This window comes from Emticicia fontis, from assembly GCF_054779675.1.
The window spans coordinates 346,029-520,577 of the sequence record NZ_BAAGXU010000066.1 but is presented as its reverse complement, the minus strand read 5'-3'; the positions used below and the strand labels follow the sequence as shown (position 1 = coordinate 520,577).

The 174,549-nt window shown below is 39.3% G+C and carries 137 protein-coding genes and 1 tRNA gene (1 of these 138 cut by a window edge); 81 read left to right on the top strand and 57 right to left on the bottom strand.

The genetic code is table 11. From position 1 onward, the window contains the following. The 5 genes from ACYVFA_RS27555 to ACYVFA_RS27535 form a co-directional block, all read left to right on the top strand. Positions 1–142, top strand: a 142-nt coding sequence (locus ACYVFA_RS27555; RefSeq protein ID WP_460475225.1) for an ABC transporter permease, incomplete at its 5' end; no start/stop codon positions are given. Positions 143–323: 181 nt separating this feature from the next. Then, positions 324–2,954, top strand: coding sequence for an ABC transporter permease (locus tag ACYVFA_RS27550; protein WP_460475085.1), 2,631 nt, complete (start codon positions 324–326; stop codon positions 2,952–2,954). Between the two features lie 121 nt (positions 2,955–3,075). Then, positions 3,076–5,703 (top strand): permease prefix domain 2-containing transporter, encoded by a 2,628-nt coding sequence (locus tag ACYVFA_RS27545; RefSeq protein WP_460475084.1) that lies wholly within the window; start codon positions 3,076–3,078, stop codon positions 5,701–5,703. A 132-nt stretch (positions 5,704–5,835) separates the two neighbouring features. Next, positions 5,836–8,478, top strand: a complete 2,643-nt coding sequence (locus ACYVFA_RS27540; RefSeq protein ID WP_460475083.1) for an FtsX-like permease family protein — start codon at positions 5,836–5,838, stop codon at positions 8,476–8,478. Between the two features lie 225 nt (positions 8,479–8,703). After that, a complete protein-coding gene (locus tag ACYVFA_RS27535) occupies positions 8,704–11,307 on the top strand; it encodes an ABC transporter permease (RefSeq protein WP_460475082.1) in 2,604 nt (867 codons plus the stop codon). Between the two features lie 65 nt (positions 11,308–11,372). Here ACYVFA_RS27535 and ACYVFA_RS27530 read toward each other — a convergent pair whose 3' ends face one another. Both ACYVFA_RS27530 and ACYVFA_RS27525 read right to left on the bottom strand, forming a co-directional pair. Next, positions 11,373–14,996 carry a T9SS type A sorting domain-containing protein gene (locus ACYVFA_RS27530; RefSeq protein WP_460475081.1) on the bottom strand — a complete coding sequence of 1,208 codons (3,624 nt, stop codon included), beginning with the start codon at positions 14,994–14,996 and terminating at the stop codon, positions 11,373–11,375. A 69-nt stretch (positions 14,997–15,065) separates the two neighbouring features. Further along, on the bottom strand, positions 15,066–16,382 hold the full coding sequence (locus tag ACYVFA_RS27525) for a serine hydrolase domain-containing protein (protein ID WP_460475080.1): 1,317 nt from the start codon (positions 16,380–16,382) through the stop codon (positions 15,066–15,068). A 170-nt stretch (positions 16,383–16,552) separates the two neighbouring features. On the opposite strand from ACYVFA_RS27525, the gene ACYVFA_RS27520 reads away from it, so the two are divergent. Further along, positions 16,553–17,236 (top strand): DUF6624 domain-containing protein, encoded by a 684-nt coding sequence (locus tag ACYVFA_RS27520; protein ID WP_460475079.1) that lies wholly within the window; start codon positions 16,553–16,555, stop codon positions 17,234–17,236. Positions 17,237–17,281: 45 nt separating this feature from the next. Beyond that, positions 17,282–18,055 carry an alpha/beta fold hydrolase gene (locus ACYVFA_RS27515; protein WP_460475078.1) on the top strand — a complete coding sequence of 258 codons (774 nt, stop codon included), beginning with the start codon at positions 17,282–17,284 and terminating at the stop codon, positions 18,053–18,055. Positions 18,056–18,078: 23 nt separating this feature from the next. On the opposite strand, the gene ACYVFA_RS27510 is transcribed toward ACYVFA_RS27515, so the two are convergent. Beyond that, positions 18,079–18,939 (bottom strand): alpha/beta hydrolase, encoded by an 861-nt coding sequence (locus tag ACYVFA_RS27510; RefSeq protein ID WP_460475077.1) that lies wholly within the window; start codon positions 18,937–18,939, stop codon positions 18,079–18,081. 179 nt (positions 18,940–19,118) lie between these two features. Here ACYVFA_RS27510 and ACYVFA_RS27505 point away from each other — a divergent pair, with 179 nt between their 5' ends. Beyond that, on the top strand, positions 19,119–19,520 hold the full coding sequence (locus ACYVFA_RS27505) for an OsmC family protein (RefSeq protein WP_460475076.1): 402 nt from the start codon (positions 19,119–19,121) through the stop codon (positions 19,518–19,520). 304 nt (positions 19,521–19,824) lie between these two features. Here the strand turns inward: ACYVFA_RS27505 and ACYVFA_RS27500 are convergent, their stop codons facing one another. The 3 genes from ACYVFA_RS27500 to ACYVFA_RS27490 all read right to left on the bottom strand — a co-directional run bounded on the left by ACYVFA_RS27500 (position 19,825) and on the right by ACYVFA_RS27490 (position 21,378). Continuing rightward, positions 19,825–20,283 (bottom strand): hypothetical protein, encoded by a 459-nt coding sequence (locus ACYVFA_RS27500; protein ID WP_460475075.1) that lies wholly within the window; start codon positions 20,281–20,283, stop codon positions 19,825–19,827. 14 nt (positions 20,284–20,297) lie between these two features. Beyond that, a complete protein-coding gene (locus tag ACYVFA_RS27495) occupies positions 20,298–20,672 on the bottom strand; it encodes a hypothetical protein (protein WP_460475074.1) in 375 nt (124 codons plus the stop codon). 100 nt (positions 20,673–20,772) lie between these two features. Then, positions 20,773–21,378, bottom strand: a complete 606-nt coding sequence (locus tag ACYVFA_RS27490) for a hypothetical protein (RefSeq protein WP_460475073.1) — start codon at positions 21,376–21,378, stop codon at positions 20,773–20,775. 187 nt (positions 21,379–21,565) lie between these two features. On the opposite strand from ACYVFA_RS27490, the gene ACYVFA_RS27485 reads away from it, so the two are divergent. From ACYVFA_RS27485 to ACYVFA_RS27470, 4 genes are all read left to right on the top strand, one after another. Further along, positions 21,566–21,883 carry a hypothetical protein gene (locus ACYVFA_RS27485; RefSeq protein WP_460475072.1) on the top strand — a complete coding sequence of 106 codons (318 nt, stop codon included), beginning with the start codon at positions 21,566–21,568 and terminating at the stop codon, positions 21,881–21,883. A gap of 524 nt (positions 21,884–22,407) precedes the next feature. Then, entirely contained in the window at positions 22,408–25,380 is a 2,973-nt protein-coding gene (locus ACYVFA_RS27480; protein WP_460475071.1) for a 3-coathanger stack domain-containing protein, read from the top strand. Positions 25,381–26,613: 1,233 nt separating this feature from the next. Further along, complete coding sequence (locus ACYVFA_RS27475; RefSeq protein ID WP_460475224.1) at positions 26,614–29,715, top strand: SusC/RagA family TonB-linked outer membrane protein; 3,102 nt, start codon at positions 26,614–26,616, stop codon at positions 29,713–29,715. Between the two features lie 22 nt (positions 29,716–29,737). Then, positions 29,738–31,300, top strand: coding sequence for a RagB/SusD family nutrient uptake outer membrane protein (locus ACYVFA_RS27470; RefSeq protein WP_460475070.1), 1,563 nt, complete (start codon positions 29,738–29,740; stop codon positions 31,298–31,300). A gap of 96 nt (positions 31,301–31,396) precedes the next feature. On the opposite strand, the gene ACYVFA_RS27465 is transcribed toward ACYVFA_RS27470, so the two are convergent. From ACYVFA_RS27465 to ACYVFA_RS27455, 3 genes are all read right to left on the bottom strand, one after another. Beyond that, entirely contained in the window at positions 31,397–32,176 is a 780-nt protein-coding gene (locus ACYVFA_RS27465) for an SDR family oxidoreductase (RefSeq protein ID WP_460475069.1), read from the bottom strand. A gap of 19 nt (positions 32,177–32,195) precedes the next feature. Further along, on the bottom strand, positions 32,196–33,251 hold the full coding sequence (locus ACYVFA_RS27460) for a serine hydrolase domain-containing protein (protein WP_460475068.1): 1,056 nt from the start codon (positions 33,249–33,251) through the stop codon (positions 32,196–32,198). A gap of 187 nt (positions 33,252–33,438) precedes the next feature. Continuing rightward, on the bottom strand, positions 33,439–34,095 hold the full coding sequence (locus ACYVFA_RS27455) for a class I SAM-dependent methyltransferase (protein ID WP_460475067.1): 657 nt from the start codon (positions 34,093–34,095) through the stop codon (positions 33,439–33,441). 107 nt (positions 34,096–34,202) lie between these two features. Between ACYVFA_RS27455 and ACYVFA_RS27450 the strand changes: the two genes are divergently transcribed. Next, positions 34,203–34,676 (top strand): GNAT family N-acetyltransferase, encoded by a 474-nt coding sequence (locus tag ACYVFA_RS27450; RefSeq protein WP_460475066.1) that lies wholly within the window; start codon positions 34,203–34,205, stop codon positions 34,674–34,676. Between the two features lie 16 nt (positions 34,677–34,692). Here the strand turns inward: ACYVFA_RS27450 and ACYVFA_RS27445 are convergent, their stop codons facing one another. Further along, positions 34,693–34,956, bottom strand: coding sequence for a winged helix-turn-helix transcriptional regulator (locus tag ACYVFA_RS27445; RefSeq protein ID WP_460475065.1), 264 nt, complete (start codon positions 34,954–34,956; stop codon positions 34,693–34,695). After that, a complete protein-coding gene (locus ACYVFA_RS27440; protein WP_460475064.1) occupies positions 34,899–35,051 on the bottom strand; it encodes a hypothetical protein in 153 nt (50 codons plus the stop codon). Before ACYVFA_RS27440 ends, ACYVFA_RS27445 begins: the two co-directional genes overlap by 58 nt. Positions 35,052–35,158: 107 nt before the next feature. Here ACYVFA_RS27440 and ACYVFA_RS27435 point away from each other — a divergent pair, with 107 nt between their 5' ends. The 5 genes from ACYVFA_RS27435 to ACYVFA_RS27415 all read left to right on the top strand — a co-directional run bounded on the left by ACYVFA_RS27435 (position 35,159) and on the right by ACYVFA_RS27415 (position 41,324). After that, positions 35,159–35,380 (top strand): hypothetical protein, encoded by a 222-nt coding sequence (locus ACYVFA_RS27435; protein ID WP_460475063.1) that lies wholly within the window; start codon positions 35,159–35,161, stop codon positions 35,378–35,380. Further along, positions 35,377–35,724 (top strand): hypothetical protein, encoded by a 348-nt coding sequence (locus ACYVFA_RS27430; protein ID WP_460475062.1) that lies wholly within the window; start codon positions 35,377–35,379, stop codon positions 35,722–35,724. Before ACYVFA_RS27435 ends, ACYVFA_RS27430 begins: the two co-directional genes overlap by 4 nt. Positions 35,725–35,998: 274 nt before the next feature. Beyond that, positions 35,999–39,616, top strand: coding sequence for a M12 family metallo-peptidase (locus tag ACYVFA_RS27425; protein WP_460475061.1), 3,618 nt, complete (start codon positions 35,999–36,001; stop codon positions 39,614–39,616). A 122-nt stretch (positions 39,617–39,738) separates the two neighbouring features. Continuing rightward, a complete protein-coding gene (locus ACYVFA_RS27420) occupies positions 39,739–40,656 on the top strand; it encodes a TraB/GumN family protein (RefSeq protein WP_460475060.1) in 918 nt (305 codons plus the stop codon). 113 nt (positions 40,657–40,769) lie between these two features. After that, positions 40,770–41,324 carry a DUF1572 domain-containing protein gene (locus tag ACYVFA_RS27415; protein WP_460475059.1) on the top strand — a complete coding sequence of 185 codons (555 nt, stop codon included), beginning with the start codon at positions 40,770–40,772 and terminating at the stop codon, positions 41,322–41,324. A gap of 66 nt (positions 41,325–41,390) precedes the next feature. Here the strand turns inward: ACYVFA_RS27415 and ACYVFA_RS27410 are convergent, their stop codons facing one another. After that, positions 41,391–43,799, bottom strand: coding sequence for an ABC transporter permease (locus ACYVFA_RS27410; RefSeq protein WP_460475058.1), 2,409 nt, complete (start codon positions 43,797–43,799; stop codon positions 41,391–41,393). 306 nt (positions 43,800–44,105) lie between these two features. Next, on the bottom strand, positions 44,106–44,315 hold the full coding sequence (locus ACYVFA_RS27405) for a hypothetical protein (RefSeq protein ID WP_460475057.1): 210 nt from the start codon (positions 44,313–44,315) through the stop codon (positions 44,106–44,108). A 587-nt stretch (positions 44,316–44,902) separates the two neighbouring features. Between ACYVFA_RS27405 and ACYVFA_RS27400 the strand changes: the two genes are divergently transcribed. The 7 genes from ACYVFA_RS27400 (at position 44,903) to ACYVFA_RS27370 (ending at position 50,246) form a co-directional block, all read left to right on the top strand. After that, positions 44,903–45,349, top strand: coding sequence for an AAA family ATPase (locus ACYVFA_RS27400; protein ID WP_460475056.1), 447 nt, complete (start codon positions 44,903–44,905; stop codon positions 45,347–45,349). After that, positions 45,339–46,109, top strand: a complete 771-nt coding sequence (locus ACYVFA_RS27395) for a tRNA(His) guanylyltransferase Thg1 family protein (RefSeq protein ID WP_460475055.1) — start codon at positions 45,339–45,341, stop codon at positions 46,107–46,109. Before ACYVFA_RS27400 ends, ACYVFA_RS27395 begins: the two co-directional genes overlap by 11 nt. Before the next feature lie 192 nt (positions 46,110–46,301). After that, entirely contained in the window at positions 46,302–46,865 is a 564-nt protein-coding gene (locus ACYVFA_RS27390; protein ID WP_460475054.1) for a DUF4136 domain-containing protein, read from the top strand. A gap of 193 nt (positions 46,866–47,058) precedes the next feature. After that, positions 47,059–47,658, top strand: coding sequence for a macro domain-containing protein (locus ACYVFA_RS27385; protein WP_460475053.1), 600 nt, complete (start codon positions 47,059–47,061; stop codon positions 47,656–47,658). Between the two features lie 149 nt (positions 47,659–47,807). Continuing rightward, a complete protein-coding gene (locus ACYVFA_RS27380) occupies positions 47,808–48,449 on the top strand; it encodes an L-2-amino-thiazoline-4-carboxylic acid hydrolase (protein WP_460475052.1) in 642 nt (213 codons plus the stop codon). A gap of 86 nt (positions 48,450–48,535) precedes the next feature. Beyond that, complete coding sequence (locus ACYVFA_RS27375; RefSeq protein WP_460475051.1) at positions 48,536–49,153, top strand: GNAT family N-acetyltransferase; 618 nt, start codon at positions 48,536–48,538, stop codon at positions 49,151–49,153. A 196-nt stretch (positions 49,154–49,349) separates the two neighbouring features. Beyond that, positions 49,350–50,246: a UbiA prenyltransferase family protein gene (locus ACYVFA_RS27370; protein WP_460475050.1), complete on the top strand. Its 897-nt coding sequence runs from the start codon at positions 49,350–49,352 to the stop codon at positions 50,244–50,246. A 21-nt stretch (positions 50,247–50,267) separates the two neighbouring features. Here the strand turns inward: ACYVFA_RS27370 and ACYVFA_RS27365 are convergent, their stop codons facing one another. Beyond that, positions 50,268–50,666, bottom strand: coding sequence for a GNAT family N-acetyltransferase (locus tag ACYVFA_RS27365; RefSeq protein ID WP_460475049.1), 399 nt, complete (start codon positions 50,664–50,666; stop codon positions 50,268–50,270). Between the two features lie 483 nt (positions 50,667–51,149). Here ACYVFA_RS27365 and ACYVFA_RS27360 point away from each other — a divergent pair, with 483 nt between their 5' ends. The 17 genes from ACYVFA_RS27360 to ACYVFA_RS27280 all read left to right on the top strand — a co-directional run bounded on the left by ACYVFA_RS27360 (position 51,150) and on the right by ACYVFA_RS27280 (position 69,460). Then, positions 51,150–52,385, top strand: a complete 1,236-nt coding sequence (locus tag ACYVFA_RS27360; RefSeq protein WP_460475048.1) for a c-type cytochrome — start codon at positions 51,150–51,152, stop codon at positions 52,383–52,385. A gap of 104 nt (positions 52,386–52,489) precedes the next feature. Beyond that, the gene (locus tag ACYVFA_RS27355) at positions 52,490–55,537 is read left to right on the top strand and encodes a TAT-variant-translocated molybdopterin oxidoreductase (protein WP_460475047.1); all 3,048 of its coding nucleotides are present in this window, start codon (positions 52,490–52,492) and stop codon (positions 55,535–55,537) included. A gap of 62 nt (positions 55,538–55,599) precedes the next feature. Further along, positions 55,600–56,979: an NrfD/PsrC family molybdoenzyme membrane anchor subunit gene (nrfD, locus tag ACYVFA_RS27350; protein ID WP_460475046.1), complete on the top strand. Its 1,380-nt coding sequence runs from the start codon at positions 55,600–55,602 to the stop codon at positions 56,977–56,979. A gap of 30 nt (positions 56,980–57,009) precedes the next feature. Further along, complete coding sequence (locus tag ACYVFA_RS27345; RefSeq protein ID WP_460475045.1) at positions 57,010–57,531, top strand: DUF3341 domain-containing protein; 522 nt, start codon at positions 57,010–57,012, stop codon at positions 57,529–57,531. Between the two features lie 97 nt (positions 57,532–57,628). Continuing rightward, positions 57,629–58,243 carry a c-type cytochrome gene (locus tag ACYVFA_RS27340; protein ID WP_460475044.1) on the top strand — a complete coding sequence of 205 codons (615 nt, stop codon included), beginning with the start codon at positions 57,629–57,631 and terminating at the stop codon, positions 58,241–58,243. Between the two features lie 87 nt (positions 58,244–58,330). Next, entirely contained in the window at positions 58,331–59,677 is a 1,347-nt protein-coding gene (locus tag ACYVFA_RS27335) for a quinol:cytochrome C oxidoreductase (RefSeq protein WP_460475043.1), read from the top strand. 88 nt (positions 59,678–59,765) lie between these two features. Continuing rightward, entirely contained in the window at positions 59,766–60,902 is a 1,137-nt protein-coding gene (locus ACYVFA_RS27330) for a cytochrome c oxidase subunit II (protein ID WP_460475042.1), read from the top strand. Positions 60,903–60,939: 37 nt separating this feature from the next. Next, on the top strand, positions 60,940–62,817 hold the full coding sequence (locus ACYVFA_RS27325; RefSeq protein ID WP_460475041.1) for a cytochrome c oxidase subunit I: 1,878 nt from the start codon (positions 60,940–60,942) through the stop codon (positions 62,815–62,817). A 65-nt stretch (positions 62,818–62,882) separates the two neighbouring features. After that, positions 62,883–63,860, top strand: a complete 978-nt coding sequence (locus ACYVFA_RS27320) for a COX15/CtaA family protein (RefSeq protein WP_460475040.1) — start codon at positions 62,883–62,885, stop codon at positions 63,858–63,860. Further along, positions 63,860–64,750 carry a protoheme IX farnesyltransferase gene (gene cyoE / locus ACYVFA_RS27315; protein ID WP_460475039.1) on the top strand — a complete coding sequence of 297 codons (891 nt, stop codon included), beginning with the start codon at positions 63,860–63,862 and terminating at the stop codon, positions 64,748–64,750. Before ACYVFA_RS27320 ends, cyoE begins: the two co-directional genes overlap by 1 nt. Before the next feature lie 11 nt (positions 64,751–64,761). Beyond that, a complete protein-coding gene (locus ACYVFA_RS27310; protein ID WP_460475038.1) occupies positions 64,762–65,364 on the top strand; it encodes a cytochrome c oxidase subunit 3 in 603 nt (200 codons plus the stop codon). A gap of 68 nt (positions 65,365–65,432) precedes the next feature. After that, positions 65,433–66,179 (top strand): cytochrome c oxidase subunit 3 family protein, encoded by a 747-nt coding sequence (locus tag ACYVFA_RS27305; protein WP_460475037.1) that lies wholly within the window; start codon positions 65,433–65,435, stop codon positions 66,177–66,179. 62 nt (positions 66,180–66,241) lie between these two features. Then, the gene (locus ACYVFA_RS27300; protein WP_460475036.1) at positions 66,242–66,577 is read left to right on the top strand and encodes a cytochrome C oxidase subunit IV family protein; all 336 of its coding nucleotides are present in this window, start codon (positions 66,242–66,244) and stop codon (positions 66,575–66,577) included. Further along, positions 66,574–67,278, top strand: a complete 705-nt coding sequence (locus ACYVFA_RS27295; protein WP_460475035.1) for an SCO family protein — start codon at positions 66,574–66,576, stop codon at positions 67,276–67,278. The genes ACYVFA_RS27300 and ACYVFA_RS27295 overlap by 4 nt, the downstream gene beginning before the upstream one ends. Positions 67,279–67,289: 11 nt before the next feature. Continuing rightward, positions 67,290–67,820 carry a DUF420 domain-containing protein gene (locus ACYVFA_RS27290; protein WP_460475034.1) on the top strand — a complete coding sequence of 177 codons (531 nt, stop codon included), beginning with the start codon at positions 67,290–67,292 and terminating at the stop codon, positions 67,818–67,820. Between the two features lie 4 nt (positions 67,821–67,824). After that, on the top strand, positions 67,825–68,082 hold the full coding sequence (locus ACYVFA_RS27285) for a hypothetical protein (protein ID WP_460475033.1): 258 nt from the start codon (positions 67,825–67,827) through the stop codon (positions 68,080–68,082). A gap of 175 nt (positions 68,083–68,257) precedes the next feature. Then, positions 68,258–69,460, top strand: coding sequence for a Gfo/Idh/MocA family protein (locus ACYVFA_RS27280; RefSeq protein ID WP_460475032.1), 1,203 nt, complete (start codon positions 68,258–68,260; stop codon positions 69,458–69,460). Between the two features lie 33 nt (positions 69,461–69,493). Here the strand turns inward: ACYVFA_RS27280 and ACYVFA_RS27275 are convergent, their stop codons facing one another. Further along, positions 69,494–70,549 carry a DNA/RNA non-specific endonuclease gene (locus ACYVFA_RS27275; RefSeq protein WP_460475031.1) on the bottom strand — a complete coding sequence of 352 codons (1,056 nt, stop codon included), beginning with the start codon at positions 70,547–70,549 and terminating at the stop codon, positions 69,494–69,496. Between the two features lie 262 nt (positions 70,550–70,811). Here ACYVFA_RS27275 and ACYVFA_RS27270 point away from each other — a divergent pair, with 262 nt between their 5' ends. Beyond that, positions 70,812–72,647: a family 16 glycoside hydrolase gene (locus ACYVFA_RS27270; RefSeq protein ID WP_460475030.1), complete on the top strand. Its 1,836-nt coding sequence runs from the start codon at positions 70,812–70,814 to the stop codon at positions 72,645–72,647. Positions 72,648–72,673: 26 nt separating this feature from the next. Next, on the top strand, positions 72,674–74,599 hold the full coding sequence (locus tag ACYVFA_RS27265; RefSeq protein ID WP_460475029.1) for a c-type cytochrome: 1,926 nt from the start codon (positions 72,674–72,676) through the stop codon (positions 74,597–74,599). A gap of 6 nt (positions 74,600–74,605) precedes the next feature. Here the strand turns inward: ACYVFA_RS27265 and ACYVFA_RS27260 are convergent, their stop codons facing one another. Beyond that, positions 74,606–75,484: an AraC family transcriptional regulator gene (locus ACYVFA_RS27260; RefSeq protein ID WP_460475028.1), complete on the bottom strand. Its 879-nt coding sequence runs from the start codon at positions 75,482–75,484 to the stop codon at positions 74,606–74,608. Positions 75,485–75,625: 141 nt separating this feature from the next. Here ACYVFA_RS27260 and ACYVFA_RS27255 point away from each other — a divergent pair, with 141 nt between their 5' ends. The 11 genes from ACYVFA_RS27255 (at position 75,626) to ACYVFA_RS27205 (ending at position 91,368) form a co-directional block, all read left to right on the top strand. Next, positions 75,626–77,278: a UxaA family hydrolase gene (locus ACYVFA_RS27255; RefSeq protein WP_460475027.1), complete on the top strand. Its 1,653-nt coding sequence runs from the start codon at positions 75,626–75,628 to the stop codon at positions 77,276–77,278. A 39-nt stretch (positions 77,279–77,317) separates the two neighbouring features. After that, positions 77,318–78,181, top strand: coding sequence for a fumarylacetoacetate hydrolase family protein (locus tag ACYVFA_RS27250; protein WP_460475026.1), 864 nt, complete (start codon positions 77,318–77,320; stop codon positions 78,179–78,181). Position 78,182: 1 nt separating this feature from the next. Next, positions 78,183–78,956, top strand: coding sequence for an SDR family oxidoreductase (locus ACYVFA_RS27245; protein ID WP_460475025.1), 774 nt, complete (start codon positions 78,183–78,185; stop codon positions 78,954–78,956). Between the two features lie 18 nt (positions 78,957–78,974). Next, positions 78,975–79,313: an L-rhamnose mutarotase gene (locus ACYVFA_RS27240; protein ID WP_460475024.1), complete on the top strand. Its 339-nt coding sequence runs from the start codon at positions 78,975–78,977 to the stop codon at positions 79,311–79,313. A 92-nt stretch (positions 79,314–79,405) separates the two neighbouring features. Beyond that, positions 79,406–80,866 carry a sulfatase family protein gene (locus tag ACYVFA_RS27235; RefSeq protein WP_460475023.1) on the top strand — a complete coding sequence of 487 codons (1,461 nt, stop codon included), beginning with the start codon at positions 79,406–79,408 and terminating at the stop codon, positions 80,864–80,866. A gap of 274 nt (positions 80,867–81,140) precedes the next feature. After that, a complete protein-coding gene (locus ACYVFA_RS27230) occupies positions 81,141–82,514 on the top strand; it encodes an SWIM zinc finger family protein (protein WP_460475022.1) in 1,374 nt (457 codons plus the stop codon). Positions 82,515–82,526: 12 nt separating this feature from the next. Further along, positions 82,527–83,732 carry a DUF5691 domain-containing protein gene (locus ACYVFA_RS27225; protein WP_460475021.1) on the top strand — a complete coding sequence of 402 codons (1,206 nt, stop codon included), beginning with the start codon at positions 82,527–82,529 and terminating at the stop codon, positions 83,730–83,732. A 37-nt stretch (positions 83,733–83,769) separates the two neighbouring features. Continuing rightward, positions 83,770–84,864: an ATP-binding protein gene (locus tag ACYVFA_RS27220; protein WP_460475020.1), complete on the top strand. Its 1,095-nt coding sequence runs from the start codon at positions 83,770–83,772 to the stop codon at positions 84,862–84,864. Positions 84,865–84,870: 6 nt separating this feature from the next. Further along, entirely contained in the window at positions 84,871–87,183 is a 2,313-nt protein-coding gene (locus ACYVFA_RS27215; RefSeq protein ID WP_460475019.1) for a DUF5682 family protein, read from the top strand. Between the two features lie 14 nt (positions 87,184–87,197). After that, positions 87,198–90,173, top strand: coding sequence for a DUF4132 domain-containing protein (locus ACYVFA_RS27210; protein WP_460475018.1), 2,976 nt, complete (start codon positions 87,198–87,200; stop codon positions 90,171–90,173). 1 nt (position 90,174) lies between these two features. Continuing rightward, a complete protein-coding gene (locus ACYVFA_RS27205; protein WP_460475017.1) occupies positions 90,175–91,368 on the top strand; it encodes a vWA domain-containing protein in 1,194 nt (397 codons plus the stop codon). A gap of 81 nt (positions 91,369–91,449) precedes the next feature. On the opposite strand, the gene ACYVFA_RS27200 is transcribed toward ACYVFA_RS27205, so the two are convergent. From ACYVFA_RS27200 to ACYVFA_RS27150, 11 genes are all read right to left on the bottom strand, one after another. Further along, positions 91,450–94,278 (bottom strand): hypothetical protein, encoded by a 2,829-nt coding sequence (locus ACYVFA_RS27200; RefSeq protein ID WP_460475016.1) that lies wholly within the window; start codon positions 94,276–94,278, stop codon positions 91,450–91,452. Positions 94,279–94,396: 118 nt separating this feature from the next. Further along, positions 94,397–94,924: an ABC transporter permease gene (locus ACYVFA_RS27195; protein ID WP_460475015.1), complete on the bottom strand. Its 528-nt coding sequence runs from the start codon at positions 94,922–94,924 to the stop codon at positions 94,397–94,399. Positions 94,925–95,156: 232 nt separating this feature from the next. Beyond that, entirely contained in the window at positions 95,157–96,641 is a 1,485-nt protein-coding gene (locus ACYVFA_RS27190) for a hypothetical protein (RefSeq protein ID WP_460475014.1), read from the bottom strand. Between the two features lie 462 nt (positions 96,642–97,103). Further along, on the bottom strand, positions 97,104–99,842 hold the full coding sequence (locus tag ACYVFA_RS27185) for a family 78 glycoside hydrolase catalytic domain (protein ID WP_460475013.1): 2,739 nt from the start codon (positions 99,840–99,842) through the stop codon (positions 97,104–97,106). 803 nt (positions 99,843–100,645) lie between these two features. Continuing rightward, positions 100,646–102,229 (bottom strand): cation:proton antiporter, encoded by a 1,584-nt coding sequence (locus tag ACYVFA_RS27180; protein WP_460475012.1) that lies wholly within the window; start codon positions 102,227–102,229, stop codon positions 100,646–100,648. A gap of 23 nt (positions 102,230–102,252) precedes the next feature. After that, positions 102,253–103,272, bottom strand: a complete 1,020-nt coding sequence (locus tag ACYVFA_RS27175; protein WP_460475011.1) for a bestrophin family protein — start codon at positions 103,270–103,272, stop codon at positions 102,253–102,255. 33 nt (positions 103,273–103,305) lie between these two features. Beyond that, complete coding sequence (locus ACYVFA_RS27170) at positions 103,306–104,928, bottom strand: FAD-dependent oxidoreductase (RefSeq protein WP_460475223.1); 1,623 nt, start codon at positions 104,926–104,928, stop codon at positions 103,306–103,308. A 197-nt stretch (positions 104,929–105,125) separates the two neighbouring features. Then, the gene (gene nadC / locus ACYVFA_RS27165) at positions 105,126–105,977 is read right to left on the bottom strand and encodes a nicotinate-nucleotide diphosphorylase (protein ID WP_460475010.1); all 852 of its coding nucleotides are present in this window, start codon (positions 105,975–105,977) and stop codon (positions 105,126–105,128) included. Between the two features lie 27 nt (positions 105,978–106,004). Continuing rightward, positions 106,005–106,775: a type III pantothenate kinase gene (locus ACYVFA_RS27160; protein ID WP_460475009.1), complete on the bottom strand. Its 771-nt coding sequence runs from the start codon at positions 106,773–106,775 to the stop codon at positions 106,005–106,007. A 79-nt stretch (positions 106,776–106,854) separates the two neighbouring features. Beyond that, positions 106,855–107,241: a VOC family protein gene (locus ACYVFA_RS27155; RefSeq protein ID WP_460475008.1), complete on the bottom strand. Its 387-nt coding sequence runs from the start codon at positions 107,239–107,241 to the stop codon at positions 106,855–106,857. Between the two features lie 20 nt (positions 107,242–107,261). Continuing rightward, positions 107,262–108,899 (bottom strand): ArnT family glycosyltransferase, encoded by a 1,638-nt coding sequence (locus tag ACYVFA_RS27150; RefSeq protein WP_460475007.1) that lies wholly within the window; start codon positions 108,897–108,899, stop codon positions 107,262–107,264. Between the two features lie 166 nt (positions 108,900–109,065). On the opposite strand from ACYVFA_RS27150, the gene ACYVFA_RS27145 reads away from it, so the two are divergent. Beyond that, positions 109,066–109,824 carry a LuxR C-terminal-related transcriptional regulator gene (locus tag ACYVFA_RS27145; protein WP_460475006.1) on the top strand — a complete coding sequence of 253 codons (759 nt, stop codon included), beginning with the start codon at positions 109,066–109,068 and terminating at the stop codon, positions 109,822–109,824. Positions 109,825–110,116: 292 nt separating this feature from the next. Here the strand turns inward: ACYVFA_RS27145 and ACYVFA_RS27140 are convergent, their stop codons facing one another. Continuing rightward, the gene (locus ACYVFA_RS27140) at positions 110,117–112,534 is read right to left on the bottom strand and encodes an alpha-ketoacid dehydrogenase subunit alpha/beta (protein WP_460475005.1); all 2,418 of its coding nucleotides are present in this window, start codon (positions 112,532–112,534) and stop codon (positions 110,117–110,119) included. Positions 112,535–113,013: 479 nt separating this feature from the next. On the opposite strand from ACYVFA_RS27140, the gene ACYVFA_RS27135 reads away from it, so the two are divergent. The 5 genes from ACYVFA_RS27135 to ACYVFA_RS27115 all read left to right on the top strand — a co-directional run bounded on the left by ACYVFA_RS27135 (position 113,014) and on the right by ACYVFA_RS27115 (position 118,575). Further along, positions 113,014–113,442: a DUF1573 domain-containing protein gene (locus ACYVFA_RS27135; protein ID WP_460475004.1), complete on the top strand. Its 429-nt coding sequence runs from the start codon at positions 113,014–113,016 to the stop codon at positions 113,440–113,442. A 414-nt stretch (positions 113,443–113,856) separates the two neighbouring features. Then, complete coding sequence (locus tag ACYVFA_RS27130) at positions 113,857–115,029, top strand: ATP-grasp domain-containing protein (protein WP_460475003.1); 1,173 nt, start codon at positions 113,857–113,859, stop codon at positions 115,027–115,029. 64 nt (positions 115,030–115,093) lie between these two features. Then, a complete protein-coding gene (locus ACYVFA_RS27125; protein WP_460475002.1) occupies positions 115,094–116,443 on the top strand; it encodes a glutamine synthetase family protein in 1,350 nt (449 codons plus the stop codon). 12 nt (positions 116,444–116,455) lie between these two features. Further along, complete coding sequence (locus ACYVFA_RS27120; protein ID WP_460475001.1) at positions 116,456–117,790, top strand: GntP family permease; 1,335 nt, start codon at positions 116,456–116,458, stop codon at positions 117,788–117,790. 92 nt (positions 117,791–117,882) lie between these two features. Then, the gene (locus ACYVFA_RS27115; RefSeq protein ID WP_460475000.1) at positions 117,883–118,575 is read left to right on the top strand and encodes a molybdopterin-binding protein; all 693 of its coding nucleotides are present in this window, start codon (positions 117,883–117,885) and stop codon (positions 118,573–118,575) included. Between the two features lie 102 nt (positions 118,576–118,677). Here ACYVFA_RS27115 and ACYVFA_RS27110 read toward each other — a convergent pair whose 3' ends face one another. Both ACYVFA_RS27110 and ACYVFA_RS27105 read right to left on the bottom strand, forming a co-directional pair. Continuing rightward, complete coding sequence (locus tag ACYVFA_RS27110; protein ID WP_460474999.1) at positions 118,678–119,598, bottom strand: T9SS type A sorting domain-containing protein; 921 nt, start codon at positions 119,596–119,598, stop codon at positions 118,678–118,680. A 122-nt stretch (positions 119,599–119,720) separates the two neighbouring features. Continuing rightward, positions 119,721–120,437, bottom strand: coding sequence for a pyridoxine 5'-phosphate synthase (locus tag ACYVFA_RS27105; protein ID WP_460474998.1), 717 nt, complete (start codon positions 120,435–120,437; stop codon positions 119,721–119,723). A gap of 256 nt (positions 120,438–120,693) precedes the next feature. Here ACYVFA_RS27105 and ACYVFA_RS27100 point away from each other — a divergent pair, with 256 nt between their 5' ends. Both ACYVFA_RS27100 and ACYVFA_RS27095 read left to right on the top strand, forming a co-directional pair. Further along, positions 120,694–121,143 (top strand): GatB/YqeY domain-containing protein, encoded by a 450-nt coding sequence (locus ACYVFA_RS27100; RefSeq protein ID WP_460474997.1) that lies wholly within the window; start codon positions 120,694–120,696, stop codon positions 121,141–121,143. Positions 121,144–121,218: 75 nt separating this feature from the next. After that, the gene (locus tag ACYVFA_RS27095; protein WP_460474996.1) at positions 121,219–122,376 is read left to right on the top strand and encodes an iron-containing alcohol dehydrogenase; all 1,158 of its coding nucleotides are present in this window, start codon (positions 121,219–121,221) and stop codon (positions 122,374–122,376) included. A 78-nt stretch (positions 122,377–122,454) separates the two neighbouring features. Here ACYVFA_RS27095 and ACYVFA_RS27090 read toward each other — a convergent pair whose 3' ends face one another. The 4 genes from ACYVFA_RS27090 to ACYVFA_RS27075 form a co-directional block, all read right to left on the bottom strand. Continuing rightward, the gene (locus tag ACYVFA_RS27090) at positions 122,455–125,748 is read right to left on the bottom strand and encodes an Ig-like domain-containing protein (RefSeq protein WP_460474995.1); all 3,294 of its coding nucleotides are present in this window, start codon (positions 125,746–125,748) and stop codon (positions 122,455–122,457) included. A 267-nt stretch (positions 125,749–126,015) separates the two neighbouring features. After that, a complete protein-coding gene (locus tag ACYVFA_RS27085; RefSeq protein ID WP_460475222.1) occupies positions 126,016–129,681 on the bottom strand; it encodes a PVC-type heme-binding CxxCH protein in 3,666 nt (1,221 codons plus the stop codon). A 247-nt stretch (positions 129,682–129,928) separates the two neighbouring features. Then, entirely contained in the window at positions 129,929–131,053 is a 1,125-nt protein-coding gene (locus ACYVFA_RS27080) for a Gfo/Idh/MocA family protein (protein WP_460474994.1), read from the bottom strand. Between the two features lie 37 nt (positions 131,054–131,090). Next, the gene (locus tag ACYVFA_RS27075) at positions 131,091–131,936 is read right to left on the bottom strand and encodes a sugar phosphate isomerase/epimerase family protein (RefSeq protein ID WP_460474993.1); all 846 of its coding nucleotides are present in this window, start codon (positions 131,934–131,936) and stop codon (positions 131,091–131,093) included. Between the two features lie 154 nt (positions 131,937–132,090). On the opposite strand from ACYVFA_RS27075, the gene ACYVFA_RS27070 reads away from it, so the two are divergent. Beyond that, positions 132,091–132,966 (top strand): AraC family transcriptional regulator, encoded by an 876-nt coding sequence (locus ACYVFA_RS27070; protein ID WP_460474992.1) that lies wholly within the window; start codon positions 132,091–132,093, stop codon positions 132,964–132,966. A gap of 149 nt (positions 132,967–133,115) precedes the next feature. Beyond that, positions 133,116–134,462, top strand: a complete 1,347-nt coding sequence (locus tag ACYVFA_RS27065) for a flavin monoamine oxidase family protein (RefSeq protein WP_460474991.1) — start codon at positions 133,116–133,118, stop codon at positions 134,460–134,462. On the opposite strand, the gene ACYVFA_RS27060 is transcribed toward ACYVFA_RS27065, so the two are convergent. The 3 genes from ACYVFA_RS27060 to ACYVFA_RS27050 all read right to left on the bottom strand — a co-directional run bounded on the left by ACYVFA_RS27060 (position 134,459) and on the right by ACYVFA_RS27050 (position 136,419). Then, the gene (locus ACYVFA_RS27060; protein ID WP_460474990.1) at positions 134,459–135,247 is read right to left on the bottom strand and encodes a Rossmann-fold NAD(P)-binding domain-containing protein; all 789 of its coding nucleotides are present in this window, start codon (positions 135,245–135,247) and stop codon (positions 134,459–134,461) included. The genes ACYVFA_RS27065 and ACYVFA_RS27060 overlap by 4 nt on opposite strands. 93 nt (positions 135,248–135,340) lie before the next feature. Then, positions 135,341–135,958, bottom strand: coding sequence for a YceI family protein (locus ACYVFA_RS27055; RefSeq protein ID WP_460474989.1), 618 nt, complete (start codon positions 135,956–135,958; stop codon positions 135,341–135,343). Positions 135,959–136,020: 62 nt separating this feature from the next. Next, positions 136,021–136,419, bottom strand: coding sequence for a hypothetical protein (locus ACYVFA_RS27050; RefSeq protein ID WP_460474988.1), 399 nt, complete (start codon positions 136,417–136,419; stop codon positions 136,021–136,023). A gap of 138 nt (positions 136,420–136,557) precedes the next feature. Here ACYVFA_RS27050 and ACYVFA_RS27045 point away from each other — a divergent pair, with 138 nt between their 5' ends. From ACYVFA_RS27045 to gmk, 4 genes are all read left to right on the top strand, one after another. Continuing rightward, positions 136,558–137,445, top strand: coding sequence for a winged helix-turn-helix domain-containing protein (locus ACYVFA_RS27045; RefSeq protein ID WP_460474987.1), 888 nt, complete (start codon positions 136,558–136,560; stop codon positions 137,443–137,445). 253 nt (positions 137,446–137,698) lie between these two features. After that, a complete protein-coding gene (locus ACYVFA_RS27040) occupies positions 137,699–138,310 on the top strand; it encodes a sigma-70 family RNA polymerase sigma factor (protein ID WP_460474986.1) in 612 nt (203 codons plus the stop codon). A 137-nt stretch (positions 138,311–138,447) separates the two neighbouring features. Further along, complete coding sequence (locus tag ACYVFA_RS27035; RefSeq protein ID WP_460474985.1) at positions 138,448–138,747, top strand: hypothetical protein; 300 nt, start codon at positions 138,448–138,450, stop codon at positions 138,745–138,747. 113 nt (positions 138,748–138,860) lie between these two features. Continuing rightward, complete coding sequence (gene gmk / locus ACYVFA_RS27030; RefSeq protein ID WP_460474984.1) at positions 138,861–139,466, top strand: guanylate kinase; 606 nt, start codon at positions 138,861–138,863, stop codon at positions 139,464–139,466. Between the two features lie 190 nt (positions 139,467–139,656). On the opposite strand, the gene purH is transcribed toward gmk, so the two are convergent. From purH to ACYVFA_RS27010, 4 genes are all read right to left on the bottom strand, one after another. Next, the gene (gene purH, locus ACYVFA_RS27025; RefSeq protein WP_460474983.1) at positions 139,657–141,177 is read right to left on the bottom strand and encodes a bifunctional phosphoribosylaminoimidazolecarboxamide formyltransferase/inosine monophosphate cyclohydrolase; all 1,521 of its coding nucleotides are present in this window, start codon (positions 141,175–141,177) and stop codon (positions 139,657–139,659) included. A 344-nt stretch (positions 141,178–141,521) separates the two neighbouring features. Continuing rightward, positions 141,522–142,073, bottom strand: coding sequence for an ATP:cob(I)alamin adenosyltransferase (locus ACYVFA_RS27020; RefSeq protein ID WP_460474982.1), 552 nt, complete (start codon positions 142,071–142,073; stop codon positions 141,522–141,524). Then, positions 142,074–144,554, bottom strand: a complete 2,481-nt coding sequence (locus tag ACYVFA_RS27015; RefSeq protein WP_460474981.1) for a hypothetical protein — start codon at positions 144,552–144,554, stop codon at positions 142,074–142,076. Then, complete coding sequence (locus ACYVFA_RS27010; RefSeq protein WP_460474980.1) at positions 144,508–145,530, bottom strand: hypothetical protein; 1,023 nt, start codon at positions 145,528–145,530, stop codon at positions 144,508–144,510. The genes ACYVFA_RS27015 and ACYVFA_RS27010 overlap by 47 nt, the downstream gene beginning before the upstream one ends. Before the next feature lie 325 nt (positions 145,531–145,855). Here ACYVFA_RS27010 and ACYVFA_RS27005 point away from each other — a divergent pair, with 325 nt between their 5' ends. From ACYVFA_RS27005 to nusG, 7 genes are all read left to right on the top strand, one after another. After that, positions 145,856–146,362, top strand: a complete 507-nt coding sequence (locus ACYVFA_RS27005) for a hypothetical protein (protein WP_460474979.1) — start codon at positions 145,856–145,858, stop codon at positions 146,360–146,362. A gap of 25 nt (positions 146,363–146,387) precedes the next feature. After that, positions 146,388–147,581: an S-adenosylmethionine:tRNA ribosyltransferase-isomerase gene (locus ACYVFA_RS27000; RefSeq protein ID WP_460474978.1), complete on the top strand. Its 1,194-nt coding sequence runs from the start codon at positions 146,388–146,390 to the stop codon at positions 147,579–147,581. A 66-nt stretch (positions 147,582–147,647) separates the two neighbouring features. Next, a complete protein-coding gene (locus ACYVFA_RS26995) occupies positions 147,648–148,349 on the top strand; it encodes a porin family protein (RefSeq protein ID WP_460474977.1) in 702 nt (233 codons plus the stop codon). A 139-nt stretch (positions 148,350–148,488) separates the two neighbouring features. Next, on the top strand, positions 148,489–149,802 hold the full coding sequence (tyrS, locus tag ACYVFA_RS26990) for a tyrosine--tRNA ligase (protein ID WP_460474976.1): 1,314 nt from the start codon (positions 148,489–148,491) through the stop codon (positions 149,800–149,802). A gap of 107 nt (positions 149,803–149,909) precedes the next feature. Continuing rightward, positions 149,910–149,980: transfer RNA gene (locus tag ACYVFA_RS26985), tRNA-Trp, on the top strand. A 26-nt stretch (positions 149,981–150,006) separates the two neighbouring features. Beyond that, positions 150,007–150,189, top strand: coding sequence for a preprotein translocase subunit SecE (gene secE / locus ACYVFA_RS26980; RefSeq protein WP_340235123.1), 183 nt, complete (start codon positions 150,007–150,009; stop codon positions 150,187–150,189). Positions 150,190–150,213: 24 nt separating this feature from the next. After that, positions 150,214–150,765, top strand: a complete 552-nt coding sequence (nusG, locus tag ACYVFA_RS26975) for a transcription termination/antitermination protein NusG (RefSeq protein ID WP_460474975.1) — start codon at positions 150,214–150,216, stop codon at positions 150,763–150,765. An 83-nt stretch (positions 150,766–150,848) separates the two neighbouring features. Here the strand turns inward: nusG and ACYVFA_RS26970 are convergent, their stop codons facing one another. From ACYVFA_RS26970 to ACYVFA_RS26935, 8 genes are all read right to left on the bottom strand, one after another. Then, entirely contained in the window at positions 150,849–152,075 is a 1,227-nt protein-coding gene (locus tag ACYVFA_RS26970; RefSeq protein ID WP_460474974.1) for an RNA polymerase sigma factor, read from the bottom strand. A 54-nt stretch (positions 152,076–152,129) separates the two neighbouring features. Next, the gene (locus tag ACYVFA_RS26965) at positions 152,130–152,483 is read right to left on the bottom strand and encodes a YciI family protein (protein ID WP_460474973.1); all 354 of its coding nucleotides are present in this window, start codon (positions 152,481–152,483) and stop codon (positions 152,130–152,132) included. A gap of 228 nt (positions 152,484–152,711) precedes the next feature. Beyond that, a complete protein-coding gene (locus ACYVFA_RS26960; RefSeq protein WP_460474972.1) occupies positions 152,712–153,413 on the bottom strand; it encodes a hypothetical protein in 702 nt (233 codons plus the stop codon). A 94-nt stretch (positions 153,414–153,507) separates the two neighbouring features. Further along, on the bottom strand, positions 153,508–154,299 hold the full coding sequence (locus ACYVFA_RS26955; RefSeq protein WP_460474971.1) for a DKNYY domain-containing protein: 792 nt from the start codon (positions 154,297–154,299) through the stop codon (positions 153,508–153,510). A 4-nt stretch (positions 154,300–154,303) separates the two neighbouring features. Continuing rightward, a complete protein-coding gene (locus ACYVFA_RS26950; protein ID WP_460474970.1) occupies positions 154,304–154,906 on the bottom strand; it encodes a hypothetical protein in 603 nt (200 codons plus the stop codon). Between the two features lie 169 nt (positions 154,907–155,075). Further along, positions 155,076–155,486 (bottom strand): hypothetical protein, encoded by a 411-nt coding sequence (locus tag ACYVFA_RS26945; RefSeq protein WP_460474969.1) that lies wholly within the window; start codon positions 155,484–155,486, stop codon positions 155,076–155,078. A 5-nt stretch (positions 155,487–155,491) separates the two neighbouring features. Next, positions 155,492–157,633, bottom strand: coding sequence for a beta strand repeat-containing protein (locus ACYVFA_RS26940; RefSeq protein ID WP_460474968.1), 2,142 nt, complete (start codon positions 157,631–157,633; stop codon positions 155,492–155,494). A gap of 121 nt (positions 157,634–157,754) precedes the next feature. Beyond that, positions 157,755–158,684 (bottom strand): alpha/beta hydrolase fold domain-containing protein, encoded by a 930-nt coding sequence (locus ACYVFA_RS26935; RefSeq protein WP_460474967.1) that lies wholly within the window; start codon positions 158,682–158,684, stop codon positions 157,755–157,757. Between the two features lie 226 nt (positions 158,685–158,910). Here ACYVFA_RS26935 and ACYVFA_RS26930 point away from each other — a divergent pair, with 226 nt between their 5' ends. Further along, positions 158,911–161,631, top strand: coding sequence for a DUF1553 domain-containing protein (locus ACYVFA_RS26930; RefSeq protein WP_460474966.1), 2,721 nt, complete (start codon positions 158,911–158,913; stop codon positions 161,629–161,631). A gap of 67 nt (positions 161,632–161,698) precedes the next feature. Here the strand turns inward: ACYVFA_RS26930 and ACYVFA_RS26925 are convergent, their stop codons facing one another. Continuing rightward, positions 161,699–161,935, bottom strand: coding sequence for a hypothetical protein (locus ACYVFA_RS26925; RefSeq protein WP_460474965.1), 237 nt, complete (start codon positions 161,933–161,935; stop codon positions 161,699–161,701). A gap of 46 nt (positions 161,936–161,981) precedes the next feature. Between ACYVFA_RS26925 and ACYVFA_RS26920 the strand changes: the two genes are divergently transcribed. From ACYVFA_RS26920 to ACYVFA_RS26910, 3 genes are all read left to right on the top strand, one after another. Then, complete coding sequence (locus tag ACYVFA_RS26920; protein WP_460474964.1) at positions 161,982–163,448, top strand: DUF1501 domain-containing protein; 1,467 nt, start codon at positions 161,982–161,984, stop codon at positions 163,446–163,448. Between the two features lie 94 nt (positions 163,449–163,542). After that, the gene (locus tag ACYVFA_RS26915; RefSeq protein ID WP_460474963.1) at positions 163,543–165,543 is read left to right on the top strand and encodes an FG-GAP-like repeat-containing protein; all 2,001 of its coding nucleotides are present in this window, start codon (positions 163,543–163,545) and stop codon (positions 165,541–165,543) included. 59 nt (positions 165,544–165,602) lie between these two features. After that, positions 165,603–167,072, top strand: coding sequence for a fibronectin type III domain-containing protein (locus tag ACYVFA_RS26910; RefSeq protein ID WP_460474962.1), 1,470 nt, complete (start codon positions 165,603–165,605; stop codon positions 167,070–167,072). Between the two features lie 24 nt (positions 167,073–167,096). Here ACYVFA_RS26910 and ACYVFA_RS26905 read toward each other — a convergent pair whose 3' ends face one another. Both ACYVFA_RS26905 and ACYVFA_RS26900 read right to left on the bottom strand, forming a co-directional pair. Beyond that, a complete protein-coding gene (locus ACYVFA_RS26905) occupies positions 167,097–168,269 on the bottom strand; it encodes a glutathionylspermidine synthase family protein (RefSeq protein WP_460475221.1) in 1,173 nt (390 codons plus the stop codon). A 52-nt stretch (positions 168,270–168,321) separates the two neighbouring features. Further along, the gene (locus ACYVFA_RS26900) at positions 168,322–169,002 is read right to left on the bottom strand and encodes a hypothetical protein (protein WP_460474961.1); all 681 of its coding nucleotides are present in this window, start codon (positions 169,000–169,002) and stop codon (positions 168,322–168,324) included. Between the two features lie 363 nt (positions 169,003–169,365). On the opposite strand from ACYVFA_RS26900, the gene ACYVFA_RS26895 reads away from it, so the two are divergent. Further along, the gene (locus ACYVFA_RS26895) at positions 169,366–171,126 is read left to right on the top strand and encodes an ABC transporter ATP-binding protein (RefSeq protein ID WP_460474960.1); all 1,761 of its coding nucleotides are present in this window, start codon (positions 169,366–169,368) and stop codon (positions 171,124–171,126) included. Between the two features lie 58 nt (positions 171,127–171,184). On the opposite strand, the gene ACYVFA_RS26890 is transcribed toward ACYVFA_RS26895, so the two are convergent. From ACYVFA_RS26890 to ACYVFA_RS26870, 5 genes are all read right to left on the bottom strand, one after another. Further along, the gene (locus ACYVFA_RS26890; RefSeq protein ID WP_460474959.1) at positions 171,185–171,754 is read right to left on the bottom strand and encodes a precorrin-2 dehydrogenase/sirohydrochlorin ferrochelatase family protein; all 570 of its coding nucleotides are present in this window, start codon (positions 171,752–171,754) and stop codon (positions 171,185–171,187) included. Continuing rightward, entirely contained in the window at positions 171,751–172,248 is a 498-nt protein-coding gene (locus tag ACYVFA_RS26885; RefSeq protein ID WP_460474958.1) for a GAF domain-containing protein, read from the bottom strand. The genes ACYVFA_RS26890 and ACYVFA_RS26885 overlap by 4 nt, the downstream gene beginning before the upstream one ends. A gap of 25 nt (positions 172,249–172,273) precedes the next feature. Continuing rightward, entirely contained in the window at positions 172,274–173,314 is a 1,041-nt protein-coding gene (locus ACYVFA_RS26880; protein WP_460474957.1) for an LLM class oxidoreductase, read from the bottom strand. A 22-nt stretch (positions 173,315–173,336) separates the two neighbouring features. Continuing rightward, positions 173,337–173,843: a hypothetical protein gene (locus ACYVFA_RS26875; RefSeq protein WP_460474956.1), complete on the bottom strand. Its 507-nt coding sequence runs from the start codon at positions 173,841–173,843 to the stop codon at positions 173,337–173,339. Positions 173,844–173,908: 65 nt separating this feature from the next. After that, on the bottom strand, positions 173,909–174,549 hold the 3' portion of the coding sequence (locus ACYVFA_RS26870) for a (Fe-S)-binding protein (protein ID WP_460474955.1). It continues 154 nt past the right edge of the window; 641 of the gene's 795 nt are visible here — the last part of the coding sequence; its start codon lies beyond the right edge, outside the window; it ends in the stop codon at positions 173,909–173,911.

Below are 174,549 nucleotides of genomic sequence, written 5' to 3'. Positions count from 1 at the left end.
ATACAGCTATCGAACCGAAATCTCCTGGTGGATTTTTGTGATGGTAGGCGTAGGGGCATTAGTAATATGTCTGTTAACTATCAGCTATCAGGCAATTAAAGCAGCGCTTATGAATCCGGTGAAGACTTTGAAAAGTGAGTAAAGCAGCCCCCAGCCCCTAAAGGGGAGTTGCTTTCGCACGAGTATTATCTTGAACTTTGATTTAGCTGATTTGAAGATTTCGCTGATGAAAAGTTTCGAGTATAAATTTCTAAACCATATTGCTAAATAAAACCAGTGTAATCATTCAATCAGTTAAATCACAGTTCAAGACAAAAAACAATATGCCGCCAAAACCACCTCACTGGGCAGACCAATTATTAACATGGTTTTGTGCGCCTCACTTATTGGAAGAGGTGCAGGGGGATTTGCATGAAAAGTTTGAGAAAAATGTGCGCGTATTTGGAGAGCAAACGGCCAGGCGAGAATATATAATCGGAGTTTTGAGTTTTATCCGGCCTTTTGCATTGAAACGTAATGTTCGGGCATATCAATCGTCTTTATACCTAAAAATTATGATAAGCAATTATTTTAAAATCGCCTTCAGAAACCTGCTCAAATACAAGGGCTATTCCTTTATTAATTTGTTCGGTTTGGCTACGGGTATGGCAGTGGCTATGCTTATTGGCCTTTGGATTTATGATGAATTCACTTTTAATCAGAGCCATGAGAATTATGCCAGAATTGGCCGGGTGATGCAACACCAGACTTTTCGTGGAGAAAGAAGTACCCGTGAAAACAATCCTATACCACTAGGCAATGAGATACGTTCCCTCTTTCCCGATGATTTCAAATATGTGGTCATGGCAACCCAGACAAAGAAGTATATCATTTCATCAAACGGAGAGAATAGCAGACAAAAGGGTAGCTACATGGAGGCCGATGCGCCTGAAATGTTAAGCCTGAAAATGCTGAAAGGTACGCGGGCAGGTTTATCTGAATTGAATACTATTCTACTTTCAGAAACACTAGCTAAAACACTTTTTGGCGATGATGAACCATTGAATAAGGTTATAAAGATAGACAATGAGCTGAATGTAAAAGTAACAGGTGTCTATGCCGACTTTGCGCATAACTCTGAATTTAAAGATATAGCTTTTATTGCGCCATTCAAATTATTGGTAGCGTCTTACGATTATATCAGAGACCATCAGGATGATTGGGGGAATAATTTCCTGCACATCTATGCACAGATTTCTCCTAAAACAGACTTCTCTCAGGCATCTGCCAGAATCAAAGACCTTAAACTCAGGCATGTTGATGCCGAATATGCCGCTCGTAAGCCGGAACTGTTTATTCAACCCATGAGCGGCTGGCACTTGTATTCAGCCTGGGAAAATGGCGTGAATACCACCAGCGAACCGCTGAAACTGGTATGGTTCTATAGTACCATCGGGATTTTTATTTTACTACTCGCCTGCATCAATTTCATTAATTTAAGTACTGCCCGCTCTGAAAAACGAGCGAAAGAAGTTGGTATCCGCAAGGCTGTTGGCTCGCTTCGTGGACAGTTAATCGGTCAGTTTTTTTGTGAGTCTTTTTTAATGGTGGCGCTGGCTTTTGTATTATCGGTTTTATTGGTACAAGCCATTCTGCCATGGTTTAATACAGTGGCAGGCAAAAGCATTTCAATTCTCTGGGGAGAGCCATTTTTCTGGGCAGTGAATGTTGCTTTTATCTCTGTTACTGCGGTATTGGCGGGTATTTATCCGGCCTTATACCTATCGTCTTTCAAACCTATCAAAGCCCTGAAAGGTACGTTTCGTTTAGGTCGTTTGGCGGCTGTTCCCCGTAAGACCCTGGTTGTGGTGCAATTCACGGTTTCGGTTACGCTTATTATCGGTACAATTATAGTTTATCAACAAATTCAATTCGCCAAAAGCCGTCCGGTTGGTTATACGCGTGACGGCTTATTGATGATTCCGAAAACTACTGATGAACTAAGAGGCAAATATGATGTATTAAGAACCGAATTAAAGAATACAGGAGCAGTAGCCGAAATGGCTGAATCAGCAAGTGCCTTGACAGACATAGGTGCCATGAACGGAGGTTTCGAATGGAAAGGCAAAGACCCCGGTCTGCAAGTAGATTTTGGTACTTTGGGCGTAACCTACGAATATGGTAAAACTATTGGCTGGCAGTTTGTATCCGGAAGAGATTTCTCCAGAGATTTTCCAACTGATTCGGCAGGTTTCGTACTCAATGAAGCGGCTGTTAAGCTGATGGGTTTAACCAATCCGGTAGGAGAGAGTATCAAATGGGGTACTGGTTTTATTGATGGAGAAAATTTCAAAATTGTGGGTGTGGTGAAAGACATGGTCATGTTATCGCCTTTTGAGCCGATTAAGCCAACTATCTTCTTTCTGCAAGGCTATAAAAACTATCTGCTTGTCAAAATTAACCCGAGCGTGAGTGCAGCAGATGCCTTGCCTAAAATAGAAACAGTATTCAAAAAAATAGCTCCGAATAGTCCTTTCGATTATCAGTTTGTAGATGAAAGCTATGCCCGGAAATTCGGCGACGAAGAGCGCGTGGCTAATCTGGCGACTTTCTTTGCCATCCTCGCCATTTTCATTTCGTGCTTAGGTTTGTTTGGTCTGGCTTCGTTCGTAGCCGAACAACGTACCAAAGAAATCGGTATCCGCAAAGTATTGGGAGCAAGTGTTGCAAGCCTATGGCAAATGCTCTCAAAAGACTTTGTCGTACTGGTTATTCTCTCCTGTGTGATAGCTACGCCATTAGCTTATTATTTTATGAGTAGCTGGTTGCAGAAATACAGCTATCGAACCGAAATCTCCTGGTGGATTTTTGTGATGGTAGGCGTAGGGGCATTGACTGTATGTTTATTAACGATTAGTTATCAGGCTATTAAAGCGGCGCTGATGAATCCGGTGAAGACGCTAAAAAATGAGTGATTGAGTGAGTTAGTGATTGAGTGATTAGAGTTGAAGTAGAGACTTGGAAATGATAAACTTATTTTTTAATCACTCATTCACTAACTCACTCAATCACTCAATAAACAATAACCCAAAAAATATGAAACCTCCCCGCTGGGCAGATAAATTACTGGAATGGTTCTGTGCGCCTCATTTACTGGAAGAGGTACAGGGGGATTTGTATGAGAAATTTGAGAAGAATATGCGGTTGTTTGGCGGGCCGATAGCCCGACGGGAGTATGTAATCGGGGTACTGAGTTTTATCAGGCCCTTTGCTTTAAAACGTAAAGAAGATTCAGATATATCACCCTTTTTTTTACTACAAATTATGATAAGCAACTATTTTAAAATCGCTATTAGAAACCTTTTGAAAAATCTGAGGTTTACCACCATTAATGTCGTAGGCATGACCTTAGGAATGGCTTGTGCACTGGTTATTTTCCTGATTGTGAGGCATGAAACCAGTTATGACCTTACCCAAAGCAAGATAGACCGCATTTATCGGGTTGAAACAGAGAATATCAAAGAGAATCACATTTATCCCGGTACTTATACAGGAATGACCAGGGCGCTCTATGCCGACTTACCGGAGGCAGAGAGAATTGTGCCTATCTTACAAATGCGGGGTTTTACTTTTTCGACAGGGAGTTCAGACAATCGCTTTAAGGAAAAGTTTGTTTTTGCCGATAATAATCTATTCAAAACCCTGGATTATCAATGGTTATCCGGCGATGCGAATAAAGCCTTAACACAGCCGAATACTATTATCCTGACCCGGAAATATGCCGAAAAATATTTCGGCAAAACGGAGGTGCTGGGCGAAATCATCCGCTTTGATAATAAGCAGGATTTGATGGTTGCAGGTGTGATAGAAGACTACCCGACCACCAGTAGCTTTCCTTTCGATATGCTGGTTTCGTTTTCGACCTTAAAAGGCACAAATCCGAATTTTGAGTTCGATAAATGGAATGGCTGGAATGACAATCATCAGGTGTATGTATTGTTGAAAGAGGGGGTAAAAGCCGAACAACTAAGCGGCCGCTTTAAGCATATCGTAGAAAAATACATGGGTAAAGAAGCCCTGCCTGATAAAAACTTTCTGCTGGGTTCAATCAAGGATATTCATTATACAGGCAATTTGGGTGGCCGCACGGCTAATACCAAATTGCTTAGAACCTTATCATTAATCGGCTTGCTGGTCTTGCTTATTTCTTGTTTCAATTTTATTAACCTGAGTACCGCACAATTATTCAAGCGTGCCAAAGAAGTAGGGGTGCGTAAAGTAATAGGCAGTAGTCGACAGTCATTAATCTATCAGTTTCTGACAGAAGCCGGAATCATTACAGGCTCGGCTATCCTATTAGCGATTTTGACTGCCGGATTAGCCTTGCCGTCGATTGCGGCTATTCTGGATATCCCGATTCGGATGACTGATTTATTTAGCCTGAATAATATGTTGTTTGTGCTTGGCTTATTTCTTATTACTACCATATTGGCGGGTGTCTATCCAGCCTTGAAATTATCGGGTATGCAACCGATGTGGGCTTTGAACAAAAACAAAATGCCACAGGTACGGCAGGTGTTTTCTCTGCGTCAGGCTTTAGTGGTGGTGCAATTTACAGTTTCACTGGTGTTAATCAGTTCGGCTATCCTGATTGATGAGCAGCTGAGTTTCTTTCAGAAAGCCGATTTAGGCTTTAAAAAGGATGCAATTATCACCGTCGGGTTACCCGATAACAGTCCTGCCAAATTAAGCGCGTTCCGAAACCAATTAGTGAGTTCTGCACAAATAAAAGATGTTAGTTTCTCTCTTAATAGTGCCTCTTCTGAAGGCAACTGGATGCAGGGAACGCAGATAAGAGATGGTGAGAAACCTATACAAATTAAAGCACAGATGAAAATGGGAGATTCTCATTTTCTGGATACTTATGGCATTCAGTTATTAGCAGGCAGAACGCTGAAAGACAGCGATACTACTCTGGTAGCATTGGCCAACCAGATATATCTGGATAGAATGGGGATTAAAAATCCGGAAGAGGCTATCGGTAAAAAATTCTACTATGGCGATGGTGAAGGGGCTGATGCGGGAATGATTGTAGGCGTAGTGAAAAACTTCAACGTTAACTCACTACATCAGAAAATTGACCCGACACTTATACAGGTTGTGCCGAGAAACTTTTATCAGGCAGGTATCAAACTAAGTAATGTTCATCTGAGTACAGACGAGATTCAGGAGACAGTAGCTCATATTGAAAAACTCTGGACAGCTACTTTTCCGGGACAGGTATTTGAATATAGTTTTCTTGATGAAGAACTGGCAAAAGCCTATCAGTCAGAAATGCGTACCGCCCGTTTGATTGAAACCGCTACGTTTATGGCGGTCTTGATTGCCTGTCTGGGTTTACTGGGTCTGGCTACTTTTATTGCCGAGCAACGCACCAAAGAAATAGGCGTACGAAAAGTACTGGGCGCTTCGGTAAGCAGTATTCTGGTATTGCTCTCAAAAGATTTTCTGAAACTGGTAGTGGTAGCCATCATTGTTGCGACTCCTATCGCCTGGTGGGCAATGGATAGCTGGTTACAGAATTTTGAATTCAAGATTCAGATAGGCTGGGGCGTATTTGTTCTCACAGGCTTCCTGATGGCCGTATTAGCTATCCTGACAGTGTCCTTCCAAAGCCTGAAAGCGGCATTAATTAATCCGGTGAAGACACTTAAAACAGAATAATTGAGTGAATGAGTGATTTTGTGATTGTGTGATTAATTTTTGATTTATTATGATGCATTGCCATTGTCAATCTCAAATTTTCATTAAAGCAATTTTAATAATCACTCATTCACTCAATCACTCAATAAAAATATGAAACCCCAACCCCCCCGCTGGGCAGATAAATTACTGGAATGGTTCTGTGCGCCTCACTTATTGGAAGAGGTGCAAGGAGATTTGTATGAGCGATTTCAGAAGAATCTACGGGTGTTTGGCGAAAAATCAGCCCGTTGGGATTATATAATAAGCGTTTTGGGATTCCTTAAACCTTTTGCTCTGAGACGAGAAAAAGAATTATCACTCTCTTTATATCACAAAATTATGATAAGCAATTACTTTAAAATCGCCTTACGGAATCTCCTGAAATACAAGGGTTATTCTTTCATTAACATTTTCGGGCTGGCCACTGGTATGGCCGTAGCCATGCTCATCGGGCTATGGATTTTTGATGAATTAAGCTTCAACAAAAATCATCAGAACTATGATAAAATTGCCCAGATAAGAGTCAGAGAAGTGGGTGAGCATGGGGTAGGTATCAGTAGCTCGGTGCAATATCCTTTACTCGCAGAGTTGCAGACCAATCATCAGGCTAATTTCAGGCATATCATGGCTACTTCGTGGGATATTGATAATATCTTATCCGCCGGAGAAAATAAAGTGGCCCGCAAAGGATTGTATATGAGTCCGTCAGCCCCTGAAATGCTGACGCTGAAAATGCAGCATGGCACCTGGGCGGGTTTAAAAGAACTTAATTCGGTGCTGCTTTCGGCTTCTACTGCACAGGCACTTTTTGGCGAGGCCAATCCCCTCAATCAGGTAGTGAAAATCAATAACGAAACCAATGTGAAAGTAACCGGTGTATATGAAGACCTGCCCCTGAACTCGAAATTTAACGACATCAAATTTATCTCTCCTTTTGACCTTTGGGTAGCACAGAATAAATGGATCAGAGAAAGAGCTATGAACGATTGGGATAATCATTTCATGAAAATCTATGTTCAGATCAATGATAAAACCAATTTTGCTCAGGCTACGCATAATATCAAAGAGGCTGTTATGAGTAATCTGGGAGATAGTTTTAAAGAGCAGGCGGCACGCCATCCAAAGGTATTTTTATTGCCGATGAGTGACTGGCACTTACGTAATTATAGTCGTTTAGGAGAAATAGATACTGAACCGATGCGAATGGTATGGCTGATTAGTATCATAGGCGCTTTTGTCTTATTATTAGCCTGCATCAATTTTATGAATCTAAGCACTGCCCGCTCTGAAAAACGCGCCAAAGAAGTAGGCGTGCGCAAGGCCATCGGTTCTATGCGCGCACAGTTGATCTGGCAGTTTTTCAGTGAGTCGTTTTTAGTGGTTGTGTTTGCTTTCCTGTTAGCTATACTATTTGTTGCGCTTAGCATCCACTGGTTCAACCAATTGGCTGCCAAAGACATCTCTATCCCTTTTACCAACCCGTATTTCTGGCTGATTAATCTGGGTTTCATCGTTCTGACCGGACTATTATCCGGCAGTTATCCCGCTTTATATCTTTCTTCGTTCCAACCGGTCAAGGTGCTGAAAGGTACCTTCAGCGTAGGGCGTTTTGCCTCTTTGCCCCGCAAGGTTCTGGTGGTCGTACAGTTTACGGTTTCAGTTACCCTCATTATCGGCACCATCATTGTCTATAAACAGATTCAGTTTGCCAAAAATCGTCCGGTAGGGTATACCCGTGAGGGCGTGATTATGATAGACATGAAATCCGGGGATTTTTATGGGAAGCATGATTTACTGAGAAATGAATTAATCAGTACCGGAGCAGTCACAGAAATGGCTGAATCTATGGGAAAACCTACCGGAATATGGTCGGGCAACGGAGGTTTTGAATGGAAAGGCAAAACCCCCGACAAGGATAAAAGCTTTGGAACACTGGTAGTAACCCCCGAATACGGAAAAACCATTGGCTGGCAGTTTGCACAAGGCCGAGATTTCAGAAGAGAGCTGGCTTCAGATTCATCAGGCATGGTTATCAACGAAGCCGCAGTTAAATATATGGGCTTGACAAACCCGGTGGGAGAAGACGTAAGCTGGCAGTTTCGGGAGCAGGAGACGAGACATTATAAAATATTGGGTGTGATTAAAGATATGGTCATGGAATCGCCTTATGAACCTACAAGTCCGGTTATTTTTATGATCAAAGGTCATGGTGGCCCTAATGTAATAGATATTAAGATTAACCCTGCCGTTAGTGCCGGAGATGCCTTGCTAAAAATAGAATCAGTCTTCAAAAAACTGGTTCCTAGTGCGCCATTTGAATACAAATTTGTGGATGAAGAATACGCCAGCAAATTTGCCGCCGAAGAGCGCATCGGTGATCTGGCCAATGTATGTGCCATACTCGCCATCCTGATTTCGTGCTTAGGTTTATTCGGACTGGCCTCGTTCGTAGCCGAGCAACGCATCAAAGAAATCGGTATCCGCAAAATATTGGGTGCTTCCATAAGCAATCTCTGGGCATTATTATCCAAAGATTTTGTGCTGCTGGTAGTTATTTCCCTATTCATTGCCTCGCCATTAGCGTATTATTTCATGGAGAAATGGATACAGAAATACACCTATCATACTGAAATATCGTGGTGGGTTTTCGCCGCAGCAGGTATTGGAGCAATGGCAATTACGATACTAACGGTGAGCTTTCAGGCTATTAAAGCGGCGCTGATGAATCCGGTGAAGACGTTGAAGACGGAGTAGCCCCGCGCGCGGCGTCCGCCCCCAGCCCCTAAAGGGGTGCTTCAGATTCGCGGAGTTGCTTACGCATGAATAATGGTCTTGAACTTTGATTTCGCTGATAGTTAATCGTAAATCACATTCTCTGTTTATAGTCAATAAACTGTAAAATCATTTAACAGAAAATCAGTGAAAACATCAAATCAGTTAAATCAAAGTTCAAGACGAAAAAAACACAAGAAAATCAACATGAAACCAACACCCCCCCGCTGGGCAGATAAACTTCTGGAATGGTTCTGTGCGCCTCACTTATTGGAAGAGGTGCAAGGAGATTTATATGAGCGATTTCAGAAGAATCTACGGGTGTTTGGACTCAAAACAGCCCGAAAAGAATATGTGTTGGGCGTATTGAGTTTTATTAAACCTTTTGCCTTGAAACGGAATACGAATAGTTCACCCCCTTTATATATACAAATTATGATCAGCAATTATTTTAAAGTCGCATTCAGGAATCTACTCAAATACAAAGGGTATTCCTTTATTAATATTTTTGGTCTGGCCGCTGGTATGGCTGTGACCATGCTCATAGGTTTATGGGTCTATGATGAAGTTTCGTATGATAAGTATTTCAAGAATTATGACCGGATAGGACATATCTATCAGTTTGTTAAGTTCGATGCAGAGAAATCTACTTATGATGTGATGCCAATTCCTTTGGCAGAAGAGCTGAAAAGAAAGTATCCTGATTTTGAAGCAGTCAGTCTTTCGACCTATGACTACCCGATATTATTGGCGTCAGGAGAAAAAAAACTGATGAAAAGAGGTAATTATGTAGAGCCTTCGTTTCTGGATATATTCTCAGTGAAAATGGTTTCGGGGAATAAAGATGGACTGAAAGATGTGAATTCTATTTTGATTTCAGAGTCTTTAGCAGAAGACCTTTTTGGCATGGGAAATCCTTTGGATAAAGTCATTAAAATAGACAATAAAGCGAGTGTAAAGGTAGCGGGTGTATACGAGAATTTTCCACATAATACCTTTTTCAAAAATGTCCTTTTCTTAGCTCCCTGGAGCTTATATGAATCTATTAGTGATAATGTGAAAAAAGATAAAGACCAATGGGATTCAAATTCTTATCAGATTTATGTGCAGTTGAAACAGGGGATGGATTTTGACAAGGTCTCGGCAAAAATCAAAGATATCAGAGTGAATAGGGCAGACCCTCCGGGCTATAGACCTGAGTTTTTTGTACACCGCATGAGCAAATGGCATTTGTATTCTGATTTTAAAGATGGCGTAAATACCGGAGGGCTCATAGAGTTTGTATGGCTGTTTGGTATCATCGGTGCATTTGTTCTCTTATTGGCTTGCATTAATTTTATGAATCTGAGTACAGCCCGTTCTGAAAGACGAGCCAAAGAAGTGGGTATCCGTAAGGCTGTCGGTTCGGTTCGTATGCAACTGGTTATGCAGTTTTTCAGTGAGTCTTTTCTGGTGGTCTTGTTTGCTTTTATCTTATCAATTCTGATTGTGCAATTAGTATTGCCTTTATTTAATCAGGTGGCTGATAAGCAGGTAGGTATTCTTTGGCTAAATCCTTTCTTCTGGTTGTCGGGTTTAGGCTTTAGTTTACTGACGGGCTTAATTGCAGGCAGCTATCCGGCCTTTTATCTATCATCGTTTCAGGCAGTGAAAGTATTAAAAGGTACTTTCCGCATGGGGCGTTTTGCGGCAGTTCCCCGTAAGATATTGGTGGTGCTTCAATTCACAGTTTCGGTTACTTTGATTATTGGTACGGTTATCGTGTTCCGTCAAATTCAGTATACCAAAAATCGCACTTTGGGTTATAATATTAATAAACTCATAGAGGTAAATATGAATACGCCTGAACTCCGCAAAAACTTCAAGGTTTTAAAAACTGATCTGATGAATAGCGGAGCAGTTTACGAAGTGGGTGTTTCTTCGGGCTCTATTACAGGGCAGTCAGGCGGTACTACCAATATATTCTGGAAGGGTAAAAGCCCTGAAGGCAAACCGCTATTAATGTCGAATATGGTATCGTATGAATACGGAAAAACCATCGGCTGGAATGTGGTGCAGGGGCGGGATTTTTCGAGGGCTTTTGGAACGGATTCGTCGGCCATGATTATTAATGAAACAGCGCTGAAATTGATGGGCTTTAAAAATCCGCTTAATGAGCTAGTTACTTCATTAGGTAAAGAGTATAGGGTAATAGGCGTAATTAAAGATATGGTAAAAGAAAGTCCTTTCAGGCCGGTAAATCCTTCTTTCTTTGTTGTAAATTCTCAAGGTATTAATACCATTAGTGTAAAACTGGCACCTGAAATGGGTACCTCAGAAGCTTTGAGTAAAATAGAGACTATTTTCCGCAGACATAATCCTGATAGTCCTTTTGAATATAGCTTTGTAGATGAACTCTATGGTAAAAAATTCGGAGACATAGAGCGAATCGGCAAGCTGGCTTTATCCTTTACTGTTCTGGCTGTATTAATCAGTTGTCTGGGTTTATTCGGCTTAGCGTCATTTGTAGCCGAGCAACGTACTAAAGAAATCGGTGTCAGAAAAGTATTAGGCGCCTCAGTAGCACATCTATGGGCTTTATTATCAAAAGACTTTGTAGTGCTGGTAATCATCTCCTTATTTATTGCCTCGCCAATAGCCTATTATTTCATGAGTCAATGGGCGTTAAGGTATGAATACAGGGCTGGTCTATCCTGGTGGATTTTCGCAGCTGCCGGAGCAGGGGCTTTATTGATTACTTTATTAACCGTCAGTTTCCAGGCTATTAAAGCGGCTTTGTTGAATCCTGTGAAAAGTCTAAAGTCGGAGTAGTGGGATGGGGCAGGGGGGAAAGGGCATAGGGTATAAGCCCCCTGCTCCCTGCCTTTTCCCCTCTGCTACTCAATCAAAATTTTCTTAGTCTCAGCATTAATTTTTAGAATATATACGCCCCGGCCGATGCTGGAAATGTCCAGTTCAAGGGTTGATTGATTGGTTTGTTCTTTTAGAATGGTTCGGCCTCTAGTATCAGTCAGGGTGATTTGTAAAGGCTGTGATTGATGGTTTTGTTCAATCAACAATCGGTTACTGCTTGGGTTAGGATAAATTTTAGTAGAAATATTACCTTCTTCCAGAGAAGTAATACTGATTTTAAAAGCATCAGAGATAGTAGAGCAATTGTTTGCCGTAACTTTTACTGTATAATCACCACTACTACTATACGTCAGACTCTTTTGGGTAGCACCTGTTATAATCGTATTATTCAGATACCACTGGATAGCAGGGCTTTCTGTATTGGCTATTAATTGCAAATCAGCTAATGTAATGGTTGGTTTGGGTGGTAGCGGAACAAAACTGATGCCGACTATATTAGAAGGCAAACTGGTTTTCTTGCCTTTTTCAACCACTACCTGATAGCTCCCTGTTTTAGTGACCGAAAGCTTATTGGTAGTCGTTCGGATGGTTTCCATACCATTGATTTTCCATAGATAATTGTCAAAATCTTTAGGGGCTGTCAGCAGGACTTCCTGACCTTCGCAAGCCTGACTATTCGGAATAGCAATGATAGGAGCAGAAAAGGTAGGCTTTAATGAAAATAACTGATTGCCCTGCTCTCTGAAATTGACCAGACAAACCGGAATATCATTGACAACAGCGAAATAGGAAAAAGACATAGCCGATTGATCAAAGCTGGCTATCTTTTTTATATCATTGGCCGTACTATCAGCCTCCCAGAATTCGGTATCACCAGTAGGAGCAGTACTTTGTAAATAAACTTTGTTCTCATGCTTCAAAACAATATTGGCCTGATAGGGTATACCCAGGTTAAATAATTTCAGTTTTCCGGGTGTGCCGTCTGTGACAATAAATATGGTTTCAACGCTGGAGGCAGAATGGGTTTTAATCAGGGTATTTCGTCCGACTTGCCATTCTTTTGAAAAACCGTAAATACCTGCCATTAAAAGTTTGTGCCCTTGCGTTGGCGACCAGAAGAATAATTGATTGTTATTCTCATAAAAATATCCCTTGCTGCCAGCTATCACACTGTTGAGATTGGTCATATTGAAAGTGGTTGCCTCTTCAAAATCAGTACCATTATAACGATAGATAATACCCTGAGAGTCATTGATACCCTTGAAAAAATAGTAACTTTTTCCATCAAGATAAACAGAAAGCAATGAATCAGAAGCGAAGCTATGCGTGGGTTTTATGCTTGTTTTTTCCAGTACATTCCCTTTCAGCAATTTAAAGTCGGCGACATCGGGCGAAGCACCTGCTTTCATCAATGTACCGCCTTCTATCTTTCTGGATTGTCCTATATATGAAAGCTGCAAGCCATTGATAACCGGCCTGGCTTCGTTAGTTATGCCATTATAGACATATATCGAAGTACCATTAAAGAACAGATAGGAATCGGCGAGTTTGGTAATGCCCGTAAAGCGGGGATAATCTTCAAGAATTTTTACCTGAGTCGTATTATCCAGAGTATATAAATCGCTGGTTCCTTCTCTGACTTTCTGAAATAAAATCCGGTTGTTTAGCTCACCTATCCATTTAAAATCAGCAGAATCTACCCGTGTTCCCGTAGTTATATCAATCACAAAGGCAGTACCATAGTATGGGAAAACATCAACACTAGACGCAACAAGGTATTTGTCGGCCACTATTCTTGAAGAATTAAAACTATGTATCGCCTGATTTTTCACAGCAATAGCCACCTTTTTTACTGCATCCTGTGTGCCATCGTTCGTGTATCGCACAATGGTGATGGTATCTATTGGGGCAATTGTGCTGGTTGCTGCAAAGGCATGGTAATAATAACCCCCAGTTTTATGCACAATAGAAATAGCTAGGGCCTGATTGCTCTCAAAAAGGGTAAACGTTTTGTCGATACCGTTGGTCACTGCATAGAGATAGCTGTAATCTGTATTGGAAAACTGACGGCCACGTGACTCATAGACCAACTCATTGCCGTAGCGTTTGGGTATAAGGGTATATAAATTATCTGATTCAAACTGAGACGAGACCGTTGAGAGAAGTTTTAAACCGTTTTTGGTGCCATCACTGGCATACAGATTTAAGCCCTGCTCAGCAAGCGTAAAGAATAAAACTCTATTATTAAGTGTATCAGTTTTGGTGATACCATCACCCACATCATTGATATTCTTCAAAAGTGTCAAAGCTCCCGTTTCACTATTGAATACATACGGCTCTTCGTCATAAATATAATCATATCGGGCCATCCAGAGATTGGGCGCAATAGCTCCTTTTAACTGAGGCGGATAAGGTTTACTGAATGGGGTAAGCTGCTTGGTTTTTCCATCGTATATTCTGCCTTTGAGCTGGGTATCTCTTATGCCCAGAAAGCGGTTATGCTCAATATCAGGATATAAAGCGTTTACATCGGTTAAGATTTTTTCTTCCTGCAATAAATAATCTTCCAGCCGAATCGAAACGTGTCTGAATGTTTTGGTGATAGTTGAATTATACACAATATTTACCTGATTCTCGGCTTGCCATAAAGCGGCATCGTAAAAATAGTAGGAGCCATTATTTTGATAATTAATCAGCTCGACACTCTTCCTGAGCTGAAACCCGAGCGAGGGTTCAAGTGCGTAAAAATCTGCGGTTAGCCGAACGGTTGGGTCAGTATCTGACGAATGGACGATGAGTACACAGGCATATAGCTGATTCTGATAGACAAAATACGTTGCTTTAAAGAAACTGGATGGTGGCCCTTCTTGTAAATTAATCGAAGTAAAACTTTCTTTCCCATTTTCAATGATTCGCACACGTCCCCACTCCGGAAAAGTCTGTACAACATTCGTTGAAATGCAGGTCTGATAGAAGGTGTCACCTATACCAAAGTTTCCCTTGTTTAGAAAACCCTTTCCCGACTCATAAATGCCCTCGTCGAGTATAATCTTATTCTGAAACAGAATGGGAGCCTCGCCTCTGGGTTCGCGATACTCAGTATGCAAGAGGTTGAAATCATTATCATACTTTTTGATGAGCATCTTACTATCATAATGAATGACAACGAAAAAAAACTCGGCTGAGCTTAACAAATAAATCGCGCGGCTTAAATTATTAGGGGTATCGTAGGCTTGCTGTAAATCGCTATCACTAATCATACTGTCCAGAACCTTTGTTGTTCCGGCGGGTGTGCCGTCAGTCCGCCATAATTCAGGCTTAATTGAAGGGATTAATAGCGCAGCCGAAAAATAAAGATAGCCATCTTTTATGGTTGTCGATACGTTCTGGCCATAGAATGGTTCTTGTATAAGCGGCACAAGGTCTTTGAGCAGATAAGTGCCGGCGGGTGTTCCGTCAGTGGCCCATATTTCCCGACCGACAGTCTGATTATATGCTATAAAAATACCTTTACCATTAATCGTACCCAGATAGCTTGGATAAGAACTTGACCCATCAAGACTTTTAATCTGTGTCAGTTGCTCTTGGGCAACTAAAGCATAACAGGCAAGTAAACTGCATAAAAGGATAGATAGAACTTTTTTCATCTGGCAATACGTCGTTTTAATTGTTGACGTAAAAGAGCCAAAAAGGGTTTAAATCCGAGAAAGCCACTCTTACTTTTTCTTCAGATAGTACACGTTATCTGTTTCTTTTATCAATAATTCACTCTTTTCGGGGATAAACTCAAAGAAATAGCCTGCTTGTGCGTGCATAAAATAATTTTTTCCAATAGGCTCAACCTCAAAAACTTTTCCCTGTGTTTCTAATAATAATTTGGCATTGTCTTTCTTGATATTCACTACTATGGGCATATTGTCAGAACTGTATTTACCCAGGTATTTATCTAAATCCTGACTGGTAACTATGAGGGATTTAGAAAAAGGAATAGTATAGGGTAGATTAAAACAGATTTTCTGTATACCTTCTAAAATGTCGACCCTCGGATACAGAATGCCATTGGTGCAGTAGGCCAGTGCCATTTTCTGTTCTGGATAATACCGGACGGCTGAATAAAACTCTTCTATTCTCCCATTATGTCCATACGCCATTTTTCCATGAAACTCAAAAGGAAATATACCCATACCATACCCATCTTTCATTGTTGTCATTTGATTCAGGCTTGCTTTATTGATGAGCTTCTGATTGAAAAGGGCTTCTGTAAACTTTACTAAATCGGTTGGGGTAGAAATAATGGAACCTGCGCCACTGTGGATGCTAAAATCAGTTTGTTTCTCTTTATGCCAGGTACCTTCGCCATATTTATAAGAAATACTTTCATGCTTTTGTGTATCTGTTGCACCGCCATAATAGGTGTCTTTCAAGCCAATTTTTGAGGTGATTCTCTGAGTCAAAGCTTGTGCATAAGGAATCTGGCCTATTTTCTCGATGAGATAACTTAAGAGCAAGTAATTGGTATTGGAATAAGAAGCTTGTGCATCAGGCTCAAAATCCGGTTTCAATCCTTTAATAATACTCAGCATCTGCTCATGGGTTTGGGGCTTGTCCATCCATGATTTAAAGTCTGTGCCTTCGCTATAATTATGCAGACCACTTCTATGATATAGCAAATGGCTAATGGTAATTTTATCTGCATTAGGCAGCTCAGGAAAATACTGACTTAACTTCTGGTCGAGTTTTAGTTTGCCTTCTTCCACCAACTGAAAAATCATCACAGAGGTAAACATTTTTGATACTGAGCCTACTCTATATCGGGTAGTAATTTTGGCAGGAATCTTTTGATCAACATCAGCATAACCGATGGCTTTCTGGTATTGCACTTTGCCATTCACACTGATAGTCAGGCTGCCCATAGCCACCTCGCGTTGGGACAATGTATGAAATAAACTATCTAATTTAGCTTTATTAATGCTTTGACTGAAAGTAGTGAGTGCGGATAAAAAACAGAATAGTAATGTGGCGAAAAGTCTCATGTATTGGGGTTGATTAGTGGTGTCAAACTTATGGGTTTCAGGCACTCAAAACTAATAAATTTGATTAAAGTAATGAAAGGCTTATATAAAAGGTGCTTTTTGCCTATGAGATAAAAACTAATTTCGTGATTATTGAAAAGCTATCTTTATCTTTATAAAAATTATGAACTATGAGATTTTTTCTATTACTATTAGCCGGAGTGTTTTCTGCCTCCTTGTCATTTGCACAGCTTAACCTTTCTCTAAAAAGAGAGCTGGACAGTATATATGTCTTAGACCAGAAATACAGAGAATTACTAAACGTGGTCAGCAAAGAAGAATCCAAGGCCGACTCACTGGTAAAGGTTTATCAGGTGAAAAGAGAGGATTTGACAAGCCATTTATGGCGTTTGCAAACTCAGGCAGATACTTCTAATATGATACGGGTAAAAAAGATAGTTGCCCAATACGGCTATCCCGGTAAGAGCATGGTTGGTACTCCTACCAACGAAGCCGTTTTTTATGTGATTCAGCATTCTAAAGAAATAGATGTCTATCTGCCTATTGTGCAGAAAGCCGCAGAAGAGAAGGAACTTGCATTTCCGCTATATGCCATGATGCTCGACCGCTCGTTGATGTATCAGGGTAAAGCACAAATTTATGGTACGCAAGGGCATGGGTTTGAAGCCACTAACCCTGAAACAAAAAAGAAAGGCTTTAAGATGGTAATATGGCCGATTAAAGACCCTGAATCTGTCAACGAACGAAGAAAGGCTGCCGGATTTACACAAACAGTTGAAGAAAACGCCAGAAGATTAGGCATTGAATACAAGTTTTATACGATAGAAGACATTCAACAAAGAAGGGTGTATTAAATCTTAAGTATATTTTCATATTAAACACGTGCTTAAATTATTCTGATGAAATCCATTCATAGTTTACAAATCCTTGGCTTATTCCTTCTGTTTACCTGTTTGTTTAAAAGCCAAACAACTTTTGCCCAATCATTATATCCGGTAAAACTGGACTCTGTTCGGTGGTTTGATGAAACTAGAAAACGTATTATTCCCGTCGCTTTTTTTACACCTGAAACAGGTAAGAAAATAAAGAATCAATCATTAATCATCTTTAGCCATGGCTATGGAGCCAATGAGGGAAGGGCTAATCTGGATTATTCATACCTGACTAATTATCTGGCATCAGCGGGTTATTTTGTAGCCAGTATCCAACATGAACTACCAACCGATAGTCTATTGCCCACGACAGGCAAGCCGCAGATTGTGCGTCGGTCTAATTGGGAGAGGGGAGCAGAAAATATGCTGTTTGTGCTGAATCAACTGAAAAAGACAAACCCCACACTAGACTATAAACACCTGGTTATAATGGGTCATTCAAACGGAGGGGATATGTCGGCGCTATTTGCACATAAACACCCTGAGCTGGTTAATAAAGTGATTACTTTGGATAATCGCAGAATGGCGCTGCCCCGTACAAAAAAGCCCCGGATGTATTCTTTACGCTCAAGCGACCAACCTGCAGACGAGGGAGTTTTGCCCACACAAGAAGAGCAGAAGGAATTGGGTATGACTGTTATCAAACTCCCTGATACCATACATAATCATATGGACAATGATGCCAATGAGCGCCAGCGAAAGGAGATTATTGATTATATAATGGCGTTTTTAAAGAAATAGGTTGGCAAATAATTGTTTAAAATCTAATCATTCTTATTTACTGGATTCAGCAACCGCAAAGCGTTAAAAACAGCCTGATGGGTGATAGTCCCGTGGTCTTCTTCAGGCAGATAGTCAAAGTAGATTTTCAGGTTTTTGCTTTTGGTTTTTTTTAGCTTTTCAGTCAGTAAATTAGCGTCTACTTCCATTACTCTCGGGATTTCAGTAGGAGTAAGACCTTCTTTGCCAACACCAATATAAACTTTGGTTTGCTGGCTAAAGCTTTCCTGTAAAACAGGTGAATCAAGGCTGAGCAAAGAACCGTTATCCCACCAGATACTTGGACTGATAATGATATATTGATTGAATAAAGTTGGCTTTTTTAACAAAATTTCAGTAGCCAATAAACCGCCTAAAGATTGTCCGATAATGGTTTTTGAACGATTGACTTTATATTTCTTTTCGATGTAAGGTTGGAGTTCTTTCTCCAGAAAGGCGATGAATTTATCAGAGTTTCCAGTAGTTTTATATTTTTCTTTATCCTTCTGAATGGTAGTCGGGTAAGTGAAATCTCTTCTTCTGTCTACATTGGCAATGCCTACTACAATTGACTTTGGCACACGCTCAATCCAGGGAAACGTATTGAACTGATATAAGCCTGCTACATGAATAAAGTCCTCATCCTGCGAGCCATCCAATAAGTACACAACGGCATAATGCGTGGTATCTTCCTGCTTATAACCTTCGGGCAGATAAATATTCAATATTCTTTTTTCGGCTAGTTGTCTTGACTGAATCTCATCGATATTGCCAATAACAAAAGGTTTACTTTGCGTGGTGACATTGCTTTGACACAAAGCAATAATCGGTAGAAAGAACAAGAAGTGAATTTTCAGAAATCTCATGTAAGGAATGCTTTTATGAGCCAATTTAAGCAGGATTGGTCGATTGAAGCAAATTTATGTTTGTATCGCTATCGTATAGTTGAATATTTAAGCAATAGACTCATACGCACTTTTGTAAAATATTAAATATATGTTAGCTTTACTTCTAATCTATTTTCATATAAAGCCTCAAAAACTCTATGGTGATTTCAGCAAGTATCAAAAACACTGTACAAGAAAATATCGTTAACGTCATTACTAACGGTAAGAAACAAAGTATCAGCATTCCTAATAAAGTATCAGGCCGTGGCTCGGCTGTAAATGGGGGTGAATTACTTTTTCTGGCCTTAGCCACCTGTTTTTGTAATGATATTTATAGAGAAGCCGCTCGCCGACAAATGGAGATTGAAAATGTAGAAGTAAATGTATCGGGCGAATTTGGTCAGGAGGGTGAACCTGCTTCTAACATTACTTATGAAGTCAGCATTCAGGCAGATAAACATTCTCCGGTAGAAATAGCTGAATTAATCAATCAGGTAGATACTGTAGCCGAAATACATAATACTTTAAGGCAAGGCGTTAGTGTAAAACTCAAAGCATAGAGAACCCCGAAAGATGGTACACTTTCGAGATTTCCAGAGAATGCTAATCTGCTATATTAATTACTCCTTTTTCTTTTCCTGAGAGGATACTTTAAGGCTCCTATTTGATGCATAAAAGAATCTGGCCCCTCTGTGCGTAAAGAAGATTTGCGCTCAATAAACTGAACAGTAAAAGTTAAAATGTTTTCATCTTAAATGTGTGTGAAAACTACACAGAAGAGAGATGCAGGAAAATACCTGTCGAAAAATTTATTGAACGTTTTTTGATTAGAGGAAATAAAACATAAATACCCGAAAGATGGGCTTATAATTTAGACAAAATAATATAAATAGTCTGATTGATTACTTTGACCTGAGGGATGGTATTGGGTGTTTCGTCAGGCATATCAAGAGGGGTGCCTGTAATAGTAAAACCGCTTTCGGCCAGGGTATAAAAAATCTGTTCTCCAAACAGGAATGTCTCTACATCTCTTGCTCCTTTGGTAAAACCCATGGCAATTGTATAAGGTTTCTTTAGCTTGTTTCGGGTAATGGCTGCTTTTATTTCGCGGGTTAATCGGGCTTTCAGTGCCTCATCTACTACCCGCTTTTCATTTTCTATTTTTAGTGTGAAAGTAGTGTCAGAAGTGTGCTTGATTGTGATGGATTGGGATGTAGTGTTTTGGGGTTTTGATTTTTGTTGCTGACAGATACCCATATACGCTGTGCAAACAAACAGGGTAAAGAATATTGGGGCTATTAGTCTTATAGGGGTTGTGTTCATGATTCAAATAAGGGCTATTTATAAGAACAATATAAACCCATACTATACAGATGACCTATATTGTCTTCATTTATCCAGGGGTTTTCTTTATGCAAAAAAACGGTTAACTCATTCTTTAACTCAGCTTTATCTAAGCCTTTTCGTTCCTGATTGATTTCGTCTATTCTTCTTAGAATAAATTTAATACTGGCAGAATAAATGGCTTTGCAAATCGAATCATATCTATCCAGCGTTTCCTTATTGAGCCTAGTATATTCTTTAGATAATTCTTTGGAAATACTACCTGGTATTATTCTAAGCGCCTCATTCAATAGATATTCTTCAGAAATCTTCAGTTTTTCTGGACTTTCTTCTGCCTTGTTTTTAAATAAGAAATCTAAAAATGACATAATCTAAGTACACAGCTTAAATGTTTTAGCATGCTAAGGCAAAAATAATGAAAATAGAATCGGATTATCAAAACTTAGCTAAAATATGGGAAATCAATTATCAATTTTTACACCTAAAATCTACCCACAATTTATCCAGACTTTGCCAGACTTTATGGGTCACGGGTTGCGGAGATAATTCATAGAATACAAAAGTTTTATTTTCTCCTACACACGATTTCAGATGTACTTTACAATTAAGCGTGATAGGTATTTGCGCCATATAATCGGTCATTCTGATAGTACCTACATACGTTTGCAAATCATCTTTCTCTTTTTTTGTTTCCTTGAATGAAGTTTCAACAGGAATGATTCTTGGAATATTCCGGCCATTATTTTTTACCAGGCCTGTGTAATAGGCTTTCAGGTTATTGTTAAGAGTACTTACACTCATTTTTACGCCTCCATCCAGATACCATAAAAAGGCATAAGTCCAGTATTCGTCGCTGGTGGCTTTGCCCCAACCCGGTGTAAATCGAATATCCTCTACACCTTTATAGGGTATCTGAGGCGCAAAACTGATGGGGATAAGAAACCGCTCAATAGTCCAGTTTTTAGGAGTCGAAAGTTCGTAAGGCGCTTTCCATATATGACCGTCGAATGCCGGTGTTTGACCGGAAATGTCGATAGAAAATAGAGCAAGTATCAGGAATACTAAAGTCTTCATTTGTTTAAATAGGAATGGTTTATTTCTCAGGCAAACTTACTGAGAGTTCGGTTACTTATGAATAGGCTCAATGCTGTTTTAAGGATATTTAACACCAAAGTTATTCAGGATTATTGCTTGCCTTTTAAAATGCATCGTTTTGGCTGGCTTCGCACCAGTAGATACCATTAGGGTGAGGTATAACAGTATGATTCTACCAAAAAGCTCCCAAAATCCTTTGAAAGTACCCTATAAAGCCGGAAATTTAGAGAACGCCCAGTTGAGTTGGAAACTTAACATTATCACAATTATTGACATGGCCGAAGAAAAAAGAAAGAGCTACAAGCACAATACAGGTAACAGAGACATTACTGACTATAAACCTGAATATAATGAAACCGAATGTCTGTTTGAAAGAATGATTGGCTATACTTGCCGGCAGGTAATTTGGGAGTTGGTCAAGGTAATTCCACTCAATTGGAACCGGAAAAAAGGTAGACGCTACGGTGACTACCTTTTTGATTGAGGATTCTGTAAAAGTACCAACTATTAAATTAGGACTGGAAAAGATTACTCAAAAAGTGCCCTTATGGTGGGAACCTTTTTGTAGAAAGACAAGGGTGGTTTGCGAAAAATCAGTCTGAATTTGGGTAAGACAAACGGGGGATACCTACAATATCGGGAAATAAAATAGCTATGGGTGATTAGTTTATAGCCTTAATTATCTATAAAATCACGGCAAACCGTGATTGATTTTGATTTTCCTGTATTGTTGCTTTGATGAGAATTTAAGCCATGAGAAAATCATCAGCATGATGCTTTAAGCGTGTGTATCCGTCTTAGAAGAATACGCGATAACTCATAGTTCTGATGCGGGTATTTAGGCTTTATCGTCTGAAATCAATTACGGAAATTTCCTAAACTTAACATACGGCTACGAAATTACCACTAAGTAAAAAAATAGTAAGAAATCCAGCTGTTTTTTAAACAATTTCATACAAATAGATAAACTTTAGTGCCGGTTTTTCCTAAGCATTCAATTAACAAACCATGAAAAGAGCTTTTACATTCAGCCTATTATTTATTACTTCTTTATTTGTAAGGGCACAAATATTGCCGAATCCGATTGTTTTCTGTACGCAAATTCCTGAACCTATTGGTTTTTCTACCTCTTTAGAAACATTCGGGAATCATCATGGTAGTACTGAATCGGCTCCGAGAGGAGGTGACTTGTATATCCGTTATCCTAACGGAACATTAAAGAATCTCACTCAGGCCGCTGGGTATGGGCAAACAGGTTTTCAGGGAGCAACTTCCATAGCAGTACGTGATCCTGCCGTGTATTGGGATGGTACCAAAATCATATTCAGTATGGTGATTGGTTCTTCTACAACGAGGTATCAATACGGAACCTATTTCTGGCAGATTTACGAAATGACAGGTTTGGGAGAAAACGAAACACCTGTAATCACAAAAGTACCTAATCAGCCGACAAACTATAACAATGTGCAGCCCATTTATGGTACTGATGACCGCATCCTTTTTATATCAGATCGCCCTCGTAATGGTGCGGCGCATTTATATCCACAACATGATGAATATGAATCTTCACCTATTGTAACGGGCATCTGGCGGCTTGATCCTAAGGCTTGTTCGATGGCTGATGGGCTTGATTTGCTTACGCATTCGCCTTCAGGTGATTTTACACCTATCATTGATCATGCCGGCCGTGTGATTTTTACCAGATGGGATCACCTGCAACGTGACCAACAGGCCGATGCCGATGCCACAGAAGCACCAGTTTATGGTACATTTAATTATTCGGATGAAACAGCAGGGGCCACAAAATCAGAGAATGCTCCTGATAAAGAAGTGTTTCCAGAGCCCCGCCCGGGTCGTGATGATTTATTGGCATTGCCTCAATGGGCGAACACAAACCCGCAGAATTTCAATATATTTAATCCATGGATGATGAATGAGGATGGAAGTGAACTGGAAATCCTCAATCACTTAGGGCGTCATGAAATGGGTAATTATATGACTCAGAACTTTACGAATGACCCTAATCTGCACGATTTTTATACACCCATTAGTCCGACACCCATTCGGGGGATGTTTCATATTCATGAGTCACCTGTAAAGCCTGGTATTTATTATGGCATTGAAGCGCCCGAATTTGGCACACATGGCTCGGGGATGGTAGTAAAAGTAAATGCACCTCCGGGCAGGCATCCTGAACAAATTACCTTTCAGTATGTCACACATCCAGCTACCAGAACGGCCGACGATTCAAATACCCCGTCGCCTAATCATTCAGGGATGTATCGTAACCCAATTCCACTCTCTGATGGCAGGCTGATTGCGGCACACTCGCATTCGCCCAAACATGATGAGAATATAGGAACTGCAACGGCCCGTATCAGTCGCTATGATTACCGCATCCGACTACTGGATTCTACGGCAAGTGGCTATTTTATAGCGAACGCTTCAGCCTTAACCGGTGCAGGTATCTCAAAAACTGTTTCCTGGTGGAGTCCTGACGAAATGATGACTTTTAGCGGCGTGCTGTGGGAAACATATCCCATAGAAGTAAGGGCAAGACCTCGCCCGACAAACCCCACTACTAACCCAGAACACGTAGCACCATCAGAACAGGCGCTTTTTACAGCTGCCGGAGTAAACCTGCATGATTTTCGTAAATTCCTTCGCCGGAATAATCTGGCAGTTCTGGCTATCCGTGATGTAACCAGCCGTGATGATGCAGATCAGCAACAGCCTTTTAATCTGAAAGTTTTCGGTTCGGCACATCAGACGATTAATCCGGCTTATCCGAACACAATTTATGAGGTAAAACACCTGCAATTTTTGCAAGCAGACCAGATTCGGGGTATTGGCGGAATTAACACACCCAAAGCTGGTAGACGTAATATCGCACAGTTTCTGCATGACCCAACTGCTATGTTATATAACCCACCGACAACAGGCGCACAAGGCAGCGCCAATATTCATGCAGATGGCTCAGCGGCTATGGTAGTGCCTGCTAAACGGGCTCTTACGTGGGAGTTGACTGATCAGAACAATAAGGGAATCGTACGTGAGCGTTTATGGCTAAGTGCCAGACCGGGAGAAGTAAGAACCTGTACCTCATGCCATGGCGAAAGTACTTTGAATCAGGCAGGACATACTTCGCCAACCAATGCACCGCAGGCGCTCACCACTCTTTTGAATCATATCAAGCTAATAGATACTGATAATGATGGCGTAAAGGATATTTATGATGCTTATCCTAACGATGCTAATAAGCAGATTGCGGAGGCCGTGAACGAAAACTTTACATCGAATCTGGCTAACTGGATTAACCAGAACCTGAACAATGATGCTACTGCCTGGACTACCCAGAGTACCACCTGTCATACCAATTCGGCCATGATTGATAACCGCACCAATGATAATACAGGCAGGATAGACCGATTAAGACGCATCATTGACATGACAAATATGGATGTAGCCACACTCACTTTTGATGTGGCTTATGCCCGCTATGATGCCAACAAGTTTGATCAGTTGCGTGTATGGGTTGTAGCCTGCGATGGTACGCAACAACTCGTTTATGATAAAGCCGGGAGCACTCTCGCCACTGCTCCTGACCAGACTTCTTTGTTTACACCGATGGCCTGTAACCAATGGCGAAAGGAGACCATTAATTTATCAGCCTTTGCCGGGCGAGCCGTGCAGATAGTTTTTGAGGATGTAGGAGGGAATGGAAACAGGCTCTTTTTAGATAATATACTGGTGCAGGAAACTGGAGACCCCTGCCCGAATAACCGGACTTTATCAGGTAGTATACCAGCGGGTAAGTATGATGCCGCTACTGTAATTCTTACCCAGAACAACACTGCTACCAAGGTTTTACCTGCGTCTGTCGTAACTATGAATGCAGGTAATTCTATAACCCTGCTGGCAGGCTTTGAAGCCCAGAATGGCAGTACTTTCAGAGCCTATATTGGAGGGTGCGGGAAGTAAATTATCATTGAAAATGAGTAGAAATCTTTGAAAAGTGAAGATTGAAAATCAATGGAATGTGCTGATAGAATAGATAAGAGAATAGGGGATTTTAATAGAATCATTTGACTTTTAATGCTCTCAATTCCTTATCTATTTTATCAATTTCTGAGGATTTAGTGGCAAAAGCCTCAATACACGTCCTGGTCAATGAGATGTTTTTCCTGGTTGTAAGTATATTTAATATTTTCCCACATTACCAGGGCCACGAGCATTGGCGCTTTCGCGTCCTCAAAAAGTATTTAGATATGCAATTGTTCGGGTATGATTATCTTACCAATTTGCCATTATAATTGCGACCCGAATACTCTTTTATATTGATTTAATCTGAATAACGTCAACTGGATCAAAAAACGTATTAAAACGGCTATCTTCAGCAGTAAGCTTAGTGTATTGCCAGCGTAAATTTAAATGTCAATTTGCTCGTAATCAATAAATCATTCCATCGAGTTTAAGCGCATTTATGTCAACGACGATGAATTAGCTATTTTTCATATTTTTAGTCATTTAATGGTTTATTTAAAAAAAATACCAAGTATCCATAAATGATTGACATATAGAAAATATAATTTCTTCAGTAAGTACCTATCCTGAAATTCTACCTGATTTATCGACTATATAAGCCTGACGGTATAATATTCAACCAATACTGTATTTTTCATTTATAATTTTGGGCATCGGAAAAATTAAAGTTGAAATAAAAATATTCATAAATGAATCATTGAATGAAACAACAATCTTTCATCTGAAAGACTTGCGATTTCAGCGAGCCTCTTTCGTAAAAACTTTTTATTCTTTAGAATAAAATTAGGTTAATAAAAAAAATGCTTGTTGCCTTGCGACAAGCATTTTTCTATCACTTAAACCTTAATCAAGCTTTTATGAATACAGCCATTAAATCATTGTTTTTTAATAAATTTTAATAAAAAATATAACATTAAAAATTTTTTTAATAAACCATATTGCATTTTGCCGATGTTTTATGTTGTTTTACAGACATTTTCATATTGCCCTAATTTTATAACCCGCGACTTAGAAGTATTTACCTATGCTTTTTTCTATCCATAACAACTATAAGATCTTCAACTTCATAGATGTCTCTAACCTTTATCTATGTCTTTGTCCCCTTAAATTAAATTCGTATTTATTAACAAAAACAACAATTCTACTATGGGAAAAAAGTACCTATTGAGCATGCTTATGCTTTTTATGAGTTTGAGCATAATCTACGCACAAGAACGAACAATTAAAGGCAAGGTGACGGATGCCGGTGATAACTCAGGAATGCCTGGAGTTACAGTTGGCGTAAAAGGAACTACAAAAGGAGTAATTACAGATGGCGAAGGTATGTATACAGTTAGTGTAGTCAATGGCGCTACGCTTGTATTCTCTTATATTGGCTACGAGACAAAAGAAGTAGCAGTAGGTAACCAGTCAGAAATCAACGTGGCAATTACCGCTTCTGCAACTACTTTGAACGAAACTATCGTAATTGGTTACGGTACATTGAAAAAATCTGACTTGACAGGTGCAGTTGGTTCAGTGAGAGAGGCGCAATTAAAAGAGCGTCCTTCTACTTCACTTAATCAGGCTTTATCTGGTAGAATGGCAGGGGTACAGGTAAATACTAACTCTGGTCGCCCGGGTGGTAGAGCAAATATCCGTATCCGTGGTTTTAGCTCAATCAACTCTTCTAACAACCCGTTGTATGTAGTGGATGGTGTAATGCTTCCACAAGGAAACCAAGCACAATTTAGCTCGGCTATTGATTACATCAGCCCTGATGATATCGTATCAGTAGAAGTATTGAAAGATGCTTCGTCTACAGCTATCTACGGTGCAAGAGGTGCTAATGGTGTAATTTTGATTACAACCAAAAAAGGAAAAGCGGGCCAAAGCCAGGTATCTTACAGCACAGACTTAAGCGTGAACACTATCGGACCAAACAGACCGGAAGTATTGAATGCGAAAGAATATCTGGCAACTGAAGATTTGGCATGGGCCAATATGGAGAAATTTGACCCCGTTGGTTGGGCAGCAGGAAAATGGGCGTATCTGAACCCAAAATTGCGTCGTACTGACCCAAGAATTTTTGATGCGAATGGCAATCCGAAATATGATACCGACTGGTTGAAAGAAGCTACGCAAAACAAACTTTCACAAAACCATCAGTTAGGTTTCACAGGTGGTAACGACCGTGCACAATATGCACTTTCATTAGGTTACCGTGATGATCAGGGTTTAGTAAAAACTACCTATCTGAAGCGTTATTCAGCGCGTTTCACTGTTGATGACCAGATTAAATCATGGTTGAAAATCGGTGGTACTTTAGCTTATAATAACCAGACAGAAAGATTGGCCGACATCAATGATGCTGTAGCGAGACAAATCGTGGAAGATTTTCCTTTCTTGCCTGTAAAATATGAAGATGGTACTTATGCTAATAACAGAGACTATCCTTTTGCAGAAGGTACAATGAGTTCGGTACACCGTTTGATGGGTCGTAAGTATATTTTGAATACTCAAACTACTACAGGTAGCTTGTACTCAAACATTACTTTCGCCAAAGGATTAGAAATGCGTACGGTTTTGGGTATCAACGTATTGACCCAGGAACAAAACGAGTCAAGCACCAGAACACTTGAAATCGGTGCGCAAGGTACAGCGTCTGCACGTAACAGAAAAGAAAGCTTCTGGTCATTGGAAAACTACCTGACTTATACTAAGCAAATCAACGAGAACCACTCTTTAACAGCTTTAGCAGGTATTTCCTGGCAACAAACAGACTTTTTCAGAATTGCTTCAATTGTACGTGGTTTTGCAACCGACTATTTTGGCTTCAATAACTTAGGTGCAGGTAGTACCAACCCTCAGGTTGAGTCTGATGCATCAAGAAATGCCTTCAACTCGTATTTCGGTCGTATCAACTATACTTTAATGAACAAGTATTTGTTTACTGTAACAGGTCGTGCGGATGGTTCATCTAAATTTGGAGAAAACCATAAATTCGCATTCTTCCCATCTGCTGCAGTAGCTTGGAAAGTATCAGATGAAGAGTTTTTGAAAACAAACTCTGTTATCTCAAACTTGAAACTTCGTGCAAGTTTTGGTTTAACTGGTAACTCTGAAATCCCTCCATATTCTTCATTGTCATTATTAAGCTCTACCTATGCTGCCGTTATTGGCGATACGAGAGTATCAGGTACAGGTATCAGCCGTTTGGCTAACCCTGATTTGAAATGGGAAAAAACTGCACAAACTGACGTAGGTATCGAATTAGGTTTATTCAAAGGCAGAGTTTCAATCGAAGCAGATTATTACTACAGAAAAACTACTGATATGTTATTAGATGCCCCTGTACCTCGTACAAGTGGTTATGCAACAATCAGAAAGAACGTAGGTTCAATGCAGAACAAAGGTGTTGAATTTGCTATCAACACTGTAAATATTGAAAGAGCAGGATTCCAATGGACAAGTAACTTCAACATCTCATTTAACCGTAACAAAGTACTTTCTTTGGCAACCCCATCTGATATCTTCGGAGTAGGTGGTCCTAACTTTACTAACCAGACTAACATCATTCGTATAGGCGAGCCAGTTGGTTCATTCTGGGGCTTAACTCGTCTGGGTGTATGGAGCGAAGCAGAAAGAGAGCAAGCAGCTAAATTTACCAGTTATAGAAATGGTTTGACTATTCTACCTGGTGATATTAAGTACAAAGATGTGAATGGAGACAACGCTATCACTGATGCTGACCGTTCGATTATCGGTAATGGAAGCCCATTAGCTTGGGGTGCATTTACTAACACGTTGCGCTACAACAATTTTGATTTGACATTAGAATTGCAATATTCTTTAGGAAACGATGTAATGATGATGAACCTTCATGCAAGTGAAGACCGTCAGGCTTTAGCGAACAGCTACTCTTCTGTATTAAACGCATGGACTCCTACTAACCAGAGCTCAATGATTGCACAGATTCGTGATACAAGAGCAGGATATGTGACAAACGTAGATAGCTGGTGGATCAAAGATGGTTCGTTCTTACGTGGTAAAAACCTATTGTTAGGGTATAATTTCCCTAGTAGTGTAGTTAACAAACTAAAATTAAGCCGTTTAAGAGTGTATGCTTCTGCTCAGAACTTCTTCTTATTATTAACTGATAAGATTATTCAGGATCCTGAGGTAACACCAACCAACCAGGGTGATGGTAGCAGCGCATTCTCGCAAGGGATGATGTGGCACAACTATCCTAAACCAACAGTTTACATGGCAGGTTTACAGCTTACATTTTAATTAATTTAAAGAATTTTTGAATATGAAATTGAATATATTAAAAAACTTTAGCAAAATATTCGTCAGCGGAGCTATCCTGTTCAGTGCCGTTGGCTGTTCCGATTTCCTGAAAGAGAATGCCCCTTCTAACTTAACACCAACCAGTTTTTATACCATTCCAGATCATGCCGAATCAGCGATTGCTTCAGCATATGCTGATATGCGTATAATTTATGATGGTGCAGGTATTTTCTCATCTACCTGGCAGTTGTTAGAAGCCCCTACAGGTACTTCTACTACCGAAACAGCGCAGAATTCAGATTTGAATAACCTGTATGGTCTGGTTTATGATGGCAATACGCAACACGTAATTAACTATTGGAATGGCCTATACAAAGTAGTTGCGCAGGCAAATCAGGTATTGGAGAAAGTACCACCTATCACGCCAATGGATGCAGCCCAGAAAAATAGAATATTAGGAGAAGCGAAATTTTTACGCGCCTGGGCTTATTTCTATATCGTAAGATTGTGGGGAGATGCTCCGTTGGTTACTAAGCCTCAAACAGCCTCTTCAGAAGACTTTTTCCCAAGCAGAGCTCCACAAGAGGAGATTTATAAGCTGATTGTTGACGACCTGACAGCCGCTGAAGGTGCAGGTTTAGCCTGGATGAACTCAAATGGTCGTGTTTCTACTGCTGCCGTAAAATCTTTATTGGCAAAGGTTTATTTAACAATGGCGGGCTTTCCACTTAATAAGGGAGCGGCTCATTACAAATTAGCAGCAGATAAAGCAAACGAGGTAATTACGTATGCAAATGCAAATCCGTCAAGTATCAACCTTTTCCCTACATACTACGATGTACATAAGGAAAGCCTGAAAAATACGGTAGAGCATATTTTCATGGTTCAGTACAATACAACAGTTGCGGGTAACCCAATGGATAATATGTATCCTAACTTTAAACCGGTTACTTACAATGGCCCATCTGGTACAGGTAGTACTGTTCCGACTCCGCAGTTCTATAACTCGTTTGAGAAAGGTGACCTTCGCGCTAAAAATCAGGAGGGATATTTCTATACCTCTTATTATACCAACGGTAACGGTGCTCCGTTTGAGTTAGGCGCTCCTTATATCTTCAAGCACTTTAACATAACTGCCAATGGGGGCCCGGGTGTAGCAGGTTCTCGTAACAATAACCTGAACGTACCGTTGATTCGTTATGCTGAGGTATTGTTAACATATGCTGAAGCACAAAACGAAGTAGGCGGCCCATCACAAGGTGCTTATGACGCTTTCAAAAGAATTAGAGACAGAGCACAATTGACTACTCCTGCTTTGGGTACTTACTCTAAAGACTCTTTCAGAGAAGCAGTTTGGAGAGAGCGTTGGCATGAACTATGCTATGAAGGTATCACCTGGTTTGACATGGTGCGTCTGAGAAAAGTATACAATGAAGCAACAAACGGTTTCGATAACTTTGTAGGACACGTTAACCCAAGTTCTAAACAAGCTTTGGCAGATAAACATTTATTGATGCCATTGGGTAAACAAGAAATGTTGAACAACCCGAACCTGAAACCACAGAACCCGGGATATCCTAACTAATATTGATTAGCTTGATATAACAAAAGCGGATTATGAGTCATCATAGTCCGCTTTGTTTTATGTGTGCAGACGCTACAGGGACAATTTGGGAAATTGTCATACATAAATATTCTTCAAATACTCTTCCCACTTTATCCCATTCACAGCATTTTCGAGGCATAAATTAATACCAGTTGTAAATACCTGATGAAACGCCATAGCTGGCTCAACATATTCTATATCTTCACTTCTACCTGATTGAGCAAAGTAGGCTTGTATCATTGCTTCTAATGTAAGTACTTCTGGCCCACCAATAGTAGTAATAGTATTAATAGGCTTTCTATCTATTAAGTCAATTATAGCTGCCGCAGCATCTATTTTATCAATAGATTGGAATTGCATATTAGCCGGTATTTGTATAGACCTGCCAATGCCTTGGTCAAAGACCTGAATGATTCTATATAATACCAAATCGTGAAATTGTGTAGCTCGCAAGATAGAGTAGGGCAGACCAGAAGTTTTAATCAATTTTTCAACTGCATATTTGGTCTGATAATAAGGATAATCACTTTTATCTACGCCTGTAATAGATATGTAGATAAAATGCTTGCAATTATTACCATCCAAAAGAGCTAATAAATTCTTTGTGCCTTCTATATCTACTACCTGTGCATTACGTGGATTGCTAGCACAATGAATGATAATATCTGAACTTGCAATGCCTTCTCCTAAACTGGTTGAATCAGTTAAATCGCCTCGAATGATATTAGTGAAAAAGTCTATCTCTGGTTTTTCTCTGTAGCTTAATATATTGACAACATAACCTTTTTTAAGGAGTTGTTTTGCTATTTCCTGTCCTAATGTTCCGGTTCCACCTGTAATGAGTACTGATTGCATAGATTTAAATAGGGATTTGTCAATTGGTTTTCTTTTCCACAATATTCCTTATTTTTTCTCTGATTTGTAGACTAATCATATTACTTAATTTAGGGTCAGTCTTCGTAAAAATAATGCCTGCCAGATGATTCTTGCTATCCTGCCATGGATGACTACCAAATAAACCTGGACTACTGGTTTCCCATACAACACCATTGGTATCTACTACATCTAACCAGTTGCCGATACCATATCTGATACCTGTATTTTTATAAACGGAATAAGGATTGGCGGGGTATGGGGTACCTTCAATTGTAGCTTTATTGGTCTGGTCTTTCAACATTTCAGCAACCGCGTTTTCGCTCAATACTCTTTTAGATTGGTAAGTACCTTTGTTGGCAATCATTTCCAGAAAATGCAGATAGTCTTCGGCAGTAGTATAACCTCCGCCGGCAATAATTGGGTTTCGGAGTGAAAGATAAGTAACGGCCAGATTACAGGGTGTCGCAATTTTTTCATTAAAAAGTGTCTGCCAGGCTTTGCCTGATACAATCTCTGCAATTCTTCCACCGATTTGCATACCAATACTTCCATAGTTAAACGTAGTACCAGGTATATGTATCATGGCTGTGTGAACAGCTAAAGAATCAACGGCTTGCGCTAATGAAAGAGAGGTGCTATACTCATAGCCTTCAGGAGAATCACCAGGGAATCCTGAAGTATGGGAGAATAATTGCCTGATTGTAATATTCCCTTTTTTATATTTGGTAAATATTGGTAAGTATTTGCCGACGGTATCATTCAATGAAAGCTTGCTTTCATCAACTAAGGACATAATCACAGCACCAGATAGCCATTTGGAAGCTGAAGCAATAGCTTTGGCATCATTTGGTGTCATATTATGCTCTTTTTTATAAATCAGTTTGCCATTTTGCAATACCATTACCACTACCTGATTGGCATATACAGAGGCATTTTCTTCTATAAAAGCATCAACCGAAGAAAAATCGTAATTGATTGGAGTAGGGTCATTAGGCTGGCACGAAAAGAATGTAATAACAAGTAATAGTAGCGTTGCAGTGGATAGTTGTTTCATGAAATTTTTCGTTGGTTTAAATGAGGCTTTTCTAAAAAGAGGATTGAGTTCTTAAAACAAAAGTTTTTATTAGACTGTAAGGCTAGGCTTAGGTTTAACCAAGAAAAATAATAGCTTTGATTTTATTCGTAGAAACCGATGCAGTGAATAAGAGAATATTTTGAACAGATTGGGCCTTTGAGTACGACTAAGCCTTTTCAGACAACACAATTAAAGAACCGACAGAGACGGTTTCGCCATTGATTTCCTGGTCAGGTTCTTGTTCTTCTATAGCTTCTACTACTTCAAAACCATTTTCTGCCAGAAGCGTACACAACTCTTCTTTAGAATACATTGTAAAACCAAATTGTGTGAACGCATATTGTTCCATAATTTCTCTGGGCCTGATAGCTATCAATAATTGCCCTTCCGGTTTTAAGACCCTTTTTATTTCGTTAAGTACTTGTGGCGGATTTTCCCAGAAATAAAGCGTATTTACAGTAAAAACTTTATTGAAAGTAGGCAAGTCAAATGGTAAAGCATCAGCAGAAGCCAGAAAGAATTTAGCCTGATGATTATTGATAAATTCCTGATTGTATTGGATAGCTGCCTGTACCATTTCTTCCGAAAAATCACAGCCAATATAATGAATAGAGTGGGCTGAATTAAGAATGTCTTTTACAAAGAAGCCATTGCCCATGCCTATTTCAAGAATTACTTCATTGGCTTGTGCATTGAGCTTATTAATGGCCCAGACGTTCATGAACTGATTTCCCTTATTCATTCTTTCTCCTACTTCGATAGCGTGTTCTCCATGCGGTTGCTTCAACTGGCGGGCTATCTCTTTCAATGTTTCTTCGTGCATATTTTGTTATGTATATCTACGAAAATAACGCTAAAAAATGAATAGTGTTTAAATTTCTTGTAATCTTGATTGGAGGTAGTTGACAAATTGAGAAAAGCATAATAGATTTGCCACAACACTTAATCACCTCCTTAGCACCTAAAAAGAATAGTATTTTGATAGTAAGAGTCGCAGAACTTCAAGCCAATGATTTACCTGCCTTGCGTGAGCTATACTTAAAAGTTCGCCAGGCAACCTTTACCTGGTTCGATACCAGTGATTACCAACTATCTGCTTTTGATACCGATACTGCGGGAGAATATACCTTAGTAGCGCATATAGATGATGTAGTTGTAGGTTTTGTTTCAGCCTATCTGCCGGATAATTTTATTCATCATTTGTACGTAGATGTTAATTATCAAAAGCATGGGGTAGGAACCGGACTCTTAAAAGCTATACTCGAAAAACTAAAACCTCCGGTTGGGCTTAAATGTCTGGAAAATAACAAAAGCGCAGTAGCTTTTTATGAGAAACATGGTTTTAAGCCCGCAAAGAAAGGCGTATCAGTAGAGGGAGTTTATATTCTCTTTGAGCATAAATAAGAGATGGAGAAGTAAATTATTCGCCTTGCTTCTCCATATCTTTCAAGCCCCATGCCTGCATGGTGTAAATAACAGGCATTAATGATTCGCCATATTCCGTAAGTTTGTATTCTACTCTGGGTGGAATTTCGGCGTAAATGATGCGCTCAAGAACTTTATCTTCTTCCAGTTCGCGCAACTGGTTTACCAGCATCTGCTTGCTGATGTTGGGGATGATTTTTTTTAACTGGCTGAAACGGTTGTAGTTTTGTTGATCAGCCAGATAATCAGCACCTTCCACTTGCCACCTGTCCGGTTCAGAAAATGGGTTACCGGACAATTGTGCGGATTAAAATCTTTATTCTTTCTCCGGTTTGAAGCGGCTGTTTTTTCCATTGGTCTAAAAAAATGTACTAGGGTCGAAAACACTGACTACTTGTCTGATTTAGACAAAGATAAGAAATTGCTTCATCAAAACAGTTTAAACACAAAAAGACATGACCATGGAAGCGATAAAAGCCTTTATTCATGGCGGAGAGTGGGTGAGTATTACGCCCGAAGTTAGACCCAGTATTACCAAATCGGCTGCCGGAGATATTCAGCCTTTTTACCTTACCAGAGTTTTTAAGTATGGGTCTGGTGATACCTTTGAATGTGTGGTAACCAACTATGCTGACGCTAATGCTAAAGTGCCTTTAGTAAAAATTGAAACTAAGGGCATTTGAGCTGGCAGGGAGCGCACCCGATTGCTGAAAGCGCACAAAAAGTAGATTATGTAGCTGATACAGCTTATGAAGTGACGCCCCTGCATCAGGGCTTTGCAGACGCCATCAATAAATTCCCGGCCGAAGGTTTAGACCCTTGGCAAGTAAACCGCATGCAGGATGTAAAAGGTAAATCCTTTCCGGCTTTTGGTCTTACAGCGGGTGATATTTATATAGATTATGACCTGATTTATGTCTACAACGATTTGTTTTTCAACGGCAGCAAAAACGTAGATGGCAGGCCATTTGATAAGCCAGAAAACAGACCTATCAATTTGCAGGTGCCATTGGTTAGAAAGAAATGAAGGAGTATTTGAAGGAAGGAAGCTACTCAATAGCTGTTAAATACTAAAATTAGAGAAACATGTGCCATTCTTAATTTCAGGATTGGCACATTTTTTATTTGGAGAAAGTAAACAATAATTAAAAATGTGTATTTTTACACGCTGAAACTATTGTTGTGCTAAGACTTTTCTACTTGATTTTTATCAAAAACAGCTGTTGAACTAAAATCTGAGCATTCCAACAAATGTAGGCTACCTGAATTTTATTCCTAACACATTACTACTACTCCTTTTTATGAAGAGAATTTACTCGCTATTAGCTTTTTTTTTGTTAGGTTTCAATGTGTTGAATGCACAGAAGAACTTCCCTGATGTACCTACTTGCGGTACAATAGAAGACGCGCAATCGACTGAGGCAATCATGCAAATGATGAAAAAGATTGCGTTGAAAAATACCAGCAAACTTAGAACAAAGGACTTTCCAATGCGTGAATGTCTGATTGCTGTAAGTGTTGACAAAACGCTGTTTGACTTCTATATGGGTGATAAAGAAATTATCAGAAACAGAGTTTATGAATTGTTTTCTCAAGTGTCGGCATTGTATGAGAAAGAACTAGGCATTAAAATCACAGTTTCATATATAGAATTCTGGGAAAACAGAGCGTATACTAACCTTAGTGAATTGGATCAGTATTGGGCAACTATCTCACAAAAGGAAGTAAAAAGAGACCTTGTTCATTTATTAAAAACAGATAATGTTGATAGAGGTGCTGCCGGAATTGGATACCTTGGTTATGGAGTAGCCTCTACTGGTTTTGCTAATTATTCCTCGGCTGTATTAACCATTGCACATGAAATAGGCCATAATCTGGGTTCACCGCATACACATAGTTGTCTTTGGCCCGGAGGTCCTATCGATTGGTGCTCCTATGAAAATGGTATTAAAGAAGGCTGTATGGACTATGAATCTTCGCAGAGCCGTATTGGCACGGTGATGAGCTATTGTGGGAACAGGAAGCTTAGTTTCCATCCTTTATGTATTGAGTTGATGAAAGGTTGGGCAGAAGACGTTTATGGATTCCCTATTATCAATAATGTCCCTGCCAACCCGGCGATAGCTAGTGAAAATCTTCAGTTAACTAATCTGCCATTGACTCCATTTCTGAACTGGAATTATAGCAGCACTACAGATAAATATCGTATACAGGTTTCTGAAACAGCCAATTTTTCTTCAGTTGTAAACGATTCTACCTTAGCCTATAATCAATTTCAGGCGTATAATCTTAAACCGGAAACCAAATATTATTGGAGAGTAAAAGCCCGTAATACGAAAGGCGAAAGTAACTGGTCAGAAATTGGAGAATTCACCACCGATAAAATGACTGATTTACCTCCTATACCTGTCATAAAAGGTCCATTGAATGGTGCAAAGGATATTAATACGGCTAATCTTTCTTTTTATGCTTCTCTAACAGCTACTGAGTATGAAATAGAATTGATTGATGAGGTTTCTCTAAGGTATTTCGGCACAAGAGACTACAATATCATAAAAACTACTGAAACCTCTGTAAGTATTGATATATATGAGGATAGGTATAAATATAGATTTCAACCTGATTGTAAACTATATTGGCGGGTGAGGGCAAAAAATAGTGCTGGTTATAGTCTGTGGTCAAAATATCATACTTTTGAAAAAGGAGTAAAATTATTAAGAGCCTATCCGAATGATCAGGCGGTAGATATACCTACGAATACGGTATTTTCTTGGGAAAGTAGCGAAACTCATGTCGATAGAAAAACAGAATTGCAGGTTTCTACACAAAAAGATTTCTCAGCCAATGTTATTTCTCAACAATATGCCTTCAATGAAATGAACAAAATAGGCTTCTCTACTTTTTTGGGTAAAGGTAATTTAAGTCTACAACCTGATACAAAATACTACTATAGAGTAAGAGACGCGCTTAATCCGGATATTGTATGGGTGAATAATTCATTTACTACCGTAAGCAATAGTACTGAATCGAGTAAGTGGAAGTTGATTAATGATTTTAATAGCCCTTTGAGGAAATGGACCTATATCAATTCATTCTATATGAACCCTCAGAATAACAAAATATGGATTGGAGCTAATGGAGCAAAGCTGACTGATGGTATAAACTGGACAGAAGACCATGATATATTTACTACAAGAGGAGCGTTGGAAGAGGGCATAGCGGCTATGACTGTTGATGGTAAAGGAAGTTTATGGGCCGTTAATGGTGAAAGATTATTGAAGTTCAATAATCAGGAAATTACAATATTTGATGAGTCAGATTCTCCTTTCAACAATTTGCTTTCAGGTGTTGTTGCTGATAAGGATGATAACATATATACGTTACTGGGCCAGTATAATAGTTTACCAATGGTTTTATGCAAATATGATGGGAAAAACTGGAGCCAATTGGAAGGAGCGCCTTTTGATACTACTGACCCACCTTTTTTACTTGTGGATTCAGAAAGTAATATATGGGGTGCTGATAGTCGTAAATTAGCAAAATTAGTAGGTAATCAATGGGTATCCTATCCGATTGATAGAAATCTGGTGTATTATACAGAGGGGGTATTTCCTGATAAAGCAGGTAATATCTGGTTAATAACCCCATACAATATTCTGAAATTTACAAAGGATGGTACTTTTACCTCAATGAATCCGGCGGGTTATTCCTATTTTAGCTATCCTTCTATGACATTCAATAAAGATAATATCCCTTATCTTACTTTTAGTGATGGGAGAGACCATGCTAAGCTGTTGAAATATGTAGATAATCAATGGGTAGATTTAAGTAAAACACCTATACCATTAGAAGCGAATAACAAAAATATTACAGAGATGAGCTTCGATCGCTCTAATCGATTATGGATAGTTACTCTATTTAATGGTATTTTTATTTATGACGAGAAAGGCACTGTACGTTCTCAGGCAATAAAAACAGATGCGGTAGATGTTAAGTATATTAATTCTGCCCCTTTTGTTCTAAGTGCTACAGCTACTTCGGGCTTGCCTGTATCTTTTACTATTATTTCAGGGCCAGCTACTATTTCTGATAATAAGGTTGTACTTAGCAAAGAACCAGGTAAGGTAGTTGTGAGAGCTTCTCAGGAAGGAAATGAAAATTTTGAACCTGCCGAGAATGTCGAGTTTTCATTTGAAGTAAAAGTAAAGCAAACGCAACAAATCAGCTTTAACGCTTTACCATCAAAAACAGTAGGTGATGCGCCTTTTCAGCTAGTGGCAACCACGAGTTCTGGTTTGCCGGCTCAATTTTCAATAGTTTCAGGCCCGGCTACTATAAAGGATAATACACTTACAATCACTGGGGCTGGAAAGGTAATAGTAAAAGCTACGCAGATAGGTAACGATGAATATCTGGCGGCCTCAGAAATAATAGTGGAGTTTTGCGTATTGCCTAAAAAGGCTACGATTACTTCAGACGCCACTAATCCATTCCTGTTAAGATCAAGCGCCATCAGTGGAAACCAATGGTATCTTGATGGAGTAAAGATTCCGGGAGCCACATCTTTTACCTATTTAAGTGAAAAGAATGGGAAATATAGTGTAGAAATAGCGAACCCTGATAAAAGCTGTGCCTCAGCTATGTCTGATGTTTTTGAATTAATGGTATTGTCAGTAGAAGAACAATGGACAAAAGGGATAAAGATATTCCCGAATCCTATTGTATCCCATATATCTGTATCTCTTCCGTCAGGTATTTTACTTGAAAAAGTAACTATCTATGATATAGCCGGAAAGAAAGTCTATGAAAGCCAGAACAAGCAGGATAAATTTGATACATCAAATTTAGCAAAGGGGATATTCTTTGTCGACATACAAACTAATAAAGGCCGAGCGTTGAAAAAGATAGTGAAAGAGTAATCAACGAATCTTAGTTTCTCTGGTTTTATGGTCAAATTTAGAGTTCCCTTTAATGATTGGCTATAAAATCAGAGATTTTTATATAGATAAGAAGGGTTTGAAAATACTTATAAATTCGTACTATGACATATCCTATCAGACTTAGTGTGTTCATTATCATTTGCTGTTTAAGTAGTATATGGGGAGTGTCACAAGATACCCTTCAACATTCGTTGCTATGGAAAGTATCAGGAAATGGATTGAAACAGCCTTCATATCTATATGGGACATTACATAGTATTTGTAAGAAAGACATCAAACTGAAGCCTAAACTATTGAATGTTTTAAATCAGGCATATACCTTGGTATTTGAGTGTAATTTTACAGAGTTAGACCCCTATAAAGACCGGTATAATAGTTTCTTTATTTGGAAGTTTCCAAGAGATATTTCAGAAGAAGATTATATGCATGATAATACTACATTGGAAAGTATATTGACTCCTGAAAAGTATAATTTCATCAATCGGTTTTTTAAAGACTCACTAAGAAGCGAAAGAGGAATAAAGGGTTTTCGGTTCTTTCATCCTTTAGTTCCAATAGGTATTGTTGAAAACAGCATGTTGGGATGCGCAACTGGCTCATATGAACGGATTATAGGTCATAAAATGGCTGATGTAATTTATCAGTACAAAGGGCTAGAATCCGTAAGGGAAAGTGCAGCACTTAGTCACCGATATAAAACCTACGAAATACTCGCAAATGAACTATATGAAACTGTAAAAAACTATAAAGTGCTCAAAGCTGAAAGCAAAGAATCATATAAGACATTGATTGAAAAGTATGAGGCAGAGAATATTGATTACTTTAAGATTGACGGCGATTCTGAAGAAGATAGAGTTTTTGTATTTGAGCGAAATATAAAGTGGATGCCAAAAATAGAGCAAATGATTAAAAAACATATTACGGTGATAGCTGTAGGAGCAGGGCATTTGGCTGGAGAAAAAGGGCTAATAGGTTTATTACAAGCAAAAGGATATACGCTTACACCAGTTTTTGAATAATATGAGTGAAGAAGGAGAAAAGCCCGAGGAAAGCGTTTTCCAGAAATATGGCTGACTTTTCCCAATTTACACATTGATTGATACGTCATTAACCTATCATATTTTATCTTACTATGACCGACTATCTCACAAGCGCCCGCAAGCAATTTGAGTATTATAAAATGCTGGGCGAAAAAACCTTCGCCCAACTAACAGACGAGCAATTGTTCTGGCAGTATAATGAAGAAAGCAATAGTATTGCCACGATTGTAAAACACCTGTGGGGCAATATGCTTTCGCGCTGGACAGATTTCCTGACTAGCGATGGTGAAAAGGAATGGCGCCAGAGAGATGCCGAATTTGAAAATGACATAACTACCACAAAAGAACTACTTAATAAATGGAATGAGGGTTGGAACTGCCTGTTTAATGCTTTGGATAGCCTCACAACAGAAGACCTGAGCAAGGAAATTTATATCCGTAATCAAGGTCATTCAGTAACGGAGGCTATTAACCGCCAACTGGCGCATTATCCTTACCATATCGGCCAGATTGTCTTTATCGGCAAAATGATTTGTGATACAAACTGGAACTCTTTGTCTATTCCCAGAGGTAACTCAAAAAACTATAACAAAGAGAAATTTGGCAAGCCAAAAGAAAAACGACATTTTACAGATGGGCTTATTTAGCGAATGAGCTATTAATGAAAAACTAATCACTCATTCGCTCAATCACTAATTCACTAAATTAATAAATCACTCAATCTTCAAAGACCTCACCGGATTCATCAATGCGGATTTAATGCTATGAAAACTGATAGTGATAATAGCAATCAATGCGGCGCTTGCTCCTCCTATTACAAATACCCACCATTCGACAGTCACCCTGTAAGCAAACCCTTGTAACCACCAATGCATAATATACCAGGCCAATGGTGAAGCAAAAACCATTGCCCAGAAAACAGGTTTGAGAAAGTCTTTTGAGAGCAATACAACAATACTACCCACAGTTGCACCTAATACTTTTCTGATCCCTATTTCTTTTGTCCGGCTGCGAGCGGTAAACATAGCAAGACCCAAAAGCCCCAGGCAGGCAATATAGATAGCCATTCCGGCAAACCAGTTGAAGAGTTTGGCTAAACGCTCGTCTGACTCATATTGTTGTTGAAAGTATGTATCTAAAAAGAAGTACTCGAAAGCATTATTCGGGAAGGCATTTTTATAAATCTCTTCAATCATAAATAGGGTACTTTTAATATCCTTGCTTTGCAGCGTAAGGCTCAGAAAAGTACTATTCCAGAGGATATGCTGAAAAACAATAGGTTTAGTAGTACTCTTGAGTGATTCTTGGTGAAAATCTTTCACTACGCCTACAATCTTTTTGGGTGAGGCATCACCAATTTCCTGATTTAAAGCACTTTCAGGAGATAAAAAACCAAAGGCCTTCATAGCGGTTTCGTTGATAATAATCGCCTGATCATCCAGCATCATTTCTTTGGTAAAGTTTCTTCCGGCCAGCAGCTTCATCTGATACGCTGGGATAAAGTCTTCATCGATGGCTACTACATGGCAAAGCTTGAAATTATTGGCTGCCTCATGAAACTGCTGAAATTCCGCTGTCCAGAAAATTTCTCTGCCCGGAACAGAAGAGGAAGCCGTTACATTTTTGATATGGGTATTTGATAAAATTCTGTCTTTAAACAAAGTCATGTCATTCGTAAAACTACCTGTGCGCAATATTCTGGGTGCATTGATTATCAGCTTCTGATTGATATCCATCCCTAAATCTTGCTTTTGCATAAATTTAATCTGCTGATTAATGACGATAGTAGAGATAATCAATAAAATTGAAGCCGAAAACTGAAAAACTACCAGACCTTTACGAAATAGCTGACCAGTTACACTAGTTATCAAGCGACCTTTTAAAACCGACATAGGTTTGAAAGAAGACAATACTAAGGCCGGATACAAACCGGAAAGAATGAAACTTGCACAGAATACGCCAGTAATAATTAGGTAAAATACAGGTTGTGAAAGAATAGAAAAATCAGATTGAGCAATGGTGAGCGTAGTGATTAGAAAAAATCCAATACCAATCAACAATGAAAGAAAATTGAAAATAAAAGATTCTAAGAAAAACTGAACAACGAGTTGTCGTTTTTCTGACCCTAAAGTCTTTCTGATGCCTACTTCTTTGGCTCTTTCCATGCCCATTACTGTTGATAAGTTGGTATAGTTAAGCAACCCAATAATAAGAATCAGCGCAGCAACTACCATTAGCACATAAATTACCTCAATTTTGCCTCCCGGCTCTATCTCCGAATTTTTGAGTGGATTTAGATGAATATCCCCAATTGGCTGCAAAGTCATGGTCTGGCTAATATTATATTGTTGCCATAAACCAACAAGATGTTTTTTTATCACATTGGCCATAAGGTTTTCTACTGAACTGATATTGGCTTGAGGTTTCAGCAATAAGTAAGTATGGAAATTCGCCCAATACCAGCCACCATTAACAAACTGACCATTCTTAAGAAGATTATCTATCGCAAAAATAAAATCGAAGTGAAAGTGGCTATTCTTAGGTGCATCAGCAAAAACGCCGCTTACCAGATAATTCCCACTTTGCCATTCAGAAGTCATTTGTAGTATTTTGCCAATGGGGTTTTCGTCGCCGAAGTATTTCTTTGCCATTGAAGCCGAAATAACTACTGATTCAGGGCTTTGGAGTACCTCACTAGCCGAACCTTTCAATAACGGGAATGAGAATACATCAAAGAATGAAGCATCGGCATAAAATCCGTTTTTCTCCTGAAAACTCACTATCTCTCCATTAGGTTTCCGGTAATTAATCATGCCATCAGCCCGATGGACTCTTACGAAGTCTTCTACTTCCGGAATAGATTCTTTAATAACTGGTGCTTCGGCATAATAGCTAAGCGCACTGCTGGTAGTCAGCACTTTGTTTTTATAATCATTCAGGTTAATCCGGTAAATCCTTTCAGCATTTACATGAAAATCGTCATAACTCAGCTCATCCAATACATACCGGGTAATGAGCATAAAAGCGGCCATGCTCAATGATAATCCGATAATCATAATCAATGAAATGGCTTTATGTTTAAGCAAAGTTCGCCAGGCAATAGTCAGATAAATTCTAATCATGTTAATTAAGGTTGATTATCAGCAAAAATACAACTAATATTTTAGTTATAAAACGAAGCAATTAGTTTTTATTTGAGCAAATAGAAAATTTAAAATTGATAAATAAGACTCCCGTTCGTTCCGCCACAGTTCAGGCCGACGGTTTTTGAGTCAGAGTAGGGTATTACCTCCGTAATCGTTACCCCAATTGCCTGCAAACTAACGCTGCTATGCTATTTCTCTTATTCAAAAAGGTTCCCACCATAAGGGCACTTTTAGGTAATCTTTTCCGGTCTCAATTTAGCGACTGATGCTTTTACAGACTCCTCAGTCAAAAAGGTAGTCACCGTAGCGTCTACCTTTTTTCCGGTTCCAATTAAGTGGAATTACCTTGACCAATTTCCAAATTACCTGCTGGGAAGTATAGCCAATCGCTTTTTTAAATAGACCTCTGGGTTCATTATATTCAAGTCTATAACCAGTAATGTCTCTGTTACCTATATTCTGTTTGTAGTTCTTTCTTTTTTCTTCGGCCATAGCAATAATTGTTTTGTGAACGACTAGTCGCGAACGGCTAGCTGTCTCCTAAATTTCCGGCTTTGGATTGTGCTTTCAAAGTGTTTTGGAAGATTTTTGGAAGAATCATACTGTTGCTGAAGTGATTATATAATTAACTCGTTGGGTGAAATTACTCAAAGGCTTTAATATATCATCCCTAAGAGATTCCATTCATAATTATGCTACTTTTTCCTACAGCGCGGCGGCCGCCGATATAATATCCCTACGGAGACGCCCAGTCAGGATATTTTCAGTCCAGTAGGGACGATATATCGGTAGTAGAAATATGCTTTTTCGATTGCCAGTATCCCGTAGGGATAATATATTTTAATTTCACCCAACGAGTTATATAATCACTATGTTGTCTTGTAAAGAAATAGGTTTGGAAAGTTCATTGTGTGGACGGCAAGTCGCGGAAAGCCAGTCTGGGTCAACCCGTCTTTAAAAATTGCATTTAAAGCCCTCGTCGAACTTAATGAAATATCAAAAAATAAACGTTCTTTAAATTAATCGTCATAAAAACTTATCTTTGAATGATTATAAAACATTAATCAGTGACTAAAACCATGCAGGCAATTATCTTTTGTGGCATACAAGCCACCGGGAAATCAACTTTCTACAAGAAGAACTTTTTCAAAACCCACATACATTTATCGCTTGATTTGCTGAAAACCCGACATCGGGAAGATGTATTTCTGCAAGCTTGCCTGAGCACACAACAAGCTTTTGTAGTAGACAACACCAACCCGACAAAAACAGAAAGAAATAAGTATATTTCAGTGGCGAGGCAACGCAAATACAAGATAATTGGATACTATTTTAAGTCGGATTTAAAAGATGCCTTAAGCAGAAATGCACTCAGAACGGATAAAGAGAATATACCAGAAGTAGGTGTCAAAAGCACCTACAAGAAATTTGAATTACCGAGCCTTGATGAAGGCTTTGACGAGTTGTATAGTGTAGAAATAAAGGATAATGATTTTGTAATTAATAAATACCCCAATGAAATTTGATGATTTAGACCTCAAAATGAGAGTCTACGAAACTGCACAAGACCGTTATGTGCTACCCGAAATATATATGGTAGCCAGAATAGATGGGCGGAATTTTACAAAACTGACTAAAGAGGTACATAAGTTTAAAGCGCCTTTCGATGAAGTATTCAGAGACTATATGGTGGAGACAGTAAAGCACTTAATGACCTGCGGATTTAATGTGATTTATGGTTTCACCGAGAGCGACGAAATCTCTTTATTGTTCCATTTGAACGAAACAGCGTTTTCAAGAAAAACAAGAAAATACAATTCAATTCTGGCTGGAGAAGCAAGTGCAAAGTTTTCAGTGCTATTGGGTGCGGTAGGTGCTTTTGATTGCCGTATTTCAGAACTCCCCAATAAAAATCTGGTAGTAGATTATTTCAGGTGGCGTAACGAAGACGCGCACAGAAATGCCCTGAACGCACACTGCTACTGGCGATTAAGACAGGATAACTTCTCAAAAAAAGAGGCAACAGCTAAAATTGAAAAACTAAGCATTGCCGAAAAAAACGAATTGCTGTTTCAATACGGCATTAATTTCAATCATTTGCCAAACTGGCAGAAACGCGGTATCGGTCTGTATTGGAAAGATGTAGAAAGAGAAGGATTTAATCCAAAAACCAATCAGAAAAATCTTACGAAAAGGAGGGAATTGACCATAGATTTTGAATTACCTATGCGGGAAAATTATAACCAGTTCATTATTGATTTGATTGATAATAATTCGGCCGATTAGTGCTTAATGTTATTCGTTATTAAGGGTATTTGACGAGGTATTTTACCCTTTTTCTAGATCTGCTTTTTAACACATTTTAACATAATAAATCCCTGTTTTTTAAACGGAATTTACCCTGTTATCGTTAATATAGTGTAGTCGAAATTGACTAAGTTTAGTGAATTGAAACTGAATTTTAAGAGTAGAAAAGAGATGAAAGGACTATTTAAAAAAGCCTTGCTTATCGGGATGATCGGGCTAGGCATTTCAGGCGCAAAAGCACAGGTAAGTACACATAAAGACCCTACTGTTAATTTTAGCGACTATCGTTCATTTGCATGGATTCAACCTGATATCCAAACAAAAAATCCGCAATACAATAATGAACTGGTTACAAAAAATATTCAGTCAAATGTGGATGAGATTCTTTTGAAGAAGGGTATGACCATCAACACCAAGCAACCAGATTTATTATTGAGATTCCATACTGATACCGAAAGAGAAACCACTCGTGGCTTTTACGGCCCGTCTTATCCGATGATTGGATATGCCCGTATCGGTAGAATGTTGGTACCTTATAATATGGGGTATTATGGTGGTGGATATTCTGCGCCGTATTCATATACTAAAGGTAATCTGGTGATTGACGCCATCGATGCTAAAACCAATAAACTGGTCTGGCAGGGAAGTGTTTCAGGGGCTTTGAATGCCCGTAAAATCGATAAGCAGATTGAAAAGGGCGTGAGCAAAATCATGAAGAAATACCCAACCTCATAATTGTATGCGGTTCGCCGCCCGTACGATTTTTCAAATCGCCTGAGTATCTAGAAGGGAATGTGCCAAACGGCATATTCCCTTTTGTTTTAAGCTAAATTTAGCACCCGAAAAATTTTCATTATTTTTGCGATGCATTACAGCATTTATCAATAGGCTGGTAATGCGTTTTTTGTGACTATAATCTTATTTAAAAATGAAAATTATTTTAGCTGCGCTCGACTACAGGCTGATTGTTGCCTGGAAAGAATTTTTTGAGAACGAACCCCATGTAACTATTCTTGAAGCTGACATTACACAACTCTCATGCGATGCTGTGGTTAGTCCAGCCAATTCTTTTGGTTTTATGGACGGAGGTCTTGATTATGCACTCAGTGAACGATTTGGCTGGGATTTAGAAAAAAGACTTCAACAACAAATAAAAGAGCTTCCAGAGGGTGAACTCTTAGTCGGACAAGCAATTGTAATGGAAACGGGTGATGCCACTATCCCATTTCTGATTTCTGCACCTACTATGCGTGTGCCGATGAATTTTAATATTGATACATCTGTGAACGCCTATCTGGCTATGAAGGCTGTTTTGATTCATGCGAAGAGGGAGCCAGGAATTAATTCGGTAGCCGTTCCCGGACTTTGCACAGGTGTAGGGCGGATGTCTCCTATGATAGCCGCAAGACAGATGTTTCAGGCATACAAAGAGATTATTTTAGGCGAAAAAATGGATTTTAAGAATTTTAGCGAAGCCCAGAAATACCAATGGAATATTAATCCGCAAGGGATGATTTATATCCATTGATTGTAAAAGATTCATAATTTAGAAAGGGAATATGCCAGAAGGTGTATCCCCTTTTTGATTGTATAAGCTATAGTAGTTGTATTGTGTGGCTAAAATATAATTTAGACTAATCTAAATTATATTTTTATATTTGTAAAAAATATAAGACCATGACAATAGCTACTTATAAATACTATTTCAGAAAAGCGCTAAACAAGTATTATCCAAAATACGCAAAAGACTTACTAGACGAGATTGATTCACAATACGGCGAATTGAAAGCAGATATAAGTTTTTCCAGAACTTCATCCAATCCTATGGATAGACGCCTTGATTTATCAGCCTATTTTCTGGCATTAATCATAGTCTTAGACAAGGCAGGGGAAAGTTTTGAACAAATCAGAGAAGTATCTCTTTTTACGATTACAGAATATCTCCGTCCCAAAAATCAATGGCAGGCATTTCTGAAACGCTTACCCGTTAAGCTGATACAAACACATATAGGTAAATATTTAATTGAAGTTTTTGCAAAAAAGGTAGGCGAAAGAGGTAATACGGAGGGTTTTGTAGCTCATATTATTACCAATAAGAAAGAGACCAATGGTTTAGGCTATGGTGTTGATATAATAGAGTGTGGGATCTGCAAGCTTTTCAAAAAGCACAATTATCAGAAATATGTCTCAATTTTATGTGAGGTTGATAAATATACGACAAATCTGGCAGGTCTATCCATGATACGTACAGATACCATTGCTAACGGAGCAGGCAAGTGTGATTTCAGGTATAAGTTGCAGCATGATGTTTCAAAATAAAAAATCATTAATTCTTATTCTTTCTCCGTTAACCTTTCTTCTTTTTTCTAAAAATTTGTATTTTTACGATATACAAAATACAAATTATGAAAAACGTTACAACCTCAATCCTTAGATTCCTTCTTGGGCTCAAGCGGCCATCCAGTGGCGCCAACAAGCGTTTACTTCACAAAAACGGAGAAACCCTTTCCTCTTTCATTATCCGCGAAGCAGTTGCTAAAGACATGGAAGACTTAGTAACACTACACATTCAGACCTGGTATGAAACCTACGGAAATTCAAAACATAAACTATCCAGAGAGTATATCCACCGCCATTGGAAAGAGTTCTTCTCTCGAACAAATGAGGGCTGGTTTTGTTTTGTTATTGAAAATACCCAAACGCATCAGCTGATAGGTTTCGCCAAAGCTAAGCCCTATTCATCACCCGACTTACCCGATTTTGCCGGAGAGCTGAATAAGATTTATATACTGAGAAACTATCAGCGATTGGGCTTCGGAGCTAAATTGGTTGAGCAGGTAGTGAAACGCTTCCTGAATCAAGGGATTGATACGATGGTATTGTTTGGCATTCCACAAAACCCTTCCTGTGGATTTCATGAAGCGATGGGCGGAAAAAGATTATATTCAGCCAACGGAAAATTCCATGGTGGTTATGGCTGGAAGGATCTGCATACGTTGGCCGAAAAATATATAATCTATTAAAACAAGGAGCAGACCTGTATAGAGCAGGAAAGCCTTGGGAAACGCCATTGACGAGGGCCAGAAAAAAGGTCATTCAGAAATAGAGAGCGTATTATTGAAATATACTTCCCAATAAAACCATTTATCCTATTTTAAAAATCGAAACAAAAAAGCGATGAGATGCGTTAGCAAAGTTCAGACTATTAAGATAGGGTAGATGTTTCAGTCAATAATCAAGGCATTTTTCTTCGGAAACTATTTTTATGGAGTATGTGCAGTGGCACTTTCCATAGAGGCTACCATGCAGCAGCAATATCCATTAAATGAGCCATATTATTATATATTAGCCTTTGCGCTTACAGTCTGGTTTTATACCATAGCTTATATCACTGACCCCGCCTTAAGTTCTTCAAAGAATCCAAGAACAAACTGGTATATCCAGAACAGAAAATTTGTTAAATACAGCCAATTATTTTGTTTATTATTGAGCGTTATTATCGGCCTCTACATCCTCTATATATATTGGTATGAGTTATGGCATATCCATATCAATCAACTATTACCTCTTTTGCTCACACCATTAGCCGCTGTATTTTACTATGGGCTCAGTTTTCTGCCCAGATATAACTTAAGAAAGATAGGCTGGCTGAAACCTTTTGTGATTGGTTTTACCTGGGCCGGGCTTATTACCATTGCACCTATTATCTTTTATAACCTTACCCACCATAGCGAGCAGGGCATAAGCCCGATAGGATGGTGGTTATTTCTAAAAAACTTTATGTTTATTTCAGTCTTATGTATCATGTTTGATATTAAAGACTATGCTGCCGACTCCAATCATAATGTAAAAACCTTTGTAGTCAGGAAAGGGCTTCGGTTTACTATATTCAGTATTATCCTTCCTCTTACCATTGCCGGATTAATCAGTTTTCTGATTTTTGGTACCCTCAATCACTTCTCTCAAAGAAGGCTTATTATTAATGTATTTCCGTTCATTGCCATGATAAGTGCCTGCTATGCTTTACAAGAGCGAAGAAATATATTTTTTTATCTGATTATTATTGACGGACTCATGTTTTTAAAAGCCGCCTGCGGGATATTCTCTTCTTTATAAAAACTCTGCTAATGAAATGAATCATTTCTCACGAAAGATGATAAAACCATTTTCTACTTTCTCCATCCCTATCTTCGGATAATACTCCATTGCTGTAGGGACCGATAATAGCAAGACCATTGATTGTTCGCCTGCTTTTTCTTTCGTTAACTGAACCAGTTTTTTACCGATCCCCGAGGTTTTATAGTCACTTCTTACGGCTAAGTCGGCCAGATAACAACACCAGACCCAATCTGTAATGCTTCTCGAAACGCCAACCACAATATTCTCATCCCATGCTGTGATGATTAAATCAGCATTGGCATACATTTTGCCAATTCTTTCGATGTCGTGTGTAGGTCTGGGCAATCCTGCATTTTCGTATAGCTCAATAATTTGCTCGGGAGAGGGTACTAAATCGGTTTTGTAGATAAGCGCCATGTTATTTTTTTCTTAAGAATGCTATAATATTCTGTGAACGTATACGCGTCTGTAAAAATACAAAATATTTATATTGAATACCTTATGCAGGTTTTTAAGATAAAAAAAGAAAATTGGAAAAGCAGGGCTAAGATTAAAATCTCAGAAAATTATCTGAAACTATTGTAATAGAGTAGGGATGGACGTATATTTGTGCCAAGAATGAACCCTTACCTGAACTGAAAAAAATTAACAACTACTGATGAATATACGTTTCATATGCGTGTATAATCTTGCTAAAATACCATTCCAGTGCTGTCACCTTGTGTGAATTGCGGAATGGTATTTTTTGTTAAATTGCTGGTATTCAATTGTTTATGATTTTATTTAAAATAATTCTAAATTACTGTAAAAAATAAAAAAAGTTAAAAAACCTATTTGATTGAAAACAATACTGGCGTAGTTTTGCAGTCAGAAAATTAGGTTATACTACTTACATATAATATGATTCGTAATTTTTATAAATCACTTTTAGCTCTTGCTGTTGTTGTTACAATTTCTTTCAGCAACGCATTTGCACAAGATTCTACAGCTACCGCAGCACCTGCTGGGGGAGGCGACGCAGCAAAAGGAGAACAATTATTTAAAGGAAACTGTGCTCAATGCCATGCTGCTACTAACGAACAAATAGTAGGACCTGGTCTAGCAGGTATCGATTCTCGCAGAGATCTGGCCTGGCTTAAAAAATGGATTAACAATCCAATGGGTGTTATAGCAAGTGGCGATAAATACGCTAACGAGCTTTTTAATAAATTCAACAAAACCCAGATGACCGCTTTCCCGAATTTCACAGATGATGATGTGAAATCGATTGTGGCCTATATCAAAACTGCATCAGCGCCTGCTACTAAAGATCCAGGTAATGGTCCTAATCCAAATCCACAACAAAGTGATACCGGAAGTGGAAAATTTGTCAATGTTATCCTGATTTCATTGTTAGTGATCATGGGTCTGGTTTTAGTAGCCTTACTCGGAATCCTGCAATTATTAAACAAACTGACAGATAAATCAGAAACAGCTACGCCAAGCAGTTCTTTCGGTGAGAAATTACAGAATGGATTGAAAGACATCGTAGCTAACAAAACTGTTCGCATAGCCGTTAGCTGGGTATTTATCCTTTTAGTAACTAAAGCTACCTTCGACGGTCTATATGGTATAGGTGTTCACCAAGGATACGCCCCTAAACAACCTATCTCTTTCTCTCATAAACTGCACGCAGGCGAAATGAAGATCAACTGTGCGTACTGTCACACAGGGGTTTACAAAGGCAAACAATCAGGTATTCCTTCGGCTAATATCTGTATGAACTGCCACAATACCATCAAACGTGAGTCTCCGGAAATTCAGAAGATTTATACAGCAATCGAAACAAATAAGCCAATTGAGTGGGTACGTGTACACAACCTGCCTGACTTAGCTTATTTCAACCACGCACAACACACAAACGTTGGTGGCTTGGATTGTAAAAATTGCCACGGTGATATTGACAAAATGGAAGTAGTACAACAACGTTCTACTTTGACGATGGGCTGGTGTGTTGATTGTCACCGCAAAACTGAAGTAAACGGTAAAGATAATGCTTACTACGACAAGTTAATGGAAGCACACAATGCCGTGAGCAAAGGAACAATGAAAGTTGAAGACATTGGTGGATTAGAGTGTGCAAGATGCCACTATTAATCTTGAGTCAACAGACAGTAATATTCAGAATAAATTAATCAAAGATCTTAAGTCCCTTTAAAAAAGGATTTAATATATAAATACTTAAATCAGCAGTTATGCTCATGGAGAATACTAATAAAAGGTATTGGAAAGGGGTTGAAGAATTAAAGAACGATATTGAGTTCGTAAAAAACGCAAATCGTGAATTTAATTTAGACGATATTGACACGGTAGAACCTACTCACCGCCGTGATTTCTTAAAAGTGTTAGGCTTTGGTTTGGCAGCCGTTTCTTTGGCCGCTTGCGACGCTCCGGTTCGTAAGGCTATTCCTTATCTTAACAAACCTGAAGATGTTGAGCCTGGTATCCCTAACTGGTATGCCTCTACTTACGCTGAAGGTGGCGACTACTCAAGCATCCTTGTAAAAACCCGTGAGGGACGTCCTATCAAAATTGAAGGAAACAAGATGTCTAGCCTTACTAAAGGTGGTGTAAGCGCCAGAGTACACGCTTCGGTATTAAGTTTGTATGACAACGAAAAATTGAAAGGTCCTAAAAAAGGTAGCGCTGATATCTCTTGGACAGACCTAGATAAAGAAGTTGGTGCAGGCTTAGCAAAAGGTGGCAATATCCGTATCGTAACAAATACCATTCTTTCTCCAACATTCAAGAAAGTTATTGCTGATTTCATTACTAAATATCCTACTGCAAAACACGTTACTTACGATGCTAATTCTATTTCAGGATTAATTCAGGCTAACGGTGAGTCTTTCGGACAAGCAGTAGTTCCAAGCTACGATTTCGGTAAAGCCAAAGTAATGGTTGGTATCAATGCCGATTTCTTAGGTACCTGGATTGCACCAGATGTTTATGCAGCACAATGGGCTGAAACGCGTCGTTTAAACAGTGCAAAAACAGGTGGTAAAAACGAAATGTCTCGTCACTACCAGTTCGAAACAGGTATGACGATTACAGGTGCTTCTTCTGACTACCGTTCAATGATTAAACCTTCGCAAGAAGGCGCGGTAGCCATAGCACTATATAATAAAGTAGCTGCCATTGTAGGTGGAACACCAATCTCTGGCCCAGCTATTGAAATCCAGAACCTTGATAAATGTGCAAAAGATTTAGCAACTGCTAAAGGTGCTGCACTGGTAGTATCAGGTTCAAACAATCCAGCTGTTCAGACAGTAATAAATGCTTTGAATAGCTTGCTGGGAAGCTACGGAACGACTATCGATTTAGGAACTCCGGTTAACTTCCGCCAGGGAAATGATGCTGACATGACTGCTTTCATCAACGAAGTGAAAGGCGGACAGGTAAGCTCAGTAATCTTCCTTTCAAATCCGGTTTATGACCACGTTAGAGGTGCTGAATTAGGTGAAGCGCTTGGGAAAGTAGCAACATCAGTATCATTTGCTGCAAACGCAGATGAAACAGCTTCTAAATGTAAATATATTGCTCCGGCCCCTCATTACTTAGAGTCTTGGGGCGATGCAGAACCTAAAAAAGGTTTCTACTCATTAATACAGCCTACCATTTCATTAATATATAATACTCGTCAGGCTGAATCAAGCTTATTAACCTGGGCAGGTGTTTCTGGCGATTATCATGCATACTTGAAATCAAACTGGTCTAAGAATATCTTAGTAGGTGGTAAATCCTGGGTACAAGCATTACATGATGGTGTATATGAGCCAAATACAAATGTAGTAGCCTCTGGTGCTTCTTTTGCAGGTAACCTTGCCGGAGCAGCCTCTGCTATTGCAGGTATCAAAGGTTCAGGTATCGAGCTTTCAGTATTTGAAAGTATCTCAATCGGAACTGGTACACAGGCAAACAACCCTTGGTTACAAGAAATGCCAGATCCAATCTCTAAAGTAACCTGGGAAAATACGCTTGCGCTTTCGCAAAAAACAGCTAAGGAAGCAGGTATCGACCAAGGTGACTGGGCGAAATTGACAGTAGGTGGTAAAACTATCGAATTACCTGTATTGATTCAACCGGGTCAGGCACACAATACTGTTTCAGTGGCAATTGGTTACGGACGTACCGCAGCTGGTAAAGCTGGAAACGTAGGAGAAAATGTATTGCCGTTAGTAGCCAATGGCCAATGGGCAAGTGATGTTAAATTCGAAAAAACAAAGAGTGGTTATACATTAGCTCAGACACAAACACATAATACTGTGATGGGTCGCGAGGCTGTTATTCAGGAGTCTGTGTTGAGCGAATACGTGAAGAATGTAAAAGCAGGTCGTTTCGAGCCTGTGATACAAACTTCAGAAGGTCTTAAAAAATCGAACCAGATTACACTTTGGAACGGACATGAAAAGAAAAACCATAGCTGGGGAATGGTAATTGACCTGAACCTTTGTCATGGTTGTGGTTCATGTTTAGTAAGTTGCCAGGCAGAAAACAACGTTCCTGTGGTTGGTAAAGCCGAGGTAGCTCGTGCCAGAGAAATGCACTGGATTCGTCTGGATCGTTATTATTCTTCAGATGCTCCACACGAAGAGGGCTATAGCCCGTCTGGTTTCAAAGCAATGGAGATCGCTTCTGAAAACCCTGATGTAGTGTTCCAACCAATGATGTGTCAACACTGTTCAAACGCGCCTTGCGAAACAGTTTGTCCGGTATTGGCTACTACACATAGTTCAGAGGGTCTTAACCAAATGACTTATAACCGTTGTATCGGTACTCGTTATTGTGCCAACAACTGTCCATATAAAGTACGTCGTTTCAACTGGTTCAAATACTTTGAAAACGATAACTTTGATTACCACATGAACAACGACTTAGGGCGTATGGTATTGAACCCAGACGTAACAGTTCGTTCAAGAGGGGTAATCGAAAAATGCTCAATGTGTGTGCAACGTATTCAGGCTGGTAAATTGGTTGCCAAGAAAGAAAAACGTCGCCCGGTTGACGGAGAAATCCAAACAGCTTGTTCGCAATCTTGTCCTACTAACGCCATCGTATTCGGTGATATGTTAGATCCTGAATCACAAATCTCTAAGATTCTGGAAGTAGAGAAAGAAGGAAGAGCATTCCACGTATTGGAAGAAATCAATGTTCAGCCACAATTGAGCTATCTAACTAAAATCCGTAACAAGGATGGTGTAGCAAAAACTGAGGCTCATGCAGCACCTGCACATGGAGAACATTCGTAATTTTGACTGAAAAGTCGTATTTAATTAAGATAATAGCATATTTAATAAACAAATAAAAAACTATGCACGTAGTTTCACCTATAAGAGAGAAACTGGTATTGAATGGTAAGTCTTACCATGATATAACAGAAGACATTAGTAGACACGTTGAGGGAGCTCCTACTAAAGAGTGGAAAGTAGCATTCGGTATCTCAGTGTTGGTATTATTATATGGTACTGCATGGGTATTGTGGACTTGGTGGGAAGGTCTTGGTGTGTGGGGATTGAACAAAACAGTAGGTTGGGCATGGGATATCACCAACTTCGTGTGGTGGGTAGGTATTGGTCATGCCGGTACACTTATCTCAGCTGTATTATTACTATTCCGTCAGAAATGGAGAACATCAATCAACCGTGCTGCTGAAGCGATGACCATCTTTGCCGTAATTTGTGCGGCGTCATTCATCGTAATGCACATGGGCCGTCCTTGGTTAGCTTATTTCGCTCTTCCACTTCCTAATACTTTTGGTTCTTTGTGGGTAAACTTCAACTCACCATTGGTTTGGGACGTGTTTGCCATCTCGACTTATTTCTCAGTATCTTGTTTGTTCTGGTATATCGGTATGATTCCTGATTTGGCTACCATCCGTGACCGTGCAACAGGAATGCGTAAAAAAGTATATGGTGCTTTAGCTATCGGCTGGACAGGTGGTGCAAAATCATGGGCAAGATATGAAGATATTTCTTTGATTCTGGCTGGTCTTTCTACTCCTCTGGTACTTTCAGTACACACCATTGTATCATTTGACTTTGCAACTTCGGTTATTCCGGGCTGGCATACAACCATCTTCCCTCCATATTTCGTGGCGGGTGCGATCTTCTCAGGTTTCGCAATGGTACAAAACCTGATGCTTGTAACACGTGTAGTATATAAATTAGAAGATTATGTGACACTAGAGCACATCTCTTTAATGAACAAGATTATCACGCTTACAGGTTCGGTAGTAGGTATCGCTTATATTACAGAGTTCTTTATTGCAGCTTATTCAGGTGTTGAATACGAAAAATATGCTTTCATCAATCGTGCTACTGGTCCACTTTGGTGGTCTTACGCAGCCATGATGACTTGTAACGTGCTTTCTCCACAGGTATTCTGGTTCGAAAAAGTTCGCCAAAATATTGTAGTGTCATTCGTTATGGCAGTTATCGTAAACATCGGTATGTGGTTTGAGCGTTTCGTAATCATCGTAACTTCGCTTCACAGAGATTATCTTCCATCAAGCTGGACTTATTTTACTCCACGTTTGGGGGATATTTCAGACTATATTTTCTCATTTGGTTTCTTCTTTACAGCCTTCTTCTTATTCTCTAAATTCTTGCCTGTAATCAACATGGCAGAGGTGAAGTCTGTATTGAAATCATCATCAGAGAAATATCCTGAAAAAGTAAAGAAAAACGCATAATCATTAGAATAAAGAAACCATTATCAGACAATGGCAGATAACAAATATTTAGTTGGTGTTTTTGACGACGAAGATGAAGTATTACACGCAGTCGGAGAAGTAAGACACAGTGGCGTGAAAATCCACGAAGTATATACTCCTTTTGCAATTCACGGTCTTGACCGCGCTTTAGGATACGACCGCCCAAGAATGGGTATCGCAGCTTTCTTGTTCGGTATTACCGGAACTTGCTGCGCCTTATTACTTACATTCTGGACAATGGGTATCGACTGGCCGCTTAATGTCGGTGGTAAGAACTTCTTCCCTTGGCCGACCAACGTACCTATCTTATTTGAGTTGACGGTTCTTTTGGCTTCATTTGGTATGTCATTTACTTTCTTCGTAATGGAAGGAATGGGACCAACCGCTAAACCAATCATCTTCGATGTAAGAAGTACTGACGATAAGTTCGTAATGGCAATTGATTTGTCAAAAAACAAACTATCTGAAGCTGAAATCACTGGTATTCTGAAAGATTCAGGTGCTGCTGAGGTAAATGTGAAAGAAGTTTAGTAAATAGTGTAAAAGCTATTCACACCAATATTTACATAGAACATTGATGGGCTCCAGAAAAACTGGCTCATACAATAATACATTAATTTGTTTTCAAATGAAATTTTCAGTCCGAAATATCACGCTTGCGGTAGCAGTAACAACTTTCTCAGCAGTTGTTTTGTCATCATGTCATGATAACAACAGTACAGGTTGGGAGTTTGCACCAAATATGTACAACTCTCGTGCTTACGAACCATTGACACAATGGCGTGAAAATACGATTAACCCTGACGGCAAGAATATGCGTCAACCGGTACCGGGTACTATTGCTCGTACTAACTACCATACTTCATTCTTGCAGGATGATAGCACAGTAGTAAACGACCTGATGGTATATAACCTGCCAAAAGATAGCATTGCGGTAGCAGAGGCAACTCTAAAAAACCCAATTCCTTGGTCAGATGCAGTAGAAACCGAAGGTCAGGCTTTGTATGAAAGAAACTGTATGCACTGCCACGGTGAGAAAGGTGCTGGTGATGGCCCGGTTGGAAAAGTTTATAAAGGTGTGCCTAACTATTCTAGTGATGCCTATAAAAACATGAATGATGGTCACATCTTCCATGTGATTACTTACGGTAAAGGCCGTATGTGGCCACATGCTTCTCAGGTAAACCCTGAAGAGCGTTGGAAAATCGTACACTACGTACATAGATTACAATTAGGAAATTAATAACGCACCCCCATCCCTAAAGGGGCGTGTTAGGAAATATTACAATGATTACTTCGCTTTAGGGGCGGGGTTCAAATTTCAAGAATAATGGCTCATAATACTCACGGAATTCCTTCAACAGAAGAAAGATTTGAGTTTACATCCGAATCGAAAAGCAAATTGTTAATTGCTGCAGCCCTTGGTGTAGTTTTGGTGGCACTCGGAGCGTTTCTTTTAAATAAAGGCTGGTCAATTGGTGTTTGGGAATCGCATGGTGCAGAGCACGGTGCTGCTGCCGCACACGAAGGTGGCCATGCTGCTGCTCATGGCGGGGGCGAACATCATGGCGCGACTTTAATTAATCGCATCATTGCCAACATCTGGATGAACAGCGTATATTTTCTTGGAATTTCGGTTGTCGGAATGTTCTTCATGTCTTATAACTACGTAGCAAAAGCAGGTTGGTCAGCATCAATTAAACGTGTAGCGGAAGCGTTCCCATCTTTTATCATTGTTCCTGGTCTTATCCTGATCATTTTATTTGCTATTCCTTCTACTCGTCACATGCTTTTCCACTGGACGCACGACGGAATCATGGTTAAAGGAAGTGAGAATTATGATAAAATCATTGCCACTAAATCGTGGTTTCTGAATATGCCATTCTTTACTATCCGCTTATTAGCGTATGTAGGTGTATGGTATTATTTATGGACATTAGTTCGTAAATATTCTATTGCAGAAGAGCAAGAAGGTGGAACAGAGTATTACTACAAAAGCCGTAACGTTTCTAAAATATTCTTACTATTCTTTGCCGTTACCTCATCAACATCAGCTTGGGATTTATCGATGTCAATTGATACACACTGGTTCTCAACGATGTTCGGTTGGTATCACCTGGCAAGCTGGCACGTAGCAGGTTTAGCTGCCTTGATGTATGCCATCCTGATTCTGAAAGACAAAGGATATTTGAAAGCTGTAAATGATAGCCACCTACATGATTTAGGTAAATTCATTTTTGGTTTCTCTATCTTCTGGACATACGTATGGTTTGCGCAATACCTATTGATTTTCTATGCCAACTTACCTGAAGAGACTATCTATTTCCGTGAGCGTTTCACAGGTTATGGCGGGCGTTATTGGTGGCCATTCCATATTAACTTCGTATTGAACTTCTTCTTCCCGATTCTTATCTTGATGGCAAGAGATTCAAAAAGAAGACCAACATTCCTGAAATTAGGTTGTGGTGCTATCCTGGTAGGTCACTGGTTTGATTTCTACCAAATGCATATGCCGGGTATTGCAAAAGATCAAGGTGGCATTGGTATCATTGAGTGGGGAACAACATTGACATTTGCTTCATTGTTTATCTACTTTGTGGCAAACCAATTGTCGAAAGCAAATCTTTATCCGAAAAAACACCCATTCCTGGAAGAAAGTTTGCACCACGATATCTAATGGTTCGTTAGATAATTTTAAAAAGTATATCGAATAAATTTTAAGCATACAAGGATTAAGCACTTATAACTTGTAAAATTTTAGTAACATGACCTTATTAATTGTTATTTTAGCTATTGCGTTTTTGATATTGACCATCATGGTTATATCTAAAACTCAAAATCTATTGAAAGGTGTAAAAGGGCAGTCAGAATCAGAAATAGAAGAATCGATTACTGATGGCGCAAATAACTCAAATGCCGTTGGATTATTCATCTTCTGGATCGTGAGTGTAGTCGGAGTAGTTTGGTCATTTAACTATGCAAAGAAAGATTTCTTAATCTCTTTTGGAGATTTGCCAACAGCTTCTTCTTTACATGGTAAGGAAACTGACTATTGGTTCTGGTTTGGTATGACGGTAATAACAATAGCGTTCTTTGTAGTAAACTCTGTTTTATTCTATTTCCCTTTAAAGTACCGTTATAAAAAAGATAGAAAAGCTTATTTCTATCCACATAATAACACCCTTGAAATAGTTTGGACATTGATTCCGGCAATTGTAATGGCAGGGTTAGTATTTACAGGTTTAAGAGCATGGAATAAAATCATGTCAGATGCCCCACAAGATGCAGAAGTGATTGAGATAATGGGTAAACAATTCGGTTGGCAGGTGCGTTATGGTGGTGTTGATAACGAAAAATTAGGTAATTATAGCTATAAATTAATTAATGACGCTGAGGGTAATGAGTTCGGGCTTGATTTTACAGACGAAAACTCATTCGATGATTTCACAAGTAATACAGAAATGCATATTCCAAAAGGTAAACCTGTATTATTGAAAATCAGAGCGAGAGATGTATTGCATAGTGTATTTATCCCTCATATGCGTGTGAAAATGGATGCAGTACCAGGTATGCCAACTAAATTCTGGTTTGTAGCTGATAAAAGTACTGCTGATATGCGCGCCGAATATGGCAAGCCTGAATTCAACTATGAAATTGCTTGTACTGAGGTTTGTGGGCGTAGCCACTTTGCTATGAAATTGAAACTGGTAGTAGATGAGCCTGCTGAATATGAAAAATGGAAGAAAGAGCAGAAATCATTACTTGCCAGCAAGCCAGAGTTCATGGATAAAATACCAGCTAATCTGAAAGGCAAAGCGATGAAGTACATCATGCCAGCAGCACCAGCAGACAGCACAACAGCAGCGACAGGTGGAGCGGCAACATCAGCATCTTTAAGATAATTATTAACAACAGAAAATTCTTAAAAATAGTAATATTATGGCAGCAGCAGCACACGCAGACGTACATGCCAACGAACATGACCACGCTCACGAACACCATGAGCAAAGTTTTATCAAGAAGTATATCTTCTCTGAAGACCATAAAGTAATTGCTAAACAATACCTTATCTCAGGTATTGTATGGGCTTTGATCGGAGGTTTTTTGTCGTTAGTATTTCGTCTACAATTAGGTTTTCCAGGAATTGATTTAGGTTGGTTGAAACCTATTCTTGGAGAAAGATGGTTTGATGAAGCCGGTAAGCTTGACCCTAACTATTACATTGCCTTAGTAACAATGCACGGAACCATCATGGTATTCTTTGTATTGACAGCAGGTTTGAGCGGTACTTTCTCTAATTTCCTTATTCCACTTCAAGTAGGAGCAAGAGATATGGCATCAGGATTTATCAATATGTTGTCATATTGGTTCTTCTTCCTGTCAAGTGTAATCATGTTCTCATCATTATTCGTGCATGATGGCCCTGCAGGTGGTGGTTGGGTAGTTTATCCGCCATTAAGTGCCTTGCCAGATGCTGCTCCAGGTTCTGGAACAGGTATGACCTTATGGTTGATAAGTATGGCAATCTTTATTGTTTCAAGTTTATTAGGTAGTGTAAACTATGTAACTACTGTAATTAACTTACGTACAAAAGGAATGACATTTGATAAAATGCCTTTAACAATCTGGGCGTTTACATTCACTGCCATCTTAGGTATCTTATCATTCCCGGTATTATTCTCTGCGGCGTTATTATTGATTTTTGATCGTAGTTTCGGAACAAGTTTCTATCTGTCAGATATTTATATCAATGGACAAGCATTACCAAACCAAGGTGGTAGCCCTATCTTATTCCAGCACTTATTCTGGTTCTTAGGTCACCCTGAGGTATATATCGTAATCCTTCCGGCATTGGGTATGACTTCCGAAATCATTGCTACTAACTCTAGAAAACCAATCTTTGGTTACAGAGCTATGATCTTCTCAATGCTAGGTATCATGTTCTTAGCCTTCATCGTATGGGCTCACCATATGTTCATGACAGGTATGAACCCATTCTTAGGTTCAGTTTTCATGCTCCTGACTTTGATTATTGCGGTACCTTCAGCGGTAAAAGCCTTTAACTATATCACAACTATGTGGAGAGGTAACATCGTGTTTACTCCTGCTATGTTGTTCTCAATCGGTCTGGTATCATTTTTCGTATCAGGTGGTGTTACAGGTATCATCTTAGGTAATAGTGCCCTCGATATTCAGTTGCACGATACTTATTTTGTGGTTGCTCACTTCCACTTGGTGATGGGTTCTGCAGCTTTCTTCGGAATGGTGGCAGGGGTATACCACTGGTTCCCTAAAATGTTTGGTAGAATGATGAATCCAACTTTAGGATACATTCACTTCTGGATTACATTCGCTGGGGTATATGTAGTATTCTTCCCTCAACACTACTTAGGTATTGCTGGTTTCCCAAGAAGATACTATTCTTATACAGGATTTGATTTTACAAATAAATATCAGGATTTGGCAGAATTAAGTACTATCGCCGCAATTGTAGTATTTGCAGCAAACTTAATTTTCTTGTACAACTTCTTCTATTCAATTTTCTGGGGTAAAAAAGCAACTGCTAACCCTTGGAGATCAAATACATTGGAGTGGACAACGCCTGTATTACCTGGTCATGGTAACTGGGAAGGAGAGATTCCAACAGTATATCGTTGGCCTTATGATTATAGCAAACCAGGTGCTGCTGAAGATTTCATCCCTCAAAACGTTCCGTTCTCAGCTACGCCAGAGTCTAATCTGGAAGAAGAAAACGAGCAAATTGCAGAGGAAAGAGAAATTGAAGGAATTCAATACAATCATAGTATCCCTGATTGATCATTCAAGATTTTAGTTAAGTAGCTTTAGCAATAAAGCTGCTTACCATATAAATCAATAAATTCATGGTGATTTTTAGAAAGCTTGGTGTTTGGACAATAGGAGCGGTGTATGTGCTGATACTGGTAGGAGGTATTGTTCGGGCAACAGGGTCTGGAATGGGTTGCCCCGATTGGCCAAAATGTTTTGGCAGTTGGGTTCCACCAACAGATATTTCTCAACTACCAATCAATTATAAAGAGATTTTTGGAGCAAAACTCAAAGGAGAAGTCGAGTTTAATGCCATTAAGACCTGGACAGAGTATATCAATCGTTTAGTAGGGGTATTAATAGGTATCTTTGTTTTTGCAACATTTATTGCCTCAATACGTTCTTTCTGGAATAAAGACAGAACCATTGTATGGCTGAGTTTTCTGGCATTTGTGTTGGTAGGTTTTGAAGGGTGGTTGGGCTCAAAAGTAGTATCCAGCGAGTTACACCCAGTAATGATTACACTACATATGTTGTTGTCGGTCATTATTGTATTCATTTTACTATATGCAGTAGCAAGATCTTATACCAGAGTAATTGAAGTAGAAGATATAAAAGAAGCGAGTTCTATCAGTTTCCTGCTTACAGCCTTAATATTAATTACTTTAGGGCAGGTATTATTAGGTACACAGGTAAGAGAAATGGTTGACCACGTAGCCAATATGTTAGGCGAGCAAGGAAGAGGAGAATGGGTAGCTAACTTAGGTGGAAAATTTGAAATGCACCGTTGGTTTTCTTTTGTAGTTTTAGCGTTACACATTTTATTCCTATACAGAATACTAAAGAATAATAGCCAGAAAGGACTTATCTATCAGTTTTCAATTGGTCTGATAATGCTGATAGCCATCGAAATGGCAACAGGCTTAATTTTAGGGTATTTAGGACTTCCGGCTTATTCGCAGCCTATTCATTTAACAATAGCTATTCTGATGTTAGGTGTTCAGTTTATTTTGTATCTATTGTTGAATAAAGAAAGAGTTTTCAGGGGCGTTCCGGAATTTTCATTAAAGTAATGAGTCAATCAGTTAGTCAAAATATTGTTAGTGTAAAGCTCAGGGCTTTATATGACATCACAAAATTCAGGTTGTCAGCAACCGTCGTTTTTTCTGGAGCGTTTGGGTTTATCTTAGGTTCTGATAAACTGGATTGGACAAAGCTAGTTCTTTTTTGTATTGCAGCATTTTCAACAACGGCAGCGGCCAATATCATCAACCAGATTATTGAAAAAGACCTGGACGTGATGATGAAGCGCACACAAGACCGTCCTTTACCAAGTGGTAGACTATCAGTAAAAGAAGCCGCACTTTTTGGTTGGGGATTGGCAGTAATAGCGATGTATATTCTGTTTTATGAATTCAATTTCAGAGCAGGTTTAGTGGCTTTATTATCAATGGTTTTGTATGGGTTTGTTTATACTCCTTTAAAAAGAGTTGGGCCGATAGCAGTAGCAGTAGGAGCATTGCCTGGAGCTTTCCCTCCCATGATAGGTTGGATAGCAGCTACTAATCATTTCGGATTAGAGCCGGGTATCTTATTTGCTATTCAGTTTTTCTGGCAATTTCCTCACTTCTGGGCTATTGCCTGGGTGTTAGATGAAGATTATAACAAAGCAGGTTTCAAACTTTTACCATCAAGAGGTGGACAAGATCTGAATTCTGCTATTCAGATAATGATTTATACCTTGTTCTTATTACCCTTGTGTTGGGTACCCTATTATATGGGGATGACAGGTATCAATTCAGCCATTGTAGCAATGATTTTTGGTATACTTTTTCTGGCTCAGACATTCCATCTGATGCGAAAAGTAGATAGAAAAGCGGCATTGCAATTAATGTTCGGGTCGTTTATTTATCTTCCGGTGGTGCAGATAGCCTATCTGATAGATAAAATACCAACCCATTAGATTTAATTAAAATGAGAGAAAAACAGGCGAAGATATCCGCAGATAAAATATTAATCGAAGAGCCAAAAGTTGTGTTATCGGTTAATAAATGGAAATTTATGACATGGCTCTTTATCATTACCATCATTATGCTATTTGCCTCGCAGACAAGTGCATACCTGGTGAGAAGAGCAGAGGGAAACTGGGTTGAGTTTGATATTCCTCAGATATTCTGGTTTAGTACAGTAGTGTTGTTAATAAGTAGTGTTTCGATGCACTTTTCGTTACAAGCAGCTAAGAAGAACAACCAGGCAATGTTGAAAACGGCAGTAGCCATTACATTTGCATTCGGATTGGCATTTTTAGCGATGCAATATCTTGGCTGGCAAAACCTGCAACAACAGGGAGTGTTCTTAAAAGGTAATCCGTCAGGCTCGTTTTTCTATGTATTTACGGGTTTACACATGGCCCACCTTTTAATAGGCTTAGGAATTCTGATTGGAACTTTTATAATGGCCTTCAGAATGAAAATCGACTCAAAGAATACATTGTTGGTTGAAGTATGTGCAACAGCATGGCATTTCCTCGATTTACTTTGGGTATATTTGTTTGTATTTTTATTGTATTTTAGATAAACTTTTTACAATTTCAAGCTTTAAGCAGGTAGCTTTATGGCCTGTTTGAAACTCAGAAACTATCAGCTATGGCAAGTGCAAATAACTCAACGACCGCTGAACATTTGATGTGGAAGGGTGGAATCCAACCAATGAAAGTTGGATACGGAAAATTAATGATGTGGATTTTCCTCCTATCTGATACCTTTACTTTTTCAGCTTTACTGGTTTCTTATGGTTTGGTGCGTTTTAGTTTTCCAACCTTTGAAGGATTAAGAAAAAACTTTGAATTTTCGAATGCCTGGTGGCCAATACCGGAGCGAGTATTTGAAGCTGTTCCGTTTTTGCATGGCATCAGTGCCCCGCTGGTATTCGTAGGTATCATGACATTTATCTTAATCATGAGTTCTGTTACAATGGTACTTGCTGTAGAAGCCGGACACCGTCGTGACAAAGCTGATGTAGAGAAATATATGCTTTGGACGATCTTGGGTGGTATCGCTTTCTTGAGCTCACAGGCTTGGGAATGGGGTCACTTCATCCATGGTACTGAAGAAGGTCTTACTTTAGCAAATGGTACTAAAGTATTTGGTGCTAACCTGGTACAAAACCAATACGGCCCTCCGGCTTTTGCCGATTTCTTCTTCTTCATTACTGGTTTCCATGGTACTCACGTATTGTCTGGAGTAGTATTGAATGTCTTGATTTTCTATAATGCCGCAAATGGTGTATATGAGAAAAGAGGACACTACGAAATGGTTGAAAAAGTAGGATTATACTGGCACTTTGTAGACTTGGTTTGGGTATTCGTATTTACCTTCTTCTACCTTGTGTAGTCTTGATAAGATAATGATTTCGCAATCGTAAGATTGGATAAACTTAAAATATTGAATTAAAAATGGCTCACCATACAGAACATCACGAAGAAAAACTTCCGGCGCAAACCAAAGAAATCTGGAAAACGTTTTGGATACTTTTAATCATCACTTCACTAGAGTTCGTAATTGCATTTACAGTTGATGCAGACCATTATAAATGGACGAAAATCGGAATCTTCATTATTCTGACTATTGTAAAAGCATATTACATCGTTGGTATCTTTATGCACTTAAAACATGAAGTGAAGTCGTTAATATGGACAATAGTATTGCCTTGCATATTTGTTGTGTGGTTGGTTGTAGCGTTAATTGTTGAAGGTGGTTATATCGGTTTAGAACGTTTCTTATTTAAATGAGTAAAAATACTACTAAGGCCGGAATACTAATAGCGATATTAGTAATTCCGGCTTTTATCTTTATATTTCTTAAACTCTTCGGAAATAATTATTACAAGCTTCCGTACATGATGCCTGAAATGGATGAGCATGGACAGGTATTGATGAAAGGAGCAGACACGGTATTTCATAAGATTCCGGATTTCGTGTTGACAGACCAGGACGGAAATCGGTTTTCTTCTCAACAAACGAAGGGTAAAATCTACGTTGCCGATTTCTTCTTTACCCGTTGCGGAACAATCTGCCCGAAACTGAGTTCTGCTATGATACGAGTGCAGGATGTTTTTGCTGATAATCCTGATGTATTAATGGTTTCTCATTCAGTTGACCCTAATCATGATACGCCAGAAGTCTTGAAGGCATACGCTAAAAAGTATGATGCGAAACCTGGCAAATGGTTTTTTCTGACGGGGGATAAGAAAGTAGTGTATGATTTGGGCATTAAAGGCTATAAGTTGCCAGTAGCCGATGCCGCTGAGTATGATAAGAATATCAAGAATATAGATGAAATGTTTATCCATTCAGAAAAGTTGATGCTGATAGATAAAGAGGGATATATCAGAGGTATTTACGATGGCACTTTCAATGCAGATGTGGAGCGCCTGTTGGCAGAAATAAAAGTATTACAGGAAATTTATAAGGATAAAAATAATCCTCGTTAGAGGGAATGAATATGGAAGCACAGTTAGAGAAAAAATCCATGTTATGGATAAATATACTATCGGTAGCAATACCTTTAGTAGTTGCATTGATGTTGGGTATTCGTCAGAAATTTGATTTGGGTGCCTGGACGAAGGTTTTACCGCATGCTATTGGAATTATTAATTCCTTGACAGCCGTTTTATTAATGTACGGTTTCTACATGATTAAACAAAGAAAGATAGAACAACATAAAAATGCCATGACAGGCGCTTTTATTCTGGGCGGTTTGTTCCTGGTTTGTTATGTAGCCTATCATATTTCGAATGCGAGTACGAAATTTGGCGGAGAAGGTTTTATGCGCTATCTTTATTTTTTCGTATTGATTAGTCATATTGGGCTATCTTTTATCGTTTTACCATTAGTACTGAGAACTTATTATTTCTCATGGACTAACCAGATAACACGGCATAGAAAAATAGCCAAGATTGCCTTCCCAATCTGGTTATATGTTTCTATTACAGGAGTAATTGCTTATTTAATGATAAGACCTTATTACGTTTAAGACAATGAAAACATTCAGAATTATATTAACTACAACGATATTTTTATTAATCAGTTGTACATTTTCGATGGCACAATGTGCGATGTGTAGAGCCACCGTAGGCAGTAACTTGAGCGAAGGTCGAGGTGTAATTGGTACAGGTATTAATGACGGTATTTTATACTTATTGGCTGTTACCTATTTATCAATTCCGACTTTGATATTTATCTGGTATCGTAGTGCCAAAAAAGAAATGAATTTAAAACTGAACCTGAACAGATAATCAGCTTTTAAGTCTATTACTTGTTTCAGAAATCTGATGAAAAGAATCTGCTATTTTGAATGGCAGATTCTTTTTTTGTTTCAATTTATTGGGTTTTCTATTTCTTTAGTATCTTGCGTTGCGCTTGTATAGACAAGCACCTTACATACTATCAACCTTAATAATACATTTAACCATGAGTAATAAACCTCATAGAATCGCTATGCTCGGCACCGGGCTGATTGGCTGGTTTTATACAAAATCTCTTCATGAACATCGTCGTCCTGACCGCGTGCAAGTAGTATATTCAAGAAGCGAAGAACGTGGAAAAGCATTTGCAGAAGAATGGAATATTCCGAAGCATACGACAAGTATGGAGGAAGCCATTAAAGATAAAAACGTGAATGTAGTGATTGTAGGCTTACCTAATGATTTACATATGGAGGCCATCAAATTATGCTGCAAATACAAAAAAAGTGTATTATGCACCAAGCCTCTGGCACGTACGGGAGCAGAAGCCAAGAAGATACTGGAAATGGTTGAAAAAGCCGGAATATTTCACGGCTACCTTGAAGACCTGGCGTATACACCAAAAACACTTCACGCTTTACAATCAGTTAAAAATGGAGTAATTGGTCGTGTAACCTGGGCAAGGTCAAGAGAAGCACACCCTGGCCCACACTCAAGTTGGTTCTGGGATCTAAAGAAAGCTGGTGGCGGAGCTATTGTTGATTTAGGTTGCCATTGTATCGAAATTGCCCGTAACTATATTGGTAAAGATATTCAACCTGTAGAAGTGATGTGCTGGGCAGCTACACAAGTAAAACCGATTGAAGCAGAAGACAATGCCATTGCTTTGGTAAAATATGCTAACGGAGCCGTAGCACAATTTGAAGTAAGCTGGTCGTTCAGAGGAGGTATGGATTTGAGAGATGAGGTAGCAGGAACAGAAGGAGTAATCAGAACTGACCACTTTATGCGTACAGGTTTTGAGATGTTTACCGCCGCACAAGAAGCCAGCTATGTAGCCGAAAAAGCTGAAAGTGCTTCGGGTTGGTTGTTTCCGGTAGGTGACGAAGTAAACTCTTTAGGGTATACCCATATGTTTACAGATATGTTTGATAGCCTCGATAATGGCACTACACCAATGGAAAGTTTCTATGATGGCTATATTGTAAACTCAGTAATAGATGCCTGTTATAAATCAGCTAAAACCAAGAAATGGGAGCCAGTTATTATCAAAGACTGGAGAGGTAGAACCGATGTAACAGAGCCTTCACCGTTTGTAGATTATGATGCAGAGCATTGGCATATCAAAGACGAATTCCTGCCTGATGGCCGTAAGAAAGTAATTCTGAAAGTGAAAGCAACGGGTGATATTATCCAACGAGTATTATAAAATAAGAAAGGTGTGGGGTTGCCCACACCTTCTTTATTGTACCCTCGTCCAAGCCTCCCAATCACTGTCTGCTTCTAGTTTATTTTCAATAGTATCAGGTAATTTTGAGAAGAAATCTAAACCGGTAACTCTTTCTACCTCGTCTATTGCCACTACATAACTATTCATGTGTTTGCCAAACAGTGCTTCATTTGGCAATAAAAACGCAATAGCACGGGCATTTTTAGGATTCTTAGGATTGTAATACAACACAATCTTAAAGAAAGACTTAGGCACAGCTACTTGATTATATCGCCCGATAGTTTGCATACCTTTGCTTAAAACCGGACCTGTTACTACATAGAGTTCTTCATCCCGAACTGCCCAACCTCTTATACGACTTTCTATATTCTCCCAGATACCTCTGTTAAAATCTGGTACCTGCGGGCAGATATTACTCATGTAAAAAGTCTCGTTCATCAAATCCTGGCAGCATTTAAAATCTCCGGCAGGCACCATATGCCCACGATCATAGCCTGAATTACTATAATCTGTTGATAAAGCAGAATTGCCCTCTACTTTTTTATCAGGTATAAACTGGTTATCTCCTCTGCTAGCTCGTCCTTTCGTAAATTCACCTCTCAATTTATGAACCACCCAGGCAGGCACTTCATATTTCTCTTCGTAGCGAAGCGTATAGTTTTTATGCTTTACAATTTCATCACTATTACTAATGGCAGGCAGTGCAAAATTCGGAATTTCGTAATCACCAAGTGCCGTTTCATCTTGTTCATCTTTGCCTAAAACTTTTTCTTTAAGCTTATCGAACTTATCAAACAAAGAGCCATCATCTTCTTTGGTACTCTCGTCAGTCTTTTTCTTATTCGAAGCAGTAGCTGTTGATTCATCATCATCTTTTGTAGCCGTAGCTTCGTTATCAGGTTCTGGTGCTTTATAAGGGCTATCTTTGCTGCTAGAACTACCTTTGGTATTAAAAACACTAGATATGGTTTCCCATAATTTGCTTATAGGGCCAGGTTTGTCTTTGTAGTAAAGAAAATAACCAACAGCGAAAAATATCAGAATGAGAATTATACGATTGGATTTCATCTATGAGCTAAAGTGTTAAGGATTTAAAAACCGATAGCAGTTTCGTACTGCAAGTTTACAACAAAACGAAGAAGTATACCATTTCTACATAGCTTTTATTAAAAAGTATTTATGAAGATAAATTTAAGATTTTGTGAAAGAATTGTAAAAAATACACTTAAATTAATTGAAATTCTTAGCTTTTTTTATTATATTTCTCTTTAAAAGCCCTTTCAATTACTGACATTTGCTATTACATTTGCGCTTTCAAACAAAATGTACAATGAAAAGAAAAATCCTAACAAGTCTCATTTTCTGTGGATTACTTGCCAATGCAGTATCGGCACAGCAAATGATTCCATTGAATAACATGGATGCTTTCAGACCGACACAAGGCCAATGGAGCATTGTGGGTGCAGTGGAAGCAGATTTTACAAAACCCAACGACCTACACAAAAAAGACTCTCCAACCAGCACAGGAATTTTATTATGTGAGCACCCTCCCGGAAAATATGGTATAGAAATGGACTTACTCACCAAAATGGAGCACGGAGATTTAGACCTTGACCTTGATTTCATGATGGCGAAAGGCTCAAACTCTGGTATCTATCTGCAAGGACGTTATGAAATTCAATTGTTTGATAGTTGGGGTAAAAAACTGCCTAAATACAACGATGTAGGCGGTATCTATGAACGTTGGGACGATTCAAAACCGGAAGGCTCAAAAGGCTATGAAGGTACTGCTCCTCGTTTGAATGTAGCTAAAGCACCAGGCTTATGGCAAAATATTAAAATCTCTTTTCAGGCGCCAAGATTTGATGCTAATGGCAAGAAAATAGCCAATGCCCGTATTCTTTCTATGTACCTCAATGGTGTGTTGATTCATGAAAATGTTGAATTGACCGGACAAACCAGAGGTGCATGGGTAGACAATGAAGTAGCAATGGGACCACTTCGTTTTCAAGGAGATCATGGTAATGTAGCTATCCGCAATATCAAATACAAAAGCTATAACCAAAAAACATTGTCATTCAAAGACCTGAAATATGGTGTATATAAAGGCAATTTCAGAACGATTGGTGATATAGAAAAAATCAAACCGGAATTAAGCGGAAACCTGAACAGCCTGAACTGGGCAGTAACTAATGCTGAGAACGAGTTTGCTGTAAAATATGCAGGTAAAATTGTGGTGCCGGAAGCCGGAACTTATACTTTTACAACTACGCATGGTGGTAATACAGAAATGAAAATCAACGGTCAGCAAGCCTTTAAAAATGGTTGGATGCAATCAGACCCTGAGGGTAGAAAAGTAACGCTTGATTTACCTGCCGGAGAAGTACCGTTTGAACTATATTACTGGAAGGCTGATGGCTGGTTACAACCATCTTTAGGCTTATATGCCGAATCGGCAACGATTCGTAAACATCCTTTGCACTCTGCAAATTCTACAATGGTAAACAACCCATCTTCACCAATCTTATTAGGTACTGCGGTTGAGCCTGTTTTACTACGCTCGTTCATGGATATTAAAGAGGATGGTAAAAACAAGAGAATTGTACACGCAATTTCGGTAGGAAATAAAGAGAATGTACACTTTACTTATGACTTGGATAACGGTTCAATGTTTCAGGTTTGGAAAGGCAGCTTCCTGAATACTACGCCGATGTGGCATGATAGAGGTGATGGTAGCTCAAGACCTATGGGAAGTTTAACCGTATTAGGCGACACTCCACTGGTATCGGTTTTAGATACACCTGAGAAAGCATGGGGTGCGGTTGATGGTACTTTCCGTACACGTGGATACGAATTAGACGAGAATGGCCAGCCTACTTTCAAATATGATATTTATGGCGCTAAAGTTTCAGATAAAATCACACCTATTGAAGAAGGTAAAATGTTGAAAAGAGACATTGCTGTAAATGGGACAGTGAAAAATCTTTACGCCAGATTAGCCGCGGCTGATGTTATCAGCAAAAATGCTGATGGAAGCTTCAATGTAGGCGATGGTGGCTACCTGATTAAAGTAGATGGAGGCAATGCCGCTATCAGAACTGTAGGTGGAAAGCAGGAATTGATTGCGCCATTGAGCGATAAAATCAGCTATTCGATTATTTGGTAAAACAGAGGCTTTAAAATTCTATGAGAATGAAAAAAATATTTAAAACAATCCTTTTTTCGGTAGCGATGGTTTCTGCGGCTTTTGCCCAGAATACAGCCGAAAATGATTATTATCGCATCATTACGCTACCCGTACCCGAGAACATGTTGCTTGAGGTTGGGGGTATCACCAGCCTGCCAACTGGCGAGGTAGCCTTAGCAACTCGTAGAGGAGATATATGGGTAGTAAGTAACCCATACCTGACAGGTACAGCACAACCGTATTTCAAAAAGTTTGCCAGTGGTTTGCACGAAATCTTAGGCTTAGCTTATAGAAACGGCTCTTTTTATTGTGCGCAGCGTGGTGAATTAACCAAACTGACCGATAAAAACGGTGATGGCAAAGCAGATGTATATGAAACAATTGCTACTTTGCCTATTTCAGGTCATTATCATGAATATAGCTATGGCCCTAAGTTTTTGCCGGATGGCTCTATGATTGTGACCGGTAACGTGGCTTTTGGTGATGAAGAATGGTGGAGAGGTGAAAGTAGAGTGCCTTGGAGAGGTTGGGCTGTAAGAATTACAGAAGACGGTAAAATAGAACCGTATGCCACAGGTATGCGCTCTCCTTGCGGTATCGGTATGATAGATGGTGAATTCTGGTATGGTGATAACCAGGGCGACTGGATGGGTTCAGGCTTTATTGCACAAGTAAACAAAGGTGATTTCATGGGTCACCCTGCCGGCCTACGCTGGACAAGCGACCCTAACTCGCCAGTGAAATTGACTACCGAGCAATTGTATGCCAAAATAAACCCAAGAAAAGATAAAGATGCGAATGGGTATTATATCAAACCAGAGAATATTGAGAACGAAAGAGGAACTTATCTTTTTGAAATGAAAAAGGATATTCCTGAGTTAAAAACTCCAGCTGTATGGCTTCCTCATGGTATTCTGGGTATTTCTACTTCTGAGATTCTGAAAGATGAAACGAATGGTGGCTTTGGCCCATTTGCAGGACAGATATTTGTGGGTGACCAGGGGAAAAGTAATATCTCACGTGTATTTGTTGAGAAAGTAAATGGCGAATACCAAGGAGCATCATTCATGTTCCGCGAAGGCTTCCAATCGGGTATTTTGCGTATGACCTGGGGACAAGACGGTTCGCTATTTGTAGGTGAAACCAACCGTGGTTGGGGTTCGGCAGGTAATTTAACTGCTGGTGTTGAGCGTCTGGTATGGACAGGTAAAATGCCTTTTGAAATGAAAGCAGTAAGAGCTACACCAGATGGTTTTGAAATTGAGTTTACTAAACCAGTAAACAAAGCTACTGCTATCGATTTCAAAAATATTCAGGTTCGTAGCTTTATCTATAAATATCATCCGGTATACGGTAGCCCTCCGGTAGGTGAGAAATTCCTGAATGTAAAAGGCTTGAAAGTTTCAGAAGATGGTATGAAAGTTCGCTTGTTAGTGGATGGTTTAAGAGACCATTTCATTCATGAAATTAAAGCTGATGGGTTGAAAGATACTGAAGGTAAAGGCTTATTACACAGTACGGCTTTTTATACCTTAAATAATATTCCTGCTGGTGAGAAGTTGACAGGCTTTGTGCCTCGTCCGGCTAATTTACCAGTGGCAGGTACAAGTACTAAAGCAGAGAAACTGGTAACACCAGATGATAAAAACGCCGCTAAAACTGCCAAAGCTACAGCGCCTAAGTTTGATGAAATCAAGCCATTATTGCAAAAACATACTTGTGTAGCGTGTCACCAGGCCGAAAAACGTCAGGTAGGTCCGGCGTTTAAGGATATTGCAAAACGCAAGTATTCAAACGAGAAAATCGTAAACTTAATTCATAAGCCAGACCCTAAAAACTGGCCGGGTTATGCGACGGAAATGCCTCCAATGCCACAAGTTCCGAAAGAAGATGGTTTGAAGATAGCTGCCTGGATTAACTCATTGAAATAATATTGATTAAGTTTTTAATCCTCCAAAAACCTGCCGGTACTCGGTAGGTTTTTGTTTTTTCAGGAGTCGGAAAGAACGATTGAAATTAGAGAGATTATGAAACCCACAATCAAAAGCAATCTGCTGAATACTCTTCCGGTTTTCAATCAGCATACGGCAGGCATAACCGATACGTACCTCTGTCAGAAACTGTATATAGGTTTTTTGCGTACGGTTCTTGAAATACCGACAAAAATTAGGCACCGACATATTGGCTATTGTAGCTGCTTCTTCAATCAGAATCTTACGATTGAAATGTGAGAGAGTAAACTCATAGATATGGTTAATGGTATCAGCATCAAAGCGGTGATAAGATTCTACAAAGCCCTCACTACTTAAAAAACTAACCTTGTTTGAGGTAGCAATGAGTTCTAATATCTGTAATAAAAGTGTAATTCGTTGCACACCATTAGCACTATTGAGCAACGTATTTAATAGCACAAGTACTTCTATTTTTGTATCCCCTGAAATCCGCAAACCTCTTTTCGCTTTTTCAAAAAGCCACTTAATATTTTCCAGTTCTTTCAGATGCAGGAAATCCTTTCCAAAACAATCAGGTAAAAACTGAATCACCTGTGCCGTGGCTTTTAGTTGAGAGTTATCAGCAAAATAACTGGCGTCGTTCTTCCAGACATGCGGTAAATAAGCGCCTAGCAAAACCAGATCTCCTTCTTCAAATTCTTCAATACTATCGCCTACAAACCGGGTACCTCTGCTTTGTACAATATGCGTTAGTTCAAGTTCAGGGTGGAAATGCCACTTATCATAAAGGTAGTGTAATTCGTCTTTACGTGATAAAAATGAATAATCGGATGAAATATTAATTTTACGGAGTACTGCCTGCACGAATTATTGATATAATGTTATGATAAAAAGACTTCTTTTGTAAAATTGATAATATTTCATCAAAACTGTATAATATTTCATAAAAAAGCTACCAGAATGAATTGTACTTTTGTAAGATGTTTTTTAACTACCCCTATATTTATGCAACATAAAGTTCTAAAAGTAAATCCTTCAGATAATGTGATAGTGGCACTTCGTAATCTGGAAGCCGGAGAAAGTATTGAATTTGAAGGAGAGACTTACGTATTACCGAGGTCAATTGCCGCAAAACATAAATTTGTTACAGAAGATTTAGAAAAAGGCGACCATGTAACCATGTATGGCGTGTTAGTAGGAAAAGCGACCCAACCAATTAAACGTGGCGAGCAGATTACAACTTTCAACCTGAAACACGAATCAGAAGAATATTCAGTTAGTAAAAGAGTACCTCAAACCGACTGGCAAGCTCCTGATGTGTCGAAATGGGAAAATAGGACTTTTATGGGGTATCATCGTTCTGATGGACAGGTAGGTACCGCCAACTATTGGTTAGTTCTTCCCTTAGTATTTTGCGAGAATCGCAATATTCTGAAACTGAAAGAAGCTTTTGATAAAGCACTAGGATATGCCTTCCCGGATGTATATCTACGTCAGGTAGAGGATTTAGTACACCTGCATCAAAAAGGTGGAGCGAATAACATAGATTCTTATAATCAGGAAAGTCAAACGGATTCAGTTGGTAGACGTTTATTCCCGAATCTGGATGGGATTAAATTTCTGACACATGAGTCAGGATGTGGAGAAAACAATCAGGATTCTGAATTGCTGGCAGCTTTATTTGCGGCTTATGCCAATAATGCCAATGTAACAGGTATCACCGTTCTAAGCTTAGGTTGTCAGAAGACACAGTTTACGGATTTGATGGACGAAATCAAAAAACGTAATCCCGCTTTTGATAAACCTGTGTTGATGTTCGAACAACAAGCTTACGGCACAGAGTTCGACATGATGTCAGCGGCCATCAAAGAAACTTTCAAAGGATTGATTGAAGCCAATAAACTAACTCGTCAGCCTGCTCCGCTATCCAAACTCAATATCGGTTTAAAATGTGGTGGCTCAGATGGATTCTCAGGTATTTCGGCTAATCCGGTTTTAGGTCACTTATCCGATTTAGTAGTGGCTCTAAATGGTACAACTTATCTGGCAGAATTTCCTGAGTTATGTGGTGTGGAACAGGAATTAATCAACCGTTGCATAACCACAGAAAAAGCTGAGAAATTTGAATACCTGATGCGTGATTATGCAGCTAAAGCCGAAGCAGTAGGCGCAGGTTTTGACATGAACCCATCAGCAGGCAATATCAAAGACGGTTTAATTACTGATGCCATCAAATCGGCAGGAGCGGCTAAGAAAGGTGGTACTGCACCGATTGTTGATGTATTGAACTATACTGAATTAGCCAAAGAACCGGGCTTACATTTAGTTTGTACTCCAGGCAATGATGTATTGGCAACGACAGGAAAGGCGGCATCAGGTGCAACAATTATTCTCTTTACTACAGGCTTGGGTACACCAACAGGCAATCCGATTTGTCCGGTAGTAAAAGTTTCTACTAATACCCAACTGGCTAATAAAATGCCTGATATTATCGACTTTAGTTGTGGTGAAATCATAACCGGAGAGAAGACCATTGAGCAAACCGCAGAAGATTTATTAGAGTATTGCATCGATTTAGCCAGCGGTAAAATCCTGACCAAAGCACAAGAATTAGGGCAAGATGATTTCATGCCTTGGAAAAGAGGTGTAAATTTATAGCGATAAATGATTAGTTGACCATTAAGATAAAATAGAGATATGAGATTATTACGATTTGGTGAGTTTGAACAAGAAAAACCAGCCGTTGAACTATTAGACGGCACACGCATAGATGTTTCGGCTTTTGGAGAAGATTATACAGAAAAATTCTTTGCTACTGATGGCCTGGCTCGTTTAGCCGCTTGGGTAGAGACTAATGCAGATACTTGCCCTAAAGTACCTGTCGAGGCAAGATTGGGTTCATGTATCGCTCGTCCGTCTAAAATTGTTTGTATTGGTTTAAACTATGCCAAACATGCCGAAGAGACGAATGCACCGATTCCGAAAGAACCGATTATTTTCTTCAAATCTACTACTGCTCTTTGTGGTCCTTTTGATAATGTGATTATCCCTAAAAACTCTGTAAAAACAGACTGGGAAGTAGAATTAGCTATCGTAATTGGGAAAAAGACATCTTATGTGACAGAAGAAGAGGCGATGGACTATGTGGCAGGTTATGCTTTGCACAACGATTATTCAGAAAGAGAGTTCCAGATTGAGCGTGGCGGACAATGGGTGAAAGGGAAAAGCTGCGATACATTTGCCCCGCTAGGGCCTTTCATGGCTACGAAAGACGAAATTGAAAACCCGAATGATTTACCTTTGTGGTTGACAGTAAACGGAGAAAAACTACAAAACTCTAATACTGACGACATGATTTTTAAAGTCCCTTTCCTGATTCATTACCTGAGCCAGTTCATGACTTTATTACCGGGTGATGTAATTTCTACAGGAACACCTTTTGGTGTAGGTTTAGGTTTCAAACCTCCTCGTTACCTGAATGCAGGTGATGTAGTAGAATTAGGTATCGACGGATTAGGCGTACAAAGACAAACGGCAGTTGCCTATAAAAAAGCTGAATAATATGAATCTGAATTTAAGCGATAAGATAATCATCGTAACAGGTGGTGCTAAGGGAATTGGAGAAGGAATTGTGAAAGCATTGGCAAACGAAGGCGCTATTCCTGTGATTATTGGCAGAAATGGAGCTGATAATGAAAAAACTTTAGAAACCATTGGAGGTAATGGGTTTCAGGTAGCAGCCGAATTGAGCGACCCGGAAGAATGTCGTAAAGCCATAGAACAAGTGGTTGCCAAATATGGCAGAATAGATGGCTTGGTAAACAATGCCGGAGTAAATGATGGCGTAAACCTAGAGAACGGTAGCTACGAGGCTTTTATGGCTTCTTTACATAAGAATCTTGTACATTATTACTTAATAGCACATCATGCTTTACCTGAATTAAAGAAAACCAAAGGAAGCATTGTAAACATCGGCTCTAAAACTGCTGAAACAGGGCAGGGAGGAACTTCAGCCTATGCTGCTGCCAATGGTGGCCGTAATGCTTTGACTCGTGAATGGGCGGTTGAATTGTTGAAATACGGTATTCGTGTAAATGCGGTGATAGTGGCAGAATGTTATACACCTTTGTATGACAAATGGATTAAGACTTTACCGAATCCGGAAGAAACTTTGCAGAAAATTACAGAGAAAATACCGTTAGGAAACCGTATGACAACTGCCGAAGAAATTGCCAATATGGTGGTGTTCCTGCTTTCAGAGCGTTCGAGCCATACGACTGGGCAATTGATTCATGTAGATGGTGGATATGTACATTTAGACAGAGCTTTGATATAACTTAGCCGATTTATTTTTATGAAAAAATATTGTCTGGCACTGGATTTAGTGGATGACGAAACCATGATAGCCGAATACGAAAAGTATCATGAGAAAATTCGTCCTGAAATAGCTGAGAGTATTACTTCGGCAGGTATTTCGGGTATGGAGATTTATCGTATCGGCAATCGGCTGTTTATGATTATGGAAACCGACGATGATTTTTCGTTTGATCGAAAAGCGGAAATGGATGCCAGTAATCCGAAAGTGCAGGAATGGGAAAATCTGATGTGGAAATACCAACAAGCCTTACCGATGGCAAAACCCGGTGAGAAATGGATTTTTATGGACAAGATTTTTGATTTAAAGCAGCGATAAACCGTCTATATAACCTATATCCATAACAGCCATTTGAAAAAGTGGCTGTTATTTTTTTACTTGCATCTCCGAAACTATTCAACTACTGATACATGAGAACCAACATTCTTCTACTCTTAGTCCTTACCTTTTTAATAGGCGCCAGTTCATGGAAAAAGCCTGCTGTGGTATCTACGCCAAACATCATCCTGATTTTTATGGATGATATGGGTTATGGCGATTTAAATAGTACAGGAGCTTTAGATTATCAGACCCCCAATATTGATAAATTAGGTTTCGAAGGTATCCGTTTTACTAACTTCCTGGCCGCACAAGCCGTTTGTAGTGCTTCAAGGGCCGCATTAATGACAGGCTGTTATCCAAATAGAGTAGGTATTGCCGGAGCTTTGAATCCTGCACAAAAAATCGGATTGAATACCGATGAAGTGACGATTGCTGAAATGCTGAAACAAAAAGGCTATGCCACAGGTATTTTTGGTAAATGGCACTTAGGCCATCATAAACAATTCTTACCGCTACAACAAGGCTTTGATGAGTATCTGGGCATTCCGTACTCAAATGATATGTGGCCTGTGGGTTTTGATGGCAAGCCTATTACAGATGAAAACGATTATCGTAAGAAAACCTACCCTACTTTGCCCTTAATTGAAGGAAACGAACAAAAAGAAACGATTACTGATTTATCAGGACAAGACGGATTGACTACTAAATATACTGAAAGAGCAATAGGTTTCATTAAAAAAAATCGGAACAAACCTTTCTTCTTATACCTGCCTCATTCAATGGTACACGTGCCACTGGGCGTATCAGCTAAATTCAAAGGAAAAAGTAAACAAGGCTTATTTGGTGATGTAATGATGGAAGTAGACTGGTCAGTCGGGCAAATCATGAAAACTTTAAAAGAAAATGGTCTGGACAAAAATACCTTAGTAATCTTTACAAGTGATAACGGCCCATGGCTCAACTTTGGAAACCACGCAGGTTCAGCAGGTGGATTCAGAGAGGGCAAAGGTACCGTATTTGAAGGTGGTCAGCGCGTACCTTGTCTGATGCGTTGGAAAGGCACAATCCCCGAAGGCGTAATCTGTAACCAATTGACCTCTACGATAGATATTTTCCCAACTTTAGCTCGTATCTGTGGAACAAATTTACCCGACCGTAAAATTGACGGCGTTGATATTCTTTCTTTAATGAGGGGAAATGTCAATGAAGCCCCTCGTAAATATTTTTATTACTATTATGCCGATAACGAATTAAGAGCTGTTCGTCGTGATAACTGGAAACTAATGTTACCTCATAAAGTAGAACGAACTTACGAAACGGTTTTACCGGGCAATGATGGTTATGGAGGCAAGTATGGAAATATAGAAGTACCACTGGCACTCTATGATTTAAGACGTGATGCAGGCGAAGAATACGATGTAAAAGAACAAAATCCTGCCATTGTAGAAGAACTCCAGAAAGTAGCCGAAATGGCAAGGGAAGATCTGGGTGATAATTTACAGAAAAGACAAGGAAAAAATGTTCGCCCTGTAGGTGTTTTGAAAGAATAAAATTAATAGCAAATGGCTGAAATTTTTCAGCCATTTGTTTCATAAAATAAGCCAATACTTACTAGTATATACGAATAAAAACTGGTATATTTGAATCTGATGTTTTGCTAAAACCAGGAAGTATTTTCTGCTTAAATAAAAGCCGGGAACGATTTTTTTTACCTACATTTTAAAACCAGAATTATACTGAGGGTATATAGTTTTTGCGTTATATCAGTATCCATCAACCTTAAAGCTATTGTTTTAGCTAATTAAATTATTGCTACGATAATTTATGAGTCAATTTACAGAAGACCAGGTAACACAACTTGCTCCAGACGCTGCTTCTCTGAAATCGGGAAAAGATTTAGCTAATGAACGAAAATGGGTATCCTTCAACAGAAACGAACGCGTACTTTGGGGAGAAGTACAAGGCAGTGGCAAAGACCCGTATCGCACCCAGATCGACCTCCAGAATATTGCTTTCAAATGCTCTTGTCCAAGTCGGAAATTTCCTTGTAAACATGGCTTAGGCCTACTATTTATTTTTGCCCGCAATGCCGATACCATCAAGCAAGGGGTAGCAGAACCTGCATGGGTCAACGACTGGATCAGTAAAAGGGTAGACAAGGCCGAGACCAAAGCCGAAAAAGAAAATCAGCCCGAAGAAGATTCAAAGAAAACAGAAAAACAAGCCAAAGACAAAGAAAAACGCCAGAATGAGCGCCAACTGAAAGTAGAAGCGGGCGTGGCTGAATTAGACCTTTGGTTAAAAGACCTTATAAGAACTGGCTTGCTTTCACTCCCTGAAAAAGGAAATGCTTTCTTTGAAAAAACGGCTGCCCGTATGGTAGATGCGCAGGCTACCGGATTGGCCAATCTCGTGCGAGGCTTTAATAAAATCAACTTTTATCAGGGAAATACCTGGCAAACAGAATCCTTAGCTTTAGCAGTAGATATTTATCTTTTATTGGAGTCTTTCAAAAATCTCGACAAGCTACCCCCACTCTGGCAGGAAGATATTAAAAACAGAATGGGCTGGAATGTCTCACAAAAAGACTTATTGGCCGAAGGAAACGACACTAATTCAATAAAAGACAACTGGCTGGTCATAGGCAGACAAACCGAAACAGAAGAAGACATTACGATTCAACGCAATTGGTTATATGGTTGTCAAACAGGCAAATATGCCTTAATCCTGAATTTCGCTTATAAAAATACTCCCATGCCTAACCTGCTCATGGTTGGTGGTTTTGTCTATACTACATTGATATTTTATCCATCCAATGCGCCATTCAGAGCTATCTTGAAAGACCAGGGAAATAATAAAAACAGTATTGATACATTTTCTTCCGGGGGTGTTTTCAATAATTGGGATGCCATGCAGGCTACTTTTGCCCAACAACTGGCAGTAAACCCCTGGCTGGACGATATGCCTTATCTGGTCGAACAATTAGTATTGGTCGTAAACAATACCCAATGGTTTTTAAAAGATTCAGTAGGAGCGCTGATGCCTTTGCATTCGTCTTTTACTGATAAGCGTATTTTGCATTTATTGGCACTTACTGGCGGAAGACCTGTAGATTTATTTCTGGTAAGAACCGGAAATACTATCCTGCCATTAGGAATTATGAACCAATCTACACGAACCTATCAACTGCTGAAGTAAACCTTATTGCCTATGGAAGCCTGGAAACAATTTGTAAATACTGCTTTGTTGGGTACTGAAAAATTACCCTTATCAGCAGATATATTACCCAAAAAAATTCAGGAAAAACTGATAAATGTCGATGCCACCGAACGGGAGGGCTATTTTATGAAAGCAGCAACCCTGATGCTTGCTTACAAAAAAGCCGGGGAAGAGGTTGACAATAGTGTAATGCCTGCCATTGTACCTGCCGAAGAAGAAATACAGACTTATTGCAGTCAGGAAGCAATTGTCGTATTAAAAAAGCTACTCAATCAGAATCCGCTCAATATTGCACTGTTTTCTTTCTGGATGGAAAAAACAATCACCAATAACTGGGTTTTACCGTCTGATATGCTGGTTACAATCCTTGATTTAGGTACTGATAAAAAGGCCAGATTTATCAGAGAAAATATCAGGAAAACTATTGGTAAAAGAGGCGAGTGGCTCATTCAGTTTAATGAAAACTGGCAGTATGCACGGCCTTTATACGAAGAAAAAGGCTGGCAAGAAGGTAGAATTGCCGAACGCAGAGAAGCATTTGAAATCACGAGAAAAAATGAGCCGGGTAAAGCTTTTGAATGGCTGAAAGCCTCATGGTCTGAAGAAACAGCCAAAGACCGGAAAGATTTCTTATTGATGCTTGAAAAACAATTGACTATAGAAGAAGAATCATTTCTGCAAGAAGTAAAAAGTACTTTAAAGGCAGATAAAAATCTGGAAAAGGCTATTAATAAAGAAATATTAGCGATAGTTGAATCGCTTCTGCAAAAAATAGAAAAATTGAAAGGTAAAAGCCAGCCAGTTAAAGAAAAATCAAGTTTTCTGGGTAGTTTGTTTAAGAAAATGCTCCCTGAAACTACACCTGAAGAAAAGGAATTTCTGACAGAAGTAAAATGGCAGAACTACGAAGAGACCAATAGAAAACTGGAAGCCTTAAGTCAACTCTCATGGTCGGCAGAGTTTAGCCAGAAGATATTAGAAAGTATCAAGCCCGATCAGACCAATTATTATCAGGCTAATTATTACGCCCCGTTTATCCTGGAACTATGCCGGAGCTTTCACCCACAGACCAGCAATTACTTGAATGGTGTTTTGCAATCAAACGCCGTAGACTGGCAGCATAATCAATATAAAGAAAAAATAGTCGTGCCGCTACTGCAAGCGTTTGATACGCTGGCAGAAATCGAGCGTCTTTAAAATATACCAAGTCCATAAAACCAAAAATAAAAACAGAATGAATGCTTTACGTCAATATGCCGAAATTCAGTTTGCTGAAGAATTAGATGAATTAAAAAAGCAGGATAAAGCTGTCGGAAGCACCAATAAACTTCCGCCCAACTGGTTGATGTCTCCTCAGTCGGTAGTTACTTATCTGGTGGGAGGAAAACTTAAAAATGGTTTTGAAATCAGTCCTAAATATATAGGCAGCCGTCGATTGATGGAGATTGCCGTGGCAACACTCACAACCGATAGAGCCCTATTGTTATATGGTTTACCCGGAACGGCAAAATCATGGGTAGCTGAGCATCTGGCAGCGGCTATTTCTGGCAATTCTACTTTATTGGTTCAGGGGACAGCAGGCACAGGCGAAGAAGCCATTCGTTATGGTTGGAACTACGCCAGATTATTAGCAGAAGGCCCAAGTGAAAATGCCCTGGTAGTAACACCCATGATGAAAGCCATGAAAGAAGGCAGAATAGCCCGCATTGAAGAATTGACCCGTATCACAGCTGATGTGCAGGATACGCTCATTACGATATTGTCTGAAAAAATGATGCCTATTCCTGAACTAAGCACAGAAGTACAGGCCATAAAAGGATTTAATGTGATAGCCACTGCCAATAATAGAGATAAAGGCGTAAACGAATTATCTGGCGCCTTAAAACGCCGTTTCAATACTGTTATTTTACCTGTTCCTGAATCACTGGAAGAAGAAATAGAGATTGTGCAACGTCGCGTAAATAGTTTATCAAAAGCATTAGAATTGCCTGCGGAAGCTCCCGCTTTAAGAGAAATTCAGAGAATTGTCACGATTTTTAGAGAATTAAGAGCTGGAGTTACGGCTGACGGTAAAGTGAAAATCAAAACGCCAACAGGTACGATGAGTACAGCCGAGGCTATTTCTGTAGTAAATAGTGGCTTGGCTTTAGCTGCTCATTTTGGCGATGGTCGACTTAATTCGCAAGACCTTGCTGCAGGTTTAGTAGGGGCTGTGGTAAAAGACCCTGTACAAGACAAAGTGGTCTGGAATGAATACCTGGAAACAGTTATAAAGCCCCGCGAAGAGTGGAAAGATGTGTATAGGGCATGTAAGGAAATAACCCTGTAAAAGCGCATGATTCATATATTAGGAATCCGTCATCATGGGGTTGGTTCGGCAAAAAATGTATTGGCGATGCTCGAAAAGCTATCTCCCGATATGATTTTGGTCGAAGGCCCGCCGGAATTAGACGCAGTTGTCTCATGGATTGGCCAGAATGGATTGAAACCTCCGGTATCCATCTTAGGCTATAATATAGACAATCCCAAACAAGCCGTTTTTTATCCTTTTTCTGAATTTTCGCCGGAGTGGCAGGGCATTGCTTATGCCAATGCTAAGGGAATACCTGTCAGAATGCTTGATTTACCTCTGGCAATCAGCTATCAATTAGATATTGATAAAGAGGAGGCAAGACGAAAATCAGAAGCAGAAAAAGAACAAAGCCGGATTGAAAAAAACGAAGAAGAGCAGAGAATTGAGGAATTAACGGAAGAAATAACCGAACAATTTCTTGCTATACCCCGAAAAGAACCCATTGCATACTTCGTAGAAATAGCGGGCTATACCGATAGTGAATTATGGTGGGAGCATCAGTTTGAGCAAAAATATTCCTCAGCCAATGCCGAAGACCATTTTGAAAGCATCATGCTGATGATGGAAAACCTGCGTGAAGCACAGATTCCTTCATCGCTGGAAGTTGAAAATGTCTATCGGGAGGCGTATATGCGCGAAATCATCCGAAAGGCGCAGAACGAAATGTATTCGACTATCGTCGTGATTTGTGGCGCTTGGCACGCACCCGTATTAAGAGACCTCGAAACAACAGCCAAGGGCGATACCAAAATTTTCAAAGGCCTGCCTAAAACCAAAATAAAAGTCGGCACAACCTGGGTACCGTGGACTAATGCGCGTCTATCGATGTTCAGCGGATACGGTGCGGGTATCACCTCACCGGGTTGGTACAGGCATTTATGGAAATATCCTGACGATATGGGTATTCGTTGGCTTTCTAAAGTAGCCCGTTTGTTTCGTAATAAAAAGATGGATATTTCTACGGCTCATGTGATAGAAACTTTTCGTCTGGCAGAGTCTTTATCGGCATTGAGAAATCTATCTCGTCCGGGTTTGTATGAGCTTTCCGAAGCTACCTTGTCCGTGATGTGTATGGGTGATAATATCCTGCTTGAATTGGTAAAGCAGGAATTGATTGTGGCGAATGTAATGGGCAAAGTACCTAAAGAATTACCCAAACACCCGCTACAGGAAAACTTCGAAGAAATTGCCCGTAAATTACGCCTGCCTCTATCTGCCGATTGGAAAGACTTTGAACTGGATTTAAGAAAAGAATTAGACCTCAACCGTAGTATATTCCTTTATCGTTTAGAAGCCTTAGATATACCTTGGGGCAAGCGTGCCTATGCTCGCTCAAAAGGTACATTCAAAGAAGCATGGCGATTGAAATGGGAGCCGGAAATGCTGATTGACTTGATAGAGAAAAGCATCTGGGGCAATGGCATTGAAACCGCAGCAACCACTTATTTACTAGATAAAGCCCAACGCTCGCAGTCCATTGCTGAGTTAGCTGTATTCATTCAACAAGCCATTCCTGCCGAGCTTTTTGTCTGTATCGAAAAACTGCTATTTAAGCTCAACGAAATAGCCAGTATCTCAGCCGATATTGCCGAACTGATGAAAACAGTTGTGCCTTTGGCAAGTGTCAGTCGATATGGTAATGTGCGTAAAACAGACCTTTCTACCATCAATACTTTGGTAGAAGGCTTTATCACCCGCATTTCGATTGGTCTGGCTAACGCTTGCTATGGTTTAGATGAGGCTACTTCTGAACAGATGTTTGAGAATATCAAACAGGTAAACGAAGCTGTTCGCCTATTAGAAACTGATACTTTGACACAGGTATGGCAAAAAGCCTTGTTTGAATTATTGGATAAACAAGGAGTTCACCCGATTATTACGGGTTGTACCTGCCGTTTATTGTTTGATGTAAAGCGGATAGACGAACAGGAAACTGCTAAACAATTTGGTTTAGCCTTATCAACAGGACAATCGGCTATTTATTCAGCCGGATGGCTTGAAGGCTTCCTGAAAGGCAGCAGCATGATTTTGCTATTGGATAATACCCTCTGGAATTTACTATACAAATGGGTAGCCGAGCTACAAGGCGATTCGTTCATTGAACTTTTACCTATCATGCGCCGGACATTCTCCAAATTTGAAGTAGCCGAACGCAGACAATTAGGTGAAAAAGCCAAAAAAGGTATCTCAATAGCCAACGTGGTAGTAGAAGACCACGAAGAAGCTAAAAACTTTAATATTGAACGCACCGAAGGCGTATTAAATACCATTGCTGAATTATTAAATATCAACTAAAAAAGAAAATACACATGACTGATAGAGAAGACCGAATAACCGAATTTAGAAATAATATAGCCAATGACCGTTGGAGTAAAGGCGCAAGCGAGTTGGGCGAGGAAATAATAGCCTATATTACTGATAACCAAGCTCCTTTTCCTACCACCTTGGTAAACGTGTATATGTGGGCTATCACAGAGGGTGTTTGTAGATTATTCAATCCTTTTAATGAATGGGAAGAGGCTGATGAACGATTGCTGTTTTTTATCACACATCCTAAGTACCAGCAACTGAGCCTTATGGGCCACTTGTTTAACTATCTCGCTTTGCAGCTTAGAAAAGAGTATGCATATCCCGAAGGTGTCATAGACAAAATGCTGGAATACTGGCAAAGATACCAACTCAATGAAAAGGATCTTTTAGTGGGCGTAGCAAACAGACTTTCAGGCGAGTCATGGATGATTGATGGAAAATTATCATCGGCAGGCAGGTATTTGGCAGGGGCATTGGTAAAGAACTATAAGGGTGTTTTCAGATTGGTGAGTGACGAGCAAATCGAGCATCGGTTACTAAAATTTATGCTTGCGCATAATGTTGCGCTGGCAGACCATGTGCTATCAGATTTTATCAATATCCGCACAGATTATATAGGGCTTAAATATGTTTCGTGGTTAAATGTTGAAGTCCTTCTTGAAAATAATCCTTTCAAGTATGAGCCGTATATTATGGCAAAACTTGCAGAATTAGATAGCCCGGAAGCCATTCATTATTTAACAGAGTTGTTGATAAAATACCTTCCCGGAAAATATAAAACTGAGGCGAATCGGTTCTCGTTTATGTATCTGAATGCTGCTAAAACGCTGGTGCTTCAAAAAAGATCAGATTACCGGGAGCGTAATATACAGATCCTGGATGAGTCAGGAAAAAGAATCGGGTATTGTTTTCTCGTATGCTTGCATAGCAAAAGGATATTAGATTCGAGTGAAGAGGTATTGCCTTATATTGCAGAACTATTTGGCGCTTATGAGGCTGCATATTTAAAAAGAGAACTCCTTGATTTATTCGTAACGCATTATAAGGAAGCTTTTTATCCGTATCTGATTACAGAGGGGTTCAAAGTAGATCCTAGTTATGAGTTTGATGGATATATGAAAGAAGTATTCAAATACCTCCTCAATATCGATTTCGACCTTTATAAGTATAAGCTAATAGAACTTTGTTATAGTAAATTAAAAAAAGTGCGGGAGGTAGCGGCCGTTTTTATTGCCAAACAAGGCGAGAGAGCCATACCGGAAGCAACCGCATTATTGAATGACAAAAAAGGAGAAATCCGTCAGACAGGTGCTTTAATACTTTCTCTGATCAAAACAGATAAAGCAAAAGCCATTTTGCTGGAAACATTAGATAATGAAACAAACGACGATGCCCGCGATGTAATGCTTCAAAGCCTGACAGGCGTATTATCTTCCCCGGAAAATATAGATGAAATAAAAGTAACTATCGAAAAAGCAGCCAAACGCAGCAAACTAAGTCAACCACTTGAGCCTTGGCTCGATGAAGCAAAACTACCGAAATTGTATTGGCTATCAGGTGAAGAATGCTCGGCTGAAACCATCCGGTTTTTGTTTTATCGCCAGAGCAGAGCCAAAGATATCCGGATAGACATAGAAGCCAAGCCTTTGCTTGATTTTATTGATAAAACCAAAAGCCAGCCTTTTGCCCAAGCGCTTCTGAATGCGTATTTGAATAATAATGTGGACGCTAAGTATAAATTTTGTCTGACTTTAGCCTCAATGCTGGGAGACGATGACGAAATAGGGGTATTGAAAAACAAGGTAGTGCAATGGTCGGATGCAGGGCGTGGGAAAATGGGAGAATATGCCGTAAAAGCCATCGCACTTAATGGCTCAAATAAAGCCTTGCGGGCAGTTGAGTTTTTCTCGCGTAAGTATAAAAGCAAATATAAAAATATTGGTGCAGCAGCAAATGAAGCTTTTGTGCTGGTTGCCGAAGAACTGGACATACACCCTTATGAATTAGCCGATTCCATTATCCCTGATTTTGGATTTACCGGGCTGTTTAAAGAATTTGAGGTGAATGGAGAGCCTTACAGAGCTTTTGTCAATAATGATTTTAAAATTGCTTTTCTGAATGAAGATAGTAAACTACTAAAGTCTCTGCCGAAAGGAACTTCAAAAGAACTACAAGAAGAATTTAAAGAGATTGCGAAGGAGATCAAGGATATTGTGAAATCTCAATCAAGTCGTTTGGAGCAATATCTGGTTATTCAACGAAAGTGGACTGCCGATAAATGGCAAGCCTTTTTTATGGGCAATCCGGTGATGTTTGCGTATGCCATCCGGTTAATCTGGGGCGTGTATGAAAATAATCAATTGGTCTATACATTCCGTTGTCAGGAAGACCAGACCTTGGTGAACGAAGAAGGAGATGAAATTGAATTGGAAGACGGTGTTGAGATTGGTATGGTACACCCGATTTCATTGACACAAGAGTCAATCGATTATTGGTCTGCAAATGTCTCTGATGCTGACATAGAACCTATTTTTCCGCAACTCAACCGTCCGGTAATATTGCTGGAAGATGCACAGAAAACGCTCAGACTGAGTAATGAATTCAAGGGCGTGCAATATGGAGGATATGGCTTTGTGAGCAAAATGGAAAAGCTGGGCTGGAATCGTGGTTCGGTAGTGGATGGCGGTGGTATTACCAGTTATTTTAAAGATTTTTCAGCCCTGGGTATGACCGCCATTATTATGCAGGAGGGTACATTAGGCGTGGGCTACTACGAAGAAAATGCCGAACTGGGCAATCTGATGTTTGTGAATAACAAGTCGGTTAAATTCGGAAACTACATCTATGATGAACCCGATAAAGAAACAGACGAACGCCTGATTCCATTCGGAGAAGTACCCCCCATCATCTATTCGGAAGTAATGGCTGATATGCGCTTTTTTAAAGAAAATGAGGTAAAAAAACCAAGCAATTGATATGCAGAATCAGGAGATACTAACACGCTGGAGATTGATTCTAGGGGGTGATGAAGCAGACGGAACAGGTCAGACGCTTTCGGGCAATGAGGCGCAGATTGATGCGGCGCTGGCTGCGCTCTATGAGTTTGAACGTAAAAAAGGTTTTAACTACGGCCAAAGCAAAGACCGGAAAGGCGGGAGCGAAGCCTCTAGTCCGTCGGTAGCCCGTTGGCTGGGCGACATCAGAACGTATTTTCCGAATACGGTGGTGCAGGTCATGCAGAATGATGCCTTGAAGCAGCCGGAACTCAGACAAAAAATGATGCTTGAACCGGAGATACTCGAACAGGCAACACCTGACGTGAAACTGGTGGCTACGCTGATGGAACTAGGCAAGCTGATACCGTCTAAAACCAAAGATACGGCCCGCCGCGTAGTGCAGAAGGTAGTGGATGAGCTGATAGAAAAACTGCAACAGAAAACCATTCAGGCTATTTCGGGGGCATTGAACCGGAGTGTCCGCAACCGTCGGCCGCGCTATCATGAGATAGACTGGAATACAACCATCCGTAAAAACCTGAAACATTATCAGGCAGAGTATAAAACAATTATTCCTGAAGAACGGATAGGCTATGGACGTAAAATCAAACGCTCTCTAAAGGATGTGGTTCTATGCCTTGACCAGAGTGGCTCTATGGGACAATCGGTTGTCTACTCAGGTATTTTTGGTGCAGTCATGACCTCTTTGCCCATGATTAAAACCCAGATGGTGGTTTTTGACACTGAGGTAGTAGATTTAACTGAAGACCTGCGAGACCCCGTTGAATTATTATTTGGAGTGCAATTAGGTGGAGGAACTGATATAAACAAAGCCCTGAAATACTGCCAGCAGATTATCACCAGGCCGGATGATACTATTCTGGTAATGATTACCGATTTATGCGAGGGTGGAGATGAACAACAAATGCGTAAACGAGTTGAGGAGTTAAGTGCGTCGGGTGTTCAGGTAATCTGCTTATTAGCATTAGATGACTCTGGTGCACCTTATTTCGATACAACTAATGCCAAATTTCTGGGTAATTTAGGTATTCCGGTTTTTGCCTGTACACCTGATTTATTCCCTGAAATGATGGCGGCAGCTATCTCAAAACAAGACTTGAACCAATGGGCAGGCGATAATGAGGTGGTCTTGAAAGGGCAGAAAACGGCTTAAAGTTTGAATGACTTAAAGGTGAAAATTCTGATAAGGCAATGCCCTATCAGAATCTGGTTTACCTTATGTATCTAACCCTCATTATAAATTAGATGCTACAAAAAATTCAAACCTTTGCTTTGTTGTGGGATTTAGCGGGTCTGTGTCGATTAAGAAAGAGTTTCTTAAACCAAAACCCAATGGCCCTAACGTATTCAATAATTTGATGTCAAATATTACTTCCCCGCCATATGAGCGTTGGGTAGTTTTAAAGTCGATAAACTTTCTTTCAATATTGCCGTAGTCATAAAATACATTGGCTCTTGCACGATTAATAAAGAATATCCCGGCAAAACCTCGGTCTATATTAAATAACGGTAAGCTATAAGTGGCACTTAATACGGTTTCAACATCTCCGGGAGCAGCTGCATAACCTCTGGCGTGTAAGAACTGGTCTTCAAAAAGATAATTGTTGTTCAGTAATTCTTTTTTACCTCTGAAGGCTAACTCTAAACCATGATTTTTGCCGAATCCTGGAGTTGTTAATCCAAATGAACCTATCAGACGTTCGGCAGATGTTCCGGCCGTAATAGACTTCTGGTAAGAAAGCGCCAGACTTTGCGACCATTTATTTACCAGATTCTGTTTGGCTTTTCTGCGGACATTCGAGAAATTTAAGCCGAATTGCAAGGCATTAAACTCCAATCCATGATAGATAGGCGTATCTTGTATTTTATATTCAGATGTACTGATACTTGAGAAAGTAGAACTTAAACGGAAATTAGTGGTATAGTTACCTGTTATCCAGCTAAGTGGTAATGATAAGCCTACATTAACATCTGCTTGTTTATAAGATAACGTACCTATGAAATTAGGGTTTAAGAATACGGCATTGGCTCTATCTCCGGCGCTTACTCTGAACGAAAGCGGTAAGAAGAATCTACCATAATCAAAACCTCCTGAAATACGTACCGTTTTTTCGTTATAATTGTATTGTGCTCCAACTATTCCCGTAAAGTCATTTAAGATATTGCCCAACTGAATGCCAACGCTTACATTGCGGCCATCGCTGCTACCAAAATTCCAGCTATGCAGTTTCACTCCTCTCAAAAGCCCTTTATAGTTCTTTATCTGATAAGTATTTTCCATAGGTTGATACTGGATATTATGCTCGATTTCGGTAGTTTTTACGTGAAAACGTTCCATATCAACAGGCTCTGCGAGTTTTGGACTTCCAATGCTTTTTACATCCAATTGGGTGAGTTGTCTGCCCATAGCTGTCATTTCTACCATGGCCAGTTTTTTCTCATCTTTCGATATAGCAGGCAAGGTAGCACCTATTCGTACTGAGCTCAATTGTTCAATCTTCTTGTCTCCATTCAGATTTACGGCATAGATATTATTAATACCGCTGAATGAGGCTCCAAAAACCACACGGTTATCACTGATAGAAAGGCCACTCATGGTATGTGTAGTCCACGGGGTCAGTTCAGTTGTTTGTTTGCTGGCTAAATCATATTTCAGCATAGCAATTTTCGATTTCCTTTTAGCGAGATACACAATCGAAGCATCATCGTTTGTCCATTTCGGATAAGAAATAAAATCGTTTTCCGGATTCGGAATGGTGCTGATAATATTACCGTTGCTTGGAGAAATAATGCATATCTCGTTATTGATGTTTTCATCAGCCTTAACAGCTACGATTCTATCTCCTGTCGACGAGAATTGTGGACTAAAGAACTTACTTTTTTGGGTTACCTGTGTTCTGTGACCTGTTTGCAAATCATAACTCATAATAACACTATAAATCACAGCATCCCTACGAGCATCTTTACGCATTTCTGTCCAGGCAACTTTATTGTTATTCACTCCTAAATAACCCTCGGTTGCGGCACCAATAGGAGTAAGGTATTTTTGTTTACCATCTTTAATCTGATACAAAGCAGATATTTGTTTAAAACTACTTTTAATACAAAGAATGCTGCCGTCTTCTAACCAATGCGGGAATGTATAATTGGTAACCGTTCTTTTAGGTAAGGGCGTAATAGGATTAGTAAGCGTCAATTGTATGAATCTAAGCTCATTCTCCCAGTTCTCTTTCATTTCCTGATAAGCCAGTCTATACATTTTGTTGACACCTATTTTGGTGTGTCTTCTTAAAGCTCCGGCAAATGGGTAGAGAATAGTGCGGTATCTACCTGCATCTGCCAATACTTTAGGCCACATTTCAGGCCCGAAATGATTACGGCCATAGTTCAGCATCGCATAACCTAAAGGATAATGATTAGGTAATAGTTTCTTGAACGAACCATTGCGGGCCTGTAAATAGGTGTAATTTTTTTCACTCAATAGCAATGCTCTTTGCTCGTCGAAGAAACTTGGGGTTCTACCACGTCCTGCTCCGCTTAATACGGTTTCGGCCAATACGGCATCCCCTTCAAAATACCAGTCAGGAATGGAAAAATTAATTCCTAATCCCCAGCCTGATTGCCCTTGCAGCAAGTAGAGAAATTTGGTAAAACCTCTTCTACCGTTACTGTACTGCAAGGCATGGCGGTATTCGTGAATGGCCAGAGCATCAAGCCAATCCATAGAACCTAAGGCATTGAAATCCTGAAAACCTGTGGCATAAAACTCACTACGATAGGGCGATAAAGCTACGTAGCCATTGCCTTCGGCATTGTTGGTATTCAATAGAATATCCAGTTTCTTACTTTTATTGCCGACTGATACGGTTGCGTTTTTATTGACGTAGGTAACCAAATCAGCAATACGCATGGCTTCTGCTTGGCTATTCTCAGGGAAAATTACTTTTACTTTATCATTTTCAACGTATTTCCACTTCATGGAAGACGGCTGAGGACCTGTCTGGGCATTTAATTGAAACGATGCAAATAATAGGGATATGTATAATAAGTATTTAGATTTCATAAGGTACTTTTTAGTGGGAGGTGATGGTTATAGGACAAAGGACAGAGTAGGTTTAATTATTGTTTGCTAACTGCACAACAGCTACCCAAAAGCATAGATTTAAACCTACTCGTAGAAATTATTCGGTGGTTAGTTCTGAAAAATTCTGGATATTGATTTTGAAGCGAGGTTTTTCACCTTTCGGTACAATCACAATCAAATCGTTCGATACACTGCTGCCATTTTTCAATAAGAAACCACCTTGTACGCGTACCATTCGGTAAGTAGTTTTACCATCGGCCGATTTCTCAGGTTGGTTATAAGGAACAGTAAACGGACGTGCTTTCAGATTTGCGCCTTTAGAAGTAAGACGTTTTCCAGTAGCATTCAGACATTCGAAGCGGGCAATTACCGAAGGATCACCATCGAATATATTGGTAATGTTGTCGTTCTTCAGATAAATCAACTGACAACCGCTTTTGTTTTGTGCTTTGATGGTTACTTCGTAGCGCGAATAAGTATCTTCATCACGTGCATTGGTAATGGCATAGTTGTATTCAATGCCGTTGCTGACAACTGGTTTACCTTCTTCTACATCAAGAGCGCTTTGAGCTTGGCTAAGAAAAAAACTGAAAGAGAATAGAGAGGCTAGTACGATTTTTTTCATGGGTTTCATTTTAGGCGTTTGTAAAATTTGTTAGTTAGATACAATTAAATCTTATTACGCAGCCCATTAATATCCGTTTATCAATCCGGATTTGATAGAGATGTTAAAGGGTAATGTGCATAAGGTTATCAGAACAAGATTGAATGAGGTCTCAATCGAAATTCTGGTTCAAACTTACACCTGAATGAGTAAAATGAGAAAAAACGTATATGGACAAAATATGGACAATGTATTAAATTGCTGATAGATAGGTGTTTAAGTCGCTCTGGTCGATTTTTTTTCTAAGCCGATATCTGTTTTTTGTTACACTTTCGTTAGAGATACCCAACATGCCAGCCACCTGATTATTAGTGAAATTGAGGCGAATCATACAAGCCATCTGAATTTCAGTATCAGTCAGATTAGGATTTTGCTGGTGTAAACGGGTAATAAATTGCGGGTGAAGTTTCTCAAATTTCAATCTGAAATCCTGCCATTGTTCATCGGTAAGAATACGCGCCTGATTAATCTGGTCGAGCAGGGTATGAGTAGATTCCGTGTCCTTAAGTTTTAAATCTTTCAGCTCATTTTCAAATTGGTTAATCAATTGGTTTTTCTCACTAACGGTATCGGCAAAAGACTCCAATTGACTTTGTACCAAAGAAAGTTCAGCCGCTGAAAGCTTATGTTGTGTCTGTAATAAATCATGTTTTTGTGCAAGACTTTTCCTCTGTAAATAGAATACAGCCACTAAAAGTCCCAAAACAACCGTACCTCCAATAAAGAGCCATTTTTGCTGGTTCAATTCATTTTGTAGATTAGTATTCTCCAACTCTTTTTCATTCATACGTAGTCGGGTTTCCAATTCACCTACCTTCTGCTTATTTTCTGTATTGACCAATAAAGTATCTACCTCGTAGAATTTTTTCTGATACTGAAAGGCTTCTTTATAATTGCCTTGTAGCTCTGCCCATTCTGTACGGATAAAAGCCATTTGACGGTCATAGTAAGGCGAGGCTATTTCAGGCAATAAAGCCTCTGCTTTTTTAAAATGTTCATCGGCTTCATCAAACTTCTTTTGTCTGATTAAAGCCGCGCCAAGAATGGCTTCTCCTCTCAGAATTCCTCCAACATCATTTGCATCGCGTGACATTTTAAGTCCTAAGGTAACTGGGGGAACTATTTTATCGTAGTCTCCTCCATCATAATAAGCACTGGCTATATTCAGGTATAGGTATCTGATTAAAACACTATCTTTTATCTCAATAGCCATTTTCAGGGCGTCATTGAAAACTTTGATTGATTCATGAAACTTCTTATTGTCACTTAAACCTACAGCATAGTTCATTGTAGCGGTAACAATCAGATTTTTATTATTAGTTAAGCGTATGGTTTGTAATGCCTTTGCTGAATATTCATTCGATTTGCGAAAATCGTTCTGGTATTGAAAAACCTGAGCAAGAGCAGAATAAGTTCTTGATAGTTGTTCATAATTTTTGGCTTTTTCAAGAATCGGAATGGCTTCCGTCGCCGAATTCATCGCTTTTTCAAACTCACCTGTTTCACTATAAAACCAGGTCAATTTTGCCAGAAATACAGCCCTTTCTTCTGGTTTGGTTTGAAGAGATAATCGTTGCTGATAATATTTGATAGAATCCTGTGACCCGGCCTGAGCAAAAGAGTTGCTGCGTGTAAGAATAATGAAGAGGAAAGTAAGAAAATAGTAAGAATAACGCATAAATAAAAGTAAATAAAGATGCCTTAAAAGGCAAGCACTAGATTTTCCTGACAAATAAGGTAAAAGTTAAAAATACGGAATATAATTGAGGTAGGCAATGAAAATTTTGTGGAGATGGCATATAGGACGATTCATCAGGTGCCAATATTAAAAATATTTGGCCGCGCGACTAGGCGTCCTCAGCGTCCGCTAAAGCCAATATGGATGTTTGTTTTTCGTTTTACTCCATTTTATTAGATTTCAAGAAATAATCGTTCTCCAAAAAGTTTGGCTAAAGCCAAAATGCATTCTGGTAATTTATTAACCACTAAAGCAGGTGGCAATTGATTCCATAGCCCCGCCCGGCATCCGCCCGGCTTTAGCTGGGGTAAAACAAAGATAAAAATCCAAATTGGCTTTAGCCAAAACGTTTCCGCGCATCATCCATTTAATCAAGAGTAAATTACCTTTCTAAAACAACAATCACTTCACCACCCTGAAAGAATAATCGCCACTTCCAACTTTTATTATCCTATAGCCAACCTCAAAGTTCAAAACCTCAATGTCTTTACGATTCTTCAAATCCAGATTATTCTCTGTAATCTTCTGATTAAGCGCTGATGGAATATACACAATAGCCATGCTACCTATAGGTACTTTTACATTCATATCAAAGCTATTCGGATTATTTTTCCAGCTAATACCTGCTTTGCCTTGCACGATTTCAGTAAAATATTGCGCTGAGGTCAGGTCTGCAACAAGTATGGGCTTAAAGATGATTTCTTTATAACCCACTTTGCTTTCAGAAGTGTGCATACCAGCCAATCGGGTATAAAACCAACTCAAAGCACCCCCAAACATCGGATGATTATGCGAGCCCTCATTATTCCATTCTTCGCGGGTAGTAGTGCTCCCTTGGCTTATCCAACTACCAAAGCTTGGGGCAGTAGTTTTATTCATGGCATTATAAGCTAAATCGTTAAGGCCATTATCAGCCAATACTTCAAAGAAGAAACGCGTACCGAATATACCTGTATCCAGATGCCCACCAGCCGCTGCAATATCTTTTTTCAAAGCTTCAACTACGCCAGGATATTGGTCTTTATCTACACCCATTCTTAAGGCAAAGATATTAGCTCCATATTTACCAAAAGTACCTTTTTGTTTATCGTAGAAAGTAGTTAAAAATGCCTGACGGGTTTTATCAGCTATTTCCTGATACAATATAACGTCTTGTGGCTTATTCAGAATTGCCGCCACTTTAGCCGTAATATCAGCACAATACCATAAATAAAAAGTATGCACCAGTTCATCAGGCGGTAGTGTACCCACACCAGCCCATTCGCCCAGATTCCACCATTGTAGCGGCTTGCCATCGTGGCCAACTCGCCTGGAGTGCATAATGCCTTTCTCATTAACCCACGTTTGCATGTATTTAATATAGCCAGTCATTCCTTCATAGTTGTCTGCCAATACATCTATATCATTATATTGTTTATAAAATTCATAAGGAATGATACTAATCGCCGCACCCCAGGCTACGCCACCCCCACAACCGGGCTGCCAGGGAGCTCCGTTAGGAATATAGCCTGTAGACGGAATCTGCGCATCCATCATATCCCGAATCCATTTCTTGTAAAAAGCCTTTACTTCAAAATTACTCATCACAGTATGGCAGGCCACTTGCGCGTCACCGGTATAACCCGAACGCTCCCGATGCGGACAATCGGATGCAATGCCTCCGTGCATATTGTCTAGCTGTGAGCGTTTCCAGATCTGGTTAATCTGATTGAAAAGTTTATTGGAAGTCTCAAACGTGGCTGATTCTTTTACGGCCGTGTTCACGGCTTCTGCCTGTATATTTTCTAGATTCAGTTCGCCTTTCCAGTTGCTGATTTCTACCCCGCTAAACACAAACCAATTAAACCGGGGAGCATAACTAGCATTCGGTTTTCCGCTGAAAGTATAGGTATTCTCGCCTGAATACTGATTCGCATTGAAGGTAATTTTGATGGTATGCCCAGCCGGAGCAGTTACATTTTTTAAACGTACCCACCCGGAAATTTCTTCAGGAAATGAGACTTTGTAATTACCATTAGCCAGCTTCTCAATTTTAGTTGGTTGATAAACTTTGGTGATTTTATCAGTAGGAGCGGTATGTGCAGACATTTTGCCAAATGGCGCAGCTCTGTTAATCACATTTTCCCAATGACTATCATTAAAACCCACCTTACACCAATCAGGCTGTTCCTGACGGGCATCATATAGCTCGCCATCATACACTAAATCTGAAATAATTGCCGATTTCGCAGCCTTCCAGCTTTTGTCTGAAACAATCACCTCTTCGGTATTATCTGCATAAACAATATGGACTTGCGCAATGAAGCGGGGAGAACCATAGGAAGCTGTCCAGAATTTAGGGGCATTATAAAAACCATTGCCTAAAATCGCGCCAATTACATTATTGCCTGTTTGTAGTTTGGTGGTAATATCATAAGCCAGATACATGACCCGATAATCTTTAAACTCATCAGGCAATGAAATATAAGCATCAGGCAATTGTGGACGTTTACCATAATTGGTCTGGTTAGGCACCAGATAATCGTCGGATGCTTTTTTCCCATTTACATAAAATTCAAAATAGCCCAAGCCAGTAGTATAGGCAATCGCACTTTTGATTTTTTTAGGTGCTTTAAAGGTTTTTCTTAATAATGGGGCAGGAGGGGGTAGTATTTGCGTACGTTGGTCTGGTCCGCCTTTGGGTTTAGGTATAGCTTCTTCATTCTGCCAGGGTGCACCAATCCATTCTGCTTTCCAATCATTTGGGTTCAATAATCCCATATGCCATTTGTTTACTGTGCTCCAGGCCGATGGCTTGCCGTTTTTATCCCATACCCGCACCTGCCAGTAGCAAGTCATACGTGATAGTAGATTTTTTCCGGCATATTTAACCGAATGAGACTCGTCGTTCATCATTTTATCCGTATCCCACAAATCAGGCTTTTGCAATAAGGCACGGCTTGACGCTACGCGTATCTGATAAGCTGTTTGTATTTGTCCTCTCTCGTTAGTTTTTGATACATTAAGCCATGACAACCGTGGATTCAGTGCATCAACAACCGCAGGGTTTTCCATGTATTCACAGCTAAGATTCTGTACCTCTAGTTGTGCAAAAACTACATCTGCCGATAAAAATAGTAATACAAAAAACAGGTATTTCATAAGTTGAAGCCGCAAGTGTTATGAACTTGTTTTGTTTTATGAGGTTGAAAGATTGGTTGATAAAAATAGCTATATTTTAATGAAATAAATCAAATAGAACGAGATAATTAAATTTTGAACTTGTTTAACTTTTTAATATAACTAACTTAAAATGACCACTTGTAGTCAGTCAATTTTAGTAGTTAATCAAAAGGTAGTCACCGTAGCGACTACCTTTTGGGACGTCACTTGGATGACTGATACTTGGAAGCCAGATCTGTTTCCATTCAAAAAGGTACCCTCCATATTAGTCACCTTTTTCAATATTGTAAGCTTGCTTGTCATATTCAGTTTTATCATCAGTTATACTTCTACCACCTATCCTGACCTCCTTTTTCTCTGTTCATGGCAATAATTGTTATTCATTACTTGGCATCTCCTAAATTTCCGATTTATGCTCAGGTTTTCAAAGGATTTTGGAATGTATGTGGCAAAATCATACTATTGCTTCGCTCTTTGAGCAGAAGAGGTTGAATGGTTGACGGGACTATTTTCAAAGATGAAAGCATCGGTCACGCCTGAAACAGTTCGGTACTTAACCAATCACTATTATTCCAAACAAAAATACACCATTATTATGCTGACAAACTTCGGCTGGGTTGATTTAGATGCGCTTTCGAAAAGGTTGAAGGGATATTGTTTGAGAATAATTAACTACAGCATAATTATAAAACAAAATCCTCTCAGGATAAACCTAAGAGGACTTAAACAATTAAGATGAGGCAGTGTGTTGATTGTGCTACATCCCGAAAATTTATTATATCTTAAATAACCCTCAACCGCTCCTCTTCCAGATCGAGTTGATACAATTGCTGGCGGATGATTTCTTCATCAATCTGTGGGTCTTTATTGAGTTCGGTCAGATACTGCCTTTGGCTTTCCAGTAATTCTACAAAAATAACCTTTGTTTTTTCATTCATCCAGCTATCGTCAGCAGCCTTGGTTCTTTCTTCCCAATGTTTCAGAAATTTCTCCATACCTGCATGCCCATTCAGTTCGTTTTCATATTTATTTTTCAGAACCTCATACACATGCTGTTTCAATCCCTGTTTCATTTTTTGTCTGGTTTCTTCGTCTGATTCTACTCTAAACATTTCATTGACAGAAGCCATACGCCTGATTAAATAAGGCAGCGTAAGGCCTTGTACAACTAATGTGAGCAGTATTACTACAAAAGTGATGAATAATATCAGATTTCTATGTGGGAAAGCCATGCCGTTATCTAAAGTAACAGGTATGGCCAATGCCGCAGCCAATGATACCACGCCTCGCATTCCTGTCCATCCCAGCATCAACGGAGTTAAAAGACTTGTTCTGCTTGTAAATACGCGGGAAGCTATACTGGGACGGAAAATAATGGTAGCCAGCATAGCGGCATAGGAACTGATAATACGAGCTGCAATCAGAACGCCAGTTACTAATAAGCTATAATTAATGGCAGTACCTAAAGGCGTACCTTCTGAGCGTAGCCCATCTATAATTTCGGGGAGGTCTAAACCGATAATCAGAAAGACAAGACCGTTTAAAATAAAGATAAAACTTTCCCATACGCTATATCCCTGAATCCGGCTGGCACTATTTAGAAATACCAGTCTTTTGGCCGACATCAACAAGCCGCCACTTACTACTGCCAACACACCAGAAGCGTGCAATTGTTCTGCTATCCAGTACATGAAATAAGGCTCAATCAATGTCAGCGCTACATCTGAAGAAGCATCAGTAGGTAAATATTTATGTGCCTGCACAAATAACCACGCAACTATTAATCCAATACCTGCCCCACCAATCACCATCCATAAAAAGCTTAATGTCGCTTCGTGCCATACAAAATGTCCGGTACCAACAGCTATCATGGCAAAGCGGAATATAATCAATGATGAGGCATCGTTCAGTAAGCTTTCTCCCTCTAAAATAGCAGAAGTGGATTTAGGTATCTTTACAAATTTCGTAATAGCTCCGGTACTGACGGCATCGGGTGGAGAAACAATGCCACCTAGCAGAAAGCCCAACGCAAGAGTAAAGGTTGGGATATAATAATTAGTAATTAACGCAACCGAAAGTGCCGTAAAAAACACCACCAGAAAAGCAAAACTACCAATGATACGCCACCATTTTTTCATTTCTTTGAAAGAAATAGTCCAGGCGGCTTCGAATAGTAGAGGCGGTAGGAAAATGAAAAAGATAAGATCGGGATTGATTTTTACCACAGGTAAGCCCGGAATAAAACTAACCAATAGTCCGGCTACTACCAACAATATCGGGTAGGCAATTTTTAATTTGGTAGCCCACATTTCAAGCAGAACCACCGCGGCTACCATAGCCAATAAAAAGGGTAAGGTATTATGCATTAAAAAAATAATTACGTGTTAGATTACATCAACACATCATTCACCGCTTGTATAGGTTTAGGGAGATCAGTTTCTCCCAGCATTTGCAATAAGTCAATCTCAATAGTGCGGCACATGGAAAGCATCGGCACATCTGTTCCGAATCCCTCAAAAGGATTTTCAGAATAGTCGCCTATCAATTCCATTACTACATAAATCCAGCCTACTAATGAGCCAAAGGGAATCATTAACCAGACGCCTACCTGCCCATGTTTGGCAAATTCGGCCACAATACCCAAAGGCAGTAAAAAAATAAATATACAGTTAAAAATAAAACTCAGGTTGGCATATTGGCGTGGCAATGGAAATCTTTTAATTCGTTCAGCCCGGCCTTGATGGTCATAAAACTCTGTCAAGACTTTCTGCATATCCAATTGTTTACGCATATGTAAACATTCTTTTTCTTCCAGTTCTGCCAGCGTTAGCGATTGCAAGCGAATGATTTGCGTGGCTTTGTTGGCAGCAGATTCCCACTGGTTGGCATCAGCATAATATTTTTCTTTCTGCCTATCCGTCAGATAATCTTTAAACAGGCCAACCCCTCCTTGTTCTCTGCGTCGGACTGCTATTTTTCTAAAAAGATGGTTCAGACTTACATGCTCCCACGGTGCGGGTACAAGCAATTGTTCTCGCAAAATGTATAGCCAGGCAATATGCCGATAAATTAACTGGGTTTTGATTTGCTTGATTTCGTTCTCCGGCAATTCTTTGTTTCGGATAAAGGCATCAACCATAGCACCCCAACTTCTGCTGCTGTTAATGATTGCTCCCCATATTTTACGCGCCTCCCAAACCCGGTCATAAGACTGATTATTCTTGAAACCTACATAAAAAGCCACCGCTGTACCAATCAATGATACAGGCAACCAGGGAATAGAAATCCAATGCCAGCCAGCTACTTTATAAAGCAGCGACACCATGAGCATATAAGAAATAAGCCACCAGAGATGATGTCCTGCAAACTCCAGTATTCCTTTAAGCGTAATGTTTTTTCTTACAAGCATTGAGCTTCAATAGGGTTTTGTGTGTTTCAAATATTAAAACTCCAGCCGTTGTTTGTCTTTCAATAACTCAGCCTGAAGTGTAGCATAAGGCAGCGCTTGGGGTGTAACTTTATTATTGATAGCCAATACCGCCGCCGTAGCTGCAGATTGCCCCAGAATCATGAACACCGGCTCCATACGGATAGAACCATAGGCAATATGTGAGCTTGATACACAAACAGACACTAGTAAATTGGTGCATTCATTAGCTTTCGGCAAAATAGATCCATAAGCAATGGAATAAGGTTTGTCAGGATGTACACCGATATCTCCCTCATTTTGTACGTAACCATCCTGCTTTACATAGCGCTGAATATTGTGTGAATCTAAAGAATAAGAACCCATCCCTACCGAATTAGGTACTTTGGTTTTACCTAGTGCATCGGCTTCTTTCATCACAAATTCACCTACCATGCGTCTGGCTTCACGGATATAAAGTTGATGAGGCCAGCCGCCATTATCTTTAAATTCGTCTTTAGGTAAACCCCATTGTTGCATTTTTTCATGCACATCGGCCGGAATACTCGGGTCGTTCTGTAAGAAATACATCAAGCCTTTTTGGTACAACTCATGTTCTTTGATGATTTGTTTCCTGCGCTCATAACTTGCCTCGGGATAATCATAGTTTTTGCCAATATAATCGGTGCTGAAAGGCCCATGATTATTCGTATCAGTTTTACGATTCGGAATCGGATCGTATTTATCAAAAGTTTCTCTCCAGCCAGAGGCAAATACTCTTGCCAATAATTCATAGCGGGCAGGGTCATAGCCTTGCGGCTTTGCAAAAGGAATCCGGTTTTCAGGGCTATTACTCAAACACATTCTGAAACAATAGGCCTGTATTTTATTATCACCTGCGCCATATTCACCTGGCGGGGCTGATGAAACTTCGGGAAGTAGACCACTCTTAGGGTCATTAGGTATCTTGTAAGGACTTATTTTGCTTTTGAAATGATGCCCATGTTGAAAAACTTCTGTCTGTACCCCATTCCATTTTTCGCCATATACACTATTCGCTTCACGCCCCACGTGATAAGATACACCTGCTGCCGCCATTAAATCGCCCTCATAGGTGGCATCAATAAACATTTGTCCTTCATAAATATTGCCGCTCAAAGTGCGGAATGAACTAATATTTAATCCTTTTTTGGTTACCCCTTTTTTCGAGCGGTCGAGCCATTCGTTTCGATAAATCGTTAACTGATATTCTTTTACAAAATCTTCATACACTTGTTCAGCTGCGTGAGGTTCGAAAATCCACATCGTACGGTTAGTGCCATCTATGGCAGGTGTGCCTTGTCCTTTATTGCCAAATTCTTCTTTTTTCTGCCATTGCCAGGTCTCAGGCTTTTGATAATGGGTATATAATCGTTGATAAAATTCGCGTGATAAGCCACCAATTACTTCTTTATTACCTGTATCAGTAAAACCTAACCCACCTGACGAGAGACCGCCTAAGTGCGTATCAGGAGAAACCACAATTACCGATTTTCCCATTTTCTTCACTTGCACGGCTGCAATCACAGCCGAAGAAGTGCCACCATAGATAATCACATCGGCTTTATAAGTTTTCGCAGTTTTTGTTTTAGTGGAAGTATAACTTGGCAAAATAATCATGACTCCAATGAGCCAGATAAAGAGTGAGATTTTTTTCATAGAGGTTGATTATAAATAGACGGATAGTAAATAAGGTGGTAATATATTAAATAAATCGTAAAATCTTAGAAAAGTAGTGATTATTCATGCGTTTAAGCCATAAAAAAGCAGTTACACTTCCGAAAGTGTAACTGCCTATTCATATCTTAAGAGGTTATTTATTTCACTGCTTTCAGACTCAAATCCAGACTTTTAGCAGAATGGGTCAGATAACCCAAAGACACATAATCAACCCCGCACTCGGCATATTGTCTTACATTTGATGGAGAAATACCCCCTGATGCTTCAATAGGGTATCTGCCATCAACCATTTTTACAGCTTGTTTTATGTCTGCATAACTGAAATTATCAACCATAATACGCACTACACCACCAATATTTAAAACTTCTTGCAGCTCTGCCAGGTTTCTTACTTCAATTTCAATATCTAGTCTTCTGTTCGTTACTTTCAGATAATTATGCGCTGCATCCAAAGCATTTTTAATGCCTCCTGCATAATCTACATGGTTATCTTTTATCAGAATCATATCAAACAAGCCAAAACGATGATTCACACCGCCACCAATCTGCACACCCCATTTTTCCAGCATTCTGAAACCCGGCGTTGTTTTGCGGGTATCTAATACTTTGGTTTTCGTACCTTCCAGAAGTTTCACTACCTGGTTGGTTGTAGTAGCAATACCACTCATGCGTTGCATACAGTTTAATACCAGGCGCTCGGCAGTCAGAATAGAGCGATCTCGGCCTTCTACAAAAAACGCTACATCTCCGAATTTAATCGGTGCACCGTCTTTTATTAATACCTTCACTTTTAAATCCTTATCAACGGCCTTGAAAATCATTTTGGCTAGCTCAACACCTGCCAGTATTCCATTGTCTTTTACCAGAAGCCTTGCTTTTCCCATCGCATCAGCCGGAATGGTTGATAAAGAAGTGTGGTCTCCATCGCCTACGTCTTCGGCCAGTGCATTTTTAATAAACTTGTTAAGCGCTCTTTTGTCTATCTCCATATTCGTAAGCCCACAGGGCGTTTTTTGCTATGCTTGCGACTCTCCGATAATTCTCAATCCTTCTAAAGTCAGTTCACGGTTTACTTCTACAAATTCATTATGTAGCGTAGAAATAATAGACGATAATCCTCCGGTGGCAATGGCGATACAATCACCGTCCAGTTCTGCTCTTATCTTCTGAATCATGTTTTTTACTAAGCCCTCATAACCCCACAAAATACCTGCCTGAATGGCATGAACAGTATTTTTGCCTAATACTGAATTCGGTAGTTCAAGTGGCACATCGGGCAATTGAGCTGTATTGGCAAATAAAGCTTTTACGGCTGTTCTTAAGCCCGGAGCTATGGATACGCCTAATACTTTTCCCTGGGCTGATACTACCGTAAAAGTTAAGGCTGTACCAAAGTCAACTACTACGCAATTACGCTTATATTTTGTAAAAGCAGCTACGGCATTGGCCACTAAATCACTTCCGATTTCATTCGGGTTATCAATTGAGATTTCGATTGACGGGAAAATATAGGAATTAACAATGATGGGCTCAATACCAAAAATATTGTTAATTAATAACTTAAAGATAGGAGTGAGGGGAGGAACTACGCTACTTAAAACAACTTTCGTGATGTCAGAAAAGCGCAGGCGGTTCTCTAAGAAATATTGTCGGAAACGATATTCAAAAAAAACATAATTCTCGTCTTTTAATGACCTGATTCTGAACTGGTGTGTCAGTATTTTGTCTTCAAAAATACCAAAACCTGCATCGGTATTACCAACGTCTATTACTAATAAGTTATTCAAGAGTCAAATTTTATTTTGGATGCCAAAGTTTGCAAAATCTTATCAATCTCTCAAAGTTTTTTGGTAAGAATTAACAGGATTATAGGGGTTGTTCATTAATTCTCCACGGTGGATTCTTCCGATTGTCTCCGGCATGATAGATAATAAGCAAATGATTATCTAAATCTTTAATTCGGGCTTCACGCCATAGCCAGGGTTTATCCATAGGCAGTTCTTCTATCACAAATCCTTTTCGCAGCAATTCGCTTACTTTATCATCTACGTCGTCAACCTCAAAATAAATCCAGACACCCGTATCAGCCGGAATATGCTCTGCCTGATGGATAGAGAAAGTGCTACCTCCCTGTAAACATTCAAACCGGGCATAATGTACATCTTTCACAATCAATTTAAGTCCTAGTTTCTCATAAAACTCAATTGATTGCTCGATATTGGTGACAGAAATCGTTAGCTGATTTAAGTTCATACGCTGAATATGTTTATTGCTTAAATATTCTTCCTTTTCAAAAATACAAAACCATTTTTCTCTCCAATCAACTCCAGATTCGGATGGTTCTTAAACTCTTCGTATCTATCACTCCGTGTAACAAAAAAGGCAGGTTTGTCTATACGCCCATTGAGCAACCAATTACCGAATTCTTCCTGTGTCATTTGTGCCGTAGAAGCCGGGGCACTATTAGGTTGTTTCTGGAAATAAAACAAATGGGCATAGCTTTTAAACCCAATCACGCCCACATAAACATCCTGCCCTCGTTTCGATTCATAAAAGTCAATGGCGGCGCCCTGAGTATAGCGTTCTATTTTAGGAACAACCATCGCTCCCAGAAAGAAAAGACAGGCAGCAGTGGCCAAAGTAATGCCACTGATAAACACCCATTTTTGTTCGGCCGTATTTTTTTTTCTAAAAATTAAAACCAGAAGTAGTACAAAATACGTAAGTCCGATTAAAGGTTCGAAGCCGCTCCATTGGACAACTGCACCGAGGTTTTTTACGGCAAAAGGATCTTTTATATAAGGAATAATCTTTGCTGTATTCATACCTCCCAAAGGTACTGCAATCAACACGAGCGACAGAAACGAGCCTATGAAAATCAGGCCGAAAGTAAGCCATTTATTCCACGTTTTTTTAGCGCTTAGCCAATCATATAAAAAGCTGGCGGCCATGTAAGAAAGTGGAAAATAGGCCATAGAAGAGTAATGGACGATTTTTGTGGTAACAATGCTGAATAAAATCATCACTACCCAGAAGGTATTTTTCATCCATTTGCCAAACCCTTCTTGTCTGGAAGCCAGGGCAGGAATACCAAAGACAGACATCGGAAAACACCCGATTAATACCACCACAAAATGATAATAAAAAGGTTGCCCGTGGCCGGCATCAGGTGTGCTGAATAAACGTATCTGATATTGGATAAATTCTTTAAAAAACCAGAAACCATTGCTTATCAATTCGTTAGCAAACCAAATAGAGGCAACGGCGATACAGGAGATAGAAAAAAATACTATTTGTTTAAATGTAAAAAGCTTTTTAAATTTGTTATAAAGTATCCAATACGAAATTGCTGTCAATCCCCATATCAGCCCGCCAACCGGGCCTTTTGTAAGTATTGATAAGCCAATGAATATGCCGGATAACCATATATACTTTGGCAGGGTCTGCGCCTTGAAGGAGAAATAAATCCCCAGAAAAATAAATAGATTAAATGTAGGATCAATGATTCCGGATTTAAAATACAAATGGGGAGTAAAAGAACCTAAATAGATTAAAGCCCAGATTAACCCGAAGTTGGCGTTCCGGATACTTTTACCAATTAAAAAGATAACCCAAAGAGTAATACAACCGACGAAGGCATTTGAGAATCGTGCTGCGAACTCATTTATGCCCAGAACCTGCATTGCTCCAGCCTGCATCCAGAAGAAAAGCGGTGGCTTTTCCCAGAAAGGCTTATAATCAATTTGAACTTTGCTGTAGTTTCCTGTAAGAATCATTTCTCTGGCTGATTCGGCGAAATTAATCTCGTCCCAGTCAAATAAATGAAAATTCCCTAAAAACGGAAAGAAGAAAACAACTCCAAGCGCTAAGACAATAAGTGGGTAATATTTTTGCTGAATTTGAATACGCATTCAATAAATGATATTTTTTTGCCAAATGTACGCATAAAAAGCAGAAAGATAATATTGCCTATTCATCTCAACCGTAAACAAACAATTATATATGAAAGAAAAGTACATCTAATTGTAAATGTTATAGGTAGCCATGGTATTGTCGAGGGAAATAGAGAATCATTTATTGAGATTACAAGAAGTAATCAACAAATATTATCCAGACCCCATTGAAATCAATTATGAGCAATATGTTGTTCAAACAGGCATTTTTAGCCTATTTAATCAGAATCAAGGGGGGATGTCAATAATTTTTGACATTAAAAATTGTAAAATAGTAAATATTAGTAAAAATTTTACTACCTTTACGGGCTATAACAGGAAGGAGTTAGGAGAGAACATTACTTTAGGGTTTGTTTCACTATTAGCTCCGGAGCATATTTCACTAATTAGTGTTTTTGCTACCTGGATACAGAAGGTTCTGAAAAACCTTAATAAAATCTATCGGGCTGAGCACTTTTTTAACTGTTGGGGTGTTAAATTCTACAATAAAGCAGGTGAGGCGATGAAATGGCATTTAAATGCTATGCCTCTTGAATTAGATGCCGAAGGGAAACCACTTATAGTTTTTATTTCTATTCAGGATGTTACTCACTTAATAAAGGGAGATAATTATTGGATAAGAGGCGTTTTTGGAAAAGAAGAAAAGAAGATTTTTGTCTATCATTCAGCTGAAGACAAAACTGTGGAGCAGGAAATTCTGTCTGAAAGAGAAAAAGAAGTTCTGAAATATATTATACAAGGTCTGAACACCAGGCAAATCGCCGATGTTTTAGATATTAGTCCAAACACTGTAGATAATCACCGTCGGAATATGCTCGCCAGAACCGGCACCCGCGATACTACCGCGCTGATTCATCTATGCAAGATGATGGGGGTCGTTTAAAATATTTCATTTCAAAAGATATTTTTAATATTTAGTAAGTGCTTGATAATAAGCGATTTACGTAGTTGAAGTGGCTCGATAGTCAATATGACTATTGTTATATCCACAAATTATATGGAAATCGCACACTTAACTAAAAAACTCACTTTTTTAGTCACAGCAAAAGTTGTTTTGGGTTCATCGGGGGACAGATTCTGCCCCCTTTGCCTTTTTTAAGGGGTGTACTAATAAAAAAAAACGCAAACAAAATGCTTGCGTTTCTCTTCGATAAAATCAATTCTTCTATCTCGATTTATTTATATAAATCAGGAAAATCTTTTGGGCGTGCCTCATGCATTATTTCATAAACTGCATCAAAAATAGTCTCTGCATTAGGCTTTGAGAAATAATCCCCATCGGCTGCGTAGGCAGGTCGGTGGGCCTGAGCGGCAATAGCTTTAGGCGCAGAATCTAGCCAGCGATAAGCCTCTTGCTCGTCAAGTACCTTTTGCATCATAAATGCCGAAGCACCACCCGGTACATCTTCATCAGCGAAAATCACCCGATTGGTTTTTTTGATTGATTCAACAATACTGTGATGTATATCAAAAGGCAGTAGCGACTGCACATCAATTACTTCTATATGAATACCTACTTGTTCTAACTGATTAGCCGCTTCCATCACTACTCTACACATGGAGCCATACGTAACTACTGTTATATCTTCACCCTTTTTCAGAATTTCAGGAACACCTAATGGTACACAAACCTCTGAAAGGTTTTTAGGCATTTTTTCTTTGATACGATAACTGTTTAGACATTCAATAATCAATGCAGGATCATCTCCTTTCAGAATAGTATTATAGAACCCGGCAGCCTGTACAAAATTACGAGGCGTCAATATATGTATGCCACGTAAAGAGCCTAACATTGCCGACATTGGTGAGCCAGAGTGCCAGATGCCCTCTAAACGATGTCCACGTGTACGAACAATCAAGGGTGCCAGCTGACCACCAACTGTCCGGTAGCGAAGTGAAGCTAAATCGTCAGTCAGTGTAGCTAAAGCATAGTAGATATAATCAAAATACTGAATCTCTACAATCGGACGCAAACCACGCATAGCTGCTCCAATACCTTGCCCGATGATAGTTGTTTCACGAATACCGGTATCAGTTACGCGTATTTCTCCATATTTTTCCTGTAATCCGGCAAATCCCTGGTTGACATCACCTATTTTGCCTACATCTTCGCCCAAAGCAAATACTTTGGGGTCACGCGCCAATAATAGATTGAAGTAATTATTGATAATGTCGTGCCCACTTAAATCCACACTACGCTCGTCGTATTCCGGGGCAATGCCTTTCACATACATTGGTGAGGTAGGGTATTCACTCAATAGATGCGTATTGTATCTTTCTTTATTTTCTATAGCTACCTGTTGAAGCCAGCTAGTAATTACCTTTTTAGCAGGAATATCTTCCTGACGTATGATCAATAAAGCTTTCTTTACAAGACTAATCAATTCTCTACGAACAGGATTTACTGTATGCTCAAGTTCCTCTCTCAACTGGGCTATTGCCTCAGTATGTTTACTTTCAGCTCCGGCTTTTTTCAATAGTTGCGTAGTAGTATCTACATCAGGCTTAATTGATCCTCTGTAGGCTGCCCAGGCGGCATTGCGTGATTTTTGTGCAGTTTCTTTGGCTTTTATCTCAACCTCTCTTACTTCTTCCTCAGTTGCATAGCCATTCGATAAAATCCATTCTTTCAGATGCAGGTTGCAATCAAATTCATGCTCAAAATTTAAACGGTCTTTTGATTTATAACGCTCATGTGAGCCGGAAGTAGAGTGTCCTAATTGTTGGGTAACTTCTATAACATGCACCAGAACCGGAACATGCTGGTCGCGGGCATATAGTGCTGCCTGCTGATAGGCTTCTATTAACTCAACATAATTCCAGGCACGGGCTACAATAATCTCTATGCCATTAGAGCCATCTTTTCTCTGAAATCCGGCTAATGCTTCCGAAATACTGCTTTTAGTAGTCTGGTATTCAATGGGTACTGAAATACCGTATCCATCATCCCAAACTGAGAAAATAATAGGTATCTGTAAAACCCCGGCCGCATTGATTGATTCAAAAAACATTCCCTGTGAGGTAGAGGCATCACCGATAGTGGCAAAGCAAACTTCGTTTCCGTTTCTTGAAAATTGAGTGAGATATTGTAAGTCAGGATTATGTCTGAACAGCTTAGAGGCATAAGCCAGCCCGATTGCTCGGGGCATTTGTCCGGCCGTAGAAGACACATCACTGACGGTATTATATAATTCAGTCTGGTTAAGCCATTCTCCCTTATCATTAATCCAACGGTTGCCGTAGTGAGCGTTCATCGAACGCCCTGCCGAAAACGGGTCGTGATTAATGTCGGGATGGGCATATAATTGAGCGAAGAATTGTTGCCAGTTAAGGCCACCAACAGCAGCTAAAAAAGTTTGATCACGGTAGTATCCTGAGCGAAAATCACCTTTTCTGAATACCTTCGACATGGCAATTTGTGCCAGTTCTTTGCCATCACCAAATACCCCGAAATTAGCCCGGCCCATGAAAACATCTTTCCGGCCAATAGTACTAACCTCACGGCTTTCGCAGGCAATACGGTAATCATTTAAAACTTCTTCTTTAGTTAATAAAACATCTGTTGAGGTACTTAGGTCTGATGCTCCAGTCATGCTTTCAATTTTGAATGGTTAAAATGGGAAGGCGGTGCCATACAAAAAATTGTAAATATACCTTACTCAACTAATAAAACTGAAATTAGTTGTCTTACTAACTAATTATGATGTAAAGTTAACTGAAAAAAAATCATTTTTCAAAAAAATGGCCTACGAAAGAGTTTTGTTAATGACTTGTTAAAAATTTGGTATATATATAGTATTTATTATTTATTTGCGTTAGAAATAAGCATGAGAGCATGTTTAAACATTATAGTTCGACCTGCAAAGGCATCTTTTTCAGCGATACTGCGTTACATTTTTTCGATGTAACTGCCGCTTCGGCGGTCCGATGGTTACATCTGCAAAATGTGCCCGCAGCGGCGGAACGCTTGTCTAGCTAAAAAATCTGTCCTTTTCGGTTCAGAAAACAACGTTTAAACATGCTCTGACTAATAAAACAGAATTTATTTTTAACTTTAAATTATTTAAATCGAATGAAAAAATTAATTTCAACAATTGCGGTAGTTTTTGCATTTGTAGCAGCCGTACAAGCTCAAGGAGTATTAAAATTCAACAAAGAAGTACATGATTTCGGTAAAGTATCTGAAGGTCCATTAGCAACTTACAGTTTTGAAGTTACAAATACAGGTACTGCTCCGGTTGTTATTTCAAATGCTGCTGCTTCATGTGGTTGCACTACACCTGAGTGGTCAAAAGACCCAATCATGCCAGGTGCTAAAAGTGTAATCAAAGTTGGTTACAATACATCAGGTCGTCCGGGTTCATTCACAAAAACAATTACTGTTACCAGCAACGCTGAAAACGCAACAGTAATCTTAACAATCAAAGGTGAAGTAACTGCTCCATCAGCAGCGCCTTCTACTGCCCCTGCTTCGACTCCAAACGGAAAGAAAAAAGCATAATTTCTTAAGAATATATTCTTTCAAAAGGAAGCCATCTGCTCATTAGCAGGTGGCTTCTTTGCGTTTCTATATACCTGACCGATAAATTTTTAATTTCATTTCTGCGCAGACTTGCCTAAGTGAAAAAAAATATCGAATATCGAATTAGAAACTGGTTTGCAAAATAAGGTTTAATTCGCCCTTATTTACGTAAAATGAATTCTATAACTAAAATTGCAAAGAGAATATTTGTATATAAGCCGGACTTAAGTCAGGCGATGAATGCAAAATAACCTTTGTTATTTTAGACGGCGAATTCCATTCGCTGTCTTTTTTATGGTAGTGGACAGTTTCTTCATCCCAATCAATAACTAAATCATAAACTAAAGCCTTAACCTTATGAATTTTCTTTGCATTTGTACCTATTATAAAGGAATGGAGTTCCTTAGATCCTGTAAGGCCGAAGGGAACACTGTTTATCTCTTAACGAATAAAAAACTGGAACATAAGGCATGGCCGTGGGAATCGATAGACGAGACATTTTATTTAGACAATATTGATAATACCTTTGATACCTATGGAAATATTATCAAGGGGTTGGCACATCTGATGCGCAGCAAAAAGATTGACCGCATAGTAGCCTTAGACGATTTTGATGTAGAGAAAGCTGCACTTGCCCGTGAGCATTTCAGAATACCAGGTATGGGACAAACAACTGCCCGTTATTTCCGTGATAAACTGGCTATGCGAATTCAGGCAAAAGACGCAGGTATCAATGTCCCTCCGTTCAGTTCACTTTTTCATGACGTAGATATAACCGAATACCTCAATACTACTTCGGCGCCATGGGTGATTAAACCCCGCTCGGAAGCCTCGGCAACGGGTATCAAAAAAGTATATAGTTTTCAGGAAGCTTGGGATACGATTCATAGTTTAGGAGAAGAAAGACATAATTTTCTGATTGAGCAATTCAAGCCCGGCGATGTGTATCATGTAGATGCTTTAACAATTGGCGGCAAAGTGATTTTTTCGAGATGCAGCCAATATCTGAATACCCCATTTGAAGTAGCGCATGGGGGAGGAATCTTCCGCTCAGTTACGGTAGCCCATGATTCCAAAGATGAGAAAGCACTCAAAAAAGTGAATGACCAGGTAATGAAAGCCTTTGGAATGAAAGCTAGTGCTTCACATACCGAAGTGATTAAATGCTTTGAGGACGGCAAGTTTTACTTCCTTGAAACAGCTTCAAGAGTAGGAGGGGCTAATCTGGCCGAAATGGTAGAGTATTCGTCAAATATTAATCTTTGGCGCGAATGGGCAAAGATAGAAACCGCCGTGGCTACTGATGGCACTTATGAGCTACCTCCGGTAGATGATTATTATTCAGGTATTATTATTTCCCTTTCATCGCAGGAATGGCCTGATTATACTCCTTTCAATGATCCTGAAATTGTATGGAAAATGGATGACAATGATTATCATATTGGCTTAATCGTTCGTTCAAAAAGCCGCGAAAAAGTCATGGAGCTCATGGAAAAATATGCCTTAATGATTCGGGATCTGGGCTATCATGCTTCGGCTCCGGCACCTGACAAACCTGTGCATTGATAGTACAGTTTTTTAATATGTCTGTATATAAAGTACAGAACCATCAATTATTCAACACCTAAATATGACTACACAAGAAATCATTGACTACGTAAATTCACATCCATCAGGTAAAGTAAAACTGGCTGTTGCCGATATTGATGGTATTTTAAGAGGTAAATATATTAGCAAACAAAAATTTCATTCGATTATTGAAGGAGATTTAGGCTTTTGTGATGTGGTATTAGGATGGGATATGGCCGATGTTTGCTATGATAATACAGATTTTACTGGCTGGCATTCGGGCTATCCTGATGCCAAAGTCAAATTGGATTTATCTACCTTTCGTAAAATTCCGTGGGAGAATGATATACCTTTTTTCTTAGGCGAATTTATCGAAGAGGCTGCTGAAATATGCCCGAGAAACGTATTGAAGCGAGTAATAGAGCAAACAGAGCAAGCAGGTTTTAAACCTTTTTTTTCTCAGGAATTTGAATGGTTTAATTTTGAGGAAACACCTGTTTCTGCCAATGCTAAAGGCTTCCAGAATCTTACTCCTATGACGCCAGGTATGTTTGGCTATTCGATTCTGAGGAGTACACTGAAAAACGATTACATGACAGCTCTTTTTGAGCATCTGACTAAATTTGATGTGCCACTCGAAGGGCTACATACCGAAACAGGCCCGGGGGTTTACGAAGCGGCCATTACCTATTCTGATGTATTGACCGCTGCTGATAGAGCCTTACTCTTTAAAACTTCGGTCAAAGAAATAGCCTATCAGCAAGGCATTATGGCCACATTCATGGCGAAAATTAACGAAAACCTACCGGGTTGTAGTGGGCACGTACACCAAAGTCTCTGGGATAGCGATGCTAAAACCAATCTTTTCTATGATGAAAAGTCTCCCAATAAAATAAGTGAGTTGATGCAAAGCTATATGGCAGGGCAATTATATTGTTTGCCACATATTCTGCCGATGGTTGCGCCGACTATTAACAGTTACAAACGCCTGGTAGAGGGCGCATGGGCACCAACAACTCTTACATGGGCAGTGGATAACCGCACCGTAGCTTTACGGGCTTTACCTATCAGTAAAAAATCCTGTCGGATAGAAACCCGGGTAGTAGGATCTGATACAAATCCATACCTGGCTTTGGCTGCTTGTTTAGCGGCTGGTTTATATGGTATCCGTAAAAACCTTAAACTCAATCAGCCCGCAACAGTTGGTAATGGCTATCGGGATATAAGCAATGGGGTACTTCCAAGAAATCTGGATGAAGCTACCAATACCATGAAAAACTCAGCAATAGCAAAAGAGCTTTTCGGTGAAAAATTCGTTGCACATTTCACCCAAACCCGTGATTGGGAATGGCGCCAATATGCCAAAGTTGTGACCGATTGGGAGTTAAAAAGATATTTCGAGATTGTATAACCACCGCTCTGAATGATCATATTTGTTGTTTTTCTGGCTATTGTTTTCATTATTCTATCTTCAACCTGGTTTAAGCTACATCCTTTGGTAGGGCTATTATTAGCCGCTTTAGGCGTAGGTATTTTTGCAGGACTTCCTATTGATAAACTGGCTGACACCATCGGCAAAGGCTTTGGCGAACTGATGTCCAAAATAGGGCTGATGGTGATTTTAGGCTGTGTGATAGGGGCAATACTGGATAAATCAGGAGCGGCCATTAAAGTAGCAGATATTATTTTAAAACTCTTTGGCGAAAAATACCCATCATTTGCCATGTCAGTAATCGGGGCTATTGTGGGTATCCCTGTTTTTTGTGATTCAGGGTTTATCATTCTGGCAAAACTCAATAAAATTGTAGCTAAGAAAACCAAAAAGCCTTTAGGTACAATTGCCATTGCTTTATCAGGAGGGCTTTTTGCTACTCACACTTTAGTGCCACCTACACCTGGCCCATTATCTGCCGCTGGCAATCTGAATTTATCTCATGCTATCGGATTAGTTATTCTGGTAGGTTTAGTAGTATCTATTCCGAGTTTATTTTTATCAACCTGGTTTGCGCAAAAATATGCCAAGAATTTAGCCATTATTGAAGACCCGGAAGAGAACTGGAATGATACACATCATAAAACTTTGCCTGCAGGCTGGAAAGCCTTTATGCCTATTCTACTGCCAATTCTTTTAATCACGATAGCTTCATTTGCCAAAATATTAGCATTGAATGAGACCCTTACTAAATGGCTCAGCTTTCTGGGTAGCCCGCTAGTATCATTTCTGATCGCAATTGTTTTTTCTTATAGTTTATTCCCTGAAAAACCATTTGAGAAAATATTTGCCTGCTTCAAAAGCGGCATAGAACATTGCGGGACAACTTTAGTATTGGTAGGCGCAGGAGGGGCTTTTGGAGCAATACTGAAAGAAACCACATTGAAAGATATGGTGAGCGAATGGCTAATGGCCAACCAGACTTCCGGCGTTGTATTCCTATTGATTGCTTTTCTGGTAGCAGCGTTTTTCAAAACAGCTCAGGGTTCAACCACCACTTCGATGGTATTGACCTCTGGTATTTTAGCACCTTTACTCGTATCAATGGGTTTTTCAGAACCACTGGATTTGACGCTATTGGTAATGGCTATCGGTAGTGGTGCTATGACCGTCTCTCATGCCAACGATGCCTGGTTTTGGGTAGTATCACAATTTACAGGACTTACCCAAGGCGATGCCTATCGCACACATACCATTCTTACGGGCTTGCAAGGCATTGTAAGTATGATCACTGTATGTCTGATCTATTTGCTATATCACTTTTAATATTTTCATCTACCAGGCTAAAAGTTTAGAAGCAGTAACTAAACGGCGTTAAATAATGTTATACTATTTTACTTCCTATAAACAGAAACAAGATGGAAGATATAAGCAAATTAGATAAAATTATCGATGCGAGAATGAAATTGAAATCTCGCTTTGAAGATAAAATGAAAAATACGCCATCGGTAGCAGACGACCGTCCGATGGGTAAAGGCCCAGTTAACCGACACGGGATGCCACAAACTCCTGTTGGACAAACAATTACTCAGAAATGGCCAGTGCTGGATTTAGGTTATCACCCTGATATTTCACTCGACCGCTGGCGTTTGACAGTAGACGGTGACGTAGAAAATCCTGTAGTATTGAAATGGGATGATTTTATGGATTTGCCACAAACAGAAGATACGAGTGATTTCCATTGCGTAACTACGTGGTCGAAAATGGATATGGTCTGGAAAGGCGTGAGATTGATAGATATTGCGGCCCTAGTACAACCTAAAGAAACAGCTTCGCATATTTTATGCTACGGGTATGATACCTATACAACCAATGTGTCAATGGAAGAAGCTTTAAAGCCTGATGTACTATTAGCACATACAGTCTATGGAGAGCCTTTAGCTAAAGAACATGGTGGCCCGGTGCGAATGATTACACCACAATTATATGCCTGGAAAGGCTCAAAATGGATAAAGAGAATTCAGTTTCTGTCTAAAAACAAATTGGGTTTCTGGGAAGAAAGAGGGTATTCGAACACAGCCTATCCATGGAGAAATGATAGATATAGTTGATTTAATTTGTAATAATTAAGCAATAAAAAAGGAGTCACATAAAATTATGCGACTCCTTTGTGTTTCTAACCTTTCTAAATCAAAATATAATTACTCTTTCAATTATTCTTTATCTGAAGGAAGCGTTACTCTTTTCACTGTGCCATCTTCTCCTTGTGTAACAATCACAAATACCACACCTTTTTGTTTACCGATATTAATCTGACCAACGTATTCTCCGCTGAAATCTTTGATTTCATCTTTAGCTACTACATTGCCCTTCAAATCCAGAACTTTGATTGATACATCACCTTTTTCCTGGCTATTGAAACGAAGATTCAATACATCAGTTTTAGGGTTGTTCGGATAAACACTCAATCCACGAATGGTTTTGCTTGAAGATGAATTATCAAAAGCAAACATTTCTGGCATATCACGTAAATTGAACTGTAAATCTTTACCTAGTTGATTGAGATTTAAATTCAGATCTTCCATGTCTAAATTGAAATCTTTCATATCAAAATCTAAATTCATGTCTTCTTTGAAATCATCATCTTTCCCACCACGGCGATACACTTTTACACGTGGTTTTCCTTCAATAACAATATTGTCATCATCATTACGGAATTCGAAACGTTGGTTGCCATTGTCATCTCTATTACGGCTATAAGATCTTACGCGAGGTCTTTCAGTATTGTAATTGTAACTGAAATGGTCGTTATCATCATTCTGATTAAACGCTCTTTCTGGTTCGTCACCAGTGAAACTCTCTACTTCTACTTTTGTGCCACGTACTTTATCCTTGTTTTTCGCCATTACAGAATCCTGATAATTCTGAATCAGATTTTCTTTTTGCTTGTCAGATAATCCTGTAACATCAAAGCTTTTTTCGTGTACTTTGGTTTGTCCGTCAATGTCCTGCTCAATTCTGATTCGGGTTGTGCTCTTTTCTTTTTTCTTATCCTGAGCAAAAGATGCAAAAGAACTAAGAGCAATGGCGGCCATTAGACCTGCTTTGAGAGATGTACTAATTGTAGCTTTCATAATTTTATTATGTTTTTTAAGAACTTTGAAACAAAGACATTCCTGCTGGTAGAATGTTGCACAAACATAGTAAACAGTATTGTTTTTTGGCTGTTAAAGTTTCTTAAAAATTGTTAATAGGATTAGGCTAACTGCCTTAAATACAGTTGAATAGTGTTCTCTAAGCCATAGTAGAGCGCATCGCAGATAAGCGCATGACCAATAGAAACCTCTAATAGATTAGGAATATGTTGTTTAAAATAAGCCAGATTTTCAAGACTTAAATCATGCCCTGCGTTGACACCCAAACCTACTTGCTCGGCTATCTTTGCTGCCTTTGCATAATCTCTGATAGCCTCTTCTCTATTTTCAGGGTATACGTGTGCATAGCGCTCGGTATAGAGTTCAATACGGTCAGTACCCGTTTCAGCGGCACCTTCTACCATCTTTTCAATAGGATCAACAAAGATAGACACCCGGCAACCTGCGCTTTTGAAAGTTGCTACCAGGTCTTTCAACCGCTCACGATTGGCAATAGTATCCCAACCTGCATTCGAAGTAATGGCATTCAATGCATCAGGTACTAATGTAACCTGCGTGGGTTTATTAGCGAGCACCAGTTCAACAAACTTAGCCTCAGTCGGATTGCCTTCAATATTAAATTCAGTAGTAACAATCTTCTTTAAGTCATACACATCCTGATAGCGGATATGGCGTTCATCAGGGCGAGGGTGAACCGTAATACCTTGCGCGCCAAATTGTTCGCAATCAATGGCCGTTTTTACCACGTTAGGCATATTTCCGCCACGAGAATTTCTTAAAGTTGCTATTTTATTGATATTTACTGATAATTTTGTCATGATTTTTATTGGAGAAAGGAAATCGGAGAAAGGAACAAGGAAAACGTAAAAAACTCGTTCTTTTTCCGTTCTCCATTTTCCTTTCTCCAAAAAATATTAAATGAATAACTATTTGGAATTAACATTGAGTTCCCAATATCAGAAGTAAAAATAACATTTTTCTGATTTCTACGAACACCGCGAAACGAATATACGAATTGTGTTGTTCAGAAGAAATTGGATAGAAATATCTAATGTACAATAAACTACCAACAAAATGGCATTAAAAACAGAAATTGACGCACAAATTAAGGCAGCAATGCTCGCTCGTGACCAGGTAAGGCTAACAGCTTTACGCGACATTAAAAAAGTAATTTTATTAGAAGAAACCAAAGAGGGGAAAACTGGTGATTTAACACCAGATGATGAATTAAAATTACTGACAAAAGCTGCCAAACAAAGAAGAGAATCAGCCGATATTTATCGTACACAAAATCGTCCTGATTTATTAGATAAAGAATTAGCAGAATTGGCTATCATTGAAGAATTCCTGCCAAAACAATTAACAGAAGACGAACTCAAAGCAAAATTACAGGAAATCATTGCTCGCATAGGTGCTTCTGGCCCGGGTGATATGGGTAAGGTAATGGGAGTAGCTTCAAAAGAATTGGCAGGTTTGGCCGATGGTAAAGCTATTTCAGCTAATGTAAAAGCACTTTTAGCATAATATATCTTTTATATACTGTATAAGAATGCCATGTTTATTGTAAGCATGGCATTCCTATTTTAAATTACAAAAGCCATGTTTAACAACTTCATTTATCAGAACCCCGTAAAAGTTATTTTCGGCAAAGGCCAGATTGCTCAACTGGGCAAGCAAATTCCTAAAGACGCTAAAATTCTGCTAACCTATGGTGGAGGTAGTATTTTTAAAAACGGGGTTTATGACCAGGTAAAAAAAGCTTTGGAAGATAGAAATATCATAGAATTCGGTGGTATTGAAGCCAATCCGACTTACGAAACCCTGATGCAAGCTGTAGAATTAAGTAGGAAAGAAAACATCGATTTCCTATTGGCAGTTGGTGGAGGCTCAGTGTTGGATGGTACAAAATTCATCGCAGCTGCAATTCCTTACGAAGGAGACGATGCCTGGCAACTGGTAACAGGAAAGGCTAAAATCAAAAAGGCTATATCTGTTGGTTCGGTGCTTACCTTGCCTGCTACAGGTTCGGAAATGAACTTTTTTGCCGTAATCAGCCGCAAAGATACCCATGAGAAGAAAGGGATGGGGCATCCATTATTATACCCTGCCTTTTCAATTCTTGACCCTGAAACTACTTATTCATTGCCTCAGAAACAGGTTGCCAATGGTATTGCTGATGCTTTTACCCACGTAATGGAGCAATATATGACCTATCCTGTAAATGCTGAAATACAAGACCGATTTGCTGAATCAATTATTCAGACCTTGATTTCAGTAGCGCCCAAAACATTAGAAAACCCAACAGATTATGAAGCTCGCGCCAATTTTATGTGGGCCGCTACAGTGGCATTGAATGGCTTTATAAGCGTTGGTGTACCACAAGATTGGGCTACACACGAGATTGGCCATGAGTTAACAGCTTTTCATGGCATAGACCACGGCCGTACTTTAGCCGTAGTATTGCCTCATTTGATGCGACTGAAAAAAGAAGACAAACGTGGCAAATTGATTCAATACGCTCAAAGAGTCTGGAATCTGAGCGGTACAGAAGATGAATTGGTAGAAGGAGCTATCCAGAAAACCATCGATTTCTATGAATCATTAGAAATCCCAACCAAAGCCAGTGCTTATGGTATCGGACAAGAAACGATTGATAAAATTGTAAAACGTTTTGAAGAGGGGAAAGTAGTTTTAGGTGAAAGAGGAAATATTACACCTGCTGTTGTGGGAGAGATTTTGGAGATGAGTATTGGCTAAAAAATCAAATTATAAGCAAAAGGCATTGTACCAGTACAATGCCTTTTGCTTATAATTTGATTGAAGAATTTACTCATTTTATGGGCAATTCTGTATAGAGGCTAAAAATACTTCTCCTGAACCAGCCTGAAACCCAGGCACCAATATAATGGCATTTCCGGCATAGTAGCTGGTCGGATTAGCTACATTAGAAGAGCTTGTGATTGTCTGTGAAGCTCGGTATGTACCAGATGCCTGTGTTGGATTAGTAAATGAAAGATTTATATTAACAGTAGCAGTAACTTGACTTCTGCTGCTCACACAATTGCCAATGGTACAGCTAACATAATAAGTTGTACTGCTGCCAATACCAGGAGTAGTATAAGAACCGCCAGTAGTTAATGCAGTAGTTGCTGATGCACTAGCAAACCATTTGATAGTGCCACCACTACAACCTGATGCTGTAAGAGTAACAGTCCCAGCACCACAACGACTCACAGAAGTAGTAGTTGGTGCTTCCGGAGCAGTGGTAATGGTAGCAGTAATCGGAACTCTATTACTAAGGCAGTTACCATTGCTACAGTTTACATAATAAGTTGTTGTGTTGCTGATAGTAGGAGTAGTATAAGAGTTGCCGGTTGTCAGAACAGTGGTCGTTGTTGTATTAGTATACCATCTGATAGTACCACTAGTACACCCTGAGGCCGAAAGCATAACTGTACCAGTGCCACATCTGCTACCTGAAACGGTTGATGGTGGGCCAGGAATAATGGCAATAAAGGCAGTTGCAGAAACTCTGCTGCTTTCACAATCCTCAATAGTACAGCCTACATAATAAGTTGTATTACTACTAATGGTAGGGGTAGTGTAAGAAGTCCCGGTTGTCAAAACGGTAGTGGTAGTTGTATTCTCATACCATTTGATTGTTCCTCCAATACATCCCGAGGCTGAAAGTGTAACAGTACCTGTACCGCAACGACTAGCAGATACGACCGAGGGTGTTACCGGAGCAGGAGTAACAGTAGCAGTGACCTGAGCTCGGCTACTCGTACAATTACCATTAGTACAACCTACATAATAGATGGTAGTATCATTGATATTTGGAGTAGTATAGGAACTTCCGGTTGTCAAAACGGTAGTAGTCGTTGCATTTTCATACCATTTGATAGTGCCACCACTACAACCAGAAGCCGAAAGTGTAACAGTACCCATACCGCAACGACTGGCGGATATAGTAGATGGGGCACTCGGAATAACAGTAATCGTTATCGCAATCTCATTACTATTTTTTGAGGGTTTTGATGCTATTACTCTTACTTTATAATTTGATCCTGCTGTGGTTTCTGCCGGAATCACTCCATTTATAGTGCCGCTGTTAGCTGTACTTGTTAATGTGCCAATCTCTATAGGGCTATTGAAACTTCCGCTCGAATTAGATAATTGTAATTTATACTGATTATTAGTACCAAATTTTCCAACTGAAGAGAAAGAGATGCTTATATCTGTCCCCTGACAAAATGAAGTATTTGAGGGAGTGGATGCTGTAACAGAATAAAGAGATAATACAGCATTATCGGCTTTTATTAAACCATTACCAGTCAAGAAATCGAATCCAGTTGTGTTCATATCTGTGCATGAATTAATAAGGGACGTTTTGATTTCATTAACAGTAATGTTCGTTTTAGCTTGTCGCATCAGCGCAGCTACTCCAGCAGCATGTGGAGCTGCGGCAGAAGTTCCACTAAAATTAGGACTTCCGTCTCCCTCAAAGTCATACCCACTTATAAAAAACGAAGTATTTGCATTATCAGGGGCTACTATTTCAGGTTTTTGTCGGATAACGCCTGAAGGTAATAAAGCGCCAGCAACTGAGCGATAAATTGGAGTGCCACCAAGAGATGAATAGCTCTCGATTACAGGAGGGGTTACTCCGTATGCCGGAGTTCTATGATAACTGGCTGCACCTACTGCAATAGCTCCAGCTGCATTGGGATGCCCGATAAGAGTCGATTTCTTTATACCTGCAATACTTGTTGGAGTCCCACTCCAACTGAAACCGTAATATCCATTTAGTTTTAAATTTCTTGGGTCAGCCCCTGAATATTTAGTAATCATGATATAAACAGTACCCGTTCCTCCTATTTCAACAAGTTCAACAGGATCATATCCTATATTAGTGTCATAGCCGGCAGTCAATATCTCTAAGCCATCGCCAAGGTCTGCAAACACATATAAATCCACGTCGGATGAAGCTCCGGGCGAATTATCATCAATGCTGGCATAAGGGTCATCCCACTCTAAAACCATTAATGTATAATCTTCGACTGCAATTGGTAGCAGATAAACTGGGTTGGCATTGGTTCCAAAATTATGCGCAATATCTGGATAGCCTGAAAAAGGAAAATAAGTTGACGACTTGTAAGGGGCTTCATAGGAGTTGTTTATGTCATTACCTGCGGCAGAAAAGTAAGATACGCCATAATTGCTAGTCACATAATCTACAGCCTGAGCCACTATACCGTCCTGGAAATAAGGCGCTGTAAGATAACCGATATCATCAACAATAACTTTACAACCCGCCTGAGCTAAAGCTAATATGCCATTAGCGAAATCTGGCTCACCTTTGAAGGCAGAATAATAGTATAATTGAGCCCCAGGTGCTACATCATGAACAATTTCAGCCATTGCCCTTCCTTCATCTGCTCCTATGGTAGATTCGCTAAGAACGGTAACCGGTGTAGTATAACCATTCGGATTCCCAGTGCCAGGCAGTTCTCCTGCATTTACTCCCGCGGCAGCACCACCTAGTAAATTATAACTGTCTGACATAATCCCGACTTTCACCCCTGCTCCATTTAAGCCCGTTAAATTTCTGGCAATGTCCGAACGTTGGGCTGCATCCCCTTGTGATAATACATTGCCTGATCGGGTTAATGGCTTTCGGGTTGGTTGTAGCCAGCGACATGACTTCAGTTTACCGATTGCATTCAATTGATCAAACGTTGGTAAACAAGTGACGATTTTTTTATGATGTGCTACTATTTTTACGTTTAGTGCTTTTAAGTCATTTACTAAATCAGTATCCTCATTTAATCCTATCACATCAACCATTATAGAGTCTTGGGTCAGATAAGATAAAGACTTTCCAGTCTTTATAAGGGAGTCTTTACTGATAAGGCCATTTTTTAAGTCATCATGTTTTTTTACCAATGTTTTTAAACCTAATTTAAACTTACTCGTATCAGGTTTAAATTTACCATTACCATTTTTTAAAACTAATCCACTGGTATTTGCTGGTTTAAATTGAGCGAATGAAGTATTTGTAAAAAGAGAAATCGAAACGACGACTATGAATAGCTTTATTTTATTAAAAATTAGTATAGATGGTCTCATAGTTGTTAAATATTTTTGATTCGGTTTTGAAGAGTATTTGTCAAGTGAGCAGGTATTTGTCCTCCTAAAAAATTAATTTAAAATAACTATAAGTAGTTCTCATATTCAAGAAATATTTATTAATCGGCAACCTGCCTTAAAGAAAATTATTTACCGTAGCTTTTTATTACAAAATCTTAAAATAAGAAAACAAAAACAGCCCCTTAATCAAGGAGCTGTTTGTTATTAATTACAATCTACTCTAACGTATTTGGTTAGTTAAAAATCTTATTTCACTACTTTCATCGTTCCAAACATTAATCGCCAGTGGCCTGGGAATGTACAAACGAATGGGTAATTACCAACTTCCGTCGGAGCAGTGAATTTTAAACGATAAGTTTCATTCGGGTTTACCAATGGGGTTGCCGCTATAACCTGCGGGATGCTTGGTACATAGTTTTTCTCGGCAGCATCTTTTTGGGTAATCATCTTATCAGCTGCTTTGCCAATAATTTCCATGCTTTTCTGCTTGCCTATTACCATATTGTGCTGCATGGCATCAGGGTTTTCAAATACCACTACCACAGGTTTACCAGCTTTAACAGTAAACTCCTTCTTATCAAATTTCATTTCTTCTTTAATAGACTTGATATTGATTACAATGGCATCTTTATCATCGCCAGCATTGCTGCTTTTCAAGCCCCATGCTACCAATAGTTTGTTCAATCTATCAGCATTCGTTTCTGTCAGTTTTGTGCTTAACGAAGCCAGGAATTTCTGATTATCAGCGTTTACTTTATCTTTTTTACGAGGATTCCAGCCATTAGACATACCTTTCAATAAGGCTACGTTTTCAGTGGCTGGCAGTTTGTCCCAGTCCTTTAGCATAGCCGCCAGCGTATCCGCAGGCATTACCGAAGCATAACTTCTGGCAGCTCTTTCCAAAGCAAAGGTTGATAGTTTTTGTGCCTGTTGGAAAGTAACTTTCTTACTGTAATAGTTATTCTTCTCGTTGTTTTCTTCTATTTTATTCTCATAATCAACCATGATATTGAAAGTATAATCACCTGCTATATCTGCTCCAAAATAAAAGTCTCCAGACCAAGGTCCATTCGTATTTTTCGAGATAGTAACGGTTTCACCCGGTGCTACACCGCTATTATGAACCATACTCCAGATAGTATATTTTTGCCCTTGCCCTGTAATGTCAATTTTCAATGAAACCACATTACCCTTTTTCAATGAATCTTTGCCATTGTTTTTTACCTCTACAAAGTAGCGCATTCCCTCACGTACATAAGGAGAACTCGGCTCTGCACGCAAATTAGTAATCACTAAATCAACACCGTTTGTAGGAGCAGGCATTGCTTTAGGTGCTTCTTTGGTAGTTGAGGCAGCCATAGTTCCATGATTCATTGCCGAATGGTCATGTCCCATAGGTGCAGCACTCGCATTGCTGGTCAGCTTATTCAGGTATTTTTTCAATAATACTGATTTATGGCTGGTTAAGGCAACTGCAAAGGCATCAGGCAACCAACGATCGTTGCTTTCAGTCGCTTGTTCCATACGAGTAAGCAATGCCTGCTCAGAAGCCGGAGTCAATGGTAGTTCACTCAAAGCCAGAACTGCATTCAAAACAACTATTGGCTCTTTACTATTCAGCAAATCATTTTGTAAGATAATATCTACTGAGTTTTGTGTATTAGGCAAAACCTGAATCGCATTCTTCTGAACTGCCCATGATGGGTGTTTTAAAGCACCGATTACAGCCTGCAAAGCCTCTTTATTACTTTCAATCGCACCTAAACCTTTCAATGCCCAGATGGCGTGAATAGCAGCTGTATTCAATCCGATTTCATCAACTGACTGGTCTTTTACTAAAGCTATCAAAGCGGGTACTACATCTGTTTTACCACGTTCAACCAATAATCTTTGTGCATGGCTTCTCCAGAATAGATTGCTGTTTTTCAAAGCAGCTACCAATTCATCAGGATGATCTTTGCTTAGTGAAAGAGGCGTATAAGCAGGTGCTTCTTTCCAACCTACCCGATAGATACGACCATGTGTAAAGTCACGTAAATCCGTCTGATAGGCATTACCAAATCCATTTTCAAAACCTTTCGGAACTGGGTTATGCTGAATAATATAACTATACCAGTCTGCGACCCAGACAGCGCCATCAGGGCCTACTTCGGCAAATACCGGAGAGAACCATTCGTCAGCACCAGCCATCAGATTAAATGACTCTTTGTCTTCGTAGTTTGTACCTTTTTTCTCCATCAGGTTCTGGTGAAGAATATGTCCGGTTGGTTCTGATACAAAAGCAATCTGATTCCAGTAGTTTTTAGGGAATGCCCTCGCCGTATAGAAATTATGCCCTGCGGCGGCTGTGAAACCACCAAAAACGTCTACCTGTCTTACTTTTTCTGTAATAGGTTTCATGTCTTTATGCGTATCAGTCGAGCGGCTACCATTATCGCCATTAAAGCCTGGATTCAGGAAGTTTCTGTGCGGAATCGCCATATACCAGCCATGTGAGTTATTGGCAGTAGAGCCAAATACATCACCAGCTTCATTGAAGCCCATACCCCAGGTATTGTTAGAGGTACTTGTTACCCATTCCATAGCCGAACCATCAGGTTTGAAACGGAATAAGGCTTGTCCGAATTTCAAACTATCAGCTGTACCGATTTTACCTTTATATCCTGAATAGCCCACACAACCCCAGATCCAGTTGTCGAAACCATAATGTAGGTTCGATGGCCCTGCGTGGGTATCGCCAGTGCCGAATCCGGTGAATAAGACTTTCTTTTCATCCGCTTTATCATCTCCATCCGTATCTTTCAGGAAGAGCATATGAGGTGCTTGTGACACAATTAATCCACCATTGGCAAATACCATTCCTGTTGGGATACTTAAGCCCTCAGCAAAACGGGTAAATTTATCAGCCTTACCATCTTTATCAGTATCTTCACAAATCAGAATATAGTCACTACCGCCTGATTCTTTTCTTTCGTTCGGATAATCTTTGGTAATCAACACATATAATCTGCCTTTTTCGTCCCACGACATCGCAATCGGGTGTTGTACATTCGGCTCAGCGGCAAACAGATTCAATGTAAAATCAACTGGCACCTGAATATGTTTCATTGATTCTTCCGGTGAGAGCGGAAATTGTTGCAATTGCACACCCGGACGTTTCTCATAGTTTGGCAATTTAGCCTCTCTATATTCAAAAGGTTTCGGATTCAAAGCTGCATGAGCCGATCTTGCACCTTCATCAACTGCCCAGATAATACCGTTATACAATAATTGTTGGAAAGCCGCATTGCTCCATGTATTATCATCATGTCCATAAGCTGTATAAAATACACGGCCTTTCCCATAAGTACGAGTCCAGGTATAAGGCTCAATATTCGTTTCAGGGCGGTCTGCTTTCTGGTCGGCTTTAATTTCACGTACCATCAGCACATTATTATCCGGCTGCAACTGGCTATGCAGATAGGTTTCATCATAAGATTTGATGGTTGGCAAGTCTTTTACTATCAGATGTGTTGGTAAAACCACCTTTGCCTGAATGGTATCCATTTTATGCCGCCAGAATTGCCCACCAACTAGTTTCACATATTCAGGTGAGTTTCGGAAACAGAATGAGGCGCAGTGAATGGGCAGAATACCTTTGCCGGAGGCTACATAATCTAATAAGGCTTTTTCCGCTGCTGGGGTGATTTCATCCCAGTTGGCATAAATCATCAAGGCATCATACTTAGCCAGATTCTTAGGATTAATATCCTCCAGATGGTCAGTATAAGTAAAGTTAACCCCTTTAGACCCCAGCGCTGCCATCAACGTCGGAAGCCTTTCTATGGGGGTATGGTGTCCATTATCGCCTAGAAACAAGATTTCCAGTCGGCGGCCTTTTTGAGCTTGAACACCTTGCCAAAGCAAGATCATCAAGAGTATTAATGTTTTTTTCATGAGATTTTTAATGCAGAGTTTTTTTATTCGTAGTGATAGGCAATTATAGAAGAGGTTGTCTTAAAACTAAAGGATCGAAGGTGCTTTTTATCGAGATACAACCCCACTCTCTAAATCTCTCTCCCCATTGTTGGGGAGAGAGACTTTTTTTTGTCCTCTCCCCAACAATGGAGAGGGCTAGGGTGGGGTCTTTCAAAAGTTTTCTAGACGCCTTCATATATAATTATACATTCTGAAAGTCTGGTAAATTCATGATTTTACCACCTTGCATAGCTGATTCGTGTGCTAAGATACCCACGCTTGTCCAGTTAGCCGATTGTGCGGCATTCGGGAATGGTTCACGGTCTTCAACAAGAGCCATTAAGAACTCATGCGCTAAATGCGGGTGAGAACCACCATGACCTGAACCTTGGGTAAATGATAAGTGGTTGTTTTCTCCCAAATCATATACACCTTTGGTTGTGAAATCCTGAATTTCTTCCGGTAATAAATGGGCATAATCTTTCACCGTTACTTTTTCAGGAATTTCATGTTCAGGCTTTTTCGCAGTATGAATGATATGCTCTTCATGCTCTACCAATGCCCACTCAAAAGATTTTTTAGAGCCATATACCTCAAAACTTTCTCTGTATTGACGGGCTACATCAAACAACGAACGATATACATAGGCGCTCAAATCGCTGTCTTTAAACTTAATATGTGCCGATTCAACCGCAAAAGGTGAGTTATGAATCTGAGCCAATTCTTCACGGATAGTACCCGAGCCAAAGCATGAAACATATTCAGCTTCTAATTTTAATAAACCAGCTACAGGGCCTACACAGTGCGTAGCGTAGTGCATAGGAGGTAATCCCGGCCAGTAATCCGGCCAGCCGTCCATGTCTTGTTGGTGACTTGCTTTCAGGAATTGCACTTTTCCTAATTCGCCTTTTTCATATAATTCTTTCACAAACAAAAACTCACGGGCATACACCACCGTTTCCATCATCATGTATTTTTTGCCTGTTTCTTTCACCGCCTTTACAATAGCCATACAATCTTCTACCGAAGTAGCCATCGGAACCGTACAAGCCACGTGTTTGCCTGCATACAAGGCTTTCAGCGTTTGCTCTGCATGATTCGGGATAGGTGAGTTGATATGTACGGCATCAATATCCGGGTCTTTCAGCAATTCGTCATAATCAGAATAGCGTTTTTCGATACCGAAAGCATCGCCAATCTGATTGAGTTTCTCTACATTACGCTGGCAAATGGCATACATATTGGCATTTGGGTGGCGCTGATAAATAGGAATAAACTCGGCACCAAAGCCAAGCCCGACGATAGCAATATTGATTTTTTTCGACATATTTGAATTGTTTTAGGTTAGCGTCAAATCCGTTTCTTTAATAAGGAATACTCGGTGTGCCTGGATTTTCAGCAAGACTATTTTTTAAAAAACTAAGACTATCTTTCATTAATTGTGTTTCCGAATCAAACATTTTTCGCCAGATATTGGCCACTGACAGTTTTTGACTGAATGCTTCTACCGATAGCCAGCCATCATATCTGATTTCGTGTAATGCCTTGAAAACATCTTCCCAGTTCACATTGCCTGTGCCTACAGTACTACGGTCGTTTTCAGAAACCTGTACGTGAACCAGATGCTTGGATAATTTTCTGATGGCATCTCCCAGATTCTTTTCCTCTATATTAGCATGGAAAGTATCAAACATGATTTTGCAAGCCGGGTGGTCAATATCTTCTACCAGTTTGATTAACTCATCGCTTGATGATACTAAGTAACTTTCAAAACGATTCAGGTATTCCAATCCTAAAGTGATACCAAAGCTATCAGCATAATCGGCTAATTCTCTCAGGTTATCTACTGCCCATCGCCACTCTTGCTCAGTAGCAGGTTGTCCTGTAAATTGACCTAAGGCAGAGTGATAAGGGCCGTTTAGTAAATTAGCGCCTAAAACCATCGCACAATCAACAGCCAGTTTATTACGCTCCAACGTGGCTTTTCGCATGGCAGGATCCGGGCTGATCTGGTTGAAATCAGGGCCACAAATCGTTACCGCAATTCTATCCAGTTCTAATTCATCCAATTTCTCCCGCCACTTATACCAATGCGTAGGGTCTGTATCAAAAATTGGTACTTCAACGCCATCAAACCCCAGCGCTTTTATTTGTTCTAATACCGGAAAAAGACTCTCATTAATTTCAGTTCCCCACAAAAGGAGATTCATTCCAAACTTCATGCTGATTTTCTTAAATTTTCACATTACAAAACTATCTTAAAATAGTACAAATAAATAAGCCTACTTTTACTGATACTGACTGTATTTTGACTTTATTTGTTTTTATATCTAAATTTATGGTTAAAATTGAGAATAGTCTATTATGAAACCTCTGCTCAAAAAATCAGTTGAAAGTGCAGTTTATTCCTTTACCCTGAAAGAATTAATTGAGCCGCATTTCGACCCAAACTGGCATTTTCACCCGCATTATCAGTTGTTTACAGTGCTGGAAGGGAGCGGCACAAGATTTATAGGAGACAATATCCGGCACTTTGAAGCAGGCGATACGGTTTTCCTTGGTCCTAATATTCCACATCTATGGCAGAGCGACCGGGCTTATTTTGAGCATGACCCTGATTTAATTACGCATGGCATTGTGATTTATTTTACCGAAGATTTTCTGGGCAATGGCTTTTTTGAGAAAAGCGAAATGCACAACCTAAAACAATTACTGGAACGAGGCGAGCGTGGATTGGATATAGTGGGAGAAACTAAAGAGTACATTCGGGAAGAATTGCTAAGCCTACACAATTTTGAAGGTTTTGAACGAGTATTAAAGTTTTTATCCATGCTTCATCATTTAGCGCAATCGAATGACTATGAATACATTGCCAGTTTCGGCTATGTAAATACCCACAAAGTTTCAGAAACAGAGCGGATGCAAAAAGTGCATGAGTATGTAATGAAACATTTTAAAGAAGAAGTGCGATTGAGTGAACTGGCTTCATTAGTGAGTATGAGTGATTCTGCTTTTTGTCGTTACTTTAAAAGCCGTACCAATAAACCCTTTTTTGATTTCATAGCCGAGATTCGCATCGGCCATGCCTGTAAATTGCTTCATGAGGGGAATCTGAGTATTACACAAGTTGCCTATGATAGTGGATACAATACCATTTCTAATTTTAACCGTCAGTTTAAAGAAATTACTGGCAAAACGCCTCTTTTGTATCAGAAAGAATATAACAAGGGTATCAGATAGCTTTCGCCGCATAATAAAAAATTCAACAATTACTATTCTTGATGCTCACAGATAAAGTATATTTGTAAAGGATGGGTTTTATGAATGATGTTTCTCTGAAGAGGGAGACATCATTTTTTTTTCATTGCTAATATATCTATTATTTAACCATGAAACGACGCTCATTCCTTGGCCTGGCTGCTTCTAGCGCTATCCTGCTCAATAATCAAGCTACCTTTGCCCATACAATTAAACCTTCTAAAGTTATTATTCTTGGGGCAGGATTTTCTGGCCTTTCTGCTGCGCTTACACTTTTTGATAAGAAAATAGACTTCGTAGTTTTAGAATCACGAAACCGGATCGGTGGACGGGTATTTACACATAAAATTGATGAACAAGCCGATTTGCGCGTGGAATTAGGTGCTGAATGGGTAGGGGAGTCGCATGGAGAAGTGAAGAAATTGTGTGAGCGTTTCAAGATTCAATTAAACGATAATCGCTTTGATACCGACTTGTATTTCAGAGGTAAGTATAGCAAAGTAAATAAATGGGATTTTGATGCCGACTGGAAGAAGAAACTGGAAGATTTGCTGGAAAAATTTAAAAATCTGAATGCCGAGCAACAGAAACAATTCGACAGATTGAATTGGTGGAGATACTTAGTGAATAATGGTATCCCTGAAAATGATTTGTATTTCAGAGAATTGTTAGATAGTACTGATTTTGGTGAGAGTATCAGACACGTATCAGCTTATGCCGCTATCAGTGAATATGCCTATTCTAGCAAGAAGAATGAAATGGATTTGAAGATGGAAGGGGGTAATAGCACCTTAGCTAATAAAATTGCTGATTTAATAGGCAGAGAAAAAATTCTGATGGAGCACCATGTAGATGCCATTATTCAGAAAGGCAAATCAATAAGTGTGAAGTGTGCTAATGGAAAAACCTTCGATGCTGATAGAGTAATCTGTACTGTTCCGACTTTTGCCTTAAGTCAGATAAGTTTCGCACCCGCATTGCCTAAAGCAAAACAACATGCCTTAGATGCCCTACAATATGCTCGTATCAATAAATGCGTAGGGTTGTTCAGTCAGCGCTTCTGGAAACGGGAAGATTTTGATATGATAACCGATACACCAGCGCATTACTTCTATCATGCTACCAAAAACCAGAATCATGCCAGAGGCGCACTTACTTCTTATAGCATTGGCGAAAAAGCAGATATGTTTGGCTGGCATGGCGATGATTACCGCCGCCAAACCTTGATTGACTCTATCAGGCCGCTAGGAGATGCCCGTAATTACCTGCAAAAAGTATTCAATTATAACTGGGGACAAGACCGTTATTCGAAAGGGGCTTATGCCATGTATGGCACAGGACAGTGGTTTACACTTCAACCGGAATTGAAAAAGCCCCACCTGAACATCCATTTTGCCGGAGAGCATCTGGCCGAATGGCAGGGCTTTATGGAAGGAGCGATTGTATCAGGCCGTGATGCGGCTTTAGAAGCAATTTAAACCGCAGTGGTGCGGCCACCATCTACCGGAATACTCACGCCATTGACAGAACTTGCGGCGGGTGAACATAGAAAGGCAATAACTGCGCCTGTTTCTTCGGGTGCGGTGAACCGACCGATAGGAATATCTTTAATCAGGTCTTGTTCAACGGCTTCAATACTTTTATTAGTTGCTTTGGCTCTGGTTTCGTTGACTTTTTCTAATCTGGCTGTGGTAGTATAGCCGGGCAATACATTATTGGTGGTAATACCATATCTACCCAATTCATTTGCCATTGATTTCGCCCAGTTGCCCATTGCTCCACGAATGGTATTTGATACACCCAAACCAATGATTGGTTGTTTCATGCCCACTGACGTAATATTTACGATTCTCCCAAAGCCTGCTTGTTTCATACTTGGTACTACAGCCTGCGCTAATATTTGTGCCGATACGATGTGCTCAGTAAAAGTTTGCGTAAACTGTGCCACATCAGCCTCAATGATAGGGCCACCAGAAGGGCCGCCAGTATTATTAATCAGAATATGTACTTCAGGATATTGGGCCAGATATTGCTCAATCGCAGGTTTTATTTGAGATGTTTTAGAAAAATCAATTACCAGATATCGATGTACCTGATTGGGTTTGTGCGGGAGTTCTTTTACTACTTCCTTCAATTTATCTTCATTGCGGGCAATTAAGGTAATATTAGCCCCTAATAGTGCTAATTCTATCGCCGCTGCTTTGCCAATGCCTTGTGTGCTGCCACAAACCAGGGCGGTTGTGCCTATTAAATCCAGATTCATGTGATGAGTTTTTTGGCAAAGGTAACGCCCCTAACCCCTAAAGGGGAATTAAAAACAAATAAATAAATATTTGTGTGAATCTGAAACACCCCTTTAGGGGCTGGGGGTATTTTTATTAAACACCAGACTCATAGTAAGTTTAATGTTATTCGGAATCAAATCATCTTTCATTTGAGATAAAAAACTATAAGATTTATAAGTGATGCCCCACAAAGTACGGTCAATCGTAACTGATGCCTGAGCTTTTAACTGAGCACCCTCTGTACTGATAATGGCTGGAAAAGTAATCACATTACTGATGCCTTTTAATGTCAGATTACCCGTAATGGTATACTCATTAGGCTTGGCATTGGGGATGATTTTTGTAATGACAAAAGTAGATAGAGGGAAACGTATGGTTGAGAAGAAATCATCAGAATGTAAATGTTCAACTACTCCTTTATTACGTTCTCCCGTTTTTGGATTAATACTATCGATACTTTTCATGTTTATTACAAACTTACCTCCTTTGGCTTTGCCAGTCGCAGCATTTACTAAAGTGCCGGAAGTTAATTGTAGCGTTCCTTCATGGGGCTTACCAGCAAATGGTACGTCCTGCCAGATGAGCTGACTTTCTTTATTGACTACTTCATAAATAATATCAGCAGGCGCTTTTACTTGTGAAAAGGTTGAATAGGAAAGAAAAAATAATACGATAAATAGCTTTTTCATTGATATTGTAGGTGTAAGCATATATTTTTTGTGGCGCGAACGGCCTGTTCGCACCACAAGTTTTATTTAACTAGAATTTCATTATGTGGCAAGGCATACTGCTTATCAGTGGTAAGCAATACAATCTGGTCACCTTTTTTGCATTGAGATAATACCTTCTGCACATCTACTTTCATAAAATCTTCTTTAGAAAACAGTGTGATAGTTTGAGTATCTTTTTCTTTGATAGCTATCTTAAAAGGTATCTTATCTACTGCTTTACTTTCGGTAGGAGATAAGTTAACAGTATTCACTGTCAGATCTCCGGTAGCTTTCAAAGAAATTTCATTTTTATAGCCCGTTTTAGTATATTGGTCTACAATCATTTTATTTCCTAAAAAGGCGGCTGAACAAATGTGCTGACTGAAACAGGCCTGCGAGAAAGCACAGCAAAAGAATGCGATGGTGATAAGTTTTTTCATAAAGATGATTTTTTTGATTAAACAATTAGCCAAATGTAGGAGAGGTAAAACGGGCAGAAGTAAAATGAATGTAAAAAAATGTAAATTGCGTGTAACTCTACTGATTTTAAGATAGCTTTACCATAATTTTGTCAGATTATGAAACCAAGAATTTATATCATTTGCCTTGCCGTATTTTCAGCGATCGCGCTTTCGGCAGCAGCTCTTGCCACCGACGATTCGCAGGAGTTTTTAGAGAAAAGAGCCGTATTGGTAGTGCGCGAAATCGGGCATCAGTTATTGCAGCACTCGGGAGATTTAACCTCGAGGGTAATGCCTGTGAAGAAAATTAATAAAAATACCTTCCAGCTGGAGTTCCAGAGCGAGTTTGCTTTTATGCCTGACACGCTGATGAAAATCGTACATCAGCGCCTGAGTTCAGCCCATTTACCCCTTGATTATATGGTAAACGTATATAACTGCGTTAGCCCTGAACTGGTGTTTGGCTACGAGATTAAGAGTAAAGGAAATGATGTATTAGCCTGTATGGGAAGGCCACAGCCCAAAGATTGTTACAAGATTCAGATTGAGTTTACAGGTAATTATAGAGCTTCTCAACCCATGAATATCTGGTGGGCAGTAGGTTTTATTCTGGCTGGTGGAACACTTTTTTCATTATTCAATAAAAAATTTTTTAAGAAAAAAAGCGAGACCGAGCCTGTTCCTGTCACTATTGAAGACACCCCATTTATCGGCATCGGTAAGTATACTTTTTACCCGGATAGAGCCTTGCTGAAACAAGGAGAAGAACAGGTTGAACTGTCTGACAAGGAAGCAAAATTGCTTAGCATTTTTGCTGCGAATCAGAACCAGGTAATAGAGCGCGACAGGCTTTTAAAAGAAGTCTGGGAAGACGAAGGTGTATTTGTAGTAGGCAGAAGTCTGGATGTTTTTGTATCTAAACTCAGAAAAAAATTACAAGGAGACGATGCCATCAAGATTAACAGTATCCATGGGAAAGGGTATAAACTAGAAGTAATAGCATAATAATAAGTAAAGAAAAGCGTAATAATTTCTTTAAATAGCGCTTTTTATTGTTAAGTAATTACAAATTTTGGGTAAATTTTTCCATTCATACATATAATTCGTCCTCCTAAGTATTTTTGGTTTTCTGCTGAGAATATTATATTTTTCTTGCTAAAATTCGTAACTTTACCGAAATTATGGAGGACTATACATTATAAGCTACTACAGTACTTGTAAAATGCTCTTTACAGGTTTTTAAAAAGCAAACACGCTTATGGAAGAAGAAATAATAGAAATAGAAAGATATTCTGAGAAAGAAAAATATGCGGTCTTTGATAAGGAGTTCATGCCACACATAGACTCGATGTATAACTTTGCTTTTCGCTTGACAAATGACGAGGACGATGCCAACGACCTTGTACAAGATACCTATCTGAAAGCCTTTAGATTTATCAATTCATTTGAACGTGGAACTAATGCAAAAGCGTGGTTGTTTAGAATCTTGAAAAACAGTTTCATTAACGACTATCGCAAGAAAAGTAAGGAACCATCAAAGGTTGATTATCAGGACGTTGAGACTACCTACAACTCGGTAGAAGATGCCGAAATGGAGGCAACAACCGACTTGCGTACGGAGACTGTTCAGGACATGATTGGCGATGAAGTTGCCAATGCGCTTAACAGCTTGCCGGTTGATTTTCGTACAGTAATTATCCTTTGTGATATTGAAGGATTTACCTACGAAGAGATGGCAAAAATTTTGGATATCCCTATCGGAACGGTACGGTCGAGGTTGCACAGAGCAAGAAATTTGTTGAAAGAGAAGCTGAAAAGTTATGCTTCATCGATGGGTTATAAAACCGATGAGATGGCAGAACAGGATTAAGCTGCCGGTCTTAAGGAGACTTTACTACAAAGAATATTTTACTAACGATATATGCTTATGGTTGATATACCAGGGGCATCATTAACAAAACATTTACAGAGAGGGAAGTAGAACAATGTCCCCTAAACATTATACCAATGAAAGAAAGGTGTGAAAATCATCAAAAGTGTATGCAGATGATACAGGCTGTACTTGATGGATCGGCATCTGCCGCTGAGGTAGAACATTTTAAGTTACACATGGACGATTGTCTACCATGTATAGAGGGTTACAAACTGGAGAAAAGCATAAAAGATGCACTTCTGGTGAAAATGGAGAAAAAATGCTGTCCACAGGCGACAGTAGTAGATATAAGAGCAAAAATTGGCTTAGGATTGGTAGTATTAGGGTTCATAGTAGCAGAACTAAAACTGTATCATTTGTTGTTTAGTTGTTAAATTCCCTATCTTTGCAAGATATTCAGCCATCAGGTTTCATAAACTTGGTGGCTTTTTTAATAATTTTATTGTAGCTACATACCTTGTACAAACAAGGCAATAAATCATCCTCAATGAAAGGTAAAGCCATTATTTTTTGCGCTCCCTCCGGTTCGGGAAAAACAACCATTGTTAAGCATCTGCTTGATAAGTATAATTCAAACCTGGGTTTTTCAATTTCGGCGTGTACACGTGATAAACGCGGACGTAATGAAGAAAATGGGAAAGACTATTATTTCCTGAGTATCCACGATTTTAAAGAAAGAATTGATAACGAAGAGTTTATTGAGTGGCAGGAAGTATATCCGGGAGCTTATTATGGCACTTTAAAAACAGAGATTGAAAGGTTGTGGTCAGAAGGTAAAAATGTAATCTTTGATGTAGATGTAAAAGGTGGAGTCAATCTGAAAAATTATTTTGGCGATGATGCACTGGCTATTTATGTAAAAGTGCCTTCAATGGAGGAATTAGAGAGACGATTGAGAAGCAGGGGTACCGATAGTGAAGACAGTATTTCAAGGCGCCTCTACAAAATGAAATTTGAAATGGAGTTTCAGAACAGATTTGATGTGATTTTATTGAATGATGATATTGAAACTTCGTGGCAAAAGGCAGAAGAACTTTATGAAAGTTTTGTGAGAGAAGAGTTGAAGATAGAAAAGAAGCCTTTGGAGGTTTGATAATCCTAAAGCCCGCGTGCCACGCCTATACTCGGAAGAATATGGGTGTGGCACGCTTATTTTGGGAGTAGCCTCAAATATTGGGATAATAAATATTAGGAAATCCTTCTATTGTATAATAGATATTTCTCTAAGTGCCTAAGCAAGCCACACCCTTTTTCGAACGAGTATAGGTGTGACGCGCTGGGTATCAATGCAAGAAATGTCTTACACCCGTTAATACCATCGCTACACCATTTTTATTGCAATAATCAATTGAATCCTGATCACGGATAGAGCCACCCGGCTGAACTACACTAGTGATACCAGCTTCATGCGCAATCTCCACACAGTCAGGGAATGGGAAGAAGGCTTCTGAGGCCATTGCTGCACCTTTCAAATCAAATCCGAACGTATTAGCTTTTTCAATAGCTTGTTTCAAGGCATCTACACGTGAAGTCTGACCTACACCGCAGGCTAATAACTGTCCGTCTTTTGCCAGAACCACATTATTAGATTTCAGGTGTTTACAGATTTTCAAGGCAAATTCTAATGCTTTTACTTCATCTGCCGTCGGAGCTTTTTCAGTAGCTACTTTAAAATCTGCTGCTGTTTCAATCGCATTGTCTTTATCTTGTTCCAGAACCCCGTTCAGAAGCGTGCGGAATTGTTTTTTGCTCAACTCAACCGACTTTCTGATTAATAAACGGCGGTCTTTCTTTTTCTTTAAGATAGTCAATGCTTCTTCATCAAAAGATGGCGCAATTAATATCTCAAAGAACAATTTATGTAATTCTTCGGCAGTAGCCACGTCAACATTCGTATTCGTAATAATTACCCCTCCAAAAGCTGAAACAGGGTCACAAGCCAGGGCATTTACGTACGCTTCTTTTGCTGTTGAAGCAGAGGCTACGCCACAGGCATTATTATGTTTGATAATCACAAATGATGTTTCTTCAAACTCATCAATCAATCGCACACAGGATTCAACATCTATCAGATTATTGTAGGATAACTCCTTGCCATGAATCTGCTCAAACATCTGGTCTAAATCGCCATAAAAAGTAGCTGCCTGATGTGGGTTTTCGCCATAGCGTAATGCTTTTTGTGGTAAGGCTGCAAAGTTTTGTACCTGCGTATATACATCGCCACTGAAATAGGCATGAATAGCCGTATCATATTGCGAACTCATGCCAAAGCCTTCCATGGCATAGCGGCGGCGGTCTTCTAAATCAGTTGCACAGCCTTTGCTTTGCAGGATTTCGAATACATCATCGTATTGGTTACGTGACGATACGATTAATACATCGTTGAAGTTTTTGGCGGCTCCACGAATCAAAGAGATACCACCAATATCTATTTTCTCAATAATATCTTCTTCACTTGCACCAGAGGCAACGGTTTCCTGAAAAGGATATAGGTCAACAATCACTAAATCAATAGACGGAATTTCGAATTGAGCGGCCGTTTGAATATCTCCCTCATTATCTCTGCGATACAAAATACCACCGAAAACTTTTGGATGAAGTGTTTTTACTCGTCCGCCAAAGATAGACGGGTAGCTCGTCAGGTCTTCTACTGCTGTCACAGGTATCCCTAAATCTTCAATGAAACTTTGGGTGCCACCTGTCGAGAAAATCTGTACGTTGTGCTCATGAAGGAGTTTAACTATTTTATCTAAGCCGTCTTTGTAATAAACCGAAATAAGAGCCGATTGTATTGTCTTAGCCATTTTGGAATGATTTTTGCAATATATGAAACGTAAATCTGAAAGTCTCGTGCCAAACTGATTAAGCGTTGGCATAAAAAATGAGAGTGCAAAATTACTGCTTTTTTGGAATACGACAGCATTTTTCGAAAAACATTAGAAAATAGTCGCTATTCGTACAGAAATTAGTCTTTTTTGGGACTTTATGAATGATTAAGTGAAGTGTTTTTTGAGGAATGTTTCTCGAAAAAATACAAATTTTATTCCGACTATCATATCAGGCAAACTAGTGGAGGAACGAATATCCTCGCTAGTGAGCGTTTCTATACTGAGTGCAGGTTTTCGAAAGAGAGCTTGCACATCTTTTTTTACATCCTAGGTTTCCAGGTAATTTCTTCACTGCCCAGCTCCTGCGTCATTTTACGGGAAAGCACAAAAAGATAATCAGATAAGCGATTGATGTACTTAATCACCATTGGATTCACCTCTTCTTCTTCCGATAAGCGAATTACCAAACGCTCGGCTCTACGGCAGACAGTTCGGGCCAAATGTGCAAACGAAACAGATTGATTTCCTCCCGGTAATACAAAAGCTCTTAGTGGGGGAAGTTCTGTATCCATTTTATCCATTTCGTTTTCCAGTAATATAATATCTTCTTCTACTAAACTCGGAATAGGTTTCTTTCTGACTTGCTCCGGCTCGGAAGCCAAATCAGCACCGATAGTAAAGAGTCTATCCTGAATTTCTTTCAGCAAATCCCTACGAGATTCATTGATGGGTTGGTCTCGCACCAGCCCTATCCATGAATTGAGTTCATCTACTGTACCATAAGACTCAATCTTTAAATTTCCTTTGCTGACTCTCCGGCCACCGACCAATGCAGTAGTACCTTTATCTCCGGTTTTAGTATATATTTTCATTTATTTCCCCGCTAAAAAATCCTTATAAGTGCTACATTCTTTAATTAACTGCTCTTCGTAGTTGGTTTGTTGGTATTTGGTCTTCAACAAGTTGAAGTAGGTAGCATATTTTTCTTTTCTCAGTGTTTCTAAAGTTTTGGTTATTTCGGCTTCTTTCTTCTCTCTTTCTCCATCAGGAAGAGAATATAGTCCGTCGTACATAGTACTATAAGCCAACTCATATCTGATTTTCTGACAGGCAGCAGCCAGGTAGCAAGCCTTAGCCGCGGTTTCGGCATTAGGTGCTACACTCATTGCTTTATCAAAATAATACAAAGCTTTTTCAGAAGTATAATAATCGTCTGTTTCATTTTTCTGCTCACCCCCACTCCATGCTCTGCGTAGCAAAATCCAGCTATTGCCAAAGTAGCCCATATTATAGCTACCACAACCTAAGAGCAACCAACTCTCATAATCTTTTGGATTTTTGTCAACTTTCTCTTTTAGCTCAGCCATGCGTATAGCAAAAGAGATAGGGGTAACGGTCTCTTTGGGATTGGCTTCTCCCTGACCATCCAGATGGAAAGGATTGACATCTAAATAAGTTTTGAAAGGCTCTGCGTCCCAGGTTGCAGGTGCAATATGTTTCCACGCTTCGGCAGCTTTGGCATATTGATGCTCTGATAAGGCTCTTCTGCCCAAAACCAAATAAAGGTAGTTATTATCTAACCCGGTGAGTTTAATTAATCGCTTATCAAAATCAGTGTGATTGTTCTTGGCAAAATAATCGAGTGTATAATTGATAGTCGCAGACGAAGTAGAATCTTCAATTGCATACTGGTCTGAACTACTCATAAAGTTAGCTGTTGCTACCCATCCCTCTTCCTGCCTTGAATAACCTAATTGATAGGAGGTAAGCAAAGAAACTAAAAATGCTTTCGCTTTACCTTCTGGTGATGCCTTTACGTTTCTTTCTTCATCTTTTTTACCGAAACAACCGGCAAACCAACCTAATGGCTTACTCTCTTTCACTTGTTTCCCATTCTTCAATGGGCGTGTTTCTCCCCCTTCCGCAAATTCATTCATAGGGGTTGTTCCCAGATATTTAGCAACCAGAATCTTGCAGGCTGCATTGAAATTATTGGCCGTACGGAAGTTATCAGAACGTGAGAAACGTTCTAATAAAGGCATCACTTTTTTTTCCATTTCAGACGTAACCACCGGTGATTCAGTTACAGTCAATATCATTTCCTGTAAGGCAATCTGGTCTTGTACCCCTTTATCATTGGTCGGAATTGCCTTGGCTTTTTGTAGTAATTCATTGGCTTTAGGGTAATCTTGTGCAATAAATGTCAGATAAGCGGCTGCTGTATACCAGAAAGGAGATTTTTTCAAAGTAGCATTCTCGGCAGACTCAAGAGAAAAATCCAGCAATTTGCTGAAATAATCGGGTGCTTCTTTTTTGAGGTTTTCTTTTTTTGTAGAATCCATACTCCAGTAAGAATACTTTAAATCCTGCCAGTTGGTAAAGAAAAACTCTTCATTTTTATTAATCTCGCGAGCCATCACAAACTCCAGCATTGGGTTGTTGATGTCTAGGTCACGCATTTGTTCCATCATAGGCAAAGCATCCTGAAAAGGCAGAACTGCTGTAGCCGCATAGACATTGGCTTTCTCAGCATCGGTTTTACAAAGTGTGATGGCTTCGTTCTGCAATTTAGGTAGATAACTTCTCAGACTTATATGCGCCACTGTTCTGCGCGTAGGAGCCGTAACAAACAACTGTGAAAAATGGTAATAAGCCTGTGTAGAATCTCCGGCATGAGTATAGGCTCCAGCCATACGAGCGCGAGCCCAATCGCTGATAAAAGTTTTAGGAGAAATAGGCTCTACCAGTTTTTTATAGAATTCAATACTTTTCTGTGGATTGCCGGCCATATCGGCTACTTTCACAGCCTGATACGCTAAACGTTCTTTTACAAAGTTATCTTTACTTTGGTCATATTTGGTTTGAATAGCCGTAAGCCATGCATCGTACTCTGTTGCAGGTGCTTTCTCTTGAGATGAAGCCTCCTCTCCTGACATATTTATATCAGTACGCTCTATTTTTCTGGCAAGTGCCAGGTATTCAGCTGCTTCGGTTTTGCCTTTTTGTTGTAGTGCTTCTGTCAGTCCTGTGGTGCTTTTACTATCGGCGTTAGTATACAATTCATCGGTTACTGTTTTTTCATCAACTCCCGCATAAGTAGCCCAGGCTTTGGTATTTTCTACTTGTGCCGGGTCTGTTTTATTATCCTGATCCCAGAAATTATAATTGTATAAAAACTGCGAGGTAAAATTGTAATTATGAAATTGTGCTTCGTTGGCGGCACTTTCGGGAGCAAAAAAGCTCTTGAATTCATCATAGTCAAATGGCTCCGGGCCGCAGGCCATTAGCAGTAAAATGATGATAGATTTAGTCCGGTAACTCAAACGAAACAAAGATCTGGTAGAGTTGTTCATGGCTGTAACTGGATATAGTTTTTGGGTCTAAATAATAGAATGCAAATGTAAGTTTTTGTGTGGATATTTGTTTACTTAAGGCCCTTGAACCTTTTAAAAGTTCTTTATAATCAGGCTCTTCCACCCGAATCATATCACCTGTGCGTAATGAGATACCAAAGGCTTGTACATCTTCCTGCACATAATACCTGTTATCTTCTTTTTTTAGAAATTTCTGCTGGTTCAAAGTCTCAGAATCCAACTTATTGATAACCGTCATAAAACGATTGCCACGATAGAAAATTGCCCATTTGAATATCGGAAAAACCACATCTAATGCCAATGGATATTTGCTGAGGGTTGCGGTATATTGCGAAGCTGCATCCAGGTCATAAATAGAGTTTTTAATCTGCGGCTTTTTCCAGTCTGACATATTATAAAACATTAGCATTCCTCTATCCACGGGTGGAATGCCTGTTTTATGGGCAAACTTAATCTGATGAAGCCTGATAGTAGCCGAAAGTATTTTACCTTGGCAGTGCTTTCTATATAAATCAAGGAATTTGAAATATTTGTTTCTGGTGCCAATTGTCCAATCACAATCAAATTGAATCTCCGTATAGGGTCTGTCGCGCCATATAGTTTTTAATTGGCTTTGAACGAAATCAGCAAAATCTTCCAGACGCGTATCTGCTATTTGTTTAAGGGTTTGATTGGTGATAAAAACGACAGGAACAAGTGACAGTTTTGCCGGAACTGAATCCTGAAATATCAGAGGAGCTTTTATCACAGGTTTATTGGTGGCCGGATTCCAGTCTATATCGAAAGCCTTAATATAAAGCTTATTTACCTGGCAAGTATCAAGTGTTTTTAGTTCCTGAGGGCTTAGCTGGAAAGTTGATTTCCAATAATAAAACGCTCTTGTAACGTCTTTAGGAGGAGTATGCGACCCACAGGCCTGTATCAATAAAACAAGAAAAAGCAGGTAAAAGCGCATGGAGTCTGGTGGCCGGAAAAATTTATCAAATATACAAATCTGCTGAACAAGAGGATGTTTAAATATTGTTTTTCTGACCGAAAAGGATAGATTTTTTTGCTAGACAAGGCGCACTTTGTAGGTGTAGCCAGCAGCTACATCGAAAAAGTGCGACGCAGTATAGATAAAAAAGATGCCTTTGGAGGTCGAACGACAATTTTTAAACATGCTCCAAGATTTTTTGAGAAAAATCTAATTCTCTGACGTAACTTTGCGGCCTCGTGCTAAAGATTATTTCTTTTGACTTTGTTTATACGCTAGCACACAAACCGAAAATTACCCTCTAATGTCAGTATCGCATATATTTTTTAGTTTTTGGCGTAAAGTCTCTATGCCTTTATTAGCCATTACCCTGGTTGTTTGTTATTTTACTTTCCCTGATGGTGTGGCAATTCATTATACTTCATCGGGAAGACCAGACGATTTTATCGATAAACAAGATTTTTTCTATATTGCGTTTGGGTTAATTATAGGTTTAAATTTCTTATTAAATCTGCTAAGAACACAGGTACAGAAAATAAATTTTGCCAAACTCAATGCCAATAGTGTATGGGCAAAAGACCCTGAGGCATTAAAGAATTTATTAGAAAGCTGGTTTAATGCATTTATTGCGGTTATCAATACCTTTATGGTGTTCTTTCTGATAGCGCTGAGCCGAATTAACCGTACAGAAGATCAGAAACTAGACATTAATTATGATTGGCTGATTATAGGAGGAGCAGTGGCATTGCTTATCGTACTTTTCTTCCTGCCAATCCGATTGCTTTATACCAATCCTGCTACAAAAGAATAGAGTCTGCTATAAGCGTTTTTGATGTATGATAAACTTAGATTTAGAAAAATATACGTATCATCTGCCCGATGAGCGCATAGCCCGGTTTCCTGTAGAACCACGGGATATATCTAAGTTATTGGTTTATAAACAATCAGAAATCAGTGAAGACAGATTTTATAATCTGATTAAATACCTGCCGCAAGAATCTTTTCTGGTTTTTAATAATACAAAGGTTATTCCCGCAAGATTATTTTTTCAGAAATCAAGCGGAGCCATTATTGAAATATTTCTGCTGAATCCTGTCGAACCTTCAGGTATCATTTCACAAGTGATGGAAACTACCCAGACTTGTACATGGGCTTGTATGATAGGGAATAAGAAACGGTTGAAAGATACACTGGTAAGCACACATACCATTCATACAACCGATGATCTGGAGTTAGTGGCCGAATTGGTTGATAGCGAGAAAAACCATGTGCAGTTTACCTGGAATAATCCGAATCTGAACTTTGCAGAAATTGTTAAATACTTCGGGCAGATTCCGCTTCCCCCATACTTGAAACGGGAAACCGAAGAGAAGGATTATCAGACCTATCAGACGGTTTACTCTAAAAATGATGGAGCAGTGGCTGCCCCGACAGCAGGCTTACATTTTACAGAGAAAGTACTCTTTGATTTACTAGACCAGGATATTGATTACGAATTCATTACCTTGCACGTAGGCGCAGGGACTTTTCAGCCAATTAAAGTGCAGAATGTGGTAGAACACCAGATGCACTCTGAGCAGATTGTTTTTGAGAAAACCTTTATTGAGCAATTAGCCCGAAAGCTGAGTTTTGTGATTCCGGTAGGTACAACCTCGATGCGTTCGTTGGAAAGTTTATATTGGTTTGGGGTAAAATTGTTGCAAGGGCAGGAGTCTTTTTTTATAGAAAAATTATTTCCATACGAGCAAGAGAAAACTATTAGTGCTGAGGCATCAATACAGGCGATTCTTGACTATATGGAGACCAAAAATATAGAACAACTGATTGGTGAAACCGAAATTTTTATCTTTCCGGGCTATCAGTTCAGAATCTGCAAGGGAATTATTACAAATTTTCACCAGCCCGATTCTACCTTAATCCTGCTTGTAGCGGCATTAGTAGGCGAAGATTGGAGAAAAATTTATGATTTTGCCTTAGAAAATAACTTTCGTTTCCTGAGTTATGGTGATTCTTCGCTATTGATTCCGTAATTTTGCTGTTCGAAATTCGTTATGGTTAAAAACCACTATTCTAAAATATTATTTTAACACTCGCTGATGAAACAATCATTTAGTCAAAAGCATACACCAAATACTTTTTTCTGGGGTTTTACCTCGCTGCTTCTTTTTATTAGTTTTTTGTCTTCTGCCCAAATCAGACCCCTTAGCCAATATGGCTTTAAAGTCGGAACAGGTATTTCAAAAACTGCTATTATTGACAACCCGTCTAATATTACGCCTAAGCTAAGAAATGATTTTAATGTAGGTTTATTCTACCGTCGTAATTTCAATAAATTCAGTGTGCAACCCGAGTTATACTATCAGGTAAGAGGGGGAAGTTTTAAAGCAACTACCAACTTTGCTGAAACAGGCAATACGATTTTGAGAAACCACTACCGATACATAAGTGTTCCTTTGCTGCTAGGGTATGAAGTAGCCAAAAATATCTCTATTGTAGCAGGCCCTGAGTATGGTTATTCATTAAATGCGAATACAAACAAAGGCCCGGATGTAGCCAGTGATTTTAATTTGGTAGGAGGGGTAAGAATTGATATGTTAGATATGGCACATTTGTTCAGTATCAATATCCGCTACGTACATGGCTTATCTAATACGACTAACAAGATTTATATACCTACCGGAGCAGCTGCTGTTCCGCTGACTTTCCAGAACAGAACGTTGCAGATTTCGGCCACCTACAATTTCAGTGATTATTATAACTGGTGGAAAAAACATGGCAAAAGCACAAAAAAGAAATAAATAGACTAACGAAAAAATAAAGAATCGTTTGTAAGTTTGCAAAAATATTGGTGCCACGCCCTGCAAAGCGTGGCACACTTATTAAATATCCATTCTATATTCCCCGTGAGACACGGGCGTGCCGACGAATCGGTTGAGTATGAATTTTATTGAAGAATTACGCTGGCGTGGAATGTTATTCGATGCCATGCCCGGTACAGAAGAGCAACTGAACAAAGAAATGACGGCGGCTTACATTGGTTTCGACCCAACGGCGAAATCATTGCATATCGGTAATCTGGCTACTATCATGTTGCTAAAACATTTTCAGCTGGCAGGGCATAAACCTTTTGCCCTGGTAGGCGGAGCAACCGGTATGATTGGCGATCCATCTTTCAAAGCTGCTGAGCGTCAGTTTTTATCAGAAGACACCTTAAGAGAAAATCAGGAAGGAATTCGTGCCCAATTAGCGAAATTTCTGGATTTTGATTGTGGTGAAAATTCGGCTGAAATTGTGAACAACTACGATTGGTTTAAAGAAATCGGGTTCTTACAGTTTTTGCGCGAAGTAGGAAAGTATCTGAGCGTGAATTACATGATGTCGAAAGACTCGGTAAAGAATCGCCTGGAGACTGGTATTTCTTTTACTGAGTTCTCATATCAGTTATTACAAGGCTACGATTTTTACTGGTTATATAAAAATAAGAATATTCGTCTTCAAATGGGTGGCTCTGACCAATGGGGTAATATTACTACCGGTACAGAGTTGATCCGTAGAAAAGAAGCAAAGGCTGAAATAGACGAAAACGATGCAGAAAGCGGAAGTTCTAAAGCATTTGCGCTCACTACCCCTTTGGTAACTAAAGCCGATGGAACAAAATTTGGCAAATCAGAAGGAGGTAATGTTTGGCTAGATGCAAGTATGACTTCGGTATATGATTTCTATCAGTTTTGGCTCAATCAGCAAGATGATGATGTTCCGCGTTTGCTAAGAGTATTTACATTATATTCAAAAGCAGAAATTGAAGAAATTGAAAAACAGCATGAAGAGGCTAAACATCTGAGAATTGCTCAAAAGGCATTAGGAAAAGATGTAACAATCCGTGTGCACGGTGAAGATGGATATACATTGGCGAAAGAAATAACAGACCGATTATTTAGTAAAACATTGGTAGAAGATTTGAAAACCAATGCCTTTGATGCTAATTTGTTTGATTCAATTTCAATTAAGATCCCTGCTTTTGAAAGCATAGGCGTGGCAACTTTTGCATCAGGGTCATTAAATAATAAAGTTTACGAGTCGGCCAGTGAGGTACGTAGAGCCATTAAGGGTAATGCTTTCAGTATCAATGGAAAGAAAATTACGGATGGTAATTATGCAGTTACCGATAAAGATTTAATTAATGGTAAATGGATGATTGTTTCGTCTGGTAAACAAAAAATTTACCCGGTAGAAATTATATCGGCAGAATAGATATTTAAGTATTACCAAAAGAATATTTACTTTATTTTTTGTTGGGATTTGTGAAGAAAAGAAAAACTGACTATATTTGCATCCCCAAAGAAATTTTGGTAATAAACACGGGCATAGTATAAGGGTAGTACGAGGGTCTCCAAAACCTTTGGTCTGGGTTCGAATCCTGGTGCCCGTGCAAGTATTTTTTGAACATAAGATTTTATGCAACAATTTTTCAAAAACTCTTGGGAAGAAGTAACCAAAGAGGTAACATGGCCAAAGTGGAGTGAACTACAGTCAAGCGCAACGCTTGTATTAGTAGCCTCAATTATATTTGCTTTGGTGGTAGGTGTTATTGATTTTTTGATTGAAAACGGTCTCCGTTTGTTTTACCAATCAGTCTAGAACCTTTAATTTTTTGCTAACGATATGAGCGAAATCAATTGGTATGTTGTAAGAGCAGTTTCGGGGCAGGAGAAAAAGATTAAATCCTACATCGAAAATGAAGCCATTCGTCGCAAATTAAGTGAGTTGGTTCCTACAATTTTAATTCCATCTGAAAAGATAACGGAAGTACGTAATGGTAAAAAGCGTGTTCGTGAGAAAAGCTTTTTTCCGGGATATATTCTTATCAATGCTGACCTGAACAACGGGGAAGTATTGCACATGATTAAAAGTATGCCAGGTGTTATCGGTTTCTTAGGCCGTAACAATGGTACGTCAATGACACCGGAGCCTCTCCGTCAGTCAGAAATCAATCGTATTCTAGGAGTACAGGAAGAAGTAATTGGCGAGGTGATTTCTCCATCTTTGTCTTTCACCAAAGGCGAAAACGTAAAAGTAATCGACGGACCTTTCAGTGGTTTCGATGGTACGGTAGAAGAAATCAACGAAGACAAGAAAAAACTAAGTGTGAGCGTAAAAATCTTTGGTCGCAGCACACCTGTAGAGCTTGGATACGTACAAGTAGAGAAAATGTAATACAATATATTATTCGACGAAATCCCTGTTGCGAAAGCAATGGGGATTTTTGTTTATATGTATCACCGATTTTCAATCGGTTCTTATAACCCATCCATCTGCTTCTGAATCACCTGCCTATCCGCCTGTGTTCCAGCGAATTGATAAGCCTTCTGGAAATTTTCTTTGGCTTTAGCTTTATCAAGTTCTTTATACAGTTCGCCCAATAATGTAAAATAATAAGGGTTATCATTGAGTTTCAATTTTTCGGCTTCTGCAATAGCTTTGGGCTTGCCATAGACTTTAGAAAAAGCAAAGGTTCTGTTTAATGCCGCAATAGGAGAGTACTCGAAAATTAATAACTGGTTATATAATTGCAGAATACTTTCCCATTTTTCGTTAGTGTCTGCCTTAATAGTATGCCAATAAGCGATACTGGATTCTAAATGGTATCTGGAAAATCGAGTACCCTGTGATGCCTGATGCAGATAATAAGCACCTTTATCAATTAATTCTTTATTCCAAAGGCTTTCGTCCTGGTCCTGGTATAAAACGATCTCACCATTCGCATTTTTTCTGGCCTCAAATCGGGAGGCATGAAAACACATCAAAGATAATAATGCTTTTACTTCCGGTAGATTGGTAGATTCATTTTCAATCAATAGATAAGTCAATCGCATGGCTTCCAGACAAAGGTCATTACGTAAAACTGTATCCTGACTTTCGGAATAATAACCCTCATTGAATAATAAATACAATGTTCTTAAAACTGCTTCTAATCTTACTTGAATTTCTGTTTCTACCGGAAACTCAATGGCTACTTTCTCGGTTCGTAGTTTTTCTTTGGCTCTGAAAAGCCGCTTGTTAATAGTTTCTTTATTGCTTAGAAAAGCGTTGGCAATCTCATCAATACCAAACCCGCAAAGAATACGTAGCGCTAAACCAATTTGCGCTTCGATAGAAATACTTGGATGACAAATAGCAAATAACATTTGCAACTGACTATCACTGATGTTTTTATCAGATAAATCGATTTCAATACCCTGATTTTCTTCTAGAGATTGAATGATTTCAGAAGATACTTTAGTATCGAAAATATGATTCCTTACAATATAATTTCGGGCTTTGTTTTTGGCTACAGCATAGAGCCACGCTGTTGGGTTAGGAGGGATGCCCTTATAAGGCCAACTTTCAACCGCTGATAAAAACGTATCACTGACAATATCTTCTGCTGTTTCAATATGCTCTATTCCCAGCAGTTTAGATAAAACAGCCGTTATTTTTCTGAATTCAGTTCTGAATAGATGCGGTATGAGTTCCTGTTGTTGCATGGCCGATGCTATCAAAGAAGCCCCTGCAATTCGCAGGGGCTTGAATATTATTGCTTAATGAACACCATCTCCTTTGGCAATTTTTCTTACTTCCATCGTATTCCCCTCTCCTTGCAAGATGGGTGAACCTTTGGCAAACTCAACTGCTTCATCAATTGATTCGGCTCTGACGATGGCATAACCTCCAATGGTTTCTTTAACATCGCCAAAAGGACCGTTAGTTACCACTCCATTGTGGCTAACTATCTTGCTACCTTCAAAAACTAACCCGTTACCACCTACATATTTATTCTGAGCAGCTATGCCACCAATCCAGTCCATCGTTTGTTTAATCCAGATTTGCATTTGTTCAGGTGAAGCTACTTTGCCACCTTCTTCATGTCTGAAAATTAATAGGTATTCGTCCATTGTTTTTAAGATTTAATGTGAGTAATCGTTTTACAATAACCTATCAAATGAACTGGAAAATATTGGACATGGTTAGATTAAATTTTTTGCAAAAAACTAAAACAGATAAGCCGATCGTAATTATAATATTCAATAGCTGACAGAAACAAGCGTGGAATTATTTATTCTGAAAGATACCTCAGAAGTAGAAGTTTCAAGAAGAAATACGAGAGCAACCAGGCATTCTATCTATTCAACATATTTCTTCATAACCAATTTTTTGATGTTTAGCCCGAATCTGATATTAGACAGATTGCTGGCTGTCAGAAGCAATTGAGAATTGACCAATCCCTTACAGGTAAAGGCACTGAGCGGATTTATCCGGGCATCAATTTTATCAAAAGTGCAATTATCATCAATTTCGAAATTGCAATATTTATTAGTAGTGAGGTCTAATTGCTGAATCTCACAAGCATAAAATCGCATATAACTACTCCGATTATCTACTTTCAGATAGCCCACTCCAAAGTTTGAGAAATAGGTCTGGGTAGCTTCACCCATATAATAATTTATTTCAGGTGTATAAATATACACCTGCTTGGTAATTGGATTTTCTTTAGTTGATTTGGGCGATTTAAGCGTATGAATCAGCAATGTATCTCCTTTGAAGCTCATCTCGACATACTTCATAAATGTCTGATGTAGTTCAACTGAATGTTTTTTGTCGGCATTCAGATATACTTTTATCGGGCCTACATCGCAGTTTACCTTTATATATCTGAATGGTTTCAAAGGTATTTTCTTGAAATCCGTTGGCTGAACCAGCGTATCATATTCGGCAGTTCCGTTAACTTTCTTTAGTTTTTTAGCATGGCTGAAATAATACCAGGTACCAAAGGCAAACAATAATATACCAGCAATAATGAACAGCCATTTATATCTATTAAGCATCTTCTTTATTTTTACTCTACTAACAAATAAAGAAATTTTTAACCAATAATGCTAACGATAGAACAGGTTGATTTTGAGTTATAAAATTTCTGACTTATTGAGTTGGTTTAGGAGTATATGGCTCCCCATTTGAATAATGAAAGTTTTTGTCTCGGGCAATCCCACTTTCTTTATTTACAATGGTAAATGTCGCCATGTCTGCATCAGGCAGTTTTACCCAACTCAAATTCCCTCTATTGTCAACCTTGGTACTCCATATAGCTTTGGCATCTTTAAAGTAATCATTAGAAAGCTTCTGAAAAGTACTACCGTCAGCACCATCAAGAGGTTTTTCTCTCCAATACACATACCTCTTATCACGAGCCAGGTTAAATCCACTTCCACTGCGCATTGGAATGTATTCAAAAGTCGCAGGATCTGCCAATTCTATAACAAAAGGGCCCTTGTAAACATGCTGACGATCACGGCCATACAAAATGCCTTCTGCGGTATGATTCACCGATGTTTCATCATAATTAGGCACTGTTTCAAAAAAATCAGGATCATGGCTAATAATAACTATATAATCCGGATAACTTCCTCCATCAGAAAAAACATAATTTTTATCTTTAGAAAAGAATCCTTCCAGAACTTTAAATGAGGCTGGGTCAGCCTTTTGAATAGGCCTATAACGATAGAAAACCTGATTTTTATCTTTGCCATAAGTTTTATTGATAGCTTTGAATGAAGAAGCATCAGCACCTTGTACCTGATAAGGTGTAGCCGGAAAACCACTGTAAAACATAACCGTATCAGATTCAATATAATACCCGTTTTTAAGACCATTCATACTACAATTGCTGAAAAGAAAGCCTAGCAGACTGAATGGAAATAGTTTCTTTAACATAGATTTAGCGCGTTTGAGATTGTTTATTTAAAATTTTACGGATAAAACCAGTGATACCGCCTGCTATTCCTCCAATAAGAATACTAACCAATAATGTACAAATCAATTGAAGTGGTAAGAATATAAACATCAGGATAGAATATTGATTAGCAGAATCATCGAAAATATCACCCAGATTGATGAACAGATAGATAACCCCTACCAGAAAACCCAAAGTCATGCCAATCAGCGTAAATGCCGAAAAATAAGCGATAGAGGAGACGATTCTTTTAAAAAGCGTTTTACTTTCAACTGGTAAATCAATAATTGTATTTGTATGTGAGATAGGTGTTCTCTTACCTTGAAGAGGTGCTGTATAATCAATAACAGGTGGTTGATATTTGGGAGGATATACTATCTTAACGCGAGAAAAAAGCAGATAAACCCCACTTAAAACTAATCCGCCGATTAATCCTATGGCTAAACTCTGGTAGACTAATAATTCATCTATATACCCATCATATTCACTGACTCCCAGTGCTACTAAACCCATTATTACAATACCCCCTGATGCTGCTCCAAAGACGATTTTTCCTGTTGATGTTCTTGCATTCATGATATGATTCATAACCTTTTGTATTTTAACGATACAAAATTGTGTAAGAAATTAAAATCCCGAAAGGTAGAATCAGTTGCTGGTGAGATTGGCTTTGTAGATGGTAGTATTAGGCAGAAAGATGGAGAAATAATAAAAGCTACCCATAAGAGTAGCTTTTATTATAAAAACGATCGATTATTTACTCTTTCTTAGCTTCCTGACTAAGATTCGGAGTAGGTACAACATTAGTCTGTGTTTCTTTTATAGCTTTATCATAAGCCGCTTTTGCTTCTTTGGCGCTTGTCTCACTGGCCAAACCTAAGGGTTTGAGCGCATTGGTATTAGCACCGCTAGCTGCGGCAGGGATAGGGGTAAAGATAAACTTTAATCCCTCAACTTTTCCTTCACGATAAGCTTTGAGCAAACTTGAGCCTTCAAAACCCTTATTAACGACTGTATTGCTCACATTAGCAGGAGCATACACCCCACCTGGAACTTTATTATTTTTTATCTGGCTACCAACGCTTTCGTTAGAATTATACTCCTGGGCTTTTACCTCTACAACCAATAGAAGTATAAAAGATAGAATAATATAAAATGTCTTTTTCATATTTTTTATTTTACGTTTACCAATACATTTATCTTACCAACATTTTCAGAGTCAAACGCCTGTAATGCTTTACCTAGCACCTGACCCAATTCTACTTTCGCCCGATCGGCTTTCATAGCCACACCTGGAATAGAGGATGTTACCAATAAATCGCCTCTTTTAATAGAACCGCCTTCCAGACAAACTTTAGTTGGAATTACTCCTACAACACCCATCGGAACCTTGCCTGTTAACTCGCTATCAATATTTTCTTCAGTTAATAAAACACCGGGCTTAGTTGCATAAACGCCGGCTACCAATGTAGAATAAGGTTCAGCAGATTTTTCAACTGTTCGGTCTTTTTCGATAGAAATAACCAGCACATCGCCGGGTTCAAAGTCACTGGTATTACCGTTTACGTCAAAAGCCTCAGCTAAGTCGGCTCCACTGGTTTGAGTACCGCCATTAAAGAAACCTTTGCCTGCTTTGTTGATACGGGCTACATTGCTACTGGAGCTTTGGAAAGTAGCGAGATTGCCACTTGCTCCCGTATGATTTACCAATAAGGTGCTTCCGGTGCCATTGGTAGACATCTGTACCACCGGATTGCCATTAGAAGAATTAAAGTTATCAAAACGACCCGCTTTGCCAGTACCAAAATTTGGAATCCATCCGTAAATGGCATTCCCATTTCCATCTGCAGTTGCCTCAACTCCATCTCCGCTACCTCCTGCATTAGCTGTAATACCATTACCATTACCTTCAGTTAAGGCAATTAAAGCCGGACCGTTACCGCTAGCATTTGAAGCATAGAATAAACCAGCATATCCTCCAGTACCTGATGATAGACCATAAACACCTGCCGTACCAAAATTGGCAAATATTGAATTGACCTCTCCTTTCACCGCAGCAGAAGTCCCATAGGTATTATTTACTTTGGCATTAATGCCAATCCCATTTCCTATGTTGGTTACACTTACCACATCAGTACTATTGCTGGTATTAAAATTTTCAAACCTTCCTGCTTTACCCGTGGCAAAACTAGGTACCCAGGCATATAGTGCATTACCTGCGCCATCAATATTGGTTTCTACACCATTACCATCTTTGCTGGCGTTTGCTGTAATGGCATTGCCATTCCCATCTGTAATGGCAACAAGAGCGTTCCCATTGCCAGAAACATTAGCCGCATGAAAAAGCCCGGCAAAGCCACCCGTACCAGATGTCCTGCCAAATACCCCCGCAGCACCAAAATTACCAAATATGGTATTCACCTCACCTCTTACAGCTGCTCCTACACTATTTGTATTATTTAAGGTGAACGAAGCCGCATTTCCTTGCGTATTGTCTGGTATATTGCCATTACCATTAGAATAAACCTCAAATGTATTGGCTTCAGTATTGTCACTATTATAGTTTTCAAATCTACCTGCCCGACCAGTGCTACTATTAATACCTACCTGTCCGTAAACACCAATGCCTGTATGAGCAGTGCTGGTGGCCACAAATCCTCTCACCCCAAATCCTCCACCATCATTCCTGCCTACTACTGCTCCGGCAATATCGCTGGTAATTCTCCCTACTACACCTTCTCCTGCGCCGTTATTATCAGCAACAAGACCTGCAGAAGTTTGTTGATTAGTAACACCATGTAGTGCAAATCCTGCGCCTGATGTACTGCGTATACCCGTACCATTTCCGGTTGTATTAGCATTAATTACAGTACCACTACCTACAGTGTTGATATTTAATACATTATTGTTATTAGAATTGTTGAATATACTGATATTAGCCGGTATCCCGTTTGTTGAAGTCGCATTCAGCCCTGTTCCAGTATTACTATTAGCATATACGCCAATCCCATTGGCACTTGAGTTGCCATAAACCCCCAAGCCATTAGGAGTAACACCATATACGCCCCAGCCACTTCCATTCTGGCTACCCCAGACGCCTATTCCTAAGCCTCCGGTACCATTATTGATACCTCTGATCCCTGACGAGAAACCACCAGGAGCAGTTGAAGACATAATACCTCTGATAGCAAATGTATTAGATTCAGTATTGGGATTAACCGCATCAATATATGGATTGGGTTGGGGTGCCGGTGACTGGGCAAAAAGTTTTTGTGCACTTATCGCACAGATAAGCAGAAGTCTAATTGTTTTCATGAGCTTTATAATTTTCCCGAAAATTATAGCAGTATGATTTATACTACAATATTCTGTCTAGAAAAAAAGCCTAATTTTTACTAAGCGGTCATTAATAAACTTTTGTCCCTTTTTATAAAATTTATTTTAATTCACTTTTCAGAAAAACAATAATTTTGTCTTTGATATACGACTCATCAAACATTTCGCCATAATGTGGCGCATCTTTTACAATAATTACTTCATTTCGTATTTGATTCAGATTGAGCCATGAACTCAACAATTTAGATTGGGTAGGAGGAACTGATGCATCTTTTTCACCATGAATAATCAGGAAAGGCGGGTCATTTTTGTCAATATAAGTAGAAGGGCTAGCAACTTTAGCCAGATCGGGACGGTCAAGTGGAGAGGCACCGAGTAAAGTTGTCACTGCATCTTTGGGAGCGTTCTCCTCTTGTGGTTTCAGCATCGCTAAAAAATCAGCAGGGCCATAGAAATCAACTACTGCATTGATTCTGAATGATTTCTTGATATTAGCCGCATAAAATGATGATACCTGATTATTATGAGATAGTGCTAACAAAGAAGCTAAATGTCCACCAGCCGAAAAACCCATCAAGGCTATTTTGTTTTTATTATAACCATATTGAGCTGCATGCTGATAGAGAAACTCTAAGGCTTGGTTACAGTCTTGTATCTGTGCCGGAAAAACGGCTGTTGTGCTATGTCGATAATCGATAGATGCCAGAGCAAAACCATTGTTGAGTATTGCATTAATAGTTTTCTTCATATAACTCATATCTGCATACTTATCATTCAGCATCCAGGCGCCGCCATGTACCCAAACTACTAAAGGTATATCAGTCTTCGTATTGGCAGCGTTAGCGGGAATATAAATATCTAATTGATGTTTTTTCAGCGTATCATCAGCATAAGAAACATTGCCATATAATTTAGTATCAGGAGGAAAAAAGGAAATCACCCGATTGGTAGTCTGTCCGAAGCTCAGATAGGTTGTGAAAATTGAACTAAAGATTAAAAATAAGATTTTATGAGATGAAAGCAATTTCATAGTGATAAGGGATAGATTTTTGTTTGAATATAGTACTAAAAATACGCTCAATACATTATTTGATTGATTTAATCTGCTTGTACTTAAAATTTTTGCTATAGATGGGTCTTCTTTACTACTTCTATATGTTAAAAATAATATCAAAAAAGTACAAGAAAAAAACAGAAATCTAGTGGCTAATCATTTAGGTATCAGCTAACTTTGTTAGATATTGGCCTAAACACATATGCGGATTCGCTTTTTTATTATATCAGCTCTTATCATTGCCACACTTTCTATCGGGTGGAGCTATTTCAAAGACACTTCTTCGGGTGCTATAGATTATAGCACAGAAATAAAGCCTATTCTGAATAAACATTGTATTTCGTGTCATGGAGGTGTAAAACGTCAGGGAGATTTCAGCCTTTTGTTTCGTAATGAAGCCTTGTCAAAAACAAAATCAGGTAAGCCTGCTATTATCCCTTTTCATCCTGAACAGAGTGAATTTATCAAAAGATTGACTCATACTGACCCTGACGAAAGAATGCCGTATAAAGCACCGCAATTGAGCCAGAAGGATATTGATGTGTTGACCCAATGGGTAAAGGAGGGCGCAAAATGGGGTGACCATTGGGCCTATGTAGCGCCAAAAGAAGTAAAAGTACCTAATAAAGGGCTATTTGCCGGATTATTTAGCTTTGGAAGTTGGGAACAGAATGATATCGATTATTTTATCAAAGCCAAAATGGAAGAAGAGGGTTTCTCGCCTGCCAAAGAAGCAGATAGAGCCACATTAATCAGAAGAGTATGTCTGGATATTGTAGGGTTACCACCAACTACAGAACAGATAAAAAAATATGTGACTGAAGAGGGTTCTTATGAAGCCTTAGTGGACGAATTACTGACCTCTAAACAATATGGAGAACGTTGGGCTTCTATGTGGTTGGATTTAGCCCGATACTCGGATAGCAGAGGGTATCAGAAAGATAATGGTCGCACTATCTGGCGTTATCGTGATTGGGTGATTGATGCCTTTAATGCCAATATGCCTTTCGACCAATTTACCAAAGAACAACTGGCCGGAGATTTATTGCCTTCACCTACCGAAAGCCAGTTGATTGCCACGGCTTTCCATCGGAATACGATGAATAATGATGAAACGGGTACGGTAGATGAGGAGTTCAGAGTGGCGGCGGTAATTGATCGGGTAAATACCACTTTTGATGTATGGCAGGGAACTACTTTTGCTTGTGTGCAATGTCACAGCCATCCGTACGACCCCTTCCGTAACGAAGAATATTATAAGATCATGGCCTTCTTCAACAATACCCGTGATGAAGATACGCAAGATGAAGCCCCTAACTACCGTCAGTTTTCGGACGAAGACGAAAAAAAACTTGATAGTCTGACTACCTGGATAAGAACCAATCTGAGTAATGAAAAGGGTAAGTATTATAATCAACTAATCAGAAATTTAGAGCCCCGCCACCATGCACATTATGCCGATAATTATGTGAATGGAGCATTGTTAGGTGATAGAAATATTGGATTAAGGCATACTGGCACATGCCGCTTACCAGATATAAAATTAGATAACAAAACCACATTTCTTATTAGTTATGTAAGCAAGAACCCTGGCGGTTGGCTGGAACTAAGGAAAGATAGCCCTACCGGAGAAGTATTGACTAAATTAAAATTAGATACTACCGCAAAAAACAAGTTGCTCTTTATTCCTATCAAAGCTACTCAGGGGCGGCATGATTTGTATTTAGTTGGAACGAATGGAAAGTTGAAGCCGGAACAGGATGTATTTTCAATCAACTGGTTTACGTTCCTGGAAGATTTTCCAAAAGGTGACGCTAAGAAATTTGAAGATTTCCGTTATCTGCTGACTGCTAAAAGTCAGAATACCCCAATTATGCTGAAAAGCGATGCCGATTATGAGCGCAAAACTCACACATTTGTCAGAGGTAATTGGTTGGTCCATGGTCAGGAAGTTCAACCTGATGTGCCCCGTTCAATGAATCCTTTTCCGAAAAATGCGCCAAGAAATCGCTTAGGCTTAGCAGAATGGTTAGTAGCTAAAGATAATCCGCTTACAGCCCGAACAATGGTCAATCGTTTCTGGGAACAGCTATTCGGTATCGGTCTGGTAGAAACCTTAGAAGACTTTGGTACACAAGGCGCAAAACCTTCACACGTAGCATTACTTGATTTCTTGGCAATTAAATTCAGAGGCGATTATCAATGGCAGATGAAGCCACTCATTAAATACATAGTTATGTCGGCAACATATAAGCAGGCATCTACTGGTAATGAAGATTTAGCAAGTAAAGACCCGCAGAACCGCTTATTAGCTCATGGCCCTCGTATCCGTATGACTTCTGAAATGGTCAGAGATCAGGTCTTGGCAGTCAGTGGGTTGTTAAGCGATAAGATGTACGGCAAACCGGTATTACCTTATCAACCTGATGGTGTCTGGCAGGCAGTAAATAGTAGCCTGAATTATAAGCAAAGTGAGGGGGAAGACCAGTATCGCCGGGCAATTTATACCTTCGCTCGTCGCACAGGGCCCTATCCGCAACAAATTACTTTTGATGCCCCAAGTCGGGAGATTTGTACGCAAAGACGCATACGTACCAATACCCCTTTACAGGCTTTGCAGTTACTAAACGACCCTGTATTTGTAGAAGCATCCAAAAGTCTGGCAAACCAAATGCAGAAAGGAGCAAAAACGGTAGATGGACAAATCAACTGGGCTTATCAAAGGATTTTCATACACAATGCACCTGATAAAGATTTAGATGCACTCAGACGTTTATATGAAATATCATTAAGAGAGTTTAAGACAAAACCACAAAGCAGTAAAGATTTTCTGAAAGAAGAAAAACAACAGGCAGAAACAGCTGCCTTGACTATTGTAGCGAATGCTATTTTGAATTTAGATGAATTTGTAACGAAGCAGTAATACGGATTGGCAATCCGTCACGGGTGATAGATAAGTGAAAGTATTATAAATTACAAAAGAAACGATGCTACTTAGTTAATGGTCGTTGTGTAAAACTGGCATCAGGTGTTGTTTCACCATTTTTTGCTTGTAGAATTGACTGTTCAAGTTTTTGAATTTCATCGGAGTTAAGACCATCAAGAATATCATCTTTTTGAGGAAGCAATGCAGCAATGCTATCATATAACTCTTTCAAATATTCCTTATTCTCAATTTTGTCTATTAATTGATGAAAAGCAGGTTTTATCTCTATGTCACTAAGCATGATTTTTAAGATTTGATTAAACAAATATAATAAAAATATTAAAACAATGAATCTCTTCCACGAAGTAAGCGAAGCAAACTTACAAGCCATTAAGCGTAGGCATTTCCTGAAACAATGCACTACCGGAATAGGGATGATGGCGCTTGGCTCGCTAACAGGTTGTTTTAATGGAAAGAAAGATTTATTGACCGAGAACCCATTAGCGCCTAAGATGCCACACTTTGCGCCAAAGGCAAAGAATGTGATTTATATGCACATGGCAGGTTCTCCTTCGCAGTTAGAAATGTTTGATTATAAGCCAGCCTTGGAAAAATGGCATGGCAAAGATTGCCCCGAAGAATTCCTGAAAGGTAAAACATTCGCCTTTATCAGGGGAGTACCCAAGATGCTTGGCCCACAAGGGAAATTCGCGCAATATGGGCAATCGGGTGCCTGGGCTTCTGATTATGTGCCATTCTTTCAGAATATGGTTGATGAGGTGTCTTTTCTGAAAGCCATGCATACCGACCAGTTCAACCATGCCCCGGCACAATTGTTTATGCAAACTGGCAGCCCGAGATTAGGTCGGCCGGGTATGGGCGCGTGGGCCACTTATGGTTTAGGCTCTGAAAATCAGAATCTACCGGGTTATATCGTACTTACTTCAGGAGGGAAATACCCTGAAGGAGGCAAAAGTATCTGGGGAAGTGGTTTTCTGCCTTCGGTTTACCAGGGTGTACAATGCCGCTCTAACGGAGAGCCAGTTTTATATGTCAATAATCCGGCAGGTGTTAGTAGAGATATACGCAGAGAAGCCATTAATACGATTAATGAAATCAATCAACGTCAATACGAAGAATTTAAAGACCCTGAGATATTGACCCGTATTTCTCAGTATGAACTAGCATTTAATATGCAAATGACAGTACCTGAAACGATGGATATTTCAAAAGAGCCACAGAAAATTCATGAATTATATGGTACATCGCCCGGACAAACTTCTTTTGCTAATAATTGCTTATTAGCCAGAAAATTAGTTGAAAACGGGGTACGTTTCGTACAACTCTATGACTGGGGATGGGATATGCACGGGTCAAGCAAGTCTGAATCGATTGAAATTGCGCTTTGGGAAAAATGCCGTCAGATTGATCAGGCAATGTCAGCCTTGTTATTAGATTTGAAACAAAGAGGTTTACTGGAAGAAACCCTAGTGGTATGGGGCGGTGAGTTCGGTAGAACACCAATGCAGGAAAACCGGGATAATAAACCCGCACCTTTTCTTGGTCGAGACCATCACGTAGAAGCTTATACCATGTGGTTGGCCGGAGGCGGCATCAAAAAAGGATTTACACATGGTGAAACAGATGAAATCGGCTATTATGGTGTAAAAGGCAAAACACACGTGCATGACCTGCAAGCCACAATCCTGAATCAGTTAGGGTTAAATCATGAAAAACTCACCTATGATTTTCAGGGGAGACCATTCAGATTAACAGATGTAGGGGGGAAAGTAATTAACGAGATAATTGCCTGATTGATCTATATTCATTCCATTAAATAAGTAGCAGCACACGATTGTGTTGCTATTTTTATATTCTTTCTATCTTTGCAGATATTACACTATTTCTATGAAAAAACTGAGCCTTTCTATTGCATTCTGCCTGATATTTATCATTGCGACATTAGCACAAAAATGGGAACCTATTTCTTCTACCACAGGTGAGATTCCACTGAGTTGGAAAACAACACAGCAAACAGCTTCTTTAGTTGTAGACATTGATAATGATGGCATAGCAGAATTAGTGATGGGTTGCAGAGAAAAAGCACCTGCCTTGATTTATCTCAAATATGAATCTTCTATAGGCTGGCGGGAATTTGCCATTGAAAAAGAGTTCTTAACGATTGAAGCGGGAGGTGCTTTTTATGACATAGATAATGATGGAGATAAAGATATAGTATTTGGTGGCGACTGGCAAAGCAATAAACTATGGTGGTGGGAGAATCCATATCCATTTTATAATCCGAATGTACCGTGGAAGCGTAAAGAAATTAAAACTGATGGGCAAACCCAACACCATGATCAGGCTTTCGGAGATTTTAAACAAACAGGTAGAGCTCAGCTCGCTTTCTGGAATCAAGGAGCAAAAACATTATTTATCGCGGATATTCCTGAGGAGGCCTGGAGAGGTGGAAAATGGGAATATACGCCTGTGTTTGTAGCAGGTGAAAAGGAAAAGAAATCCTGGTATGCGGAAGGCTGTACTGCAGCAGATGTAGATGGAGATGGATTCACAGATTTGATAGCAGGGAATTACTGGTTTAAATATGTCGATGGCAAATTCAAAGCCATTCAATTTGGTGAAGAGGGGGGTAGAGTAGTAGCGGCTAAGTTCCGTGCCGGAAAAAAGATGCAGATTGTTGTTTCGCCGGGCGATGGCACAGGCAGATTATTGTATTACGAGTGTACAGGAAGCGCAGAAGTGACAGCCAACTGGAAGGCCAAAGATTTAATAGGCAGAGAACTGGTACATGGCCATACCTTGGAAGCCGCCGATATTGATGACGATGGGAACCTTGATATTTTTTGTGCTGAAATGGCCAAATGGTCGGAGAAGAAAACAGAGCCTGATAACCCGAATGCCGAAGCCTTTATTCTCTATGGAGATGGAAAAGGAGGATTCAGAAAAACAACTTTCCAGAAAGGAATTGATTTTCATGAAGGAAGGGTTTATGACGTTGATGGTGATGGAGACTTAGATATTGTTTCGAAACCTTATAACTGGAATGCCCCCAGAATAGATATGTGGTTGCAGAATGGCAATGGTAAAAAATTACCTAATATCAGTAAATCATTGGATGGCAGAATAGGTTTAGAGCTATACAGTCTGAGAGATGAGTTTAAAACCGATGTGCCAGGAACATTGGCTTATGTAAAAAGTCTGGGGATAAAGGAAGTGGAAGTTGCAGGTACTTATGGTATGAAACCAGAAGACTTCAGAAAAGAACTGGATAATGCAGGTCTGACACCTTATAGCACATTGCTGGATTTTGGTTTATTCAAAGATAGCCTTGATAAAGTGATTGCTATAGCCAAGGGCTTGGGCGTTACTTATGTAGGCACGGCTTGGATTCCGCATAAGCCTAATCAGTTTAGTAAAGAAGATGCCGATAAAGCTATTGCTATTTTTAACAGAGCTGGAGCAGCGCTAGCTAAAGCCGGACTTCATTTTTATTATCATTGTCATGGCTATGAATTCAAACCGAGCGAAGAAGGTACCTTATTTGATTATATCGTGCAGAAAACTGATGCTCAAAATGTAAGCTTTGAATGTGATGTTTACTGGGCTTTTCATGGCGGGCAAGACCCAGCTTTATTACTGAAAAAACATAAAGGCAGATTTATAGCCATCCATATCAAAGACATGAAACCCGGACAAGAAACAGGAGAATTATCAGGCGGTACTCCCTTAACTTCGGATGTAGCTGTTGGAACTGGTCAATTGAATTTTTCTAAAATCCTGAGGGCAGCTATTCAGTCAGGTGTAAAATATTATTATATTGAAGATGAAAATGCCGAAGTAAAACAACACCTGCCTCAGACATTGAGATATCTGAAGAATTTGAAATAGAAATTTAGAGACTTGCTTTGACGATAAAACCTTAAAGAATAATTGAATTAATACTACCAATGCGCGTAAATCCTACCATAAGAACTGCTGTGATAATTGCTTTGCTTTTATCATGTTTTAATACCTACTCACAAACGCCATTTATCAGCCAATTAGAAGGATTAAATGGCGGAGAAGAAGCTAAAGTAACAATGATTGATGGTATAATGGGAAAAGATTATACCATACAATATCGGTTAAAAAATACTTCTGATTGGACTGATTCTCCTGTAAAAATCAAAAAAAGTACACAACTGTCCGACGGTATTATTACAGGCTTAGAAAGCAATAACAATTATTGTTTTAGATTAATAAAAAGAGATTCTCTTACTAATGCTGATACTTTCTCAAATGAAGCGTGTTCAATTAATCTAAAGTCTACTTTACTTTCAGACAGGGAAGTAAAGCTTGAATGGAATGGAATAAATAATACTGAATTAAGTAGAGTTGCAATTACAGTAATGGAGGAAAATGGGAGTAATATGAATAATATTTATCCTGAAAAAATAGCAGATACAAGCTATGTATATAACCAATTGTACTGCCCGGTGAAGTTTAAATTTAATATTTCGGCCACCCATGTTTATATTGAAAATGGTATAAGAAAAAGTACTATAATAAAATCTCCCCAAATATTGGTAGACCCTGCGTCAATGAAAACACCGCCTAATTTACAAACTATTGGAGTGGTTAGTTCAGGCACAGATAATACAATTAGCTATAATATGGTCGCAGTTCAACCGCAATTTAAGTATGAGCTTTATAGGTCGGTAAATGGGAGCGAAATGATGAAAATAGCAGAACTCATTAATGTCAATGTATTTAAACATAGGGATGTAGATACCGAAAAAAACTATTATTGTTATGCAAACAAATATGTTAACGAGTGTGGGAATATCTCTGAATTATCAGGAAAGGCTTGTACTATGCTATTGTCTTCTAAAACTTATGGCAGGCTAACCTGGACCCCTTTTACCATACAAGCAGATGAGGATTTATATAAAAAAGAAAAAACAGAATATCATATTCAATTAATTGATATATCGGGTACTGTATTACACACTATTGGTAATACTACTGATACAACTATTGCAATAGATGTTGAATCTTTAACTCCTTATCTATCAAATAGTAAGTTCAGAGTTTTAGCGACAATAGACGGAGAATTAAATCTCTACTCACAAACAATACCATTTCCAATTTATTCTTATTCTAATTCAGCTCCTCCGTATTTAATTCTTGGTAATGAATCCTTAAAAAATACTTTGACTGTATTTCCTAATCCAACAGAAGACAAAATCCTGATTAACTCATCAGGAGCACATGTGAGATTTATGGAATTAATAGATATGAAAGGGAGAATAATTCATAAAGGCGAAGTTTTGGGAGATACCATCAATCTGAATGGATTCGAGGAAGGTAAATATATTCTTCGCTTGTATGATGCGAATAAGAAATTGATAAACATAAAGAATATAGTGAAGTGGTAAATCACCACTTCACTATATTCTTATTTACTCTATAATATGCCCACAAAATTGGGCTTTATTATCAATGATTTTGCCACCTTTGCGGAAGCCTAAGCCACAGGCTTCTCCCGCGAAGAATACGCCTGCCTGATAATAATTACCTGTTTTATCCTGCAAAAATTCAGTGTATTCCTGAAAGACTGTGTTCTGCTCAAAATACTCGCCATCGTTCTTTTCTAAGGCATAACCATCCGCAGAAAGGATTCGGACATTAGCACCCTCACGACCAAATAGCACTTTTTCTACACTTGCTTTGCCCTGAATAACCTTATTTTCAGTTTGTAGTAAAAGAGGATGATTTGGATACAACTCCCATAAGACTTTTAAAATGCCCTTCGACTGAAATAACAACGTATAAGCAGGATTCAGAATAACGGCTTTCTGATTGATAACCATATCGGTCAATATATCTGCCAACTCAGGTTCGTCCCAGCCAATGTATTCCCACGGAATTAATTTGAACCAATAATCATATTTCGTAAAGCTCCCATCTTTTGCATTTTGCTTATAAATACCTTCAATAGGCGAGAACTCTACTTCATCAATATATTCAAAAGCTACTTCAAAACCTGCTTCTTTGGCGGCCTCACCCAGTACCTGCATATTAGTATCATCTTCCGGGTAATCCCGCATAGTTGAGATGAGAAGGGTCGGCTCAAAGCTTGGATTTTGTCTTTGTATCTCTCTGAAATTTTCAACCAGCCTTTCATACAATGTATTAAATTGCTGGCTTTCATCCAGATTATTCGCTTTCAACGATGCCCATTGTACAACAGCTGTCTCAGGAATACAGGTTGCTGTATCGGCATTAAACTCAATCAATTTAATTGGTTTGCCATCAAGACCTCCACTTAAATCAAAACGCCCGTATAAATGCCATTGCTTGTCGTTATCCCATGAGTATTTTACCAGCCTATGAAGGTTTTCAGGGATACCCAATTCTTCCAGACGATTATTATCAAGTACGTGCTGCCCTGCCTCTACAAACATCTCATAAAGTTCGTTGGCAGCTTCATAATATTGTTCTGCTTCTTGTTCTGATACTACCACCATATCGTCAGTAATATAAGGCAAAGTATCTTCTCCTAACATCCAATCCCAGCCAGCATTTCTCAGGAATTGCTGTGGAGGTGTTATTAATTTTTTCAGTTTCATAATGATGGATTTTAAGCGATTACTGTATCAATAGACCTCTAAATCGCTTTACAAATTAAGAGTGATGGCTACTATGGCTGGAACTATGGAAAAATCCGCTTTTTCCACCTACTGGTCTTGACATAGTAGTACGCGAATGACTGATGTTCTGATGAATCTCACTTGATTTGCGGAAGGCTGCCGCAGTAGCATAATATCTTAACATACCACCTCCATAATAACCATGACGACGACGAGCTGTACTATCATTTCTAGAGCCGGAGGCTTGAGCAATGCCGTTGTTTGGGCTTACATCGGGGCGATATTGTGTATAATTCGGGCTTAGTGTTTTTGCCAGCAAATAACCCATGCCACCATATAAAAGTGCATTTGATAAATTATCGCTTCTACCGATATTACTCGGGTTTGTGCGTACCTCATCATCAATCAAAGCTTTTACTGCTTTTGGTGAAAGCGTGTCTTTTTTGCCATCCAGATAAGTAACGATAGCTACCGAGCTATCAGCAGGTACTTCTACCTCATCCGTAATTTTGAAGATACCCTTAGAAGTTTCAGAAATATAGGTTTTTACGCCTTTGGTATACACATCTACTTCTTCGTATTCATAATCGTCTTCAGAGTCATTGTTACAACTCTGTAAGGTGAAACTACTTCCTAAAATAGCCAAAGCAAGCGTACTGCTGATGGTAATATCTTTCACTTTCCTGATGAAAGCTTTAGTACTAACAGGTGTCATAACGGTTCAGTTTATAAGACAAAGTTTTTCTAAAAATAAAGATAAAAAAAGAATCTTTGGAAGAATGGTAATTTATTAGACGATTCCGGGTGAAAATTGATGTGAAATTATAGTTAAGCAACCAAATAGCGTGGAATTATTTATAAAAACGCTTTGTTCTTTAATTAGTAACCTATGAAGTTGTTTTGGATTTTCGTTTCTTTTTAAAAATAGGGGTGTTTTGAGCGAGCCAAATCAAATAATAAAAGCGTAACATCGCTACGGTTGAGATTATTTGATGCAGGCGGAGCTAAAACAACACATTTTTAAATGAAAGGAACAATCCTAAACAACTTCTACACTTAATTCCCAAGGAAATATTAGATGAAACTTCTTTTACATTATCTTAGCCGCTATCGTTGGCAAGTTGTTCTTGCTTTGACTTTAGCAGCTATCAATCAAACTTTCTCGCTGCTTGACCCTTATATCTTTGGAAAACTCATTGACAAATACGCCAACCGTGCCAAAGATTTTACTGAACCTGAATTCCTGAAAGGTGTTTCTTTGATGTTAGGTGCTGTAATAGGTGTAGCCATGGTAAGTAGAATTGCCAAGACTTTGCAAGACTACATGGTAAATATGATTATTCAGAAACTGGGTGCAAACGTATTTACTGATGGACTAAAGCACACACTAAACCTGCCATATCAGCAATTTGAAGATCAGAGGAGTGGTGAAACACTCTCGATTTTACAAAAAGTACGTACAGATTCAGAAAAATTTATTACTTCATTTATTAACGTTGCCTTTACTTCTTTGGTTGGTATTGTCTTCCTGACTATCTATTCTTTAAGTGTTAACTCATGGTTGATAGGTATCTATTTTATTGGCGCTTTTGCATTAGCAGCCTTAACCAGAGTATTGAGTAGAAAAATCAAGGAAATACAAAAGGTCATTGTCAAAGAAACAACTGCTTTAGCCGGAACAACCACTGAATCACTTCGTAATATCGAATTGATTAAGAGTTTAGGGCTAACCGGGCAGGAAATAAAACGCTTAAATCAGAATACTTTCAAGATTCTCCAATTAGAATTAAAGAAAGTACGCGGGGTGCGTAGTATCAGTTTTGTACAGGGAACATTCGTTAACTTTCTGCGCCAGTGTATTCTCTTTGTATTATTATTTCTGATTTTCAGAGAGCAAATGACTGTTGGCCAGTTATTGAGTTTGCAATTCTACTCTTTCTTTGTATTTGGCCCAATGCAGGAAATCGGGAACGTGATTATTGCTTATCGTGAAGCAGAGGCATCATTAAATAACTTCGACAAACTATTAAAGAAGCCAATTGAAGTAACACCAGAATTCCCAACTCATTTAGGGACAGTTAAACACTTACAATTTGAAAATGTAAGCTTTAAACACCTGACTGCTCATACCAATGCTTTAGACCATGTTAATTTTGAAGTAAAAGAGGGAGAAACAGTGGCGTTTGTAGGACCATCAGGTTCAGGGAAAACCACCTTGGTAAAACTATTAGTAGGCTTATATAATCCTTCACATGGAACGATTTATTATAACAATCTGCCTTCTGATGAAATCAATATTGAAGAATTGCGCTCACAGATTGGTTTTGTTACACAAGATACCCAATTGTTTTCAGGAACAATTAAAGAAAACCTCCTTTTTGCACAGCCCAATGCAACGGATGCACAGATAATGGATGTATTGGAAAAAGCAGCTTGCCAAACCTTACTGGCTCGTGCAGATAATGGAGTTGATACAATCATCGGTGAAGGAGGAATCAAGATTTCAGGTGGTGAAAAACAACGCCTTTCTATTGCCAGGGCTTTGTTAAGAAACCCGAAAATCTTTGTATTTGATGAAGCTACCTCTGCCTTAGATTCATTGACAGAAGAAGAAATTACCAATACAGTGAAAAGTGTAACGGCACAAGGAGATTATATCACAGTAATGATTGCGCACCGTTTAAGTACGGTCATGCACGCCGATAGAATCTTTGTTTTAGAACAAGGGCAAATCATCGAAGTTGGCAGACATGAAGAGTTATTAGCCGAAAAAGGATTATACTACGCTATGTGGAGACAACAGATAGGGGAGAGAAAGAATACCTTGGCAGTGGCTTAGTAATTTGTAAATAAAAGAAGAAGCCCTTTGTTCAGGTAGACAGAGGGCTTCTTTATTTTTATTTTTCTCGCATTACTTTAGTAATCTCATTCAACTTCTGAACTTTCTCCTGAAAATCACCTTTTAGTTTATTTCTGATGCTTTGCAGATTATCTAAGGTTTCTTGCAGTGTATCAGGCAATATTTCTTCTAAAACCTCACGGAAGCGCTTGGCAAATGTAGGAGACTTGCCATTGGTTGAGATAGCTATTTTTAAATCATCTTTTACTACTACCGAACTCAGATAAAAATCGCAAAGGTCGGGAGTATCAGCTATATTAACCAATATTTTCCGTGCTTTACAATCTTGCTGTACTTGTTGGTTTACTGCTTTATTGTCTGTGCCTGCAATAACTATATCTATACCCTCTAGATACTTGCTGTGATATTTTTCGAAAACTAAAGTCAGATTATGGCTTTCTACCAATGCCTTGATTTCGTCTTTGATTTCGGGTGCTACTAAGGTAATTTTTGCTTTAGGTGAATTGCGTAAAACTGCTTCTAATTTTTCTAAACCCACATTCCCGCCACCTACAACCAAAGTATGTAGTTCTTCCAGTTTTAAAAATATGGGAAACAGATTATTCATATTACAAGTGTAAAGGTCTTTTGAAGTAATTGCATCATTTTCTCTAACCCCTCCTTATCATCTTCCGAGAAATCATCTAATTTATCGCTATCCACATCCAATACCATAAGTACTTCGCCAGTATGGTCAAAAACAGGCACGACAATTTCTGATTTTGAAGCCGAACTACAAGCAATATGCCCCGGAAATTCATCAACATTCGGCACAATTACAGTTTCTTTGGTTCGATAACAATAGCCACATACACCTTTATCAAAATTGATACGGGTACAGGCAATTGGCCCCTGAAATGGCCCTAAAACCAATTGATTTTCTTTTTTGATGTAAAAACCTACCCAGAAAAAGCCAAAGGCTTCCTTCAGGACGGCAGCTATATTTGCCAGATTAGCAATGGTATCTGTTTCTCCGCTTATCAAGCCTTCTACTTGTGGTAGCAGACTTTCATAAATTTCTTTGCGTGCGGTGGTTTGCGGTATAAATAAGGTTTCGGCCATAGTACTTTTAATAATACGGAATTAACTACTGAACTACATTTAGTGCTTTTCTGACAACCGGAGCGACTTGTGTACCAAATAACTCAATAGCTTTCATGATTTTTGTATGAGGAATATCTCCTTTCACCATTTGTGCCAGAAAGCGAGTATGACCGAAAAGGTCTGCCTGATAAAGAATCTTATCAATCACCTGTTGTGGACTCCCTACAAACAATGGCCCGTCAGGCATACATAAATATTCAAAATGCTCGCGGGTAATAGGTGACCAGCCACGTTCTTTGCCGACGCGATTCATCAGTTTTTCGTACGAAGGCCAGAATTCATCTTCAGCTTGTTGAGAGGTTTCGGCAATATAAAACTGTGAGTTAATACCTAGCTGGAATTTAGCGGGGTCGTGCCTGGCTTCTTTATACGACTGTTTGTAAAGATTCACAAACGATACATACTGGCTTGGACGACCACCCAGAATAGCCAAAGTCATTGGCAGGTTCATCTTTCCTGCACGGATAGCCGAAGCAGGTGTGCCACCTACTGCCAGCCATATCGGAAGCGCCTCCTGAATAGGTCTGGGATATACCCCTAAATGATGGATAGGCGCTCTGAATTTACCTTTCCACGAAATGATTTCAGATTGATTAATCTTGGTCAGCAAATCAAGTTTTTCAACAAATAACTCATTGTAATCATCCAGACTATAACCGAATAGAGGAAAAGACTCTATGAATGACCCTCTACCCGCCATGATTTCTGCCCGACCATTCGAAATGAGATCTAAAGTAGAAAAATTCTGAAAAGTACGAACCGGATCAGCAGAACTTAGAACGGTTACAGAACTTGACAAACGAATATTTTTAGTAACCGCTGCAATGGCAGCTAGTGCTACTTCAGGAGCAGAAATAATAAAATCGGGGCGGTGGTGTTCACCTACGGCAAATACATCTAAACCCACTTCATCGGCCAGTTTGCCTTCGGCTATTAACTCCTGCATGCGCGTATGGGCATTAACTGCTTTGCCAGATACACCATCTGCGTGTACTTCTCCAAATGTGCTGATACCTAATTCCATAATCAATAAAGAGAAGTTTGATTTAAGCTAAAGAACCCACGTTGTTGAAAAATCTTTTCAGATAACTTTCTGAAGCGCGTACTTGCCATTGGGTAGATAAATCAGCTAATGTGTGGAGATTATTGTTATTTACAAATAGAATTGTATTGGCAGAGATAAGTCCGCTTTCAATCGCTTTTTTAGGCTGGAAAATAGAAAAGGTCTTGATTTCGTCTCCATCAATATAAGCCTGAGAGCGGTCGAAAAAGTCAATATTATAACGATTTCCTAATTCTTTGAACCATCTGGTAGAAGCATCTATTGAACAACCACTGGCTTCGTTCTGGTTTTCGTCTAGAGCAATCACTACAAAACGATTATGCAATACCTTTACTGAAGCTAATAAAGAAGCACCGTGTGCTGCCCACTGGCTTACGGCTGGTTGTAAAGTAGTTTCAACATCATTGACTTCTGCATCAGTCAAGTTGCGGTTTGCTTGATAAACCCAGATACGGGCACTCTGAGGAATTTGTTCAAAAGAAATATACATAATACAGGTTTTATTCTGTTAGCTAAACATTCAATCTGCCTGTAAAAGTTCTGTCAGCAAACGAACTAAAGTGTCTGAATGAGCAATTCTGCCAAATCATATACCTTTACCTCGTTTTCTTTTTCTTTATTCTTCACGCCGTCGGAAATCATCGTCATACAGAACGGGCAAGCTACCGCAATAGTTTTAGCGCCTGTTGCCAGGGCATCTTCTATGCGTTCTACATTAATATCTTTATTGCCTTTTTCTGGTTCTTTAAACATTTGCGCCCCACCTGCACCACAACATAAGCCATTGGTACGGCAACGTTTCATCTCTACCAGTTCTGCATCTAGTATTTCTAATACCTGACGAGGGGCTTCGTAAACATCATTAGCTCTGCCAAGGTAGCAGGAGTCATGAAAAGTGATTTTCTGACCTTTGAAAGTGCCACCACCTTCTACTTTTACTTTACCTTCGTTGATTAATTGTTGCAGATATTGCGAGTGGTGAAGCACTTCATAATTACCACCTAATTCGGGATATTCGTTTTTCAGCGTATTAAAACAATGTGGACACGCAGTTACTATTTTTTTTACGCCATAACCGTTCAAAACCTGAATATTCTGTTGAGCCAGCATCTGAAAAGTAAACTCATTTCCGGCTCTGCGGGCAGGGTCTCCGGTGCAACTTTCTTCAGTACCTAATACAGCGAAATTAACCCCGA

Excerpts from the sequence above, each read along its gene's own strand:
- ACYVFA_RS27205 (WP_460475017.1), top strand. The coding sequence starts at position 90,175 with ATGCAGAATCAGGAGATACTAACACGCTGGAGATTGATTCTAGGGGGT.
- ACYVFA_RS27020 (WP_460474982.1), bottom strand. The coding sequence starts at position 142,073 with ATGAAAATATATACTAAAACCGGAGATAAAGGTACTACTGCATTGGTC.
- purH (WP_460474983.1), bottom strand. The coding sequence starts at position 141,177 with ATGGCTAAGACAATACAATCGGCTCTTATTTCGGTTTATTACAAAGAC.
- ACYVFA_RS27310 (WP_460475038.1), top strand. The coding sequence starts at position 64,762 with ATGAGAGAAAAACAGGCGAAGATATCCGCAGATAAAATATTAATCGAA.
- ACYVFA_RS26895 (WP_460474960.1), top strand. The coding sequence starts at position 169,366 with ATGAAACTTCTTTTACATTATCTTAGCCGCTATCGTTGGCAAGTTGTT.
- ACYVFA_RS27335 (WP_460475043.1), top strand. The coding sequence starts at position 58,331 with ATGGCTCATAATACTCACGGAATTCCTTCAACAGAAGAAAGATTTGAG.
- ACYVFA_RS27270 (WP_460475030.1), top strand. The coding sequence starts at position 70,812 with ATGAAAAGAAAAATCCTAACAAGTCTCATTTTCTGTGGATTACTTGCC.
- ACYVFA_RS27485 (WP_460475072.1), top strand. The coding sequence starts at position 21,566 with ATGATTCTACCAAAAAGCTCCCAAAATCCTTTGAAAGTACCCTATAAA.
- ACYVFA_RS27480 (WP_460475071.1), top strand. The coding sequence starts at position 22,408 with ATGAAAAGAGCTTTTACATTCAGCCTATTATTTATTACTTCTTTATTT.
- ACYVFA_RS26875 (WP_460474956.1), bottom strand. The coding sequence starts at position 173,843 with ATGTATATTTCTTTTGAACAAATTCCTCAGAGTGCCCGTATCTGGGTT.
- ACYVFA_RS26955 (WP_460474971.1), bottom strand. The coding sequence starts at position 154,299 with ATGTTAAAGAAACTATTTCCATTCAGTCTGCTAGGCTTTCTTTTCAGC.
- ACYVFA_RS27365 (WP_460475049.1), bottom strand. The coding sequence starts at position 50,666 with ATGGCGCTTATCTACAAAACCGATTTAGTACCCTCTCCCGAGCAAATT.
- ACYVFA_RS27120 (WP_460475001.1), top strand. The coding sequence starts at position 116,456 with ATGATCATATTTGTTGTTTTTCTGGCTATTGTTTTCATTATTCTATCT.
- ACYVFA_RS27010 (WP_460474980.1), bottom strand. The coding sequence starts at position 145,530 with ATGCGCTTTTACCTGCTTTTTCTTGTTTTATTGATACAGGCCTGTGGG.
- ACYVFA_RS27250 (WP_460475026.1), top strand. The coding sequence starts at position 77,318 with ATGAGATTATTACGATTTGGTGAGTTTGAACAAGAAAAACCAGCCGTT.
- ACYVFA_RS26925 (WP_460474965.1), bottom strand. The coding sequence starts at position 161,935 with ATGCTTAGTGACATAGAGATAAAACCTGCTTTTCATCAATTAATAGAC.
- ACYVFA_RS27240 (WP_460475024.1), top strand. The coding sequence starts at position 78,975 with ATGAAAAAATATTGTCTGGCACTGGATTTAGTGGATGACGAAACCATG.
- ACYVFA_RS27400 (WP_460475056.1), top strand. The coding sequence starts at position 44,903 with ATGCAGGCAATTATCTTTTGTGGCATACAAGCCACCGGGAAATCAACT.
- ACYVFA_RS27045 (WP_460474987.1), top strand. The coding sequence starts at position 136,558 with ATGAAACCAAGAATTTATATCATTTGCCTTGCCGTATTTTCAGCGATC.
- ACYVFA_RS27155 (WP_460475008.1), bottom strand. The coding sequence starts at position 107,241 with ATGAACTTAAATCAGCTAACGATTTCTGTCACCAATATCGAGCAATCA.
- ACYVFA_RS27035 (WP_460474985.1), top strand. The coding sequence starts at position 138,448 with ATGAAAGAAAGGTGTGAAAATCATCAAAAGTGTATGCAGATGATACAG.
- ACYVFA_RS27325 (WP_460475041.1), top strand. The coding sequence starts at position 60,940 with ATGGCAGCAGCAGCACACGCAGACGTACATGCCAACGAACATGACCAC.
- ACYVFA_RS26915 (WP_460474963.1), top strand. The coding sequence starts at position 163,543 with ATGAAAAAACTGAGCCTTTCTATTGCATTCTGCCTGATATTTATCATT.
- ACYVFA_RS27055 (WP_460474989.1), bottom strand. The coding sequence starts at position 135,958 with ATGAAAAAGCTATTTATCGTATTATTTTTTCTTTCCTATTCAACCTTT.
- ACYVFA_RS27415 (WP_460475059.1), top strand. The coding sequence starts at position 40,770 with ATGACCGACTATCTCACAAGCGCCCGCAAGCAATTTGAGTATTATAAA.
- ACYVFA_RS27170 (WP_460475223.1), bottom strand. The coding sequence starts at position 104,928 with ATGATTATTTTGCCAAGTTATACTTCCACTAAAACAAAAACTGCGAAA.
- ACYVFA_RS26945 (WP_460474969.1), bottom strand. The coding sequence starts at position 155,486 with ATGAAAAAGACATTTTATATTATTCTATCTTTTATACTTCTATTGGTT.
- ACYVFA_RS27050 (WP_460474988.1), bottom strand. The coding sequence starts at position 136,419 with ATGAAAAAACTTATCACCATCGCATTCTTTTGCTGTGCTTTCTCGCAG.
- ACYVFA_RS27070 (WP_460474992.1), top strand. The coding sequence starts at position 132,091 with ATGAAACCTCTGCTCAAAAAATCAGTTGAAAGTGCAGTTTATTCCTTT.
- ACYVFA_RS27405 (WP_460475057.1), bottom strand. The coding sequence starts at position 44,315 with ATGGCCGAAGAAAAAAGAAAGAACTACAAACAGAATATAGGTAACAGA.
- ACYVFA_RS27285 (WP_460475033.1), top strand. The coding sequence starts at position 67,825 with ATGAAAACATTCAGAATTATATTAACTACAACGATATTTTTATTAATC.
- ACYVFA_RS27395 (WP_460475055.1), top strand. The coding sequence starts at position 45,339 with ATGAAATTTGATGATTTAGACCTCAAAATGAGAGTCTACGAAACTGCA.
- ACYVFA_RS27095 (WP_460474996.1), top strand. The coding sequence starts at position 121,219 with ATGTTTAACAACTTCATTTATCAGAACCCCGTAAAAGTTATTTTCGGC.
- ACYVFA_RS27180 (WP_460475012.1), bottom strand. The coding sequence starts at position 102,229 with ATGCATAATACCTTACCCTTTTTATTGGCTATGGTAGCCGCGGTGGTT.
- ACYVFA_RS27540 (WP_460475083.1), top strand. The coding sequence starts at position 5,836 with ATGAAACCCCAACCCCCCCGCTGGGCAGATAAATTACTGGAATGGTTC.
- ACYVFA_RS27005 (WP_460474979.1), top strand. The coding sequence starts at position 145,856 with ATGTCAGTATCGCATATATTTTTTAGTTTTTGGCGTAAAGTCTCTATG.
- ACYVFA_RS27460 (WP_460475068.1), bottom strand. The coding sequence starts at position 33,251 with ATGAAACAACTATCCACTGCAACGCTACTATTACTTGTTATTACATTC.
- ACYVFA_RS27135 (WP_460475004.1), top strand. The coding sequence starts at position 113,014 with ATGAAAAAATTAATTTCAACAATTGCGGTAGTTTTTGCATTTGTAGCA.
- ACYVFA_RS26965 (WP_460474973.1), bottom strand. The coding sequence starts at position 152,483 with ATGGACGAATACCTATTAATTTTCAGACATGAAGAAGGTGGCAAAGTA.
- ACYVFA_RS27115 (WP_460475000.1), top strand. The coding sequence starts at position 117,883 with ATGGAAGATATAAGCAAATTAGATAAAATTATCGATGCGAGAATGAAA.
- ACYVFA_RS27220 (WP_460475020.1), top strand. The coding sequence starts at position 83,770 with ATGAATGCTTTACGTCAATATGCCGAAATTCAGTTTGCTGAAGAATTA.
- ACYVFA_RS27210 (WP_460475018.1), top strand. The coding sequence starts at position 87,198 with ATGACTGATAGAGAAGACCGAATAACCGAATTTAGAAATAATATAGCC.
- ACYVFA_RS27130 (WP_460475003.1), top strand. The coding sequence starts at position 113,857 with ATGGAGTTCCTTAGATCCTGTAAGGCCGAAGGGAACACTGTTTATCTC.
- ACYVFA_RS27390 (WP_460475054.1), top strand. The coding sequence starts at position 46,302 with ATGAAAGGACTATTTAAAAAAGCCTTGCTTATCGGGATGATCGGGCTA.
- ACYVFA_RS26970 (WP_460474974.1), bottom strand. The coding sequence starts at position 152,075 with ATGCAACAACAGGAACTCATACCGCATCTATTCAGAACTGAATTCAGA.
- ACYVFA_RS27200 (WP_460475016.1), bottom strand. The coding sequence starts at position 94,278 with ATGAAATCTAAATACTTATTATACATATCCCTATTATTTGCATCGTTT.
- ACYVFA_RS27255 (WP_460475027.1), top strand. The coding sequence starts at position 75,626 with ATGCAACATAAAGTTCTAAAAGTAAATCCTTCAGATAATGTGATAGTG.
- ACYVFA_RS27355 (WP_460475047.1), top strand. The coding sequence starts at position 52,490 with ATGGAGAATACTAATAAAAGGTATTGGAAAGGGGTTGAAGAATTAAAG.
- ACYVFA_RS27545 (WP_460475084.1), top strand. The coding sequence starts at position 3,076 with ATGAAACCTCCCCGCTGGGCAGATAAATTACTGGAATGGTTCTGTGCG.
- ACYVFA_RS27550 (WP_460475085.1), top strand. The coding sequence starts at position 324 with ATGCCGCCAAAACCACCTCACTGGGCAGACCAATTATTAACATGGTTT.
- ACYVFA_RS27320 (WP_460475040.1), top strand. The coding sequence starts at position 62,883 with ATGGTGATTTTTAGAAAGCTTGGTGTTTGGACAATAGGAGCGGTGTAT.
- ACYVFA_RS27505 (WP_460475076.1), top strand. The coding sequence starts at position 19,119 with ATGGTGATTTCAGCAAGTATCAAAAACACTGTACAAGAAAATATCGTT.
- ACYVFA_RS26920 (WP_460474964.1), top strand. The coding sequence starts at position 161,982 with ATGAATCTCTTCCACGAAGTAAGCGAAGCAAACTTACAAGCCATTAAG.
- ACYVFA_RS27290 (WP_460475034.1), top strand. The coding sequence starts at position 67,290 with ATGGAAGCACAGTTAGAGAAAAAATCCATGTTATGGATAAATATACTA.
- ACYVFA_RS26950 (WP_460474970.1), bottom strand. The coding sequence starts at position 154,906 with ATGAATCATATCATGAATGCAAGAACATCAACAGGAAAAATCGTCTTT.
- ACYVFA_RS27230 (WP_460475022.1), top strand. The coding sequence starts at position 81,141 with ATGAGTCAATTTACAGAAGACCAGGTAACACAACTTGCTCCAGACGCT.
- ACYVFA_RS27215 (WP_460475019.1), top strand. The coding sequence starts at position 84,871 with ATGATTCATATATTAGGAATCCGTCATCATGGGGTTGGTTCGGCAAAA.
- ACYVFA_RS27175 (WP_460475011.1), bottom strand. The coding sequence starts at position 103,272 with ATGCTTGTAAGAAAAAACATTACGCTTAAAGGAATACTGGAGTTTGCA.
- ACYVFA_RS27370 (WP_460475050.1), top strand. The coding sequence starts at position 49,350 with ATGTTTCAGTCAATAATCAAGGCATTTTTCTTCGGAAACTATTTTTAT.
- ACYVFA_RS27495 (WP_460475074.1), bottom strand. The coding sequence starts at position 20,672 with ATGTCATTTTTAGATTTCTTATTTAAAAACAAGGCAGAAGAAAGTCCA.
- ACYVFA_RS27380 (WP_460475052.1), top strand. The coding sequence starts at position 47,808 with ATGACAATAGCTACTTATAAATACTATTTCAGAAAAGCGCTAAACAAG.
- ACYVFA_RS27040 (WP_460474986.1), top strand. The coding sequence starts at position 137,699 with ATGGAAGAAGAAATAATAGAAATAGAAAGATATTCTGAGAAAGAAAAA.
- ACYVFA_RS27515 (WP_460475078.1), top strand. The coding sequence starts at position 17,282 with ATGAAATCCATTCATAGTTTACAAATCCTTGGCTTATTCCTTCTGTTT.
- secE (WP_340235123.1), top strand. The coding sequence starts at position 150,007 with ATGCAACAATTTTTCAAAAACTCTTGGGAAGAAGTAACCAAAGAGGTA.
- ACYVFA_RS27080 (WP_460474994.1), bottom strand. The coding sequence starts at position 131,053 with ATGTCGAAAAAAATCAATATTGCTATCGTCGGGCTTGGCTTTGGTGCC.
- ACYVFA_RS27490 (WP_460475073.1), bottom strand. The coding sequence starts at position 21,378 with ATGAAGACTTTAGTATTCCTGATACTTGCTCTATTTTCTATCGACATT.
- ACYVFA_RS27385 (WP_460475053.1), top strand. The coding sequence starts at position 47,059 with ATGAAAATTATTTTAGCTGCGCTCGACTACAGGCTGATTGTTGCCTGG.
- ACYVFA_RS27425 (WP_460475061.1), top strand. The coding sequence starts at position 35,999 with ATGAAGAGAATTTACTCGCTATTAGCTTTTTTTTTGTTAGGTTTCAAT.
- ACYVFA_RS27410 (WP_460475058.1), bottom strand. The coding sequence starts at position 43,799 with ATGATTAGAATTTATCTGACTATTGCCTGGCGAACTTTGCTTAAACAT.
- ACYVFA_RS27275 (WP_460475031.1), bottom strand. The coding sequence starts at position 70,549 with ATGAAATCCAATCGTATAATTCTCATTCTGATATTTTTCGCTGTTGGT.
- ACYVFA_RS27440 (WP_460475064.1), bottom strand. The coding sequence starts at position 35,051 with ATGGAAAAAACAGCCGCTTCAAACCGGAGAAAGAATAAAGATTTTAAT.
- ACYVFA_RS27110 (WP_460474999.1), bottom strand. The coding sequence starts at position 119,598 with ATGAAAGCTACAATTAGTACATCTCTCAAAGCAGGTCTAATGGCCGCC.
- ACYVFA_RS27190 (WP_460475014.1), bottom strand. The coding sequence starts at position 96,641 with ATGCGTTATTCTTACTATTTTCTTACTTTCCTCTTCATTATTCTTACA.
- ACYVFA_RS27105 (WP_460474998.1), bottom strand. The coding sequence starts at position 120,437 with ATGACAAAATTATCAGTAAATATCAATAAAATAGCAACTTTAAGAAAT.
- nrfD (WP_460475046.1), top strand. The coding sequence starts at position 55,600 with ATGCACGTAGTTTCACCTATAAGAGAGAAACTGGTATTGAATGGTAAG.
- ACYVFA_RS27475 (WP_460475224.1), top strand. The coding sequence starts at position 26,614 with ATGCTTATGCTTTTTATGAGTTTGAGCATAATCTACGCACAAGAACGA.
- ACYVFA_RS27330 (WP_460475042.1), top strand. The coding sequence starts at position 59,766 with ATGACCTTATTAATTGTTATTTTAGCTATTGCGTTTTTGATATTGACC.
- ACYVFA_RS27300 (WP_460475036.1), top strand. The coding sequence starts at position 66,242 with ATGGCTCACCATACAGAACATCACGAAGAAAAACTTCCGGCGCAAACC.
- nusG (WP_460474975.1), top strand. The coding sequence starts at position 150,214 with ATGAGCGAAATCAATTGGTATGTTGTAAGAGCAGTTTCGGGGCAGGAG.
- nadC (WP_460475010.1), bottom strand. The coding sequence starts at position 105,977 with ATGGAGATAGACAAAAGAGCGCTTAACAAGTTTATTAAAAATGCACTG.
- ACYVFA_RS27465 (WP_460475069.1), bottom strand. The coding sequence starts at position 32,176 with ATGCAATCAGTACTCATTACAGGTGGAACCGGAACATTAGGACAGGAA.
- ACYVFA_RS27295 (WP_460475035.1), top strand. The coding sequence starts at position 66,574 with ATGAGTAAAAATACTACTAAGGCCGGAATACTAATAGCGATATTAGTA.
- ACYVFA_RS27185 (WP_460475013.1), bottom strand. The coding sequence starts at position 99,842 with ATGAAATACCTGTTTTTTGTATTACTATTTTTATCGGCAGATGTAGTT.
- ACYVFA_RS27015 (WP_460474981.1), bottom strand. The coding sequence starts at position 144,554 with ATGAACAACTCTACCAGATCTTTGTTTCGTTTGAGTTACCGGACTAAA.
- ACYVFA_RS26885 (WP_460474958.1), bottom strand. The coding sequence starts at position 172,248 with ATGGCCGAAACCTTATTTATACCGCAAACCACCGCACGCAAAGAAATT.
- ACYVFA_RS26900 (WP_460474961.1), bottom strand. The coding sequence starts at position 169,002 with ATGACACCTGTTAGTACTAAAGCTTTCATCAGGAAAGTGAAAGATATT.
- ACYVFA_RS26960 (WP_460474972.1), bottom strand. The coding sequence starts at position 153,413 with ATGCTTAATAGATATAAATGGCTGTTCATTATTGCTGGTATATTATTG.
- gmk (WP_460474984.1), top strand. The coding sequence starts at position 138,861 with ATGAAAGGTAAAGCCATTATTTTTTGCGCTCCCTCCGGTTCGGGAAAA.
- ACYVFA_RS27455 (WP_460475067.1), bottom strand. The coding sequence starts at position 34,095 with ATGCACGAAGAAACATTGAAAGAGATAGCCCGCCAGTTGAAGCAACCG.
- ACYVFA_RS27345 (WP_460475045.1), top strand. The coding sequence starts at position 57,010 with ATGGCAGATAACAAATATTTAGTTGGTGTTTTTGACGACGAAGATGAA.
- ACYVFA_RS27060 (WP_460474990.1), bottom strand. The coding sequence starts at position 135,247 with ATGAATCTGGATTTAATAGGCACAACCGCCCTGGTTTGTGGCAGCACA.
- ACYVFA_RS27530 (WP_460475081.1), bottom strand. The coding sequence starts at position 14,996 with ATGAAAAAAGTTCTATCTATCCTTTTATGCAGTTTACTTGCCTGTTAT.
- ACYVFA_RS27520 (WP_460475079.1), top strand. The coding sequence starts at position 16,553 with ATGAGATTTTTTCTATTACTATTAGCCGGAGTGTTTTCTGCCTCCTTG.
- ACYVFA_RS27075 (WP_460474993.1), bottom strand. The coding sequence starts at position 131,936 with ATGAATCTCCTTTTGTGGGGAACTGAAATTAATGAGAGTCTTTTTCCG.
- ACYVFA_RS26935 (WP_460474967.1), bottom strand. The coding sequence starts at position 158,684 with ATGAAATTGCTTTCATCTCATAAAATCTTATTTTTAATCTTTAGTTCA.
- ACYVFA_RS27140 (WP_460475005.1), bottom strand. The coding sequence starts at position 112,534 with ATGACTGGAGCATCAGACCTAAGTACCTCAACAGATGTTTTATTAACT.
- ACYVFA_RS27245 (WP_460475025.1), top strand. The coding sequence starts at position 78,183 with ATGAATCTGAATTTAAGCGATAAGATAATCATCGTAACAGGTGGTGCT.
- ACYVFA_RS27090 (WP_460474995.1), bottom strand. The coding sequence starts at position 125,748 with ATGAGACCATCTATACTAATTTTTAATAAAATAAAGCTATTCATAGTC.
- ACYVFA_RS27065 (WP_460474991.1), top strand. The coding sequence starts at position 133,116 with ATGAAACGACGCTCATTCCTTGGCCTGGCTGCTTCTAGCGCTATCCTG.
- ACYVFA_RS27375 (WP_460475051.1), top strand. The coding sequence starts at position 48,536 with ATGAAAAACGTTACAACCTCAATCCTTAGATTCCTTCTTGGGCTCAAG.
- ACYVFA_RS27085 (WP_460475222.1), bottom strand. The coding sequence starts at position 129,681 with ATGATCTTGCTTTGGCAAGGTGTTCAAGCTCAAAAAGGCCGCCGACTG.
- ACYVFA_RS27435 (WP_460475063.1), top strand. The coding sequence starts at position 35,159 with ATGGAAGCGATAAAAGCCTTTATTCATGGCGGAGAGTGGGTGAGTATT.
- ACYVFA_RS26910 (WP_460474962.1), top strand. The coding sequence starts at position 165,603 with ATGCGCGTAAATCCTACCATAAGAACTGCTGTGATAATTGCTTTGCTT.
- ACYVFA_RS27100 (WP_460474997.1), top strand. The coding sequence starts at position 120,694 with ATGGCATTAAAAACAGAAATTGACGCACAAATTAAGGCAGCAATGCTC.
- ACYVFA_RS27225 (WP_460475021.1), top strand. The coding sequence starts at position 82,527 with ATGGAAGCCTGGAAACAATTTGTAAATACTGCTTTGTTGGGTACTGAA.
- ACYVFA_RS26940 (WP_460474968.1), bottom strand. The coding sequence starts at position 157,633 with ATGAAAACAATTAGACTTCTGCTTATCTGTGCGATAAGTGCACAAAAA.
- ACYVFA_RS26995 (WP_460474977.1), top strand. The coding sequence starts at position 147,648 with ATGAAACAATCATTTAGTCAAAAGCATACACCAAATACTTTTTTCTGG.
- ACYVFA_RS27340 (WP_460475044.1), top strand. The coding sequence starts at position 57,629 with ATGAAATTTTCAGTCCGAAATATCACGCTTGCGGTAGCAGTAACAACT.
- ACYVFA_RS27500 (WP_460475075.1), bottom strand. The coding sequence starts at position 20,283 with ATGAACACAACCCCTATAAGACTAATAGCCCCAATATTCTTTACCCTG.
- ACYVFA_RS27150 (WP_460475007.1), bottom strand. The coding sequence starts at position 108,899 with ATGCGTATTCAAATTCAGCAAAAATATTACCCACTTATTGTCTTAGCG.
- ACYVFA_RS26890 (WP_460474959.1), bottom strand. The coding sequence starts at position 171,754 with ATGAATAATCTGTTTCCCATATTTTTAAAACTGGAAGAACTACATACT.
- ACYVFA_RS27420 (WP_460475060.1), top strand. The coding sequence starts at position 39,739 with ATGACATATCCTATCAGACTTAGTGTGTTCATTATCATTTGCTGTTTA.
- tyrS (WP_460474976.1), top strand. The coding sequence starts at position 148,489 with ATGAATTTTATTGAAGAATTACGCTGGCGTGGAATGTTATTCGATGCC.
- cyoE (WP_460475039.1), top strand. The coding sequence starts at position 63,860 with ATGAGTCAATCAGTTAGTCAAAATATTGTTAGTGTAAAGCTCAGGGCT.
- ACYVFA_RS26930 (WP_460474966.1), top strand. The coding sequence starts at position 158,911 with ATGCGGATTCGCTTTTTTATTATATCAGCTCTTATCATTGCCACACTT.
- ACYVFA_RS27265 (WP_460475029.1), top strand. The coding sequence starts at position 72,674 with ATGAAAAAAATATTTAAAACAATCCTTTTTTCGGTAGCGATGGTTTCT.
- ACYVFA_RS27235 (WP_460475023.1), top strand. The coding sequence starts at position 79,406 with ATGAGAACCAACATTCTTCTACTCTTAGTCCTTACCTTTTTAATAGGC.
- ACYVFA_RS27125 (WP_460475002.1), top strand. The coding sequence starts at position 115,094 with ATGACTACACAAGAAATCATTGACTACGTAAATTCACATCCATCAGGT.
- ACYVFA_RS27535 (WP_460475082.1), top strand. The coding sequence starts at position 8,704 with ATGAAACCAACACCCCCCCGCTGGGCAGATAAACTTCTGGAATGGTTC.
- ACYVFA_RS27470 (WP_460475070.1), top strand. The coding sequence starts at position 29,738 with ATGAAATTGAATATATTAAAAAACTTTAGCAAAATATTCGTCAGCGGA.
- ACYVFA_RS27360 (WP_460475048.1), top strand. The coding sequence starts at position 51,150 with ATGATTCGTAATTTTTATAAATCACTTTTAGCTCTTGCTGTTGTTGTT.
- ACYVFA_RS27195 (WP_460475015.1), bottom strand. The coding sequence starts at position 94,924 with ATGAAAAAAATCGTACTAGCCTCTCTATTCTCTTTCAGTTTTTTTCTT.
- ACYVFA_RS27510 (WP_460475077.1), bottom strand. The coding sequence starts at position 18,939 with ATGAGATTTCTGAAAATTCACTTCTTGTTCTTTCTACCGATTATTGCT.
- ACYVFA_RS27280 (WP_460475032.1), top strand. The coding sequence starts at position 68,258 with ATGAGTAATAAACCTCATAGAATCGCTATGCTCGGCACCGGGCTGATT.
- ACYVFA_RS27305 (WP_460475037.1), top strand. The coding sequence starts at position 65,433 with ATGGCAAGTGCAAATAACTCAACGACCGCTGAACATTTGATGTGGAAG.
- ACYVFA_RS26880 (WP_460474957.1), bottom strand. The coding sequence starts at position 173,314 with ATGGAATTAGGTATCAGCACATTTGGAGAAGTACACGCAGATGGTGTA.
- ACYVFA_RS27000 (WP_460474978.1), top strand. The coding sequence starts at position 146,388 with ATGATAAACTTAGATTTAGAAAAATATACGTATCATCTGCCCGATGAG.
- ACYVFA_RS27525 (WP_460475080.1), bottom strand. The coding sequence starts at position 16,382 with ATGAGACTTTTCGCCACATTACTATTCTGTTTTTTATCCGCACTCACT.